215 protein-coding genes, 1 tRNA gene, 1 pseudogene and 1 other annotated feature (1 of these 218 cut by a window edge) are annotated in these 227,413 nt (G+C 56.0%); of the genes and pseudogenes, 102 read left to right on the top strand and 115 right to left on the bottom strand.

The features are described 5' to 3' along the window. The 3 genes from ABLV75_RS23150 to ABLV75_RS23140 form a co-directional block, all read right to left on the bottom strand. Window positions 1-474, bottom strand: partial view of a glutathione S-transferase gene (locus tag ABLV75_RS23150; RefSeq protein WP_004106819.1) — the 5' portion only. 135 nt of this gene lie to the left of the window's left edge; 474 of the gene's 609 nt are visible here — the first part of the coding sequence; it begins with the start codon at window positions 472-474; its stop codon lies off the left edge, out of view. A gap of 91 nt (window positions 475-565) precedes the next feature. Further along, window positions 566-1,702, bottom strand: a complete 1,137-nt coding sequence (locus tag ABLV75_RS23145; protein WP_004106821.1) for an HlyD family secretion protein — start codon at window positions 1,700-1,702, stop codon at window positions 566-568. 3 nt (window positions 1,703-1,705) lie between these two features. Beyond that, window positions 1,706-2,077 (bottom strand): DUF3302 domain-containing protein, encoded by a 372-nt coding sequence (locus tag ABLV75_RS23140; protein ID WP_004106822.1) that lies wholly within the window; start codon window positions 2,075-2,077, stop codon window positions 1,706-1,708. Window positions 2,078-2,612: 535 nt separating this feature from the next. Between ABLV75_RS23140 and mtlA the strand changes: the two genes are divergently transcribed. The 3 genes from mtlA to mtlR all read left to right on the top strand — a co-directional run bounded on the left by mtlA (window position 2,613) and on the right by mtlR (window position 6,388). Continuing rightward, window positions 2,613-4,523 (top strand): PTS mannitol transporter subunit IICBA, encoded by a 1,911-nt coding sequence (mtlA, locus tag ABLV75_RS23135; protein WP_004106823.1) that lies wholly within the window; start codon window positions 2,613-2,615, stop codon window positions 4,521-4,523. Window positions 4,524-4,646: 123 nt separating this feature from the next. Beyond that, a complete protein-coding gene (gene mtlD, locus ABLV75_RS23130) occupies window positions 4,647-5,795 on the top strand; it encodes a mannitol-1-phosphate 5-dehydrogenase (protein WP_004106824.1) in 1,149 nt (382 codons plus the stop codon). Further along, window positions 5,792-6,388 (top strand): mannitol operon repressor MtlR, encoded by a 597-nt coding sequence (gene mtlR / locus ABLV75_RS23125; protein ID WP_024274809.1) that lies wholly within the window; start codon window positions 5,792-5,794, stop codon window positions 6,386-6,388. Before mtlD ends, mtlR begins: the two co-directional genes overlap by 4 nt. On the opposite strand, the gene ABLV75_RS23120 is transcribed toward mtlR, so the two are convergent. Continuing rightward, window positions 6,377-6,601 carry a hypothetical protein gene (locus ABLV75_RS23120; RefSeq protein WP_004106828.1) on the bottom strand — a complete coding sequence of 75 codons (225 nt, stop codon included), beginning with the start codon at window positions 6,599-6,601 and terminating at the stop codon, window positions 6,377-6,379. The genes mtlR and ABLV75_RS23120 overlap by 12 nt on opposite strands. A gap of 275 nt (window positions 6,602-6,876) precedes the next feature. Between ABLV75_RS23120 and ABLV75_RS23115 the strand changes: the two genes are divergently transcribed. The 5 genes from ABLV75_RS23115 (at window position 6,877) to trmL (ending at window position 11,842) form a co-directional block, all read left to right on the top strand. After that, the gene (locus tag ABLV75_RS23115) at window positions 6,877-7,239 is read left to right on the top strand and encodes a YibL family ribosome-associated protein (RefSeq protein WP_004106830.1); all 363 of its coding nucleotides are present in this window, start codon (window positions 6,877-6,879) and stop codon (window positions 7,237-7,239) included. Between the two features lie 354 nt (window positions 7,240-7,593). After that, complete coding sequence (gene lldP, locus ABLV75_RS23110; protein WP_004106831.1) at window positions 7,594-9,249, top strand: L-lactate permease; 1,656 nt, start codon at window positions 7,594-7,596, stop codon at window positions 9,247-9,249. Next, complete coding sequence (gene lldR / locus ABLV75_RS23105; protein ID WP_004106838.1) at window positions 9,246-10,019, top strand: transcriptional regulator LldR; 774 nt, start codon at window positions 9,246-9,248, stop codon at window positions 10,017-10,019. The genes lldP and lldR overlap by 4 nt, the downstream gene beginning before the upstream one ends. After that, the gene (lldD, locus tag ABLV75_RS23100) at window positions 10,019-11,242 is read left to right on the top strand and encodes an FMN-dependent L-lactate dehydrogenase LldD (RefSeq protein WP_004106840.1); all 1,224 of its coding nucleotides are present in this window, start codon (window positions 10,019-10,021) and stop codon (window positions 11,240-11,242) included. Before lldR ends, lldD begins: the two co-directional genes overlap by 1 nt. A gap of 126 nt (window positions 11,243-11,368) precedes the next feature. Further along, window positions 11,369-11,842, top strand: coding sequence for a tRNA (uridine(34)/cytosine(34)/5-carboxymethylaminomethyluridine(34)-2'-O)-methyltransferase TrmL (gene trmL, locus ABLV75_RS23095; RefSeq protein ID WP_004106843.1), 474 nt, complete (start codon window positions 11,369-11,371; stop codon window positions 11,840-11,842). A 104-nt stretch (window positions 11,843-11,946) separates the two neighbouring features. Here the strand turns inward: trmL and cysE are convergent, their stop codons facing one another. The 5 genes from cysE to ABLV75_RS23070 form a co-directional block, all read right to left on the bottom strand. Continuing rightward, window positions 11,947-12,768 (bottom strand): serine O-acetyltransferase, encoded by an 822-nt coding sequence (gene cysE, locus ABLV75_RS23090; protein ID WP_004106845.1) that lies wholly within the window; start codon window positions 12,766-12,768, stop codon window positions 11,947-11,949. Window positions 12,769-12,848: 80 nt separating this feature from the next. Next, window positions 12,849-13,865, bottom strand: a complete 1,017-nt coding sequence (gpsA, locus tag ABLV75_RS23085) for an NAD(P)H-dependent glycerol-3-phosphate dehydrogenase (RefSeq protein ID WP_004106848.1) — start codon at window positions 13,863-13,865, stop codon at window positions 12,849-12,851. Continuing rightward, complete coding sequence (secB, locus tag ABLV75_RS23080; protein WP_004106849.1) at window positions 13,865-14,332, bottom strand: protein-export chaperone SecB; 468 nt, start codon at window positions 14,330-14,332, stop codon at window positions 13,865-13,867. Before secB ends, gpsA begins: the two co-directional genes overlap by 1 nt. 60 nt (window positions 14,333-14,392) lie before the next feature. After that, the gene (gene grxC / locus ABLV75_RS23075) at window positions 14,393-14,644 is read right to left on the bottom strand and encodes a glutaredoxin 3 (protein WP_004106850.1); all 252 of its coding nucleotides are present in this window, start codon (window positions 14,642-14,644) and stop codon (window positions 14,393-14,395) included. Window positions 14,645-14,755: 111 nt separating this feature from the next. Then, window positions 14,756-15,187 (bottom strand): rhodanese-like domain-containing protein, encoded by a 432-nt coding sequence (locus ABLV75_RS23070; protein ID WP_004106853.1) that lies wholly within the window; start codon window positions 15,185-15,187, stop codon window positions 14,756-14,758. Between the two features lie 245 nt (window positions 15,188-15,432). On the opposite strand from ABLV75_RS23070, the gene gpmM reads away from it, so the two are divergent. The 3 genes from gpmM to ABLV75_RS23055 are packed head-to-tail and all read left to right on the top strand — an operon-like array spanning window position 15,433 to window position 19,197. Next, a complete protein-coding gene (gene gpmM, locus ABLV75_RS23065) occupies window positions 15,433-16,977 on the top strand; it encodes a 2,3-bisphosphoglycerate-independent phosphoglycerate mutase (protein WP_004106855.1) in 1,545 nt (514 codons plus the stop codon). A 9-nt stretch (window positions 16,978-16,986) separates the two neighbouring features. Continuing rightward, window positions 16,987-18,258, top strand: coding sequence for a murein hydrolase activator EnvC (gene envC, locus ABLV75_RS23060; protein WP_004106857.1), 1,272 nt, complete (start codon window positions 16,987-16,989; stop codon window positions 18,256-18,258). A 3-nt stretch (window positions 18,259-18,261) separates the two neighbouring features. After that, window positions 18,262-19,197 (top strand): divergent polysaccharide deacetylase family protein, encoded by a 936-nt coding sequence (locus ABLV75_RS23055; RefSeq protein ID WP_024274810.1) that lies wholly within the window; start codon window positions 18,262-18,264, stop codon window positions 19,195-19,197. On the opposite strand, the gene ABLV75_RS23050 is transcribed toward ABLV75_RS23055, so the two are convergent. From ABLV75_RS23050 to kbl, 3 genes are all read right to left on the bottom strand, one after another. Next, window positions 19,194-19,991 carry a glycosyltransferase family 2 protein gene (locus ABLV75_RS23050; protein ID WP_004106861.1) on the bottom strand — a complete coding sequence of 266 codons (798 nt, stop codon included), beginning with the start codon at window positions 19,989-19,991 and terminating at the stop codon, window positions 19,194-19,196. The genes ABLV75_RS23055 and ABLV75_RS23050 overlap by 4 nt on opposite strands. Window positions 19,992-20,153: 162 nt before the next feature. Next, window positions 20,154-21,179 carry an L-threonine 3-dehydrogenase gene (tdh, locus tag ABLV75_RS23045; protein ID WP_004106864.1) on the bottom strand — a complete coding sequence of 342 codons (1,026 nt, stop codon included), beginning with the start codon at window positions 21,177-21,179 and terminating at the stop codon, window positions 20,154-20,156. A 9-nt stretch (window positions 21,180-21,188) separates the two neighbouring features. After that, a complete protein-coding gene (kbl, locus tag ABLV75_RS23040; RefSeq protein WP_004116405.1) occupies window positions 21,189-22,382 on the bottom strand; it encodes a glycine C-acetyltransferase in 1,194 nt (397 codons plus the stop codon). Window positions 22,383-22,596: 214 nt separating this feature from the next. Between kbl and rfaD the strand changes: the two genes are divergently transcribed. The 5 genes from rfaD (at window position 22,597) to ABLV75_RS23015 (ending at window position 27,743) form a co-directional block, all read left to right on the top strand. Beyond that, window positions 22,597-23,541 (top strand): ADP-glyceromanno-heptose 6-epimerase, encoded by a 945-nt coding sequence (gene rfaD / locus ABLV75_RS23035; RefSeq protein ID WP_004106868.1) that lies wholly within the window; start codon window positions 22,597-22,599, stop codon window positions 23,539-23,541. A 116-nt stretch (window positions 23,542-23,657) separates the two neighbouring features. Next, window positions 23,658-24,716, top strand: a complete 1,059-nt coding sequence (gene rfaF, locus ABLV75_RS23030; RefSeq protein WP_348855177.1) for an ADP-heptose--LPS heptosyltransferase RfaF — start codon at window positions 23,658-23,660, stop codon at window positions 24,714-24,716. 3 nt (window positions 24,717-24,719) lie between these two features. Further along, entirely contained in the window at window positions 24,720-25,691 is a 972-nt protein-coding gene (gene rfaC, locus ABLV75_RS23025; RefSeq protein ID WP_004106870.1) for a lipopolysaccharide heptosyltransferase RfaC, read from the top strand. Then, complete coding sequence (locus ABLV75_RS23020; protein WP_004106872.1) at window positions 25,691-26,599, top strand: hypothetical protein; 909 nt, start codon at window positions 25,691-25,693, stop codon at window positions 26,597-26,599. Before rfaC ends, ABLV75_RS23020 begins: the two co-directional genes overlap by 1 nt. After that, window positions 26,577-27,743, top strand: a complete 1,167-nt coding sequence (locus ABLV75_RS23015) for an O-antigen ligase family protein (protein ID WP_004106875.1) — start codon at window positions 26,577-26,579, stop codon at window positions 27,741-27,743. The genes ABLV75_RS23020 and ABLV75_RS23015 overlap by 23 nt, the downstream gene beginning before the upstream one ends. A 25-nt stretch (window positions 27,744-27,768) precedes the next feature. On the opposite strand, the gene ABLV75_RS23010 is transcribed toward ABLV75_RS23015, so the two are convergent. Beyond that, window positions 27,769-28,851, bottom strand: a complete 1,083-nt coding sequence (locus ABLV75_RS23010; RefSeq protein WP_133497840.1) for a glycosyltransferase family 9 protein — start codon at window positions 28,849-28,851, stop codon at window positions 27,769-27,771. Window positions 28,852-28,872: 21 nt separating this feature from the next. Then, window positions 28,873-29,835, bottom strand: a complete 963-nt coding sequence (locus ABLV75_RS23005) for a polysaccharide deacetylase family protein (protein ID WP_133497839.1) — start codon at window positions 29,833-29,835, stop codon at window positions 28,873-28,875. Window positions 29,836-29,946: 111 nt separating this feature from the next. Between ABLV75_RS23005 and rfaQ the strand changes: the two genes are divergently transcribed. The 7 genes from rfaQ to coaD all read left to right on the top strand — a co-directional run bounded on the left by rfaQ (window position 29,947) and on the right by coaD (window position 36,880). After that, window positions 29,947-31,023 (top strand): putative lipopolysaccharide heptosyltransferase III, encoded by a 1,077-nt coding sequence (rfaQ, locus tag ABLV75_RS23000; RefSeq protein ID WP_032729133.1) that lies wholly within the window; start codon window positions 29,947-29,949, stop codon window positions 31,021-31,023. Beyond that, on the top strand, window positions 31,020-32,147 hold the full coding sequence (locus tag ABLV75_RS22995) for a glycosyltransferase family 4 protein (protein ID WP_348855176.1): 1,128 nt from the start codon (window positions 31,020-31,022) through the stop codon (window positions 32,145-32,147). The genes rfaQ and ABLV75_RS22995 overlap by 4 nt, the downstream gene beginning before the upstream one ends. Window positions 32,148-32,149: 2 nt before the next feature. Next, entirely contained in the window at window positions 32,150-33,244 is a 1,095-nt protein-coding gene (locus ABLV75_RS22990) for a glycosyltransferase (protein WP_064372356.1), read from the top strand. A 30-nt stretch (window positions 33,245-33,274) separates the two neighbouring features. Beyond that, window positions 33,275-34,264 (top strand): glycosyltransferase, encoded by a 990-nt coding sequence (locus ABLV75_RS22985; protein ID WP_004106893.1) that lies wholly within the window; start codon window positions 33,275-33,277, stop codon window positions 34,262-34,264. A 92-nt stretch (window positions 34,265-34,356) separates the two neighbouring features. Further along, complete coding sequence (gene waaA, locus ABLV75_RS22980; protein ID WP_004106896.1) at window positions 34,357-35,631, top strand: lipid IV(A) 3-deoxy-D-manno-octulosonic acid transferase; 1,275 nt, start codon at window positions 34,357-34,359, stop codon at window positions 35,629-35,631. Next, window positions 35,631-36,407, top strand: coding sequence for a glycosyltransferase family 2 protein (locus ABLV75_RS22975; protein ID WP_004106899.1), 777 nt, complete (start codon window positions 35,631-35,633; stop codon window positions 36,405-36,407). Before waaA ends, ABLV75_RS22975 begins: the two co-directional genes overlap by 1 nt. Next, a complete protein-coding gene (gene coaD / locus ABLV75_RS22970) occupies window positions 36,404-36,880 on the top strand; it encodes a pantetheine-phosphate adenylyltransferase (protein ID WP_004106901.1) in 477 nt (158 codons plus the stop codon). Before ABLV75_RS22975 ends, coaD begins: the two co-directional genes overlap by 4 nt. A 126-nt stretch (window positions 36,881-37,006) precedes the next feature. On the opposite strand, the gene mutM is transcribed toward coaD, so the two are convergent. From mutM to radC, 4 genes are all read right to left on the bottom strand, one after another. Then, window positions 37,007-37,816 (bottom strand): bifunctional DNA-formamidopyrimidine glycosylase/DNA-(apurinic or apyrimidinic site) lyase, encoded by an 810-nt coding sequence (gene mutM / locus ABLV75_RS22965; protein ID WP_004106903.1) that lies wholly within the window; start codon window positions 37,814-37,816, stop codon window positions 37,007-37,009. A 192-nt stretch (window positions 37,817-38,008) separates the two neighbouring features. Then, window positions 38,009-38,176, bottom strand: a complete 168-nt coding sequence (gene rpmG, locus ABLV75_RS22960; RefSeq protein WP_003024094.1) for a 50S ribosomal protein L33 — start codon at window positions 38,174-38,176, stop codon at window positions 38,009-38,011. 20 nt (window positions 38,177-38,196) lie between these two features. Further along, window positions 38,197-38,433 (bottom strand): 50S ribosomal protein L28, encoded by a 237-nt coding sequence (rpmB, locus tag ABLV75_RS22955; protein ID WP_002436699.1) that lies wholly within the window; start codon window positions 38,431-38,433, stop codon window positions 38,197-38,199. A gap of 217 nt (window positions 38,434-38,650) precedes the next feature. Further along, window positions 38,651-39,316, bottom strand: coding sequence for a DNA repair protein RadC (gene radC, locus ABLV75_RS22950; RefSeq protein ID WP_004106905.1), 666 nt, complete (start codon window positions 39,314-39,316; stop codon window positions 38,651-38,653). Between the two features lie 175 nt (window positions 39,317-39,491). Between radC and coaBC the strand changes: the two genes are divergently transcribed. The 4 genes from coaBC to ABLV75_RS22930 all read left to right on the top strand — a co-directional run bounded on the left by coaBC (window position 39,492) and on the right by ABLV75_RS22930 (window position 43,089). Further along, a complete protein-coding gene (gene coaBC / locus ABLV75_RS22945; protein WP_032704908.1) occupies window positions 39,492-40,703 on the top strand; it encodes a bifunctional phosphopantothenoylcysteine decarboxylase/phosphopantothenate--cysteine ligase CoaBC in 1,212 nt (403 codons plus the stop codon). Continuing rightward, window positions 40,681-41,139 (top strand): dUTP diphosphatase, encoded by a 459-nt coding sequence (dut, locus tag ABLV75_RS22940; RefSeq protein ID WP_004106909.1) that lies wholly within the window; start codon window positions 40,681-40,683, stop codon window positions 41,137-41,139. The genes coaBC and dut overlap by 23 nt, the downstream gene beginning before the upstream one ends. Before the next feature lie 176 nt (window positions 41,140-41,315). Next, complete coding sequence (slmA, locus tag ABLV75_RS22935; RefSeq protein WP_004106912.1) at window positions 41,316-41,912, top strand: nucleoid occlusion factor SlmA; 597 nt, start codon at window positions 41,316-41,318, stop codon at window positions 41,910-41,912. A 160-nt stretch (window positions 41,913-42,072) separates the two neighbouring features. Further along, window positions 42,073-43,089: an SMP-30/gluconolactonase/LRE family protein gene (locus ABLV75_RS22930; protein WP_004106915.1), complete on the top strand. Its 1,017-nt coding sequence runs from the start codon at window positions 42,073-42,075 to the stop codon at window positions 43,087-43,089. 37 nt (window positions 43,090-43,126) lie between these two features. Here the strand turns inward: ABLV75_RS22930 and pyrE are convergent, their stop codons facing one another. Next, the gene (gene pyrE, locus ABLV75_RS22925) at window positions 43,127-43,768 is read right to left on the bottom strand and encodes an orotate phosphoribosyltransferase (protein ID WP_004106918.1); all 642 of its coding nucleotides are present in this window, start codon (window positions 43,766-43,768) and stop codon (window positions 43,127-43,129) included. Window positions 43,769-43,833: 65 nt separating this feature from the next. Further along, window positions 43,834-44,550, bottom strand: a complete 717-nt coding sequence (gene rph, locus ABLV75_RS22920) for a ribonuclease PH (protein WP_004106921.1) — start codon at window positions 44,548-44,550, stop codon at window positions 43,834-43,836. Window positions 44,551-44,673: 123 nt separating this feature from the next. Between rph and ABLV75_RS22915 the strand changes: the two genes are divergently transcribed. Further along, the gene (locus ABLV75_RS22915; protein WP_004106922.1) at window positions 44,674-45,537 is read left to right on the top strand and encodes a YicC/YloC family endoribonuclease; all 864 of its coding nucleotides are present in this window, start codon (window positions 44,674-44,676) and stop codon (window positions 45,535-45,537) included. 73 nt (window positions 45,538-45,610) lie between these two features. On the opposite strand, the gene ABLV75_RS22910 is transcribed toward ABLV75_RS22915, so the two are convergent. Further along, window positions 45,611-46,870, bottom strand: a complete 1,260-nt coding sequence (locus tag ABLV75_RS22910; RefSeq protein ID WP_004106923.1) for a chloride channel protein — start codon at window positions 46,868-46,870, stop codon at window positions 45,611-45,613. A 275-nt stretch (window positions 46,871-47,145) separates the two neighbouring features. On the opposite strand from ABLV75_RS22910, the gene ABLV75_RS22905 reads away from it, so the two are divergent. Beyond that, window positions 47,146-47,763 carry a trimeric intracellular cation channel family protein gene (locus tag ABLV75_RS22905; protein WP_004106924.1) on the top strand — a complete coding sequence of 206 codons (618 nt, stop codon included), beginning with the start codon at window positions 47,146-47,148 and terminating at the stop codon, window positions 47,761-47,763. Between the two features lie 5 nt (window positions 47,764-47,768). Here the strand turns inward: ABLV75_RS22905 and ligB are convergent, their stop codons facing one another. Then, window positions 47,769-49,445, bottom strand: coding sequence for an NAD-dependent DNA ligase LigB (gene ligB, locus ABLV75_RS22900; RefSeq protein ID WP_004106925.1), 1,677 nt, complete (start codon window positions 49,443-49,445; stop codon window positions 47,769-47,771). Between the two features lie 257 nt (window positions 49,446-49,702). On the opposite strand from ligB, the gene gmk reads away from it, so the two are divergent. The 7 genes from gmk to fpr all read left to right on the top strand — a co-directional run bounded on the left by gmk (window position 49,703) and on the right by fpr (window position 57,642). After that, window positions 49,703-50,326: a guanylate kinase gene (gene gmk, locus ABLV75_RS22895; RefSeq protein ID WP_004106926.1), complete on the top strand. Its 624-nt coding sequence runs from the start codon at window positions 49,703-49,705 to the stop codon at window positions 50,324-50,326. Between the two features lie 54 nt (window positions 50,327-50,380). Next, entirely contained in the window at window positions 50,381-50,656 is a 276-nt protein-coding gene (gene rpoZ, locus ABLV75_RS22890) for a DNA-directed RNA polymerase subunit omega (RefSeq protein ID WP_004106927.1), read from the top strand. 18 nt (window positions 50,657-50,674) lie between these two features. Then, window positions 50,675-52,795 carry a bifunctional GTP diphosphokinase/guanosine-3',5'-bis pyrophosphate 3'-pyrophosphohydrolase gene (gene spoT, locus ABLV75_RS22885; protein ID WP_004106928.1) on the top strand — a complete coding sequence of 707 codons (2,121 nt, stop codon included), beginning with the start codon at window positions 50,675-50,677 and terminating at the stop codon, window positions 52,793-52,795. Between the two features lie 163 nt (window positions 52,796-52,958). Continuing rightward, the gene (trmH, locus tag ABLV75_RS22880) at window positions 52,959-53,648 is read left to right on the top strand and encodes a tRNA (guanosine(18)-2'-O)-methyltransferase TrmH (protein WP_004106929.1); all 690 of its coding nucleotides are present in this window, start codon (window positions 52,959-52,961) and stop codon (window positions 53,646-53,648) included. Between the two features lie 5 nt (window positions 53,649-53,653). Then, on the top strand, window positions 53,654-55,735 hold the full coding sequence (recG, locus tag ABLV75_RS22875; protein ID WP_265777005.1) for an ATP-dependent DNA helicase RecG: 2,082 nt from the start codon (window positions 53,654-53,656) through the stop codon (window positions 55,733-55,735). Between the two features lie 54 nt (window positions 55,736-55,789). Then, complete coding sequence (gene glpX, locus ABLV75_RS22870) at window positions 55,790-56,800, top strand: class II fructose-bisphosphatase (RefSeq protein ID WP_016809637.1); 1,011 nt, start codon at window positions 55,790-55,792, stop codon at window positions 56,798-56,800. Between the two features lie 95 nt (window positions 56,801-56,895). Further along, complete coding sequence (fpr, locus tag ABLV75_RS22865) at window positions 56,896-57,642, top strand: ferredoxin--NADP(+) reductase (protein WP_004106932.1); 747 nt, start codon at window positions 56,896-56,898, stop codon at window positions 57,640-57,642. Here the strand turns inward: fpr and ABLV75_RS22860 are convergent, their stop codons facing one another. Next, on the bottom strand, window positions 57,643-58,071 hold the full coding sequence (locus ABLV75_RS22860; protein WP_004106933.1) for a DUF805 domain-containing protein: 429 nt from the start codon (window positions 58,069-58,071) through the stop codon (window positions 57,643-57,645). A 112-nt stretch (window positions 58,072-58,183) separates the two neighbouring features. On the opposite strand from ABLV75_RS22860, the gene ABLV75_RS22855 reads away from it, so the two are divergent. Further along, on the top strand, window positions 58,184-58,783 hold the full coding sequence (locus ABLV75_RS22855) for a DUF1454 family protein (RefSeq protein ID WP_049127701.1): 600 nt from the start codon (window positions 58,184-58,186) through the stop codon (window positions 58,781-58,783). A gap of 108 nt (window positions 58,784-58,891) precedes the next feature. Then, a complete protein-coding gene (tpiA, locus tag ABLV75_RS22850) occupies window positions 58,892-59,659 on the top strand; it encodes a triose-phosphate isomerase (protein WP_004106939.1) in 768 nt (255 codons plus the stop codon). Window positions 59,660-59,764: 105 nt separating this feature from the next. Here the strand turns inward: tpiA and ABLV75_RS22845 are convergent, their stop codons facing one another. The 8 genes from ABLV75_RS22845 to zapB all read right to left on the bottom strand — a co-directional run bounded on the left by ABLV75_RS22845 (window position 59,765) and on the right by zapB (window position 67,939). Then, on the bottom strand, window positions 59,765-61,069 hold the full coding sequence (locus ABLV75_RS22845) for an SLC13 family permease (protein WP_004116479.1): 1,305 nt from the start codon (window positions 61,067-61,069) through the stop codon (window positions 59,765-59,767). Window positions 61,070-61,168: 99 nt separating this feature from the next. Next, on the bottom strand, window positions 61,169-61,891 hold the full coding sequence (locus tag ABLV75_RS22840) for a GntR family transcriptional regulator (RefSeq protein ID WP_004106944.1): 723 nt from the start codon (window positions 61,889-61,891) through the stop codon (window positions 61,169-61,171). 62 nt (window positions 61,892-61,953) lie between these two features. Continuing rightward, complete coding sequence (locus ABLV75_RS22835; RefSeq protein WP_004106952.1) at window positions 61,954-62,994, bottom strand: ADP-ribosylglycohydrolase family protein; 1,041 nt, start codon at window positions 62,992-62,994, stop codon at window positions 61,954-61,956. A 9-nt stretch (window positions 62,995-63,003) separates the two neighbouring features. After that, a complete protein-coding gene (locus tag ABLV75_RS22830; protein WP_265777004.1) occupies window positions 63,004-63,963 on the bottom strand; it encodes an aminoimidazole riboside kinase in 960 nt (319 codons plus the stop codon). A gap of 10 nt (window positions 63,964-63,973) precedes the next feature. Then, window positions 63,974-65,308: an MFS transporter gene (locus ABLV75_RS22825; RefSeq protein WP_004106959.1), complete on the bottom strand. Its 1,335-nt coding sequence runs from the start codon at window positions 65,306-65,308 to the stop codon at window positions 63,974-63,976. Window positions 65,309-65,574: 266 nt separating this feature from the next. Next, a complete protein-coding gene (locus ABLV75_RS22820; protein ID WP_004106963.1) occupies window positions 65,575-66,336 on the bottom strand; it encodes a CDP-diacylglycerol diphosphatase in 762 nt (253 codons plus the stop codon). Between the two features lie 217 nt (window positions 66,337-66,553). Next, a complete protein-coding gene (locus tag ABLV75_RS22815; RefSeq protein WP_004106966.1) occupies window positions 66,554-67,543 on the bottom strand; it encodes a sulfate ABC transporter substrate-binding protein in 990 nt (329 codons plus the stop codon). A gap of 150 nt (window positions 67,544-67,693) precedes the next feature. After that, window positions 67,694-67,939, bottom strand: coding sequence for a septal ring assembly protein ZapB (zapB, locus tag ABLV75_RS22810; RefSeq protein ID WP_009652751.1), 246 nt, complete (start codon window positions 67,937-67,939; stop codon window positions 67,694-67,696). 443 nt (window positions 67,940-68,382) lie between these two features. Between zapB and ABLV75_RS22805 the strand changes: the two genes are divergently transcribed. Both ABLV75_RS22805 and glpK read left to right on the top strand, forming a co-directional pair. Further along, window positions 68,383-69,234 carry an MIP/aquaporin family protein gene (locus ABLV75_RS22805; RefSeq protein ID WP_004106970.1) on the top strand — a complete coding sequence of 284 codons (852 nt, stop codon included), beginning with the start codon at window positions 68,383-68,385 and terminating at the stop codon, window positions 69,232-69,234. A gap of 21 nt (window positions 69,235-69,255) precedes the next feature. Continuing rightward, window positions 69,256-70,767 carry a glycerol kinase GlpK gene (gene glpK / locus ABLV75_RS22800; protein WP_004106971.1) on the top strand — a complete coding sequence of 504 codons (1,512 nt, stop codon included), beginning with the start codon at window positions 69,256-69,258 and terminating at the stop codon, window positions 70,765-70,767. Window positions 70,768-71,004: 237 nt separating this feature from the next. Here the strand turns inward: glpK and gltS are convergent, their stop codons facing one another. After that, a complete protein-coding gene (gene gltS, locus ABLV75_RS22795; protein WP_004106974.1) occupies window positions 71,005-72,207 on the bottom strand; it encodes a sodium/glutamate symporter in 1,203 nt (400 codons plus the stop codon). Between the two features lie 286 nt (window positions 72,208-72,493). Between gltS and ABLV75_RS22790 the strand changes: the two genes are divergently transcribed. The 4 genes and pseudogenes from ABLV75_RS22790 to ABLV75_RS22775 all read left to right on the top strand — a co-directional run bounded on the left by ABLV75_RS22790 (window position 72,494) and on the right by ABLV75_RS22775 (window position 79,105). After that, window positions 72,494-73,885, top strand: a complete 1,392-nt coding sequence (locus tag ABLV75_RS22790; protein ID WP_004106976.1) for a uracil-xanthine permease family protein — start codon at window positions 72,494-72,496, stop codon at window positions 73,883-73,885. 145 nt (window positions 73,886-74,030) lie between these two features. Beyond that, on the top strand, window positions 74,031-75,746 hold the full coding sequence (locus tag ABLV75_RS22785) for an AsmA family protein (RefSeq protein WP_004106978.1): 1,716 nt from the start codon (window positions 74,031-74,033) through the stop codon (window positions 75,744-75,746). 407 nt (window positions 75,747-76,153) lie between these two features. Further along, window positions 76,154-77,712 (top strand): annotated as a pseudogene (locus tag ABLV75_RS22780) (PTS transporter subunit EIIC). Window positions 77,713-77,725: 13 nt separating this feature from the next. Next, window positions 77,726-79,105 (top strand): glycoside hydrolase, encoded by a 1,380-nt coding sequence (locus tag ABLV75_RS22775; protein WP_004106983.1) that lies wholly within the window; start codon window positions 77,726-77,728, stop codon window positions 79,103-79,105. 96 nt (window positions 79,106-79,201) lie between these two features. Here ABLV75_RS22775 and ABLV75_RS22770 read toward each other — a convergent pair whose 3' ends face one another. The 3 genes from ABLV75_RS22770 to ABLV75_RS22760 form a co-directional block, all read right to left on the bottom strand. Continuing rightward, window positions 79,202-79,933: a MurR/RpiR family transcriptional regulator gene (locus ABLV75_RS22770; RefSeq protein ID WP_004106985.1), complete on the bottom strand. Its 732-nt coding sequence runs from the start codon at window positions 79,931-79,933 to the stop codon at window positions 79,202-79,204. Between the two features lie 405 nt (window positions 79,934-80,338). Next, on the bottom strand, window positions 80,339-82,657 hold the full coding sequence (yicI, locus tag ABLV75_RS22765; RefSeq protein ID WP_004106988.1) for an alpha-xylosidase: 2,319 nt from the start codon (window positions 82,655-82,657) through the stop codon (window positions 80,339-80,341). Window positions 82,658-82,670: 13 nt separating this feature from the next. Then, window positions 82,671-84,065 carry a glycoside-pentoside-hexuronide family transporter gene (locus ABLV75_RS22760; RefSeq protein ID WP_004106990.1) on the bottom strand — a complete coding sequence of 465 codons (1,395 nt, stop codon included), beginning with the start codon at window positions 84,063-84,065 and terminating at the stop codon, window positions 82,671-82,673. A gap of 290 nt (window positions 84,066-84,355) precedes the next feature. Between ABLV75_RS22760 and ABLV75_RS22755 the strand changes: the two genes are divergently transcribed. Next, a tRNA-Sec gene (locus tag ABLV75_RS22755) sits at window positions 84,356-84,450 on the top strand. 38 nt (window positions 84,451-84,488) lie between these two features. Here the strand turns inward: ABLV75_RS22755 and ABLV75_RS22750 are convergent. From ABLV75_RS22750 to ABLV75_RS22740, 3 genes are read right to left on the bottom strand one after another with little or no spacing between them, the layout of a single operon-like run. Continuing rightward, window positions 84,489-84,680, bottom strand: a complete 192-nt coding sequence (locus ABLV75_RS22750) for a toxin-antitoxin system HicB family antitoxin (protein WP_032704797.1) — start codon at window positions 84,678-84,680, stop codon at window positions 84,489-84,491. After that, a complete protein-coding gene (locus ABLV75_RS22745; RefSeq protein ID WP_224226614.1) occupies window positions 84,622-84,936 on the bottom strand; it encodes a hypothetical protein in 315 nt (104 codons plus the stop codon). Before ABLV75_RS22745 ends, ABLV75_RS22750 begins: the two co-directional genes overlap by 59 nt. Further along, window positions 84,936-85,391: a helix-turn-helix domain-containing protein gene (locus ABLV75_RS22740; protein ID WP_004106993.1), complete on the bottom strand. Its 456-nt coding sequence runs from the start codon at window positions 85,389-85,391 to the stop codon at window positions 84,936-84,938. Before ABLV75_RS22740 ends, ABLV75_RS22745 begins: the two co-directional genes overlap by 1 nt. A gap of 209 nt (window positions 85,392-85,600) precedes the next feature. Here ABLV75_RS22740 and ABLV75_RS22735 point away from each other — a divergent pair, with 209 nt between their 5' ends. The 4 genes from ABLV75_RS22735 (at window position 85,601) to ABLV75_RS22720 (ending at window position 88,700) form a co-directional block, all read left to right on the top strand. Further along, complete coding sequence (locus tag ABLV75_RS22735) at window positions 85,601-86,068, top strand: DUF3237 domain-containing protein (protein ID WP_004106996.1); 468 nt, start codon at window positions 85,601-85,603, stop codon at window positions 86,066-86,068. 112 nt (window positions 86,069-86,180) lie between these two features. Beyond that, on the top strand, window positions 86,181-87,188 hold the full coding sequence (locus tag ABLV75_RS22730) for a zinc-binding alcohol dehydrogenase family protein (protein WP_004106998.1): 1,008 nt from the start codon (window positions 86,181-86,183) through the stop codon (window positions 87,186-87,188). A gap of 1 nt (window position 87,189) precedes the next feature. Then, entirely contained in the window at window positions 87,190-87,492 is a 303-nt protein-coding gene (locus tag ABLV75_RS22725; protein WP_004107000.1) for a putative quinol monooxygenase, read from the top strand. 158 nt (window positions 87,493-87,650) lie between these two features. After that, window positions 87,651-88,700 (top strand): NAD(P)-dependent alcohol dehydrogenase, encoded by a 1,050-nt coding sequence (locus ABLV75_RS22720; protein WP_004107002.1) that lies wholly within the window; start codon window positions 87,651-87,653, stop codon window positions 88,698-88,700. Here the strand turns inward: ABLV75_RS22720 and ABLV75_RS22715 are convergent. Both ABLV75_RS22715 and ABLV75_RS22710 read right to left on the bottom strand, forming a co-directional pair. Beyond that, window positions 88,697-89,650 (bottom strand): helix-turn-helix domain-containing protein, encoded by a 954-nt coding sequence (locus ABLV75_RS22715; protein ID WP_004107004.1) that lies wholly within the window; start codon window positions 89,648-89,650, stop codon window positions 88,697-88,699. The genes ABLV75_RS22720 and ABLV75_RS22715 overlap by 4 nt on opposite strands. Window positions 89,651-89,664: 14 nt before the next feature. Next, window positions 89,665-90,444, bottom strand: a complete 780-nt coding sequence (locus ABLV75_RS22710; RefSeq protein ID WP_004107006.1) for an MBL fold metallo-hydrolase — start codon at window positions 90,442-90,444, stop codon at window positions 89,665-89,667. A 169-nt stretch (window positions 90,445-90,613) separates the two neighbouring features. Between ABLV75_RS22710 and ABLV75_RS22705 the strand changes: the two genes are divergently transcribed. Next, entirely contained in the window at window positions 90,614-91,168 is a 555-nt protein-coding gene (locus ABLV75_RS22705) for an NUDIX hydrolase (protein ID WP_004107008.1), read from the top strand. Here ABLV75_RS22705 and ABLV75_RS22700 read toward each other — a convergent pair. The 4 genes from ABLV75_RS22700 to ABLV75_RS22685 form a co-directional block, all read right to left on the bottom strand. After that, window positions 91,160-92,020 (bottom strand): DMT family transporter, encoded by an 861-nt coding sequence (locus tag ABLV75_RS22700; protein ID WP_004107010.1) that lies wholly within the window; start codon window positions 92,018-92,020, stop codon window positions 91,160-91,162. The two genes, ABLV75_RS22705 and ABLV75_RS22700, sit on opposite strands and share 9 nt — an antisense overlap. A 24-nt stretch (window positions 92,021-92,044) precedes the next feature. Then, complete coding sequence (nlpA, locus tag ABLV75_RS22695; protein ID WP_017145214.1) at window positions 92,045-92,854, bottom strand: lipoprotein NlpA; 810 nt, start codon at window positions 92,852-92,854, stop codon at window positions 92,045-92,047. Window positions 92,855-93,109: 255 nt separating this feature from the next. Beyond that, entirely contained in the window at window positions 93,110-93,580 is a 471-nt protein-coding gene (locus ABLV75_RS22690; RefSeq protein WP_004107014.1) for a nuclear transport factor 2 family protein, read from the bottom strand. Continuing rightward, the gene (locus tag ABLV75_RS22685) at window positions 93,580-94,206 is read right to left on the bottom strand and encodes a pyridoxamine 5'-phosphate oxidase family protein (protein ID WP_004107016.1); all 627 of its coding nucleotides are present in this window, start codon (window positions 94,204-94,206) and stop codon (window positions 93,580-93,582) included. Before ABLV75_RS22685 ends, ABLV75_RS22690 begins: the two co-directional genes overlap by 1 nt. A gap of 102 nt (window positions 94,207-94,308) precedes the next feature. Here ABLV75_RS22685 and ABLV75_RS22680 point away from each other — a divergent pair, with 102 nt between their 5' ends. Beyond that, a complete protein-coding gene (locus tag ABLV75_RS22680) occupies window positions 94,309-95,223 on the top strand; it encodes a LysR family transcriptional regulator (RefSeq protein ID WP_348855172.1) in 915 nt (304 codons plus the stop codon). Here ABLV75_RS22680 and ABLV75_RS22675 read toward each other — a convergent pair. Continuing rightward, window positions 95,220-96,716 (bottom strand): MDR family MFS transporter, encoded by a 1,497-nt coding sequence (locus ABLV75_RS22675; RefSeq protein ID WP_004107020.1) that lies wholly within the window; start codon window positions 96,714-96,716, stop codon window positions 95,220-95,222. The two genes, ABLV75_RS22680 and ABLV75_RS22675, sit on opposite strands and share 4 nt — an antisense overlap. Before the next feature lie 80 nt (window positions 96,717-96,796). Between ABLV75_RS22675 and ABLV75_RS22670 the strand changes: the two genes are divergently transcribed. Beyond that, complete coding sequence (locus ABLV75_RS22670; RefSeq protein ID WP_004107023.1) at window positions 96,797-97,444, top strand: TetR/AcrR family transcriptional regulator; 648 nt, start codon at window positions 96,797-96,799, stop codon at window positions 97,442-97,444. 178 nt (window positions 97,445-97,622) lie between these two features. Here ABLV75_RS22670 and ABLV75_RS22665 read toward each other — a convergent pair whose 3' ends face one another. After that, window positions 97,623-98,039 carry a GNAT family N-acetyltransferase gene (locus tag ABLV75_RS22665; protein WP_004107025.1) on the bottom strand — a complete coding sequence of 139 codons (417 nt, stop codon included), beginning with the start codon at window positions 98,037-98,039 and terminating at the stop codon, window positions 97,623-97,625. 452 nt (window positions 98,040-98,491) lie between these two features. Here ABLV75_RS22665 and ABLV75_RS22660 point away from each other — a divergent pair, with 452 nt between their 5' ends. The 7 genes from ABLV75_RS22660 (at window position 98,492) to ABLV75_RS22630 (ending at window position 108,991) form a co-directional block, all read left to right on the top strand. Then, window positions 98,492-99,616, top strand: a complete 1,125-nt coding sequence (locus ABLV75_RS22660; protein ID WP_004107028.1) for an efflux RND transporter periplasmic adaptor subunit — start codon at window positions 98,492-98,494, stop codon at window positions 99,614-99,616. Next, window positions 99,616-102,723 carry a multidrug efflux RND transporter permease subunit EefB gene (gene eefB / locus ABLV75_RS22655; protein ID WP_004107030.1) on the top strand — a complete coding sequence of 1,036 codons (3,108 nt, stop codon included), beginning with the start codon at window positions 99,616-99,618 and terminating at the stop codon, window positions 102,721-102,723. Before ABLV75_RS22660 ends, eefB begins: the two co-directional genes overlap by 1 nt. Before the next feature lie 3 nt (window positions 102,724-102,726). Beyond that, window positions 102,727-104,091, top strand: coding sequence for an efflux transporter outer membrane subunit (locus tag ABLV75_RS22650; RefSeq protein ID WP_004107033.1), 1,365 nt, complete (start codon window positions 102,727-102,729; stop codon window positions 104,089-104,091). A 50-nt stretch (window positions 104,092-104,141) separates the two neighbouring features. Then, window positions 104,142-105,308 (top strand): multidrug effflux MFS transporter, encoded by a 1,167-nt coding sequence (locus ABLV75_RS22645; RefSeq protein WP_004107034.1) that lies wholly within the window; start codon window positions 104,142-104,144, stop codon window positions 105,306-105,308. Between the two features lie 161 nt (window positions 105,309-105,469). After that, entirely contained in the window at window positions 105,470-106,372 is a 903-nt protein-coding gene (gene murQ / locus ABLV75_RS22640) for an N-acetylmuramic acid 6-phosphate etherase (protein WP_004107035.1), read from the top strand. 24 nt (window positions 106,373-106,396) lie between these two features. Continuing rightward, window positions 106,397-107,830: a PTS N-acetylmuramic acid transporter subunit IIBC gene (murP, locus tag ABLV75_RS22635; RefSeq protein ID WP_004107037.1), complete on the top strand. Its 1,434-nt coding sequence runs from the start codon at window positions 106,397-106,399 to the stop codon at window positions 107,828-107,830. 258 nt (window positions 107,831-108,088) lie between these two features. Then, window positions 108,089-108,991: a DMT family transporter gene (locus ABLV75_RS22630; RefSeq protein WP_004107039.1), complete on the top strand. Its 903-nt coding sequence runs from the start codon at window positions 108,089-108,091 to the stop codon at window positions 108,989-108,991. Between the two features lie 3 nt (window positions 108,992-108,994). Here the strand turns inward: ABLV75_RS22630 and ABLV75_RS22625 are convergent, their stop codons facing one another. Continuing rightward, complete coding sequence (locus ABLV75_RS22625; RefSeq protein ID WP_050545151.1) at window positions 108,995-109,945, bottom strand: Rpn family recombination-promoting nuclease/putative transposase; 951 nt, start codon at window positions 109,943-109,945, stop codon at window positions 108,995-108,997. Window positions 109,946-110,158: 213 nt separating this feature from the next. Between ABLV75_RS22625 and ABLV75_RS22620 the strand changes: the two genes are divergently transcribed. Then, complete coding sequence (locus ABLV75_RS22620; RefSeq protein ID WP_032704798.1) at window positions 110,159-110,452, top strand: YicS family protein; 294 nt, start codon at window positions 110,159-110,161, stop codon at window positions 110,450-110,452. Between the two features lie 23 nt (window positions 110,453-110,475). Here the strand turns inward: ABLV75_RS22620 and ABLV75_RS22615 are convergent, their stop codons facing one another. Beyond that, on the bottom strand, window positions 110,476-111,417 hold the full coding sequence (locus ABLV75_RS22615) for a LacI family DNA-binding transcriptional regulator (RefSeq protein WP_004107045.1): 942 nt from the start codon (window positions 111,415-111,417) through the stop codon (window positions 110,476-110,478). Window positions 111,418-111,711: 294 nt separating this feature from the next. On the opposite strand from ABLV75_RS22615, the gene ABLV75_RS22610 reads away from it, so the two are divergent. The 4 genes from ABLV75_RS22610 (at window position 111,712) to ABLV75_RS22595 (ending at window position 115,253) form a co-directional block, all read left to right on the top strand. After that, window positions 111,712-112,023, top strand: coding sequence for a PTS sugar transporter subunit IIB (locus ABLV75_RS22610; protein WP_004107048.1), 312 nt, complete (start codon window positions 111,712-111,714; stop codon window positions 112,021-112,023). Between the two features lie 11 nt (window positions 112,024-112,034). Further along, window positions 112,035-113,360, top strand: a complete 1,326-nt coding sequence (locus ABLV75_RS22605) for a PTS cellobiose transporter subunit IIC (protein WP_004107062.1) — start codon at window positions 112,035-112,037, stop codon at window positions 113,358-113,360. A gap of 108 nt (window positions 113,361-113,468) precedes the next feature. Next, window positions 113,469-113,771 carry a PTS lactose/cellobiose transporter subunit IIA gene (locus tag ABLV75_RS22600; protein WP_004107064.1) on the top strand — a complete coding sequence of 101 codons (303 nt, stop codon included), beginning with the start codon at window positions 113,469-113,471 and terminating at the stop codon, window positions 113,769-113,771. A gap of 102 nt (window positions 113,772-113,873) precedes the next feature. Continuing rightward, entirely contained in the window at window positions 113,874-115,253 is a 1,380-nt protein-coding gene (locus ABLV75_RS22595) for a carbohydrate porin (RefSeq protein WP_004107068.1), read from the top strand. A 210-nt stretch (window positions 115,254-115,463) separates the two neighbouring features. Here ABLV75_RS22595 and phnV read toward each other — a convergent pair whose 3' ends face one another. From phnV to phnR, 5 genes are all read right to left on the bottom strand, one after another. Continuing rightward, window positions 115,464-116,261, bottom strand: a complete 798-nt coding sequence (gene phnV / locus ABLV75_RS22590; protein ID WP_004107071.1) for a 2-aminoethylphosphonate ABC transport system, membrane component PhnV — start codon at window positions 116,259-116,261, stop codon at window positions 115,464-115,466. Between the two features lie 2 nt (window positions 116,262-116,263). Further along, window positions 116,264-117,124, bottom strand: a complete 861-nt coding sequence (gene phnU, locus ABLV75_RS22585) for a 2-aminoethylphosphonate ABC transporter permease subunit (RefSeq protein WP_004107074.1) — start codon at window positions 117,122-117,124, stop codon at window positions 116,264-116,266. Beyond that, on the bottom strand, window positions 117,124-118,236 hold the full coding sequence (gene phnT / locus ABLV75_RS22580) for a 2-aminoethylphosphonate ABC transport system ATP-binding subunit PhnT (RefSeq protein WP_004107077.1): 1,113 nt from the start codon (window positions 118,234-118,236) through the stop codon (window positions 117,124-117,126). Before phnT ends, phnU begins: the two co-directional genes overlap by 1 nt. Before the next feature lie 5 nt (window positions 118,237-118,241). Continuing rightward, the gene (phnS, locus tag ABLV75_RS22575; protein WP_004107080.1) at window positions 118,242-119,255 is read right to left on the bottom strand and encodes a 2-aminoethylphosphonate ABC transporter substrate-binding protein; all 1,014 of its coding nucleotides are present in this window, start codon (window positions 119,253-119,255) and stop codon (window positions 118,242-118,244) included. A gap of 371 nt (window positions 119,256-119,626) precedes the next feature. Next, window positions 119,627-120,346: a phosphonate utilization transcriptional regulator PhnR gene (gene phnR, locus ABLV75_RS22570; protein WP_004107085.1), complete on the bottom strand. Its 720-nt coding sequence runs from the start codon at window positions 120,344-120,346 to the stop codon at window positions 119,627-119,629. 140 nt (window positions 120,347-120,486) lie between these two features. Between phnR and phnW the strand changes: the two genes are divergently transcribed. Together phnW and phnX are read left to right on the top strand one after the other, a co-directional pair. Then, on the top strand, window positions 120,487-121,590 hold the full coding sequence (phnW, locus tag ABLV75_RS22565; RefSeq protein WP_004107088.1) for a 2-aminoethylphosphonate--pyruvate transaminase: 1,104 nt from the start codon (window positions 120,487-120,489) through the stop codon (window positions 121,588-121,590). Window positions 121,591-121,599: 9 nt separating this feature from the next. Continuing rightward, entirely contained in the window at window positions 121,600-122,409 is an 810-nt protein-coding gene (gene phnX, locus ABLV75_RS22560; protein ID WP_004107089.1) for a phosphonoacetaldehyde hydrolase, read from the top strand. 31 nt (window positions 122,410-122,440) lie between these two features. Here phnX and nepI read toward each other — a convergent pair whose 3' ends face one another. Next, a complete protein-coding gene (nepI, locus tag ABLV75_RS22555) occupies window positions 122,441-123,622 on the bottom strand; it encodes a purine ribonucleoside efflux pump NepI (RefSeq protein ID WP_004107090.1) in 1,182 nt (393 codons plus the stop codon). 212 nt (window positions 123,623-123,834) lie between these two features. On the opposite strand from nepI, the gene ABLV75_RS22550 reads away from it, so the two are divergent. Further along, window positions 123,835-124,194 carry a type II toxin-antitoxin system RelE/ParE family toxin gene (locus ABLV75_RS22550; protein ID WP_004107091.1) on the top strand — a complete coding sequence of 120 codons (360 nt, stop codon included), beginning with the start codon at window positions 123,835-123,837 and terminating at the stop codon, window positions 124,192-124,194. After that, window positions 124,178-124,501, top strand: coding sequence for a DNA-binding transcriptional regulator (locus tag ABLV75_RS22545; protein WP_004107092.1), 324 nt, complete (start codon window positions 124,178-124,180; stop codon window positions 124,499-124,501). The genes ABLV75_RS22550 and ABLV75_RS22545 overlap by 17 nt, the downstream gene beginning before the upstream one ends. Before the next feature lie 84 nt (window positions 124,502-124,585). Here the strand turns inward: ABLV75_RS22545 and ABLV75_RS22540 are convergent, their stop codons facing one another. From ABLV75_RS22540 to ivbL, 8 genes are all read right to left on the bottom strand, one after another. Then, complete coding sequence (locus ABLV75_RS22540; protein ID WP_004107095.1) at window positions 124,586-125,038, bottom strand: DUF1198 domain-containing protein; 453 nt, start codon at window positions 125,036-125,038, stop codon at window positions 124,586-124,588. A 212-nt stretch (window positions 125,039-125,250) separates the two neighbouring features. After that, entirely contained in the window at window positions 125,251-126,642 is a 1,392-nt protein-coding gene (gene uhpT / locus ABLV75_RS22535; RefSeq protein WP_004107098.1) for a hexose-6-phosphate:phosphate antiporter, read from the bottom strand. 145 nt (window positions 126,643-126,787) lie between these two features. Next, window positions 126,788-128,107: an MFS transporter gene (locus ABLV75_RS22530; RefSeq protein ID WP_004107101.1), complete on the bottom strand. Its 1,320-nt coding sequence runs from the start codon at window positions 128,105-128,107 to the stop codon at window positions 126,788-126,790. A gap of 9 nt (window positions 128,108-128,116) precedes the next feature. Further along, window positions 128,117-129,598 (bottom strand): signal transduction histidine-protein kinase/phosphatase UhpB, encoded by a 1,482-nt coding sequence (gene uhpB / locus ABLV75_RS22525; protein ID WP_160887321.1) that lies wholly within the window; start codon window positions 129,596-129,598, stop codon window positions 128,117-128,119. 17 nt (window positions 129,599-129,615) lie between these two features. After that, complete coding sequence (uhpA, locus tag ABLV75_RS22520) at window positions 129,616-130,209, bottom strand: transcriptional regulator UhpA (protein WP_004107112.1); 594 nt, start codon at window positions 130,207-130,209, stop codon at window positions 129,616-129,618. Window positions 130,210-130,387: 178 nt separating this feature from the next. Then, window positions 130,388-130,678: an acetolactate synthase small subunit gene (ilvN, locus tag ABLV75_RS22515; protein ID WP_004107116.1), complete on the bottom strand. Its 291-nt coding sequence runs from the start codon at window positions 130,676-130,678 to the stop codon at window positions 130,388-130,390. A 3-nt stretch (window positions 130,679-130,681) separates the two neighbouring features. After that, complete coding sequence (gene ilvB / locus ABLV75_RS22510; protein ID WP_004107119.1) at window positions 130,682-132,370, bottom strand: acetolactate synthase large subunit; 1,689 nt, start codon at window positions 132,368-132,370, stop codon at window positions 130,682-130,684. Between the two features lie 102 nt (window positions 132,371-132,472). Then, window positions 132,473-132,568 (bottom strand): ilvB operon leader peptide IvbL, encoded by a 96-nt coding sequence (gene ivbL / locus ABLV75_RS22505; protein WP_004107123.1) that lies wholly within the window; start codon window positions 132,566-132,568, stop codon window positions 132,473-132,475. A 582-nt stretch (window positions 132,569-133,150) separates the two neighbouring features. Here ivbL and tisB point away from each other — a divergent pair. The 4 genes from tisB to emrD all read left to right on the top strand — a co-directional run bounded on the left by tisB (window position 133,151) and on the right by emrD (window position 136,023). Further along, on the top strand, window positions 133,151-133,240 hold the full coding sequence (gene tisB, locus ABLV75_RS22500; RefSeq protein ID WP_004107126.1) for a type I toxin-antitoxin system toxin TisB: 90 nt from the start codon (window positions 133,151-133,153) through the stop codon (window positions 133,238-133,240). 70 nt (window positions 133,241-133,310) lie between these two features. Continuing rightward, a complete protein-coding gene (locus tag ABLV75_RS22495; protein WP_004107128.1) occupies window positions 133,311-133,757 on the top strand; it encodes a GNAT family N-acetyltransferase in 447 nt (148 codons plus the stop codon). 70 nt (window positions 133,758-133,827) lie between these two features. After that, entirely contained in the window at window positions 133,828-134,661 is an 834-nt protein-coding gene (locus ABLV75_RS22490; RefSeq protein ID WP_004107130.1) for a DMT family transporter, read from the top strand. 177 nt (window positions 134,662-134,838) lie between these two features. Continuing rightward, complete coding sequence (gene emrD, locus ABLV75_RS22485) at window positions 134,839-136,023, top strand: multidrug efflux MFS transporter EmrD (RefSeq protein ID WP_004107131.1); 1,185 nt, start codon at window positions 134,839-134,841, stop codon at window positions 136,021-136,023. A 247-nt stretch (window positions 136,024-136,270) separates the two neighbouring features. Here emrD and dsdC read toward each other — a convergent pair whose 3' ends face one another. Further along, complete coding sequence (dsdC, locus tag ABLV75_RS22480; RefSeq protein ID WP_004107132.1) at window positions 136,271-137,200, bottom strand: DNA-binding transcriptional regulator DsdC; 930 nt, start codon at window positions 137,198-137,200, stop codon at window positions 136,271-136,273. 223 nt (window positions 137,201-137,423) lie between these two features. Between dsdC and dsdX the strand changes: the two genes are divergently transcribed. Together dsdX and dsdA are read left to right on the top strand one after the other, a co-directional pair. Then, window positions 137,424-138,761 (top strand): D-serine transporter DsdX, encoded by a 1,338-nt coding sequence (gene dsdX / locus ABLV75_RS22475; protein WP_004107133.1) that lies wholly within the window; start codon window positions 137,424-137,426, stop codon window positions 138,759-138,761. Window positions 138,762-138,778: 17 nt separating this feature from the next. Beyond that, a complete protein-coding gene (gene dsdA / locus ABLV75_RS22470; protein WP_004107134.1) occupies window positions 138,779-140,107 on the top strand; it encodes a D-serine ammonia-lyase in 1,329 nt (442 codons plus the stop codon). A 53-nt stretch (window positions 140,108-140,160) separates the two neighbouring features. On the opposite strand, the gene ABLV75_RS22465 is transcribed toward dsdA, so the two are convergent. From ABLV75_RS22465 to ABLV75_RS22445, 5 genes are all read right to left on the bottom strand, one after another. After that, window positions 140,161-140,691: a hypothetical protein gene (locus ABLV75_RS22465; protein ID WP_004107135.1), complete on the bottom strand. Its 531-nt coding sequence runs from the start codon at window positions 140,689-140,691 to the stop codon at window positions 140,161-140,163. Next, complete coding sequence (locus ABLV75_RS22460; protein ID WP_004107142.1) at window positions 140,688-141,050, bottom strand: DUF202 domain-containing protein; 363 nt, start codon at window positions 141,048-141,050, stop codon at window positions 140,688-140,690. Before ABLV75_RS22460 ends, ABLV75_RS22465 begins: the two co-directional genes overlap by 4 nt. Continuing rightward, a complete protein-coding gene (locus tag ABLV75_RS22455; RefSeq protein ID WP_004107145.1) occupies window positions 141,040-141,387 on the bottom strand; it encodes a DUF202 domain-containing protein in 348 nt (115 codons plus the stop codon). The genes ABLV75_RS22460 and ABLV75_RS22455 overlap by 11 nt, the downstream gene beginning before the upstream one ends. Before the next feature lie 235 nt (window positions 141,388-141,622). After that, entirely contained in the window at window positions 141,623-143,116 is a 1,494-nt protein-coding gene (locus ABLV75_RS22450; RefSeq protein WP_004107147.1) for a sulfatase-like hydrolase/transferase, read from the bottom strand. Further along, window positions 143,113-144,828 carry a solute:sodium symporter family transporter gene (locus ABLV75_RS22445; protein WP_004107149.1) on the bottom strand — a complete coding sequence of 572 codons (1,716 nt, stop codon included), beginning with the start codon at window positions 144,826-144,828 and terminating at the stop codon, window positions 143,113-143,115. The genes ABLV75_RS22450 and ABLV75_RS22445 overlap by 4 nt, the downstream gene beginning before the upstream one ends. Window positions 144,829-145,003: 175 nt before the next feature. On the opposite strand from ABLV75_RS22445, the gene ABLV75_RS22440 reads away from it, so the two are divergent. Continuing rightward, window positions 145,004-145,897, top strand: coding sequence for a helix-turn-helix transcriptional regulator (locus ABLV75_RS22440; protein ID WP_004107151.1), 894 nt, complete (start codon window positions 145,004-145,006; stop codon window positions 145,895-145,897). Here the strand turns inward: ABLV75_RS22440 and ABLV75_RS22435 are convergent. Together ABLV75_RS22435 and ABLV75_RS22430 are read right to left on the bottom strand one after the other, a co-directional pair. Further along, window positions 145,894-147,216, bottom strand: coding sequence for a 6-phospho-alpha-glucosidase (locus ABLV75_RS22435; RefSeq protein ID WP_004107159.1), 1,323 nt, complete (start codon window positions 147,214-147,216; stop codon window positions 145,894-145,896). The two genes, ABLV75_RS22440 and ABLV75_RS22435, sit on opposite strands and share 4 nt — an antisense overlap. After that, window positions 147,213-148,835 (bottom strand): alpha-glucoside-specific PTS transporter subunit IIBC, encoded by a 1,623-nt coding sequence (locus ABLV75_RS22430; protein ID WP_004107161.1) that lies wholly within the window; start codon window positions 148,833-148,835, stop codon window positions 147,213-147,215. The genes ABLV75_RS22435 and ABLV75_RS22430 overlap by 4 nt, the downstream gene beginning before the upstream one ends. Window positions 148,836-149,176: 341 nt before the next feature. Here ABLV75_RS22430 and ABLV75_RS22425 point away from each other — a divergent pair, with 341 nt between their 5' ends. Further along, window positions 149,177-149,923, top strand: coding sequence for a GntR family transcriptional regulator (locus ABLV75_RS22425; RefSeq protein WP_004107162.1), 747 nt, complete (start codon window positions 149,177-149,179; stop codon window positions 149,921-149,923). Here ABLV75_RS22425 and ABLV75_RS22420 read toward each other — a convergent pair. The 3 genes from ABLV75_RS22420 to ibpA all read right to left on the bottom strand — a co-directional run bounded on the left by ABLV75_RS22420 (window position 149,891) and on the right by ibpA (window position 152,707). Then, window positions 149,891-151,552: a putative transporter gene (locus ABLV75_RS22420; RefSeq protein WP_004107165.1), complete on the bottom strand. Its 1,662-nt coding sequence runs from the start codon at window positions 151,550-151,552 to the stop codon at window positions 149,891-149,893. The genes ABLV75_RS22425 and ABLV75_RS22420 overlap by 33 nt on opposite strands. Window positions 151,553-151,748: 196 nt before the next feature. Then, window positions 151,749-152,177: a small heat shock chaperone IbpB gene (gene ibpB / locus ABLV75_RS22415; RefSeq protein WP_004107167.1), complete on the bottom strand. Its 429-nt coding sequence runs from the start codon at window positions 152,175-152,177 to the stop codon at window positions 151,749-151,751. 116 nt (window positions 152,178-152,293) lie between these two features. Then, window positions 152,294-152,707 carry a small heat shock chaperone IbpA gene (gene ibpA, locus ABLV75_RS22410; RefSeq protein WP_004107169.1) on the bottom strand — a complete coding sequence of 138 codons (414 nt, stop codon included), beginning with the start codon at window positions 152,705-152,707 and terminating at the stop codon, window positions 152,294-152,296. Further along, window positions 152,701-152,775 (bottom strand) — a sequence feature (ROSE (Repression Of Heat Shock gene Expression) occurs in the 5'-region of heat shock genes and acts as an RNA thermometer to modulate expression.). (Overlaps the previous gene by 7 nt.) A 303-nt stretch (window positions 152,776-153,078) precedes the next feature. Between ibpA and ABLV75_RS22405 the strand changes: the two genes are divergently transcribed. After that, window positions 153,079-153,408 carry a YceK/YidQ family lipoprotein gene (locus ABLV75_RS22405; RefSeq protein WP_004107171.1) on the top strand — a complete coding sequence of 110 codons (330 nt, stop codon included), beginning with the start codon at window positions 153,079-153,081 and terminating at the stop codon, window positions 153,406-153,408. 1 nt (window position 153,409) lies between these two features. On the opposite strand, the gene ABLV75_RS22400 is transcribed toward ABLV75_RS22405, so the two are convergent. The 8 genes from ABLV75_RS22400 to ABLV75_RS22365 form a co-directional block, all read right to left on the bottom strand. Beyond that, on the bottom strand, window positions 153,410-154,636 hold the full coding sequence (locus tag ABLV75_RS22400; protein WP_004107173.1) for a DUF3748 domain-containing protein: 1,227 nt from the start codon (window positions 154,634-154,636) through the stop codon (window positions 153,410-153,412). 51 nt (window positions 154,637-154,687) lie between these two features. Next, window positions 154,688-156,025 (bottom strand): MFS transporter, encoded by a 1,338-nt coding sequence (locus ABLV75_RS22395; RefSeq protein ID WP_142478793.1) that lies wholly within the window; start codon window positions 156,023-156,025, stop codon window positions 154,688-154,690. Window positions 156,026-156,200: 175 nt separating this feature from the next. Next, window positions 156,201-157,349, bottom strand: a complete 1,149-nt coding sequence (gene dgoD / locus ABLV75_RS22390) for a galactonate dehydratase (protein WP_004107175.1) — start codon at window positions 157,347-157,349, stop codon at window positions 156,201-156,203. Further along, window positions 157,346-157,963: a 2-dehydro-3-deoxy-6-phosphogalactonate aldolase gene (locus ABLV75_RS22385; protein WP_004107180.1), complete on the bottom strand. Its 618-nt coding sequence runs from the start codon at window positions 157,961-157,963 to the stop codon at window positions 157,346-157,348. Before ABLV75_RS22385 ends, dgoD begins: the two co-directional genes overlap by 4 nt. Then, entirely contained in the window at window positions 157,947-158,822 is an 876-nt protein-coding gene (locus tag ABLV75_RS22380; protein WP_004107182.1) for a 2-dehydro-3-deoxygalactonokinase, read from the bottom strand. The genes ABLV75_RS22385 and ABLV75_RS22380 overlap by 17 nt, the downstream gene beginning before the upstream one ends. Beyond that, on the bottom strand, window positions 158,819-159,508 hold the full coding sequence (gene dgoR, locus ABLV75_RS22375) for a D-galactonate utilization transcriptional regulator DgoR (protein WP_004107184.1): 690 nt from the start codon (window positions 159,506-159,508) through the stop codon (window positions 158,819-158,821). The genes ABLV75_RS22380 and dgoR overlap by 4 nt, the downstream gene beginning before the upstream one ends. Window positions 159,509-159,751: 243 nt before the next feature. Then, window positions 159,752-160,564 (bottom strand): sugar-phosphatase, encoded by an 813-nt coding sequence (gene yidA, locus ABLV75_RS22370; protein ID WP_004107186.1) that lies wholly within the window; start codon window positions 160,562-160,564, stop codon window positions 159,752-159,754. Window positions 160,565-160,679: 115 nt separating this feature from the next. Continuing rightward, a complete protein-coding gene (locus ABLV75_RS22365; RefSeq protein ID WP_004107189.1) occupies window positions 160,680-161,705 on the bottom strand; it encodes an NAD(P)-dependent alcohol dehydrogenase in 1,026 nt (341 codons plus the stop codon). A 107-nt stretch (window positions 161,706-161,812) separates the two neighbouring features. Between ABLV75_RS22365 and ABLV75_RS22360 the strand changes: the two genes are divergently transcribed. Next, window positions 161,813-162,748, top strand: a complete 936-nt coding sequence (locus ABLV75_RS22360; RefSeq protein WP_004107191.1) for a LysR family transcriptional regulator — start codon at window positions 161,813-161,815, stop codon at window positions 162,746-162,748. Between the two features lie 32 nt (window positions 162,749-162,780). Here the strand turns inward: ABLV75_RS22360 and gyrB are convergent, their stop codons facing one another. The 4 genes from gyrB to dnaA all read right to left on the bottom strand — a co-directional run bounded on the left by gyrB (window position 162,781) and on the right by dnaA (window position 168,951). Then, entirely contained in the window at window positions 162,781-165,195 is a 2,415-nt protein-coding gene (gene gyrB, locus ABLV75_RS22355) for a DNA topoisomerase (ATP-hydrolyzing) subunit B (protein WP_004107195.1), read from the bottom strand. A 28-nt stretch (window positions 165,196-165,223) separates the two neighbouring features. Then, on the bottom strand, window positions 165,224-166,297 hold the full coding sequence (recF, locus tag ABLV75_RS22350) for a DNA replication/repair protein RecF (protein WP_004107198.1): 1,074 nt from the start codon (window positions 166,295-166,297) through the stop codon (window positions 165,224-165,226). Between the two features lie 148 nt (window positions 166,298-166,445). Continuing rightward, the gene (gene dnaN, locus ABLV75_RS22345; protein WP_004107206.1) at window positions 166,446-167,546 is read right to left on the bottom strand and encodes a DNA polymerase III subunit beta; all 1,101 of its coding nucleotides are present in this window, start codon (window positions 167,544-167,546) and stop codon (window positions 166,446-166,448) included. 4 nt (window positions 167,547-167,550) lie between these two features. Beyond that, window positions 167,551-168,951: a chromosomal replication initiator protein DnaA gene (gene dnaA / locus ABLV75_RS22340; RefSeq protein WP_004107208.1), complete on the bottom strand. Its 1,401-nt coding sequence runs from the start codon at window positions 168,949-168,951 to the stop codon at window positions 167,551-167,553. 621 nt (window positions 168,952-169,572) lie between these two features. On the opposite strand from dnaA, the gene rpmH reads away from it, so the two are divergent. The 6 genes from rpmH (at window position 169,573) to ABLV75_RS22310 (ending at window position 173,964) form a co-directional block, all read left to right on the top strand. Continuing rightward, window positions 169,573-169,713: a 50S ribosomal protein L34 gene (rpmH, locus tag ABLV75_RS22335; protein ID WP_004871828.1), complete on the top strand. Its 141-nt coding sequence runs from the start codon at window positions 169,573-169,575 to the stop codon at window positions 169,711-169,713. A 15-nt stretch (window positions 169,714-169,728) separates the two neighbouring features. Continuing rightward, window positions 169,729-170,088, top strand: coding sequence for a ribonuclease P protein component (rnpA, locus tag ABLV75_RS22330; protein ID WP_004871829.1), 360 nt, complete (start codon window positions 169,729-169,731; stop codon window positions 170,086-170,088). Then, complete coding sequence (gene yidD, locus ABLV75_RS22325; RefSeq protein WP_071530267.1) at window positions 170,052-170,309, top strand: membrane protein insertion efficiency factor YidD; 258 nt, start codon at window positions 170,052-170,054, stop codon at window positions 170,307-170,309. Before rnpA ends, yidD begins: the two co-directional genes overlap by 37 nt. Window positions 170,310-170,311: 2 nt before the next feature. Next, a complete protein-coding gene (yidC, locus tag ABLV75_RS22320) occupies window positions 170,312-171,958 on the top strand; it encodes a membrane protein insertase YidC (protein WP_004107212.1) in 1,647 nt (548 codons plus the stop codon). Window positions 171,959-172,051: 93 nt separating this feature from the next. Further along, on the top strand, window positions 172,052-173,416 hold the full coding sequence (gene mnmE, locus ABLV75_RS22315; RefSeq protein WP_004107214.1) for a tRNA uridine-5-carboxymethylaminomethyl(34) synthesis GTPase MnmE: 1,365 nt from the start codon (window positions 172,052-172,054) through the stop codon (window positions 173,414-173,416). Window positions 173,417-173,556: 140 nt separating this feature from the next. Further along, complete coding sequence (locus ABLV75_RS22310) at window positions 173,557-173,964, top strand: GNAT family N-acetyltransferase (protein WP_004107215.1); 408 nt, start codon at window positions 173,557-173,559, stop codon at window positions 173,962-173,964. 65 nt (window positions 173,965-174,029) lie between these two features. Here ABLV75_RS22310 and ABLV75_RS22305 read toward each other — a convergent pair whose 3' ends face one another. Together ABLV75_RS22305 and ABLV75_RS22300 are read right to left on the bottom strand one after the other, a co-directional pair. Continuing rightward, window positions 174,030-174,920, bottom strand: coding sequence for a dihydrodipicolinate synthase family protein (locus ABLV75_RS22305; RefSeq protein WP_004107216.1), 891 nt, complete (start codon window positions 174,918-174,920; stop codon window positions 174,030-174,032). A 148-nt stretch (window positions 174,921-175,068) separates the two neighbouring features. Continuing rightward, entirely contained in the window at window positions 175,069-175,950 is an 882-nt protein-coding gene (locus ABLV75_RS22300; RefSeq protein ID WP_004107217.1) for a MurR/RpiR family transcriptional regulator, read from the bottom strand. 328 nt (window positions 175,951-176,278) lie between these two features. On the opposite strand from ABLV75_RS22300, the gene ABLV75_RS22295 reads away from it, so the two are divergent. The 8 genes from ABLV75_RS22295 (at window position 176,279) to ABLV75_RS22260 (ending at window position 183,642) form a co-directional block, all read left to right on the top strand. Next, the gene (locus tag ABLV75_RS22295) at window positions 176,279-177,769 is read left to right on the top strand and encodes an MFS transporter (protein WP_004107218.1); all 1,491 of its coding nucleotides are present in this window, start codon (window positions 176,279-176,281) and stop codon (window positions 177,767-177,769) included. A 50-nt stretch (window positions 177,770-177,819) separates the two neighbouring features. Continuing rightward, on the top strand, window positions 177,820-178,509 hold the full coding sequence (locus ABLV75_RS22290; RefSeq protein ID WP_004107219.1) for an N-acetylmannosamine-6-phosphate 2-epimerase: 690 nt from the start codon (window positions 177,820-177,822) through the stop codon (window positions 178,507-178,509). Further along, the gene (locus ABLV75_RS22285; RefSeq protein ID WP_004107220.1) at window positions 178,506-179,381 is read left to right on the top strand and encodes an N-acetylmannosamine kinase; all 876 of its coding nucleotides are present in this window, start codon (window positions 178,506-178,508) and stop codon (window positions 179,379-179,381) included. Before ABLV75_RS22290 ends, ABLV75_RS22285 begins: the two co-directional genes overlap by 4 nt. Beyond that, a complete protein-coding gene (gene nanQ / locus ABLV75_RS22280) occupies window positions 179,378-179,842 on the top strand; it encodes an N-acetylneuraminate anomerase (RefSeq protein ID WP_004107221.1) in 465 nt (154 codons plus the stop codon). Before ABLV75_RS22285 ends, nanQ begins: the two co-directional genes overlap by 4 nt. A gap of 197 nt (window positions 179,843-180,039) precedes the next feature. Next, window positions 180,040-181,224, top strand: a complete 1,185-nt coding sequence (locus ABLV75_RS22275; protein WP_004107222.1) for an MFS transporter — start codon at window positions 180,040-180,042, stop codon at window positions 181,222-181,224. Beyond that, the gene (gene yidZ / locus ABLV75_RS22270) at window positions 181,193-182,152 is read left to right on the top strand and encodes an HTH-type transcriptional regulator YidZ (RefSeq protein WP_004107223.1); all 960 of its coding nucleotides are present in this window, start codon (window positions 181,193-181,195) and stop codon (window positions 182,150-182,152) included. Before ABLV75_RS22275 ends, yidZ begins: the two co-directional genes overlap by 32 nt. Window positions 182,153-182,300: 148 nt before the next feature. After that, window positions 182,301-183,038: a hypothetical protein gene (locus ABLV75_RS22265; protein WP_004107226.1), complete on the top strand. Its 738-nt coding sequence runs from the start codon at window positions 182,301-182,303 to the stop codon at window positions 183,036-183,038. 37 nt (window positions 183,039-183,075) lie between these two features. Continuing rightward, complete coding sequence (locus ABLV75_RS22260) at window positions 183,076-183,642, top strand: NADPH-dependent FMN reductase (protein WP_004116720.1); 567 nt, start codon at window positions 183,076-183,078, stop codon at window positions 183,640-183,642. Between the two features lie 84 nt (window positions 183,643-183,726). Here the strand turns inward: ABLV75_RS22260 and adeP are convergent, their stop codons facing one another. Beyond that, on the bottom strand, window positions 183,727-185,064 hold the full coding sequence (gene adeP, locus ABLV75_RS22255; RefSeq protein WP_004116723.1) for an adenine permease AdeP: 1,338 nt from the start codon (window positions 185,062-185,064) through the stop codon (window positions 183,727-183,729). Between the two features lie 167 nt (window positions 185,065-185,231). Between adeP and yieH the strand changes: the two genes are divergently transcribed. Next, entirely contained in the window at window positions 185,232-185,897 is a 666-nt protein-coding gene (yieH, locus tag ABLV75_RS22250) for a 6-phosphogluconate phosphatase (RefSeq protein ID WP_004107237.1), read from the top strand. A gap of 55 nt (window positions 185,898-185,952) precedes the next feature. Here yieH and ABLV75_RS22245 read toward each other — a convergent pair whose 3' ends face one another. The 10 genes from ABLV75_RS22245 to glmU form a co-directional block, all read right to left on the bottom strand. Further along, window positions 185,953-186,675 carry a glucosamine-6-phosphate deaminase gene (locus tag ABLV75_RS22245; protein ID WP_004107241.1) on the bottom strand — a complete coding sequence of 241 codons (723 nt, stop codon included), beginning with the start codon at window positions 186,673-186,675 and terminating at the stop codon, window positions 185,953-185,955. Window positions 186,676-186,729: 54 nt separating this feature from the next. Beyond that, window positions 186,730-187,902, bottom strand: a complete 1,173-nt coding sequence (locus ABLV75_RS22240) for an alpha/beta hydrolase-fold protein (RefSeq protein WP_029496762.1) — start codon at window positions 187,900-187,902, stop codon at window positions 186,730-186,732. A 34-nt stretch (window positions 187,903-187,936) separates the two neighbouring features. After that, window positions 187,937-189,583, bottom strand: a complete 1,647-nt coding sequence (locus ABLV75_RS22235; RefSeq protein ID WP_004107248.1) for a carbohydrate porin — start codon at window positions 189,581-189,583, stop codon at window positions 187,937-187,939. Window positions 189,584-190,058: 475 nt separating this feature from the next. Then, window positions 190,059-190,784, bottom strand: a complete 726-nt coding sequence (gene phoU, locus ABLV75_RS22230; RefSeq protein ID WP_004107251.1) for a phosphate signaling complex protein PhoU — start codon at window positions 190,782-190,784, stop codon at window positions 190,059-190,061. A 49-nt stretch (window positions 190,785-190,833) separates the two neighbouring features. Beyond that, entirely contained in the window at window positions 190,834-191,607 is a 774-nt protein-coding gene (gene pstB, locus ABLV75_RS22225; RefSeq protein WP_004107254.1) for a phosphate ABC transporter ATP-binding protein PstB, read from the bottom strand. 47 nt (window positions 191,608-191,654) lie between these two features. Beyond that, window positions 191,655-192,545, bottom strand: a complete 891-nt coding sequence (pstA, locus tag ABLV75_RS22220) for a phosphate ABC transporter permease PstA (protein ID WP_004107257.1) — start codon at window positions 192,543-192,545, stop codon at window positions 191,655-191,657. Continuing rightward, the gene (gene pstC / locus ABLV75_RS22215; RefSeq protein WP_004107261.1) at window positions 192,545-193,504 is read right to left on the bottom strand and encodes a phosphate ABC transporter permease PstC; all 960 of its coding nucleotides are present in this window, start codon (window positions 193,502-193,504) and stop codon (window positions 192,545-192,547) included. Before pstC ends, pstA begins: the two co-directional genes overlap by 1 nt. Window positions 193,505-193,695: 191 nt before the next feature. Then, window positions 193,696-194,736 (bottom strand): phosphate ABC transporter substrate-binding protein PstS, encoded by a 1,041-nt coding sequence (pstS, locus tag ABLV75_RS22210; protein ID WP_004107263.1) that lies wholly within the window; start codon window positions 194,734-194,736, stop codon window positions 193,696-193,698. A 316-nt stretch (window positions 194,737-195,052) separates the two neighbouring features. Then, window positions 195,053-196,882 carry a glutamine--fructose-6-phosphate transaminase (isomerizing) gene (gene glmS, locus ABLV75_RS22205; RefSeq protein ID WP_004107265.1) on the bottom strand — a complete coding sequence of 610 codons (1,830 nt, stop codon included), beginning with the start codon at window positions 196,880-196,882 and terminating at the stop codon, window positions 195,053-195,055. Between the two features lie 180 nt (window positions 196,883-197,062). Beyond that, window positions 197,063-198,433 carry a bifunctional UDP-N-acetylglucosamine diphosphorylase/glucosamine-1-phosphate N-acetyltransferase GlmU gene (gene glmU / locus ABLV75_RS22200; protein WP_004107268.1) on the bottom strand — a complete coding sequence of 457 codons (1,371 nt, stop codon included), beginning with the start codon at window positions 198,431-198,433 and terminating at the stop codon, window positions 197,063-197,065. A 345-nt stretch (window positions 198,434-198,778) separates the two neighbouring features. On the opposite strand from glmU, the gene ABLV75_RS22195 reads away from it, so the two are divergent. Then, window positions 198,779-200,950, top strand: a complete 2,172-nt coding sequence (locus tag ABLV75_RS22195; protein WP_348855165.1) for a right-handed parallel beta-helix repeat-containing protein — start codon at window positions 198,779-198,781, stop codon at window positions 200,948-200,950. Between the two features lie 415 nt (window positions 200,951-201,365). Here ABLV75_RS22195 and ABLV75_RS22190 read toward each other — a convergent pair whose 3' ends face one another. From ABLV75_RS22190 to asnC, 13 genes are all read right to left on the bottom strand, one after another. Next, entirely contained in the window at window positions 201,366-201,785 is a 420-nt protein-coding gene (locus ABLV75_RS22190) for a F0F1 ATP synthase subunit epsilon (RefSeq protein ID WP_004107274.1), read from the bottom strand. Between the two features lie 20 nt (window positions 201,786-201,805). Further along, the gene (atpD, locus tag ABLV75_RS22185; RefSeq protein WP_004107276.1) at window positions 201,806-203,188 is read right to left on the bottom strand and encodes a F0F1 ATP synthase subunit beta; all 1,383 of its coding nucleotides are present in this window, start codon (window positions 203,186-203,188) and stop codon (window positions 201,806-201,808) included. 26 nt (window positions 203,189-203,214) lie between these two features. Then, window positions 203,215-204,078, bottom strand: a complete 864-nt coding sequence (gene atpG / locus ABLV75_RS22180; RefSeq protein WP_004107278.1) for a F0F1 ATP synthase subunit gamma — start codon at window positions 204,076-204,078, stop codon at window positions 203,215-203,217. 50 nt (window positions 204,079-204,128) lie between these two features. Further along, window positions 204,129-205,670 carry a F0F1 ATP synthase subunit alpha gene (gene atpA / locus ABLV75_RS22175; protein WP_004107281.1) on the bottom strand — a complete coding sequence of 514 codons (1,542 nt, stop codon included), beginning with the start codon at window positions 205,668-205,670 and terminating at the stop codon, window positions 204,129-204,131. 12 nt (window positions 205,671-205,682) lie between these two features. Beyond that, window positions 205,683-206,216, bottom strand: a complete 534-nt coding sequence (gene atpH / locus ABLV75_RS22170; protein WP_004107287.1) for a F0F1 ATP synthase subunit delta — start codon at window positions 206,214-206,216, stop codon at window positions 205,683-205,685. A 14-nt stretch (window positions 206,217-206,230) separates the two neighbouring features. Then, a complete protein-coding gene (atpF, locus tag ABLV75_RS22165; protein WP_004107293.1) occupies window positions 206,231-206,701 on the bottom strand; it encodes a F0F1 ATP synthase subunit B in 471 nt (156 codons plus the stop codon). Between the two features lie 56 nt (window positions 206,702-206,757). Then, window positions 206,758-206,997, bottom strand: a complete 240-nt coding sequence (gene atpE, locus ABLV75_RS22160) for a F0F1 ATP synthase subunit C (protein WP_000429386.1) — start codon at window positions 206,995-206,997, stop codon at window positions 206,758-206,760. Window positions 206,998-207,045: 48 nt separating this feature from the next. Further along, entirely contained in the window at window positions 207,046-207,861 is an 816-nt protein-coding gene (gene atpB, locus ABLV75_RS22155; RefSeq protein WP_004107295.1) for a F0F1 ATP synthase subunit A, read from the bottom strand. An 8-nt stretch (window positions 207,862-207,869) separates the two neighbouring features. Next, complete coding sequence (atpI, locus tag ABLV75_RS22150; protein ID WP_004107297.1) at window positions 207,870-208,250, bottom strand: F0F1 ATP synthase subunit I; 381 nt, start codon at window positions 208,248-208,250, stop codon at window positions 207,870-207,872. A 616-nt stretch (window positions 208,251-208,866) separates the two neighbouring features. Next, window positions 208,867-209,490, bottom strand: a complete 624-nt coding sequence (gene rsmG / locus ABLV75_RS22145; RefSeq protein WP_004107299.1) for a 16S rRNA (guanine(527)-N(7))-methyltransferase RsmG — start codon at window positions 209,488-209,490, stop codon at window positions 208,867-208,869. A gap of 112 nt (window positions 209,491-209,602) precedes the next feature. Further along, on the bottom strand, window positions 209,603-211,492 hold the full coding sequence (mnmG, locus tag ABLV75_RS22140) for a tRNA uridine-5-carboxymethylaminomethyl(34) synthesis enzyme MnmG (protein ID WP_004107302.1): 1,890 nt from the start codon (window positions 211,490-211,492) through the stop codon (window positions 209,603-209,605). A gap of 381 nt (window positions 211,493-211,873) precedes the next feature. Beyond that, the gene (gene mioC, locus ABLV75_RS22135; RefSeq protein WP_004107304.1) at window positions 211,874-212,314 is read right to left on the bottom strand and encodes an FMN-binding protein MioC; all 441 of its coding nucleotides are present in this window, start codon (window positions 212,312-212,314) and stop codon (window positions 211,874-211,876) included. A gap of 92 nt (window positions 212,315-212,406) precedes the next feature. Then, entirely contained in the window at window positions 212,407-212,865 is a 459-nt protein-coding gene (asnC, locus tag ABLV75_RS22130) for a transcriptional regulator AsnC (RefSeq protein WP_004107306.1), read from the bottom strand. Window positions 212,866-213,017: 152 nt separating this feature from the next. Here asnC and asnA point away from each other — a divergent pair, with 152 nt between their 5' ends. Continuing rightward, window positions 213,018-214,010: an aspartate--ammonia ligase gene (gene asnA, locus ABLV75_RS22125; RefSeq protein WP_004107308.1), complete on the top strand. Its 993-nt coding sequence runs from the start codon at window positions 213,018-213,020 to the stop codon at window positions 214,008-214,010. Between the two features lie 7 nt (window positions 214,011-214,017). Here asnA and viaA read toward each other — a convergent pair whose 3' ends face one another. Next, window positions 214,018-215,466 (bottom strand): ATPase RavA stimulator ViaA, encoded by a 1,449-nt coding sequence (gene viaA, locus ABLV75_RS22120; protein ID WP_004107310.1) that lies wholly within the window; start codon window positions 215,464-215,466, stop codon window positions 214,018-214,020. Then, complete coding sequence (ravA, locus tag ABLV75_RS22115; RefSeq protein ID WP_004107311.1) at window positions 215,463-216,962, bottom strand: ATPase RavA; 1,500 nt, start codon at window positions 216,960-216,962, stop codon at window positions 215,463-215,465. Before ravA ends, viaA begins: the two co-directional genes overlap by 4 nt. Before the next feature lie 217 nt (window positions 216,963-217,179). Here ravA and kup point away from each other — a divergent pair, with 217 nt between their 5' ends. The 7 genes from kup (at window position 217,180) to rbsR (ending at window position 225,082) form a co-directional block, all read left to right on the top strand. Further along, window positions 217,180-219,048 carry a low affinity potassium transporter Kup gene (gene kup, locus ABLV75_RS22110; RefSeq protein ID WP_004107313.1) on the top strand — a complete coding sequence of 623 codons (1,869 nt, stop codon included), beginning with the start codon at window positions 217,180-217,182 and terminating at the stop codon, window positions 219,046-219,048. A 182-nt stretch (window positions 219,049-219,230) separates the two neighbouring features. Next, window positions 219,231-219,650: a D-ribose pyranase gene (gene rbsD, locus ABLV75_RS22105; protein WP_004107315.1), complete on the top strand. Its 420-nt coding sequence runs from the start codon at window positions 219,231-219,233 to the stop codon at window positions 219,648-219,650. 10 nt (window positions 219,651-219,660) lie between these two features. Further along, window positions 219,661-221,166: a ribose ABC transporter ATP-binding protein RbsA gene (rbsA, locus tag ABLV75_RS22100; RefSeq protein ID WP_004107317.1), complete on the top strand. Its 1,506-nt coding sequence runs from the start codon at window positions 219,661-219,663 to the stop codon at window positions 221,164-221,166. A 5-nt stretch (window positions 221,167-221,171) separates the two neighbouring features. Continuing rightward, window positions 221,172-222,137, top strand: coding sequence for a ribose ABC transporter permease (gene rbsC, locus ABLV75_RS22095; RefSeq protein WP_004107319.1), 966 nt, complete (start codon window positions 221,172-221,174; stop codon window positions 222,135-222,137). Between the two features lie 27 nt (window positions 222,138-222,164). Continuing rightward, window positions 222,165-223,055 (top strand): ribose ABC transporter substrate-binding protein RbsB, encoded by an 891-nt coding sequence (gene rbsB, locus ABLV75_RS22090; RefSeq protein ID WP_004107321.1) that lies wholly within the window; start codon window positions 222,165-222,167, stop codon window positions 223,053-223,055. 98 nt (window positions 223,056-223,153) lie between these two features. After that, window positions 223,154-224,086, top strand: a complete 933-nt coding sequence (gene rbsK, locus ABLV75_RS22085) for a ribokinase (RefSeq protein WP_187145414.1) — start codon at window positions 223,154-223,156, stop codon at window positions 224,084-224,086. A 12-nt stretch (window positions 224,087-224,098) separates the two neighbouring features. Further along, window positions 224,099-225,082, top strand: coding sequence for a ribose operon transcriptional repressor RbsR (gene rbsR / locus ABLV75_RS22080; RefSeq protein ID WP_004107325.1), 984 nt, complete (start codon window positions 224,099-224,101; stop codon window positions 225,080-225,082). Here the strand turns inward: rbsR and mdtD are convergent. Together mdtD and ABLV75_RS22070 are read right to left on the bottom strand one after the other, a co-directional pair. Further along, window positions 225,079-226,476: a multidrug transporter subunit MdtD gene (gene mdtD / locus ABLV75_RS22075; protein WP_004107327.1), complete on the bottom strand. Its 1,398-nt coding sequence runs from the start codon at window positions 226,474-226,476 to the stop codon at window positions 225,079-225,081. The two genes, rbsR and mdtD, sit on opposite strands and share 4 nt — an antisense overlap. Window positions 226,477-226,488: 12 nt before the next feature. Continuing rightward, window positions 226,489-227,190, bottom strand: a complete 702-nt coding sequence (locus ABLV75_RS22070; RefSeq protein ID WP_004107328.1) for a FadR/GntR family transcriptional regulator — start codon at window positions 227,188-227,190, stop codon at window positions 226,489-226,491. Window positions 227,191-227,413 lie beyond the last annotated feature (223 nt).

Here is a 227,413-nt window from a genome sequence, read left to right as displayed (position 1 = left end):
TGCGGAGATGGTCGCCAGATTAACCTCATCAGGGCGCAACGTTCCGTCACTCGCATAGCCTTCCAGCGCATCGAGACCGCGCGCGACCTTTTCGCGCTGGCGCAGCAGTTCGCTTTCCGACTGCTGCGCCGCTGGCCACGCTTTCTCCCGTACCAGAGTTTGCGCGGCCTCCATCACCCCATCTGCCAGCGCCTCAATTTGACGCAGTTTCAGCGCGGCTTTCGGTTCCGCAGGCAGCATAGCCGGGGCGATGCCGAGCAGCTCCAGGTATTGAGCAATAATGGGAGAATCGTACCAGCAGTCGCCGTCATCGGTGACCAGCGCGGGCACTTTTCCCAGCGGATTATACTGCGCCACGCCGTTAGTCTCGTGGTAAGGGAATTCGTTGACGAACTCAAAGGGGATCGCTTTTTCCAGCAGTATGACGGAAATTTTGCGCACAAAGGGACTGGTGTAGCTGCCGATCAGTTTCATTGCCTGCTCCTTTCGCCAACAAAGTAATAAGTATGGCGCAGGTGCAGGCAAATAGCAGAGAGAGAAATCACCCCATGCCAGACTGACCCCGCTAATGGTCCAGATAGAGATAGTGCATCCAGCTGGTCATGCGCAGTAGCACTTTACGCATCACCGAAACGTGGGTGAAATGATCGGAGTAAACCGCCACCTGGGCATAGATCCCGTCAGGCAGAGCGTCGACGGCAGCGTTGGGCTCCAGCTCAATGGTCGCCAGCACGCCATCGGTACCCGGCGTCACCGTCAGTGCCTGCAGCGTGCCCTGCGCCTGGTATGTTCCGCCCGGCACGACCGGCAGGATACTCACCAGCTTGCCGCGAAAGACCTGTCCCGGCAGCGCGTTGAACACCGCTTCGGCATCGTCGCCCTGCTCCAGCCTGAGCAGCGAATTTTGCCGGAACTGCGCCACGATGAGGCGTTTCTGTTGCGGAATAAAGACCATCACCGGCCGCAGAGGCAGCGAGGCGGCATAGGTACCGGGACGAATCAGGACCTGGGTAATATAACCGTCGCTGGGCGCGCGCACGGTGGTCTGGTCAAGATTATATTTCGCCTCCGCCAGCTGCGCGCGGAGGCTCACTATCTGAGACTGCTCGCCGTTAACCATGCTGTCGAGCTGACTCTGAATTTGCGCCTGCTCCGCCACCGATCCTTTCACCATCGCATCCTGGGCGAGGTAGTTTTGCCGGGCATTATCGATATCGCTTTCCGAAAACGGATTAACCCGCGCCTGGCTTCCTTTCAGGTAGCGCTGATAATCCTTATACAGACGGTCGCGCTCCGCCGAAACGCGCGTGGTGTTGGCCTGAGCCTCAGAAAGCTGGGCTTTAAGGGTATTGATACTGTGCAGCGCGGTCACAAGATCGGCCTGGAGTCTGTCGACCCGCGCCTGATAACGTGTCGGGTCGATGGTAAACAGCACCTCTCCCTTTTTAACTCGTTGATTGGCTTTATCCGTAACGCTGCTGACCACTCCGGTAACCTGCGGGGTAATCGGAATAGAAATCACCGCCTTCTGCGCAGTGAAGGTATAAGGATGGTTGTAGTTCATTAATAAAATAAGCGCGCTAACAATTAATACGCCGCCCAGCGCCGCGGTGGGAACCGTCCATTTATTTACCGGGATCTTAAATATTTTAAATATCGACCAGGCTATCGCCACGTAGGTTAAAATAATCAGCAGATCCATGAGTTATTTCTCCACCGTAGGGGATTGGGCAGATGTCTGAATACCCGTTATCTGCTTTTCAAGCGCAATAACCCGTTGCCGCAGTTCGCTAAGTTCATCCTCGCTTTCCGTCGCCTCCGGCGACATCTCATCCCGCGGGTGCTGCATCCCCCAGCCGCGTTCAGGCCGATAAAGCGTGGCCCAGATCCATAAAAACGGCCAGATAACGTGCAGAGTAAAAAGACTCACCCAACCCGCAACGTGAATGGCATCGGCATGCGGGTGGTTACGTTTCTTCGCGATCAGATAAGGAATATCATGGAGAATGATGATTCCATAAAAAATCACCAGAAATACAAAGATCAGAACGCCGAGCGCAAAATAATTGAGAAACATAATTTCCTCGGATTTACGCTAATTATTTCCAGGATGTATGCCGGGCCCGACAAAAAAAGGGCGGACAAATTGAGCATAATTCACCCGTTTCATTTTCGCCATTGACGACTAAAATGTTCTTTAAGCCCTCACGTTGCTGAATGACGCATCAGCAAGCGGAACGCGGTATAACCTGCGCGAGATCACATCAGGGAAAATCCAGGTGAAAATATTTTGTGATATACATCACAAATAAATAACAAAACGTCAAAGTAAATTTGTGATTTTAATCACATAAAAATGCATTATCCCCCCTTAAAACCGGGCCTGTTGTTTTTTTACACACCAATTTTGTGACGAAGATCACTACAAAAGACCCTCGTCGCCCTATATTCATGTGATCCAAGTCACATAAAAATCCATCGACTGGACAGCTTAACGATTCAGTGCCAGATTTCGCACTATCACTCAGGGCCCGGCTACCTCTGCCGCCTTATTAACAACAAGCCTCGGGCTTTCAGCCTGCCGATAGCAAAAACAGAAGAAGGGGTGTTTTATGTCATCCGATATCAAGATCAAAGTGCAAAGCTTTGGTCGTTTCCTCAGCAATATGGTGATGCCAAATATCGGCGCGTTTATCGCGTGGGGTATTATCACCGCACTATTCATTCCGACAGGATGGTTACCGAACGAAACGCTGGCGAAGCTGGTCGGTCCGATGATCACCTATCTGCTGCCGCTGCTGATCGGTTATACCGGCGGTAAGCTGGTTGGCGGCGAGCGCGGCGGCGTAGTCGGCGCGATTACCACCATGGGCGTTATCGTCGGCGCGGATATGCCGATGTTCCTCGGCTCCATGATCGCCGGTCCACTGGGCGGCTGGGCTATTAAAAAATTCGACGTGTGGGTAGACGGTAAGATCAAGTCCGGTTTTGAGATGCTGGTGAATAATTTCTCCGCAGGCATCATCGGTATGATCCTCGCTATCCTGGCGTTCCTCGGCATTGGCCCGGCGGTTGAAGTTCTGTCGAAAATCCTGGCTGCGGGCGTTAACTTCATGGTGGCGCACGACATGCTGCCGCTGGCGTCTATCTTTGTTGAACCGGCAAAAATCCTGTTCCTCAATAACGCCATCAACCACGGTATCTTCTCGCCGCTGGGCATCCAGCAGTCTCACGATCTCGGCAAATCTATTTTCTTCCTGATTGAAGCCAACCCGGGTCCGGGGATGGGCGTCCTGCTGGCATACATGTTCTTTGGTCGCGGTAGCGCGAAACAGTCTGCGGGCGGTGCGGCAATTATCCACTTCCTCGGCGGTATTCACGAAATTTACTTCCCGTACGTACTGATGAACCCGCGCCTGATTCTGGCGGTTATCCTCGGCGGTATGACCGGCGTGTTTACCCTGACCCTTCTCAACGGCGGTCTGGTTTCTCCGGCCTCTCCGGGCTCCATCCTCGCCGTGCTGGCAATGACGCCGAAAGGCGCCTACTTCGCTAACATCGCCGCGATTGTTGCCGCCATGGCCGTCTCCTTCGTGGTTTCAGCCGTGCTGCTGAAAACCAGCAAAGTTAAAGAAGAAGATGATATTGAGGCCGCAACCCGCCGTATGCAGGATATGAAAGCGCAGTCCAAAGGCGGCGCCACTCCGCTGGCCGCGGGAGACGTGGCTAACGACCTGAGCCACGTGCGTAAAATCATCGTTGCCTGCGATGCCGGTATGGGCTCCAGCGCAATGGGCGCAGGCGTGCTGCGTAAAAAAGTGCACGATGCCGGACTGAGTAATATCTCCGTCACCAACTGTGCGATCAACAACCTGCCGCCGGATGTTGACCTGGTCATCACCCACCGCGACCTGACCGAGCGTGCGATGCGCCAGGTGCCGCAGGCGCAGCATATTTCGTTGACTAACTTCCTCGACAGCGGCCTGTACACCAGCCTGACCGAACGTCTGGTTGCGGCGCAGCGCCACACGGATAACGAAGAGAAAGTTCGCGATAGCCTGAAAGACAGCTTCGACGCGTCTGACACCAACCTGTTCAAACTCGGCGCGGAGAACATCTTCCTCGGCCGTAAAGCGGCAACGAAAGAAGAAGCGATTCTGTTTGCCGGCGAACAGCTGGTGAAAGGCGGCTACGTTGAACCGGAATACGTCCAGGCGATGCTGGATCGTGAAAAGCTGACCTCCACCTATCTGGGTGAGTCCATTGCGGTACCGCACGGCACCATTGAAGCCAAAGACCGCGTTCTGAAAACCGGCATCGTCTTCTGCCAGTACCCGGAAGGCGTGCGCTTTGGTGAAGAAGAGGATGAGGTGGCTCGCCTGGTTATCGGTATCGCCGCCCGTAATAACGAGCATATCCAGGTGATTACCAGCCTGACCAACGCGCTGGACGATGAGTCGGTGATTGAGCGTCTGGCGAAAACCACCAGCGTTGAAGAAGTTCTGACGCTGCTGAAAGCGTAACCTGTAGCCCGGCAGTGCGCCGGGCAACGCCCGCCTCTCCTCATTCGTGGGGAGAGGGTTCGGGTGAGGGAAAAGCCTCACCCGAACCCTCTCAGGTAAAAACATTAATTGAAGGTTAATACTATGAAAGCATTACATTTTGGCGCAGGTAATATCGGTCGTGGTTTTATCGGCAAACTGCTGGCGGACGCGGGGATACAGCTGACGTTCGCGGATGTAAATCAGGTCGTGCTTGATGCCCTGAATGCCCGTCATAGCTATCAGGTTCACGTGGTCGGCGAGAATGAGCAGGTCGATACCGTTTCCGGCGTTGACGCCGTCAGCAGCATCGGCGACGAAGTTGTCGAGCTGATTGCCAGCGTGGATCTGGTGACCACCGCCGTCGGCCCGGTCGTGCTGGAACGCATCGCCCCGGCGATTGCCAAAGGCCTGGTCAAACGTAAGGCGCAGGGGGTTACTGCCCCGCTCAACATCATCGCCTGCGAGAACATGGTCCGCGGTACCACCCAGCTGAAGGGACATGTCTTTAACGCCCTGGGCGAAGAAGATAAAGCCTGGGTTGAAGCCAACGTCGGCTTCGTTGATTCCGCCGTTGACCGCATCGTTCCGCCATCGGCTTCCGCTACTCACGATCCGCTGGAAGTCACCGTGGAAACCTTCAGCGAGTGGATTGTCGACAAGACCCAGTTCAAAGGCGAACTGCCGAACATCCCCGGTATGGAATTAACCGATAATCTGATGGCATTTGTCGAACGTAAGCTATTCACCTTAAACACCGGACATGCTATAACCGCCTACCTCGGAAAACTGGCGGGTCATCAGACCATCCGTGACGCGATTCTTGATGAGAAGATTCGCGCTGTGGTTAAAGGGGCCATGGAAGAGAGCGGCGCGGTGCTGATTAAACGCTATGCCTTTGACGCGCAGAAGCACGCTGCTTACATCCAGAAAATTCTCGGTCGCTTTGAGAACCCGTATTTGAAAGATGACGTTGAGCGCGTTGGCCGCCAGCCGCTGCGTAAACTGAGCGCGGGCGACCGTTTAATTAAGCCGCTGCTTGGTACGCTGGAATACGGCCTGCCGCACCGGAATCTGCTGAAAGGGATCGCCGCGGCGATGCACTTCCGTAGCGAAGACGATCCGCAGGCGCAGGAACTGGCGGCGCTGATTGCCGAGAAAGGCCCACAGGCCGCGCTGGCGCAGATTTCTGGTCTGGACGCGGCAAGCGAAGTGGTGGCGGAAGCCGTTAACGACTACAACGCGACCAAATGAGGCAAGACCTGGCGCGGTCCGAACCGCGCCCATTACTTATGTCAGATATGCAGGCAATAATGGAAGAAACACAGGCATTTGAAAACCGTGTGCTTGAACGTCTGAATGCTGGCAAAACCGTACGAAGCTTCCTGATCGCCGCCGTTGAACTGCTGACGGAAGCGGTCAATATCCTGGTGCTTCAGGTATTCCGTAAAGACGACTACGCGGTGAAATACGCAGTGGAGCCGTTGCTGGACGGCGACGGGCCGCTGGGCGACCTTTCCGTACGCCTGAAGCTGATCTACGGCCTTGGGGTGATTAGCCGCGCCGAATATGAAGATGCCGAACTGCTGATGGCCATGCGCGAAGAGTTGAATCACGATGGTAATGAGTACAGTTTTACCGACGATGAGATCCTCGGACCGTTTGGCGAGCTGCACTGCGTCGCCGCCCTGCCGCCCACGCCGCAATTCGATGATAGCGATGCGGAGCTGCTGGCAATGCAAAAGCTGCGCTACCAGCAGGTCGTACGTTCAACAATGATGCTTTCTCTGACCGAGCTGATTTCTAAAATCAGCTTAAAAAAAGCCTTTCAAAAATCAACGCTCTGATTCTGACTCTTGCTGGTCGCACGTCGGCCGATAAAGCTGACGATAATACTCAAGACGTCGCAGAAACAGCGCTTCTTTATCAGCCGGAATATCCGGCGGTATATGCTGCAAACGCGGAGATTTTTTTAGATATTCCATAAAAGCCTGACTTGAAGCCATAAAATCTACGGCTTTATCAATAATACGCGGTACGCCGTCGCCTATTTTCGCCATCACGCTCTCCTCTGCTGGGGAATGATCCTATTAAGGATTAGCCAAAAATAGCGTTTCAGATGAGGAAAACGTGCTTAACAGCCGACAGGCTTCACAGAAATGAGTATTCGCCAACTCTGCCTTGAAACAGGAATAATTTTCAATAAGTTATATTGTGCCGTTACGCCTGTTAAGGGTAAAAAAATGGCGTCGTTTTGATAAATAACTACCCACAACCCAAGCGACAGCACATACTATAGTCTGATAATGCCCCTTTCTTAATAGATTAAACCACCATGAAAGAAGTCGAAAAAAACGAAATTAAGCGCCTGAGCGATCGTCTTGATGCTATCCGCCACCAGCAGGCCGAGCTGTCACTGGTCGAAGCTGCTGACAAGTACGCCGAACTGGAAAAAGAGAAAACCACCATTGAGACGGAGCTCGTCCGCCTGCGTGAGGTTCAGGGCCAGAAGCTGAGCAAAGAAGCGCAAAAGCTGATGAGCATGCCGCATCGCCGCGCCATCACCAAAAAAGAGCAGGCCGATATGGGCAAGCTTAAGAAAAGCGTACGCGGTTTGGTCGTTGTCCACCCGATGACCGCGCTGGGACGCGAAATGGGCCTCAAAGAGATGACCGGCTTCTCAAAAACCGAGTTCTGATATTTTCATCCCGTGAATCTCCCGGCTCGCGCTACGCTTAGCCGGGCTACGGGTTCACTCTCCTCTGCGCGAGGGTTGCCCGGACAGATGCGCAGCATCGCCTCCGGGATCTATTCTGATTCTAACGCTATTCACCGCCCCAATTGGCCCTACCAATTATTTCTTAAACCCCCTAATGGTTCACATATCCATCATTTTCCGTCACAATCATATTGCCCAGCAATAACATTTGATTAACCATTCCTTGTCGTTAATCCTACAATCGCAATTTGGCTGGGCCAATTTTACAAATGATGTGACCTGCTAAGAGCACAAGACTCAGCACGGCATCATGGCGGCCCGATGGAGACCTGCATGAACCTCTGGCAACAAAATTACGATCCGGCCGGCAACATCTGGCTATCGAGTCTTATCGCATCGCTACCGATTCTGTTTTTCTTTTTTGCCCTGATTAAGCTCAAGCTGAAAGGGTACGTCGCCGCGACCTGGACCGTGGTCATTGCGCTCTCCGTCGCCCTGCTGTTCTACAAGATGCCGGTTGACCACGCGCTGGCCTCCGTCATCTACGGCTTCTTCTACGGCCTGTGGCCAATCGCGTGGATTATTATCGCCGCGGTCTTCGTCTATAAAATTTCGGTGAAAACCGGGCAGTTCGACATTATCCGCTCATCAATCTTATCGATTACTCCGGACCAGCGTCTGCAAATGCTGATCGTCGGTTTCTCCTTCGGCGCCTTCCTTGAAGGGGCCGCCGGTTTTGGCGCGCCGGTCGCTATCACCGCAGCGCTGCTGGTAGGACTCGGCTTTAACCCGCTGTATGCGGCGGGCCTGTGCCTGATCGTTAATACCGCGCCGGTGGCGTTTGGCGCGATGGGCATTCCGATTCTGGTCGCCGGGCAGGTTACGGGACTCGACAGCTTTGAAATTGGCCAGATGGTCGGCCGCCAGCTGCCGTTCCTGACCATCATCGTGCTGTTCTGGATCATGGCGATTATGGACGGCTGGCGCGGCATTAAAGAGACCTGGCCTGCGGTCATGGTCGCCGGCGGCTCCTTTGCTATCGCTCAGTACCTCAGCTCAAACTTCCTCGGCCCGGAGCTGCCGGACATTATCTCTTCGCTGGTATCGCTGGTCTGTCTGACGCTGTTCCTCAAACGCTGGCAGCCGGTACGCATCTTTCGCTTCGGCGATATGGGCGCATCGCAGGTCGATATGAACCTGGCGCGCACGCACTACACGCCGGGACAGGTGATTCGCGCCTGGACACCGTTCCTGTTTCTGACCGCCACCGTGACCCTGTGGAGCGTGCCTCCGTTCAAAGCGCTCTTCGCTCCCGGCGGCGCAATGTACGATTTTGTGATTAATATTTCCGTGCCGTTCCTCGACAAGATGGTAGCGCGCATGCCGCCGGTGGTTAGTGAAGCCACGCCATATGCCGCGGTCTATAAATTTGACTGGCTCTCCGCCACCGGCACCGCGATCCTGTTCGCCGCGCTGCTTTCCATCGTCTGGCTGCGCATGAAGCCAAAAGATGCGATTTCCACCTTTGGCAGCACGCTGAGAGAGCTGGCGTTGCCGATTTACTCCATCGGCATGGTGCTGGCGTTCGCCTTTATTTCCAACTATTCCGGTCTATCCTCAACGCTGGCGCTGGCGCTGGCGCACACCGGCCATGCATTTACCTTCTTCTCGCCGTTCCTCGGTTGGCTGGGGGTATTCCTGACCGGTTCAGATACCTCGTCTAACGCGCTTTTTGCCGCGCTGCAGGCCACGGCGGCCCAGCAGATTGGCGTCTCCGATATCCTGCTGGTCGCAGCAAATACCACCGGCGGCGTGACCGGGAAAATGATCTCCCCGCAGTCGATCGCCATCGCCTGTGCGGCGGTCGGCCTGGTGGGTAAGGAGTCCGATCTGTTCCGCTTTACCGTCAAACACAGCCTGATTTTCACCTGTATGGTCGGCGTCATCACCACGCTGCAGGCGTATGTCTTAACCTGGATGATCCCGTGATAGTGATGCCAAAACGCCTTGCCGACGACGTCGCCCGTCGCGTGCGGGCGCTGATTGAAGAACAAAAGCTGGAGGCGGGCATGCGATTGCCCGCCGAGCGCCAGCTGGCAACGCAGCTCGGCGTATCGCGCAATTCTCTGCGCGAAGCGCTGGCGATGTTAGTCAACGAAGGGGTGCTGCTCAGCCGTCGCGGCGGCGGCACCTTCGTGCGCTGGCAGCACGAAGCGTGGTCGGAGCAAAACATCGTTCAACCGCTGAAGACGCTGCTCTCCGACGACCCCGATTACAGCTTTGATATCCTCGAAGCCCGTCATGCTATTGAAGCCAGCACCGCCTGGCATGCGGCAATGCGGGCAACCGATGCCGAAAAAGAGAAAATCCGCCTCTGCTTTGAAGCCACCCAAAGTGAAGACCCGGACCTTGCCTCGCAGGCCGATGTCCGCTTCCACCTGGCGATCGCCGAAGCCTCGCACAACGTGGTGCTCCTGCAAACCATGCGCGGTTTTTTTGACCTCTTACAATCCTCAGTCAAGGAGAGCCGCCAGCGGATGTATCTCGTCCCGCCGGTATTCGCTCGCCTCACCGAACAGCACCTGGCGGTCATGGAGGCGATTGTCGCCGGTGACCCGGAAGGTGCCAGACAGGCGATGATGGCCCATTTGGGCTTCGTTCACGCCACCATCAAACGTTTTGATGAAGACCAGGCCCGCCAGGCGCGAATTACCCGCCTGCCCGGTGACCATAACGACAATTCCAGGGAGAACTTGTGATGATTATTTCCGCCGCCAGCGACTACCGCGCCGCCGCACAGCGTATCCTGCCACCGTTCCTGTTCCACTACATCGACGGCGGCGCTTACGCCGAGCACACCCTGCGCCGCAACGTTGAGGATCTCTCCGACGTGGCCCTGCGCCAGCGCATTCTGCGCAATATGTCGGACCTGAGCCTGGAAACCACCTTATTCAGTGAGAAGCTGGCGATGCCAACGGCGCTGGCGCCGGTCGGGCTGTGCGGGATGTACGCGCGCCGTGGTGAAGTGCAGGCCGCCGGCGCAGCGGATGAGAAAGGCATCCCCTTCACCCTCTCTACCGTTTCCGTCTGCCCGATAGAAGAAGTTGCCCCGACCATTAAACGTCCGATGTGGTTCCAGCTGTACGTTCTGCGCGACCGAGGCTTTATGCGCAACGCGCTGGAGCGCGCGAAGGCGGCGGGTTGTTCAACGCTGGTCTTTACCGTCGATATGCCGACCCCCGGCGCACGCTATCGCGATGCTCACTCCGGGATGAGCGGCCCGAACGCGGCGATGCGCCGCTACTGGCAGGCAGTGACCCATCCGCAGTGGGCATGGGACGTCGGATTAAACGGCCGCCCACATGATTTAGGCAACATCTCCGCCTACCTCGGCAAGCCGACCGGCCTGGAGGATTACATCGGCTGGCTGGCGAATAACTTCGATCCCTCGATTTCCTGGAAAGACCTTGAGTGGATCCGTGAATTTTGGGATGGCCCGATGGTGATCAAGGGGATCCTCGATCCGGAGGACGCCCGCGACGCGGTGCGCTTCGGCGCTGATGGCATCGTGGTGTCTAACCACGGCGGCCGCCAGCTTGATGGAGTGCTCTCTTCCGCCCGCGCCTTGCCCGCGATTGCCGATGCGGTTAAAGGCGACATTACGATTCTCGCCGATAGCGGCATCCGCAACGGCCTCGATGTCGTGCGCATGATTGCCCTCGGCGCCGATAGCGTGCTGCTGGGCCGCGCTTATCTGTATGCGCTGGCCACGCACGGCAAGCAGGGTGTCGCCAATCTGCTGAACCTGATCGAAAAAGAGATGAAGGTGGCGATGACGCTGACCGGGACGAAAACCATCGGCGAAATCAGTCGTGAATCCCTGGTGCAAAACGCCGATGCGCTGCGGACTTTTGATGTTATTAAGGCGGGGAATGCGGCGGTTACCTCTAACCCTGAAGGAACCGTCCGGCAGGCGGGTTAACGTCCTCGTCGGGCCATCCGGCTCACAGGCTGGCGCCGGTTTGCTCCCGCTCCCTTTCCGCGAGAGGGTCGGGGTGAGGGTTAGCCAAATATCTGCTATTCTGCCCCCCGCAATTAAGGGGGCAGCATGCTTAACATCGTCTTATTTGAACCAGAAATCCCGCCAAATACCGGGAATATCATCCGCCTGTGCGCTAACACCGGCTTCAATCTGCATATTATCGAGCCTATGGGGTTTGCCTGGGATGATAAGCGCCTGCGCCGCGCCGGTCTGGATTACCACGAGTTCGCCGCCGTCCAGCGCCATCGCGATTACGCCGCGTTTGTTGAAAGCGCAAAGCCGCAGCGCCTGTTCGCCCTGACCACCAAAGGCACGCCGGCGCACAGCGCGGTGAGCTATCAGGACGGCGATTATCTGATGTTTGGCCCGGAAACTCGCGGACTGCCGGGCAGTATTCTTGATGCCCTGCCGCCAGAACAAAAAATCCGTATTCCGATGATGCCGGACAGCCGCAGCATGAACCTGTCAAATGCGGTGTCGGTGGTGGTCTATGAAGCCTGGCGCCAGCTGGGATATCCCGGCGCGGTACTGCGCAGCTGAGCTGGCTTTCTCCCGGAGGCGGCGCGTAGCGCCTGTCCGGGCTACCAGACTGCGCTCGGCTTTGTAGCCCGGATAGATGCGCAGCATCGCCTCCGGGAAATCAATCAAATACCGTCACCGTACTCGAAGGTATGGTGTATGCCATTAAAGTGCTGATCCATATCCATTGCGGGCTTATCGCTCTCTGGCTTGCCCACAATACGGGCCGGTACGCCTGCGGCGGTGGTATGCGGCGGCACCGGCTGCAGCACCACCGAACCCGCGCCGATTTTTGCTCCGCGCCCGACTTCGATGTTGCCGAGGATCTTCGCCCCGGCGCCAATCATCACCCCTTCACGAATTTTCGGATGACGATCGCCGCTGGTTTTACCGGTACCGCCGAGGGTCACGGATTGCAGAATCGATACATCGTCTTCAATCACCGCCGTTTCGCCGACGACAATACCGGTGGCGTGGTCAAGCATGATCCCGCGGCCAATCTTCGCCGCCGGGTGGATATCCACCTGGAACGATACGGAAACCTGATTTTGCAGGAAGATCGCCAGCGCCCGACGCCCCTGATTCCATAGCCAGTGGCCGATACGATAGGCCTGCAGCGCGTGGAACCCTTTCAGATAAAGCAGGGGGGTCGAGTATTTATCCACCGCCGGGTCGCGCGTTCGCACCGCCTGAATATCACAGGCGGCGGAGGCGATCATTTCCGGGTCAGCGGCGTAGGCCTCTTCCACTACTTCTCGGATCGCGATGGCGGGCATAATCGGAGAAGCCAGCTTGTTCGCCAGCATATAGCTCAGGGCGCTGCCGAGATTTTCGTGCTTGAGTAGCGTGGCGTGGTAAAAACTGGCGAGCATCGGCTCACAGTCAGCTAAAGCCCGGGCTTCGGCTTTAATGTTATTCCAGACGATATCCAGTTCTTCACACGGCATTGCTGACTCCAGACGGTATAATCATGACCGGCCAGTTCTTCGCTGGCCGGGTCATTCAGGTGATCCAGGTTCCATTACGGTTAATTGCTGCGCTCGTCCTTGCGTGCACGGCCTAATAAGGTCAATGCTGCCTCGCGCGCAATTTTTCCGCAATACAATACCTGATAAATTTCCTCGGTTATTGGCATTTCGACGCCTAAACGCTGCGCCAGAACGCGAACCTCTTTGGTATTGCGATAGCCTTCAACCACCTGGCCAATCTTCTCCTGAGCGCTTTGCACATCCATACCCTGGCCGAGCATCATGCCGAAGCGGCGGTTACGCGACTGGTTATCGGTGCAGGTGAGCACCAGATCGCCTAAGCCCGCCATACCCATAAAGGTTTCCGGATCGGCGCCAAGGGCCTCCCCGAGGCGAGACATTTCGACCAGCCCGCGGGTAATCAGCGCGGTACGCGCATTGGCGCCAAAGCCGATGCCGTCAGACATGCCGGCGCCGATAGCGATAACGTTTTTCACCGCTCCGCCGAGCTGCACGCCGATAAAATCCGGGTTGATATAGACGCGGAAGCTCTTGCCGCAGTGCAGCAAGCGTTGCAAATCATCAGCAAACTGCGGATCCGTCGACGCCAGCGATATCGCCGTCGGCAGGCCTGCCGCCAGCTCTTTCGCAAAGGTCGGACCGGAAATTACCGCCAGCGGAATATCGTCGCCCAGGGCTTCACGGGCCACGTCCTGCAGCAGGCGTCCGGTTTCAGCTTCCAGACCTTTTGTCGCCCAGACCAGACGAGCGTCAGAGCGCATCAGCGGTTTAATCTGCCGCAGCACTTCGCCGAAAACGTGGCTCGGCACGACTACCAGAATATCGCGGCTGGCAGCCAGCGCGGTCGCCAGATCGCTTTCCAGATGCAGCGTGTCGGGGAAAGGAACGTCAGGAAGAAATGCGGCGTTGCAGCGATCGTGCTGCAGCGTCGCAATATGTTTCGGGTCATGGCCCCACAGCACAACGTGGTGGCCATTTCTTGCCAGGGTGATGGCAAGAGCGGTGCCGTAAGAGCCGGCACCGATTACAGTCATTGCAGCGTTAAGCGCGTTCATCAGGCATCCTGATGTTGTTCAGCACCTTCGCCAGCCTGCTGCTGCAGATAGTTCATAAACAGCGCATCGAAGTTCACTGGCGCAAGGTTCAGTTGCGGGAAGGTACCGCGAGAAACCAGGCTGGTGATGCACTCACGCGCGTACGGGAACAGAATGTTCGGGCAGTATGCGCCGAGGCAGTGCGCCATCTGGGTACCGTCGATGCCTTCGATGGAGAAAATACCGCCCTGCTGAACTTCACACAGGAATGCAGTTTCTTCGCCCAGCGAGGCGGTTACGGTGACACGCAGCACCACTTCATACACGCCTTCAGCCAGCTGGCTGGAAGCTGTATCCAGATCAAGTTTAACTTCCGGCTGCCAATCTTTCTGGAAAACTTGCGGCGCGTTCGGCGCTTCAAAAGAAATATCTTTGGTATAGATGCGCTGAATCTGGAAAGTCATTTCGGTGCTGTTTTGTTCTGACATAGTAAAACCCTTTCGTGTTGTCCTTAAGTACGCCCGTCCAATGGAGATGAGCGCAAAAAATTAGCGCAAGAGGGGATCGAGTCCACCACGTGAATCAAGCGCATACAAGTCGTCACAGCCGCCAATGTGCTGCGCATCAATAAAAATCTGCGGAACCGTCGTCCTACCGCTGCGCTGAATCATCTCTTCACGCTTTGCAGCATCGCCATCGATAGGCAACTCGTTGAACGTGACGCCCTTGCTGTTCAGCAGGGCTTTCGCACGCACGCAAAACGGACATGTCGCTTTGGTATAGATATCAATATTGGCCATGACTTCACTCCTGTTTTTACCCCCGAGGGTTTTACACCGCAGGCAATGTTCCCCCGCTGGCGAATCGCCGGCACAGGGGAAACCGCACTACGCCATAAAGACGCGGGTAAATTATTTACCGCGTACCAGCGGAAGGTTCTCGCCGCTCCAGCCTGCGATGCCTTCCTTCAGTACGAAGACCTTTTCAAAACCGGCTTTGTTCAGCGCGCTGGCGGGTTCTTGCGCCTGCATACCTGAGCCGTCTACTACTATAATGGGTTGTGCTTTGTGCTTTTCCAACTCGCCGACGTTATTTGCTTTGATATCGCTCGGCAGCAGGTTAATAGAACCCGCAATATGACCTTTGCGGAAATCGTCACGCTGACGCAGGTCGACAACCACGGCATCTTCTTTGTTGATCAGGCGCGTCGCTTCACCGCGGGTGATGACTTTAACTTTCGACATCAGCCCTTTAAAGGTGGTGAACAGCACCGCCGCCAGCAGCGCGACCCACGCGATGCTCAGGACGGGGTGACGGCTGATGAATTGCATAATTTCTTGCATGGGGGGTTACAACTCCCGACTAAGTGAGAAAAAAACCAGGGAAGGAGTATACCTGTGCATTGCGGCAAATACAGCCAGTGAGCGCGATGTAATGTATTTTCTGCGGCCCGTCACGAAAAAAAACCGCTCTCGCCGCGGCGATGCGCTCTGGCCGCCCTCTTTCTTTGATCTTTTACGGTGATTTGATCGATTCAGCTGTAGTAAAATTACGCAAATTTTCTGTCTTTGAGCATGAGGTTGTCGCAATGTCGGTTTCTAAAAAACCTATGGTACTGGTGATTCTGGATGGCTATGGCTACCGTGAAGACCAGCAGGATAACGCTATTTACAGCGCCAAAACCCCTGTTATGGACGCACTGTGGGCAAAACGTCCGCATACTCTGATTGATGCGTCAGGCCTGGAAGTCGGTCTGCCGGATCGTCAAATGGGTAACTCCGAAGTGGGCCACGTCAACCTCGGCGCGGGCCGCATCGTGTATCAGGACCTGACCCGCCTGGACGTTGAAATCAAAGAACGCACCTTCTTCGCCAACCCGGTACTGACCGGCGCGGTGGATAAAGCCGTTGCCGCTGGCAAAGCCGTGCATATCATGGGCCTGATGTCTCCGGGCGGCGTCCACAGCCACGAAGACCACATCATGGCGATGGTGGAGCTGGCAGCCGAACGCGGCGCGGATAAAATCTATTTGCACGCTTTCCTCGACGGCCGCGATACCCCGCCGCGCAGCGCTGAAAAGACGCTGGCGAAATTCGAAGATAAATTTGCCGCACTCGGCAAGGGCCGCGTCGCCTCAATCATTGGCCGCTACTACGCCATGGATCGCGACAACCGTTGGGATCGCGTTGAGCAGGCTTACGATCTGATGACTCTGGCGAAAGGCGAGTTCCAGGCCGATACCGCCGTTGCGGGCCTCCAGGCCGCTTATGCACGCGATGAAAACGATGAATTCGTGAAAGCAACCGTTATTCGCGCTGAAGGCCAGGCCGATGCGGCCATGGAAGACGGCGATGCGCTGATTTTCATGAACTTCCGTGCCGACCGCGCTCGCGAAATCACCCGCGCCTTCGTTAACGCCGATTTCGACGGATTTGCCCGTAAGAAAGTGGTTAACCTCGATTTCGTCATGCTGACCGAGTACGCCGCAGACATTAAAGTCGCCTGTGCTTATCCGCCGGCATCTCTGGTGAACACCTTCGGCGAATGGATGGCGAAAAATGACAAAACCCAGCTGCGCATCTCCGAAACTGAAAAATACGCTCACGTCACCTTCTTCTTCAACGGCGGCGTTGAAGAGCCGTTCAAAGGCGAAGAGCGCATTCTGATCAATTCACCGAAGGTCGCAACCTACGATCTGCAGCCGGAAATGAGCTCCGCTGAGCTGACCGAAAAACTGGTTGCCGCCATCAAGGGCGGTCAGTTCGACACCATCATCTGCAACTACCCGAACGGCGATATGGTTGGCCACACCGGGGTGATGGAAGCCGCCGTTAAAGCGGTCGAAGCGCTGGATGACTGCATCGACCAGGTGAGCAAAGCCGTTGAATCCGTAGGCGGACAGCTGCTGATCACCGCAGACCACGGCAACGCCGAGCAGATGCGCGATCCGGCCACTGGCCAGGCGCACACCGCGCACACCAACCTGCCGGTTCCGCTGATTTACGTTGGCGATAAAAACGTCAAAGCGGTCAACGGCGGCAAACTTTCCGACATCGCGCCGACCATGTTGACGCTGATGGGAATGGAAATCCCGCAAGAGATGACTGGCAAGCCGCTGTTCATCGTGGAATAATCCTTCCCCATGAGGGGAAAGGCGACTTATTCAACTACATGGATCGCAACGGCAGTTCGATCCGTCCTTTACGCCAGCGCGCTTAGCGCTGGCGTATTGCTGTGCGCCGCATCTGCTCACGCCGACGATCGCGACCAGCTTAAATCCATTCAGGCCGACATCGCCGCTAAACAGCGGGCGATTAAACAGCAGCAGCAGCAGCGTGCTTCCCTGGTTGCCCAGCTTAAAGCGCAGGAGGAGGCCATCTCCGCCGCCGCGCGCAAGCTGCGCGAAACCCAGGAAACGCTGAACCAGCTAAATAAGCAGATCGACGAAATGAACGCCGCGCTCGCGAAGCTGGAGCGTCAGCGCGCCTCGCAGGAGCGCAACCTTTCCGCCCAGCTCGATGCCGCGTTTCGTCAGGGGCCGCACACCGGCATCCAGATGATCCTCAGCGGCGAAGAGGGGCAGCGTAATCAGCGTCTGCAGGCCTACTTTGGCTATCTGAACCAGGCGCGTCAGGAAACCATCGCCCAGCTCAAGCAAACTCGCGAAGACGTGGCGGTGCAAAAATCCATGCTGGAAGAGAAACAGAGCCAGCAGCAAACCCTGGTGTACGAGCAGCGCGCCCAGCAGAGTAAGCTGGAGCAGGCGCGCAACGAGCGTAAAAAAACCCTCGCCAGCCTTGAATCCTCTATTCAGCAAGGCCAGCAGCAGCTCAGCGAAATGCGGGCTAACGAATCACGCCTGCGCGGTCGTATCGCCCAGGCGGCGGCGGCGGCCAAAGCGCGAGCGGATCGCGAAGCCCGCGAAGCGCAGGACGTACGCAATCGCCAGCAGGAAGCCTCACGTAAAGGCACCACCTACAAACCTACCGAAAGCGAACGCTCGCTGATGTCCCGCACCGGCGGGCTTGGTTCACCGCGAGGCCAGGCATTCTGGCCGGTTCGCGGCTCAATTCTCCATCGCTATGGCGAACAGCTGCAAGGTGAACTACGTTGGAAGGGGATGGTTATCGCTGCGTCTGAAGGCACCGAGGTCAAAGCCGTTGCCGATGGTCGGGTTATTCTTGCCGACTGGCTGCAGGGCTATGGCCTGGTGGTGGTCGTTGAACACGGCAAAGGCGACATGAGTCTTTACGGCTATAACCAAAGCGCGCTGGTCAGCGTCGGCACTCAGGTCCGGGCGGGCCAGCCGATCGCTCTCGTAGGCAGCAGCGGCGGTCAGGGCCGCCCGTCGCTCTATTTCGAAATTCGCCGCCAGGGTCAGGCGGTCAATCCACAGCCGTGGTTGGGAAGATAAGTTTTGCTTCAATTTCGCAGAATTGCACTCGCGGTAACCAGTACGCTGGTTATGGCGTCGCCGGTTTTTGCCGGCAAACTCTCTATTGTTATCGACGACTTTGGCTATCGTCCACAAACGGAAAATCAGGTGCTGGCGCTGCCAGCGACGATCTCCGTTGCCGTACTTCCTAATGCGCCCCACGCCCGCGAAATGGCGACGAAAGCGCATAATCTCGGCCACGAGGTGCTAATTCACCTGCCGATGGCGCCGATCAGCAAACAGCCGCTGGAAAAAGATACCCTCCGCCCGGAGATGAACAGCAGCGAGATAGAACGCATTATCCGCGAAGCCTACGGCAAGGTTCCGTACGCCGTGGGGCTGAATAACCATATGGGCAGCGCCATGACGTCGAATCTCTTCGGTATGCAGAAAGTGATGCAGGCGCTTGAGCGCTACAATCTCTACTTCCTGGATAGCGTCACCATCGGCAATACCCAGGCCATGCGGGCGGCGCAGGGCACCGGCGTTAAGGTGATTAAGCGTAAGGTTTTCCTCGACGATACCCAAAACGAAGCGGATATTCGCTATCAGTTCAACCGCGCCATCGCTTTGGCGCGACGCAACGGTTCCGCAATTGCTATCGGCCACCCGCACCCGACGACGGTGCGCGTGCTGCAGCAGATGGTGTATAACCTGCCGCCGGATATCACCCTGGTTCGCCCGAGCAGCCTGCTCAACGAGCCGCAGGTGGACACCTCAACGCCGAACGCTGCCCCGCCGCCGAAACAGCCGCCGCGCAACCCGTTCCGTGGCGTGAAGCAGTGCAAATCTAAGCGCCCTCCGGAGCCGATCAACGCCAGTCGCTTCTTTACCATTCTGAGCGAAAGCATCAGCAAGAGTACGCTGGTGCAGTATTACCAGCTGAAGTGGCAGGGCTGGGATACCCCCACCAACTAAACCGTCCTGGAGTCCCGGCGTTTATCCGCCGCGGATTCCGGCTTATCCTGATGGGCATACCAGGCTTTAAAGTATTTCAGAAAGCTATAAAAGGTCGCATAGAGCCCGGTGACCACGCCCACCTTACCCTTTCGCCAGGCCCCGCTGAACAGATACCATTTAAAGAAAGCGCCAATCGCGCTGATCGCTCCGCGTGCGAGAGATGGCCTGATCTTCTGGTATTTAACCAGCCGCGTAGTGTAGCTATTGAGCTTATTAAACACCTCATGCAGGGAGTAAAAGGTGTCGTGTCGCACGAAGCCCGGTAGCTTGCTGGAGTGCTGAAAGCCCACGACCTGATCGTCTACCGGCCGATCGTTGAACCTGGCGACGGAGCGATTAAACAAGCGAACCGGGAAATCCGGCGATGATACCGGATAAATGGTGCGAACCTCCTCGCCCAGTACGAACCAGTAACGCGGCAGTCGCCAGGCGCGGGCCGGGTCAGGATCGTCCCCCGCCTTCAGCGCCAGAATAGCCGCCACCACTTCGTCGTCAAGAATCTCATCGCTATCCATACACAGCACCCAATCGTGGCAGGCCAGAGAGGTCGCGTAGTTCATCTGCGCGCCGTGAGAAGTATAGGGATGATGGTGAACGGTGAGCCCGAACTGTTGGCAAATCTGCAGCGTGGCATCCGTGCTGCCTGAGTCGATGACGATAAATTCATCGGCCACCTTAAGCAAAGGTGGTAAAACCTCCCGTAATAAGCGGGATGAATTACAGGTCAATAAGCATACAGAGAGTTTAAGCATAGTATTTGTGTGGTTAAACTGCGATTAAACTGACTGTATAAACGAATAGGTGAGAAAGCGATTTAGAAAAAGTGCGGAGTGGATTAAAAATCAGAAAAGTGGAAGTCAGCTCTCTAAATAAAGCGCCCGCAGGCGCTTTTTTAAGCTCAAATTCGGAGCAGGTTAATCCCAGCTGAGAATAACTTTGCCAGACTGGCCGGAGCGCATCGCGTCAAAGCCCTGCTGGAAATCATCAATGCCAAAGCGGTGGGTGATGATCGGCGACAGATCGAGGCCGGACTGGATGAGCGCGGCCATCTTGTACCAGGTTTCGAACATTTCGCGACCATAAATCCCTTTGATAAACAGCCCCTTGAAGATCACCTTGGTCCAATCGATGGACATATCCGACGGCGGAATACCCAGCATGGCGATGCGCCCGCCATGGTTCATGGTATCGAGCATGGTGCGGAACGCCGGCGGCGCACCGGACATCTCGAGGCCCACATCGAAGCCTTCCGTCATGCCCAGCTCGGCCATCACATCGCTAAGGTTCTCTTTCGCCACATTCACCGCCCGGGTGACGCCCATTTTGCGCGCCAGTTCCAGGCGATATTCGTTAACGTCGGTAATCACGACGTTGCGCGCACCAACGTGTTTCGCCACCGCGGCCGCCATCACGCCGATGGGGCCTGCGCCGGAAACCAGTACGTCTTCACCCACGAGGTCGAATGAAAGCGCGGTATGTACAGCGTTGCCAAACGGGTCAAAAATCGATGCCAGATCGTCGGAGATATTGTCCGGAATTTTAAAAGCGTTAAACGCCGGGATCACCAGATATTCGGCAAAACAGCCCGGACGGTTCACGCCGACGCCCGTCGTATTGCGGCACAGATGCGTACGGCCGGCGCGGCAGTTACGGCAGTGGCCGCAGGTGATATGCCCCTCGCCGGAAACGCGGTCGCCCAGCTTAAAGCCGCGAACTTCCTGACCGATACCCACCACTTCGCCAACGTATTCATGGCCCACAACCATCGGTACCGGAATGGTCTTTTGCGACCATTCGTCCCAGTTATAGATATGTACGTCGGTACCGCAAATCGCGGTCTTGCGAATTTTAATCAGCAGATCGTTGTGGCCGACTTCCGGTTCCGGTACGTCGGTCATCCAGATGCCTTCTTCCGCCTTCAGTTTGGATAACGCTTTCATCTCACACCCTCAGGCAATGACGCCCAGTTGTTTACCGATGCGGGTAAAGGCTTCCACCGCACGTTCAATTTGTTCAGGGGTATGCGCCGCAGACATCTGGGTACGTATACGCGCCTGGCCTTTTGGAACCACCGGATAGAAGAATCCGGTGACGTAGATACCTTCTTTTTGCAGCTCGCGCGCGAACTGCTGCGCCACGGTGGCTTCACCGAGCATTACCGGGATAATGGCGTGGTCGGCGCCCGCGAGGGTAAACCCTGCCGCAGTCATTTTTTCGCGGAACAGGCGCGCGTTCGACCACAGGCGGTCGCGCAGTTCGCTGCCGGCTTCCACCATCTCCAGCACTTTGATCGAAGCGGCGACAATCGCCGGAGCCAGCGAGTTGGAGAACAAATACGGACGCGAGCGCTGGCGCAGCCACTCGACGACTTCTTTGCGCGCGGCAGTATAGCCGCCGGACGCGCCGCCCAGCGCTTTACCCAGCGTACCGGTGATAATGTCAACGCGGCCCATCACGTCGCAGTACTCATGGGAACCGCGGCCGTTTTCCCCTACGAAACCCACAGCATGAGAATCATCGACCATCACCAGCGCATCGTATTTATCCGCGAGGTCGCAAACGCCTTTCAGGTTGGCTATCACGCCGTCCATCGAAAACACGCCGTCGGTGGCGATCAGCACATGACGCGCGCCGGCTTCACGCGCCTCTTTCAGACGGGCTTCCAGCTCCTGCATGTCGTTGTTGGCATAGCGGAAGCGCTTCGCTTTACACAGGCGCACGCCGTCGATGATCGACGCGTGGTTCAGGGCATCGGAGATAATCGCATCCTCTGCGCCGAGCAGAGTTTCAAACAGTCCGCCGTTGGCGTCGAAGCAGGAGGAGTACAGAATCGCATCTTCCATGCCTAAAAAATCCGCCAGCTTCTTCTCAAGCGCTTTGTGGCTATCCTGAGTGCCGCAGATAAAGCGCACGGAGGCCATGCCAAAACCGTGGCTATCCATACCGCTTTTCGCGGCGGCAATGAGATCCGGGTGGTTCGCGAGACCCAGATAGTTATTGGCGCAGAAGTTAATGACCTGGCTACCGCCGACGGTGATATCCGCCTGCTGCGCCGAAGTAATAATACGCTCTTCTTTAAACAACCCTTCCGCGCGCGCGGTATCGAGGTCATTGGTTAACTGTTTGTAGAAATCACCACGCATTGCAACTCTCCAGATTCGGCAAAATTTGGCACATATTACCTAAAGCTATACGCTGATACGAGATGATGCATTACTGCATGAATTATTTGCAGCATAAATCACGAGACCCTCTTCACCTTATCGGCGAATGGCTGAAGCCTTTCCGATGTGGTGATATGATAGGAGTATTCATGTCCGGATTGTCTCTGGACTACCCACTTCAAAGGTTACAGTTATGATCATCGTTACCGGCGGCGCAGGCTTTATCGGCAGCAATATCGTTAAGGCGCTGAATGACAAAGGCATTACCGACATTCTGGTCGTAGATAATCTGAAAGACGGCACTAAATTCATCAACCTGGTGGATTTGAACATTGCCGATTACATGGATAAAGAAGACTTCCTGATCCAAATTATGGCGGGCGAGGAGTTCGGCGATATCGACGCCATTTTCCATGAAGGCGCCTGCTCGTCCACTACAGAGTGGGACGGCAAGTACATGATGGATAACAACTATCAGTATTCCAAAGAGGTACTGCACTACTGCCTGGAGCGTGAAATCCCGTTCCTGTACGCCTCTTCCGCCGCGACCTACGGCGGCCGCACCAGCGACTTTATTGAATCCCGCGAATACGAACAGCCGCTCAACGTTTACGGCTACTCCAAGTTTCTGTTTGATGAATACGTCCGTCAGATCCTGCCGGAAGCAAATTCGCAGATCGTCGGCTTCCGCTATTTCAACGTCTACGGGCCGCGCGAAGGTCATAAAGGCAGCATGGCCAGCGTCGCGTTCCACCTGAACACTCAGCTGAATAATGGCGAAAGTCCGAAACTGTTCGAAGGCAGCGATGGCTTCAAGCGCGACTTCGTCTACGTCGGCGACGTCGCGGCGGTAAACCTGTGGTTCTGGGAAAATGGCGTTTCCGGCATCTTTAACCTTGGCACCGGCCGCGCGGAGTCTTTCCAGGCCGTTGCAGACGCAACGCTGGCTTATCATAAGAAAGGCAGCATCGAATACATTCCGTTCCCGGATAAGCTGAAAGGCCGCTATCAGGCGTTTACCCAGGCGGATCTCACTAACCTGCGCGCAGCGGGCTATGATAAACCGTTCAAGACCGTCGCCGAAGGCGTAACGGAATATATGGCCTGGCTCAATCGCGACAATCATGCAAATTCATAAAATCATTCGGGCGGTATTAAGGCAGCAACTGAGCGAATCTTCAGGAACATAGGATAACGATGTGACTGAAGTGAACGAAGGCAGCCAACGCAGAGACAGCTTGAAGGATGAAATGAATGAAGATACTGGTGGTGGGCCCGTCATGGGTGGGCGACATGATGATGTCGCAAAGTCTCTATCGTACGCTCAGGGCGCGCTATCCCCAGGCGATAATCGACGTGATGGCGCCCGCATGGTGCCGTCCGCTGCTATCGCGCATGCCGGAAGTCAACGAAGCGATCCCGATGCCGCTCGGCCACGGCGCGCTGGAATTCGGCGAACGGCGCAAGCTTGGGCACAGCCTGCGCGAGCGTCGCTACGATCGCGCTTACGTGCTGCCGAACTCGTTTAAATCGGCGCTGGTGCCGTTTTTCGCCGGTATCCCGCATCGCACCGGCTGGCTCGGCGAGATGCGCTACGGCCTGCTGAACGATGCCCGTAAGCTGGATAAAGCGGCCTGGCCGCTGATGGTCGAACGCTACGTCGGTCTCGCATACGATAAAGGCGTGATGCGCTGCGCGAAAGATCTGCCGCAGCCGCTGCTCTGGCCGCAGCTGCAGGTGCATGAAGGCGAAAAATCGCAGGCCTGTAGCGCATTTAATATTTCAGCCGAGCGCCCGATAATCGGCTTCTGCCCAGGCGCAGAGTTCGGCCCGGCAAAACGCTGGCCACACTATCACTACGCCGAGCTGGCGAAACAGCTGATCGATGAAGGCTTTCAAATCGTGCTGTTTGGTTCCGCAAAAGATCATGAAGCGGGTAATGAAATCCTTGCCGCGCTCACGACCGAGCAGCAGGCATGGTGCCGCAACCTGGCCGGGGAAACTCAGCTTGAGCAGGCCGTCGTTCTGATCGCCGCCTGTAAAGCGGTGGTTAGCAACGATTCCGGCCTGATGCACGTTGCCGCGGCGCTGGATCGTCCGCTGGTGGCGCTCTATGGGCCAAGTAGCCCGGACTTCACCCCTCCGCTGTCGCACAAAGCGCGCGTTATCCGCCTGATCAGCGGCTACCACAAAGTGCGTAAAGGCGACGCCGCCGAAGGCTATCATCAGAGTTTGATCGACATTACGCCGCAGCGCGTACTGGAAGAATTAAACGACCTGCTGCTGGAAAAAACGGAACAAGAGGAAGCCTGACGGATGCGGGTATTGATCGTAAAAACCTCGTCCATGGGCGACGTGCTGCATACGCTGCCCGCGCTGAGCGACGCCGCGCTGGCCTTTCCCGGCATTCGTTTCGATTGGGTGGTTGAAGAGGGCTTCGCACAGATCCCCTCCTGGCATGAGACCGTCGACAGGGTCATTCCGGTGGCGATTCGTCGCTGGCGCAAGGCGTGGTTTTCCGCGCCCGTTAAAGCCGAGCGCAAGGCATTTCGCGACGCCGTACAGGCGGAAAAGTACCACGCCATCATTGATGCCCAGGGGCTGGTGAAGAGCGCCGCGCTGGTCACCCGACTGGCCCGCGGCGTTAAGCACGGTATGGACTGGCAGACCGCTCGCGAACCGCTGGCGAGCCTGTTCTATAACCGTCGCCACCATATCGCCAAACAGCAGCACGCCGTTGAGCGCACCCGCGAGCTGTTCGCTAAAAGCCTTGGCTACGCGAAGCCGGAAACCCAGGGCGACTACGCTATCGCTCGCCATTTTTTGCGCCAGGCCGACGCCTCCGCTGTGCCCTATCTGGTATTTCTCCACGCCACAACGCGGGATGATAAACACTGGCCGGAAGAGAACTGGCGAGCGCTGATCGCTCTGCTTGCCGACAGCGGCGTGCGTATCAAACTGCCGTGGGGCGCCCCCCATGAAGAAGCGCGGGCCAGACGCCTGGCGGATGGGCACGATTTTGTCGACGTCCTGCCGCGTATGAGCCTGGAGCAGGTGGCCCAGGTGCTGGCAGGCGCGCGCGGAGTGGTTTCCGTCGATACCGGACTGAGCCATCTCACCGCCGCGCTCGATAAACCGAACTTCACGCTGTACGGCCCGACCGATCCGGGGCTGATTGGCGGTTACGGTAAAAACCAGTATGTCGTGCGCCCGGAAAGCGGCAACAGCACGGGGGATATTGCCGCCTCCCGGATTCTGCAACTGTTGAAATCTCAGGAACTGGCTTAATGGGTTCATTATTTAAGCAGATCTATCGCTACACGCATCGACGAGCCTTTCGCCATAACGAAAATCTTTGGCCGTTTACCCATATCACCCGCGCGGCAAGCGGTGAAATCCGCACCCTGAAATACAAAGGGAAAGCGGTCCCGTTGGTCAACCTCAGCGAACTAAAAGATAGCGCTCAGGGCGAAGTGCTGCTGACGGCAACCGGTCCCTCTACGCGCAGTATCGATTTTACGCGGCTGCCGAAAAGCATCCCGGTGATGGGGGTGAATGGCGCGTGGCATCTCTCTGATAAAATTAAATTTTCGCTCTATACTATTGTGGACATGGAGTTTTACGATAAAAAACCGGACATTATTCGTGCGGTGATTAGCCAACCGGACATCGTACTCTTCACCACCATGCATGGCATTGCCAAAATCCTCGACCGCCACGGCTCAGCGCTTCGCTGTCGTTTGGCATTAATTGAAGACGCCTGTTATAAAATTTACCAGCCTAAAGTCCCGAGAAGCGCGATACAGCAGGTCTGGCGCGGCGTCACCGCGCTACGCTTTCATCCGCAAAGGCAGGATATTTGCTTTAGCACCGACATCCGCCATGGCATTTTTGATGCCGGTACCGTGGTCTACTGGGCTCTGCAAATTCTGATGTGGCTGGGATTTAAAACCATTCTGATAAGCGGGCTGGATATGAGCAATTTCAACCAGCCGCGATTCTACGAAACGGAACAGGATAAACTCCCCTCCTGGCTGGCAAATAAGGTGGATGACCTGGTCATGCCGTCCTTTTCGCACGCTGCCAACGTGCTGCAACAAAACCATATTCGGGTCGTTAACTTCTCCTTAGAAAGCGCGGTTCCGGAAACGATTTTCGAAAAGGTTTCATTTGATGAGTACTTTAAAAATCAGTAGTTACGCCAGACAGGGTTACACCATTTTCTTTCCTTTGTTTCTGTTTTTTAGCGCTATTTTTTGCGTATCAACTCGCGCAAATAACCTTCTTCATTTATCCATTTTGCTGTTTTTGCTTTCACAGCTGAACACAGACAACCGCCGGGCATTAGCGGAGAGCCTGCGCCAGCAGTGGCCGGTCTATGGTCTGCTGGTCGTATTCTGCGTGTACTATGCGCTGAGCAATATTTGGGGCCAGACGCCGCAGCATATCGATTCCCCTCTGACCCACGGCACCTATACCATTTTCTATCTTCTGCTGCTGACAACGCTACTTGGCCATCCTCGCACCCGGCATCTGACGCTGCTGAGCATCGTGGCCGGGATCGCGGTGCTGTCTATCTGGACGATGGTTATCGACTTCACCCTGGTCCTCAAGGAGCGCCTGGTGTCGCCGGATAATCCCGGCCCGACCAACGTTATCGACCTGGCGGGTTATTGCGGTATTGGGGTTCTTATTTGCGCCATGCTGCTGAAAGAAAAAGGCAGCCACCTTCTGTATGTGCCGATGGCTATCATGCTGGTGATGCTATTTCTGACCCAAAGCCGCGGCCCGATTATCGCCCTACTGGTGGCGTTTGTTTGCACCCTGCATCTGCACGTCTTTACCCGCCGTAATATCTTGATTGTCGCCGCGTTAGCGATGATTCTGGGACTGCTTTTCTTCTTCACCCCCACTGGAGACCTGCTGCTGGCGCGCTTTGAGGAGCTGGGGACGCAAAGCGGTTTGCGCATCAGCATCTGGCATCATACGATCGAGGAAGTGGCCAGCCAGCCGTGGCTGGGGCGAGGTTTTGACTACGAGCTGAACTTTACCAACTACAGCGGCGAACATATCACCACCACCCACAGCGTCTATCTTGGCGCCCTGCTGAAAGGCGGCATCATTGGTCTGGCGCTGCTGTTGGCGGTGATTGCCGGAGGGCTATGGCAGGCATGGCGCAAACAGCAGGATGGCCGCTACGGACTGGCGATTTTTATCTATGCGCTGATTTTTATGGCTTCGCAGGGCATGTTTATCATCAGCAATCCTCGCGAAACCTGGCCGCTGTTTTGGCTACCGCTGGGTATTGCGCTGAGCGGCAGCCTGAAAGCGAAACGCTAGGCAAAGGGCCAGTTACGGGCCTTTTTTATGCCTGCTCGCGAGAGGCAACCAGGTCGTCCGCCTGCGCTTTAATCACCGGCCAGACGGCGTCAATCGTCATGTCGGCGACGTGGGTCTCTTCACAGACAATCTGTCTGGCCTTGTCATAACCCGGCGCCCAAATAGTATAGCCCGGCAAACCGGTATCTTTGAGCTTACGTTTGTTGTAAACCGCCACCATGGGCTTGTCGAACGCGCGGGCAATATGTACGATGGCGGTATCCGCCGTAATCACCAGATCGCACTGGCGAACGATCTCTACCGCTGAATTAATATTGCTATCAGGCAGATATAGCGCTTTATCCAGATTTAGCTGGCGAATTTTTTCGCTATGCCCAACCATGACGACGCTCACGGCATACGGAAGCGTATGCAGGCGGTCAATCAGAGTCGCCACCTGATGATGACAAAAGTCTTTATCCGTTGAAGCGGTAAACGGGTTGATCGCAATACAGAGAGCGCGCGCTTTTTCCTGATTAAGTAAAAGCTTAACCCTTTCCCGTTCGTGAAGATCGCCGGGCAGATGATAGTGGTAACGATCGTGTTCTATACCAAATAGCCTGGCCACTTCTTTGTAGCGGGCGGAAATATGCCTGGCGCTGTCAAAAAAAGGGATGGAGTGATCGTAAAGCTTATATTCTTGTTTATTAAAACCAATAACGCAGCCAGGCCGCAAATCAGAGAGCAGTTTAAAACGTTCGTAGGTTTTAACATCATCAAAATCAACGACCGCGTCAAATCCCACCGCACGCAGCGCATTTAAGGGCATCCGCGGCTGATATAAATAGACCTGCTCAAGAAAATCCGCACCGGCAAGCATCTGTTTACAGACAGGCCCGGTAAGAACAGACACCTTATAGCCCTGGTCGGCCAAAAGCTTTGCGCAGCCGGTCGTCACGACCATATCCCCGACTTTGTCATCCAGGCGCAATAATAAAACATGCTGAATCTTCGCGGGATTAAAAGGCTGGCGTGCGCTTTTATTTCTGTAACGATAGTTAATTAAATTAAATTTAATTTCGCGGAAGAAGGCATTTTTCTTCCGCGTGAACTGCTTCACGATACGCATACGGTACCTGGTTGTGATCTTTTATCGCTGTGCGCGTTTCTGTTGGTAATATTCCGCCAACGTCATTCCCTTCACCTGCGGTGCCAGCCAGCTGAAAAAAGCGTCCAGATCGGCATATAAGCGCTCTATATCCTGCTCGTTTTTAAACGTCGGGCTGCCGCCAGGCATATACTCAGAAGAGTGGAGCATATATTCGACGTAGTCATTACCCTGAGTCAACGTTTGTTCAACCACTTTTTTCATCGTCTCCACGTTGCCGCCCATCGGACGCAGCCAGTGTACCGACGGCGAGCGGACTTTGCCGCGCAGGCGATCGTAACCCTGCTTCAGGCTATTCATCCACGCAGAATGCTTGTACTGAATGCTCATTGGCACTTCCAGCAGCGGCGACTGGCCTTCACGACGAATATCGTTCTCGTCGAGAAAGTAGGCATGCTGCGGGAAGTGACGATAATCGGTACCGCCGTCGCCCTGCGGCGCGCCTTTCGCCGTTTTCCAGTTCACCCTGGGAGTAACCGAGCAATCGACCAGATAGCCATACTCCACCAGCAGACGCGCGTAGCGCTCGTCAAACGCCCAGCGTCCGGCGCGATGGCTGACCATTTTAGTCTGGAAGGTATCCTCCAGCAGACAGGTCATATAGTCGACTTTTGCCCGCATCGCCGTATCGCTGTACTCGATCAGATACGGTTTATGCCGCCAGTCGTCATCGGTAAGCGGGTCGGTCGGTGGGCTGTTCCAGGCATGCAGATGCATGCCGATTTCCGCCGTCCCCCGGGCAATCACATCTTTGGCGAATTCGATATAAACCGGGTCGATGGCCATTTCATAGTTGGTCAAATAAACCGGTTTGAAGCCATACTTTTCGCAAAGCTGCTGAAAACGCGGTAAATAGCGCGCATTCTCGGTGGTGATGCTGTCATGTTTTTGCCAGAGGTTATCGCCCTCTGTATCAATCGTGATGAGAAATGCGGGTTTGTGCACGAAAACGTCCTCAGGCCATACGTATCGGGTCATGGTAGAGCAAGACAAGGCTTCTCTCAATCTATCTGATCCCCTAGAATCGGAGCCCTGACCCTGAATGAAGAACAGAGAATGACGCCTGAAACCCGTACTTCCGGCCGCGTGAACCCGGCGCGAATCCTGGTTATTAAGCTTCGCCATCATGGCGATATGTTATTGATAACGCCGCTTATTCACGCGCTAAAACAGCAATACCCCGCCGCCTGCGTGGATGTGCTGCTTTATGAAGAAACCCGGGATATGCTCGCAGCGAATACTGAGATCCGCCATATTTATGGTATCGATCGGCGCTGGAAAAAACAGGGCACCGGCCATCAGCTCAAGATGGAATGGCAGCTGATCCGTACGCTCCGCCAGCAGCGCTACGATATGGTGCTCAATCTTGCCGATCAGTGGCCCAGCGCGATTATCACTAAACTGACCGGGGCGACCACCCGCATCGGCTTTGACTTTCCGAAGCGTCGTCATCCGGCCTGGCGTTTTTGCCATACCGCCCTCGCCTCAACCGAGCTGCACAACCAGCTGCATACCGTACAGCAGAATCTGTCGATTCTGGCGCCGCTTGGGCTGGATATTGATGATGCGCCGGCAACGATGGGCTACAGCGAACAGGACTGGCTCGCCAGCCGCGCGCTGCTGCCGGAAGGATTTCAGGACAACTATATCGTCATTCAGCCGACCTCCCGCTGGTTCTTTAAATGCTGGCGCGAAGCGCGGATGAGCGCCCTGATAAACGCGCTTTCTGAGGCAGGCTATCCGGTCGTGCTGACCTCCGGCCCCGACGCCAAAGAGAAGCAGATGATCGACACGATTATGACGGGCTGTCCCAATGCTCGCCTGTACTCCCTCGCCGGGCAGCTCACCCTGCGCCAGCTGGCGTCTCTCATCGACCATGCCCGCCTGTTTATCGGCGTCGACTCCGTGCCGATGCATATGGCCGCCGCGCTGGGCACACCGCTGGTGGCGCTATTCGGCCCCTCCAAGCTCACTTTCTGGCGTCCATGGCAGGCGCAGGGTGAGGTAATTTGGGCGGGTGATTTCGGCTCGATTCCCGACCCTGACGACATAGATACCAACACCGAGGAACGCTATCTCGATTTAATCCCCACCGACGCGGTTATCGCGGCGGCGAAAAAGGTACTGGCATGAGTAAATTCAGGCTGGCTCTGGTACGCCAGAAGTATCGCCCGGACGGCGGCGCGGAACGATTTGTCTCCCGCGCGCTGGAGGCCCTCGACGACAGCGACCTTGAGCTGAACGTCATCACCCGCGAGTGGCAGGGGCCGGTGAAGCCCGAGTGGAACATCCACATCTGCAATCCGCGTAAATGGGGGCGGATCAGCCGCGAGCGTGGGTTTGCCGACGCCGCCCGCCAGCTGTGGCAGCGCGAAGCCTTCGATCTGGTACAAAGCCATGAGCGTATCCCCGGCTGCGACCTGTACCGCGCCGGAGACGGCGTACACCGCCGCTGGCTGCAGCAGCGCTCGCGCATTTTGCCCGGCTGGAAAAGCCGCCTGCTGTTTGCCGACCGCTACCATCGCTATGTGATGCAGGCCGAGCGCGAAATGTACCAGGACTCGCACCTGCGCGGCGTTATCTGCAACGCGGAGATGATTAAACGCGAGATTATTGCAGACTTCGGCCTGCCGGCGGAAAAAATCCACGTTATCTATAACGCCATCGATAACCAGCGTTTTCTGCCGCCGACGGAAGCGGCCTTTGTCGCGCTGCGTACCAAATGGAATCTGCCGCTCCAGGCGACCTGCCTGATTTACGTCGGCTCCGGCTTTGAGCGCAAGGGGCTGGATGCGGCGATCCGCGCCATCGCGCCGACCAACCGCTACATGCTGGTAGTGGGTAAAGATAAAGAGCAAAGTCGTTATCAGCAGCTGGCGAAAACGCTGAACTGCGAGGAGCGGGTGCGCTTTTTCGGCATGCAGTCGGAAACCCTGCCGTTTTATCAGATGGCCGACGGCCTGCTGCTGCCGACGCTGTACGACCCGTTTCCCAACGTTATTCTCGAAGCGATGGCCTGCGGCCTGCCGGTCATTACCACTACCGGCTGCGGCGGCGCGGAGTTTATTGTTCAGGGCAGCAATGGCTACGTTTGCGATGCGCTGGATATCCCGGCCCTGCAGGAGTCGGTTAGCGCCCTTCCCGCCCGGGCGTTAGGCTCCGCGGAAGGCGAACGCGCCCGCGAGCGCATCATGGCCTGCACCAGCGAACGCCTCTCGGCGCAGCTGCTCTTACTTTATCAGGATTTGGTGAAATAACGATGCGCATATTGTTTGTTATCGACGGTCTGCCCGGCGGCGGCGCGGAAAAAGTCGTGCTGACGCTGGCGGCGCACTTTCTCAGCCAGGGGGAAAAGGTATCGCTTTTTTCCCTGCGCGACGTCTGCGATTATCCGCTGCCGGAAGGACTGGATTATCAGGTCATCGCCGACCGCTGCCGCAAACCGTGGCGCAAACTGACGGAACTCTCCCGGCGCGCGCGCCAGCTTGATGCGGCCATCGATAGCGCAGAACGGCAGGGCCGCTTCGATCTGGTGCTCTCGAATCTGCATAAAACTGACCGCATTGTCTCCCGCAGCCGCCTGCTGAACGGGCGAAACGTCTGGTATTGCCTGCACGGCGTATTCTCTACTTCCTATCTCGGCCATCGCACCGGTTTTGACCGCTGGCTGAAGCAGCAGAAGATCGGACGCGTTTACCAGGGACGCAACGTCGTCACCGTCTCCGATGCGGTAGGTCAAGATCTGGTCGAGCAGTTCGCCATTCGCCCGGCCCAGCTGAAAACCATCTATAACCCGTTTGATATCGCCGCGCTGCGCGTAGCGGCTGAAGAGCCCAGCCAGCGACCCGACGGCGACTATATTATTCACGTGGGTCGCTTTCATCCCGGTAAACGCCACGACCGCCTGATTGAGGCGTATGCACAAAGCGGTATCGATGCGCCGCTTGTGCTGCTGGGACAGGGAAAACCGGAACAAGAGCAGCGCCTGCGCCAGCTGGCGCAGCAGCTACAGGTTGCCGATCGCGTCCTGTTTAAAGGCTTCCAGAAAAATCCGCTGCCGTGGATCAAAGGCGCGCGGATGCTGGTCCTGAGCTCCGATAGCGAAGGTTTTGGCAACGTAGTGGTTGAAGCGCTGCTGCTGGATACGCCGGTCGCCAGCACCCGCTGCCCGGGCGGCGTGACCGAGATCCTCACCGGCGAGCTGTCGCGCGGCCTGGCCGATCTCAACAGCCCGGCGCTGGCTCAGACGATGCAAAGCATTTACCATAGCCCCCCAGCCATCGACGCCTCGGCGCTGGAGAAATTCAGCGTGGCATCGATTTGTCAGCAGTATCGTCAGCTGCGCAGCGCCTGACGCCGTTATTCAACCAGGATCGAATGATTTATGAGTCAAACGCCTTTACTAAGCATCGTAGCCGCCGTCTATAACGGCGAAAAATTCCTTGCGCAATTCTTTGAGTGCCTTGAGCAACAGCAGCTGGAAAGCTATGAACTGATCCTGGTGAACGACGGGTCGACGGACGGTAGCCTTGCGGTTATCGACCAGTGGAAAGAGCGCCTGCAAAACGTGCTCGTACTGGAACAGGAAAACCAGGGCGTGTCGGTGGCGCGCAATACCGGGCTCGCCGCGGCGACCGGTAAATACCTGACCTTTCCGGATATCGACGATAAGCTTTACCCGGGCATGTACCGTACGCTTCTGGAAATGGCGGAAAAGGGCAATCTTGACGTCGCCACCTGCAACGGCCGCTACGTCTACGAGACAAAAAAAGATATCCATCCTATTTTCCCGCTGGACCGGCTACAGTCGACCGGCGTTTTGCCCGGCCACGTCTGGTTAAAACAGGCGCTGGATTCTCGTAAGTTCCTGCATGTCACCTGGCTCAATATTTACCGCCGCGAGTTTATCGCGGATCACCGCTTCCATTTTGAGCCGGGCCTGCGTCATCAGGATATTCCCTGGACCACGGAAGTGCTGCTGGCGGCAGAACGCGTGCAGTACACCAGCGAGCAGTTCTACGATTACTACATCCATTCGGAATCGGTGTCGCATAAGCCGGACAATGACGATACGCTGATGCGCTCAGCGCGCCACTATATGAAGATTCTTGAGATGCTGGACGCCATCAACCAGCGCTATCCGGACAAGGTTCGCAATATTTCCGCCTGCCGCTGGCAGATCGCTAAAGAGGGGCTGGGAATTATTCATACCTTCGATAGCATGAAAGATGAGTCAAAAAAGCATATTATCATTAAAGAGTTCTTTGACCGCGGTATCTGGAGCCTGATCTGGAAAAATGCCCATACGTTCCGTCTACGCTGGCGTCTTGGACGCCGCTATCTGCGCATCAAGCGCTATCGCGACGCGGCTTAATACTGAATCCCTTAGTTTCCGCCAAAGAGATAGCTTTACGCGGGTTAAATGCTTAGAATTTGCCCGCAAAAACATAAATACGGATAAATCGCTTGGAATTGCTTTATACCGCCCTACTTTACCTCATTCAGCCGCTGGTGTGGCTGCGACTGCTGTTACGCAGCCGTAAGGCCCCTGCCTATCGTAAACGCTGGAAGGAACGTTATGGCTTCTGCCAGAACAAGGTAGAACCGGGTGGCATCCTGCTGCATTCCGTTTCCGTGGGTGAAACGCTGGCGGCTATCCCGCTGGTGCGCGCGCTACGCCACCGCTACCCCTATCTGCCGATCACCGTCACGACCATGACGCCAACCGGCTCCGAACGCGCGATGTCCGCTTTCGGTAAAGACGTCCATCACGTCTATCTGCCTTACGATCTTCCCGGCGCAATGAACCGCTTCTTCAATACCGTTCAGCCAAAGCTGGTTATCGTCATGGAAACCGAACTGTGGCCGAACATGGTCGCCACGCTGCATAAACGCAAAATTCCGCTGGTTATCGCCAACGCCCGGCTGTCCGAACGCTCGGCGAAAGGCTATGCCAAACTGGGCAAATTTATGCGTCGGCTGCTGAGCCGCATTACCCTTATCGCCGCACAGAATGAAGAAGACGCCAGCCGCTTTATCGCCCTTGGCCTGAAACGCAATCAACTGGCGGTCACCGGCAGCCTGAAGTTTGATATTTCAGTCACGCCGGAGCTGGCCGCTCGCGCTATCACCCTGCGTCGCCAGTGGGCGCCGCACCGCCAGGTATGGATTGCCACCAGCACCCACGACGGCGAAGAGCAAATCATTCTTCAGGCGCATAAAAAGCTGCTGGAGCGCTTCCCCAACCTGCTGCTGATCCTTGTCCCGCGCCACCCGGAGCGCTTCGGCGACGCCCGCGAGATGGTGCAGAAAGCGGGAATGAGCTACACCCTGCGCAGTACCGGTGAAATCCCGTCGAACAGTACCCAGGTGGTGATTGGCGATACCATGGGTGAGCTGATGCTGCTGTACGGCATTGCCGACCTCGCGTTTGTCGGCGGTAGCCTGGTGGAGCGCGGCGGTCATAACCCGCTGGAGCCCGCTGCTCATGCGATACCGGTACTGATGGGCCCGCACACCTTTAACTTCAAAGATATCTGCGCCAAGCTGCAGCAGGACGATGGACTGATTACCGTCACCGACGCCGACTCGCTGGTGACGGAGGTGTCAAACCTGCTGACCGATGAAGATTACCGTCTGTGGTATGGTCGTCACGCGGTGGAAGTCCTGCATCAAAACCAGGGCGCCCTCTCCCGCCTGCTACAGTTACTCCAACCCTATCTGCCGCAGCGGAGCCACTAATGTCGCCTCGACTCTCGGTCGTGATGATCGCCAAAAACGCGGCGGATCTGCTGCCTGATTGTCTGGCGTCGGTAAGCTGGGCCGATGAGATAGTGCTGCTGGATTCCGGCAGCAGCGACAACACCGTCGAATTAGCCCGCAGCATGGGCGTTCAGGTGCACGTCAATCGCGACTGGCAGGGCTACGGTATTCAACGCCAGCGCGCCCAGGACTACGCCACCGGCGATTACGTGCTGATGATCGATACCGACGAGCGCGTCACTCCGGAGCTTGCGCAGTCTATCCGCAGCGTGCTGGCCGCGCCGCAAACCGGCGCAATATACAGCATTGCCCGGCGCAACTATTTTCTTGGCCGCTTTATGCGCCACAGCGGCTGGTATCCCGATCGCGTGATGCGCTTGTACGAACGCGGCCGCTACCGCTATAACGATAATCTGGTCCACGAATCTCTCGATGCCCGAGGCGCGCCGGTTATCGAGCTCGCGGGCGATCTGCTGCATCTGACCTGCCGTGATTTCTCCGGCTTTCAGCAAAAGCAGCTGGCCTACGCCGCCGCCTGGGCGCAGGAGCGCCATCAGAGAGGCAAAAAGACCTCGCTGGCCGCTATCTTCGGCCATACGCTGGGCGCCTTTGTGAAAACGCTGCTGCTGCGCGGCGGCATTCTGGATGGGAAACAAGGCTGGCTACTGGCGGTGGTCAACGCGCAATACACGTTTAATAAATACACCGAGCTGTGGGCCCTGAGCCGCGGCTACTCGGAGAAAGTGTCATTATGAGCACAAAAGCGATCTATCCGGGAACCTTCGACCCTATCACCAACGGCCATATCGATATCGTCACTCGCGCGGCCAGCATGTTCGATAAGGTGCTGTTGGCTATCGCCGCCAGCCCGAGCAAAAAGCCGATGTTCACTCTCGACGAGCGCATCGCGCTGGCCACCCAGGCAACGGCGCATCTGGTCAACGTTGAGGTTATTGGCTTCAGCGATTTAATGGCCAATTTTGCCCGCGCGCAGCAGGCGAACATTTTAATTCGCGGCCTGCGGGCGGTGGCGGATTTTGAATATGAGATGCAGCTGGCCCATATGAACCGTCATTTAATGCCGACGCTGGAGAGCGTGTTTCTGATGCCGTGCAAAGAGTGGTCGTTTATCTCCTCTTCGCTGGTAAAAGAAGTGGCGCGCCACCAGGGCGACGTCTCCCACTTTCTGCCGGCAAACGTTCACCAGGCGCTGCTGAAGAAGCTGTAATCCTGCGCCATCGGGTCTCTTCCCGCAGGCGATGCTGCGCATCTGTCCGGGCTACCCAATCAAATCGCACGGACGCGTAGCCCGGCTAAGCGCAGCGCGAGCCGGGTTCACCGCAACCACCGCATATTATTTCTGGCACTGGCGACAATAAAACGTCGCCCGCTGGGCGTGTTTACTGCCGATAACCGGCGTCCCGCAAATGCGGCACGGCTCGCCCTTGCGGCCATACACCTGCAGCTCCTGGGCAAAATAACCCGGTTTACCGTCGCTTTGCAGGAAATCTTTCAGCGTCGTCCCACCCTGTTCGATGGAGCGCAGCAGGACCAGCTTAATCACTTTCACCAGCTGTTCGCACTCCTCGCGCGACAGCGAAGAGGCCAGCCTGTCGGGGTGAATACCCGCCGAAAATAGCGATTCGCTGGCGTAGATATTACCCACGCCGACCACCAGCTTGTTATCCATTAGCCAGGGCTTGATCGCAGTTTTCTTCTTCGCGCATTTCTGCTGGAGATAATCGGCGTTGAACTCATCGCTCAGCGGCTCCGGCCCCAGATGCGCCAGCACCGGATGCCCTTCCAGCTCTTTAGTCCACAGCCAGGCGCCAAAGCGTCGCGGATCGGTATAGCGCAGGACCTTGCCGTTACTCATCACCAGGTCCACGTGGTCGTGTTTTTCCGCCGGCAGATCTTCGCTGAGGATACGCAGGCTTCCCGACATGCCGAGATGGACGATAATCCAGCCGTCGGGCAGTTCGAGCAGCAGATATTTAGCGCGGCGGCGCACGCTGAGCACAGGAACGTCGCTCAGGCGATAGATCTCTTCGGAAACCGGCCAGCGCAGGCGCCCGTTGCGCACAACGGCGTGCAGGATGGTCGCACCAACCAGGTGAGGCTCAATGCCGCGGCGGCTGGTTTCTACTTCAGGTAATTCAGGCATTCTTTTCTCGAACAAAAACGGCTGGATGCTCTATCTTACCGCGTTCAGCGACGAGGTTCAGGGCAATTATTGTTCAGCTTGCTCTTCCGCCTGCCACAGGAGGGCTAAACTGCCGCCAGAGCCGACGATGGCGTCGTTTTAATAACAAAAAACCCCGCCGAGGCGGGGTTTTTCTTTACAAGGAACCTAAAATTATTTGATTTTAGCTTCTTTGTATAAAACGTGCTGACGGACAACTGGATCGAACTTTTTCAGTTCCAGTTTTTCCGGCTTAGTACGCTTGTTCTTCGTGGTGGTATAGAAGTGACCAGTACCAGCAGAAGAAACCAGCTTGATTTTCTCACGAATACCTTTAGCCATGATTTATTTCCTCTAAGTACTTAGTACTTTTCGCCACGGGCACGCAGTTCGGACAGAACTGTATCGATGCCTTTCTTATCAATAACACGCATACCTTTAGCAGATACGCGCAGGGTGACAAAACGCTTCTCGCTCTCAACCCAGAAACGGTGAGAGTGCAGGTTCGGCAGGAAACGGCGTTTAGTCGCGTTCAGTGCGTGGGAACGGTTGTTACCGGTCACCGGACGCTTGCCAGTAACTTGGCAGACTCGGGACATGTCTATTCTCCAAAAATCAAATTAGCTCGAGCTTCGTATGGGGTATTGGCGCCTCGTCAGGCTTTACAGCCCGGTCATCGCATAGTTCTATTGAACTCTCGATTGCCAGGCCCAAATGCCAAACCCGAGATTCTCAAAGGTGGCGTAGTATACGCTGACTCTGCGATGTGCTCAAGTCCCGAACAGACAAAGATCCCGATGGATCGCATGATCGGGGCTAAATCCAGCCGCGTTCAGCAAAAGATACGTACGCTCCGCGGCCGATAACAAGGTGATCGAGCACACGTATATCCATGAATCGACAACATTTTATCACTCTTTCGGTAATCAATCTGTCGGCCTTACTCGGCTCAGGACTTCCGGATGGATGATTATGTGCCAGGATCACCGCGGCGGCGTTCACTTTGATGGCTTCGCGTACGATTTCTCGCGGATGCACCTCAACGTGGCTAAGAGTACCAGAAAAAAGTCGGCTATGTTTCAATACCCGGTTCTGATTGTCTAAAAAGATCACCATGAAGATCTCGCGCTCTTCGTCGGCCAGCTGGCTTTGCAGAAACTCCCGCGTCATCGACGGGGTGACCAATGAGGGCTCTTCCGTCATCCGCAGGCTGAAATAGCGTCGCGCCAGTTCAGCAATCCCTTTTAGCTGCGCATATTTCGCCAGACCAATGCCTTCAATCTCAGCGAACTGTGACTCTTCCGCCGAAAGCAGGCCGTACAGCGAGCCAAATCGCTGCAGCAGCTCTCGCGAAAATGTCATCACGTCCTGCGTGCGCGTACCAGTACGTAAAAACAGCGCTAACAGCTCGATATCCGATAAAACTTCGATACCGTAACGCTGCATCTTTTCCCTCGGCATGAGGGTTTCCTGTATCTCCATCGCGGCCTCTCCTTCCCACTCCCCGCTATCCTGACACAGCCTTTTTGCGCCGCCGACAGGCAAGTTTTATCCCTGCGTAGCGCCTCGCAAAGTGGATCGCCACCAGGCACACGATGCCGTGAGGATTGTGATAAGATGCGCGAATTCTGGTGTACCGCAACAGGAAAAAATCATGATGAGTCTGGCTGGTAAAAAGATCGTTCTCGGCGTGAGCGGCGGCATTGCTGCCTATAAAACGCCGGAACTGGTGCGCCGCCTGCGCGACCGCGGTGCGGATGTCCGCGTCGCCATGACGGAAGCCGCTAAAGCCTTCATTACGCCATTAAGTTTACAGGCGGTATCGGGTTATCCGGTTTCCGACAGCCTGCTCGACCCGGCCGCCGAAGCCGCAATGGGCCACATTGAGCTGGGGAAATGGGCCGATCTGGTTATTCTCGCTCCGGCGACCGCCGATTTAATCGCCCGAGTCGCGGCAGGCATGGCTAACGATCTCGTCTCGACGATTTGCCTGGCGACGCCGTCGCCCGTCGCGGTCGTGCCCGCCATGAATCAGCAAATGTATCGCGCCGCCGCCACCCAGCATAATCTTGAGGTGATTGCCTCGCGCGGTTTGCTGGTCTGGGGCCCGGACAGCGGCAGCCAGGCCTGCGGCGATGTTGGGCCGGGGCGGATGCTGGACCCGCTGACCATTGTGGATATGGCCGCGCAGCACTTCTCTCCTGTCAAAGATTTGCAACATCTCAGCATCATGATTACCGCGGGCCCAACCCGCGAGCCGCTGGATCCGGTGCGTTATATCACTAACCACAGTTCTGGTAAGATGGGCTTCGCGATTGCCGCCGCCGCCGCGCGTCGCGGGGCAAACGTCACGCTGGTAAGCGGCCCGGTTTCTCTACCTACGCCGCCGTTTGTACAAAGAATTGATGTCACCACGGCGCTGGAAATGGAAACCGCGGTGCAAAACGGCGCCTCACGGCAGCATATTTTTATTGGCTGCGCAGCGGTCGCCGACTACCGTGCGGTCACCATTGCCGAAGAAAAAATCAAAAAACAAGGTGATGAACTCACCCTGAAAATGGTTAAAAATCCGGATATCGTCGCAGGGGTCGCCGCGCTTAAGGCCAACCGCCCTTACGTCGTTGGGTTTGCCGCCGAAACGAATAATGTGGAAGAATACGCACGGCAAAAGCGAGCCCGCAAAAATCTTGATCTGATCTGCGCTAATGATGTTTCACAGCCAAATCAGGGATTTAACAGCGACAGCAATGCATTACACCTTTTCTGGCAGGAGGGAGATAAGCGCTTACCACTTGAGCGCAAGGAACTCCTGGGCCAATTATTACTCGACGAGATCGTGACCCGTTATGATGAAAAAAATCGACGTTAAGATTCTGGACCCGCGCGTTGGTCAGCAATTTCCGCTGCCGACCTATGCCACCTCCGGTTCCGCCGGACTTGACCTGCGAGCCTGTCTCGATGACGCCGTAGAGCTGGCGCCTGGCGCTACGCTCCTCGTGCCAACTGGCCTGGCGATTCATATTGCCGATCCGTCTCTGGCAGCAGTGATTCTCCCGCGCTCCGGGCTGGGTCATAAACACGGCGTCGTCCTGGGTAACCTGGTCGGCCTGATTGATTCCGACTATCAGGGTCAGCTGATGGTTTCCGTCTGGAACCGCGGTCAGCAGAGCTTCACCATCGAACCCGGCGAGCGTCTCGCGCAAATGGTGTTCGTGCCCGTTGTACAGGCGGAATTTAACCTGGTGGAAGAGTTTGACGCCACCGATCGCGGCGAAGGCGGCTTCGGTCACTCAGGGCGTAAATAAGCCCGGCAATAGACAAAAATCTTCGGGGCGTCGCCGATTAACGGGCAGTCCCAAAGATGAAGTGGAACCTGCATCGCAAAGCGCACTAATGCAATAACATCACCGCAGGCAACAGCTTGCGGTCGCTTTGTGGATGCCTGCCTGACAAGTGCTTTTTTTCAGGGGTATTTTAAAACATGGCAGAAAAACAAACTGCGAAAAGGAATCGTCGCGAAGAAATACTTCAATCTCTGGCGCTAATGCTCGAATCCAGCGACGGGAGTCAGCGTATCACCACGGCGAAGCTGGCGGCCTCCGTTGGCGTATCCGAAGCGGCTCTGTATCGGCATTTCCCGAGCAAGACCCGCATGTTTGATAGCCTGATTGAGTTTATCGAAGACAGCCTGATTACGCGCATCAATTTGATTTTAAAAGATGAAAAAGACACCACCGCGCGCCTGCGTCTGATTGTGTTGTTGATTCTGGGGTTTGGCGAGCGTAATCCTGGGCTGACAAGAATTCTGACCGGCCACGCGCTGATGTTTGAACAGGACCGGCTTCAGGATCGCATAAACCAGCTTTTTGAGCGTATTGAAGTCCAGCTGCGTCAGGTGATGCGTGAAAAGAAAATGCGTGAAGGTGAAGGCTACTCCGTCGATGAAGCCCTGCTGGCCAGCCAGCTGTTGGCATTCTGCGAAGGGATGCTGTCGCGCTTTGTGCGCAGCGAGTTTAAATATCGCCCGACGGACGATTTTGACGCCCGCTGGCCGCTGGTCGCCGCCCAGCTGAAGTAACCCTCTCCTGTCTCTATGCAGCCCGAAAGGCTGCATCTCTCTTTTTTGATTATTCTGGCATAACGCCCAGAACAATTCGTAGAACTGCCAGATGTTTTCGGCTCTCGCTCTCTCATACCATCCTTTGATTGTATCTTTGCAATGGATAAGGAGAGGGCTGATGGCGACATCACGACGGGAATTGCTCAAACTGGGCGGTCTGGCAACCGCATCACTCGTGCTTAGTCAAAAAAGCTTCGCGGCCTGGGCGCCATCTGCACGTTATCCCGATCCGCGTATTATGGCGGTGGATGATAGCTTTCGCCGCTATATGCTTGCCAGCGCAAAAGTGGAGCAGATCGCCACCGGCTTTCGTTGGGCGGAAGGGCCGGTATGGTTTGGCGATACGCGCATGCTGCTCTGGAGCGATATTCCTGACAACGTCATTATGCGCTGGGATGAGGCCACCGGCGCTACCAGCGTATTTCGCCAACCGGCAAACTACGCGAACGGCCACGCCCGCGATCGGCAGGGACGGCTCATCAGCTGCGAACACGATACCCGACGAATTACCCGCACTGAATATGACGGTAGCATCACCGTACTGGCGGATAACTTCGAAGGCAAACCGCTGAACTCGCCAAACGACATCGTCGTGAGGTCAGACGGCAGCATCTGGTTCACCGATCCGCCTTTCGGTATCAGCGGATTCTATGAAGGTCATAAGGCCACGCCGCAGCTGCCGCAAAACGTTTATCGACTGGACCCGGAGAGCCGTAAACTGAGCGTCGTGCTGGGCGACGTCAAGGGGCCAAACGGCCTCTGTTTTTCCGCCGATGAAAAAACGCTCTACGTGGTGGAAAGCCGCGCTACCCCAAACCGGCTTATCCTGGCGTGGGATGTTGTCGATAACACATTGAAAAACAAAAGAGTGCATATTGACTGCGGTAACGGAACCGCTGACGGCATCGCCTGCGACATGGACGGGAACCTGTGGTGCGGGTGGGGTACGGGCAGCGAAGAGCTGGACGGCGTCCGCGTCTTCAATCCGCAGGGGAAAAACATCGGTATTATTCAGTTACCGGAACGCTGCGCCAACCTGTGCTTCGGCGGTGAACAGCGCAACCGCCTGTTTATGGCATCCAGCACGTCCATCTATTCGCTCTACGTCAATGCGCAAGGCGCAAAGCTGGTCTGAAAATATGCCCGGCGGACGTTGCCGGCCGGGCTGATATTTACACCCCGTACGCTTCGCGATAGGCGCGAACGGCTGCCAGATGTTCAGCCATTTCCGGCTTCTCTTCCAGATAGCTGATCAGGTCTTTCAGCGTCACGATGGAAATCACTTTACAGCTGTAGTCGCGCTCAACTTCCTGAATCGCTGAGATTTCGCCGCGTCCGCGTTCCTGACGATCCAGAGAGATCAGTACGCCGGCTAACTCGGCGCCGTTGGCCTGAATAATTTCCATCGATTCCCGAATCGCGGTGCCTGCGGTGATAACATCATCTACCAGCATCACGCGGCCCTGCAGCGCGCTCCCCACCAGATTTCCACCTTCGCCGTGGGTCTTTGCCTCTTTGCGGTTAAAGCAGTAAGGCAGATCGCGGTCATGATGTTCCGCCAGCGCGACCGCCGTGGTAGTGGCGATAGGGATGCCTTTGTAGGCCGGGCCAAACAGCAGGTCAAAATCAATCCCGGAATCCACCAGCGCTTCGGCATAAAAACGGCCTAACAGTGCCAGATCGCGCCCGGTATTAAACAGGCCGGCGTTGAAGAAATAGGGACTCTTGCGCCCGGATTTCAGCGTAAACTCGCCAAACTTAAGTACCTGCTTGTTAAGCGCAAACTCAATAAACTGGCGCTGATACGGTTTCATGGATTCGCTCCTCATCTTACTTTTCTACGGACAAAAAAAAGGCGACTTCTCAGTCGCCTTAAAAACTAGTTTTGCAACGCCGCCTTCTGCGTCGTGACAATGGATTCGATGCCCCCTCGGGCCAATGCCAGCAGGGTAAGGAGCTCTTCATGGGTGAACGGTTCGCCTTCTGCCGTACCCTGCACCTCAATGATGCGACCATCTTCGGTCATCACCACATTCATATCGGTTTCCGCCGCGGAATCCTCAACGTATTCCAGATCGCAAATCGCTTCGCCATTCACGATCCCTACGGAGACTGCCGCCACCATTCCTTTCATCGGGTTAGTTTTCAGCTTACCGGCCGCAACCAGCTTATTCAGCGCATCCGCCAGCGCCACGCAGGCTCCGGTAATCGATGCGGTACGGGTGCCGCCGTCGGCCTGCAGCACGTCGCAGTCCAGAGTAATGGTGAATTCGCCCAGCGCTTTCAGGTCAACTGCCGCGCGCAGCGCACGCGCGATCAGGCGCTGGATTTCCATGGTGCGGCCGCCCTGTTTACCTTTGGCGGCTTCACGCGCGTTACGCGTGTGGGTAGAACGCGGCAGCATGCCGTATTCGGCAGTGATCCATCCCTGCCCCTGGCCTTTCAGAAAGCGCGGCACGCCTTCATCAATAGAAGCGGTGCACAATACTTTCGTGTCACCAAATTCGACCAGCACGGAGCCTTCTGCGTGTTTTGTGTAGTTACGGGTCAGGGTTACTGGACGCACTTGATTAGCGCTACGGCCTGCTGGACGCATGATGTTCTCCGGCTTGAAACGAATGTGGCTGCGCATTATACGGATAATGCGCGCTTATTCCTATCCTGATAAGGTCGCGAAAGCTATAATCCACCCCACTCTCCTTTAAAAACAGGAACGTCTATGATCCGCAGTATGACCGCCTACGCCCGGCGTGAAATCAAGGGTGAATGGGGTAGCGCCGCGTGGGAACTGCGCTCGGTAAACCAACGATATCTGGAAACTTACTTCCGCCTGCCGGAGCAGTTCCGTAGCCTGGAGCCCGTGGTGCGTGAACGTATTCGCTCCCGTCTGACCCGCGGTAAAGTCGAATGCACCCTGCGTTTTGAGCAGGACCCGAGCGCACAGGGCGAGCTGATTCTCAACGAAAAGCTGGCAAAGCAGCTGGTTAATGCCGCCAACTGGGTAAAAATGCAGAGCGACGAGGGCGAAATTAATCCGGTGGATATTCTGCGCTGGCCCGGCGTAATGTCGGCTCATGAGCAGGATCTGGACGCCATTGCCGCCGAAATCCTGGGCGCGTTGAACGGCGCGCTGGACGACTTTATCGTCGCCCGTGAAACCGAAGGCCAGGCGTTGAAAGCGCTTATTGAGCAGCGCCTGGACGGGGTCACCGCCGAAGTGGCTAAAGTACGCGCCCACATGCCGGAAATTCTACAGTGGCAGCGCGAGCGTCTGGTTTCCAAACTGGAAGACGCCGAAGTGCAGCTGGAAAATAACCGCCTTGAGCAGGAGCTGGTGCTGATGGCGCAGCGTATTGACGTTGCCGAGGAGCTGGATCGCCTGGAAGCGCATGTGAAAGAGACGTGGAATATCCTGAAGAAGAAAGAAGCGGTCGGTCGCCGCCTCGACTTTATGATGCAGGAGTTCAACCGCGAGTCGAACACGCTGGCGTCTAAATCGATTAATGCCGAAGTGACGAACTCCGCCATTGAACTGAAAGTGCTAATCGAACAAATGCGCGAGCAGATCCAAAACATCGAGTAACGATGACTCGCCCCGCAAATCGTTTTTGAACAAAAGGTCATGGTAAATCATGGCCTTTTATTTTCGCTGCGTTTCAGAAGGAATCGTTCTTATCCAATATCCGGCAGGTTAAAAATGCCCCTGCCGCGCACAGCAGCGTGGGGGCCAGATAGCTGTGATCCATATGGGTGAATTCCATCACCAGCGCCACCGCCGTTATCGGCATCTGCATGGATGCGGCGAGAAACGCCGCCGCGCCAACCAGCGCAAAACTGCCGTAATCGCCGCCGGGAAGCAGCTGTTGCCAGAGCATACACAGCAGCAGGCTGGCCAAGCCGCCTACCGCCAGCCCCGGCGTCAGCAGGCCGCCTTCCGCACCGCCGCGCAGCACCGCCAGAATCACCACCATCTTCAGCACCAGCAGCATCGCCGCCCCGGGGAAACCCAGTGCATCGCTGAGAGCCAGCTGCATAGGTCCTTTACCGTTTCCCGGAAGCTGGGGGAAATAGAGGCTGAGGGCGGCAAGCAGAGAAAATGCCAGCAGACAGAAAACCGGCATCTGCCAGTTGCTTTGGACGTGCGAACGAGCGGTACTGGTCGCTTTGCGAAAGAGCCAGGCCCCGGCGCCGAGAATGGGGCCAGAGATAATCGCCCACCAGAGAAATGAATGCGGCAGGATGTCGGAAGTAAAATGGTATTGCGACTCATCGCCTAATCCGAGGGTGGCCGTCCACGCGGCAATCGCCGATGTGATGATAGCCGCCAGCGTTTTTTCCCAGCTAAACGACAGCAGCATCACCTCAAGGCTGAATAACGCGCCGGCCAGCGGGACGTTATACACCGCCGCCAGACCCGCACCTGCGCCGCAGGCAATCAGCGTTCGGCTTTCATCTTCCAGCAGACCCAGCTTACGCGCCACCATCCCTGCCCCCAGCGCGCCCATTTCCCGCGGCGCGACTTCGCGACCAAGGGGTGAGCCCAGCGCCACGGTGACGATCTGCAACAGGGCATGAATCGTGGTGGTACCCGCAGGCATTGGCACGGAAGGATTGGCCACCGCTGACGCAATTGAAACCCGCTTCTGCCCATATCGCCCAAGCAGCCACCAGCCGAACCCGGCGACTGCACCGCCGGCGACGATTGCCATGATCCGACGCGGCCAGGACGAATCCGTGACGCCCTGTAAAAATGACTCTGAGCCAACGAGCTGGCCGTGGCTGTAGCCAAAAGCCTGGTGCTGAATCGCGTGTAAAATCAGCGCCAGAACCATGCCTGACAGGCCGGCCAGTATCCCCGTCAGCACAACGGCAAGCAGGCGGATGAGATAGTTTTTATTGTCAGCGGCGGCAGTCATTTTCTCAGACCTTGAAGGAGGAAACTAAAAGGATAAAGGTCCAGAGTTAAACATTAAGTATTCATACTGCTTTCAATATAGATGCGCATAAAAGGTTTAGTCATTATTTTTTCTAATCAATGGATGAAGAAACAGCAATTAAATAACCATTAAATAAAGCCAATATAAGCACATCTCGCATTAGTTTAATCTGGTTAAATGCGAATGCTTTAGAAAATCTCAGTCGTGATACTGAGCACAAATCGTTAACCTTCCGCCATCATCGTGGGGGATTTATGCTGCTTCATATTCTTTATCTGATTGGGATCACGGCGGAAGCCATGACCGGCGCGCTGGCTGCCGGGCGCCGCCGTATGGATACGTTTGGCGTGATTATCATTGCGACAGCGACCGCCCTCGGAGGCGGTTCGGTGCGCGATATTCTGCTTGGTCACTATCCGCTTGGCTGGGTACAACACCCCGAGTACGTCATTATTGTTGCCGTTGCTGCGGTCCTCACCACGATTGCCGCGCCGGTCATGCCGCACCTGCGCCGTCTGTTTCTGGTACTTGATGCGCTCGGCCTGGTGGTGTTCTCAATTATTGGCGCCCAGATCGCGCTGGATATGGGCCAAGGCCCGGTAATCGCCTCCATTGCCGCGGTCATCACCGGCGTTTTTGGCGGCGTGCTGCGTGATATGTTCTGCAAGCGTATCCCGCTGGTGTTCCAGAAAGAGCTGTACGCCGGAGTATCGTTCGCCGCCGCGATTTTATATATCGCGCTTCAGCATTACGTCAGCAGTCACGATGTAGTCGTCATTTCCACCCTGCTGTTCGGCTTTACTGCTCGTATGCTGGCGCTGCGCTGGAAGCTGGGCCTGCCGGTATTTAACTACAACCACAGCGCGCATTAATACTTTCAGAACCCCGGAATGCGTTGCCCGCTCAGCCACTTCGCCAGCGCGGCAACATCCGGGTGATGTAAGAACGTCACCAACTGCCGCGCCCTTTCAGCCCCGACGCCCGGCAGCCGTTGCCACTGCTCTTCGTTTCGATCCTGCATCTGCCGCCAGCTGTCCTCCTCCAGTCTGACAAAAGCCGTCTTCGGTATGGGCACTCCCATCGCCTGGATCCAGCGTAGAAAAGGCCGTTCGCGCGCAAGATTGAACTGATGCCACAGCCGCTGCCCGCGCTGCGCGGAGATACCTGGTATGGCTTGCAGCTGTTCCGGCGTAAAAGCCAGCCATGAAAAGAGATGCTCCATGCCGCGGGCATCGTGCAGTGTCCGCCACAGCGTCTCTCCCGCGCCGTCAATGTTGAGAATCGAGCGGGATGAGAGCCAGACCAGCCGCGAGAGAAACTGCTCCGCGCACTCTGGCGTGGCGAAATAGCAGGTTAAGGCATTGTACCGTGCTGCCGGCGGCTGGGGTTTATTACGCTGCGCCGTGCGCCAGACGACCGAATCGATGCGCGGAATTCCCTGCCCGGCAAGGCTGATTTGCAGCTGATCGCCAATACCGATATCCAGAGTGGACCAGCGGGATACCGAGCCGACGTTCACCCGCTGCACGCGCTTATCGTCCAGCAGCTGCGGCTCCAGATGCGCCACCACCGCTATTTTACCGCTACGCCCGATGCTGAAGCTGATACCGCGAACCTCCATAACCCGTGAGGCAGGAGGATATTTCCAGGCGATAACCCAATCACCCTGTCCCGGTACCCAGAAGCGCCCGGCTGACTCTTTTCCCCGCCGCACCACTACGCCATCGCTGGCAAAAGGCAGTGGCGAAGTAAACCAACGCTGGCGCCACTGTTCCACCTGCTGCGCATTCGCGACAGGATGCGAAAAGCGCGCGCTGTAAACAAAGCCGCCCTGCCGCAGCAGCGCCAGCCGCTGTTGCATCTCCTGCGGACCATCGGGCCATGCCCAGATAAAGATGCCCAGTTGATTAAGTTCCGCCGCAGCCTGCTGGCGCATCATCATGCCGGCCACCTTTGCGCGCGCGTTCATGCCCCCCATCTGCTTTTGCACATGCCCCGCGCGAAGCAGGAACAGTTCTCCCTGCAGAACGCTATTGGCCAGTGCACCGTCAGAGACTTTAGGCACGGAGGGGATCTGTAAAACCCTGGCCGTCCAGTCTTCTCCGGCCAGACCATTCCCCCGGCTTATTGCCTGCACCAGGCGCCCCTGTCGATAGACCAGAGTCACTGCGACGCCATCGACTTTAGGCTGTACCCACAGGCCGGATTGACCGCGCATCCAGCGCGCCACCGCAGCGCGGTCCGGCAGTTTACGCACGCCGGTGTGCGCGACCGGATGCCTGACATCCCCCCTCAGCGGCGGAAGAGCATCGTGAGCGGGAGCCTCGCCGGTGAAGCAGCGCCGCCAGAACGCCAGCCGCTCCGCCAGCTGGTCATAGACTTCATCGCTTACCGCACTATTCCCCTGCTGCCAGTAGGCGTTTTTCCATTCCGTTATCTGCTGGCTGAGGCGTTCCATTTCCTGTTCGGCCCTCGCCTGCGGCCACGCGGGGCAGGCTGCCTGCGCGTATCCCACCAGCATCCACAGCACCAGCGCCTGGATTCCTTTTTGCATCGCGATGCCCTCCTGTTTATTCGCCGGGAATTGTGCCGCAGGCGTATTTTCATCGGCGATAGGGGATTTTTAAGGCTGCGAGCAGACGTCCAGGTTTTCTATGTTGTTTCTGCAATGCCCGGAGAAATCAGGGAAACGGCAAGCAAAATGAAAGAAAAAATGCAAAAAGTGTGACAGGGACTGCGTCACGCAGCGGCGGCGTGTATAATAGGCTCGTATGTAAGCTCTATTTCGACCATCACATACAAAAGACACTCATGGCTCAAGGCACGCTTTATATTGTTTCCGCCCCTAGCGGCGCGGGTAAATCCAGCCTGATTCAGGCTTTATTAAAAACCCAACCGTTGTACGACTCTCAGGTTTCTGTTTCGCATACCACACGCGCTCCGCGCCCGGGTGAAGTGCACGGTGAACACTATTTCTTTGTCAATCACGACGAATTCAGGACGATGATTGGCGAAGACGCTTTTCTTGAACATGCAGAAGTCTTTGGCAACTATTACGGCACCTCGCGCGAAGCTATCGAGCAGGTACTGGCGACCGGCGTCGACGTCTTCCTTGATATCGACTGGCAGGGCGCACAGCAAATCCGCAACAGAATGCCCGGCGCACGCAGCATTTTTATTCTGCCGCCGTCAAAAGATGAGCTTGATCGTCGCCTGCGCGGCCGCGGTCAGGATAGCGAAGAGGTTATCGCGAAACGTATGGCACAGGCAGTTGCAGAAATGAGCCATTACGCGGAATATGATTACCTGATTGTGAATGATGATTTTGATACCGCGCTGAGCGATCTGAAAATTATTATTCGCGCCGAACGTCTGCGCATGAGCCGCCAAAAGCAGCGACATGGCGCTTTAATCACCAAACTGTTGGCAGACTGAACCCACATTCAGTATCATGCCCAGTCATTTCTTCACCTGTGGAGCATTTTAAGTATGGCACGCGTAACTGTTCAGGACGCTGTAGAGAAAATTGGTAACCGTTTTGACCTGGTACTGGTCGCCGCGCGTCGCGCTCGTCAGATGCAGGTAGGCGGAAAGGATCCGCTGGTACCGGAAGAAAACGATAAAACTACCGTTATCGCACTGCGCGAAATCGAAGAAGGTCTGATCAACAACAAGATCCTCGACGTTCGCGAGCGCCAGGAACAGCAAGAGCAGGAAGCCGCTGAATTACAAGCCGTTACCGCTATTGCTGAAGGTCGTCGTTAATCACACAGCGGGTCGCCCTTGTATCTGTTTGAAAGCCTGAATCAGCTGATTCAAAACTACCTGCCCGAAGAGCAAATCAAACGCCTTCGGCAGGCTTATCTCGTTGCACGTGACGCTCACGAGGGCCAGACACGTTCAAGCGGTGAACCCTATATCACGCACCCGGTAGCGGTAGCCTGTATCCTGGCCGAGATGAAGCTCGACCATGAAACGCTGATGGCTGCCCTGCTGCACGACGTGATAGAAGATACCCCCGCCACCTATCAGGATATGGAGCAGCTTTTTGGCAAAAGCGTTGCAGAACTGGTAGAGGGGGTGTCAAAACTTGATAAGCTAAAGTTTCGCGACAAGAAAGAGGCTCAGGCCGAAAACTTTCGCAAAATGATTATGGCGATGGTGCAGGATATTCGCGTCATCCTTATCAAGCTTGCTGACCGCACCCACAACATGCGCACGCTGGGCTCATTGCGCCCGGATAAGCGCCGCCGCATCGCCCGCGAAACGCTGGAAATCTACAGCCCTCTGGCGCACCGTTTAGGTATTCACCACATCAAAACCGAGCTCGAAGAGCTGGGCTTTGAGGCGCTGTATCCTAACCGCTACCGCGTTATTAAAGAGGTAGTTAAAGCAGCGCGCGGCAACCGTAAAGAGATGATTCAAAAAATCCTCTCCGAAATCGAAGGGCGTTTGCAGGAAGCGGGAATACCCTGTCGCGTTAGCGGTCGCGAAAAGCATTTGTACTCCATCTACTGCAAGATGGTGCTCAAAGAGCAGCGTTTTCACTCGATTATGGATATCTACGCCTTCCGCGTGATTGTCCATGATTCTGACACCTGCTATCGCGTGCTAGGCCAGATGCACAGCCTTTACAAGCCGCGTCCAGGCCGCGTCAAAGACTACATTGCCATTCCAAAGGCGAACGGCTATCAATCTTTGCACACCTCGATGATCGGCCCGCACGGCGTCCCGGTTGAGGTACAAATTCGTACCGAAGACATGGACCAGATGGCGGAAATGGGGGTTGCGGCGCACTGGGCTTATAAAGAGCACGGCGGCGAAAGCAGTACCACGGCGCAAATCCGCGCTCAGCGCTGGATGCAGAGCCTGCTGGAGCTCCAGCAGAGCGCCGGTAGCTCATTTGAATTTATTGAGAGCGTGAAATCCGATCTGTTCCCGGATGAGATTTACGTTTTCACCCCGGAAGGGCGCATCGTCGAACTGCCCGCTGGCGCGACGCCGGTGGACTTCGCCTACGCGGTGCATACCGATATCGGCCATGCCTGCGTCGGCGCGCGCGTCGACCGCCAGCCATATCCCCTGTCGCAGTCGCTCTCCAGCGGCCAGACGGTGGAGATCATCACCGCGCCGGGCGCTCGTCCGAACGCCGCGTGGCTAAACTTTGTCGTCAGCTCCAAAGCGCGCGCCAAAATTCGCCAACTGCTGAAAAACCTCAAGCGCGACGATTCCGTTAGCCTCGGGCGACGCCTGCTTAATCACGCGCTCGGCGGCAGCCGCAAGCTGGCCGAAATTCCGCCAGAGAACATTCAGCGCGAACTTGACCGTATGAAGCTGGCAACGCTTGACGATCTGCTGGCCGAAATTGGCCTCGGTAACGCCATGAGCGTCGTCGTAGCAAAAAACCTGCAGCAGGGTGAAACCACAGCCGTGCCTGTACAGCCGGCGCCTGTCGGCCATAACCATCTGCCGATTAAAGGCGCGGATGGCGTGCTGATCACCTTTGCCAAGTGCTGCCGTCCGATTCCCGGCGACCCGATTATTGCGCACGTCAGCCCGGGCAAAGGCCTGGTTATTCACCACGAGTCCTGTCGTAACATTCGCGGCTACCAGAAAGAGCCGGAGAAATTTATGGCGGTTGAGTGGGACAAAGAGACGGCGCAGGAATTTATCACCGAAATTAAGGTGGATATGTTCAACCATCAGGGTGCCCTGGCGAATCTTACCGCCGCAATCAACACCGCCTCTTCCAATATTCAAAGCCTGAATACGGAAGAGAAAGATGGCCGCGTTTACAGCGCCTTTATTCGCCTCACCGCGCGCGACCGCGTGCATCTGGCGAATATTATGCGCAAAATTCGCGTCATGCCGGATGTGATAAAAGTCACCCGTAACCGAAATTAGCTCTGACACAAAATCATTCGAATTGCATCAAGGCGGCAAGCGAATGACAAATCTGCCAGGAGCAGATTTGAACGCTGCTTACAGCGGCTCCGTAAGGGGCGAGGCCCAGGGATGGGCCGAGTAATCCGCAGCGATTAAAGAGTCATTCGAAGGATGAAGTGTAATGAATTTACAGCGTTATGCGCGTATCTGCGAGATGCTCGCCAGGCGTCAGCCTGACCTGACGGTCTGCATGGAGCAGGTCCATAAGCCTCATAACGTCTCTGCGATTATTCGTACCGCAGACGCCGTTGGCGTGCATGAAGTGCACGCCATCTGGCCCGGTAGCCGTATGCGTACCATGGCCTCCGCAGCCGCAGGCAGCAATAGCTGGGTGCAGGTGAAAACCCATCGTACTATTGGCGATGCCGTCACGCATTTAAAAGGCCAGGGCATGCAGATTCTGGCAACCCATCTCTCTGATAACGCCGTTGATTTTCGTGAAATCGACTATACCCGCCCCACCTGTATCCTGATGGGCCAGGAGAAAACCGGCATTACTCAGGAAGCGCTGGACCTGGCGGATCAGGACATCATTATTCCGATGATTGGCATGGTGCAGTCGCTGAACGTTTCCGTCGCCTCGGCGCTTATTCTGTATGAAGCCCAGCGCCAGCGGCAGAACGCCGGCATGTATCTGCGCGACAACAGCATGCTGCCGAAAGAAGACCAGCAGCGTCTGCTGTTTGAAGGCGGCTATCCGGTGCTGGCGAAGGTCGCAAAACGTAAAGGTCTACCCTACCCCCACGTCAACGAGCTGGGCGAAGTCGAAGCCGATGCCACGTGGTGGGCCACTATGCAGGCTGCAGGATAAAAACGATGCAAGGTCGCCTGTTAGATGCCGTCCCCCTTAATACCCTAACCGGCGTTGGCGCGGCACAGAGCAGCCGACTGGCGAAAATCGGCCTGCACACGGTGCAGGATCTGCTTCTGCACCTGCCGCTACGCTACGAAGACCGCACCCATCTGTATCAAATCGGTGAACTGCTGCCCGGCGTTTACGCCACCGTTGAAGGCGAAGTTCTTAACTGCAATATCACTTTCGGCGGCCGCCGGATGATGACCTGCCAGATAAGCGACGGCTCCGGCATCCTCACCATGCGCTTTTTTAACTTCAGCGCAGCGATGAAAAATAGCCTGGCAACCGGGCGTCGCGTGCTGGCCTACGGAGAGGCGAAGCGCGGTAAGCACGGGGCGGAGATGATCCACCCGGAATATCGGGTTCAGGGTGATATGAGTACCCCTGATTTACAGGAAACGCTGACCCCGGTTTATCCCACCACCGAAGGCATCAAGCAGGCTACGCTGCGTAAGCTCACCGACCAGGCGCTGGAGCTGCTTGAAACCTGCGCTATCGCCGAGCTGCTGCCGCCGGAGCTGGCGCAGGGGATGATGAGCCTGCCTGACGCCTTGCGCACGCTGCATCGCCCGCCGCCCTCTTTACAGCTTAGCGAGCTGGAAAGCGGCAAACATCCGGCTCAGCGACGCTTAATCCTGGAAGAGCTGCTGGCGCATAACCTCAGCATGCTGGCGCTGCGGGCAGGCGCTCAGCGCTACCACGCTCTCTCGCTCAGCGCTAACGACACGCTAAAAGACAAGCTGCTGGCCTCTCTCCCCTTTACGCCGACCGGCGCGCAGGCGCGCGTCACGGCTGAAATTGAGCGCGATATGGCGCTGGACGTGCCAATGATGCGTCTGGTGCAGGGGGATGTTGGCTCCGGTAAAACCCTGGTTGCCGCGCTGGCCGCCCTGCGCGCCATCGCGCACGGCAAGCAGGTGGCGCTGATGGCGCCGACAGAACTGCTGGCTGAGCAGCATGCCAATAACTTCCGCAGCTGGTTTGAACCGCTGGGCGTTGAAGTAGGCTGGCTGGCGGGCAAACAAAAAGGCAAAGCGCGCCTGGCGCAGCAGGAGGCTATCGCCAGCGGACAGGTGCAGATGGTGGTCGGTACCCACGCCATCTTTCAGGAACAGGTCCAGTTTAACGGCCTCGCGTTGGTGATTATCGACGAACAGCATCGTTTCGGCGTCCATCAGCGGCTGGCGCTATGGGAGAAAGGCCAACAGCAGGGCTTTCACCCGCACCAGCTGATTATGACCGCGACGCCGATTCCGCGGACCCTGGCGATGACCGCTTATGCCGATCTCGACACCTCGGTCATCGATGAACTGCCGCCGGGCCGTACGCCGGTTACGACGGTAGCCATCCCGGATACCCGCCGCAGCGATATTATCGACCGGGTACGGAACGCCTGTACTCACGAGGGTCGCCAGGCCTACTGGGTTTGTACGCTGATTGAAGAGTCGGATCTGCTGGAGGCCCAGGCGGCGGAAGCCACCTGGGAAGAGCTGAAGCTTGCGCTGCCGGAGCTGAATATCGGCCTGGTGCACGGACGCATGAAATCTGCCGATAAACAGGCAGTCATGAGCGCGTTCAAGCAGGGCGAGCTGCATCTACTGGTCGCCACCACGGTAATTGAGGTCGGCGTGGACGTGCCTAATTCCAGCCTGATGATCATCGAAAACCCTGAGCGTCTGGGGCTGGCTCAGCTGCACCAGCTCAGAGGGCGCGTCGGGCGCGGTGCGGTGGCCTCACACTGCGTGCTGCTCTATAAATCGCCGCTTTCTAAAACCGCGCAGAAGCGCCTGCAGGTTCTGCGCGATAGCAACGACGGCTTCGTCATTGCCCAGAAAGACCTGGAAATTCGCGGTCCCGGCGAGCTGCTCGGCACGCGCCAGACCGGCAACGCTGAATTCAAAGTCGCAGATTTAATGCGCGATCAGGCCATGATCCCCGAAGTTCAGCGCATCGCCCGTCATATACACGAAAGATATCCTCAGCAGGCCCAGGCGCTTATCGAGCGCTGGATGCCGGAAACCGAACGCTATTCCAACGCGTAGCGTGCACGTCATCCCGCCACGCTGCGCATAATTTTTTATTCAGATGAGTGGATTATGAAACGAGAACTGGCCATCGAATTTTCGCGCGTCACCGAAGCCGCCGCGCTGGCAGGCTATAAATGGTTAGGCCGTGGTGATAAAAACACCGCCGACGGCGCCGCCGTCAACGCCATGCGCATTATGCTCAACCTGATCAACATCGACGGTACTATCGTGATTGGCGAAGGCGAAATCGACGAAGCGCCGATGCTGTATATAGGCGAACGCGTCGGTACCGGCAACGGTGATGCGGTAGACATCGCCGTCGATCCCATTGAAGGCACCCGCATGACGGCGATGGGCCAGGCCAACGCGCTGGCGGTGATGGCGGTAGGCGATAAAGGCTGTTTCCTGAACGCGCCGGATATGTACATGGAAAAGCTGATTGTCGGTCCGGGCGCGAAAGGCACCATCGATCTGAACCTGCCGCTGGCGGAAAACTTGCAAAACATCGCCCGCGCGCTGAATAAGCCGCTAAGTGAATTAACCGTTACCATCTTAGCCAAGCCGCGCCATGACGAGGTCATCGTTGAGCTGCAAAAACTGGGCGTGCGCGTATTCGCTATTCCCGACGGCGACGTTGCCGCCTCTATTCTGACCTGCATGCCGGATAGCGAAGTTGACGTTATGTACGGTATCGGCGGTGCCCCGGAAGGGGTCGTTTCAGCGGCGGTGATCCGCGCGCTGGACGGCGATATGCACGGTCGTCTGCTGGCGCGCCACCACGTTAAGGGCGACAGTGAAGAGAACCGCCGCATCGGCGAGAACGAGCTGGCACGCTGTCAGGCCATGGGCATCGAAGCAGGCAAAGTGCTGCGTCTGGACGATATGGCGCGCAGCGACAACGTCGTTTTCTCAGCGACGGGCATCACCAAAGGCGATCTGCTGGACGGTATTACCCGTAAAGGTAATATGGCCACCACCGAAACCCTACTGATCCGCGGTAAATCCCGCACTATCCGCCGAATTCAGTCGATTCATTATCTCGATCGCAAAGACCCGGATATCCAGCTACACATCCTGTAAAACATTTGATCAATAGAGCTTTCCAGCCTTTTCGGGCTGGAATTCTGCTCTCGTCGCGGTGAAGATACGCTAACAGGATTGAGAGGAGAGACGCTATGGCAAACTGGGTTACAGGCAAAGTCGTAAAAGTTCAAAACTGGACGGATGCACTGTTTAGCCTCATCGTTCACGCACCGGTTGAACCGTTTACCGCAGGGCAGTTTGCCAAACTGGGGCTGGATGTCGACGGTGAACGCGTGCAGCGCGCCTATTCCTACGTCAATGCCCCCAGTAATCCCGATCTTGAGTTCTACCTGGTAACGGTTCCGGAAGGCAAACTTAGCCCACGGCTGGCGGCGCTGAAGCCGGGCGATGAAGTGCAGGTGGTCAGCGAAGCGGCCGGCTTCTTCGTGCTCGAAGAGGTGCCGGATTGCGACACCCTGTGGATGCTCGCCACCGGCACGGCGATTGGCCCGTATCTGTCAATTCTCGAAGAAGGGAAGGACCTGGATCGTTTTAAAAATCTCGTACTGGTGCACGCCGCGCGCTATGCCGCGGATCTCAGCTATCTGCCGCAGATGCAGGCGCTGGAAGCTCGCTATGCGGGCAAGCTGCGCATCCAGTCGGTCGTCAGTCGGGAAACCGCGCCGGGCATGCTCACGGGACGTATCCCGTTCCTGATTGAAACCGGCGCGCTGGAAGAGGCCGTTGGCCTGCCAATGAACGCCGAGAGTAGCCACGTCATGCTGTGCGGTAACCCGCAGATGGTGCGCGACACTCAGCAGCTGCTGAAAGAGACCCGGCAGATGAGCAAGCATCTGCGCCGCCGACCGGGTCATATGACCGCCGAACACTACTGGTAATCAGGGCTCCGCTTTCCAGCGCACGTCCAGCGTCTCTTTGCCAAACTTATTTGCCCCCTGGGTGCCGACAAACGCCCCCAGGTCGATAAGCATCATCACGATAATCAGCGTCGGTATAAACCGCCCGACGCCCCACTGCCAGACGCCCGGCAGCATCGACCAGTTACCCGCCAGCAGCATCCACGCCAGAATCATCAGCAGCGCCCAGAGGCCGGATTTCCCCCGGTCGTGCAGACGTTTAATGGTCACCGCCGCCGTCGGCCACAGCAGGCATACCAGAATAAACGCCGCGGTCTGTAAGTTGAGTAGGTTGCTGCCAGCCAGCGTGAACAGCGCGCTCATGGTCGCAATCCAGATAGCAATCCAGATCCAGAAGTCGCGACGTCCAATCCGCCCTTTAATTGAGAATAGCCACTGCTGTAGGGTCATGTTTTATTCCTTATCATCATCACCGACGTAGTTTACCCTGAAGGCGTGACTTTTTGACAAGCGTGACGGTTCTCGTTTTAATCGTCGGCAGACAAAAAAAGGAAAGATGGGCATGAAGAAGTGGGCAACTTTATATTTAATTGGGCTGACGGCGCTATCCGTCGGCCAAAATGCGTTGTCCGCCGAGCCTGACTCCGCCGCTACGGCGCCCTATCTTCTCTCCGGCGCGCCGGTGTTTGATATCTCCATCAGCGCGTTTCGGGAAAAATTCAATACCGATAACCCGAGGCTTTTGCTCAATGAGTTTCGCGCCGTCGCCTCCAGTAAAGACCAGGCGAATTTGACCCGCGCCGCCACCAGGATCAACGACAATCTTTATGCCTCGACCGCGCTTGAGCGCGGTACGCTTAAAATTAAATCGATGCAGATAACCTGGCTGCCGATTCAGGGGCCGCAGCAGAAAGCGGCGAAAGCCCGGGCCCTCGAATATATGAGCGCCGTCATGCGCGCGTTCGTGCCGACGCTCAGCCAGGCGCAGAGCCAACAGAAGCTACAAAAGCTGCTGGCCGCCGGAAAAGGCAAACGGTACTTTTCGGAAACCGAAGGCGCAGTACGCTATGTGGTGGCGGACAACGGCGAAAAGGGGCTGACCTTCGCTGTTGAACCGATTAAGCTGGCGCTATCTGAAACGCTGGAAAACAACAATAAATGACAAAAAGCAAAGCCTTTCCAGTGATGAATCTCTATACTGTTTCACAGACCATGCTGCCCGCGGGGGCGGCTATATTCCTTAATTCGCTTTAAAGCGTGGAGAATAAAAATGCGACATCCTTTAGTGATGGGTAACTGGAAACTGAACGGCAGCCGCCACATGGTAAACGAACTGGTCGCGAACCTGCGTACCGAACTGGCAGGCGTTACCGGCTGTGCAGTTGCCATTGCTCCGCCTGAGATGTACATCGACCTGGCTAAACAAGCCGCTGCCGGCAGCCACATTCACCTGGGCGCGCAGAACGTTGATCTGAACCTGTCCGGCGCATTCACCGGCGAAACCTCTGCCGAAATGCTGAAAGACATCGGCGCTGAATACATCATCATCGGCCACTCCGAGCGTCGTACCTACCACAAAGAGTCCGACGAGTTTATCGCTAAGAAATTCGCGGTACTGAAAGAGCAGGGCCTGATCCCGGTACTGTGCATCGGTGAAACCGAAGCGGAAAACGAAGCGGGCAAAACCGAAGAAGTGTGCGCACGTCAGATCGACGCCGTTCTGAAAACCCAGGGCGCGGCGGCGTTCGAAGGCGCGGTTATCGCTTACGAACCGGTATGGGCGATCGGTACCGGCAAATCCGCTACCCCGGCTCAGGCTCAGGCAGTACACAAATTCATCCGCGATCACATTGCGAAAGCCGATGCGAAAGTGGCTGAACAAGTCATTATCCAGTACGGCGGTTCCGTTAACGCGGGCAACGCAGCAGAACTGTTCACCCAGCCGGACATCGACGGCGCGCTGGTTGGCGGCGCATCCCTGAAAGCGGACGCTTTCGCGGTAATCGTTAAAGCAGCAGAAGCCGCGAAAAAAGCGTAATTCGCTTTACAGGCACTCCCCGGTCGCGCTTCGCAACCGGGGAGTGCCTGGTAGCCCGGACAGGTGCGCAGCGCCGCCTCCGGGAAAATCCCCGAACGAAACAGGCTACAGTTTGCCCAACGCCTGATACCACAGATAGTCCAGCGGCAGCAGAATTAAATAGCTCACCGCCGCCAGCGCAATACACAGCAGCATTCCCGCCCGTGCAGGTACTTTCCCTAGCCCCATCGCCACTACAATCGGTGACGCCTGATACGGCAACAGCGGCGTGGAGTATCCCAGCACCTGAATCATAATCACGCTCAGCAGCGGGAAGCCGGTCGCATCGGAGAAGCTCTGTGCGAAAGTGGTATACAGCGCCGGTACGCCGTTCGCGGTCATAATAAAGTTTAGCGCGCTGGTAATACCGGTCAGCGCGAGAAAGCTGGTAAACGGGCTCTCTTTATCCAGCGGCATAATCTGCAGCAGGGCATTCCCCACCACACCGCCGATCCCGGTCTGGGTCACGGTGATTGCCAGCCCCAAAATTCCGGCGACGTAAATACAGGTGCGGATGTTCACGCCGCTGGAAAACTCCTCGCCGCTGATAAAACCGACTCGCGGCAGCAGCGTTATCACCGCCGCCGCCAACCCCGTCCAGGCTGGCCCTATGCCGTGCCAGCTCTCCGTAACCCAGAGCGTCAGCACCACGACCAGCAGCCAGGCAAGGCGCTTCTCATCGCGGCTCATCGGCGGCAGCGGCGACAGATCGCGCGGCGGGTGCGGTTTCCCCGGGAACAGCCAGCATATCAGCACGATCAGCGCCGCCCCCTTGAGCCAGCCGAGCACCGGCGTATGCAGCAGTAAATAGGGCAGATAATTCAGATGGATACCGTACGATCCCTCCGCCGCGCCGCTCATCACCAGATTCGGGACGTTGGCGGGCAGGATAGTGGCAGACAGCTGGAAGGTACCGAACCCCACCGCCAGCGCCAGGCCAAACCAGGGGCGCGTTCCCTCTTCAATACCGGCACGCCTGGCCATTGCCGCCACAATCGGCATCAGCAGCGCGATGCGCCCCATATTGGACGGCATCACAAACGCCAGCGCATAGCTGAGCAGCACCACGCTGCCGACCATCAGCGGCCAGGAATCCGTCAGACGCGACGAAAGCGCCCGTGCCGCCCTGTCCGCCAGCCCGGTTTTGCGGATAGCGATCCCCAGCACAAAGCCGCTGAACACCAGCCAGAATGCCGACGACGCGAAGCCGCCGAAAATCACCTCCGGCGGCGCGATTTTAGCGATCATCGCTGCGGCAAAAAACAGCAGCGCGGTCATAAACTCCGGCAGGAGCGATGTCGCCCAAAGCAGGATAGTGAGGCCAACGATAATTGAAGGAAGGAACAGAGGATGGGACAACCAGAGCGACATACCTGTCTCCTGTCGGTTTTTTCAGCAAGAATACGACGGACAACAGGGCAGGTAAACGCCAGATATAGTGGGGGTTATGACAACTCTGGTGCGGGCAGATTAGTGATAATGAATTTCGCCAAAGTATTCCGACAGCACGTAATAGCGGCAATATTCGAAAGGGCTGTTATGCCCGGCCTGAAACGTCTGTCTGGCGACAGATAATAGTGGTTTATTCGCCGCAATCTGCAGCTTTTCGCACAGGTCGGCGGAAGGTAAGATCGCCTCCACCTTTTCAGTCGCCGAGTCACTGGTGACGTTTAATAGCGAATAAAGCGACGTATGTTCCAGCGCCTCTGGCGTGAGCTGCAGATTGGGAAAGAAGCTAAGATCGAGATAGATCTTTTCATGGTTAAACGGGCGATTGTTCAGGCAACGAATACGCGAGATATAGAGATAATGATGATGGGCGGGCAGGCTCAAACCATCTGCCTGAGCGTCACGCGCGCGACGCGGCGCGATCTCAAGAATACGGTTCTCTATCTCGACGCTGGCATCCTGAAGATCGCTGGTAATGCCGCGAAACGTGTGGCCGTAGCTTACTCCCTCCGGCACAGAGCACACTACCGATCCGCTTCCGCGCTGGGACGAAATAATGCCCGCATTGATTAATTCGCTCCAGGCCTGTTTAACCACGATGAGCGAGACGTTATAGGCTCTGGCAACCTCTTTTTGCGTCGGCAGCTGGCTGCCTAACGGCAAGGACCCATTCTGAATCTGCTGACAGATGATAAAAAATAGTTGCTTATAAAGCGGAGTAAAGCTCGTTTTATCAACCTGCAAACTGCGCACCTCACGTCTTCGCCAGCAGGGGACGTTTTACCGTCCCCGGCAGGGTGAATTCGCTACCCTGCGATTTGCCTGGCCAGTTGTGCCAAATCGAAATGATTCATACGATCCACGGTCGTTAAATAATCGGCGGGAAAAGCCTCCACGCCATGGAATGCGCCGGAAATCGCTCCAACCATGGTAGCGACAGTATCAGTATCATTGCCGATATTAACGCCGGAGATAATAGCATCTACGGCAGAATTCGGACAACACGCGAACAGGCCAAAGGCCGCCGGTACGGCTTCACTGACGTGCAGCCCGGAACCAATAATATCGGCAAGTTCCACCACCGCCGTTTCCCAATGACGATGCCGTTGACCGATAGCCACGGCCAGTTCGATGCGTCGGGCAACGGATGGGCCTGCCACCATCATCGCCCCTTGATCCTGCGCCAGCAGATAGCCTCTTTGCGCGCCATAAATACCGGCGGCAATAATGGTGTCCGCATTGGTCTGCGATCGTAACGCTTCGCTGGTTGCCGCCGCCATCGCCGCTGCGCCGGACATCGCCAGCACGTTATTATGCGTAAAGCGGCAAATCTGCAGCGCGCAGTGAATCGCCGCATCAATATCTCCCGGATGCAGTACCGCCGCAGGCCAAATCTTCATGGCGGCGCCGTTGGTGGCTTCCGCGTTTCCCTTATTAATAATCTGTACCGACTGCTTTTCGCCTTCAAGATCACCCTGCAAAGAGGCACGATGGTCATTGAATATCGCTTTCATTGCCGCACGCGTTGTCGGGCCGGTAAAGTTGGCGTAGTAAGGGTAATCCAGCCACTGCTGAAAGGCTTCGCGCATCGCCTCATCGCTGACCTGGCGCTGGTGGCGCAGCAGCGCGTCCATAATGTATTTCGCCTGAATAAAATCATCCGTGCACATACCCGCTTCGTTACAGCGGCCAAACGTATCCGCTGGCGGTTTTTGAAAGGTCGTCACCCAGCCGCCGAAATAGTCCTTAATTTGCTGCTGAGTCCGTACTTCCGTCGCCGCGCCCATCGCGTCCGCGGCGGCGGCACCCACCAGGCATCCCAGTATTTTGTTTTGATCAACGTGCATGATGACTCCTTATTTCACGGTCATGGCTTGTGCCAGCGAACGGCTGGACAGAAAAGTATTGAGCTGGTCGGGAAACGGCAGAGCAGTCATTGCCCCTTTTGCCGTCACCGCCATCGCTCCGCAGGCGTTGGCATTGCTGATCGCCTCCGCCAGCAGGGCATGATTCCAGTGGTTTTCGCGGGAAAGCGTGAACAGCAGGCCGCCAACAAAGGCATCGCCGGCTCCGGTGGTATCGACGACCTCCACGCGCGGGGCAGGAAAAAGGAACTCTCCCTCGGCGGTGATGAGCAACGCCCCTTCGGCCCCCAACGAAATGATGGTGGTCTCGCAGCCCAGATCGCGCATGTAATACCGCGCATCCTGCCAGTGGCTGGCGCCGCTCAGCTGACACAGCTCATCTGCCGAGACTTTGCAGATAGACGCCAGCGCAGCGGAGCGGGCGATCAGGTCAGGGATCTCAGCGGCATTGCGCCACATCTTGCTGCGCAAGTTGACATCAAACAGAACGTAGCCGCCGGCCTCCCGCATTCTTCGCGCGCCCTCAAGGCATGCCTCGCGAGCGGGGCTGTCGGTGAGACCAATGGAGCTAAAGTAAAACCATTCGTATTTTCTGAACGTCGGCAGATCCTGAGGTGAAACGAAGGTATCAGCCCCCGGATGTACCAGATAGGTAAAGCTGCGCTCGCCGTCAGCCGTCAGATTGACGATCAGTACCGCGCTGGTCAGGCTCGCATCCAGCCGCAGCGAAGAGACATCGACGCCGTTATCCTGAAAAACCTGGCGCAGGAAACGCCCGGCGTCATCGTCGCCAAGGCAGCCGATAAAACCGCACGTTCCGCCCAGCCTGGCAACGCAGACCCCCACGTTCGCCGAAGCGCCTCCGGGACATTTCAGGTAGCTGTTCTGTTTTACCGGTACGAGGTCTACGGAGGCGTCGCCGATCGCCCAAACCTTATTCATGGCATTCATTTACGCCTCCTTATGCCTGTTTTTGCGCAAGGGCTAGCTGAATATCACGATAATATTCGTTATTAATCAGATACTTTTTCATAAGCAGCCCAACCGCAAGATGGAAAAGGGCCGGAATGAGCGTCATCATCAGCGCAATACCGGTGAGCGAACGCGCGCTCTGTTCAACGTCGGCCTGATAGCCAAAGTGGCTCAGCAGAAATCCCAGTACGCCCCCCGCGATCCCCATACCAAACTTCTGGAAGAAGAGGATGCCGCCAAACGCGAGGCCGGATACCCGCAGCCCGGTTTTCTTTTCGCCATAATCCACCGCTTCGGCGATAGAGGACCAGAACACCGGCATTTGCATATCGCAGAAGAAATTAATAAGAAAATAGAACGTAAATGCCAGGATAAGATTTTCACGCCCAACGAAGAAATACATCAGCGCGCTTAGTACAAAGGTAATAACCTGGGTGTAGCGGAACATTTTAATTTTATCCCAGAATTTAGTTATCCAGGTGGTGGCGATCATCGCCAGAATAGAGGCGACAACACCGGTAGTCAGAAAAGGTGAAATCAGGCTATCGCCGCCATTAAGATAATACTTGGCATAATAGGCCGCGACGGAACCGCGAATAACGTAACCGCACATCAGCAATAAAATAACAACCCCAAGAATAATCCACTGATCGTTACGTAACAGATACTTAAACTGCTTCCCTACCGATAGCGAAGTAATTTCCGGCTCGCTACGTTCACGAGTGGTGAGAAAACAGAAGATAAACAGCAGGGCCCCCATCGCGCCCATTAGCCCCATAGAAAACTGGTAACCCAGGGCCTTGTTGCCCTGCCCAAGCCAGACGGCAAGCATCGGGACGACAATAGTCACCAGAAAAGCGGCAATTTTGGTCATCACAAAGCGATAGCCGTTTGCGCTTAGCCGTTCCACGGGATCGCTGGTAATCACGCCAATCATCGAGATATAGGGAATAGTGATAGCGGTATAGACCAGGGTCATCAGAATATAGGTGCCATAGGCCCACGCCAGCTTAGCCATATAAACCATATCAGGCGTGATAAACATTAAATAAACGGCGAAGCCAAAAGGGATGGCAAACCACAGCAGCCACGGGCGATAGCGTCCCCAGCGCGTATTCAGCTTATCGGTAAGAACGCCCATGGCCGGATCGATAATGGCATCGATCATCCGCACAACCACGAAAAGTACGCCAACATCAGCGGCGCTCAGGCCGTAGATATCGGTATAAAAATAGGCGAGAAGCAGCTGCATGGCGATGATCACAACGTTTATCGCCATATCTCCTGCGCCGAAGCCGAGTTTTTCCACGATAGAAAGTTTCATGTTGATATTCCTTTACGCTTAGCCGCGCAAATAGAGGAAACAATTAATGATGTCACTACATGAAATAAAAACGTTTTTATAAATAAGCCGCCTGTCCGACACGCAATGGAGGCTATGAAGAGAGTGTAACCATCCTCAAAAAGATATAAAGGTATACCTTTATATCTTTTGATCGGTTTCACATATTTTTATGCACCCGATCCTACCCCGGCGTTAAACCGGGATAAGAATCAAGGAGATAATGAATGGCGGGAACGTAAAGAAAATTAACGGGATGCGAGAATGGCGCAGCTATGGTCCTGAACCTCTTCTGCCGATGCGCGATTCAGCGTCAGCAGGTTACGCTCGGTTGCCAGCAGCAGCAGCGAGCCGTCGCTCTGCTTCGCCATCGCCAGCGCGAAACGGCCCATATGTTCTCTCGCTTCCGGCACCTCTTCAGCCAGCATCAGGAACGGACTGCGCTGCGCCAGTTCGGTTTCGGTTACGCGGCGCGCCAGATATTCATGGCCCATGAGCCCACCGGGCAGCGGTAACCAGCGGCTGCTGATAGCGGCAGCCTGGCTATCCAGCTGATGGCGCACATCAGGTCGCAGGCAGGAGATATGAATATGGAAATGATTCTGCGTGCGTCCGCTGCGCGAGTTGATGGCCAGCGAGACCGCCTCATCCGGTACGGCAGAGCCACGGTGCTGGCTCATGATTTCGCGTCCCTGCCAGGCCTGCCAGAAGAAGTTCGGCGTCAGCGGTTCAAGCAGCAGCGGGCTTTCAGTGCCGTTAATACGGTAGGTTGGCATCAGCAAATACTGCAGCGGGCCATTGCGGTCCTTAAACAGGACATAGCCGCCCTTCAGGTTCACTTCCGCGCAGGGCGCGGGATTGTGATTCTGCTGTTGATGAGGGACGCACTGTTGCAGAACAATGTGACGCAACGCGTCACGGTTGCCGGAATGAAGCCAGTAGTAGCCGCCAGCCATCGCCGCCACAACCACTACCACCAGCGCTAAAAAAAGGTGTCGTACTCTTCGCATTATTTTTTCCTGTCTCAGCCAGAAACGGAAGAGTAACGCAGTTTGATGACCAAATGAAAACGGGAGGAGGTACGGTGAGTTTTGCCGGAAGCGGTGCTTAACGCGCCTGAGCGGGCTACCAGACTACTCTGCCCCGGGTCGCGGCTTATGCCTTACCCGGGCGACAAGCGTTGTCGCCCCGCTACGCGCAGCGCGAGCGGGGATAAGGAGAGGCTATTTAACGCTGGTTGATCTGGTCAAAGGTGCCGCCGTTGGAGAAGTGCTCTTTCTGCGCTTTAGTCCAGCCGCCAAACACGTCATCGATGGTGAACAGCTTCAGTTTCGGGAACTCATCCGCGTATTTTTTCGCGATTTCAGGGTCACGCGGACGATAGAAGTTCTTCGCCGCAATCTCCTGGCCTTCCGGCGAGTAGAGATACTTCAGATATGCTTCCGCAACCTGGCGAGTGCCCTTTTTGTCGACCACTTTATCCACCACGGAAACGGTCGGCTCGGCCAGAATCGATTCGCTCGGGGTGACGATCTCGAATTTGTCTTTACCCAGTTCGTTGGTCGCCAGCAGGGCTTCGTTTTCCCAGGCAATCAGCACATCGCCGATCCCGCGTTCCACAAAGGTGTTGGTCGAACCGCGGGCGCCGGAATCCAGTACTTCGACGTTCTTAAACAGCGCTTTTACGAACTCCTGCGCCTTAGCCTGGTCACCGTTGTTCTGGTGCAGGGCATAGCCCCAGGCCGCCAGATAGTTCCAGCGCGCGCCGCCGGAGCTTTTCGGGTTCGGGGTAATCACCGACACGCCCGGTTTGATCAGGTCGTTCCAGTCATGAATCTGCTTCGGGTTACCTTTACGTACGAGGAACACGATGGTTGAGGTATACGGCGCGGAGTTATCCGGCAGACGCTTCAGCCAGTTTTTGTCGATTCGTCCACGCTCGGCGATCGCATCGACGTCATAGGCCAGCGCAAGGGTCACCACATCGGCTTCAATGCCGTTGATCACCGAGGTCGCCTGTTTGCCGGAGCCGCCGTGTGACTGACGAATCACCACGTTGTCGCCGGTTTCTTGCTTCCAGTGCGCGCTAAAGGCTTTGTTGTACTGTTCGTACAGCTCGCGCGTCGGATCGTAAGAAACGTTTAATAGCTGAATGTCTTTTGCCAGAACGCTGGCGGATGCCAGCAACAGAGTTAACCCCACGCCCCACTTATTCATCGCACCGCTCTCTTTATGTAGTGTTGTGATGGATTAAGCGTGCCAGAAAGCAGACTGATGATTAAAGAATAAAAAAAGATTGGCTATAACTTGTGAGTATATAGAGCGAGGTGAGTTTGCCTCCTCCCGAACGGGAGGAGGCGGGAAGCATTAGACTTCTTCCATACGGCCCAGCAGCGCCTGCAGACGATCCTGCCAGCCCTGCTGCTGTTCTTTAAGCTGACCGTTTTCACGCTCAAGCTCTTCACGGCTATGCTGGGCGCTTTGTACTTCCTGCGCCAGCGTATTGTTCTTTTCTTTCAGCTCTTCGATTTCCATCTGTAACAGAGTGATGGTATCAATCGCCTGCTGAACTTTAGATTCTAATTTCTCAAACACTTCTAATGACATCGTCATACCTCTCCTGAACTTGCAAGGCGTTGATAGAAACCGTCCGTTTCGTATACGCGTTGACGCCTTAACGAAAATTAGCGCACTACAGTGGTGATGTAGTCGATTGTATGAAGCCCCGCCGCCCCTGTCCAGCGACAACCCGCGTAGATTGCGGTTTGCAACACTTTTCAGTCTTTACCTGGTCCGTTCGCCGCTTTTACCCGGTACTTTTTCGTAATTGTTAATCACCTCGTTAAAAAAATGAGCGGTGAAACGCTCCCGCAAATGACCGAACACGCGTTTATGGCGCGAAAACGCTCATTTTCTTGACGAGGTACACACATTTGAATTTCGATATTTCTCGTTTTTGTTCGTTAACGATAAATTAACACTATGCCTACATGGCAGCGTGGTCGCCTGCGACCTTCACACATACAATAATCATCACTTCGCTTCAGGATTCGATTATGAGCCAAACATCAACACTAAAAGGCCAGTGCATCGCAGAGTTCCTCGGTACCGGGTTGTTGATCTTTTTCGGCGTTGGGTGCGTCGCTGCGCTTAAGGTCGCGGGAGCCAGCTTCGGTCAGTGGGAAATCAGCATCATCTGGGGTCTGGGCGTCGCCATGGCGATTTACCTGACCGCAGGGGTTTCCGGTGCGCACCTTAACCCGGCGGTGACCATCGCGCTGTGGCTGTTCGCCTGCTTTGACGGTCGTAAAGTTGTTCCTTTTATCATTGCGCAATTCGCTGGCGCCTTTTGCGCTGCGGCTTTAGTTTACGGGCTTTATTACAATCTTTTCTTCGATTTCGAACATACCCACAATATGGTGCGCGGTAGCGTCGAAAGTCTTGAGCTGGCGGGTATTTTCTCTACCTATCCAAACCCGCATATCAATTTTGTGCAGGCCTTCGCGGTAGAAATGGTGATTACCGCTATCCTGATGGGCGTCATTCTGGCGCTGACCGATGATGGCAACGGCGTGCCGCGCGGCCCGCTGGCGCCGCTGCTGATTGGTCTGCTGATCGCCGTCATTGGCGCATCCATGGGCCCGCTGACCGGCTTCGCCATGAACCCGGCGCGTGATATCGGACCGAAAGCCTTCGCCTGGCTGGCAGGCTGGGGCAACGTCGCCTTCACCGGCGGTAAAGATATTCCTTATTTTCTGGTGCCGCTGTGTGCGCCAATCGTCGGTGCTGCGCTGGGCGCATTCTGCTACCGCAAGCTGATTGGCCGCCACCTGCCTTGCGACACCTGCGTCGTTGAAGAGAAAGAAGCCGCATCTCCCTCTACGACACAACACAAAGCTTCGCTGTAATCTGACTACGGGACTCATACTATGACCGACAAAAAATATATCGTAGCGCTCGACCAGGGCACCACCAGCTCCCGCGCCGTGGTAATGGATCACGATGCCAATATCGTCAGCGTCTCTCAGCGAGAATTCGAACAAATTTATCCGCGTCCAGGCTGGGTTGAGCACGACCCGATGGAAATCTGGGCATCGCAAAGCTCTACGCTGGTTGAAGTGCTGGCAAAGGCCGATATCAGTTCCGATGAAATCGCCGCGATCGGCATTACCAACCAGCGTGAAACCGCCATCGTGTGGGAGCGCGAAACCGGTAAGCCGATTTATAACGCCATCGTCTGGCAGTGCCGCCGTACCGCCGAGATCTGCGAACAGCTCAAGCGCGACGGCATGGAAGAGTACATCCGTAAGGCAACTGGCCTGGTGGTTGACCCCTACTTCTCCGGAACCAAAGTGAAGTGGATCCTTGACCACGTCGAAGGTGCGCGCGAGCGCGCAAAACGCGGCGAGCTGCTGTTCGGCACCGTAGACACCTGGCTTATCTGGAAAATGACCCAGGGACGCGTTCACGTTACCGACTACACCAACGCCTCGCGTACCATGCTGTTCAATATCCACGAACTGGACTGGGACGACAAAATGCTCGACGCGCTGGATATTCCGCGCGCCATGCTGCCGGAAGTGCGCAAATCTTCCGAAGTGTACGGCCAGACCAACATCGGCGGTAAGGGCGGCACGCGTATTCCGATCGCCGGCATCGCGGGCGACCAGCAGGCGGCGCTATTCGGCCAGCTGTGCGTTAAAGAGGGGATGGCGAAAAACACCTACGGCACCGGCTGCTTTATGCTGATGAATACCGGCGAAAAAGCGGTGGCATCAACGCACGGCCTGCTGACGACTATCGCCTGCGGCCCGCGCGGTGAAGTGAACTATGCGCTGGAAGGCGCGGTATTTATGGCGGGCGCCTCCATTCAGTGGCTGCGCGATGAGATGAAGCTGATTAGCGACGCGTTCGATTCCGAATATTTCGCCACCAAAGTGAAGGATACCAACGGCGTGTACGTGGTTCCGGCGTTTACCGGCCTCGGCGCGCCTTACTGGGACCCGTATGCCCGCGGGGCGATCTTCGGCCTGACCCGCGGCGTGAATTCCAACCATATTATTCGCGCCACGCTGGAATCGATCGCCTATCAGACCCGCGACGTGCTGGAAGCGATGCAGGCTGACTCCGGGATCCGTCTGCACGCCCTGCGCGTTGACGGCGGCGCGGTCGCCAACAACTTCCTGATGCAGTTCCAGTCCGATATTCTCGGTACCCGCGTAGAACGCCCGGAAGTCCGCGAAGTCACGGCGCTGGGCGCAGCTTATCTGGCCGGTCTGGCGGTGGGCTTCTGGCAGAATCTGGATGAGCTGCAGGAGAAAGCCGTTATCGAGCGCGAATTCCGTCCGGGAATTGAAACCACCGAGCGTAACTATCGCTACAGCGGCTGGAAGAAGGCGGTAAAACGCGCGCTGGCGTGGGAAGAGCACGACGAAGCGTAAGATTGTTGAGGTATTCCCGGCTGGCGGCGTAAACGCCTTAGCCGGGATACAATCCGCAGACCGCACACCCCGTAGCCCAGCTAAGCGCAGCGCGAGCCGGGGAGAAACCGCGCCAACGCATAAATCCCGGGGTATCCCCGGGTTGCGGCGTAAACGCCTTAGGCGGGCTACACAGCCCGCAGACCGCATAATCCCGCAGACCGCATAATCCCGTAGCGCACCACCTCCGGGTTTTTATCAGCCAAATACCGGCAGCAGCAGATAGAGCTTAATCACCAGCGCGTTAACGATATCGATAAAGAACGCCCCCACCATAGGCACCACCAGAAACGCCATATGCGACGGACCGAAACGATCGGTAATCGCCTGCATATTGGCAATCGCCGTCGGCGTCGCGCCGAGGCCGAAACCACAGTGGCCGGCGGCCAGCACCGCGGCATCGTAGTTTTTACCCATCATTCGATAGGTCACAAATACCGCATACAGCGCCATTGCTATCGTCTGCACCGCCAGAATGGCAATCATCGGCAGCGCCAGCGACGCCAGCTCCCACAGCTTCAGGCTCATCAGGGCCATCGCCAGGAATAGCGACAAGCTGACGTTACCCAGCACCGACACCGCGCGGTCGAATACGCGGTACAGGCCAAGTGCTGACAGGCTATTGCTGAGGATAACGCCGATAAACAGCACGCAAACGAAGGTAGGAAGTTCGAATACGGTCCCCGCCAACAGTTGCGCAACGATCTTCCCTACCGTCAAACAGATGGCGATCAGCGCGATGCTCTCAATCAGCACCAGCGACGTGATCATGCGCCCCATATCCGGCTTTTCAAACGCGGTCGGCGCGAGCTGATCGTCCGGCGTGCCGTCCGGTGATGAAGAGTGTTTGACCAGATAGCGCGCCACCGGCCCGCCGATCAGGCCGCCAAGAACGAGACCGAAGGTTGCGCAAGCCATAGCCACTTCGGTGGCGTTGACAAAGCTATAGCGCTCAATAAACAGTTTACTCCACGCCGCGCCGGTACCGTGGCCGCCGGAAAGGGTAATCGAACCGGCCAGCAGCCCCATCAGCGGGTCGAGGCCCAGCAGCTTCGCCATGCCGATACCGAGGGCGTTTTGCAGCAGCAGCAGCCCCACCACCACGATCAGGAATGTCCCCACCACTTTGCCGCCAGAGCGCAGGCTGGCGAGGTTGGCATTCAGGCCGATAGTGGCGAAGAAAGCCAGCATCAGCGGGTCTTTCAGGCTCATATCGAAATCAATTTCGATATCCATGCTTTTCTTTAATACCAGCAGCGCCAGAGCGACCAGCAGACCGCCCGCCACGGGCTCAGGAATAGTGTATTTCTTCAGGAAAGGGACGGTTTGAACGAGTTTTCTACCTAGTAGCAACACTAATGTTGCGGCAACGAGCGTCGATAAGGTATCGAGATGAAACATAAAAAGAGCTCCTTATAGGCGCATGATCCATTCACACGCGACGAAATTCCCGGTGTCGATTGCTTCTCATCATGAGTAATCGGGAAGGGATTTTAAGCAGAAGTACGGAAAAAAGGACAGGAAAAGATATTTTGTAGGGATAATGATGCGATCAAGCATACAAAATGTTAATAAATATTTGACACCTATTCCCTGCATAAATATTTGCCGCTAAAGAGTGGCAAACGTTTGCTTTTGGTCTATAGTCCGATAAAATCCCCGCTTTGCCACCTTTGGGATTGTTGTGATGTCCGTTAACACCGCAGAATCAGAAAATGCGCAACCGGTTGCGCATAAGCAAACCAGCGAATTAATCTACCGCCTTGAAGACCGCCCGCCGCTACCGCAAACGCTGTTCGCCGCGTTCCAGCACCTGCTGGCGATGTTTGTCGCGGTTATCACTCCGGCGCTGTTAATTTGTCAGGCTCTGGGCCTCCCGGCTCAGGATACACAACACATCATCAGCATGTCCCTGTTCGCCTCCGGCGTGGCATCCATCATTCAAATTAAAGCCTGGGGCCCGGTGGGTTCTGGTCTGCTTTCGATTCAGGGCACCAGCTTTAACTTCGTCGCTCCGCTGATTATGGGCGGAACCGCGCTGAAAACCGGCGGCGCCGATGTTCCGACCATGATGGCCGCGCTGTTCGGCACCCTGATGCTGGCCAGCTGCACGGAGATGGTTCTCTCGCGCGTTCTGCATCTCGCCCGCCGCATAATCACTCCGCTGGTCTCCGGCGTGGTGGTAATGATTATCGGCCTGTCGCTGATTCAGGTTGGCCTGACCTCCATCGGCGGGGGCTATGCCGCCATGGCCGACCACACCTTCGGCGCGCCAAAAAACCTGCTGCTGGCGGGGATCGTGCTGGCGCTGATTATTATCCTTAACCGCCAGCGCAACCCGTATCTGCGCATCGCTTCGCTGGTTATCGCGATGGCGGCCGGATACCTGGCGGCATGGCTACTCGATATGCTGCCGACCAATACCGCACCGACGGAAAGCAGCCTGATTATGGTTCCCACGCCGCTGTACTACGGGCTGGGCATCGACTGGAATCTGCTGCTGCCGCTGATGCTGGTGTTTATGATTACCTCGCTGGAAACCATCGGCGATATCACCGCCACCTCTGACGTTTCCGAGCAGCCGGTTTCCGGCCCGCTATATATGAAGCGTCTGAAGGGCGGCGTGCTGGCCAACGGTCTGAACTCGTTTGTTTCGGCGGTATTCAACACCTTCCCGAACTCCTGCTTTGGCCAGAACAACGGCGTGATTCAGTTGACCGGCGTCGCCAGCCGCTATGTTGGTTTTGTGGTCGCGCTGATGCTGATCGTGCTCGGCCTGTTCCCGGCGGTGAGCGGCTTCGTGCAGCATATTCCTGAGCCGGTGCTTGGCGGCGCAACGCTGGTGATGTTCGGCACCATTGCCGCCTCCGGCGTGCGTATCGTCTCCCGCGAGCCGCTGAACCGCCGCGCGATCCTGATTATCGCCCTGTCGCTGGCCGTCGGCCTTGGCGTTTCCCAGCAGCCGCTGATCCTGCAGTTCGCCCCTGACTGGCTGAAGAATCTGCTCTCCTCCGGTATCGCCGCCGGCGGTATCACGGCGATTGTTCTGAATCTGATTTTCCCGCCAGAGAAAAACTGATCCTCTCTGATGCTCCGGCCGCGCAACGTCGGCCGGAGCGCAAACATCATCAACCTCACATCATCTCATTACACAATTCCTGTCTTGAGGATTGCGCATAATTCGGGCATAACAGCCTTATGTGCCTCGCTCAGGATCGAAGATCATGAAATTTCTCAGAAAGCTGATTCTCTGGCTGCTGATTGCTCTGCTGGTGGTGATTATTGCCGCTTATTTCCTGCTGCAAACCCAGTGGGGAGGGCGTCAGGCCAGCGCCTGGCTAAGCGACGGTACCGGCTGGAAGGTCTCTTTCAACAAAATGGACCATAATTTCTCTTCGCCACTGCACCTGCAGCTGCAAAACGTCACCCTCGGTCGCGACGGCAAACCCGCCACGCTGGTGGCGCAAACCGTGGATATCGGATTTAGCAGCCGCCAGTTTAGCGACCCGCTGCATGCTGACGAAATCATTCTCAGCGACGGTACGCTAAACTTCTCCCCTTCTTCCGCAGCGCTGCCGTTCGCCGCCGATCGTCTCCGGTTGCGCAATATGGCGTTCAACAGCCCGGAGAGCGACTGGGATCTGAGCGCGCAGCGCGTCACCGGCGGCGTCAGCCCGTGGGCGCCGGAAGCGGGTAATGTGCTGGGCAAGAAAACGCAAATTCAGATGAGCGCCGGGTCGATGACGCTCAACGGTATTGAAGCCAGCAACGTGCTGATTCAGGGGAATATCGATAACGGCGAAGTGACGCTCTCAACCCTCGGGGCGGACGTCGCTCGCGGCACGCTCACCGGCACGGCGAAACGCAGCGCCGACGGCGGCTGGCAGGTCGATAATTTGCGCCTCAACGAGATCCGTCTGCAAAGCGATAAATCACTCGCCGACTTTTTCACGCCGCTGACCACCCTGCCCTCGCTGCAGATTGGCCGCCTTGACGTGACCGACGCCAGCCTGCAGGGGCCTGACTGGGCGATCGCTGGCCTCGACCTTAATCTGCGCAACCTGACCCTGAGCCGCGGCGACTGGCAAAGCCAGGATGGCACGCTGTCGATGAACGCTAACGAGTTTATTTACGGTTCGCTGCACTTCCTCGACCCAATCCTTAACGCCGGATTCTCCCCGCAGGGTATCGCGCTGCGCCAGTTCACCTCACGCTGGGAGGGCGGGATGGTGCGCACGTCCGGCAACTGGCTGCGCGCCGGCCATGCCCTCGTGCTGGACGACACCGCGTTCGCCGGACTGGAATATACGCTGCCGACCAACTGGAAGCAGCTATGGATGGCGCCGCTTCCCGAGTGGCTGCAAAGCCTGACGCTGAGAAAGTTCAGCGCCAGCCGCAACCTCATTATCGATGTTGAACCGGCGTTCCCGTGGCAAATCACCGCGCTCGACGGCTACGGCGGCGAGCTGCAGCTGGTGAAAAACCGCAGCTGGGGCGTGTGGAACGGTAGCGCGACGCTGAACGCCGCCGCCGCGACCTTTAATCGTATTGATGTCCGCCGCCCGTCGCTGAAGCTGAGCGCCAATGCCTCAACGGTGAACGTTAACGAGCTCAGCGCCTTTACCGAGCGTGGGATCCTGCAAGCCACCGCGGCGGTGTCGCAGCTTCCGCAGCGTCAGGTCAACCTGAGCCTGAGCGGTCGCGGCGTGCCGCTAAATATTTTGCAGGCCTGGGGCTGGCCAGCGCTGCCGATATCCGGCGATGGTAATCTCCAGCTAACGGCGACCGGCAGCGTGCTGCCAGATGCGCCGCTGAAGCCAACCGTTAACGGTCAGCTCAGCGCAGTCAATATGGAGAAACAGCAGGTAGCGCAGGTCATGCGCAACGGTGAAGTTACCAGCGCTCAGGCTCCTTCTGCTCCGATAATGTCTACCCCCTAGTTTCCCCTCACCCTAACCCTCTCCCCGCCGGGGAGGGGGAACCGCCCTCTGCACTCTTTATTTTTTATGCCCACACCGATCGACCCCCTCTCCCTTTCAGGGAGAGGTTTGGGGTGAGGGTCATATAATATCCTTAATGGTGAAACCTGTTGCCATTTAGCGGCTATTTGTACCTATTTTCCGCAACCTGTTCCTTTCAAATAGCGGACTTGCTATAACAAAAATACTGGAAGCGAAAAAAATAATTAAAGTCCCTGAACCTATACCCAAAATAATTCGAATTGCTTAAAGGCGGCAAGGGAGTGAGTCCCCAGGAGCATAGATAACTATGTGACTGGGGTGAGCGAGCGTAGCTAACACATAAGCAACTTGAAGTATGACGGGTATACAAAAATAAAGGAACGACCATGTCCGTAATACGTCAACGTATTCTGGAGAATATGCAAAAATTCTCCAGAGCAATGATCGGTGCAGTATTGTTCTTGCCGGTCATCGGCTTAATTTTGGCACTCAGCTCAGTCTTAACCAACCCAACATTAATTTCGGAGACCAGCTTTTTACACCAGCTTGGACAGCTACTCGGCGATACCTTCTGGCCTTTATTCGGCAATCTGGGATTACTCTTTTGCGTCGGCATCAGCTATGGCCTGGCAAAAGATAAAAAAACCGAAGTCGCGCTGGTTTCAGTGATGTGTTTTATTATGTTTCTTGGCGCCAACCACTCCTGGCTGGAGCATACTCACGGCCTGGCGGAAAAAATTAACGGCGAATATTACGGCACCGGGCAAACCCAACTGCTGGGCTTTGTGGTGGTCGATATGGGGGTTTTCCTCGGCATTATTCTCGGCTGCACCATCGCCTGGGTGCATAACAAAGTATCGACTATTGAGCTACCCGGCGCGCTCTCCATGTACGGCGGGGCCAAGCTGACGCTGGTGGCGATGACGCCGGTCATCATTTTCTACGCCATCGCTTTTACCTGGATCTGGCCGTTTATGACCCACGGCATCGCGGCGCTGACCGGCTTTATGAAAAACGCCGGCGTGGCGGGGGTCTTCGTTTACGGCTTCTTTGAAAAATTCCTCATCCCACCGGTCTGCACCACTTCGTCTGGTCGCCGTTCCAGCTCACGCAAATCGGCGGCACGCTGAACGTCGACGGGCAGATAGTCTCCGGAACCCAGGCGATTTTCCTCGCCTATATGCGTCACCCGGATCTGACGCCGGTGATGAACGAGGCGCTGCGTTTCTCACAGCAGGGGATGACCACCATCTTCGGCCTGGCCGGCGCCTCGCTGGCGTTCTACCATACGGCGAAACCGGAGAAAAAAATGATGGCTAAAGCGATTCTGCTACCGGCCATTATCACTTCCATGCTCACCGGTATCACCGAGCCGATTGAGTTTACCTTTCTGTTCGTTTCCCCGCTGCTGTGGGTGATCCATGCTACCTTAACCGCAGCTTCGCAGGCGATTTGCGACATCTTTACCGTCCGTCCGTGGGGCGCCTCGGGGCTGATTGAGTTTCTGATTTACAACCTGCCGCTGCCGGTCGCCCTGACCCGCTGGCCCGGCTACGTGCTCATCGGGATCGGCCAGTTCGCCGTCTACTACGTTATCTTCCGCACGCTGGTCGTTAAGTTGAATCTCAAAACGCCGGGCCGTGAAGATGATGAAAACGTGAAGTTATATAGCAAAGCTGATTATCGTAAAAAAATGGGCGAACCGCAGTCGGTGACCAACGAGATTATTAATGGCTTAGGCGGCAAAGCGAATATTATTTCAGTCGACAACTGTTTTACCCGCCTGCGCGTCGCTATTCACAATATGGATTTAGTTGATGATGCAATATTAAAAAGCACCGGTGCAAACGGCGTAGTACGAAATCGAAATGAAGTTCAGGTTATTTACGGCGTCAAAGTGGGACAGGTCCGTTCCCGGGTTGATAGCTGGCTAGCAGAAAATTAATTAGGAGTTGTTTATGAAATTAACCGTATTAGGCGGGGGCGGCGTTCGCTCTGCGTTCCTGGCAAAATCTCTGGCATATAACGCGCACCGCATTGGTTTAACGGAAGTTGTATTTCTCGACAGCTCCGCTGAGAATCTGGCAATTTTTGGCGAAATCGCCCGCTATGTGTTTAATACGATTCGCCCGGATATTCACTTCAGCGTAACCAGCGACCCGGTGCCGGCACTCAAAAATAGCCACTATGTCATCACCACCCTGCGGGTAGGCGGCGATGAGAGTCGCATTCGCGACGAGCGTATCGCCCTGCAGCACAACACCCTGGGCCAGGAGACCACCGGCGCTGGCGGTTTCGCCATGGCGATGCGTTCCATTCCGGCGATTCTTCACTACTGCCGCCTGATTGAAGAGCACGCCGCCGGAGACGCTATTCTTTTTAACTTCACCAACCCGTCAGGGCTGGTCACCGAGGCGATTATCAAATCCGGCTTTAAGCGCCGGGTGTACGGCATCTGCGACGCGCCTTCGGAGCTGATTCGCGAGCTGCCGGCAATCCTCGGCTGCGACGAGCGCGATCTCGGCGTTGAGTGCTACGGGTTGAACCACTTCTCCTGGTTTACCCACTTCACCGTAAGCGGCGAGGATGTCACCGAGCGCCTGATTACCAGTCCTGAGCTGTATCGTAAGACGGCGATGCAGTATTTTTCGCCGGAGCTGGTTCAGCTATGCGATAAGCAACTGCTTAATGAATATCTTTACTACTACTACTATCGAGAAGTGGCTTTAAAAGCGATTCAGAACGCAGCGGAAACCCGCGGCGAGCAGATTGCCCGTATCAATCACGATATGCGCGAAGAGCTGCGGACCGTGGATGTGAAAGCCAACCCGGAAGCGGCGTTTACCATCTGGATGAAGCACTATCTGCGCCGGGAAAATAGCTATATGCAGAACGAGTCGCAGCAGGAAAAATTCCATACCCGCGAGCCGTTAACCTTAAAGCAGTTTATCGAGGAGCCGGATACCGGCGGCTACGCAGGGGTGGCGCTGGATATTCTGGAGGCGGTCAACAGCACCACCACCAAGCGTATTGTGGTGTCGATGCCCAACAACGGCACGCTGGACTTCCTGCGCCAGGACGACGTGATTGAGATCAGCTGCGATCTCAGTAAAGAGGGCCTGAAGCCGGTGACGCCGAAACATGTGCCGACAGCGCAGAAAAACATGATCGCCAGCGTGAAGGAGTATGAGCGGCTGGCGGTGGCGGCGATTCTGCAGCGGGATAAGTCACTGGCGGTACGGGCGCTGATGGCGCATCCGCTGGTCGGCTCTTATTCGCTGGCAAAAGCGCTTGTTGAAGCTTATCTCGATGATAAGCAGTTCGCCGACTGGCAATAATCCCACCCTCGCGCCACCGCACTCCTCCCGGTGGCGCTGCGCTGACCGTGCTACGGGTTCACCACCGCCTGCGGGGCGGTAGCCCGGACAGGCGCCTCAGGCGCCGCCTCCGGGGATCCCCGTGTGTGTAAACCACATCTTCAGCAGCCGCTCAAACCCGAGTATGCAGTAGCCAAAAAACGGGTTGCTCCAGTAAATATCATCATCGAATTTCTGCGGATCGTGAATAATAAACGCCGTATCCGCCGCCTGCGCCAGCGGGCTTTGATAATCGCCGGTGAAGCAGACCAGATTAATCTTCTTCCCTTCCAGCGCCTTCACCCAGTTCAGCGCCGAACTGCTACGCCCGGATTTGGAAATAATCCAGATCGAATCAAATTTAGCGGCGTTCTTCTGCTCAAGAATTTCGTAATCCGGCCATAGCGCCAGGCTGGCGTTTACCCCGGTCACCAAAAATTTATTGTAAATATACTGGGCGATCAGCTGCGAAAAGCCGCTGCCGTGAATCAAAATGCGATGATGTTGCAGGCTTTCCAGTAGAGAAGTTATCCGCTCTATCGGCTGAATGCTCATGTAGTCGATATCGTTGGTGACATCGAGTTTCGGCATGGTGATATTGAATTTAATAAAATAGACCAGCTCCAGCCAGCCGCTGAATTTCAGTTTCTTCGCCAACCGCACTAGCGAGGAAGGGTTGCTATAACAGTGTTCCGCGACGGCGCGGATCCCCTCGCGCACACATTGCTCAGGGTCATTCTGAATAAAACGCAGCACGGTCATTTCGGTTTTGCTTAGCTTAACGTCACGAAAAATGTTTTCTAAATCCATTCCGGGCTCCTCTCAGCGGTAAACTACGCTATCACCTGACGGCGCGAGTGTCTGTGGGGTGAATCACCAGAATGAAATGAACGTTACTTTTTCAGAAGAAATGGAATAAAAAAACCCTCTCCGCAAACGAAGAGGGCATAGCCTGTAGCCCCGGTAAGCGTCGCGCCACCGGGGAGGATAACCTGAAGCTACATTGCGCCTGTATCCCGGAGGCGGCGCCTGCCGCGCCTTGTCCGTGCTACCTGGCCCACAGGATCCGTAGCCCGGCTAAGCGCAGCGCGAGCCGGGGAGCAGCAGCGCAGATGCATCAGGTTCGGCACATTCCCCGGAGGCGGCGCCTGTCGCGCCTTGTCCGGGCTACGGGTCCGCAGATGGCTGTGAACCCATGCTTCAGGAAGCAAAAACTTACAGCGTGATGGTCAACGCATTGCCCTGCGCGGTCACCACCACGCCCAGCTCACTGCCTGCCTGAACACCGCCCTGCACGCTCGCTACCTGCTGGATATTGCGCAGGCACAGCGTCCAGCCGCTGGCCTCACCGTCACCGCTGACGGTAATGACATTGCCCTGGCGTTTCGCCTTCAGGGTAAAGACCACCGACCCGTCCGCTGCCGGCACCTGGCTGACCGCTTCGCGCCCATCTTCGAGATTAAACAGCTGGAAGGCGGTGCCTTCATTCCACGCGTAGTCCGGTTTCTGGTCATTGTTGCCCAACGCCAGCAGGGTGTTGTCACGCACGTACACCGGTAGGCTCAGCACATCATGATTCTGCTTATGCCAGCGGCTGCCCTGCGCTTCATCGTTGTGCCACAGATGGGTCCAGCGGCCTTCCGGCAGCCAGAACTGGACGTCGCCCGTTTCGCTAAACACCGGCGCCACCAGCACCGAATCCCCCAGCATGTACTGCCGGTCCAGATAGTCGCAGGCCGGGTCGTGCGGGAACTCCAGCATCATCGAACGCAGCATCGGCGTACCGAACTCGTTGGCCAGCGCCGCCTGACGGTACAGATACGGCATCATGCGGCATTTCAGCTGCGTGAAGTGGCGCACCACGTCGCAGGACTCGTCATCGTAGGCCCATGGCACACGATAGGATTTGCTGCCGTGCAGACGGCTGTGGCTCGACAGCAGGCCGAAGGCGCACCAGCGCTTGTAGACATGGGCGGGCGCGGTGTTTTCGAAGCCGCCGATATCGTGGCTCCAGAACCCAAAACCGGACATGCCGATCGACAGGCCGCCGCGCAGGCTTTCCGCCATCGATTCATAGTTGGCGTAGCAGTCGCCGCCCCAGTGCACCGGGAACTGTTGCGCGCCCACCGAGGCGGAACGAGCGAACAGCACCGCTTCTTTCTCGCCAACGGTCTCTTTCAGCACGTTCCACACCAGCTCGTTATAGATGAAGGCATAGTGGTTGTGCATTTTCTGCGGATCGGAACCATCAAACCACTGCACGTCGGTCGGAATACGCTCGCCGAAGTCGGTTTTGAAGCAGTCTACGCCCATCGCCACCAGGCCTTTCAGCTTGTCGGCATACCACTGGTAGGCTTGCGGATTGGTGAAGTCATAAATCGCCAGGCCCGGCTGCCATTTATCCCACTGCCACAATGAACCATCCGGACGTTTCAACAGATAGCCTTTCTCCTGGAGCTCTTTAAACACCGGTGAACGCTGGCCGATATACGGGTTGATCCACACGCAGACCTTCAGTCCTTTCTCTTTCAGGCGTTTAATCATCCCTTCCGGGTCAGGGAAGGTCACCGGATCCCACTCAAAATCGCACCACTGGAAGGCTTTCATCCAGAAACAGTCGAAATGGAACACGTGCAACGGCAGGTTGCGCTCTGCCATACCGTCAATAAAGCTGTTAACCGTCGCTTCATCGTAGTTGGTGGTAAACGAGGTGGTCAGCCACAGGCCGAAGGACCAGGCTGGCGGCAGCGCCGGACGCCCGGTAAACCGGGTATAGCGGTTCAGCACCTCTTTCGGAGTCGGGCCGTCGATGACGAAGTACTCCAGGTATTCCCCTTCGACGCTGAACTGCACCTTCGAGACTTTTTCGGAGCCGATTTCGAAAGAGACGCGCTCAGGATGATTCACCAGCACGCCGTATCCGCGGTTAGTCAGGTAGAACGGGATATTTTTATACGACTGTTCGGTACTGGTGCCGCCGTCTTCGTTCCAGGTTTCGACCGTCTGGCCGTTACGCACCAGCGCGGTAAAGCGCTCGCCGAGGCCATAAACGGTGTCGCCGACGCCGAGATCCAGACGCTCGAACATATAGTTGCGATTCGTTTTGGTATCCTGCACGTAGCCGTCATTTTTCAGCTGGCTACCGGTAATACGCACGCCGTCGCGCAGAAAATCCAGCGACCAGAAATCGCCTTTCGTGACGCGTGCGGTCAAATTGCCGCTTTTCAGCTCGGCATATTCAGCGCCATTATTAATCTCCACGTTCACGTCTTTCAGCACGTTCAGCGGGTAATGCGGGCCGTTGTTCAGTGCGCCCTGGAAGTGCTCCATGCGTACGCCGATCACCCCTTCCTGTGGGGAGAAGAAGCGCACGGTAAAGAGCGGAACGTCCAGCTGGGCGGCGCGTTCGCGAACTTCGCGAGACGCCACATAGACGACCATCTCGTTACCTTGCTGCTCAACCTCATAGACCTGCACGGGTTGGATCAGATTGAGCCCTGGTTGAATAAGCCAGTTTCCATCACTGATTTTCATGAATAGCTTCCTCTTAGTTTTGCAATTCTTTGCCTGTCGGCGCTGAAGTGAAGTCGTGTTCGTTGCGGCGCGCGCCCTGAGCCAGTTCCGCCATCATCTTTTTCAGGAACGGCGTTTTCAGGGTGTAGTAGCGTTTCGCGATAACCGCGCTCAGCAGGTAGCAGACCGCCGGAGCAAGGGTGAACAATGAGATGATGATGGTGATAGTGGCGCTGTTCTGGGTTTTGGCCGCGGCATCGTAACCGCCGCCCGCCAGCATCCAGCCAATCAGCGCGCCGCCCAGCGCCAGGCCCAGCTTGAGCACGAACAGGGTGCCCGCAAAGCTGATGCCGGTCAGGCGTTTGCCGTTACACCATTCGCCGTAGTCGACGGTGTCGGACATCATCACCCACTGAATCGGCGTCACCAGCTGATGAAGCACGCCAATTACGAAGATAAAGGCGAACATGGTGATTTCGGCGTCCATCGGCACGAAGAACATCGCCACGCTCAGCGCCGCCAGCAGAGCATTGGTCCACCAGAAAACGCTGACTTTGCATTTCCAGTCGGTAAGCGGCTTCGCCAGCGCCGAGCCAATCAGGTTGCCGACGCAGTAGGTGGTGAGGAAGGCGGTGAACAGACCCGCGGATCCCATAATCCAGGTGGTGTAGTACATCATCGCGCCGCCGCGAACGCAGACCGCGAGAATATTGAGAATGGTCAGCAGGCCAACCACTCGCCACTGATCGTTGCGCCAGATATCGCGCAGGTCTTCCCGCATCGAGGTAGAGCTCGGCGGCGCTTCGACGCGCTCTTTGGTAGTGAAGAAGCAAAACGCCAGCATCAGGAACGCGATCACCGAGAGCACCGCGATGCCGCCCTGGAAGCCAAACGCTTTATCTTCGCCGCCGATAAAGTTCACCAACGGCATCATCAGGACGGTGGAGAGCATACCGCCCGCCGTCGCCAGCACAAAGCGCCAGGACTGCAGGGAGATGCGCTGCGTCGGATTGTCGGTAATGACCCCGCCCAGCGCGCAGTAGGGGATGTTGACCACGGTGTAGAGCAGGGTCAGCAGCGTGTAGGTGACCGCGGCGTATATCAGCTTGCCGTTATGACTCAGGTCCGGCGAGCTGTAGGCCAGTACGCACACGAGACCGAACGGAATCGCTCCGAACAGTATCCACGGGCGGAATTTTCCCCATCGGCTGCGGGTACGGTCGGCCAGCAGCCCCATGCAAGGGTCGGATATCGCGTCCAGCGCGCGGGCCAGCAGGAACATGGTACCGACATAGCCGGCAGGGATACCAAAGATATCGGTATAGAAAAACATCATATACAACATGACGTTATCAAAAATGATGTGGCTAGCGGCATCGCCCATGCCGTAGCCAATCTTCTCTTTGACGGACAAAATATGATCTTTCATCGCACACTCTTCTCTCAGCGCTACCGCGGATTGGTACCGGTTACATGCTTTGTAACCCATCCGCGCAGTAAGATGAATTGCGATATCTCATAATCAAATTACGTTTCTTGTTTTATGTGATCCCGGTAGCCTGAAAGAGTGTGTAAAAGTGTAAGCCACGGATTTTGCAAAGGAATGTTTCAGAAGGTTCTGTAAAGTCCAGTTTTCGCAGTAAAAAAGTGCGTTGGGGGATGTGGTTAATGCAGGAAAGTAGCTATAATGCGCCCGCCTCCATGTAGCAATCGAGGCGCGGAAGATCGTCATCTCCGGTGAGGTGGCTGGACTTCAAATCCAGTTGGGGCCGCCAGCGGTCCCGGGCAGGTTCAACTCCTGTGATCTTCCGCCAGTTCAATCATTTTTATCCATGTGAACTTATCCAGAAAATCAGCCTTTCGGTTCAATGCCTTTCGCTTTTAGCGCGCTTCTCGCCAGTTCTTTAAACCAGCTCGCGAGACTCACCCCCTCTTCCGCCGCCACGGCATCCAGTTGTTCCTTCAATGCCGGATCAATGCGTATTTTAAACTGCGGAGACTGGCCGCCGCCCTTTGGTTTTTTTTCGCGCGCTATGATGCAGATTACTTATTAATCCCTTATATCCCGTAACATTGGCATCTGGTAAGGCGGAATTCATCATTTTGACAGTACGCTGAAGCGTCTCTGGCAGAATGTCAGGCCGATTAGCAATCAAGTTTCTGCACCATTCATCCTGAATGCAGCGGCTCCATTTTGGTTGATACAGCCCGGCAATCCCCAGGTGCATCAGCAAATCTCTGAGTCGTGCCGGATATAACACACAGGCATCTAAAATCACCGGATAAGGTGAATGTCGCATTAATACATCCCTAAGTCCTGCGCCTGATCGGCCAATGATTGCATCGCGTCCAGGCTCTCCTGTTCCCTGCGTTTCTTATACTCCATAAGATCGGCAAACAACACTCTGCGATGACGCCCCGTTTTATGAAATGGGAGCTTCCTCGCTTCCAGGAGCTTAACCATATGCGGACGAGAGACATTGAGTATATTTGCCGCCTCCTGGGTTGTGAGTTCCGCATGTACGGGAACGATTTGTACCGCATTTCCGCTAGCCAACTCCCCCAATATCTCCATCAGCAATGTCAGCGCACTTGTAGGTAGCTCTATGGTATGAGCTTTATCATCCTCTCCTACAATGGCAATACGCTGTGTTTCCAGCCTGGTGGAAAGATACGCCGCAAGCTCACGCTGTCCGCGCTGCGCAAGTTCGCTCTCCTGGCGATCGGGAAGGTTGAGATGAGTCAGTGTAGTCATATGATTGTCTCCTGTGAGTCATACAGGCGAGTATATTCGAAATATTCGAAATATTCGAAACCCTCAATATTCGAAATAAACGAAAATAAGCCTGCCGATTTCAGATCCCATCTCCCCAGCCAATCATTTCCATCCAATGTTTGCGTTATTCCCTTCACCTTTAAATCCTTACACTAACGGGATAACGTGGCTTAAAAAGGAGACCAATGATGACACCCGAACTCAAACACAGCTTCTCTATCACCATTCAGGTCGACAAACCGGTCATCGTTTCCCGCAGCCCGCAGAGCGGGAAACGTCAGCTGATCCCTATCCTCAGCGGAATCGTACGCGGTGAGCTCAACGGCCACGTCTTACCCGGCGGCGTCGACAGCCAGATCATCGAGCCTGACGGCACCTGCCGCCTCTCCGCGCGCTATGCCTTACACGTGGAAGGAGGCACGGTATATATTGAAAACAACGGCATTCGCCGCCTACCCGAAGAGTATAAAGAACGTCTTTTTGGCGACGATATGCGCTTTTTTAGCGATATACCGCCGGAAGCGATCTATTTTCGTACCGTACCGACTTTCGAAGTGGATGCGCCGGCGCTGCGCTGGCTCACCACCTCGCTGTTTATCTGTTCCGGCGGCCGCTCCCAGGACGGCGTAACGCTCGATTTTTATCGCGTCCGCTGATTTTCACTTTTTCAATATAACTGTTATCGCCGCCGGGCCATTTTTCCCCTACGTGCCGCGGTCTATCCTCAATACATTCAAACGATGAACCTCATTCAAAACCGGAGAGTGTATGAAAGCGATCGCCATTACTCGCGCAGCGACCGAAGGCAGCAACATTCCTTTTTTAACCGACATCGAGCTGCCGCAGCCGGTTGCCGAGGGGCATGATCTGCTGGTTGAAGTGAAGGCCATTTCCGTCAACCCGGTGGATACCAAAGTCCGCGCCGGCTTTAACGCCGATACCCCGCGCGTGCTGGGCTGGGACGCGGTTGGCGTAGTTAAAGCCGTCGGCAGCGCGGTAACCCTGTTCGCCGCGGGCGATGAAGTGTGGTACGCCGGCGCGCTGGGCCGTCCGGGCAGCAACAGCGAGTTTCAGTTAGTGGACGAACGCATCGTCGCCCGCAAACCGCGTTCGTTGGATAACGCCGCCGCCGCCGCGCTGCCGCTCACCGCCATCACCGCATGGGAGCTACTGTTCCACCGCCTTGGCGTAGAGGAAGGCGGCAACGCGGGCGACACGCTGCTGATCGTCGGCGCGGCGGGCGGCGTCGGTTCGATACTGACCCAGCTCGCCAGCAAGCTCACCGGTATGACGGTTATCGGCACCGCCTCGCGTCCGGAAAGCCAGAAATGGGTACGGGAAGCGGGCGCGCATCATGTTATCGATCACAGCAAACCGCTTGCTGAAGAGCTGGCGCGGATTGGCGTCAAAGCGGTAACCCACGTCGCCAGCCTGACCAATACCGACCAGCACTATCCGCAGCTGATCGCCGCTCTCGCACCGCAGGGCAAGCTGGCGCTAATCGACGATCCGCAAACCCTCGACGTGGTGCCGCTGAAGGCGAAAAGCATCTCCCTGCACTGGGAATTTATGTTTACCCGCTCAATGTTCGCAACGCCGGACATGATCGCCCAGCATCAGCTGCTGACCCGCGTGGCGGCGCTGATTGACGACAACACCATTAAGACCACCCTCGGCGAGCACTACGGCGCCATCACCGCCGCCAACCTGCAAAAAGCGCACGCGCAGCTGGAAACCGGGCGTTCGGTGGGCAAAATCGTGCTGGAGGGCTTTTAAGATGAGCGGCGAGGCGATTTCACTTCTCGCGGTGCTGACGGCGAAACCGGGCCACAGCGACGCGCTGCGCCAGGCCCTGCGGGCGCTCCTGTTGCCCACGCGTCAGGAGCCAGGCAACCTCGATTACGCTCTGTTTCAGCTGCGCGATGCGCCGGATACGTTCTATATGCGCGAATCCTGGCGCAATCAGGAGGCTCTGGACGCGCATATCGCCCTGCCGCACTTCCAGGCTTTTATTGCGCAGATGGATAGCCTGCTTGCCGGGCCGCTGCGGCTGGATTATCTGACGCCCGTCGCGCCCTGATATTTTCTGCACTCCGTTTGCGGGGGTGAGCCCATCTTTAACCCTTTGAGCTCTCCCCCTCCCATCGCGCCTCAACCAGGCTACGCTTGATCCTGCCGCTCAAAAAACGCTCTCCCCCTCCGTTTTATTCAACGCCATTATGTAGAAGAGGTTTTGCTATGCAAATCAACGCTATTGGAACGAATTCGGCCAGCCAGCCGTTGGGGTCTATGGCCATCACCCGCCGCGAGCCGGGGCCGGACGATGTGCAGATCGCCATTGATTATTGCGGCGTCTGCCACTCGGATGTGCACCAGGCGCGCTCCGAGTGGGCAGGGACGCTCTATCCCTGCGTGCCGGGTCATGAAATCGTCGGCCGGGTGACCGCCGTGGGCAGCCGCGTCTCCGGTCACGCCGTTGGCGATTTGGTGGGCGTCGGCTGTATGGTCGATAGCTGTAAAGAGTGCGAGGAGTGCCGGGACGGGCTGGAAAACTACTGTGATCATATGGTGCTCACCTATAACGGCCCAACGCAGGATGCGCCCGGCCACACGCTCGGCGGTTACTCCCAGCAGATCGTTGTTCATCAGCGCTACGTGCTGCGCATATCCCATCCCAAAGAACAGCTGGCCGCCGTCGCGCCGCTGCTGTGCGCGGGTATCACGACCTACTCGCCGCTTCGCCACTGGAACGTTGGGCCGGGCAAAAAAGTCGGCATCGTAGGCATCGGCGGGCTGGGGCATATGGGCATCAAGCTGGCCCACGCCATGGGGGCCCACGTGGTGGCCTTTACTACCTCGGAATCCAAGCGTGACGCGGCGCGAGAGCTGGGCGCGGACGAAGTGGTGGTCTCGCGCAACGAAAACGAAATGGCCGCCCATCTGAAAAGCTTCGACTTTATACTTAACACCGTGGCGGCGCCGCATAACCTCGATGCCTTCACCACGCTGCTCAAACGCGACGGCACCATGACGCTGGTGGGCGCGCCCGCCACGCCGCATCCCTCGCCGGAAGTGTTTAATCTGATCTTCCGCCGCCGGTCAATTGCCGGATCGATGATCGGCGGCATCCCGGAAACTCAGGAGATGCTCGATTTCTGCGCCGAGCACGGCATCGTCGCCGATATTGAGCTGATTCGCGGCGACCAGATTAACGAGGCCTGGGAGCGGATGATTAAAGGCGACGTGAAATACCGTTTCGTCATCGACAGCGCCACGCTCGGCGGCTAAGCCCGGCGACGAAAGGTGCGCCGCCACTCCACCGGGCTGACGCCAAAGCGCGCTTTAAACTGCTGACGCCAGGTTACGGCGGAGCGATAGCCCACTTCCTCCGCCACCTGCCCGACGGGTAAATCCCCGGCCTCCAGCAGGATCTGGCTGCGCCGCAGGCGCTCGGCGGCCAGCCAGTCGGCAATGCCCATACCGGTCGCTTTGGCGAAATGGCGGGTCAGGGTACGGCGGCTCATCGCCGCCACCTGCGCCAGCGAATCGAGATTATGCGATTCGCGGATATGCTGCTGAAGATACTCAAGCAGGCCGTTTATCCGCGCGTCGCGGGTGTTTTTCGGTACCGGCTGAGCGATAAACTGCGCCTGTCCTCCCTCCCGGTGCGGCGGGACGATCATCCGCCGGGCGATCTGATTGGCGGCAAGGCTGCCGAAGCGCTGGCGAATGAGATACAGGCAGCAGTCGAGCGCCGCCGCGGTGCCCGCCGAGGTGATGATCCCCTCATCGTCAACGTACAGCGCGTTGATATCCAGCCGCACCTGCGGAAACAGGCGCTGAAAATCCTGCTCGAACTCCCAGTGGGTTGCCGCGCGCCTGCCATCCAGCAGCCCGGCGTAGCCGAGCACAAACGCCCCGAGACACAGGCCGACGATCTGCGCGCCGTTGTTACGCGCGCTAACCAGGCCGTCAAGCAGCGGCTGCGGTGGGCGCTGATTCACCGCCCCCCAGTAAGGCACCACCACAATATCCGCCTGCTCCAGAGTGGAAAAATCGCCGCTGGCGTTCAGCGCAAAGCCGTCGCGAGCGTTCAGCAGCCCGGGGTGTTCGGCGCAAATATGCAGGTTAAAGCGTTTGGTTTCCGAGACCGTATCGCCAAACAGCATACAGGGCACCGAGTAGTGAAACGGACTAAACCCGTCCACCGCCACAATCGCCACTTCCGTCAGTTTCATCGCCCGCTCCGCTTCTAAAAGATCATACTTTCCCCATCCTGCGGGATGCTGACCGCCCCGGCAATCTGATTGTCAGCCACGTACTGGCGCAGCTCATCGCGGCTCAGCAGACAGTGGTTCACCGCTTCCATATGGCTGGCGACGATTTTGGCTTCCGGTAGGGTGAAGTGCGCCTTCAGCACATCCTCTTTGCCCATGATGATCGGCCCAAAACCGATGACGTGCGCATACCCGGCATTCAGCACCACCACCTCAGGGCGCAGCCTGAGCATGTCGGCTTCCACTGCATCGCGCCAGATAGAGTCCCCCACCAGCCACAGGGTTTTCTCCTGCGGATGGCGCAGCACCACGCCGCAGGCCTCGCCCAGGCGCTCGGCCATTGCCGGCACCGCATAGGTGCGGTCGCTGCCGTGCTGGCCCGAGGTGGTTTTTACCAGCGCAACGTCAGCAAACGTGCTGTCCTCAGAGAGCAGACGAATATCGCGAAAGCCCTGCCCGCGCAGTAGCTGAGCGTCGGCCTCATGCTGGACGTAAACCGGCAGGGTTTTGGGGATCGCCGCGATCGCCGCTTCGTCCCAGTGATCCTGATGGGTGTGGGTAACAATCACGGCATCCACGTCAACGATCGCTTCGATGGAAAAAGGCAGGTCCACCAGCGGGTTACGCAACTCGCTGCGCGCGGTACCGGCAAAGCCCGCCCAGGCGTCTTTGGCAGAAAGCATCGGGTCAATGAGAAACTTTTTACCCGCATAATCAATAAGCTGGGTGGCATTACGCACATGGGTGATTTTCATGATGTTCATTCCTCTTCGCGGTCATCTGCTGAACATCGTACGTCCCACAAGCCTGGCGCAATATGGGCGTTTGGGCAATGAACGATGAAATCGGGCCAATCTGCGACGGTTGCCATCGCCGCCCGGCTATGGTGTGCTGAAGGCTTATTTTTCAGAAACAGTGGCGACGATGAAGAAGAAACTCACCTCCGACGACCTGCATGATGCCGAAGTTCTGGCGCATTGTCCGTGGTTCAGTATGCGCAAGGTTGGGATTGATATGGCGCCCGGCGATCGGCGGGATTTTTATTCTATTCACTACCCGCACCCGGCGGTAGGGATTGTGGCGATGCAGGATGACAAAGTGCTGCTGATTCGCCACTACCGTTACCTGATCGATCGGGTGGTATGGGCAATTCCTTCCGGCGGCGTCGATGAAGGCGAAGACCCGCGCGAGGCGGCCCTGCGGGAGCTGCGAGAAGAGACCGGCTGGCAGGCGCAGCACGCTGAAGAAATTATCCGCTATAACCCCTCCTACGGCAGCGGCGATCAGCTGTTTATTACCTGGCTGGCCCGCGATTTGGCCTGGGTGGGAATGGATGAAGATCAGGACGAAGTGATGGAAACGGGCTGGTTTACCCTCGAAGAGATAGGCCAGATGATCGCCCGCGGCGATATGCCGGACGGGCTATCGCTGGTGCCGCTGCTGCATCTGATGGCGCAGCGGCGTACCGGTTTAGCGTAGCGGCTTCAGCATTCGCCAGCGGAACCATAGCTGAGCGACGAGGATCAGCAGGCCGCCGATAATTTTCTGCAGCGGTAGCTGTTCGCCGTACCACAGCGCCGCGGCAATCACCGTCAGCAGCGGCTCCAGCACCATAATAATCGCCGCGCTGGCGACCGCCGCGTACTTCTGCCCCTTCATTTGCAGGCCGAAGCGCAGGCTGGTGGCGATAACGATACTGGCGAGCAGCCAGCCGAAGGTCGGCAGCGTAAACGGCTGATCCCAGCTTTCAACGGCGGCGGAGACCCCCAGTCCAACAATCCCGGTAATGCCGAGCTGCACGGTGGTCAGCGGGATTAGCGGCACCTCGCGGGCGCTTTTGCTGGTGTAGCAAAACCAGATCGACTGCACCAGCGCGGTCAGCAGAAACCAACCCTGGCTGGGGTGAAACGCAATCGGCATATGCAGGCTGAGCAAGCCGAGACCGACAACCGCTATCGGCAGGCACTCCCAGTAGGCCCGCGCCGGCCTCGCCTTCATCATCACCCAGGCGGTAAGCGGCACGAACAGCATCGACAGGCTCATGATAAACACCCCTTCGCCCAGCGACGGGGTCGTCGATACCGAGTAGATCCACAGGCACAGGTTTAAGGCAAACCACAGACCGCTGATTATGATGCGCGGCCAGTGCTCCCTGCCGACGCGAAAGCCGCGGCAGAAAGGCAGCAGCAGCAGCGCGGCGAAGAAAAAGCGCAGACCGAGGAAAGCGAAAACCGGCATACCGGCAATCGCTTCCCGGGAAAAAATCCATCCGCAGGCGGCGATAACCGTCGCGGCTATGAGCAGCAAATCAGCCTGGCGTTGCCGGGTCATCGCCACGTCTCCTTGTGTGAGTGATTACCAGCCGGGCACCGCGCCGCCGTTAAAGATTGTCTCTGCCGCTTTCGCCACTTCCGGCGACTGGTAGGAGTGGATAAACGCTTTGACGTTTTCCGCGTCTTTGTTGTCTTCGCGGGTCACGATGATGTTCACATAGGGCGAGTTTTTATCTTCAATAAAGATACCGTCGCGCACCGGGGAAAGGCCCGTTTGCTGCAGGTAGGTGGTGCTGATGATCGCTACGTCGACCTTCGGGTCGTCGATAACGCGCGGCAGTTGCGCCCCTTCCAGCTCCATAATTTTCAGGTTATGCGGGTTGTCGGTGATATCGACCGCCGTCGGCAGCAGGCCGGTGCCCGCTTTGAGGGTAATCAGCTTTTCCTGCTGGAGCAGAAGCAGCGCGCGGCCCAGGTTGGTCGGGTCGTTCGGTATGGCAATCGTCGCGCCGTCTTTCAGCTCGGTGACGGATTTAATTTTGCGCGAGTAGCCCGCCATCGGGAAGACGAAGGTGTTGCCTACCGCTACCAGGTGATAGTTGTGGGCTTTATTATCCTGTTCGAGGAACGGGCGATGCTGGAAGACGTTGGCGTCCAGATCGCCGGCGTTGGTGGACTCATTGGGCAGCAGCGAGCCGCTAAAACCCACCAGCTCAACGTCGAGGCCATATTTCTCTTTGGCCACTTTCTTCGCCACTTCCGCCACATCCTGTTCCGCGCCGTTAATCACGCCGACTTTAATGTGTTTCGCATCGCTGCCCTTCTGGTCGCAGCCCGCCAGCAGCAGGCCCGCCAGCACCACGGCGGCGGCTGTCCGTAAACGCAATTTCATTGTTATCACCCCGTCAGTCCATAGAAGATCGTTATTATTTTTTCGTCTGAAACTATAACGACTTTGTGGGGAGGTTTTAAACGCAAAAACCGCAACCGGAAATAAAATCATCTTCCCCTTTCTCCCGGGGGCGGCGCGATGCGCCTGCCCGGGCTACGGATTCACCGCCGGCTGCGATCGAGTAGCCCGGACAGGTGCGCAGCGCCGCCTCCGGGGATCTCTTCAACGGTGAAGCTCGTTCCGCAGAACAGCGCCTTACAGCCCCAGCTCACTCAGCCCCGGGTGATCGTCCGGACGACGGCCCTGGGGCCAGTGAAACAGACGCTCGCTTTCGGTTATCGGCAGATCGTTGATGCAGGCGTAGCGCGTCTGCATCAGGCCGTGCCGATCAAACTCCCAGTTTTCGTTGCCGTATGAACGAAACCAGTTGCCGCTGTCGTCGTGCCACTCATAGGCAAAGCGTACCGCAATACGATTATCGTTCCACGCCCACAACTCCTTAATCAGCCGGTACTCCTGCTCTTTACGCCATTTGCGCTGCAGGAAGTCGATAATCTGCGTTCTGCCGTGAACAAATTCGCTGCGGTTACGCCATTCGCTATCGACGGTATAGGCCAGCGCGACCTTAGCGGCATCGCGGCTGTTCCAGCCATCTTCAGCGGCACGGACTTTTTGTGCGGCGCTCTCGCGGGTGAACGGCGGCAGAGGCGGACGTTGTTCGGTCATCATGAATCTCCTGTATGAATACGCTGCTGCAGGCGCTGATTTTCCCGCTCCAGCTCGTCAATACGCTGTTGCAGCGTCTGGCTATACTCCGCCACCTGTCGGGCGGTGTAGCGCGGGGTAATATGCTGCGGGCAGTTCCAGTCAAAAGCCTGTAAGCGGAAACGATAAATGCGCTCAATCCGGGCCCGATAGTTCTCCGGGGCCACCCGCGCCAGCAGCTGCGGGTCGGCATCCACCGCCACAACCTCTACGGTGGCGTAGATTTTCAGCCTGGCACGCCGCGGGTAATCCATCAAAAACAGACAGGCTCGATCGCTGCCGCGCAGGTTGCCGGTGGTGATGTACTGGCGATTACCGGAAAAATCCGCCATCGCCAGGGTGGTTTCATCCAGCAGATGCACAAAGCCCACCGGACCGCCGCGATGTTGAACATAGGGCCAGCCGGTTTGCGAAAGGGTGGCCAGATAGAAGCTGTCGCGGGTGACAATCATCGCCTCCTCGCTGGCGCCGAAGCGCTCACCCCGGCGCTGGCGATGCGGCGCCTGCCACAGCTCATCGCTGCCCATTTCATGCTGGACATCCATCACGTCCGGCGTCATGGCGATATCAAGAAATTCTGCTGGCATAGATCCTCCCGATGCGTTGCGGCGTAACTCATCATGGACTGTGCTGGCAGAAAAGATAATAGTGGGAATATGACAATCATCTTTCCGTAAAACGGGATAATTATGGACCGACTTAGCGCGATGGCGCTGCTGGTAAAAGTGACCGAACTCGGCAGTATGTCGGCGGCTGCGCGGGCGCGAAATATGCCCCTGACTACCGTCAGTCGCCAGATTGGCGAACTGGAAAATACCCTCGGCGTACGCCTGATGATCCGCACTACGCGCAAGCTGACGCTGACCGATGCTGGCGTCGATTATGTCGCCGCCGCGCGGCGCATTCTGGAAGAGGTAGAGCGCGCCGAGCGCCAGGCGGCGGGTGAATATCAGGAGCCAAAAGGCGAACTGGTTCTCTCAGCCCCAACCATGTTTGGGCGCCTGCATGTTTTACCGATAGTCGCCCGTTTTCTCGCTCGTTACCCGCAGATTCGCGTCCGTTTGCTGCTCAGCGACCGCAATGCCGACCTGGTGGGCGACCATATTGACTTAGCGGTACGTATCGGCCCGCTACCGGACAGCGGGATGGTGGCCACCCGGCTGGGCGAGATGCGCATCGTGACCTGCGCCCACCCGGCATTGTTGGAAAAATACGGCATACCACAACGCCCGCGCGAGCTGGCCGAGCTACCGATCATTGGTATTGAATCACCGATGCCTTACCGCGGCTGGCGCTTTCACGCCGAAGAGGCGGAGGACCGGCTGGTGCTGGTGCAGCCGGTGCTGTCACTGACCACGCCGGAGAGCGCCGCCGAGGCTGCCCGCCAGGGAGTCGGCGTGGCCCGACTGCTGCATTACCAGGCGATCGATGGCCTGGCCCGCGGCGAATTACGGATGATCCTGCAAGCGACGGAGCCGGAACCTGTGCCGGTGCACCTGCTGTACACCTCCCGGGATCTGGCTCCGCTCAAGCTGCGTAAATTTATCGATTTTGCCACACCGGCACTGCGCCAGGCGCTGTTACGTATTGCCGCCGCCGTCTAGCCTGCGGTGGTTTTTAACGGCGCTTCTTTCAGGAACCAGGAGAGCGCGAACGCTACCGCCATAATGCCGGCGGCCATCAGAAACGCCGCATGAATAGCGGACCCGAAGGCATCCAGGTAATCGAGGCGAATCTCCGCCGGAAGATTCTGCACCGCCGCCGGGTTCAGCGCCCTCGGCAGCTGCGCGCCTTCCGGCAGCAGGCGCTGGAGATTGCTTTGCAGCACATGCGTAAACACCGCTCCAAACAGCGCCACGCCGATGGAACCGCCAATCGATCGAAACAGCGTGACCCCGGAGGTCGCCACGCCGTACATCTGCGCGGGCATCGCGTTCTGCACCGCCAGCACCAGCACCTGCATCACCAGCCCCAGGCCCGCCCCCAGCACCCCGGTAAACAGGTACAACTGCCACATCGCGGAGTGAATAGTGATGCGCGTCAGCAGCACCATGCCGATGACCCCCAGCAAAGTGCCGATAATCGGAAAAAGGCGATACTTGCCGGTGCGGCTGATAATGCGCCCGCTGATGATTGACGTCAGCAGCAGGCCACCCATAAGCGGAATTAACTGCAGGCCCGCCTCGGTCGGCGTCGCCTCTTTGACCACCTGTAAATAGAGCGGCAGAAAGGTCACCGAGCCAAACAGCGCCATGCCGATAACAAAGCCAATCAGGCTGCACAGCAAAAAGCTGCGGTTGCGGAACAAGGAGAGCGGAATAATCGGCTCGCTGGCCAGCCGCTCTTCATGAATAAAGCCAACGATCCCGACCAGACCAAACGCCAGGATGCACCACAGCTGCGGGTCGCTCCACGCGCGGACGCTGCCGCCCTCGGAGGTAAACAGGATGATGCACAGCAGCGCCATGCTGAGATAGATCGCTCCCAGCCAGTCGATCTGATGCTGGCTGCGTTTGTTGCTGCTGTGAAAAACCGCACCGATCACCAGCAGCGCAAACAGCCCCAGCGGCAGGTTGATATAAAAAATCCACCGCCAGGAGGCGTGCTGCACCAGGAAGCCGCCAATTAACGGCCCGATGACCGTCGCCAGGCCAAAGACGCCGCCAAACAGTCCCTGATAGCGGCCGCGTCTGGCGGGAGGGATAACGTCAGCCACCGCCGCCATACTGATCACCATCAGGCCGCCGCCGCCCAGCCCCTGTAGGCCGCGCATCAGCACCAGTTGGGTCATATTTTGCGCCAGCCCGCAAAGAACGGAACCGGCAAGAAACAGTACAATCGCCACCTGCAGGACAATTTTGCGCCCGAACAGATCGCCAAATTTGCCATACAGCGGCACCGCGATGGTCGAACTCAGGATATAGGCGGTGACCACCCAGGAAAGCTTATCCAGCCCGCCAAGTTCACCGACGATGGTCGGCAGCGCGGTGGAGACGATGGTCTGATCCAGCGCCGAGAGCAGCATCACCAGCAGCAGGGCGCTGAAGAGCAGGCGGATCGAGGGTACCGCCGGTTGGGTGGCGACTTCAGATGTCATAACATCACTCGCTTGAAATTAATTAAATGCATAATTAATATTTAGGGAAATGATGAATCTGGTCAAGGGATCGCCACAAGATGTCAGCACAAAAAGACAACGAAGCACCGCGTCGTCCCGGTCGTCCGCGCGGGCAAAAATCCGGCTCCGCCAACCGCGAACAGCTGATGGATATTGCCCTGGCGCTGTTTGCGCGCCACGGGATCGCCCGCATTTCGCTGAACGCCATTGCTAAAGAGGCGGGGGTGACGCCCGCGATGCTGCACTACTACTTCAGCTCGCGCGAAGCGCTGGTGGAAAAGCTGGTTGAGGAGCGCTTTATGCCGCTACGCAGCGAGATCGGACAGATTTTTGTCGCGCACGGCGACGATCCGGTCACCGCCTTTACGTTGCTCATTAAAACCCTGGCGACCATGGCGGAGAAAAACGCGTGGTTCGCGCCGCTGTGGATGCAGGAGATCATCGGCGAGATGCCGGTGCTGCGCCAGCATATGCACGCGCGTTTTGGCGATGAGAAGTATCATAAGATGCTGGAGACGGTGCGCCGCTGGCAGCGGGAGGGCAAGCTTAATCCGGCGCTCTCCCCGGAGCTGCTGTTTACCACTCTGATAAGCCTGGTGCTGGTGCCGTTCTCCCGCACCCACACCGATCCGCGGTTAAAATCGGTAGACCGGGAGATGATTGTCAGCCATGCCCTGGCGTTGACAGACAATGGCATCGGCGGCTAATTCCCCCCGGCTCGCGCTGCGCTTAGCCGGGCTACAGGTTTATAACCGTCTGCGGTTGAGTAGCGCGGATAAGCGCAGCCGCCATCCGGGGGATTTAACCCGGTTCACAGCCGTCTGCAATTGGGTAGCCCGGACAGGCGCACAGCGCCGCCTCCGGGATGGTCTCCTGAAGCCAGATTTACAAGACTTTCGATAAATAATGGCGCTGCATACCCGCGTGCGGAAAATCCGGCAGCGACATCTGCAGCTGATAGCCCAGCTTCTGATAAAACGGCAGCGCCTGAAAGCTGAACGTATCCACCAGCATATGGCTGCAGCCACGCGACCGCGCCTGAGATTCCGCTTCATACATCAGCTCGCTGCCCAGGCCGCTGCCGCGCGAAGCTTCGCTGACCCACAAATACTCAATGCACAGCCAGCTGCCTTTGCGTTTGGCAATCAACCCGCCGCGCATCGCGCCAGCTTCATCGCGTGAATAAACGCCCAGCTCGCCGAACTGAGCCGGGTCGAGAAAGCGCAAATTGTATTCCCGCAGGCCCGCCAGCAGCTCTTCTTGATCGGTAGGATTAATGTTCTCTGTTATTATTAATGCCATTGATTATCTCCATTTTTTATTTTTCACAGACCATTCACCACCCTACTTTCACAAAATATCCTTTTTTTCTCCATTATTTCCTGACTAAATTCCCTGCACTAAATTTTGTGTAAAAAATCTTCCCATCATTCGGTTCAGACGTATAATGGAAAAAATGAGAACGATCATTCTCATCATCTTAAACCATGGAGAAACCCGTGATAAATAGCCTGTAGCAGGCATGACTACTCGGTTCAGAGCCTGTAACCGCCGTCTGATGCCGTATTCGCCGCACAGGAAAATCTCGGAAAAACCGCGCAATCAATAGCGGTATTCACCGAGTTATTTACTGCAAACAGGAATATTTATTTCCCACTTTGTTATTTGTGCTTGCCCGGAGATGCATCATCGCCCGGCCCATCACCCCGCCAGTGAATTTGCGGGGCGGACGTCGTTCATCCTGAGAAAATATAATGAAATACACTATAGCCCCCATCGCAGCAGCATTATTTCTCCTTAGCGGGTGCGATAATGCGCAAACCTCCTCCCCGCAGCAGATGACGCCGGAAGTCGGCGTCGTCACTCTGCAGGGGCAACCTGTCCCGGTGGTAAGCAGCCTGACCGGACGCACCACCGCCTCGCTTAGCGCTGAAGTTCGCCCGCAGGTGGGCGGGATCGTGCAAAAACGCCTGTTTACCGAAGGCGATATGGTCAAAGCCGGACAGGCGCTGTACCAAATCGACCCGTCAAGCTATCGAGCGACGTTTAACGAAGCCGCCGCATCGCTGAAACAGGCCCAGGCGCTGGTGACCGCCGACTGTCAAAAAGCCCAGCGCTACGCGGTGCTGGTCAAAGATAACGGCGTCTCCCGTCAGGACGCCGATGACGCAATAGCGACCTGTAATCAGGATAAAGCCAGCGTCGAGTCGAAAAAAGCGGCGCTGGAAAGCGCGCGTATCAACCTGAACTGGACCACCGTGACCGCGCCGATTGCCGGGCGCATCGGGATCTCATCCGTCACGCCGGGGGCGCTGGTATCCGCCGATCAGGACACCGCGCTGGCGACGATCCGCGGCCTGGATACGATGTACGTCGATCTCACCCGATCCAGCGTCGATCTGCTGCGCCTGCGTAAGCAAAGCCTGGCGAGCAACAGCGATACGCTCAACGTGACCCTGACCCTTGAAGATGGCAGCACCTACAGCGAAAAAGGTCGCCTGGCGCTGACCGAAGTGGCGGTAGATGAATCGACCGGTTCGGTCACGCTGCGCGCGGTCTTCCCCAATCCGCAGCATGTGCTACTGCCCGGTATGTTCGTTCGCGCCCGCATAGACGAAGGTATTATGAACGATGCGATCCTCGCCCCGCAGCAGGGCATTACCCGCGATGCCAAAGGCGATGCCACCGCGCTGGTGGTTGATGCTAATAACAAGGTTGAACAGCGCAGCGTGGAAACCGGCGAAACCTACGGCGACAAATGGCTGATCGTCAACGGCCTGAAAAGCGGCGACCGGCTGATTGTCGAAGGGACCGGCAAAGTGGCGCCGGGCCAGCAGGTCAAAGCCGCCGAAGTCAAAAATGACGGAGGCAACGCCTGATGTTCTCCCGTTTCTTCGTGCGACGCCCGGTCTTCGCCTGGGTTATCGCCATTCTGATTATGCTCGCCGGGATTCTGGCTATCCGCACCCTGCCGGTCGCCCAGTATCCTGACGTCGCCCCGCCGGCGATAAAAATCTCCGCCACCTACACCGGCGCCTCTGCGGAAACCCTGGAAAACAGCGTCACCCAGGTTATTGAGCAGCAGCTCACCGGACTGGACAACCTGCTCTACTTTACATCCACCAGCAGCTCCGACGGCTCGGTCAGCATTACCGTCACCTTTGAGCAGGGTACCGATCCGGATACCGCCCAGGTTCAGGTGCAGAACAAAGTGCAGCAGGCGGAATCCCGTCTGCCGAGCGAAGTTCAGCAGTCTGGCGTAACGGTGGAGAAATCGCAGAGCAGCTTCCTGCTGATCCTCGCGGTGTATGACAAAAACAATAAAGCCACCAGCTCCGATATCTCCGACTGGCTGGTCAGCAACATGCAGGATCCGATGGCGCGTATAGAAGGCGTCGGCAGTCTGCAGGTGTTCGGCGCCGAATACGCCATGCGCATCTGGATGGACCCGACCAAACTGGCCTCCTATTCGCTGATGCCATCCGATGTGCAATCGGCTATAGAGGCGCAGAACGTACAGGTGTCCGCCGGTAAAATCGGCGCGCTACCCGCCTCCAACGCGCAGCAGCTGACCGCCACGGTACGCGCTCAGTCGCGGCTGCAAACCGTCGCCCAGTTCAAAGAGATTATCGTCAAGAGCAAGAGCGACGGTTCGGTGGTGCGCCTGAGCGACGTCGCCCGCGTTGAAATGGGCAGCGAAGATTACACCGCTTCCGCCAATCTTAACGGCCATCCGGCTGCGGGGATCGCGGTAATGATGGCGCCGGGCGCTAACGCCCTGAATACCGCGACGCTGGTAAAAAACAAGATTGCCGAGTTCCAGCGCCAGATGCCGCAGGGCTACGATATCGCTTACCCGAAAGACAGCACCGAGTTCATCAAAATCTCGGTGGAGGATGTGATTCAGACGCTATTCGAGGCGATAATCCTCGTGGTCTGCGTGATGTATCTGTTCCTGCAAAACTTCCGCGCCACGCTGATCCCAGCGGTGGCGGTCCCGGTCGTACTGCTGGGCACCTTCGGCGTGCTGGCGCTGTTCGGCTACTCGATCAACACCCTGACGCTATTTGCGATGGTACTGGCGATAGGCCTGCTGGTGGATGACGCCATCGTGGTGGTGGAAAACGTCGAGCGTATCATGCGCGACGAGGGGCTGCCCGCCCGCGAAGCCACCGAAAAATCGATGGGTGAAATCTCCGGCGCGCTGATCGCCATTGCCCTGGTGCTCTCGGCGGTATTTCTGCCGATGGCCTTCTTCGGCGGCTCAACCGGGGTGATTTATCGCCAGTTTTCAGTGACCATTATCTCGGCGATGATGCTCTCGGTAGTGGTCGCCTTAACCTTAACCCCGGCGCTGTGCGGCGCGCTGCTGAGCCATTCGAAACCGCATACCAAAGGCTTCTTCGGCGCCTTTAACCGCCTGTGGGGACGCACCGAGCAGGGCTATCAGCATCGTGTTGTCGGCGGCCTGCGTCGCTCGGCGATGATGATGGGCGCTTTTGTCCTGATTTGCGGCGGCATGGCGCTGGCGATGTGGAAATTGCCGGGCAGCTTCCTGCCGACGGAGGATCAGGGCGAAATCATGGTCCAGTACACGCTGCCTGCCGGAGCAACGGCGGTACGCACCGCCGAGGTTCGCCGCCAGGTCACCGACTGGTTCCTGACGAAAGAGAAAGCCAATACCGACGTGATCTTTACCGTTGACGGTTTTAGCTTTAGCGGCAGCGGACAAAACGCCGGGATGGCCTTCGTGTCGCTGAAAAACTGGTCCGAACGTAAAGGCGAAGAAAATACCGCTCAGGCCATCGCCCTGCGCGCCACCAAAGAGCTCGGCAGCATTCGCGACGCCACCCTGTTCGCCATGACCCCGCCGTCGGTAGATGGCCTGGGGCAGAGTAACGGTTTCACCTTCGAACTGATGGCCAGCGGCGGCACCGATCGCGACAGTCTGATGAAAATGCGCAGCCAGCTGCTGGCCGCGGCGAATCAAAGTTCCGAGCTGCAGTCGGTACGCGCCAACGATTTGCCGCAAATGCCGCAGCTGCAGGTCGATATCGATAACAATAAAGCCGTCTCGCTCGGGCTGTCATTAAGCGATGTTACCGATACCCTCTCCAGCGCCTGGGGGGGAACCTACGTTAACGACTTTATCGATCGCGGTCGCGTGAAGAAGGTCTATATCCAGGGCGAAAGCGACGCCCGCGCCGTGCCGTCCGACCTCGGTAAATGGTTCGTACGCGGCAGCGATGACAGCATGACGCCGTTCTCCGCCTTCGCCACCACCCGCTGGCAATACGGCCCGGAGAGCCTGGTGCGCTACAACGGCTCCGCCGCCTTTGAAATCCAGGGCGAAAACGCCAGCGGCTTCAGCTCCGGCGCGGCAATGGACAAGATGGAAGCCCTGGCCAATGACCTGCCGGCCGGTACCACCTGGGCATGGAGCGGCATGTCGCTGCAGGAAAAACTCGCCAGCGGCCAGGCGATGAGCCTCTACGCCATCTCGATTCTGGTGGTCTTCCTGTGCCTCGCGGCGCTGTATGAGAGCTGGTCGGTACCGTTCTCGGTGATCATGGTGATCCCGCTTGGGCTGCTCGGCGCGGCGCTGGCGGCATGGATGCGCGGTCTGAACAATGACGTTTACTTCCAGGTGGCGCTGTTAACCACTATCGGCCTGTCGTCGAAGAACGCCATCCTGATCGTCGAATTCGCCGAATCGGCGGTGGAAGAGGGCTATTCCCTGTCGCGTGCCGCCATGCGCGCCGCGCAGACCCGCCTACGACCTATTGTGATGACCTCGCTGGCGTTTATTGCCGGGGTGCTGCCGCTGGCGATCGCCACCGGAGCCGGGGCCAACAGCCGCGTGGCGATCGGTACCGGGATTATCGGCGGAACCCTGACCGCGACGCTGCTGGCGGTGTTCTTCGTGCCGCTGTTCTTTGTGCTGGTGAAACGCTTCTTCACCCGCCATCGTTCTTCTCAGGAGTAAGTTATGTTTCGTTTTACCTTAGTCTTTGTTGCGCTCCTGACGGCGGGCTGCGTCTCTCTCGATCCGAACTATGAGCGCCCGGCCGCGCCTGTGCCAGCGACCCTGCCGGGCAGCCACGGCGAGGCAACCGCGGTGGTCAGCGACTGGCAGCAGGTAGTGAATGATGCCCGCCTCAAAAAAGTGGTGAACATCGCGTTAACCAGCAACCGCGACGTGCAGAAAGCGCTGGCCGACATCGAAGCCGCGCGCGCCCAGTTTGGTGAAACCCGCGCCTCGCTGTTTCCGACCCTCGACGCCGAGCTGAGCCATACCCGCAGTAAAACGGTGGCCAGCGGTCTCACCTCGTCAGCGGAAGCCGACGGCGCGGTTTCCAGCTTCGAGCTGGATCTGTTTGGTAAGAACCAAAGCCTGACGCGCGCGGCGCGGGAAACCTGGCTTGCCAGCGAATTCACCGCTCAGAATACGCGTCTGACGATGATTGCCGATCTGACCACCGCGTGGATAACCCTCGCCGCGGACAACAGCAATCTGGCGCTGGCGCAGGAAACCATGGCCAGCGCGGAGAACTCGCGCAACATCGTCACCCGCCAGATGGAAGTCGGCACCGCCTCAGCTGGCGACCTGAGCGATGCGGAAAGCGTTTATCAGCAGGCGCGCGCCAGCGTCGCCAGCTACCGCACGCTGGTGGCGCAGGATAAAAACGCGCTCAACCTGCTGGCCGGAGAAACCGTGCCGGATAGCCTGCTGCCCGGCACCCTTGAAAGCCTTGGCGATCGTAGTATCACCCTGGTGCCGGCGGGCGTCTCTTCATCGGTACTGCTGCGCCGCCCGGATATCCAGGAAGCGGAGCATAATCTGAAAAGCGCTAACGCCGATATCGGCGCGGCGCGGGCCAACTTCTTCCCGTCCATCTCGTTGACCGCCAGCGCCGGGGTCGGCAGCGACTCGCTCTCGTCGCTGTTCAGCCACGGCATGCAGGTGTGGTCATTCGCGCCGTCCATCAGCTTGCCGCTGTTTACCGGCGGCAGCAACCTGGCGCAGCTGCGCTACGCTGAAGCGGAGAAAAAGGGTCTGATCGCCACCTATGAGAAGACCATTCAGAGCGCCTTTAAGGATGTTGCCGACGCGCTGGCGCGCCGGGAAACGCTCAGCGAACAGCTGGACGCGCAGAATAAATACGTCGCGGCGGAGCAGAAATCGCTGAATATTGCGATGAAGAGCTATCAGGCCGGGGTCGGAGATTATCTGTCGGTGCTGACCGCCCAGCGAACGCTGTGGTCGGCGCAGGCCACGCTGATCTCCCTCCAGCAGACCGATCTGGAAAACCGCATTACCCTCTGGCAGTCGCTGGGAGGCGGCGCCAGCTAACACTTTTGCCGGGCGGCAACGCCCGGTTTGATGACAAGGAGCCCGTTGATATGTCCCGAATTTCCCTCTCCTGGGTCGTGGTTCTCGGTTTGCTTAGCGCCATTGGGCCGCTGTGTACCGACTTCTATCTGCCCGCGCTGCCGGAAATCACCCAGCAGCTCAGCGCCACCGGCACGCAGACCCAGCTGTCGCTCACGGCGGCGCTGATTGGTCTCGGCCTTGGGCAGCTGTTTTTCGGCCCGCTGAGCGATCGCATTGGCCGTAAAAAGCCGCTGGCGCTCTCCCTGCTGCTGTTTATCTTCTCCTCGGCGATGTGCGCGATAACCTACGATATCCATATGCTGATCGCCTGGCGCTTTCTGCAGGGCTTCGCCGGCGCGGGCGGCTCGGTGCTGTCGCGCTCCATCGCCCGCGACAAGTATCAGGGCACTCTGCTGACCCAGTTTTTCGCCCTGCTGATGACCGTTAACGGCATTGCGCCGGTGCTTTCACCGGTACTCGGCGGCTGGATCATCACCGCCTTCGACTGGCGTATTCTGTTCTGGGCGATGGCGGCGATCGGCATTATTTTGCTGCTGCTCAGCCTGACGGTGCTGCACGAAACGCTGCCGGTTAAAAGCGCCGCCTCGGTTACGCAGCAGCAGGATGAGGCGCCGGTACTGAAAAACCGCCGCTTTATGCGCTACTGCCTGATTCAGGCCTTTATGATGGCCGGGCTATTTTCGTATATCGGCTCATCTTCGTTCGTTATCCAGAGCGAATATGCCATGAGCGCGATGCAGTTCAGCCTGCTGTTCGGCCTAAACGGCATCGGGCTGATTATCGCGGCGCTGATCTTTTCCCGCCTGGCACGCCGCTTCAGCGCCGAAGCCCTGCTGCGCGGTGGCCAGCTGCTGGCAGTAACGTTTGCCGCCATCACCCTGCTCTTCGCCTGGCTACCGCTGCCGACGCTGGCGCTGGTCGGCCTGTTTTTTACCGTTTCTATGATGAGCGGTATCAGCACCGTCGCCGGTGCGGAAGCGATGAATGCCATTAATGCCCGTCAATCCGGCACCGCGTCAGCCCTGATGGGCACGCTGATGTTTGTGTTCGGCGGTATTGCCGCGCCGCTGGCCGGGCTCGGCGGCGAAACGATGCTCAAAATGAGTTTCGCGATGAGCCTTTGCTATCTGGCCGCGCTGCTGATTGGCCTGAAAAAGCCGCGGCCCACGGTATAATCTTCTCCGGCGGTAATAAAAAATTCCAATTTTATTACCGCCATCTTTCCCGCCAGTGCTGAAATCACCTATTATTCCTTCAACACCAATCGTGATAACCTTCACAGGAAAGGAATAATTAATTCCTTATACTGCCCGCCACTGTGAATAAAGAGGTTCCTATGAGTATCGACCTGAGCAAACTGCTGACCGAGCGCCGCAACGCCAATAGCGTCAACATTGATACCCTTTCCACTGAAGAGATGCTGACGGTGATTAACCAGGAAGATCGGAAGGTGGCCCACGCCATTACCCCCTATCTGCCGCAAATTGCCCAGGTCGTGGATAACGTCGCGGCGGCGCTGCAGGCGGGAGGGCGCCTGATTTACATTGGCGCGGGTACTTCCGGTCGCCTGGGGATCCTTGATGCCAGCGAGTGCCCGCCGACCTTCGGTACCCGCCCGGAGCAGGTGGTGGGCATTATCGCGGGGGGTCATAAAGCGATCCTGAGCGCCGTGGAAAACGTCGAAGACAACAAAGCCCAAGGGGCGATGGATTTGCAGAACCTGAACTTTAGCAGCCGCGATGTACTGGTCGGCCTGGCCGCCAGCGGACGCACGCCGTACGTCATCGGCGCGATGGAGTATGCCCATAGCCAGAGCGCTTTTGTCGCCATCGTCAGCTGTAACCCGCACGGCGAAATGGCCCGGCTGGCGGACGTCGCCATTACGCCGGTCGTGGGTCCGGAAGTGGTGACCGGCTCAACGCGCCTGAAGGCGGGTACCGCGCAGAAGCTGGTGCTGAATATGATTTCAACCGGGGCGATGATTCGCATCGGCAAGGTTTACAGCAATCTGATGGTGGACGTTGAAGCGACCAACGCCAAGCTTATCGAGCGCCAGGTGTCCATCGTCATGGAAGCGACCGAATGCGATCGCGCAACCGCCCAGAGCGCGCTGGAAGCCTGCGATCGCCACTGCAAAACGGCGATTGTGATGGTGCTGGCTGATTTAAGCGCCGCGGAGGCTCAGGCGCTGCTGGCAAAAAATAACGGCTATATCCGCAAGGCGCTGAGCCACTCCTGACCGCTGACTCACGGGGAATCTGCAATGGCGAAAATAAATAAAGAGATGATAGCGCGGATCCTGCAGCACGTGGGCGGAGCCGGGAACGTCGCGCAGGCGGGCAACTGTATGACCCGGCTGCGCCTGACCCTACGCGATGAATCACGGGCCGACAGCGCCGCCATCCGTCAGATTGACGGCGTGATGGGAGTGATCGTTAGCGATGAACAGTTCCAGGTCGTCCTTGGGCCCGGCAAGGCGCAAAGCGCGGCGGAAATGATGAACGCGTTACTGGAAGACGCGCCGGCGGAGGCGCCATCGCTGGCCGACGTCGCCGCCGAAAAGAAACAGGCGCTGAAGAGCAAGCAAACCAGCGGCATTCAAAAATTCCTCGCGAAATTCGCTACTATTTTCACCCCGCTCATTCCCGGTTTTATCGCCGTCGGCCTGCTGCTGGGGTTCGCCACTTTGGCGGAGCAGATATTCGTCCTTGAAAACGCGCATCCGAATGCGACGCTGCTGGCGCTGATCGGCTACATGAAGGTGTTCAGCAAGGGGATGTTTACCTTCCTGAGCATCCTGATCGGCTATAACGCCCAGAAAGCTTTCGGCGGCTCCGGAGTCAACGGAGCGATCATCGCTGCGCTGTTTGTCCTCGGCTATAACCCGGAAGCCACCAGCGGCTTCTATTCCGGAATTTCGACCTTCTTCGGCCACGGTATTGACCCGCGCGGCAATATTATCGGCGTACTGATCGCCTCGATTATCGGCGCGTGGGTGGAGAAGCAGGTGCGACGCATCATGCCTGCCAACCTCGATATGATCCTCACCTCGGCGGTGACGCTGCTGATCATGGGCGCGATAACGTTTACCGTTATTATGCCGATCGGCGGCTGGCTGTTTACCGGGATGTCATGGCTGTTTTTGCACCTTAACGGTAACCCGTTCGGATCTGCGGTTTTGGCCGGCCTGTTCCTGCTGGCGGTGATGTTCGGCGTCCATCAGGGCTTCGTGCCGGTCTATTTCGCGCTGGTGGATGCGCAGGGGTTTAACTCGCTGTTTCCGATACTGGCCATGGCCGGGGCCGGACAGGTTGGCGCGGCGCTGGCGCTTTTCTGGCGGGCGAAGCACGGTTCTCTGCTGCGCACGCAGATTAAAGGGGCAATTATCCCCGGCTTCCTCGGTATCGGCGAACCGCTGATTTACGGCGTCACGCTGCCGCGTATGAAGCCGTTTATCACCGCCTGTCTCGGCGGCGCTTGCGGCGGTTTCTTTCTCGGGCTCATCGCCTGGATGGGGCTGCCGGTTGGCCTGAATACGGTGTTTGGCCCGTCGGGGCTGGTGGCGCTGCCGCTGATGACCTCCGGCAGCGGGATCTACGCCGGAATGGCGGTGTATGCCGCCGGGCTGGCGGTCTCTTATCTCTGCGGATTTGCCCTCACCTGGCTGTTCGGCAGTAAAAACGTTGATTTAAGCTAAGAGGCGCGTCTGGCGCACGGCGGTGAACGTGAGTTTATCCGCCGCGTGGCGGGAGGCACTGACGCCCCATGTTGAATATTTTTTGCACGTGGCGTCGCGTTTCTGTCGGCCCGGTCAGGCGCCAGCCGCCGGGCGACGTCGGCCGGAGTACGCTTTGCTGGCCATCTGATAAAGGATCCGGCTACCATTTCCTGCCCCGCTTCCCGCGCGTGCTCATGCTATGATACTGCTTTCGCACTATTTTCACCTGAGGGAAAGATGGGCTCCAGCAAAAAAGGGATGCTGAACGTACTGATCGCCGCCGTGCTGTGGGGCAGTTCCGGCGTCTGCGCGCAATATATTATGCAGCAAAGTCAGATGTCATCGCCGTTTCTGACCATGACGCGCCTGCTGTTCGCCGGTCTGATTCTTCTGATGCTCTCGTTCGTTCACGGCGATAAAATTTTCCGCGTCCTGCAAAATCGCCAGGACGCTATCAGTTTGCTGATTTTTTCGCTGTTCGGGGCGCTCACCGTGCAGTACACCTTTCTGATGACCATCGAGAAATCAAACGCCGCCACCGCGACGGTGCTGCAGTTCCTGTCACCGACGATTATCGTTGCGTGGTTTGCCATCGCCCGCAAAACGCGCCCCAGTCCGCTGGTGCTGGCGGCCATCGGTACCTCGCTGGCGGGCACATTTCTGCTGGTGACCCACGGCAATCCGACAACGCTGTCGATTTCTCCCGCAGCGCTGTTCTGGGGGATTGCTTCGGCATTTGCCGCCGCGTTCTACACGACATATCCATCGACGCTGATTGCCCGCTACGGCACCCTGCCGATTGTCGGCTGGAGCATGCTGCTCGGCGGCGCCATGCTGCTGCCGTTTTACGCCGGACAGGGCAACCATTTTGTGGTGACCGGCGGCCTGCTGCTGGCCTTTTTCTACCTGGTGGTTATCGGCACCTCGCTGACGTTCAGCCTCTACCTGAACGGCGCGCAGAAGATTGGCGGCGCGAAGGCGGGGATCCTCAGCTGCGCGGAGCCGCTGAGTAGCGCCCTGCTCTCGCTGCTGCTGCTCGGCATTACCTTTAGCCTGCCGGACTGGCTGGGCACGCTGCTGATTCTCTCGTCGGTGGTGCTGATCGCCATGGATTCGCGGCGGCGGGTGAAAACAGGCTGACAATTATCTGGCCGGAGATGCTGCAACCTGAGTTTGCAGCATCTTCAGATCGTCATCCGACAGCTCACAAACCACCTGCACCAGCTCGCGCTCAAACCCCTGTTCCAGACATGAACGAGCAATACGCAACGCTTCTTCTTGTCTACCCTCTTGTTTACCTTCTAACTTGCCCTCCAACTTGCCCTCCAACTTGCCTTCTTGTCTCCCTTCCTGCCGTAGCCTTTCCGCAATCGTCATGAGTACCTCCTTATGTTGAGGAACGCGCCGCTCGACCTCGTGAAGAAATTCACCAAAATGAGGCGCATCACCATACTGCAGCATGTAATTAAACAGCGCTTTCAACTGGCTGTCATTAGCGCAACCTTTAACCAACAGCTCTGCTAATCGCTCCACCAGGCCAAGTAAATCGCGCTGGCGAATATGCTTTTGAATCAGCTCCAGCAGCGCCACACGCCGGTGCTGCATAATGTCGTCATCCGGCACCACCGTAATATCCACCAGTGGGAAAGCGGCGGCATAAAGTCGTCGCGCTGTCTGCGTATCGGTAAACTCATCCAGCCAGCAAAGCGAGAAGGGATAAGGGCTTTTCGCTCCGTGATAAAACAGCAGCGGCAGCGTTTTATGCCCGGCATCCAGATGACGCTGCATCGCCGCCAGCGCGTAGCGCATCAGCCTGAATGCCATATGCGCATCCGGCGTGCTCTGGTGTTCAATCACCACGTAGATATAGCCATCACCGTCGCTGGTTTTTAGCGACCACAGCACGTCGGAGTAGCTGGCGCGTAAATTCGCTTCAATAAAGCTGCCTGACTCCAGCCTGAGCGTTTGCAGATCGCATAGCTGGCGCAGCGACGCGGGAAGATGAATGTCGATAAAATCCCTGGCGCACTCGGGATGCGATAAAAACTGCTTAAAAACCGCGTCGTGCGGCGTCGAGGAGGTTCCTTTTTTCATCATGCTCCGCCATCCCTGAAACGCAATGGCAGAAATATATCCATCAAAAGAAAGGGGGGCATCTGCGCATCAACGGCTTTGCTTGCCGGTACGGAAGATAAATTTCAGCGGCTGAAACGGATGCATTTTTGCGGAAACCGGCACGCAAAATGGTTATTTCGGGAATATGTCTATAGTTAGAAAAACCCTTTAATAAAAATAAGGATATCCATGATGAAGAGAATGAGTATTGCGCTTTCGCTGGCAGCCAGCCTGATGCTACCCCATCTGGCCGCAGCCGCGCCGCTCTCCGGCCTGAAGTTTGAACAGCAGAAGCAGCAGATCGTGAAGGATGTGAGGAAAAACTGCCCTGCCAGCAGCGCGCTGGATGATACGCAGTTTGCTAACCGCGTGCTGGAATCAACGGAAAATAAGACCGCCGTACAAAGCGCGACGCGGGCGCTGGATAAAAACAACAGCGCCGCTTATCAGAAGGCCATTAGCGGCATTCAGTGCCCAACGCCCTGATTCCGGCGGCGGGTTGGACGCCATCAGCGGTTCGGGATGATCAAATCCCCGCGCAGCGGGCTACTGCCGAGCATTTGCGTCTTCTCGGTCAGCCAGTTGACTATCCGGCTGGCCATCGCGTCCATGGAATATTCAATCGCCGGGATGGTCGGAATACCGGGCAGTTGTAACGAGCCCGCCAGGCTGAATACCATGACTTTTTCCGGCACCGCGCGGTTAAATGCCTGGAGCTGCGGCACCACCAGCTGCGCCTGCTGCTCGTTGGCAACCAATAACGCATTGAAGTTCAAGGTTGTTGCGTTATTCACCAGCTCCTGCACCGCTACGGATGGCGAAGGACTGTCGAGAAAAACCAGGTTGCGATTAAACGGCAGAAAATTCTTTTCCAGCGCGTGCTTATAGCCCAGCAGGACCTGGTCTGCAAAGCCGCTGCCCTGCGGGTGGATAAGCGCAATCTGCCTGCGCCCCTGGCTTATCAGATAGTTACAGGCCGTTTCCGCCGCGAATGCGTGGTCAAAATGAATACTGTTCGCCCCTTCGCTTTCCAGACAGTCGATCAGCACCACGTCAGGACGGTCGATATTGAGCGGAAACCGGGCGCCGATAATCAGCACGTTGTCGCATAAACCGCAGGTTAACTCTTCCAGAGAGTGCAGCACCCTACCGCGGCTGTTGGCAAAACGCAGCAGCAGATGCTTCTGGTGCTGGCTGAGCTGCTTTTCCAGCGCATAGAGATAGCTGGTGGTTTGATTGATGTTGTCCTGGGCGCAGATCACGCCGATGCAGCCGGTGGTCTGACTCAGCAAAGATTGCGCTATCATGTTCGGCCGGTAGTTGAGTTCTTCCGCCGCCTGTAATACCGCCTGCCGGCTGGCTTCCTTTACGCCGCGCGAACCGCTCAACACCCGAGAGACTGTGGCTTTAGATACCCCAGCTAATCGTGATACATCGTTGATAGTAGACATTATTTTCCCCTGACAGGGCTAATCCGATCCCTGTAAATCCATAAACCTGAATCGCTTCAATAATAACCAGCGGCAGTATATCCGTTTCCTTTTTTATTTGGAAACCGATTTTCCGTTTCGCGGAAAAACGTAGCAAAAATCACGAAAATCTGTGAGCCAAATCTAATTAACACACCCTTTGACTGATGGATCTTGACGGTTATCACAGTTCTGTTTTTTATAAATGGAAACCGGTTTCCGTCTGATATCAAATCATCCACGCAATAACTTTTTACATTTTGAGGATGATCGTCGATGTACAAGATTATGCTGTGCTGCTCTGCCGGGATGTCCACCAGTCTGTTGGTCAGAAAGATGGTCGATGCCGCGAAGGAACGCGCCCTGCCGGTGCAGATTGATGCCTATGGAGTTTCCGAATTTGATATGCAGTTTCCGCAGTACCAGGTGGTGCTTCTTGGGCCCCAGGTGAAGTACATGCTGAAAACCTTATCTGAGAAAGCCGCGCCCCTGAATATTCCGGTCCAGCCAATTAACACCATGGATTACGGGATGCAGCGGGGAGACAACGTTCTGGATTATGCCCTGTCGCTGATCGAAGCGCATTAAGAGGTGTACAAATGAGTTCTCTGTATCAGTCCATGATTGCCGTGATCGAGCAATCAATTACCCCGCTGGCAGGACGCCTTGGGCAGCAGAAATACGTTATCGCGATTCGCGATGGTTTCACTGCCGCATTGCCGTTTATGATCATCGGCTCATTCATGCTGGTATTTATCTTTCCGCCTTTTTCGCCGGATACCACTAACGGTTTCGCCCGCGGCTGGCTGGACTTCTCCCAGCAGTATCGCGAACAGCTGATGCTGCCGTTTAACCTCAGCATGGGCGTGATGACGTTCTTTATTTCGGTGGGAATCGGCGCCAGCCTGGGACGCCAGTTCCAGCTCGATCCGGTGATGTCCGGTCTGCTGGCGTTTATGGCTTTCTTACTGGTTGCCGCGCCGTATGCCGACGGCAAAATCTCCACCCAGTATCTCTCTGGTCAGGGTATTTTCACCGCTTTGATCACCGCTATCTACTCTACCCGCGTTTACGCCTGGCTGAAGCAGAACAACATTACGATTCGTCTGCCGAAAGAGGTGCCGACCGGCGTCGCGCGCTCGTTCGAAATCCTTATCCCGGTGCTGGTGGTGATCGCGACACTGCATCCGCTGAATCTGTTTATCGAAGCGCAGACCGGTATGATTCTGCCGCAGGCGATTATGCACCTGCTGGAGCCGCTGGTTTCCGCCTCTGACTCTCTGCCGGCGATACTGCTGTCGGTGCTGATGTGTCAGATTTTCTGGTTCGCCGGGATCCACGGCTCGCTGATCGTGACCGGCATTATGAACCCCTTCTGGATGGCCAACCTGTCGGCGAACCAGGCAGCGCTGGCGGCCGGCGCGGCTCTGCCCCATGTCTATCTGCAGGGTTTCTGGGACCACTATCTGCTGATTGGCGGCGTCGGCTCCACGCTTCCGCTGGCCTTCCTGCTGCTGCGTAGCCGCGTAGCTCACCTGCGCACCATTGGCAAAATGGGTATCGTTCCGAGCTTCTTTAATATCAATGAACCGATTCTGTTCGGCGCGCCGATAATCATGAACCCGATGATGTTTATCCCGTTCGTCTTTGTCCCGATGATTAACGCCGTTCTGGCTTACGGTGCGACGCGCCTCGGCTGGCTCAGCCAGGTCGTTTCGCTGACCCCGTGGACGACCCCGGCCCCTATCGGTGCATCCTGGGCTGCAAACTGGACGCTAAGCCCGGTGGTGATGTGCTTAATTTGCATGGTGATGTCAGCGGTAATTTATCTGCCATTCCTCCGCGCCTATGAACGCTCATTAATGAAAACTGAAGTCGAAAAAGCCAAAGCTGCGGTGCCGGTTGCCGAAACGGTCAGCCAATAATTAACTCATATATTTAATAGCATATTTATCATGACGGCATAAATAATGTGGAAAAGGGATTTTCACTGCATTATTTAAATAATAAGGTTAATGACCTCAGGAACTATTATGATTGAACTAGAAGATGCGGTAATGGAAATTATCGTTAATGCGGGACAGTCACGCTCATTATGTTTTGAAGCGCTGCATTGTGCCCGTAGCGGTAATATAGATGAAGCGCGCTTGCTGCTGAATGAAGCCGATGGCTACGCCCGTCGGGCGCACCAGATGCAAACCCAGCTTATCGCGCAGGATGCGGGCCAAGCGCGCCAGCCGATGACCCTCATTATGGTGCATGCTCAGGACCATCTGATGAATTCGCTGCTCGCGCGTGAATTTTCAGAAGAGCTTATTCATTTATACCAGCGTTAATTTATATCAATATTTAGCAACTGTACCCGGAATAAATAAACCAGCTTATCCTGGCGGGATAGCTATTATCTAAATATATAAATTACTAAAAGCGAGATAATGATGAAAACTGTAAAAATACTGCCATTAACCATGGCGGTCGTCGCCGCGCTGTGCCCAGTTTCCGTATTTGCACAAGAGTTTACTCAGGAACAGATCGACGCCATTGTCGCCAAAGCCGTCGATAAAGCCCTGGCCGAACGCCAGGCGAAAATCGATGCCGCCGCCGATAAAAAAGTGGATGTCATTACCAACCCGCAGACCACCGCAGCCACGCCGGATATGGCGATCCCCTTCGGCCTGAAGTTCAGCGGCTACGCCCGCTACGGCGCGCAGTTCCAGACCGGCGATCAGAAGTTTGTCGGCGTGGATGGTTCCTATAACGGCGCCTCCGCGATCGGTCGTTTAGGCAACGAAGGCAACGGCGGCGAATTTCAGATAACCAAAGCCTTTAAGAGCAGTAAAGGCGCGATCTGGGATATCAACGTCATGTTTGACCACTGGAGCGACGAAGTTAACCTGAAAAAAGCCTACGTCGGCGTTACCAACGTGCTGGAGTCTAACCCCAACGCCTATATCTGGGCCGGCCGCGACTTCCATCAGCGCCCGCAACAGGGGATTAACGACTACTTCTGGATGAACCACGACGGCCAGGGCGCCGGGGTGAAAAACTTTGACATCGGCGGCGTACAGTTTGACGTGGCGGCGGTGTCGCAGGTGGAATCCTGTAGCCCGGAAGTGATGGCCGACGAAGCGAACCCGTCGCGCATCACCTGTACCGGCGGCTCCGGAACCGGCGATGATGGCCACTATGCGCTGACCACTAAAACCCATAATCTTAAAGCCGGACCGATCGACGTTGAGGTTTACGCCAACTACGGTTTCGATTCGAAAGCGGTAGACAGCGACGAGCGTCTCGAAGCCTGGCAGGGCGGGCTGGTGCTGAGCCACACCAACGACAGCGGCGTCAATAAAGTGATTCTGCGCTACTCCGACAACTCGGATAACAGCGTCTATAACAAGACCGACGATCTCACCGCTATCTATGCCAGCTTTGAAGGGCTGCATAAATTCACCCAGCAGGCGCAGATCGAATATCTGCTGGCCTTCCACGACTATGACAACGGTACAGACAATACCGACAATCGTAAAAACTACGGCGCCATTGTCCGTCCAATGTACTTCTGGAACGATGTCCACTCCACCTGGCTGGAAGCGGGCTATCAGCGCGTCGATTACGACCAGGGCGGCGATAACCACGGCTGGAAGCTGACGCTGTCGCAGAATATCGCCATCGGTATGGGGCCGGAGTTCCGCCCGATGCTGCGCTTCTACGTAACCGGCGGTCAGGTAGATAACAAGCGCACCGCAAAGGTCAACGGCACCAAAGACGAACAGCTGGATTCGCTGAACGTTGGCGGCATGTTTGAAGCGTGGTTCTAAGCTTGTGAAGCCGTCCCGGATGGCGGCTGTCGCCTTATCCGGGCTACCGTACCGCAGACAACGGTGAACCTGTAGTCCGGCTAAGCGCAGCGCGAGCCGGGAAGAAGCCGCATCGATATATTTATCCCGGCGTATTCCCCGGGTGGCGGCGTAACGCCTTACCCGGGCTTCCCTACCGAGCAACGGTGAATCCGTCGCCCGATGTGATGATTACCTCTGGCTCATCCGGCGGGCAATGCGCTCAAGCTTAATCATCAGCAGCAGCGTGATGCCCACCAGCACGATGGTCAGCGCCGAACCATCGGCAATATTGCCGCGATCGGTGAGGCTGAAAATCGTCACCGGCAGCGTCGTCCAGCCCGGCGGATAGATCATTACCGTCGCGCCCAGCTCCCCCATCGACAGCGACAGGCTCAGCGCCAGCGCGGAGATCATCCACGGAGCCATGAGCGGCAGCGTGACATGGCGCAGGCGATACCACGGCGATGCCCCGAGGCTGGAGGCGACGCTTTCAATATCGGCGGAAATCCGCGTCAGACCGGTGGAGACGTTGCTGAAGGTAAACGCAGAAATCAGCACGAAGTGCGCCGCCAGCACGATCCAGAAAGTACCGTTCATTTGTAGCGGCCCCTGGCTGAAAGCCACCAGAATGCCTAAACCCACCGATACCGAAGGAATGGCGCTCGGTAAATAGAACGCCAGCCCAAGATATTTTTGCAGCTTCGCGCCGTACTGGCGCAGAGCCAGCGCAGCCCACGTGCCGCACAGCAGAGCGAACAGGCTGGCGCAAAATCCAACCATCAGGCTGGAAAAGAGCGCATCCCACGCAGCCCCGCGAAAGGCGTTCACAAAGTGCCCAAGGGTAAAACCGGACGGCAGCAGGCCGTTCCACTGCTGGCTCAAGCTGGACATCAAAATCACCGCCAGCGGCAGGAAGAAGAATCCGGCAAACAGCGTTGCCGCCAGCGCGCCCGCCGCCGCGCGGCCTTTACGCGACCAAATCAACATCGTTAGCTCCTCACGCCGGTACGCGCGGCGGCCAGGCGATAGATTATAAACAGTCCCAGCGACAGCAGAATATTTATCAGGGCAATCATGCAGGCCTGGCTGTAATCCGATTCGAGAATAGCCTTGCTGTACACCATCATCGGCAGCGTATTCACGCCTTTGGCGCCGATAAACAGTACGATGCCGAACTCGTTAGTCGTCAGCAGCAGGCACAGGCTACCGCCCGCCATCAGCGCCGGCAGCGCCGCCGGGAAAATCACCTGGCCGATAACCCGCAGCGGATGCGCGCCGAGAATACTCGCCGCCTCTAGCTGGCTTTTATCAATCTGCCGCAACCCGGCCATCAGCGGACGCATCACCAGAGGCGTGAAAACGGTGATTTCCGCCAGAATCACGCCCTGAATGGAATAAAGAAAATCGATCGGCGGCAGTTCGAAAGACAATAGCGACATTAGCGCGCCGTTCAGCAAACCCGCGGAGCCGTAGATAAAAGTAAACGCCAGGGTAATGAGAAAGGTCGGCAGGGCAATAAAGGTATCAATCACCCGGCTGATCAACTGGCTGCCGGGAAAGGGAATAAACACCAGAATCAGCGCCAGGACGCTGCCGAGCAGCAGGCAGCCCAGGGTGGCGAAGATCGCGATTTGCATCGTATTGAGCAACGCGTTGATAAAGCGCCGGGATCCCACGACCTGCCAGAAGGTTTCAAGGCTCAGGTGACCGCTGGCATCACGTAGCGCCTGTTCGCCGATCAGCAGCAGCGGATAGAAAAACAGGGTCGCCAGCACCAGCAGCGGCGGCAGAAGCCACAGTAAGGGCCGCAGCTGAACAGAGCGACGCGGGAGCGTTAGGATCTGCGACATTATGACACCTCAATCAGGACCGCATCGTTGGGTTCAAAATAGAGCGCCAGCCTGTCGCCGGCCCGCGGCAGCGGATCCACGTGGGTCATCACAATGCGCACCGCCTCCCCGGCCACGTCGCATAGCAGGTGGGTCAAATCGCCCTGCCAGTGCACCGACTGCAGGGTAGCGTTAAGCCGGTTGCTGGTGGCCGTTCGCGGCGCGAGGCTCATATGCTGCGGACGAATACACAGCAACTTATTATTGCCGTGCTGACCGCCGCGGCTGAAAGCGGTAATCAATCCACCGCCGCAGCTGACGCTGACCAGGCCAGGCCCTGCGGTATCTTTCAGCGCCGTCGCCTGCAGGATATTGGCGCGTCCGAGAAACTCGGCGGTGAAACGATTAGGCGGATAGTGGTAAAGCTGATGGGTTTCGCCATGGGCAATGAGCGAGCCGTCTTTCATGATGCCAATCTTGTCCGCCAGGGTCAGGGCTTCGGTCTGATCGTGGGTAACGTAGAGAATTGTGAGTTCCGGCAGTTCGCGGTGCAGGCGGGCAATTTCCTCTACCATGTTGTGACGGATTTGCGCATCCAGCGCCGAGAGCGGCTCATCAAGCAGCAAGACCCGCGGACGTACGGCGATGGCGCGGGCAATCGCGACGCGCTGCTGCTGGCCGCCGGATAGCTGGTGCGGATAGCGGCTGGCGTAATCCGCCATGCCGACGATTTTCAGGGCGTCTTTGACGCGTGCAGCTATCTCCGTTTTCGGCTGCTTCTGCGCCCGCAGGCCGAAGGCGACGTTATCTTCTACCTTCATATGCGGAAACAGGGCGTAGTTTTGCACCACCATGCCAAGGCCGCGTTGATACGGCGGCAGGTGGGTGACATCCGTATCGCCCAGCAAAATCCGCCCGCCCGCCGGCTGTACAAATCCGGCTATCGCCCGCAGCACCGTGGTTTTTCCGGATCCGGATGGACCGATCAGCGCCAGCACTTCACCCGGTTCAATAGTTAAGGTCAGCGGCTTCAGCACCACGTTGCCGTGATAAGAAACGCGCAGCGAGTCGAGAGTGATCCCGGACGTTCCCGTCGACGACGGGGGATGAGCGACGGTTGTTTTCATTAACATCACGCTTACTCGCTGTCGGTGACTTGATGCCAGCGGGCAATATCCGCCGACAGTGAAGCCGCAACCTCGTCCCAGTTGGGTTCCCAGCTTTTCACGCCGTTAAGCGCCGCTTTCGCCGCTTTAAAGTTAGCGTCTTCCGGCGTCACGTCGCTGCGCGCCGGCAGCCCCCAGGAGAGCGCGCTAACGCTGGCCTGAGCGGGCTTATCGAGCAGGAAGTTAATCAGCTTTTTACCGTTTTCACCGTTCGGGCCGTTTTGCACCAGACCAATGGTATAGGGCAGCGCCAGCGCGCTGCGTTCGCCTTTAGCGTCTGCGGGCCAGAAGATTTGCACATGCGGATTACGCGCCATCTGCGACAGGTTCATTTGCAGATCGCCGTTAGCGACGTACAGCTCACCTTTATTGACCAGCGCGGTCAGCTTACCGGTAGAAGCCGATGGTCCGACGTTGTTGGTCTGGAGTTTACCCAGATAATCGAACCCCGCATCTTTGCTGCCCAGGCTGTGGAACGCCTGCAGCATGACCGCCGTACCGTCGCCCGCCTGTCCCGGCGTCGAGTACTGCAGCTTGTTCCTGAAACGGCTATCGAGCAGATCCTGCCAGCTGGCCGGCGCGGTTTTCAGCAGCCTGCTGTTATAGATAAAGGTCAGATAGTTGTTCACCAGCGGCGAGTAGCGGTCGTGGACGCCGGGGATCTGGTCGCTGCCCTGCGGCTTAAATTCGGCCAGTAATTGTTCTTTGGCGGCGCGCTGGATAAACGGCGGCACCGTCACCAGCACGTCCGCCTGCGGATTGGTGCGCTCTTTTGCCAGCCGTTCGACAATCGCTCCAGAGCCGCCTTCAACGTACTGCACTTTTATGCCCGTTGCCTTTGTAAAAGCGGCAAACTGGTTCTGATACCAGCTGTTGTCGCCGTCGTGCAGGCCGTCGGCGGAATAAACGGTGACAACGTCAGCGGACCACACCGGGGCGCTGGCGAGTACGGTAACGGTTAACAGAGCAAGTCGGGAGAGTTTCATCGTATCAGCCTCTTCGGATGGTGATCTTTATGGTCTATACCAGATTGACGTTCACGCTACCGGGGCTTTATGACAAAACGATGAATGAAGTGTGGCGAAAGGATTAAACGGAGGGAGATATACCGCTCCCGGAGGCGGCGCTTGACGCGCCTGTCCGGGCTACCCGTCCGCAGACGGCGGTGAACCCGTAGCCCGGTCAGCGCAGCGCCACCGGGACGCTCGGCTCTGAAACATTCAATACCGAGTCCTATCCCGGAGGCGGCGCTTGACGCGCCTGTCCGGGCCACCCGTCCGCAGACGGCGGTGAACCCGTAGCCCGGGTAAGGCGCCAGCCGCAACCCGGGGAAAATGCTCGGACAGGACCCATAAAATCAATGGGTATCGACTTCGATGCGCAGGCTGTCGTGACGCCAGTACTCGATATCGTAATCGAGAATTCGCCCGTGTTGATCGTAGTTGAGCCGGCGCAGCAGCAGCGCCGGACGCCCTTCCATCACCCCCAGAGCCTCGGCGGCCTGCGGCGGCATCGAGGTGGGCCAGAACGACAGATGCATACTGGTATATATCAGGTCATAGCGGGTCTGATAAATCTCGGTCAGGCTGCCGTTTAAATCATGGCGCAGCAGCTCGGGAACCCTGGCGGGCAGACAGTGGTTTTCACAGTAGCAAATCGCCCGCCCGTCGGCATAACGCAGACGGGTGAGCAGGTAAACCTGATCGAATGGCTGCAGCGCCAGCGGCGCCATAACGTCCAGCGGAACGGCGGTTAAACGCCCATCCAGCAGCACCGTTTTCGGCTCCCGCCCCTGCTCCAGGCACAGCTTATGGAAGTTGGTATTTTGCGTCGGATCCAGCCAAAGCCGCTCCGGCGTGACAAACCAGCCGCGGCGGTCGGCGCGATAAATCACGCCGCTGGCCTCAAGCTGCGCCAGGCTCTCGCGCACCGTAATACGCGTGGTATTGAACAGCGCGCACAGCTCACGCTCGGAAGGCAGTTTATCGCCGCTCTTCAACGCGCCGTTTTGAATACGCGCCTGTAGCTGTGCCTTGATCAGCAGATACTGTGGCGTCTCGCCAGAGGGTGATTTCATGTTCGCTCGCGGCCAAATTTGATGCGCTCATTATACATAACCAGATGAATTTTTTGTTGCAGCGCCACTTTCCCTTTGACCTTTTCCGCAGACGATCGCCATTATAAAAAGTATCTGGTATAGACCAAATGGTGAAATAGATGAATTCACGCAATTATCTGCTGCTGACCCCCGGCCCACTGACCACTTCCCGTACGGTAAAAGAGGCGATGCTGTTCGACAGCTGTACCTGGGACGATGACTACAATCTCGGCGTGGTTCAGGCCATCCGCCAACGGCTGGTGGAACTGGCGACGCCCGCCGACGGCTACACTTCAGTACTGCTGCAAGGCAGCGGTAGCTACGCGGTTGAGGCAGTGCTCGGCAGCGCGATCGGCGTGCAGGACAAGATTTTGATTATCAGCAATGGCGCCTACGGCGCGCGCATAATCGAGATGGCGAAACTGTTGAACATTGCGCACCACCCTTACGACTGCGGTGAAGTCGCGCGACCGGACGCTGCAGCGATCGAACGGATCCTGCAAACCGACCCGGCGATCACCCATATCGCTATGGTCCATTGCGAAACGACAACCGGTATGCTCAACCCGATCGAAGCGGTGGCGGCGCTGGCAAAACGGTACGACAAACGCTACATCGTCGATGCCATGAGCAGCTTCGGCGGCATTCCCATGGACGTCGCCGCGCTGAACATTGACTATCTGATCAGCTCCGCCAACAAATGCATACAGGGGGTGCCGGGCTTCGCCTTCGTCATTGCCCGGGAAGCGGAACTGGCAAACTGTCAGGGCCGCTCGCGCTCGCTGTCGCTGGATCTCTACGCCCAGTGGCGCTGCATGGAGGATAACCACGGCAAGTGGCGCTTTACTTCACCAACTCATACCGTGCTGGCCTTTGCCCAGGCGTTAAAAGAACTGGCGGAAGAAGGCGGCGTGAGCGCACGTCTCCAGCGATACTGCGCTAACCAGCAGCGTCTGGTGGCCGGAATGCGCGCATTAGGCTTTCAGCCGCTGCTCGACGATAGCCTGCACTCGCCGATCATCACCGCGTTTTACTCCCCGGATGCGCCGCAGTATCGCTTTAAGGATTTCTATCAGCGGCTTAAAGAGCAGGGTTTCGTGATCTATCCGGGCAAGGTGTCGCAAAGCGACTGCTTCCGTATCGGCAACATCGGCGAAGTGTACGACGCCGACATCACCGCCCTGCTGGCGGCCATCAAAAACGCCATGTACTGGCAATGCTAAGGAACCGTCATGAACCGTATTAACGCCGTTATTCTTGATTGGGCAGGCACCACCGTCGACTTTGGCTCCTTCGCGCCGACGCAGATTTTCGTTGAGGCCTTCCGTCAGGCTTTTGCCGTGGAGATTACGCTCGAAGAAGCCAGGGTGCCGATGGGTCTCGGCAAATGGCAGCATATTGAAGCGCTGGGGAAACTGCCCGCCGTGGACGCCCGCTGGCAGGCGAAGTTTGGCCGGGCGATGAACGCTGCCGATATCGACGCGATCTATGCCGCGTTTATGCCGCTGCAGATTGCCAAAGTCGTCGATTTTTCTGCGCCAATCGCCGGGGTTGTCGACACCATTGCCGCGCTGCGCGCCGAAGGCATAAAAATTGGCTCCTGTTCCGGCTATCCGCGTCCGGTGATGGAAAAGCTGGCGCCGGCCGCCGCCGCGCAGGGCTATGCGCCTGACCACTGGGTGGCGACGGACGACCTCGCCGTCGGAGGACGGCCAGGCCCGTGGATGGCGTTACAGAACGTCATTGTCCTCGGCATCGACGCGGTAGCCCACTGCGTCAAGGTTGATGATTCCGCTCCCGGCATTACCGAAGGATTAAACGCCGGGATGTGGAGCGTGGGTCTGGCGGTTTCCGGTAACGAATTCGGCGCCAGCTGGGAGGAATATCAGCAGATGAGCGCCGAAGAGATCGCCGCCCGCCGCGAGCACGCCACCGGGAAGCTGTCCGCCGCCGGGGCGCATTACGTCGTGGATACGCTGGCGGATTTACCGGGCGTCATTGCCGACATCAACCGTCGCCTGGCGCAGGGCGAACGCCCGTAGATTTATTGACGGTTCGCCTGACTGCGGCCGATTACACCCGTACTTTCGTCGCCACCAGTACACCGGTGAGCAGCATTAATGTACCGGAGAGGACCAGCGGCGAGAGCAGACCAAGGTGGTCCAGCGCCACGCCGCCCACCGCTGCGCCGCAGGTATTGGCCAGTTGGATCACCGCCACCTGAATCGACCCGGCTTTCTCCGCCTGATCGGACAGGGAACGGGTGATCCACGTTGACCAGCCAACCGGCACCAGCGCGAAGGCAAAACCCCAGATAACGGCCACCGCCGACGCCACGATTTTACTCTCCCCCCACAGCACCAGCACCGCCGCGCTGATGGCCAGCACCACCGGGGCAACCGCCAGCGCCGCTTTCACCGATCGCTTGAGCAGCATCGAAGAGAGCGAGGTGCCGACGAAGCTGGCGATGCCGAAGCTCAACAGCACCAGCGTCAGGCCGTCAACGTCAAAGCCCGCCAGCGTCATATACACCGGACGAATATAGGTAAAGAAGGCGAACTGGCCGGCGAAGGCCATAAAGATGGCGCACATCCCGGCCATTACGCCGGGGCGCTTTAACAGGCCAAACATATTTTGCTGCGCCGAGGTCGACTCGCCAGGCAAAGAGGGCAGCGCCTTCAACACCCAAATCGTACAGACCACGCCCATCACCGCGGCGGCGTTAAAGACGTTACGCCAGCCGATAATCCCGCCGAGGAAGCTGCCGAGCGGCGCGGCGATCACCAGCGCTATCGATACCGCGCCGAAAATGACCGACAGCGCTTTGGGCACCACGCGCATCGGCACCAGTCGCATGGTGAGCGACGCCGACATCGCCCAAAAACCGCCCAGCGCCAGCCCCAGGCAGGCGCGCCCCACCAGAAGCAAGGAGAAACTGTTGGCAAAGGAGACCAGCAGACAAGAGACGGTCAGCAGGACGGAAAACAGAATCACCACGTAGCGACGATCGGTACTGCGGATGATCGAGGTGATAAACAGGCTGGCAAACATCGCCACAAACGCGGTGGTGGTGACCGACTGCCCGGCAACGCCTTCTGAGATGCCCAAATCCTGCGCCATCGGCGTAAGCAGGCTTACCGGCAGGAACTCAACGGTAATCAGGCAGGCAACGCAGAAGGCCACCGCAAAAACCGCCGACCAGTTGGGTCGCGCCGCCTGATTAGCCTGCGGCGCAGAGGCATTCGAAGGAGTCATAAGTTACCTGCATGGTTGAATACGGAGGAGCCGCGCAGTGTAACATTTAAAATGTGACGAATTTAACGTTTTGACAACTTTTCAGGCTTTGCAAAGTACCTGCGTAGCTGCTCGCATAACCGGAAAATCACGTTTTTAGGTATTCCGTAACAGTAAGAGGAAGAAATAACATAGCACTTGGTGCTATATTTATGGTTACAGGATGTCAGCCAATGCGTATTTTTAAAACAAAATGGTTTACCAGGGAAGCCCGGGCTCATGCGATTGATGACGACGAACTTTGCAAAGCGATTGAAGCCACTCTCCAGGGAAAAGTAGATAACCTTGGTGGCGGCGTTTACAAAAAACGCCTTAATAAAAATCGCGATCGCGCAATCATCCTGGCAAAGGGTGCTGAGCATTGGTTTTACACATTTTTATACGCCAAACAGGATATCGCCAATATCGATAACCGAGAACTCGCGGCGTTCCGTGAGTTAGCCAGGCATTATTCCCTTCTCAGCGAGGAGAAAATGGCGGCATTGGTTAAGAGAAAAGAATTGGTGGAGATTTGTCATGACTGCAAAAACTAAATTCAAAAGCCCCGCCTTTGAAGCTATCCATAGCGCTGCCGCAGGTTTATACAGTGTTGATGCGATCGCGCAGGAGACGATGCGCAGCTTTGATGAAACATGCATCAGCCGCGTAAGCGATTTCCAACCTGGTGAAATTAAGGCTCTACGTGACCAACTCAACGTCAGTCAGCCGGTTTTTGCCCGCTATCTGAACACCAGCGTGTCCACGGTCCAAAAATGGGAAAGTGGGGCAAAACGCCCCGGTAGGCTGGCATTGAAATTACTCAATATCGTGCAAAAACATGGGTTAGAAGTGCTGGCATGATGCCACTTTGAGGTGATGACTTTTGCATAGTTGGTCTCGTCAGGAAGAGTTTTAACGAAGCCAACAGTGCACAGGGAAGCGCTATCAGTGTAGCCAGTGGACCCCATCTTCGGGTAAAAACAGCGTGTTATAGCGCTCCTGTAAAGCGTGCAGCTCGCTCACTTCCGGCTCCAGCTCGCGAAGGAAACCTTGCGCGAGGCGAATTTGCGCTTCGGTAATTGGCGCCGCAAGGCGGGCCTTTTTCATCAACCGATACCAGTAATGCAGGTTCTGCTCGCTGCCGTCGACGATAGCAGTCTGCCAAATCAGCAGCACCTGAGCGGCATTTTGCAAATGCGCTTCATTCGGCCGTTCCAGGTAGCGCAGATACTCGTTACCGGCCGTTTTTCCCAGCTGATCGATCATCGATTCCAGCGGTACCGGCGTAATGCCTAACCGTTCGCTCAGACGGCGAATCGCACGGCGTGAATCAGAGGTAAGCACCCGAAATCCCACAACAAATACCACTATCAGCGTGGCCATTCCTAACCAGATCATGCATCCTCTCATTCAATCGCAGCACCACTATCATAATGGGAAATTGCCCGCTGTCGACTGTCGGTGGTACCAGAATGTGACTTATCGCGACCTCGTCTCGCTATCATCAAACCGCCCGGCAAGAGGTATAAAAAAGCCCGGCGCAAAGGCCGGGCAAGAGGTATAAAAAAGCCCGGCGCAAAGGCCGGGCAACGTGACTCACACCCAATGACTCAGGCAGTCTGCAAAGTTTGTGTCTTTTTCTGACGGCGGATTTTACGTTCTTCAAACACCGCAACGATGGCCATCAGGCAGATGCAGCCAATTGCCGCCGCATCCAGCGCCGCAAAGGTCCCCGCCCAGCCGGTGAGGCCAAAAATCGGCGTTCCATCGGCGATCATCCCGAGGCCGAGCTTGGCGAAGCTATCGCCGATCAGATAGGCAAAGGTGCCCTTGATCCCGTCGGCTGCGCCAATCGCTTTTTTCGGCACAAAGCCTACTGCGGCAACGCCGATCAGCAGCTGCGGGCCAAAAACCAGGAAACCCAGCGCAAACAGCGATGCGAGATAAACGTACTGGTTACTGGCGTGCTGATAAACCCCAAGGGTGGCGATAATCAGCGCCAGCGCAATGCAGGCTACCAGCGCCCGACGACCGTTTGCCAGATCCGACAGCCAGCCCCATAGCAGCGTGCCGACCAGCGCGCCTACTTCAAAAAGGGTAAAGCCCTGAATCGCCACTTCTTTGGAGAGCTTCAGCTCCTGGAAAGCGTAAACAGTGGACCACTGGTCAATGCCGATGCGCACCACGTACAGAAAGATGTTGGAGAAACACAGCAGCCAGATGACTTTGTTCTTCAGCACGTACTCGACAAAGATCTGCCATTTGGTCATGGCGTTCTCTTCCGTCTCTTTATCCTCTTCGCTGATCTCTTCGCCAAACAGCTCTTCGGCGTTACCGAGACCGTAAGATTCCGGGGAGTCGCTGCCGAAGCGCAGGCCGATAAAACCGACGATTAGCGCAATAATCGACGGGAAGATAAACATCCCGATCACGTGGCCGTCGAACAGGTAGTTCGCGCCAAACAGCGCCACGCCCGCGGCGCCGGCGCCGCCGAGGTTGTGAGAGATATTCCAGAAGCCGAGGAAGGTGCCGCGTTTACGGCGGGGCGTCCACTTGGTAATGGTCGAATAGCTGCACGACCCACCGGTGCTCTGGAAAAAGCCGCTCAGGGCGTAGAAGGCGATCATCAGGAACAGGCTGGTCGACCCCGCACCCATGCTGGCGCTGAAGCCGAGCATACAAATGGCCGAGAGGATCAGCATAAACGGCAGGAACTGCTTGGTGTTCTTACCGTCTGCGTAGTAAGAAACCAGCGTTTTACCCACGCCGTAGGTGATAGAGAACCCGAGGCCGATCATCCCCAGCTGCGTCATGCTCAACCCGTAGGTGGAGATCATGTCGTTCTGCGCGATATTAAAGTTTTTGCGGATCAGGTACATGGTCAGATAGCCGATGAAAACCACCAGATACGACTGCATGAACGGTTTGAACCACATTTTGCGCCGCGCTTCGAGCGGCAGGTCCAGGGTAGGCTTGCGCACCTGGTTTAAGAAGGCCAGCATGATTGAGTGACTCCTGAGCTGATTTACTACCTGCGAATAGCAGGCATTGTAAAAATCAGCCGGAAGACCCGCCTGAGACAGCGTCCAGGCGAAACCGGGAAAATTTCTTAGTTTTACGCCATTCGGCGGAGAAAGGTGAGGCAGATCACGCTTCTCGCGGCGCCTGGGCATTTAGAAACGGCAGCAGCAGCAGAGCGGAGATGCCGGCAGCAATGGCGATGACCACGAAAAAACCGCTCCAGTGCCAGATCTCCATGACCTGCGCCAGCGGCCAGCCGGAGAGCGACGCGCCAAGATAGGCAAACAGCCCGACAAAGCCGGTTGCCGCCCCCGCCGCCTCTTTGTGCGAGCACTCCGCCGCCGCCATGCCAATCAGCATCTGCGGGCCAAAAACGAAAAAGCCGGCGGTAAAGAAACAGGCCGCCTGCATCACGTAGCTGGCGAATGGCATCAGCCACAGGCCGCCGACCGACAGCAAAATCCCGGCGGCGAAAATCAGGTTCATCGGCCCGCGATTGCCGTTAAACAGCTTATCCGAGCCCCAGCCCGCCACCAGCGCGCCGATAAAACCGCCTACCTCGAACATGGTAACCGCAGAATTCGCCGTGACCAGATCGACGCCGAGCGTTTCCGACATATAGAGATTGCCCCAGTCGTTAATCGCTGCGCGCACTACATATACCAGCACGTAGCACAGCGAGAGCAGCCAGATATAGGGATTCAACAGCACGTATTTAGTGAGGATCTCTTTGCGGGTCAGCCCTACCCCTTCCTGCTGCTGGGCAATCTCCAGTTCATCGTGACGCCAGTCGCCTACTGCGGGCAGCCCTACCGCCTGCGGCCGGTCGCGCAGCCGCCAGCAGAGAAACAGCCCGGCGAGGATCGCCAGCATGCCGGCAATCATCATTCCCGTTCGCCAGCCGTAGTGCAGCGCCGCCGCGCCAACCACCATCGGGATCAGCGCCCCGCCGACGTTATGCGCCGTGTTCCACAACGCCCACCAGCCGCCGCGTTCGGTACGCGAATACCAGGCCGTCAGCAGACGCGCGCACACCGGCGACCCCCAGCCCTGGAAGAAGGCGTTCAGGGCCCACAGCAGCGCGAAGGCCCACAGCGAAGTGGAAAAGCCAAACAGGATATTCACTACGCCGGTGGCGACCAGACCAATCCCCATAAAATAGCGAGCATCAGAGCGGTCGCTGACGATACCGGAGAAAAACTTCGATAGCCCGTAGGTGATGTAGAACAGCGTTGCCAGCAGACCGATATCGCTACGCGTCAGTACGTTGCTGGCGAGGATTTCAGGCACGGCGGCATTAAAGCTTTTACGCGTAAAATAAAACAGCGCATAGCCCAGCCAGATGGTCAGCAGAATATGTCGACGCCAGTAGCGGTAGCGCTCGTCCAGCGCCTGTTTATCGGTAATCGGCGGAGCATCGGGCGGAGATTTCAAAAAGGCAAACATCGTCGTTCCTCAGGCGTAGCGCAGCGGCAGGCTGACGCAAACGCGGGTGCCGTGGGTGCAGGAGATGGTTAAGGTGCCGCCCAGCGCGCTGACGCGTTCGCGCATGCCGGTGAGGCCAAAGCCCTGCTGACCGGAGCCCGGCGGCAGGCCGCAGCCGTCATCCTCCAGCACCAGCATCAGCCGCTGCTCCTGCTGCCAGCCCTGCAGCGTGACGGCGCTGGCGCTGGCGTGTTTGACAATATTATTCAGCCCCTCCTGACAAACGCGGAACAGGGTGACTCGCTGGTTTTCACTCAGCAGCGACTCATCAATACGCCACTCCAGATGGCTGACCATACCGCGATCCTCCAGCTCCATTTCGCGCATCAGCGAACGAACCGCCTGCTCAAGCGTCAGATCGTCCAGCTGGCGCGGGCGCAGGCGGCCCAGCAGGCGGCGCACCGAATCATAGACGCCGAGCGAAAGCTGTTCAATCAGCTGCCCGCTCTGCCTGACGCTGGCGCTGTTCGGCGCCAGACGCTGGACGATTCCCGCCTGGGTGCGGATGGCGGTAATGGTCTGGCCGATATCATCGTGCAGCTCGCGGGCGACCTCGCGACGTACGCTCTCTTCGGTTTCCAGCAGACGTTCCGCCAGCCGCTGGTTACGCACCAGCTCGTTTTGCAGCGACTGGTTCAGCTCGCGCAGCCGCTGAATGCCGGCGCCCAGCAACAGGCCCGTCAGGCTTTGCGCCAGCAGCGAAAGCAATAAATCCACCGGGTGTTCGTGCCAGGTCTGGCTGGCGATCAGCGCGATAGCGTTCATCAGGGTCGCGATCAGCGCGCCCTGCCAGCCGTAATGCCAGGCCAGAGCGATAATCGGCAGCGCCAGGCAGAAGGGCGTAAATCGTGAGAGCTCGGCGGGTAGCCCCAGCTGAAGCCAGAGGCTGACGCTGAACAGCAGCAGGTACCAGACAAGATGCCGCCCGCGCCAGTTCACCGGCTGCGAGACCAGCGATGGCCCCAGCGGCCGCCAGACGGTGCTGGTGAGATAGTGCCAAATCACCAGGCAAGTGGGAGCCAGCGTCAGGCCGCCGGTCAGGGTCAGCAGCAGCGCGTTCAGCCCCTCTTTACCCTCCAGCAGCCACGGCAGCGACTGAAGCAGCGCAGCGGCGATCAACGCGCCCCCCTGGCGCAGCAGGGTGAGCCAGTCGCGCTGCTGACGATAGCGCGAGATCAGCGCCACCGGCAGCAGGGTCAACAGACTTCCGGTCATCAATATTATCGGGTGCGCCAGCGCAACTTCCTGCGCCAGCCAGAGGATCAGCAGCCACTCCGCGCCCAGCAGAACCGGCCAGTAGCCGCGCGGGCACTGCAGCATCAGGCCAAGACGCAGCCCGAAGGGAAACAGCAGTACCGCAAGATCGGCACGCTCTACCAGGTGCAGGCTGATGCTCCACAGGCAAAACCACGCGGCGGAAAAGATAAAGCAACAGCCGATAACCGAGAGCAGCCGGGAGAGAAAGGCGTTCATTGCCAGCTATCGAACATGCGGCGCGCCAGCTCAACGTCGTTGCTGACGCCCAGCTTTTCCAGCAGATTGGCACGATGAACGTGCACGGTTTTTGGCGACAGGCCCAGCTCGGCGGCAATCTCCTTTACCGCCATCCCCTGCGCCAGCTTTTCCGCCACTTCGCGTTCGCGTTTGGTCAGCGGGTCCCGTCGTCCGGCCGCCAGCTTCATGGCGATATCCGGCGTCAGATAGCAGCCGCCGGCCGCCACGGTGCGGACGGCAGCGATCAGCTCATCCGGGCTGCAGCGCTTGGAGAGAAAACCGCGCGCGCCGGCGTTCAGCGCCTGCTCCACCAGCGCCGGACTGTCGTGCACCGACAGCATTACGATCGCCATTCCTTTCGGTAGCTGGCTTAACAGCTCAAGCCCGGAGATATCCGGCATCGAGATATCGCAGATGCAGACCTGCACGCCGCGGCCGGGCAGCCCCGCCAGCGCTTCGCGCCCGGAACCGAATTCTGCGACGACCTGAAAATCGGCTTCCAGCCCCAGCAGTTGGGCAAAGCCGGAGCGGACGATAAGATGATCGTCAATAAGGGCGATTGTGGTCATGGCGATTCCTGGGAGGATAAAAAACGCGCTTACCTTAACGGTATAAACGTCATCCTTCAAGCTGCCTCTGTCCCCCAGTCGCTTACCTGAGTAAGCGCCCGGGGATGCTCATACTTGCTGCCCTGATGCGGCTTGAGTGATTTTGTCTATCGCGCGCCGCGGTTCAAGCCGCGAGCGATTATTCGAAGAACACCGCAATTTTGCTGAACATGGAGGGATCGGACTGATTGCGTACCACTTTCTCAACGTCTTCCAGCTTTTCAATCTGACTAATCATCTGCCCGAGGCGCTGATCGTCGTTGACCAGTAGCCAGATGCGGCTCTGGTTGCTGTCCTGAATCGGCAGACAAAGAATGCCTTCCACGTTAAATGCGCGGCGGGCAAACAGGCCGCAAACGTGGGTCATCACGCCGGGATGGTTGCGCACGGTGAGCTGTAGAATAACGTTTTCATGAGTCGCTTGTTGCATGGCTTATTCCCCCACCATTTCAGTATTGGCCGCACCCGGCGGTACCATCGGATACACTTTTTCTTCAGCATCGATACGCACGTGGATCAGCGCCGGACCCGGGCGGTCGATAATCGCCTGCAGCGCCGCCTGCGGGTCGGCTTCGTTATTTAAATCACAGGTTTGCAGACCAAAACCGGCGGCAATCTGCATAAAGTTGACCATGCCAGGATAGGTTGCGGCGAATACGCCCTGCTTATAGAACAGGCTCTGCTGCTGATAAACCAGCCCCAGCGCTTCGTTATTCATGAGGATAATTTTCACGTCCAGCTGATTTTCCGCCGCGGTAGCCATTTCCTGAATGTTCATCATCAGGCTGCCGTCTCCGGAGAAGCAGATGACCTTGCGCTGCGGGTTAGCCAGCGCCGCGCCTACCGCGGCAGGCAGACCAAAGCCCATGGTGCCGAGGCCGCCGGAGGTCAGCCACTGGCGCGGACGGTTCAGCGGATACGCCTGCGCGACCCACATCTGGTGCTGGCCGACGTCGGTGGTCACGATTGCCTCATCGTCAACGCAGGCGGCAACGGCGTTAATCAGGCCATAGTGGGTAAGCGGGTCTTGCTCCTGCGGAATGGTGCAGGGGAACTCCCGCTGCAGATCGGCCACCAGCTGCAGCCATTCGCTGCGCGGCTGCGCCTCGACCTGCGGGATCAGCTGCGCCAGCACTTCGCCAACATCGCCCTGAATCGCCACGTGCGGCTGTTTGATTTTACCCAGCTCAGAGCGGTCGATATCAACGTGGATAATTTTCGCATTCGGGCAGAACTGCTCGGTTTTACCAATCGCCCGGTCATCAAAACGCGCCCCTAAAACAACCAATAAATCAGCCTCTTGCAAAATAAAATTGGTGCTGCGCGCGCCGTGCATCCCCAGCATGCCCAGCGACAGCGGATGCGCTTTCGGCAGCATCCCCAGCGCCATCAGGGTCTGGGTGGTCGGCAGGTTGGCTTTTTCCGCCAGTTGGCGAATGTGCTCAGGCGCGTTGATCACCCCACCGCCCAGATAGAGCACCGGACGCTGCGCGGCGTTAATCATCGTCGCCGCTTCACGCACGCTGGCGCTATCGAACATCGGAGCCGCCGTACGGGCGCCGGGTTCCGGCAGGGCATCGAGCTCAATGGTCGCGGCCTGAACATCCTTAGGAATATCTATCCACACCGGCCCTGGTCGCCCGGACTGCGCGATGCGAAACGCGTCGCTCATCACCTGCGGCAGTTCAGCGATGTTGCGTACCAGATAGTTATGTTTCGTGATGGGGATAGAGATACCGTAGGTGTCAACTTCCTGGAAGGCATCGGTGCCGATCATTGAAGCCGGAACCTGGCCGGTAATGCACACCAGCGGAATCGAATCCAGACGGGCATCGGCGATAGCGGTGATCAGGTTAGTGGCTCCCGGGCCGCTACAGGCCATACACACCGCCGGTTTGCCCTCGGTGCGCGCCATGCCCTGGGCGATAAATCCCGCGCCCTGCTCGTGACGCGCCAGAATATGGCGGATCTGAGTGCTTTGACTTAACGCATCGTAAATCGGAAGGATGGAGCCGCCCGGAATGCCGCTGACCGTAGTGATCCCCTGACGCTCCAGTAAATGAACGACTAACTGTGCGCCAGTGAAGCGCATTTTTTGTGATGTTGTGCCCGAACTTGCCATGCTCCAGTCCTTTTATTCTGGGCCGACTTACCGGGGGGCATGAAACGAAAAACCCCGCTCGGTTTGCGCCGGCGGGGTTTGGAATTCGTGTTGTTCCGGACCCTACGGCGCGTTGCCGACGACGACCACCACAGACACGACGACCACCGCGGCAGGCGCGGTTAGTAGTAGGGTCGAAGTCAGCGTGGTAGCGTTCATTAGGGACCTGTTGTCTCAAAAAAGGGAATGAATTTATACAAACACAGCTTTTGTCATTTCACAATGGATTTATTTTCAACCAGGAAAAACTGCGCGGAAGATCACATTAATTTGCGGCGGGATAAAAACAAAAAACCCCGCCGCGGCGAGGTTTTCTGCTCGGTGTTTTACGGTTGGTGGCCGCAAGCACACTGTATTACGTCAACGAAAAAAGTATACGCGATCGGGGAAGAAGGCGCAATTTTCACGACGGTTTTTGCTGATTTAGAGTATGGATCGCGTATGCAAATTTGTCCAAAAAATGCTGTTCATACATACAGTATTCATTCTATACTGAGGGGGTACGCAGGGTGAATCTGGGGCCGCACTTTTACCGGCGCAAAAAAAGTCCTGGCTGAAACGGGTGGTGCCGTCAGCGCCTTAACCCCAGAAGAGCACACTGTGTTACGTCAACAAATACCCCGAATCATTTAGCCCGCAACCCACTGGTCGCGCCTGAATGATGACGGGTATACCCTGGCTGGCAACAGGCGGCGGAAAGGTACGCCAGCCGGTTGTGCTCCTGAACCAGAGGAGACGCGTATGGGCGGAGTGGATATCGTTGTTCTGATCCTGAAACTCATGGTTGCCGTGTTGCAACTACTTGATGCAGTCCTGAAACAGTTCCGCTGATTCAGGTTCAAGTCGCACCTGAGAGGGGCGGGAAACCGCCCCTCTACAGGCTAACCTGACGGAGAAAATTATGGCCCCCTTGTTGATTGCCGCCATCACCCCGGACGAACCCGGTTTTTCGGCACTACGCGCCGAAAGCCTGACGCAAAACCTGACTATGCTGGGCCGCCTGGCGGAGAACTGGCAGAGCGAGATAAACCGCTTTAACGCGCCGGGAGAAAAGCTGCTGGGCGCTTTTGCATTTGGGCAGCTGGTCGGGGTTTGCGGGCTCAATGTCGACCCTTTTAGCCAGCAGCCGCGAGCCGGCCGCATCCGCCATTTATATATCGGCGAGCGCCACCGTCGGCAGGGGATCGGGCATCAGCTGCTGGTCTCGGTTATTACCCACTCCGGCGCCAGCTTTGATTTTCTCAACACCCATGCGCCGTCAACGGCCTGGTCGTTTTATGAAAATCTGGGATTTCGCCCGGTCTATGATGAACCGCGGGTCACCCATCGCCTGTTTTGTTCGCTCTAGCTGTCTCTGGTTGCCAAAGCGCGCCCATGTTACAGTCCAGTGACGATTTATCCCCCAGCGCCAGGCTGCAATGACCATTACCGTATTCTGTATATTGCTGTTCGCCGCCCTGCTTCACGCAAGCTGGAACGCTATCGTTAAAGCCAGCGGCGATAAAATGTACGCGGCGATTGGCGTTAGCGGCTCAGCCTCGCTCATCGCCCTGGTTTTGCTCCCTTTTGCCCCCCAGCCGACGCTGGCCAGCGTGCCGTTTCTTGCTGTCTCCTGCGCGCTACAGGTGGTGTATACGGTGCTGGTGGCGAAAACCTATCAGGTCTCGGATATGAGCCAGACCTATCCGCTGATGCGCGGAACCGCGCCGCTGCTGGTGGCGATAATCAGCGTTATCTTCCTTGGCGACCACCTCTCTCCGCTGGCGTGGCTGGGCATCGGCGTCATCTGCCTGGCGATACTGGCGATGGCGTTTAACGGCCGATCCCGTTCAAGCACCGGTATCCTATTAGCGCTGATCAACGCCTGCTTTATTGCCGGTTATACGCTGGTAGACGGAACCGGGGTGCGGCTTTCAGAAACCGCACTGGGCTATACGCTATGGACCTTTTTTATGAATGGCTTCTGTCTGCTGGGCTGGGCGATGATTGCCCGACGCCCGCAGGCCAGCCGCTATCTGCGCCAGCACTGGAAGAAAGGCCTGGTCGGCGGCGTTGGCACTATGGGTTCTTATGGCCTGGCGCTGTGGGCAATGACCCAGGCGCCGCTAGCGGTGGTCGCCGCCCTGCGCGAAACCTCAATTCTTTTTGGCGCGGTTATCGCGTTTATCCTGTTGAAAGAAAAGATGGTTCCATTACGCATCGTGGCTGCCTGCGGCATTGCCGCCGGGGCGATTCTGCTGCGGCTGTCGTAAACCACACATGGCAACATTAGTTGCCGATTGTTGTTTACAAAACCTGCCTGAACATCCCCGATAATCCCCCCTTACAGGGTTGTTCTGTCATTTTAATATGGTAGATTCCTCCATCGTTTTGCGGATGTGCCAGTCACATATTCTTTACCTTCAACTTTCTACAAAGTATTCATCGACATGAAACGGCATAAGAACTTCAATTTGTTGTTGATGCTGGTACTGCTGGTGGCCGTCGGCCAGATGGCGCAGACCATTTATATCCCGGCGATTGCCGATATGGCGGTATCGCTAAACGTGCGTGAAGGCGCGGTACAGAGCGTGATGGCCGCTTATCTGCTGACCTACGGCGTCTCGCAGCTTTTCTACGGCCCGCTCTCCGATCGCGTTGGCCGGCGTCCGGTGATCCTCGTTGGGATGTCTATTTTTATGCTGGCGACGCTGATTGCCATTACCACCCATAGTCTGCCAGTGTTGATCGCCGCCAGCGCACTGCAGGGAATGGGTACTGGCGTCGGCGGCGTGATGGCGCGTACCCTGCCGCGTGACCTGTATGAAGGCGCGCAGCTCAGGCACGCCAATAGCCTGCTGAATATGGGAATTCTGGTAAGCCCACTGCTGGCCCCGTTGATTGGCGGTATTCTTGATACCTTGTGGAACTGGCGGGCCTGCTTCGTATTCTTGCTGATTCTTTGCGCTGGCGTCACCTTCAGCATGGCGCGCTGGATGCCGGAAACCCGGCCCACCGGCGCACCGCGCACCCGTCTCATCACCAACTATAAAACGCTGTTCGGTACCGGCGCGTTCAACTGCTATCTGCTGATGCTGATCGGCGGCCTCGCGGGCATTGCCGTATTCGAAGCCTGTTCCGGGGTGCTGATGGGGGCGGTGCTGGGACTGAGCAGTATGTCGGTCAGCATTCTGTTTATTCTGCCGATTCCGGCGGCGTTCTTTGGCGCCTGGTTTGCCGGGCGGCCAAACAAACGCTTCCCGACGCTGATGTGGCAGTCGGTGATTTGCTGCCTGCTGGCGGGCGTGCTGATGTGGATACCGGGCCTGCTGGGCGTGATGACCGTCTGGACCCTGCTGGTTCCTGCTGCGCTGTTCTTCTTTGGCGCAGGAATGCTGTTTCCGCTGGCAACCAGCGGCGCGATGGAACCTTTCCCGTTCCTTGCCGGCACCGCCGGGGCGTTAGTGGGCGGATTACAAAACATCGGTTCCGGCGTGCTGGCGTGGCTGTCGGCGATGATGCCGCAAACCGGCCAGGGCAGCCTCGGCCTGCTGATGATGCTGATGGGATTGCTGATTCTGCTGTGCTGGCTGCCGCTGGCGTCGCGGTTTCATCAACATCAGCAGCCGGTTTAAGGCTTCTTGGCGGGTTCCCCGGGTCGCGACGCGGCGCGTCTTACCCGGGCGACAAAATGACGGACGCCGGTAAACCCGTAGCCCGGCGAAGCGCAGCGCAAGCCAGGAAGCGGTGGCGAATTATCAGCCCCGGCATATTTCCCGGAGGCGATGCTGCGCATCTGTCCGGGCTACCGGCCCCCAGACGGCGGTAAACCCGTAGCCCGGTCATACACACAGCGCCACCGGGATGAAACTAAGCCGGTCATCATAATTGCGCCTGGCTCTGCAGCCAGTGGATAAAAGCATCGATTTTCGGCCACTGACGGCCCGGCAGGGTCGTCACGTAGTAGTGCTGATGGCATTTCAGGGTCATCTCGCCGAACGGCGCGATCAGTTCTCCGCTCTCCAGGCGCTTTTGCACCAGCCGCTTACGCCCCATCGCCACGCCGACGTGATTCATCGCGGCAATCACCGCTAAATCCGAACGATCGAAGCCAATACCCGACGATTGCGGCAACTCGATGCCGAATGTCTGCGCCCAACTGAACCACTCATCGGTGCCGGAATCGTTACTCCAGGCCTGACGATCGTGCAACAGCGTACAGTGGCGAAGATTACCGGGATTCTGCGGTAGCTGATGCTGGCGCGCGTAGTTCGCCGTGCAGACCGGCACGATGGCCTCATCCATCAGAAAATGGTGGCTCAACTGCGATGAAGGCGCATCATCGAAGTAGATCGCCAGATCAATGCCCGCACGCTGCATATTAACGTTATCGTTGCCGGTCAGCACGGTGAGCGATATCGACGGATAGCGGCGGGTAAAATCGCCGAGCGCAGGCACCAGCCAGCACTGGGCGATGGACGGGCGCGAATACACCGTTAAGGTTCCCGACAGCTCCTGATTTTTAATATCCAGAATCTCCTGGTTTAAGCTATCCAGCGAGGACTTCAGCGCCCAGTACACCCGCTTACCTTCATGCGTCAGCTCTACCTTGCGATGCGAGCGCACAAACAGCTGGATCCCCAGCTCTTCTTCCAGCTGGTTGATACGGTGGCTCACCGCGCTCGGCGTCAGCGACAGCTCCTCCGCCGCCAGCGCAAACGACTCATGCCGGGCGGCGACTTCAAAGGTATACAGCTTCGATAGCTGCCAGCCGTTAAGCAGGCGAGTGCCTAACTCTTTTAGTGTTTCCATCTCTTACTCCTTCACTATTCCCCGCCGAGTGTAAGAAATTTTTCGCGCCAGCTGCGCGTTAAAGATGAATAAAAGTGATTCATAGCACACATAACAGACAATTTTAGAGCAAAATCACCTTTTTGATTCAATCTGGTTCATCTGAAGGGCCGTTTATATCGTTTGTCAGCAGGCGTCGTTTTTCTGTTCAATAGCGATAGATTATTCACAGGCGAGGTGGGGTATGGAATCTCAGATCTGGGTTGTGAGCACGCTGCTGATCAGCATCGTGTTGATTGTGTTAACTATCGTCAAACTGAAGTTTCACCCGTTTCTGGCGCTGCTGCTGGCCAGCTTTTTCGTCGGCGCCATGATGGGCATGAGCCCGCTGGATATGGTTAACGCCATCGAGAGCGGGATTGGCGGCACGCTGGGCTTCCTGGCGGCGGTAATTGGGCTGGGGACGATTCTCGGCAAAATGATGGAGGTCTCCGGCGCGGCTGAGCGTATCGGCCTGACGCTCCAGCGCTGCCGCTGGCTGTCCGCTGACGTCATTATGGTGCTGGTGGGCCTGATTTGCGGGATCACGCTGTTCGTTGAAGTAGGCGTGGTGCTGCTGATCCCGCTGGCGTTTTCCATTGCCAAAAAGACCAACACGTCGCTGCTCAAGCTGGCCATCCCGCTGTGTACGGCGCTGATGGCGGTACACTGCGTGGTGCCGCCGCATCCGGCGGCGCTGTTTGTCGCGAATAAGCTGGGCGCGGATATCGGGACGGTGATCGTATACGGTCTGCTGGTGGGCCTGCTGGCTTCGCTGGTCGGTGGCCCGCTGTTCCTGCGGCTGCTCGGCAACCGCCTGCCGTTTAAAGCGGTTCCGGCTGAATTTGCCAATCTCGAAGTGCGCAAAGAAGAGACCCTGCCTTCGCTTGGCGCCACCCTGTTTACCGTCCTGCTGCCGATCGGCCTGATGCTGGTAAAAACCATCGCCGAACTGAATATGACCAAAGGCGGCACGCTGTATATGCTGCTGGAGTTTATCGGTAACCCCATCACCGCCATGTTCATCGCGGTCTTTGTGGCCTATTACGTGCTGGGCATCCGTCAGAATATGGGCATGAGCATCCTGCTGACGCATACGGAAAACTGCTTCGGCTCTATCGCCAATATCCTGCTGATTATCGGCGCAGGCGGGGCCTTCAACGCCATCCTGAAGACCAGCGGTCTGGCCGATACGCTGGCGGTAATTCTGTCGAACCTCGATATGCACCCGATTCTGCTGGCCTGGCTGGTGGCGCTGATTCTGCATGCCGCAGTCGGTTCCGCCACCGTGGCAATGATGGGCGCAACCGCCATCGTCGCACCGATGCTGCCGCTCTATCCCGGCGTGAGCCCGGAAATCATCGCTATCGCCATCGGCTCCGGCGCGATTGGCTGCACTATCGTGACGGACTCCCTGTTCTGGCTGGTTAAGCAGTACTGCGGGGCAAGCCTTAACGAAACGTTCAAATACTATACCACAGCGACCTTTATCGCTTCGCTGCTTGCACTGGCCGGTACATTCCTGCTTTCTTTCATCATCTGAGCGCAAAGAGACGTAATATGAAAAACGCTGACATGACCAATTTACTCGCGCAGTTTCCTCTGCTGGAGGAACTGATAGCCCTGAAAGAAACCACCTGGTTTAACCCGTCAACGACGTCGCTGGCGGAAGGGTTACCCTACGTTGGCCTGACGACAGAAGACGTTCAGGACGCCCACGCCCGGCTCGATCGTTTTGCGCCATACCTGGCGGAAGCCTTTCCGGAAACCGCAGCCACTGGCGGTATTATCGAATCAGAACTGGTAGCCATCCCGGCAATGAAGGCCCGGCTGGAAAAAACCTTTCATCAACCGATTGGCGGCGATCTGCTGCTGAAAAAAGACAGTCACCTGCCGATTTCCGGCTCGATTAAGGCCCGCGGCGGCATTTATGAAGTGCTGACGCATGCGGAAAAACTGGCGATCGACGCGGGATTATTAAACACAACCGATGATTATCGTAAGCTGCTAACCCCCGAGTTCAGGGCCTTCTTCAGCCAGTACAGCATCGCCGTTGGCTCCACCGGCAACCTGGGAATGTCGATTGGCATTATGAGCGCACGCATCGGCTTCAAGGTGACGGTACATATGTCCGCCGACGCCAGAGCGTGGAAAAAGGCCAAACTGCGCAGCCACGGCGTAACGGTGGTGGAGTACGAAGAGGATTACGGCGTGGCGGTTGAGCAGGGACGGCAAGCCGCCGAGTCCGACCCGAACTGCTTCTTTATCGATGACGAGAACTCGCGCACCCTGTTCCTCGGCTACTCCGTGGCCGGTGAGCGGCTAAAAGCGCAGTTTGCCCGCGAAGGGCGCGTAGTGGACGCCAGTCATCCTCTGTTTGTTTACCTGCCGTGCGGCGTTGGCGGCGGCCCCGGCGGCGTGGCGTTTGGCCTGAAGCTGGCGTTTGGCGATAGCGTACACTGCTTCTTCGCCGAACCGACCCACTCCCCGTGCATGTTGCTGGGTGTCTATACCGGTCTGCATGACCAGATTTCGGTTCAGGATCTGGGGATTGATAATCTGACCGCCGCAGACGGCCTGGCGGTAGGCCGCGCCTCCGGTTTCGTGGGTCGGGCAATGGAGCGCCTGCTGGATGGGTTCTACTCTCTCGATGACCAGACCATGTACGATATGCTGGGTTGGTTAGCCGAAGAAGAAGGTATTCGCCTGGAGCCATCCGCTCTGGCCGGCATGGCCGGGCCGCAGCGGGTCTGCGCCAGCCAGGCGTATCAGCAGATGCACGGTTTCACCGCTGAGCAGATGCGCAATGCGACCCATCTGGTGTGGGCAACCGGCGGCGGCATGGTGCCGGAAGAGGAGATGGCGCAGTATCTGGCAAAAGGACGGTAAACCTGTAGCAAGGGCAATACGATGGCGACGAAGCCTCTTTCGTCGCCATTTTTTTAGCGCAGCAGATGCATAAGCTCAACCGGCGAACGGTGCTGATTGAGTAGATCGCGCAGAACGCGCATATAGGGAGCGCTCCAGCTATAAAACTGCCGGTATCCCTCACAAAGGGCATTGGAGCCATCCTCCAGACGCAGCTGCGGGCAGCCCCCACCGCATAATCTTAGCCAGGCGCAGCCAGCGCAGGCCGGCCCCGGCGGATTATTAGCATACTGCACCGACTCGCCGCGCCATGCGCGCAGCGTGGCCTCAAACAGCGGCACGACGATACGATTAGCATCTTCTTTGACCCAAATCGCGAAAACCGCGCAAAGAAAATCCCCCCACAGACGGGCGTCGGCGGGCTGCAGATGGGGAATAAACTTGATAGCCACTGCCCCCTGGGCGCTCAACTGATGGTAGACGAGCTCGGGGCGTTCACACTCCTGACGATGAATGATCACTTCATGCACGGGAATATCGCTCGCCAGAGACTGGCAGTTGCCGCAGTGCCGATCGTCACCGTAGTCAGCCTGACATCCTGTCATGTCACATCCTTAATAAACAAAATCACCTGTCGTATATGGGTTACAGCAAACAACAATGACAGGGAAAGTACTGCGAATGCGATCAAAAATTTGTCACGAACCGCCTGCGGCTGAGCAAAATCGCTTTGCTCGACGTTCATCAGATTACGGCTGCGGGTATAGCGCCAGAGGATAATGGCAACGAACGGCAATATGCCCAGCGAGATCCAGAATGGAAGCCCCGCCTGATGCCAGTGGTGCTTAATCGCCAGCGCCAGCAGCGCGCCATAGCCCAGCAGGGTTCGAAACCAGGCCAGCGACGTGCGCTCCGGCTGCAGCCCCGGATCGCTCTCACGACGCGCCCGACGATTATCCGGCATAGAGCACCAGCGCCATCACCACCACGATAACGATGGTCAACAGAATGCTGATCAGCAGCAACGTGCGGGTATAGGGCAAATCCTGCTTAAGGCGCATCGCTTTTTCGTTGCTCAGCCAGCGTAAATAGCCGTATATCGCCAGACCGCCGGCAAACAGGCACAGCAGCAGAGCGAGGATTTCGCGAATCAGCGGCGTGGCGAAATCCGGCGCCAGCTGGTCGAGGCCAACGCCACCGGCCAGAAAGCCGAGAGAAGTGCGGATCCACGCCAGAAAGGTACGTTCATTGGCCAGCGAGAAGCGGTAATCCGGTGCTTCGCCAAGGCGGGATATTTTCATCATAACTCCTTGATGGGTTCCCGATTGCGTAAAATACCGGCGATTCTACCTGAGAGCCAAAGCCGAAGGCATTAATAATCGCCCCATTTCAGAGAAAGTTCAGGCCTGACAGCCGCTTAAAGTCGGGCTATCAGGCCGATGATGGACGGCCATATCGTGCAAGTTATGGCCCAGCGGGTCCGCGTTTCTACCGGGCAATACCTGACGAGCGCTCTTTTCCCGCGCGTTGAACTCGTCAAAACTTCTGTTTTTTCTCCTCCACCTTCACGCCCCGCGTCGGCAGTCCAGTGTCATAGTCGCGCACGACCGGCGAGTAGCCGTCCTGCGGGCGCGGGCGGAAAGCGCCCATCCAGCGCGGCAGGGCATCCGGCCGCCACGGACGCAAGCTCCATTGATAAGTACGGAACGGGTCGCGGATTTTATCCATATAGTTAAGCAGCGCATCGTGCATTTGACAGCGAACGTCGGCGAAATCGGGGCGATTAATAAGATTATACAGCTCATCCGGGTCGTTTTTCCTGTCGTACAGTTCATCGCTGGTAAACAGGTTAAGCACCAGTTTATACTCATCCGTCACCCAGCAGCGCACCGGGATAAACCCGCCAAAGCTGTCATGTTCAATCTCATAGCGATTGAATTCCACCATCACCCCGCGCGACGTATCGGCGTTAAGAATATTATCCCCCGGCAGAATATCGGGCTTAGGGATACCCGCCAGCGCCATCATCGTCGGTAGCAGGTCGATATGGCTGACCGGCGCGTCGATCTGCATGGGTACGCCCTGCGGCGGGCGCATGATCAGCGGAATACGAGTGATATCGTCATACATCGCCGCGCCTTTGCTAATGAGCCTATGGGCGCCCATCATCTCGCCGTGATCGGAAGTATAAATAACCCAGGTATTGTCCCGCTGCTGTGGCGTTAAGGCGTTAATCACCCGACCAATCTGATCGTCGACAAAGTCGTTGCAGGCAAAGTAGAGCGGATGATGATAGCGCCCATCTTCACCTACCGGGGAGGGCATCGCCTGCGACCACAGGCGATGGTGTTCCGGTTTATCGGCGAGCGAGTCATGAGCCTTTGGCCCAAGATCATAATAAAAGTCCTGGTACTTGCGCAGATACTCTACCGGGCAGGTAAACGGATGGTGCGGCTCATCGTAGGAAACCACCATCAGGAACGGCTCGTCAGCGCGGGCGGGCTGGCGCAGGAAGTCGACCGCCCGGTTGCTGATGCGGTGCGCCCAGGTGAAGGTTTCATCTATCCCATGCTGCAGTAAATCTTCTACGCTGTTCAGGCCGTTACGCCACAGGCCGATCTCTTCCTCAGTCAGCTCTGCGAGGTAATTCGCGCCGTCAAACCAGTAGTCAGCGTCCCACTCGGGCGGGCACTCGCCGGTACCAAAGTAGTCGTGACCATCCAGATGCCACTTGCCGATATAGCAGGTGCGGTAACCCGCATCCTTAAAGTAGCGCCCCATGGTGGAGATATTTTTTCCCGGCGCGACGTTATTGGTCCACGGGCCGGACTGGTTGGCATAGATTCCGGTAAACAGTCCGGCACGTGCCGGGGTGCATACCGGCGAGCAGGTATAGGCGGAATTGAAGCGGATACCTTCGGCGGCCAGACAATCAATATTTTGGGTATTCAGCGGCTTACCGCTGTAACAACCCACCATATTGGTAGCCTGGGTATCGGTCATAATAAACAGGAAATTGGGGCGACTCATGATTTTTCCTTCACATCGATAGCATAGGAAGCTGGAGCGGAGCGGCGTTCCCGCCAGCTGCTGTAAATCAGATAGATAATGACCGCTGCGGTAATGGCGTAGCTCACCGCCGCCAGCCAGCGAGTGCCGTAGCCGCCAAACTCGGCGAGGCCCGCGTAAACGCCGATCATCGCGAACAGAATGCCCACCGAGGCAATTTTCACGTGCCGGTACGGCTGCATATCAACGGCAAACGCATCATGGAATGTAAACGGCGTCGCCCGCGGCTTAATGAAGCCGATAACCAGCATCACCACCACGTTGATGCAGAACGTGCAGGCGAGCACGTAGAGGAAATGGAAATCAAATTTCACCAGGTAATTAATCGTGATGTAGCTAACAATCCCCAGCCCCATCGCTACTTTGGCGGCGATCGCCGGGATACGCGGAAAGAAGAAGCCCATAATGATGATGGTTACCAGCGGCACGTTATAAATACCGTTGAGCTGCTTCATCCAGCTATACAGCCCCTGCGGCGCATTAGCGATCCACGGCGCGACAATCACCGAGATCACCGCAATAAAAAGGCCAAATTTCCGCCCAATGCGCACCAGCTGCTCCGGCTGGGCGTTTTCATTGATGATGCGCCGGTAAATTCCCATGCTGAACAGGGTACTGGCGCTGTTTAAAAAGCCGTTAAAGGTACTGATAACGGCGCCAAACAGAACGGCGCCAAAAAAACCGACCAGCGGAAGCGGCATGACCTTGTTGACCAACGTCGGATAGGCCATATCCGCGCTCGGCAGATCCTGGTAGAGATGAAAGGCAATTAAACCGGGAAGCACCAGAATCAACGGATCGAGCATCTTGAGAACCGCCGTCAGCAGCGCCCCTTTCTGCCCCTCCGCCAGGCTTTTTGACGCCAGGGTACGCTGCACTATCCCCTGATTAGTACACCAGTAGAAGGTGTTCACCAGAATCAGGCCGGTAAACGCCGCGCCAATCGGTAGGGGGTCGCTGCTGCCGCCAATAGAGTTCAGCTTCTCCGCGTGTACCGTCGTCAGCTGCTCGATACCCTGTAAAAAACTCCCCTTCCCCATCGCCATCAGGCCAAAAATCGGTACCATCAGGCCGCCAATCACCAGGCCGATTCCGTTAATGGAATCAGCGATTGCCATCGCGCGCATGCCGCCGATTACCGCGTATAAAATCCCGGCCAGACCGAGCAAAATCACCAGTAACCAGATGGCGGCGCCCTGGGTCAGGCCCAGCGATTCACCAATATGAAAAAGGCTATTCAATGCCAGCGCGCCGGAGTAAAGCACGATGGGTAAAAAGCAGATACCGGTGGCGATAAGAAAGCAGAAGTCGATAATAATGCGGGTCGTTTTATCGTACCGCTCTTCCAGAAAGTCCGGGATGGTGGCGATACCGCGCTGCAGATAGCGGGGAAGAAAGATCAGCGCCAGGAAAATCAGCGTCACCGCCGATGTCACCTCCCAGCCCATAACCGACATGCCGCTTTTGTAAGCCTGGCCCGATAATCCCACCAGCTGTTCGGTCGATAAGTTGGTTAACATCAGCGAGGCGGCGATGACCGGCGCTTTCAGCGAACGGCCGGCAAGGAAATAGCCCTGCTGCGAGCCGGTATCCGCTTTTCTTACCTTAAACCAGGTAATGATAGCCACCAGCAATGTAAACCCGACAAAGCTCAAAATTTGTATGGCATTCATCTTAAAGCCCTTATTTGTCATTATATCCCGGCGCTATCCGGTACAGAGGAATAGCGTTTTATCCAGGTAAGGCGATGATTTATATAAAACGAGATGCAATGTATCCCTGCAAGGCTATTTCTTGCTAAATTCACCTCATCAGGTTGCAGGCATCATTGGCCGATGGGAAATTAAAATGAATGGAAAAATACAGATTTCGCATGTAAAAAACGAAACTACGTATAACATTCCGTTAGTTCTGGAAGAAAATGTGATCTCAAGCGGGATTTCACTGCTCTCGCTATGGCATACCCTGGCCGATGAAAGCTACCGGGTCAGCTGGCCGCGCGATAAAAAGAAACCGCTTATCGCCAACTCGTGGGTGGCGATATATACGCTCCAGGGATGTGGTAAAATATATCTCAGAGACCACACTGAAATAACCTTAAACGGTAACTGCGTCATATTCTTAAAACCCATCGAGATCAAATCCTATCACTGCGCCGGATTGGTCTGGGAACAATACTGGATGGAATTTATTCCTACTACGCTGATGCCTATTCCGGTATTACAAATCGGTACTATTTATCACGCCGATATTTTTAATAAGGAACTCAATGAAGTGGCCTTATTGATTGCTGACCGCGATCCGCTAAAGAATAATCTGGCCGTCGCCTACCTCACGAAAATCATTTATCAATGGATTTGCCTGATCGCCGAAAATGGCAAAAAAGATCGTCAACTGCAAAAGCTGGAAAAACTGATTGCCGCTCTACACGCTAATCCGCAAAAGCGCTGGAGCGTAGCCGATATGGCTGATGCTATGCAGTGCAGCGAACCCTGGCTGCGGCGCCTCTTTTTGCGTCATACCGGCAAAACGCCAAAGGAGTATTACCTTAACGCCCAGCTTGAGCTGGCGCAGTCGCTATTAAAGCAGGAGGGGAATACGGTGGGTAAGGTGGCGGAGATGCTGAACTTCTTCGACTCCTTTCATTTTAGCAAGGCGTTTAAACGCCGCTTCGGCTATGCGCCCTCAGCGGTACTAAAAATGAATGACCGGCACCCTATGGATGCCGGTCAGCAGGATTAATGCAGTTCCGGCCAGTACTCTTTATTGGCCGCGATCAGGTCATCAAGAATCGCTTTGGCGACCGATGCGCTCGGCACGGTTTTCGACAGCGCAATCGCCTGCCATAGCTTATGGTAAGAACGCTGTTCCCAGGCATCCACCACCAGTTTTTCCACCGCGACCTGCTGGCTCATCATCCCTTTCTGGAAGTGCGGAATATCGCCAACCGTCAGCGGCTCCGGTCCGTTGTGGCCAACCAGGCACGGAATTTCCACCATCGCATCGGCATCGAAGTTATGAATCGCGCCGTTGTTCGGCACAATCAGCAGCATGCGTTCCTGGGTATTAAAAGCAATTGCCGCCGCCAGATCGACGATATAGGAAGCATGTTCGTCAATTTCCAGATCCCCCGCGGATGAGTTACCGGCCTCAATAATGGCCCGGCAGGCGCTAAAGACGTTTTTCTCGCGATGATCCATCACCTCGTTGGCGCGGGTACGTTCCGGGTTAGAGTGCGCCACGACGTAGTCCGGGAACAAATAATACTTGAGGTAAGTATTGGGCATCGTATCCGGATCCAGCGCCTGCACGTCCTTCGCCTTGGCGAAGGTATCGTTCCAGCTGGCCTCGGTATGCGGGTCGTTTGACGGCGGCACATAGCCGAATTTCGCCACATGTTCGCGTAGTTTCGGCATCAGATCGTTGCCCTGTAAATCTTCAATCGAGGTCCACCAGCCGAAGTGATTCAGACCGTAGTAGCGCACGCGCATCTGTTTGCGGTCCTTAAGACCCACGATTTGCGCCATGCGCCCTTCGATACCGATCGGCATATCGCAGATGTTGAGAATTTTAGCGTTCGGACGCAGGCGACGGGTCGCTTCCGCCACAATTGCCGCCGGGTTGGAGTAGTTCAGCATCCAGGCGTTTGGCGAATATTTTTCCATATAGTCCACCAGTTCCAGAACGCCGCCGATGGAGCGCATACCGTAGGCGATACCGCCAGGACCGCAGGTTTCCTGCCCCAGCACACCGTGACGCAGCGGAATTTTTTCATCTTTTTCACGCATCGGATATTTGCCCACGCGGATATGCGCCATCACGAAATCAACGTCGGTAAAGGCCGCCTGCGGGTCAGTGGTGTAGCTGAACGCGATATCCGGCGCCTGCTCTTTGAGAATGACTTTGCACGCCTCGGCGATGGTCTCCTGACGCGCGCCGTCGTTGTCGTAAAATTTCAACGACCGCAGCGGGAAGCGATCCTGGTTCGCTAACAGCATCAGCACGATGCCCGGGGTGAAGGTACTGCCGCCGCCTGCGATAACAACTGAGAATTTTTTCATGATACTGCCTCCGTCATGGTGGTTTGTTCGGTCTGTAGAGAATCTTTTATCAGGGTTTCCAGCTGGTCGCGGACCTGAGGAACGTGCAGGCCGACGATGACCTGAATTGCGTTGCCGCGGCGGACTACGCCGTGGGCGCCCAGCGCTTTAAAGACGTCGTCGCTTTGGGTCTTCGCCATATCGACCAGCGCAATGCGCAGCCGGGTGGCGCAGTTATTGATGCTCTCGATGTTGCCCGCTCCGCCCAGCGCCTGCAGGAAGCCGGCGGCCTGGCCCAGTTTGGTATCTGTAGCCCCCGCAACGCTGGTTTTGCCGCGCGCGGCCTGGTAATCCGCTTTGCTGTAGAGCTTAATTTCACTCTCTTCACGGCCCGGCGTTTTCAGGTTCAGGCGCAGAATCAGAGTGCGGAAGATAACGAAGTAGATCGCGGTGAAGCATGCGCCAACGCCTATCTGGATAAACATCATCGACGCGTGGTTGTGGAACATCGGGATCCAGTTTTGCGGCAGGAACTGGTCGAGCAGGCCGCCGCCAAAGTTGCCTACCACGCCGCAGATATACATCACCGTCGCCATAGTGGCCGCCAGCACCGCATGGACGGCAAACAGCAGCGGCGAGATAAACAGGAAGGTGAACTCTAACGGCTCGGTTATTCCCACCAGTACGGCGGTCAAGGTGGCAGGAATCAGCAGACCGGCGACTTTCACGCGGTTTTCCGGTGCTGCGGTGTAGTAGAGCGCCAGCGCGATCCCCACGGAACCAAAGACCTTCGAGTTACCGTGCAGCGCGAATCCGCCTTCCGGGAACAGGGTTTTCAGCGCCTCGGTACTCTGGCTGAATTCATGTAAATGCTGCGCCCAGTAAACCTGAATACCGCTTTCCACTACCGCCGGGCCGAAAATAAACGGTCCGTAGACGAAGTGGTGTAAACCGGTCGGGATCAGGATACGTTCAAGGAAGATATAGACCCAGACGCCCAGCGCCCCGGCCGAGCGTAAAAAGGCCTGCAGGGATTCGATACCCATCTGCACTTTTGGCCATCCCAACAGCGTCAGCCAGGCGCAGGGAATCATCGCCAGGAAGGCGACAATCACCACAAACGAGGAGCCCTGGAAAATCCCCAGAAACACCGGCAGCGGTTTATCGAAGTAGCGGTTATGCAGGGCGGTCACCAGCCCGGAGATAACGATCGCGCCAATAATGCTGGTATCGAGCGTTTTTATCCCGGCCATCATCGTCAGGCCGCTGCCTGCCGTTGGTTCAACGGAGAAGTCGACGCCGAAGAAGTGGCCCCAGGTCATCCCCATGGCGTTGATGAAATAGTTCCAGGTCATGAAGCTGACCAGTACCGCCAGACAAGCCCGGCCCTGAGCTTGTTTCGCCAGGCCGATCGGCAAACCGACGGCAAAAATCAGCGGCATATTACGAAAGACGGTCCAGCCGCCCTCTTCAATGATGTAAACGATCTGAGCAAACAAACTATCGGGGGCTGTGAGCGCTTCGCCGACGAACATCGGGTTACGCAACATAATGGCGATACCCACCACGATCCCGGCGAAAGGAAAGAGTAAAACCGGGGTAAACATGGCGCCGCCAAAGCGTTGTATTTGACTGAGCATTTGAAAATCCTCATGTAACAACTTATAGGGTGAGTGGCCTTATTGATACCCGGCATGCTCCACGAACAATGGTGAATAATTCAGGGTAACTATTGGTACTGGCCTGGGACGAGAATAGAAATTTGCCCGAGCGGCAACATGCGGCGCCGTTGCGATTCGTGATCGCTTTCATGGTTTTAATTACATCAATGTTGTCTACTTTCTTATAAAAAATTAGACATGATGAATTATGGCGTTTACATCAGCCTGATTAATATTTTCTCTTCCTGATTATTAACTTGTTTTTTATAGATAATTTTTTACCTGACATAAATGGTGACAACATTAATAGAGGTCTACTGGTGATCTACAAATCTATCGCCGACAGATTACGTTTACGGCTTAATTCTTCCGATTTCGAGGTCGGCAGCCCACTTCCCGGGGAAAAAAAGCTGGCGGAAGAGTTCGGCGTTGCGCGCATGACCATCCGCAAAGCCATCGATCTGCTGGTCAGTTGGGGACTGGTGGTGCGTCGGCACGGCTCCGGCACCTATGTCGCCCGCAAAGACCTGCATCATGAAACCAGCAATCTAACCGGACTGGCCGAAGTGCTGCGCAAGCAGGGCAAAGAGGTGGTCAGCCGGGTATTGGTTTTTGAGGTGATGCCCGCGCCCCCGGCTATCGCCAGCCTGCTGCGGATACAAATTGATGAACGGATCTACTTCTCGCGCCGGGTACGCTATGTCGATGGCAAGCCGCTAATGCTGGAGGATAGCTATATGCCGGTAAAGTTGTTTCGCAATCTGTCGCTGGTGCACCTGGAGGGATCGAAGTTCGATTACATTGAGAAGGAGTGCGGAATAACCATTAGCGGTAACTATGAAACGCTGTCGCCGGTGCTGGCGGACAGGCAGCTGGCGCAGTCGATGAACGTGCCGGAACAGACGCCGCTGCTGCGTATAACCTCCCTTTCCTACAGCGACAGCGGCGAATTTCTTAACTACTCGGTGATGTTCCGTAACGCCAGCGAATATCAGGTGGACTACCATCTGCGGCGCGTCCAGACGGAGCACCCGTTAGCCTATCCCCCAGAACAGCACCGCCAGTAGCTGCGGGGTAATAATACGTAAGAACATAACCAGCGGATAAACGGTCGCGTAGGAGAGCGCCGCCGCGCCGCTGGTGGCATGCAGGTTATTGGCAAACGCCAGCGCCGGAGGGTCGGTCATTGAGCCGGCCAGCATCCCGCACAGGGTCAGGTAGTTCATCTTCGCCAGGATGCGCGCCAGAATACCCACCGTCAGCAGCGGTATCGCGGTGATAAAGATGCCGTAGACAATCCAGCTCATCCCGTCGCCTTCAATCAGCGTTGCGACAAAATCGCCGCCGGATTTCAGGCCAACCACCGCGAGGAACAGCACAATGCCCAGTTCGCGCAGCGCAAGGTTGGCGCTGGGCGGCATAAACCAGTACAGCTTACCGATGCTGCCGATACGTCCGAGGATCAGGGCCATAATCAGCGGCCCGCCTGCCAGACCCAGCTTCAGCGCCGCCGGGAATCCCGGAATAAACAGCGGAATGGAGCCCAGCAGCACGCCCAGGCCGATGCCGATAAATACCGGCAGCATCTGCACCTGCTGCAGTTTTTGCTGGGCGTTGCCCAGCTCGGCGGCTACCGCATCAATCGCCTCCGGGCGGCCGACGAGGTTAAGAATATCGCCGAACTGCAGGCTGGCATGGCTGCTGGCGACCAGTTCAACCCCGGCGCGATTGAGCCGCGAGATCACCACATCATAGCGCTGCTTAAAGTGCAGATCGCGAATGCGTTTACCCAATACTTTTTCGTTGGTCACCACCACGCGCTCGACTTTCAGATCGGTACCGCGAGTGGAGAGCGAAGTGGAAACTTCCTTGCCAATCACCAGCTGAGCGTTGTGCAAATCCTCCGGTCGCCCGACCAGGTGCAGCAGGTCCCCAAGCTGAATCAGGGTATTCGGCGCGGGCACCATCAGCATCTCCTCGCGCTTGAGACGCGAGCAGATCAGCTTGTCGCTGTTAAGCATCGGCACATCCTGAATCGCCATATTGTTCAGGTTGGGGTTTTCAACCCGCACGTTGATGGTCTGGAGATGCGCATGGCCATTGCCGCTGTTTTCATCAAATTGCTGAGCCTCTTTCTCAACGTTGATGCGGAAGAACAGCCGGACCAGCCACATGGTCAGCAAAATGCCGCAAATACCGAATGGATAGGCCATGGCGTAGCTCATACCCATCTGATCGACGGTATCAAGCGGCACGCCAAGGTCGCGCAGGATCTGCTGCCCGGCCCCCAGCGCAGGCGTGTTGGTTACCGCACCGGAAAAGATCCCGAGCACCACGGGGAGAGGGATATCAAACAGTTTATGCAGGACCGCGGTAACCAGACCGCCGAGAATCACAATCAGAATGGCGAACAGGTTAAGCCGCAGGCCAGAGACGCGCAGCGAAGCGAAGAAGCCCGGCCCCACCTGGATCCCGATGGTGTACACGAAGAGGATCAGGCCGAATTCCTGAATAAAGTGCAGCATGGGGCTACTGAGCGTAATGCCCGCCTGGTCTACAAAGTGGCCGACGATAATACCGCCAAACAGCACGCCTCCGATACCGAAGCCGACACCGCGCACTTTTACATTGCCGATCCACAATCCGACTACCGCCACCAGCGCCAATACGCTAACGGTCAATGCTATATCACTCATCGTCTCTTCCCTGTGTATAACATTACGCACAATGAGGATTATGACCGGTAGTCACCAGGCTGTATGCCGCCTGGCGCACAATAATCACGGGATCAGCCAACGACCACTTTGTTGAACGCAACAAGAAAGGACAAAGTAATGTGTATCACGCACAAAAAAGCCCCGAAAATCGGGGCCTGATAAGTGATTCGCTTAATTAGCTCTGTAACGCAGGGCGCTCGCTGATGGCGATGCGCTGCGGGGCGATCTGTTCCGGCTCGTTGCGGGTCAAATCGATATGCAGCAGGCCGTTGGTAAAGGTTGCCCCGGAGACTTCCATATTTTCGGCGAGCGTGAAGCTCAGGCTAAATGCCTGGTTAACCAGCCCCTGGTGCAGCCATTTGGTCTCTTTTTCCGGCTGCTGCGGCGCGCCTTTTACCGTCAGGCGCGTGCCTTCAAGCTGGATATCCAAATCTTCCTGACGGAAACCGGCCAGCGCAAGGGTAATGCGATAGTGGTTATCGTCACTTTTTTCAATGTTATAAGGCGGGAAGCTCTGGCTTTCACCGGCGGTTTGCAGCGCGTTGGCCAGTTTGTCAAAACCGATCCATTGACGCAGAAGCGGGGATAAATCGTAGTTACGCATAGTCTTTCTCCTTCTAAGAAGCGAGTGGATGTTTGCAAATCCTGCGGATTCGCCTTTGCCCCCTGACGGCAGGCACTGTTTTCAGCAATACCGGGCCGCCTTCGCGGCCCATCAAATTAGTTGATTTCGATACGGCGCGGTTTATTCGCTTCAGGAATAACGCGCTCAAGGTCGATATACAGCAGACCGTTTACCAGGTTAGCACCGCGAATATGAATATTTTCTGCGAGCTGGAATTTACGCTCAAAGTTGCGCTCAGCGATGCCCTGATACAGGTAGGTACGCTCTTTCTGCTCGCCGGCATGGGCGCCTTTTACAATAAGCAGATTATCCTGGGCGGTAATTTCCAGTTCGCTCTCGGCAAAACCGGCAACGGCAATCGCGATGCGGTAGTTGTTCTCGTCTACTAACTCAACGTTGTACGGAGGGTAGCCGCCATTGCTCTGGCTTTGATTATTTTCTAACAGATTGAAAAGGCGGTCGAAACCAATAGCAGAACGATACAGCGGGGAGAGATCGAAATTACGCATAATACATAGCTCCTGAAATCAGCGAGAATTATCTGACCTTCCATCATGGACAGGCCGTTATTACCCGGAATACCCATTCGGCGTATTCTCAGGGAGACACATTCCTAAAATGGGTATATCCATGGTCTTTTCAAGGGGAAAAAGGCAAATTTTTTTGCAGTTTGCAGTCTATTGCTTAGACTGGAGTGACAGCACAAAAGGCAAAGTGCGACGCCTGCCACAGTGCGGCGCAATGGCACTATGCATCCATGGAATGGCCCGATATAACCGATAGGTACGCCATTCTTCAGACTGCTTCCCAGCTGGCCGCATTCTGAATGAGGTTGTACTTCGAAGGTTCTATCAACGCCCGTAACGATGACGGAAGAATGATGAAAAACGGTCTTTTAAAGCTGGTCCTGTTCGGCGGGATAATAAGTTTGGGCGGTTGCTCCAGCGTGATGTCACATACTGGCGGCAAGGAAGGAACCTATCCTGGAACGCGCGCCAGCGCGCAGATGCTCGGGGATAGCAACGCAAACTGGGGCACGAAATCGCTGGTGGCGTTGGATATGCCGCTCACGGCGGTCATGGACACGCTGCTGCTGCCGTGGGATATGTTCCGTACCGACAGTTCGGTGAAATCGCGCGTGGAAAAGAGCGAGGAAGAGACGCTGGCGACCAATTCCGTGATCCCGCCAGCGCGGATGCCAACCCCCTGATTTAGCGCGCCGTTTCGGTTACCCAGAGCTGGCGGTAACCGTCCACCTCCTCCATCCAGGCAAGCTGTTTGCCGTCTGGCGAAAAGACGATCGCATCGGCCGATGGCAGATGGGCATGCTCATCGGTCAAAAAGTCGATTTCCCCGTTCTGCGCGTCACAGATCGCGATGCGGTTTTCCAGCACAAAGCCCAGCCATTTTCCTGAGGGATGCCAGTTAAACGCCGACTGGATATCGGAGCGGTTGTGGGTCAACTGCCGCAGCCCGTCCCCCCACGCCGAAATGAGCCACATTTGCACCACGCCAGCCTCATCACGCATCAGAAAAGCGATGTCCGTTGCCGACGGATTGGCGCGTACCCAATGGCGGGGCGTAGTCACCAGCCCTGGATAACGGCGTTGGTGGGTAAACGTTAAGCGACGCTGAACAACGCCGGCAGGAGGCGCCGGCATCGTGGTTTGCGTTCCTGCCAGCGGCGCATCGCCCACTTGCTTCCAGCCCCGTTCGCTCTCCGGCAGTTCGACAATAAACAGCTCCGGCACTTTGTCGCCATTTATCGCCAGCGTATCGCCAATAAACGCCAGCGCCCCGTTGCCTACCCATCCCTCTTCATAGGCGCGATTAATCTCGTCGCTGCCCGGCGCCGGGGTTGGCGTTGTACGGCTGACCAGCACGCTCCAGTGGCTGCCGCCGTATTCACGTGGATGATCGCCACGCGGTACTACCGGGCCATAGGGAACCGCCACGCCAACGTTGCGCAAATCCAGCGCCGGATCGCGTTCATGCAGCACGTGGTCGTTATAGGTAAAGCTGACAAATTCACCGTTCGGACTGAAAACATGCACATGACTGCCGCCGCGCAGCGCGCCGGGAGTATAGGGAGCGGTAATATCCATCGCATCCAGGTTGTGGGTTTCTCCCTGGTACGTCACCACGCCGCGACGATGGTGGAAATCGTAATGCCAGCCCTCGTCAGGGTTTTCCGGGCCGTGGATGAAGACATATTTATCTACCGATGGATGAACGGTCACCACGCCAACGTATGCGCCTTGCCCGGCACGGTAGAGGATCTCAACGTCTCCCGTATCGACGTTCACCCGCTCGATGGTTTCGCCGGTAAAGGAAGCGCCAGAAGGGCGAACGTCAAAGACCAGCCAGCGGCTGTCTGCCGTCCAGGTGCGAGTGTTGGTCAACTGATGATGACGGGGAGCAAAGGTGACTTGTTTCATAAACATACCCTGATGCGAGACTTTCGCATCAGGGTATCGTATCGGAAAGAATTAGCCTACGCGTTTGACATCCCCCACCAGCAGGATATAAGAGAGCGCGCCAATCAGCGCAATAACGGAAATATAAACCAGCGCAGGCGCAAAACCATAGTCCTGGGCCAGATAACCCACCACCAGCGGAACGGTGATACCGCCCAGCCCGCCGACGAAATTAAACATACCGCCGGTCAGCCCGATAAGCCGCATCGGCGCAAGCGACGATACCAGCGACCAGGTAATGGAAGCGAAGCCGTTGCCGAAGAAGGCCAGCGCCATCAGGATCATAATCCACACCGGATCGTTGGTGTAGTTCGCCCCCATGATGCAGGTCGAGATCAGCAGTCCGCAGATAATTGGCGTTTTACGCGCGGCGCCTAACGAGAAGCCTTTTCGGACCAGCCTGTCCGCCAGCCAGCCGGAGAGCAGCACGCCAACAAAGGCGGCAAGGAACGGCACCGTTGTCATAAAGCCCGCTTTCAGCGCCGTAATCCCCTTTTCCTGGGTCAGATAGTTAGGGAACCAGGTCAGGAAGAACCACAGCGTGGAGGTTACGGCAAACTGCCCGAGGTAAACGCCGATTAGTTTGCGATGGAATACCAGCTTCCAGTCGGCTTTGGTCAGCGGCTGCCGCGCCTCTTTTTTAACGGGCGCATCGCCGTCCACCAGGCCACCGCCGTCGCGAATATAATCCAGTTCGGCTTTGCTGATACTTTTTGTCAGACGCGGCGACTGATAAACCTTAAACCAAATTAAAGACCATATTATCCCGATAGCGCCGGTAACGATAAATACCCAGTGCCAGCTCAGCATTTCCTGAATCCAGATTAATAGCGGGGTCAGGAATGCCAGCCCGACAAACTGCCCTGAAGTGTAAAAACCGACGGCTGATGCGCGCTCGTGCTCCGGAAACCAGCTGGTCACCATGCGATTATTAGTGGGAAAAGCCGGGGCTTCAAAGATCCCGGTAATCGCGCGCAGACCAATCAACGACATCAGTCCCGTGGCAAATCCCTGCAGTAGCGTCGCCACTGACCAGCCAAAAATAGCGATAAAGTAGGTTAGTCGCGATCCCACGCGGTCAAGGAACCAACCGCCGGGGATCTGGCAAAGCGTATACAGCCACGCGAAGGCGGAAAATACATATCCCATTTCCGCTTTGGTAATACCAAACTCTTCCTGAATATGCGCCGATGCCACGGCAAGGTTGGCGCGATCAACATAACAAATCACCACGGTAATAAAGATCATAATCAGCGTCAAATAACGACGACGCCCGGGTTTTGCAGCTGTAACTGAAATATCCATCGCAATCTGTCTCCAGATTTTGGGCATAGCGAAGCCGCTCACCATGCCCGGTAATTTACAGAGGGTGTGTTTAAAATTTATATTTTTGCTTACGAATGCTCTAAATAGTTCACGTTGCAGGAAGGCGGCAAGATTGCAAATCCCCGGGAGCTTACATTAGTAAGTGACCGGGGTGCGCAATCGCAGCCAACGCACCTGTGGCGTGAAATATGAAGAGCATTTACCATTCCGCGACGCTACCATCCTCATGCCGCCACAACGGATTACGCCAGTCCGGCGCATTTTGACTTAATTCAATTACCCGCGCTTCATCGATCTCTACGCCAAGCCCTGGCTTCATTAATGGTTTAAAGAAGCCGCCTTCCATATTGAAGTCTTCTTTATTTTTTACAAAGTCGAGTAATTCCGCGCCCTTGTTATAGTGAATGCCCATACTTTGTTCCTGGAAGACGGCGTTATAGGAGACAAAATCGACATGCAAACAGGCGGCAAGCGCAATGGGTCCCAGCGGGCAGTGCGGCGCCAACGCCACGTCATAGGCCTCAGCCATTCCAGCGATTTTATAGCACTCGGTAATACCGCCGGCGTGCGACAGGTCGGGTTGCAGAATAGCCAGCCCACCGGCTTCCAGCACGCGTTTAAACTCGAAGCGCGAGAACATGCGTTCGCCCGCCGCAATAGGAATCGAGGTTTGCGCCGCCAGCCGCGGATAGTATTCTGCCTGCTCGGCAAGAACCGGCTCTTCAATAAATAGCGGGCGATATTGCTCCAGCTCTTTGATAAGTACCTTCGCCATCGGCGCGCTCACGCGACCGTGGAAATCGAGGCCAAATTCAATTTCATTGCCGAACGCTTCGCGAATTTGCGCCACGGTATTCACCGCAGCGTCCACCGCACGAGAATTATCGATCAGCCCCAGCTCCTCGCAGCCATTTAATTTAAAGGTATCAAAACCAATTCCGCGCAACTTTTTGATACCGTCAATCACTTCTGCCGGCCGATCGCCGCCAACCCAGCTGTAGGCTTTGATTTTGTCACGTACCAGGCCCCCCATCAGCTGCCAGACCGGGGCATTCAGCACTTTGCCTTTAATATCCCACAGGGCCTGATCGATACCGGCGATGGCGCTCATTAAAATCGGGCCGCCGCGATAAAAGCCCGCGCGGTACATCACCTGCCACAGGTCGTTAATCTGCGCCGGATCCTGGCCTATCAGATAATCGCCGAGCTCATGCACCGCAGCCTCCACGGTGCGCGCGCGCCCTTCAATCACGGGCTCGCCCCAGCCAATCACGCCTTCGTCGGTTTCAATTTTTAAAAACATCCAGCGCGGGGGTAAACGATACGTGGTGAGTTTGGTTATTTTCATTGCACTGCCTCTCGATACGCTTTAACAAATGCTGCCGCCTGCCGTGCGGTACGCTCTACGGATTGCCCGGCGCGATAGAGATCGCTGCCCAGCCCGGCACCGGTACAACCGGCTTTTAGCCACTGCGCCAGGTTCTCCGGCGTCACGCCGCCCACGGCGAAAACGGGCACCTCCGGCGGCAAAACGGCTTTTAGCGCTTTGATGTAGTCAGGGCCAAAAGCCGAGGAAGGGAATACTTTTAAAGCCTGTGCGCCAGCATCCAGCGCGGTAAAAGCTTCCGTCGCCGTCGCGCATCCGGGACAAACGGTCATGCCGAAGCTCACCGCGCGGCGAATCACCTCTGGCTGAATATTGGGCGTAACGATAAGCCTGCAGCCCATTTCGGCAAGCCTGTCCACACGTTCAGGCTTAAGTACGGTGCCCGCGCCTATCAGCGCTCTGTCGCCATAAGCCTCAACAACGGCGGAAATGCTTTTTTCCCACTGCGGAGAATTGAGCGGGATTTCAACGGCGTCGAAGCCAGCATCAATGACGGCGCCGACATGTTCCAGCGCCTCTTCCGGCGTAATGCCGCGCAGAATAGCGATAAGCGGTAGTTTAGTTTGCCACTGCATGGGCGATGCTCCTTATTCCGGTCTGAAATGCGGTGTCGCCTGACACCACGGTCGTCTGACGGCCGATAGCGCCAAGCGCCTGCTGATAGCGGTCTGCCAGCGCCTCTCCGGCAACGAGGGTGACCTGGCGATCGTGGAAATGTGCGCTCATGGTGGCGACTTCCGCGCCAATCAGCAGGCCGGAGAGAAATTCGCTCACCTGTTCGCGCGGCAGTGAGCCCAGCACGTGCGCAGCGCGTACCTCAAAAAGCTGCGGCAGGATGTCTGGCGAATGCAGGCCGCGCTCAAGCCCGGCGTTAAACGCGTCAGGAGCTGAGACCTGCTCCGGTAACCCGGCGCCGACCAGCGAGTGGCGCAGCAGCAGGTGGTGGAGTTCGCCGGTCATCACCGTGCGAAAGTCGCTAATTTGTTGGCGGTCAGCCTGCACCCATTTGCAGTGGGTGCCGGGCATAACGTAGACGGAGGAAGGAGCTATTGCCCGCGCGCCGAGGAGCTGAGTCTCTTCGCCGCGCATCACATTATGGTTATCGTCGCGAGAGACGCTGAGTCCGGGAATAATCCAGACCTGGTCGCTAACAGCGGTTAATTGTTCGCCAATGGCGGAAAAATGGACGGGAACTGGCAGGTAGGGCGCCGCCTTCCAGCCGACATTACTGCCGACCATTCCCGCCATCACTACCGGGGTAGCGCTGTCGCGCCAGCCCGCGGTTATTTCGCTAAACACCGCTGCGGGGGAGTGTCCGTTCAGGCGCGTAACGCCTGCTTCCGATTGCCTGCTCTCCAGACACTGCTCGCCCTGATAAAGCCAGGCGCGCAGGTTTGTCGATCCCCAGTCAATTGCGATGTAGCGAGATGTCATGTGATTTCCTTTAACCTTCGTGTCGAGCTGGCGATCATGGTGAGCGCCGCCTGCTCCGCCGCTTCGCTGTCCTGATGCCGGATGGCGTCAAACAGCGCCTTATGTTCCTGGAGCGTTTTCGGCATGTTGGCCTCATCGCCCATCCAGGTCCTTTCAAATACCGCCCGCTGTAGCGAGCTGATCGCCACGTTGAGCTGTTGCAGTACCGGGTTATGTACCGACTGCAGCACCGCCTCGTGGTAGCGAATATCCGCTTCGTTAAACGCTTCCCTGTCCTGGTTGTTGGCGATCATGTCGTTGAGCGCTTCTTCTATTTGCGCCAGGTCGCTCGATGTTGCGCGCTCTGCCGCCCAGCGGGCTATCGCCGGTTCAACCAGATTACGTACCTCGCTCATCGCGCTAATCAGCCGCGGGTCGTAATCGCTCTCCAGCACCCACTGTAAAACGTCGGTGTCGAGATAATTCCACTGGTTGCGCGAGGCAACGAATGCGCCGCGATAGCGCTTCATTTCAATCAGTCGCCTGGCCATCAATGACCGGAACACTTCGCGAATGATATTGCGCGAGGTAGCAAACTCCTCACACAGCTCGGCTTCCGCGGGCAGCGCAGAGCCGGGAACGTATTTACCGCTGACAATCTGCTTGCCCAGCGTGATGACGATGCGATCGGTTTTATTGAGAGTCATGGAGAGTCCTTGTGCTCTGGATGTACCTCTCTACTTTACCGCGACAGGCGGATTTGACCGCAACTTTGTAGTACTAACGTGATACCACTCGTCATCGCCATGGGCACAATGTAGTACAATACAAACATGTTGTACTACAATTTAGATCACAAAAACGACAATCAGGCATGAAGATTTTCTGGCGGGGTAAACTCAGGGTATAAAAAAACCCGCGCTAAACGCGGGTTTTTCAGAAAACGATTTTTAGTTTAAGACATATTTTTCAATAGCATATGCCACACCGTCTTCCAGATTGGATTTGGTGATAAAGTTTGCCGCTTCTTTGACGGCAGGGATCGCGTTGTCCATCGCCACGCCGACGCCTGCATATTCGATCATTGCAATGTCATTTTCCTGATCGCCAATCGCCATCACCTCTTCCGGCTTGATACCCAGCGTATCGGCCAGCGATTTCACGCCGGTGCCTTTAGTGACGCGTTTATCAAGGATTTCCAGGAAGTAGGGCGCGCTTTTCAGCACGGTGTATTTCTCTTTCACTTCAGCCGGGATGCGGGCGATAGCCTGGTCCAGAATGGCCGGTTCATCGATCATCATCACTTTCAACAGCTGGATGTTGGGATCCATATTTTCGGCTTCGCAGAAGACCAGCGGGATTGTCGCCACGTAGGATTCATGCACCGTGTAATAGCTTACATCGCGGTTAGCGGTATACAGGGTGTTACGATCCAGCGCGTGGAAGTGGGAGCCGACATCACGGGCCAGCTGTTCCAGATAGCGATAGTCGTCGTAGCCCAGCGCGGTTTGCGCAACGGTACTGCCGTCGCTTGCCTTCTGTACTAAAGCGCCGTTGTAGGTGATGCAGTAATCTCCCGGCTGCTCCATATGCAGTTCTTTCAGGTAGCTGTGCACGCCTGCGTAAGGTCGTCCGGTGGTTAACACCACGTTGACGCCGCGTTCGCGGGCTGCGGCAATCGCGGTTTTCACCGCAGGAGAGATGGTATGGTCAGGCAGCAGCAGCGTGCCGTCCATATCGATTGCGATTAGTTTAATAGCCATGAAATCCCCGGGTAAGATGAGTCCTTACTCATGCTAACGCGATTAAGCCTACAAAAACAGAGCTACATTACGCAGCGGAACACCCTCTTTTAGGCAGAACCCGGGGACCGGGATCTTACTCGCGGGTCAGAACGATTTTACCAAACGCCCCGCGATCGAGATGTTCAAGCGCCTGTTCAAGCTGGTTAAAACGGTAACGGTGTTCAATCACCGGTTTTAACCCGGTCACGTCAACGGCGCGGACGAAATCTTCCAGCGCACGACGGTGCCCCACACCAATACCCTGAATCACCGGGGATTTCAGCAACAGTTCGCCAGCCGGTAGCGAGATTTCACTCCCGGCCAGCACGCCAATGACCGATATGCGACCATGAACCGCAACGGCGCGCAGGGAATGTCGCAGATTCTCCCCGCCAACGGTTTCAATAATATGATCGATGCCGCGATCGGCGGTCAGTTCGTAAATTCCTTCCGTCCAATCACTTTTGAGCCGGTTTATCCCATGATCGGCGCCAAGTTGTTTAGCCCGCGCCAGTTTTTCATCACTTCCTGATGTGACAAAAACCTTTGCCCCCTGTGCTTTTGCAATTTGCAAAGCGAATATCGCCACACCGCCCGTCCCCTGTACCAGCACCGATTGCCCGGCGTGTAAATGACCGCGTTCCACCAGCGCGAACCATGCGGTAAGCCCTGCACAAGGGAGCGTGCTGGCTTCTGCATCATCAAGGGTTTCCGGTGCAGCCACCAGCCAGTTTTCATTCACAACCACGTACTCAGCCAGCATGCCCTGGAAGTACCCGCCGGTGGTTTTATAAGGCAAAGTGCGGGCATCTGACGCTGGTCTACCGTCGATCCACTCCGGGAAAAAGGTGGAGATCACCCGAGCGCCGGGTTTGAAACGCGTGACGCCCTCGCCCGTGCTCTCCACCACGCCCGCCATATCAGACGCCGGCGTAAAAGGGAAGGAAAGCGCAATAGGCATGGTGCCTTCAATGACCATCTTATCGCGATAGTTGAGCGCAACGGCATTCACCCGCACGCGGACTTCACCCGGGCCCGGCTGCGGAACAGGCGCCTGAATAAGATTGAGGTTCTCACGCCCGAGGGCGTCCATAGACCAGCGTTGCATTGTCTGCGTCATTTTTCACTCCTGCCATCAAATAAGCTTGAAGTGACAGTTTACCGTTGACCATGGGTAACCAGTGGCGATAAGTTTTCCCTCTATTGGTGACTGAAAAGATACAATCCATGACCGATACGCTGAAGGATATTCCGGTTTTTGTGGCCGCCGTTGAGGCGGGAAGTTTTGCTCAGGCCGCAATTCGTTTGCATTTGTCGCGCTCGGCGGTAGGAAAGAGTATCGCTCGGCTTGAAGAGCGGTTGGGGGTACGTCTGTTTCAACGTACGACCCGCAGCCAAAGCCTGACCGACAACGGCGCCCTTTTTTATGAACGTTGTCAGCGCGCGCTGGAGGAAATTCGTGGAGCAGAGTCGCTGCTGGAAACAGGGAAACAGCAGGTTAGTGGCCGCCTGCGCGTGGCCATGCCGGTGCTGTTTGGTCGCCAGTGCGTGGCCCCCCTGCTGATCGAGCTTGCGCAGGAACACCCAGGTCTCGAGCTGGAGATGTCATTCAGCGATCGCGTGGTGGATCTCGTCGAGGAAGGGTTTGATATGGCGGTGCGTAACGGCCCCCTTCAGGACAGCAGCGTTCTGGTCGCCAGAAAGCTGGGAGAACACCGCATGGTGCTGTGCGCCGCGCCGGATTACCTGCTGAAGAAGGGTCTGCCACAAAGCGTTGATGATTTACCCCACCATGCGGCCATTAACTATCTGCAAGCAGGCAGAGTGCTATCCTGGCTGCTGATGGATAAAGAAGGAGTCTCGCACACCTTTACTCCCCGTTCATCGCTCAATATGGATGATTTGCAGGCAATCTGCGACGCTGCGCTGGCCGGCCACGGCATTGCATGGCTGCCCTGCTGGATGGCCAGCAAAGAAATTCATCAGGGAAAACTCGTCCCGCTTTTAAAGCTGGCGCCGGATGTGCGCTTCGACGTTCATGCGGTCTGGCAACAGACGCCACATCTACCGCTGAGGGTGAGAATTGCCGTCGATATGCTCGCCAGCCGTTTACCGTCCGTGATGTCGCTGGATATGCCTGCGCCCACAAAAAAGCCGCGCTAAATGCGCGGCCTGAGTAGGGCTGTAGACGACGATTAAATATCGATGTTCGCCGCTTTGAGGGCGTTCTCTTCGATAAAGGCGCGACGCGGTTCAACGGCGTCACCCATCAGGGTGGTGAACAGCTGGTCAGCGGCAATCGCATCCTTCACGGTCACGCGCAGCATGCGGCGGCTATCCGGGTCCATAGTGGTTTCCCACAGCTGGTCCGGGTTCATCTCGCCAAGACCTTTATAGCGCTGGATAGAGAGGCCGCGGCGCGACTCTTTCACCAGCCAGTCCAGCGCCTGTTCAAAGCTGGCAACCGGCTGACGGCGTTCGCCGCGCTCAATAAAGGCATCCTCTTCAATCAGACCGCGCAGCGTTTCGCCCAGCGCGCAGATACGGTGGTATTCCGGCCCGGTGACAAACTCATGATCCAGCGGATAATCGGTATCCACGCCGTGGGTACGCACGCGAACGATCGGCTCAAACTGCTGCAGCTCGGCGTTCTCGCGGACATCAAATTTCCACTGGCTACCGTGCTGCTCTTTCTCATTCAGCTCGCTCACCAGGGCGTTGATCCAGCGCGTCACGGTCTGCTCATTCGCCAGGTCGGCCTCTGCGAGCGTCGGCTGATAGATAAGCTCTTTGAGCAGCGCTTTAGGATAACGACGTTCCATACGCGTAATCATTTTCTGCGTGGCGTTATACTCGGCAACCAGTCTCTCCAGCGGCTCTCCGGCCAGGGCCGGCGCGTTGGCGTTGGTGTGCAGCGTTGCGCCATCCAGCGCGATGGAGATTTGGTACTGATCCATCGCCTCATCGTCTTTAATATACTGTTCTTGCTTGCCTTTCTTCACTTTGTACAGCGGCGGCTGGGCAATATAGACGTGGCCGCGCTCAACGATTTCCGGCATCTGACGGTAGAAGAAGGTCAACAGCAGCGTACGAATGTGCGAGCCGTCGACGTCCGCATCGGTCATGATGATGATGCTGTGGTAGCGCAGTTTGTCCGGGTTGTACTCGTCGCGACCAATGCCGCAGCCCAGCGCGGTAATCAGCGTCGCCACTTCCTGCGAAGCGAGCATTTTGTCAAAGCGCGCTTTCTCAACGTTGAGGATTTTCCCCTTCAGCGGCAGAATCGCCTGGTTCTTACGGTTACGCCCCTGCTTAGCAGAGCCGCCCGCAGAGTCCCCTTCCACTAAGTACAGTTCAGAGTGTGCCGGGTCGCGTTCCTGGCAATCCGCCAGTTTGCCCGGCAGGCCAGCCAGGTCCAGCGCGCCTTTACGGCGGGTCATTTCACGCGCGCGGCGCGCGGCTTCACGCGCACGGGCGGCATCGATGATTTTGCCCACAACGATTTTGGCGTCAGACGGGTTTTCCAGCAGGTACTCGTTCAGCAGTTCGTTCATCTGCTGTTCGACCGCCGATTTCACCTCAGAGGAGACCAGCTTGTCTTTGGTCTGCGAGGAGAATTTCGGATCCGGCACCTTCACGGAAACCACGGCAATCAGGCCTTCACGGGCGTCGTCGCCGGTAGCGCTGACTTTCGCTTTTTTGCTGTAGCCTTCTTTATCCATATAGGCGTTCAGGGTACGCGTCATCGCCGCACGGAAGCCCGCCAGGTGAGTACCGCCGTCGCGCTGCGGGATATTGTTGGTAAAGCAGTAGATATTTTCCTGGAACCCGTCGTTCCACTGCAGCGCAACTTCAACGCCGATACCGTCTTTTTCAGTGGAGAAATAGAAAATATTCGGGTGGATCGGCGTTTTGTTTTTGTTCAGATATTCCACAAAGGCTTTGATACCGCCTTCGTAGTGGAAATGATCTTCTTTGCCGTCACGCTTGTCGCGCAGGCGAATCGACACCCCGGAGTTCAGGAACGACAGCTCGCGCAGGCGTTTTGCCAGAATCTCGTATTCGAATTCGACAACGTTGGTAAAGGTTTCGTAGCTCGGCCAGAAGCGCACCATGGTACCGGTTTTTTCGGTTTCGCCGGTAACCGCCAGCGGAGCCTGCGGCACGCCGTGGGCATAAACCTGACGGTGAATTTTGTTATCGCGCTGAATAACCAGCTCCAGCTTCTGCGACAGGGCGTTAACAACGGAAACGCCTACGCCGTGCAGACCGCCGGAAACTTTATAGGAGTTATCATCGAATTTACCGCCTGCGTGCAGAACGGTCATGATCACTTCCGCCGCCGACACGCCCTCTTCCGGGTGAATACCGGTTGGAATACCGCGGCCGTCATCCTGTACGGAGACGGAGTTATCGCTGTGGATCGTAACAACGATGTCTTTACAGTAACCTGCGAGCGCTTCGTCGATAGCGTTATCCACAACCTCGAATACCATGTGGTGCAGACCGGTGCCGTCATCCGTGTCGCCGATATACATACCCGGGCGCTTACGCACCGCATCCAGCCCTTTCAGGACTTTGATACTGGAGGAGTCATAAGAATTCGACATCAACGTTTCTCGCTCATTTAATCTTAGGTTAATCCGCTATTTTACCCTTTTCCACGGTAAACATCTTCGAATTTTCGTCCGACATGTCTATAACGTGTTCAGCGCTAATGGCGCTGACGAAAACCTGCGACTGCGTGGCTTTTAAACGGCTGGCCAGCAGCCCGCGCCGCGCGTCGTCGAGTTCCGAGGCAAAATCATCTATCAGGTACAGGCAGCGTCGCCCGCTCTCGCGGGTCAAAAACTCACCTTGCGCCAGCCGCAGGGCGCACATCAGCAGCTTAAGCTGCCCGCGCGACAATGTATCCTCTACCGGCGCGCCGTCGGCACGAATGCGGAAATCCGCTTTGTGCGGACCGTGCGCGGTATAGGTTAACATGCGATCGCGTTCGAAATTTCGTTCCAGCACCTCGGCATAATCCGTTTCTTTCTCCCAGCCGCGCTGGAAAGAAAAGGTGAGGGCGAACTCAGGTAAAAACTGCCGACAGGTATCCGCCATATCTTCGACAATAGCGGCGCTATATTCGGCGCGCCAGCGGCTGATTTGCTCCGCCAGCGGGATCAGCTCAAGATCCCATGGCCGCAGCTGGGCATAGCGACTCACCTGACGCAGCGCGGCGTTGCGCTGCTTCACCAGGCGCTTCAGGTTGCTCCAGGCGGTAAAGAATCCGGCTTCGTTGTGGAAGCATCCCCAATCAAGGAACGCTCTTCTGTATTTGGGGCCGCCGTTGAGTAAAGTAAACCCCTCTGGCGTAATCAGCTGCATCGGCATCAGAAGCGCCAGCTCCGCCACTTTATGGCCGTCGGTGCCGTCGATACGAACCTTGCTGTCGCCCTGCTTATCTTTCGTCAGGCCGATGGCGACTTCTCGCTCTTCGCCCTGCAGGCGACCGTGCAGAACAAATGACTCCTGCTCGTGACGAATCACGCGGCCAATCTGCAAGCTACGAAACGCCCGACCGTGGCCGAGCGTATAGATAGCTTCAAGCACGCTGGTTTTGCCGCTGCCGTTGGCGCCAACCAGGAAGTTAAAGCCGGGGGATAAGGCGAGATCCGCATTTTCAATATTGCGGAAGTCTTTGATTAGAAGTCGGGATAGCGACATATCAGCTCGTCATCATTCAAGGGGCGTAGGTGTCGCAGCCAGTTCGTCTACCGCCAGCGCGCAGAAAGCGGAGCGTACACGAAGTACGTGAGCATTTCGAGCACTGCCGGAAGGCGAAATGGCAAGTAAACCAGCCCCTTTGCAGATTCTACAATCGCATGGGCATGACGACGTAGGCTGCGGATTGCGAAGCCGCATCCTCAATCTGCACGCTCGAAACGGAATCCGTCAGGAGAATACGTACGTTCTCACACTTCAGCGCGTTCAGCACATCCAGTACATAGCTGACGTTAAAACCGATTTCCATTTCCGTACCGGCATAGGTAACGTCCAGAATTTCTTCCGCTTCTTCCTGCTCCGGGTTATTGGCGGTGATTTTCAGCTGATTTTCACTGACATACAGGCGCACGCCGCGGAATTTTTCGTTAGAAAGAATCGCCGCCCGGGCAAAGGCCTGCTTGAGAATATCGCAACCGGCGTCCAGATGCTTGTCCGGGTTCTTCGGCAGTACGCGGCGATAGTCAGGGAAGCGACCATCGACCAGCTTCGAAGTAAAGATAAAGTCGCCAACGTGAGCCCGGATGTTGTTGCTGCCGATCTGTACGCGCAGCGGCGTATCGCCGCCATCAAGCATACGCATCAGCTCAATCACGCCTTTACGCGGCACGATCACCGAATGATTGGGCAGGGACTCTTCCAGCGGCATAGAGCAGACCGCCAGGCGGTGGCCATCGGTCGCTACGGTGCGCAATTCGCTGCCTTCGGTTTCAAACAGCATACCGTTTAAGTAATAGCGAACGTCCTGGTGAGCCATCGAAAACTGCGTCGCCTCGATCAGGCGCTTCATGGTCGCCTGCGGCAGGGTAAACTCAACTTCGCTCTGCCAGTCGTCAAGGTTAGGGAAATCCGCCGCCGGTAGCGTCGAGAGCGAGAAACGGCTGCGCCCGGAACGCACCAGCATACGCTCGCCTTCCAGCTGTACCGCGATCTCCGCGCCTTCAGGCAGGCCGCGGCAGATATCAAAAAATTTACGCGCCGGAACGGTTGTTGCTCCCGCTTCGTGCGGCTGAATCAGCGCAACGCGCGCGACCATTTCCATTTCCAGATCGGTACCGGTCAGCGACAGCGCGCCATCGGTAACCTGAAGGAGCAGGTTGCCAAGAATCGGTAGCGTCGGACGACCACCTAAAGGACCACTCACCTGTTGCAGCGGTTTTAATAAATGTTCACGTTCTACGGTAAATTTCATAGCGTCACGAGGATAATGTTCTGATTAAATTGGAAAAATCTTCTTTGATATCGTGGCTTTCTTCACGCAACTGCTCAATCTTGCGGCAAGCGTGCAGGACGGTGGTATGGTCGCGACCGCCAAACGCATCGCCGATTTCCGGCAGACTGTGGTTGGTCAGCTCTTTTGCCAGCGCCATCGCCATCTGGCGTGGGCGCGCCACCGAACGGGAGCGGCGTTTAGACAGCAGGTCCGCTACCTTAATTTTGTAATACTCCGCCACCGTCTTTTGAATATTGTCGATGGTGACCAGTTTTTCCTGTAAAGCCAACAGATCGCGCAGCGCTTCGCGGACGAAGTCGATAGTGATGGCCCGGCCGGTAAAGTTGGCATTGGCGATAACGCGGTTCAGCGCCCCTTCGAGCTCACGTACGTTAGAGCGCAGACGCTTGGCGATAAAGAACGCCACTTCGCCCGGCAGGCGGATGTCGTTTTCATCCGCTTTTTTCATCAGGATCGCCACGCGAGTTTCCAGCTCTGGCGGTTCGATCGCAACCGTCAGACCCCAGCCGAAGCGTGATTTCAGACGATCTTCAACCCCGTTGATCTCCTTCGGATAGCGATCCGAGGTCAGGATGATCTGCTGATTGCCTTCCAGCAGGGCGTTAAAGGTATGGAAAAACTCTTCCTGCGAGCGCTCTTTATTAGCAAAAAACTGGATATCATCGATCAGCAGGGCGTCAACGGAACGGTAGTAGCGCTTAAATTCTTCAATGGCGTTGTTTTGCAGAGCTTTTACCATGTCCTGCACAAAGCGCTCGGAGTGCATGTAAACCACTTTTGCGTTGGGTTTACGCGCCACAATCCCGTTACCAACCGCGTGTAAAAGGTGAGTTTTACCCAGGCCGGTGCCGCCATAAAGAAACAGCGGGTTATACGCGCCGCCGGGGTTATCCGCTACCTGACGCGCCGCCGCGCGAGCCAGCTGGTTAGATTTACCCTCGACGAAGTTATCAAACGTATGTTTCACATTGACGTTGGAGCGATAGGTCGGTTCTGCCGGCGCCGGCACGTTATCCCAGCCTGGACGCACGATAGTCGGGGCAACGCGCGCCGTCTGAACCTGCTGCGCAGGGGCGACCGCGGCAACGCTTACCGCGCCTCTCTGCATCTGAACGGCAGGCTTCGCGCCGACTTCAAAGCGCAGCTGTGGGGCATCCGCACCGCAAAAATCATTGAGGAGTCCATTGATATTATTGAGGTATTTATCCCTTACCCAATCGAGCACAAAACGGTTTGGCGCATACAGTGCCAGCGTGTTATCGCTCAACTCCGCCTGCAAAGGGCGTATCCACATGCTGAATTCTGTGGCTGGTAACTCATCCTGCAATCGGGCAAGACACTGCTGCCAAAGCGAAAGTGACACGGCGGACTCCACTCGAACAAAAATCGATATATAAAGAGAAACTGAAACAATCGTGATTGTTGGCACACGTCGACAAGACCCTGCATAGCCGAAAAGCCCCTGCACAAAAGGGGTGACGTGCGAACCGCTATCTGCGGTTATTACCCGATGCGGATCTCTGGATCCCGATCGGGACCGGGGATCATAGCCTAAACTGAGAAAGAGATCTTGTGTTTCTCAACAGATTCTTCCCGATTTATCCACAGGAAGGATCGAAGCTGGATAAGTGTAATCGATCCTGGCTGGAGTGAAGCACGATTTCAGCCGCATATTGGAAAAATTAATGAGCTACGCGGGTTTTGAGCCTAATCGATCTAACAAAGATCCTTTACGATCCTTGCGCTTTATCCACCAGGTCGTATAATCCCCCACCCGGCGCGTAATGCCCGTTTTCCGCAGCGCGCCATCGCCTGTTTTTTGTGCGGCAAGGTGCGAGAAATAAGGAAAGAGAATTGACTCCGGAGTGTACAATTATTACAATCCGGCCTCTTTAATCACCCACGCTGAGGCGTAGGCCGTTCGAAATTCGTTCGGATTTACGCGAAAGTCAGTGAAATTATTCAAGTTTAGGTAGAAATCGCCATGAAACGCACTTTTCAACCGTCTGTACTGAAGCGCAACCGTTCTCACGGCTTCCGTGCTCGTATGGCTACTAAAAATGGTCGTCAGGTTCTGGCACGTCGTCGTGCTAAAAGCCGCGCTCGTCTGACCGTTTCCAAGTAATAAAGCTAACCCTGAGTGGTTAAGCTCGCATTTCCCAGGGAGTTACGTTTGTTAACTCCCAGTCATTTCACTTTCGTCTTCCAGCAGCCATTACGGGCTGGCACGCCGCAAATCACCATCCTCGGCCGCCAAAATTCGCTGGGGCATCCCCGCATCGGTCTTACCGTCGCCAAGAAAAACGTTAAGCGTGCGCATGAACGCAATCGGATCAAACGTCTGACGCGTGAAAGCTTCCGTTTACGTCAACATGAACTCCCGCCAATGGATTTCGTGGTGGTGGCGAAGAAAGGGGTTGCCGACCTCGATAACCGTGCTCTCTCGGAAGCGTTGGAAAAATTATGGCGCCGCCACTGTCGCTTGGCTCGCGGGTCCTGATAGGCCTGATTCGGGTCTATCAGCGCCTGATTAGTCCGCTACTCGGGCCGCACTGCCGTTTCACGCCAACCTGTTCTCAATACGGAATTGAGGCATTGCGCAGGTTTGGATTGATAAAAGGCAGTTGGTTGACGGTGAAACGCGTATTAAAATGCCACCCTTTACACCCTGGTGGTGACGATCCCGTCCCGCCTGGACCATTTGATACCAGAGAACACTAACGATGGATTCGCAACGCAATCTTCTTATCATCGCTTTGTTGTTCGTGTCTTTCATGATCTGGCAAGCCTGGGAGCAGGATAACAATCCTCAGCCTCAGCAGCAGACCACGCAGACAACGACCACAGCAACGGGTAGCGCCGCCGACCAGGGCGTACCGGCCAGTGGCCAGGGGAAACTGATTACGGTAAAAACCGATGTGCTTGACCTGACCATCAACACCCGCGGTGGTGATGTTGAGCAGGCGCTGCTTCTGGATTATCCGAAAGAGCTGAAGTCAACTGAGCCATTCCAGCTTCTGGAAACTTCGCCGCAGTTTACCTATCAGGCGCAGAGCGGTTTAACCGGTCGTGATGGCCCGGACAATCCGGCAAACGGACCGCGTCCGTTGTATAACGTCGATAAAGATGCGTTTGTGCTGGCTGATGGCCAGAACGAAATCGTCATTCCGCTCACGTACACCGATAAAGCAGGCAACGTATTCACCAAAACCTTCACCCTGAAGCGCGGTGAATATGCGGTGAACGTCGGCTATAGCGTAGAGAACGCCAGCGAAAAACCGCTGGAAATCTCAACCTTTGGCCAGCTGAAGCAAACCGCCAACCTGCCGACGCATCGCGACACCCAGACCGGTGGCCTGACTACCATGCACACCTTCCGTGGCGCGGCGTACTCAACGTCTGAAACGAAGTACGAAAAATATAAATTCGATACTATCGTTGATAACGAAAACCTGAACGTCAGCACCAAAAACGGTTGGGTTGCCATGCTGCAGCAGTACTTTACTACCGCATGGGTTCCGCAGAACAACGGCACTAACAACTTCTATACCGCGAACCTTGGCAACGGTCTTGTGGCTATCGGCTACAAATCTCAGCCGGTTCTGGTCCAGCCGGGTCAAACCGACAAGCTGGAAAGCACCCTGTGGGTCGGCCCGGCCATTCAGGACAAAATGGCCGCCGTTGCGCCGCATCTTGACCTGACCGTCGACTACGGCTGGCTGTGGTTTATCTCTCAGCCGCTGTTCAAGCTGCTGAAATGGATCCACAGCTATCTGGGCAACTGGGGCTTCTCCATCATCGTCATTACCTTTATCGTTCGTGGCATCATGTACCCGCTGACCAAAGCGCAGTACACCTCCATGGCGAAGATGCGTATGCTGCAGCCGAAGATTCAGGCAATGCGCGAGCGTCTGGGCGACGACAAGCAGCGTCAGAGCCAGGAGATGATGGCCCTGTATAAAGCGGAGAAGGTTAACCCACTGGGTGGCTGCTTCCCGCTGATTATCCAGATGCCAATCTTCCTTGCGCTGTACTACATGCTGAGCGCCTCGGTTGAACTGCGTCATGCGCCGTTTATCCTGTGGATCCACGACCTGTCTGCGCAAGACCCGTACTACATCCTGCCGATCATCATGGGCGCGACGATGTTCTTCATTCAGAAGATGTCTCCGACTACCGTGACCGACCCGATGCAGCAGAAGATCATGACCTTTATGCCGGTCATCTTTACGGTGTTCTTCCTGTGGTTCCCGTCTGGTCTGGTGGTTTACTATATCGTCAGCAACCTGGTCACCATTATTCAGCAGCAGCTGATTTACCGTGGTCTGGAGAAGCGTGGTCTGCATAGCCGCGAGAAGAAAAAATCCTGATACTCTTGAATTATTTTGAGTATTTACGGTAACGTTAATGCCAGAGAAGGCGGTCAATAGACCGCCTTTTTTACATCTACATAGAGAGTCACCATGAGCCATAACGACACTATCGTCGCCCAGGCAACCCCACCGGGACGCGGTGGTGTGGGCATCCTGCGCATCTCTGGCCTGAAGGCGCGCGACGTTGCGCAGGCGGTGCTGGGCAAGCTGCCGAAACCGCGCTATGCCGACTACCTACCGTTTAAAGACAGCGACGGCAGCGCGCTGGATCAGGGTATTGCCCTGTGGTTCCCCGGCCCGAACTCCTTTACTGGTGAAGACGTGCTGGAGCTTCAGGGCCATGGCGGCCCTGTTATTCTCGACCTGCTTCTGAAACGTATTCTGACGCTTCCGGGTGTGCGCATCGCCAGGCCCGGCGAGTTCTCCGAGCGCGCGTTTTTGAACGATAAGCTCGATTTAGCCCAGGCCGAAGCGATTGCTGACCTGATCGACGCCAGCTCCGAGCAGGCGGCTCGTTCAGCGCTGAATTCGCTGCAGGGCGCATTCTCTACTCGCGTCAACCATCTGGTGGAAGCGCTGACTCACCTGCGCATCTACGTCGAAGCAGCCATTGATTTTCCGGACGAAGAGATCGACTTCCTCTCCGATGGTAAAATTGAAGCCCAGCTTAACGCGGTTATCGCCGATCTCGACGCCGTGCGCGCCGAGGCGCGCCAGGGCAGCCTGCTGCGCGAAGGGATGAAAGTGGTCATTGCCGGGCGGCCGAACGCCGGGAAATCAAGCCTGCTGAACGCGCTGGCGGGCCGGGAAGCGGCTATCGTCACCGATATTGCCGGAACCACCCGCGACGTTCTGCGCGAGCATATCCACATTGACGGTATGCCGCTGCACATCATTGATACCGCCGGCCTGCGCGATGCGAACGACGAGGTCGAGCGCATCGGCATCGAGCGTGCCTGGCAGGAGATTGAACAAGCCGACCGCGTACTGTTCATGGTCGACGGCACCACCACCGGTGCGACCGATCCGGCGGATATCTGGCCAGATTTTATCGCCCGTCTGCCGAAAAATTTGCCGATTACCGTGGTGCGCAACAAAGCGGATATTACCGGCGAAACGCTGGGGTTGAGCGAAGTAAATGACCACTCACTTGTCCGCCTTTCGGCGCGTACCGGCGAGGGCGTAGACGTGCTGCGCAATCATCTCAAGCAGAGCATGGGTTTTGAGACCAATATGGAAGGCGGCTTTCTGGCGCGCCGTCGCCACCTGCAGGCGCTGTCCGATGCCGCAGAGCATCTGCAGCAGGGTAAAGCGCAGCTGCTGGGCGCCTGGGCTGGCGAGCTGCTGGCGGAAGAGCTGCGCCTGGCCCAGCAGAACCTGAGCGAAATCACCGGTGAGTTTACCTCCGACGACCTGCTGGGGCGCATTTTCTCCAGTTTCTGTATTGGTAAGTAATCTCAGTTTGTGAGCATTGACTAACCCGCCTTAACGTCCTGTTAAAGCGGGTTTATTATTTTCCCTTTACGTCTTCACGGCACAGCGCTTTCTCTATTACCCTTATCGATACCCTCGCTTTACTCGTACCGGATACCACCATGTTGAGTGATTACACCCTGATTGATACCGTACCTTCTGCGGAAGACTTTTGCCGCCTGCGCATCATTTCTGGTATGTCCCCGCGCCCGCTGGAAGGCGCCCGCGCGGGTCTGCCGCATAGCTGCTACGGGGTGCATATCCTCTATGAGGGCGTGCCCGTTGGGATGGGGCGCATCGTCGGCGACGGCGCGCTGAACTTTGAAATCGTCGACGTCGCCGTTGATCCCGCTCATCAGGGAAAAGGGCTTGGTCGCCAGATCATGCAAAAAATTGTCGCCTGGCTGGATGAAAACGCGTTTAAAGGGGCATACGTCTCGCTGGTGGCGGATGTTCCCGAGCTGTACGCAAAATTTGGGTTTTCCAGCGTCAGGCCAGAAAGTGAAGGTATGGCAAAGATCTGGAAATAACGTCGCTGATAAAGAAGCATCCGGGGATGCGGTATCCCGCGGATGCCAGTCGATGCGCTTAACGATTAAATAAAATCGGCAGCGCGAAAAGCGTCCAGCGCGACGCGCTTTTGCTCGCTGGTCATCGGGCGCAGCGGGCGGCGCGGATCGCCGACGTCAATACTGTGCAGCTGCATCGCCAGCTTCCCGGCCGCAACGCCGCCGTACTGAATCAGGACGCGAATAATTGCGATAACCTTATCCATACAGGCAGCAACATCCTGATGGTCTCCCCGGTTAAAGCTGTCGATCAGACGATGATAGAGCGGCGCCGCATAGTTATAAGTACTGCCAACCGCGCCGACGGCGCCGCAGGCCAGGCCTGCCGGTAAAAACTCATCCACGCCGAACGGAATATCGAACTGGCGATTGTTGACGCGCAGGCAGCGCTGGAACTCATACATATCCGCGGAGTTAAACTTCATACCGGACAGGTTCGGGATTTTATCCGCTGCCGCGATCAGGAACTGCTCCATATCCAGGCTCAGACCCGACATGCCGGAGTGGTAGTAATAGAAGCCTTTTGACGGCGCGGCGGCGGCGATAATACGGCAATATTCCACCAGATCGTCGACGGTTGACGGTTTGAAGAAGCACGGTCCGATGACCGAGGTGGCAAAAATATCCAGGGTTTCAGCATGGCGGCTGAGCTCCAGCGCATCGGCGATGCTGAGAGCCCCGGTGTGTAGCGTAATGCTTAATTGTCCCTGGCTTGCCGCGACCCAGCGCTCGGCAATTTTTTTACGCTCTTCTACGGAACAGTGGATGCCTTCTCCGGTCGTCCCACAGACGTAAGCACCTTTAACGCCCTGCGCAATCAGATGCTCGGCAATCCGATCGATAACGGGGTAGTTGACTTCGCCGTTGGCATCAAAAGGCGTATGGGGGGCGGCAATAAGACCTGTTAACTTTGTCATGTAATCCTCGAATGGTGTTTTTCTTCTTAAATTAATTAATTTTGAAGTATTACTCCATCCTAGGGGCTAACGATGCCGGTTGCAACAGGTTACCGGCAGGGAGAAAAAACGGGAGTATCAGATTGTGACGAATCGCACTAAATTCGCGCTACTTGAGCATGGACAGAGCATCCATCGTTCGCAGTTTATTCGCGCGGGCGGCTTCCGGGTCTCTCTGCACCAGCAGCGTATAAATGAGATCCAGAACGAAGAGCTGCGCCGTTTTAGTGCCGATAGAGTCACCCTGCAGGCGCCCCTGTCGGTTGCCGTTAATGAGCGTAATATCAGCGACTTTACTCAATGGCGATCCGAGGTTATGCGTTAAGGCGACGGTGGTGGCTCCAGCCTGCCTTGCCAGATCGAGGGCGTGCGCGGTTTCCGGCGAATGTCCGGAGTGGCTGATGCCGATGGCGACATCGCCAACCTTGAGCAGCGCGGCCTGCATATACATAAAGTGATTATTTGTTAAGGCATCGACGCGCAGCCCGATTCGCATCAGCTTATGCTTCATCTCCTCGGCGGTCAGTCCGGAAGCGCCAACGCCAAAGATATAGGCGCAATTACAAGTATGCAGCGCCTCCACGACCCGTTCCACCTGCTCCATATCCAGCAGATTTAGCGTTTCCGAAAGCACGGTCGAGATGGCGCCCTGGAGCTTCAGGCCGATGGTGTGCGCATCGTCGGTTTTCTGAATTTCAGCCTCCAGCAGCGTGCTGTTGTCATCGCTATCGTTCATGGCCAGCTCAATGGCCAGTTCCATTTTGAAGTTCTGAAAACCTTTATAGCCCAGCTGTCGACAGAAACGGATCACCGATGCTTCGCCCGCGTTCACTTCCTCTGAGAGATCGGCAATCGAAAGCTGAGTCACCTTATGCGGGGAAGCGATCACATACTGCGCGATGCTTTTCCCGACGCGGGTCATACTGCTTTGCATCGCCCCCAGGGTATCAAGTATTTTCCCGGCTTTGACCGGCGAAGTCGGAGTCGTCATCTCTTCCCTACTGTTTACGCGATTATCAGGCGCTCATGATGGAGGACAGTTCAGCGCCAGGCAATATGGTTTTTTAAAAAACGCCGTGGTGATGCGGCTATCCCCGGCGCGGCAAAAACATATTACGTCTCATCGCGTGAGTCAGATCGCCTTTTTTCATTCCCCCTCGCCTGTGACCATGATCTTGTTCACATATCTCATGCAAAGCCCTTGTGGTGTTTAACTTCTAAAAAATACATTAATTGGAGTTTAACTTCATTCGGGTGCGCGGCACCCTGCTTTTTTTTGGCCCTACAGCATAAAAACGTTGCTCATCACAGGAGAGCATATGAGTGAAATAATAAGTACCAAACCATGGTATAAGCACCTCAATAAGTCGCAGTGGCGGGCGTTTTCCGCAGCCTGGCTGGGCTATTTACTGGATGGTTTTGATTTCGTTTTAATTGCTCTGGTGCTCACCGAAGTACAAAGCGAATTCCAGCTCACCACGGTACAGGCGGCGAGTATTATCTCGGCGGCGTTTATCTCCCGCTGGTTCGGCGGCTTGCTGCTGGGGGCGATGGGTGACCGCTATGGCCGCCGCCTCGCGATGGTCAGCAGTATTATTCTTTTCTCCGTCGGTACGCTGGCCTGCGGCTTTGCGCCTGGATACACCTCCATGTTTATCGCCCGTATGGTGATTGGAATGGGAATGGCCGGAGAGTACGGATCCAGCGCCACCTATGTGATTGAAAGCTGGCCAAAACACTTGCGAAATAAAGCCAGCGGCTTCCTGATTTCCGGCTTTTCCGTCGGCGCTGTCGTAGCGGCGCAGGTTTACAGTCTGGTGGTCCCCTTATGGGGCTGGCGCGCGTTGTTCTTCCTCGGCATTCTGCCGATTATTTTCGCGCTGTGGCTGCGTAAAAATATTCCGGAAACGGAAGACTGGACAGAGCGCCAGACGAAAAAAACGCCGGTGCGGACGATGGTGGATATCCTCTATCGCGGTAAATATCGCGCCATGAATATGCTGATGACGCTGGCCGCAACGGCCGCGCTCTGGTTCTGCTTCGCCGGAAACCTGCACAATCCGCTCGTGGTGATTGCGCTGGCGCTCGTCTGCACCATCATTTTCATCAGCTTTATGGTACAGAGCAGCGGAAAACGTTGGCCGACCGGCGTGATGCTGATGGTTGTCGTTCTGTTCGCCTTTCTCTACTCCTGGCCTATCCAGGCGCTGTTGCCGACCTATCTGAAAACCGAGCTGGCATACGATCCGTCGACGGTCGCGAAGGTGCTCTTCTTTAGCGGATTCGGCGCAGCCGTCGGCTGCATCGTCGGCGGTTTCCTCGGCGACTGGCTGGGCACGCGAAAAGCCTACGTTTACAGCCTGCTGGCATCGCAGGTTCTGATTATTCCGGTCTTCGCCATCGGCGGCTCCAGCCTCTGGGGTCTGGGCATCCTTCTCTTCTTCCAGCAGATGCTGGGTCAGGGGATTGCCGGGATCTTACCGAAATTGATCGGCGGCTACTTCGACACCGACCAGCGCGCTGCCGGTCTGGGTTTCACCTATAACGTAGGCGCCCTGGGCGGGGCGGCTGCGCCGGTCCTCGGCGCGCTGGTCGCACAGCACATGCATCTGGGTACGGCGCTGGGGTCGCTCTCCTTCGGACTGACGTTTGTGGTGATCCTGCTGATTGGTCTGGATATGCCGTCCCGAGTACAGCGCTGGATTCGCCCGGAAGCGCTACGTACCCATGACGCTATTGATGGTAAACCGTTCAGCGGCGCACTGGTTGGTCACGACAAAGCGAACGCTCCGCTTTGCGATAAACACTAAATTCATGCGCCCGGCTCTGTCGGGCGCAAACGGAAGTAAGGGATAGTGCTATGTCTTTATTTGATGATTTGGATAGTAACGTTAAACAATTGGGTGGCCTCATTGTCTCCTGCCAGCCGGTACCGGGTAGCCCGTTAGATAAACCTGAAATCGTCGCGGCTATGGCGCTGGCGGCGGTCAATACGGGGGCGGTCGCAGTACGAATTGAAGGCCTTAACAACCTGAAGGCGACCCGCGAGCTGATTTCAGTACCGATTATTGGCATCATCAAGCGCGATCTGCCGGACTCGCCGGTGCGCATTACGCCATTTCTGGAAGATGTAGACGCGCTGGCGCAGGCGGGGGCGGATATTATCGCCTTCGACGGTACGGATCGCCCGCGTCCGGTTGGCGTTAAGGCAATGATTGACCGAATTCATCAGCGTGGCTGCGCGGCGATGGCAGACTGCTCCAGCCTGGAGGACGGGACTGAGTGCCACAATCTTGGCGCAGACATTATCGGGACAACGATGTCCGGGTATACCACGGATGCGGTACCTACCGAACCGGATTTCCCGCTAGTGCAGGCGCTGAGCGCCAAAGGATACCGGGTCATTGCCGAAGGCCGATTTAACTCCCCGGCGCTGGCGGCGCAGGCGATAAAGCACGGCGCATGGGCGGTGACCGTCGGCTCAGCGATTACGCGTCTGGAACACATCTGCCAGTGGTACCGCGATGCGCTGACTGAGGCTGCGCTATGACCACGCTGGCAATTGATATCGGCGGCACCAAGCTTGCCGCCGCACTGGTCGATGCTCAGCATCGCGTGCTGGAAAAACAGACGCTGCCAACGCCAGCCAGCAAAACGCCGGCGGCGCTAACGGAAGCGTTACGCGAGCTGGTTGCGCCTTTCGCAGGCCGGTCCCGGCAGGTAGCGGTCGCCTCCACGGGCATTATTGGTCACGGCGTTCTGACGGCGTTAAACCCGGATAACCTGGGCGGGCTGGCGCAGTTTCCTCTTAGGGACACGCTGGCGCAGCTAACGGGGCTGCCGTGCTTGGCGGTGAACGATGCGCAGGCGGCAGCCTGGGCCGAATATCACGCTCTGGCTGCCGATGCGAGCGAGATGGTCTTCATCACCATCTCTACCGGCGTGGGCGGCGGTATCGTCTGCCACGGTAAGCTCTTGTCCGGCAAGGAGGGGCTGGCCGGACATATCGGCCATACGCTGGCTGACCCGCACGGCCCGCGCTGCGGCTGCGGGCGTATTGGCTGCGTGGAGGCTATTGCATCCGGAAGGGGGATCGCCGCGCTGGCAACCGACGATCTGCAGGGAATGACGGCCAAAACCATTTTTGCTCTTTCGCAAAGCGGCCATTCCCAGGCGACATCGTTAGTTCACCGTTCGGCGCAAACCATCGCCCGGCTGATTGCCGACATGAAGGCCAGCTATAACTGCCAGTATGCCGTCCTGGGCGGCAGTATCGGGCTGGCGCCCGGCTATATTCCCCTGGTTGAAAGATATCTGGCGCAGGAGCCTGCGGTATATCACACCCCTATTGTAGCCGCACACTATCAGCATGATGCCGGGCTGATTGGCGCGGCGTTGTTAGCAGAGGACAAAGCATTATGATTATCGGCGATATCCATCACCCGGAATGCGCAGGACTATCACCCGTTCTGCTTGAGGCTGTGAGGCTGGCCGTTAAGGCCCAACCGCAGCAGTGTGAACCCGGGCGTTATGATTTACAGGGCGATGATATTTATATGAACGTCATGCGCTTCGCTACGCAGCCGGCGGAAAGTAAAAAAGCGGAGCTGCACAAAAAATTTATTGATATTCAGATCCTGCTGGAAGGCGAAGAAACAATCCATTATGGCGTGGTCGATAGCGCCCGGGAGTGCGAAACATGGCACCACGAGGACGACTACCGGCTATGTTCAACCATTGCCGACCAGCAGCAGGTAGTGCTGAAGCCCGGTATGTTTGCCATTTTCTTGCCGGGCGAGCCGCATAAGCCAGGCGTGCAGGGCGCAGAGAGCGTTGAGATAAAAAAAACGGTGATTAAAGTTAATCACACGCTGCTGGCCTGACAAGCCTCCGCCGCCCGCCAGACCCGCTGGCGGGACGGTATCCCCTGAATCAAACCCACCATACCGATTTATCCGGGCATGAAAAGTGTCTCTTGCGTCTCCCGTTTCCTCTCAGGAAAACATTGTTGTCCAAATGGCAACTCGTACTACCGCACGAACCCCACTATGCTTTACGGCAATCTTATGTGAGGGGTTCTATGGCACGCTTTCTTATCTGCAGTTTTGCGCTGGTTCTGCTTTATCCATCCGGCATCGATATGTATCTGGTCGGCCTGCCGCGCATTGCGCAGGATCTGGGGGCCAGTGAAGCGCAGCTGCACATCGCCTTTTCAGTTTACCTGGCAGGAATGGCCGCGGCGATGCTGTTTGCTGGCCGTATAGCCGACAAATCCGGCCGGAAGCCGGTGGCGATTTTCGGCGCCGTCGTTTTCCTGCTGGCCTCTCTTCTTTGCTCGCAAGCGCAGGGCAGCGCCCATTTCCTGGCCGGGCGTTTTATTCAGGGGATTGGCGCGGGCAGCTGCTACGTGGTCGCCTTTGCGGTATTGCGCGATACCCTGGACGATCGCCGCCGGGCAAAAGTGCTTTCTCTCCTTAACGGTATTACCTGCATTATTCCGGTTCTGGCCCCGGTAATCGGTCATCTGATTATGCTGAAATTCCCCTGGCAGAGCCTGTTCTATACCATGAGCGGCATGGGGGCTCTGGTGGGATTGCTGTCGATATTTGTGTTGCGGGAAACGCGACCAACATCCGTTCCGCACGCGGCAAAGCAGCAAAATATCGTCCCGGAGTCGCTGCTCAATCGCTTTTTCCTCAGCCGAATCGTGATGACTACTCTGAGCGTGACGGCTATTCTGACCTACGTTAACGTCTCACCGGTGCTGATGATGGAGGTGATGGGCTTCGATCGCGGTACCTATTCCATGACCATGGCGCTTATGGCGCTCGTGAGCATGGTGGTTTCGTTTTCGACGCCGTTTGCTCTGACGCTATTTAAACCCCGCACGCTCATGCTGACCTCACAGGCGCTGTTCTTTAGCGCGGGCGTGCTGCTGAGTCTGTCCACCAGCCAGACGGTGACGATGCTGGGGCTGGGACTGATTTGCGCAGGGTTCTCCGCAGGCTTTGGCGTGGCGATGAGTCAGGCCCTCGGGCCATTCACCCTGCGCGCTGGCGTAGCGAGTTCAGTTTTAGGGATAGCTCAGGTTTGCGGCTCTTCTCTGTGGATTTGGCTGGCGGCCATCATCGGACTCAGCGCGATGAATATGCTGATCGGGATACTTATTGCCTGTAGCATAGTGAGCATTGTTCTGATTATGGTCGCCTCTCCGGCGCGGGCCGCGCAACGCTATGAAGAAACCCCTGTCGAGTCTCGATCTTAATCTGCTGCTCTGCCTGCAGCTCTTAACTCAGGAGCTCAGCGTCACCCGCACGGCGAAACGGATGAACGTCTCGCCGTCAGCGGTAAGCAAATCGCTGGCCAAGCTGCGCGCCTGGTTTGACGATCCGCTGTTTGTCAAAACGCCTCTGGGGCTATCGCCCACGCCGCTGATGAGCAGTATGGAGCAGGATCTGGCGGACTGGATGCAGATGGGCAATCAGATCCTTGATAAGCCTCATCACACTATGCCCAGCGGGCTAAAGTTTGAGCTGGCGGCAGAGTCGCCGCTGCTGATGATCCTTCTCAATACGCTTTCGCAGCGGATTTACCAGCGCTATCCTCAGGCGCTGATCCGCCTGCGTAACTGGGATTACGATTCGCTGGATGCGATTATTCGCGGTGAAGTCGATATCGGATTTTGCGGCAGGGAAACACATCCTCGCTCCCGGGAGCAGCTTAGCCTGCTGCCCTGGTATATTGATTTTGAAATCCTGTTTACCGATCTCCCGCAGGTATGGCTGCGCGCCGATCATCCCGCGCTGAGCGAAGAGTGGAATCTGGACACGTTCTTGCGCTATCCGCACATTAATATTTGCTGGGAACAAAGCGACACCTGGGCGCTGGACGATGTCCTGCAGGATCTGGGACATAAACGCACCGTGGCGCTGACCGTTCCGGGTTTTGAGCAGTCGTTATTTATGGCCGCTCAGCCCAATCATACGATGCTGGCCACCGCTCCGCGTTACTGCCAGCGTTACAATCAGCAGCACCACCTGCCGCTGGTTTGCTTACCTCTGCCGCTGGAACCGTCGCAGCTGGAGAAAATACGCGTCCCCTTTACCCTTCTTTGGCATAAGCGCAACAGTTATAACCCGAAGATCGTCTGGCTACGGGAAACGCTCAGGCAGCTCTACGCCGAACCGCTATAGCTCCCGGTTTGCCCCCCTTTGCGCAATAAATTGTAAAATTCACGCAATTTCCCTTTTCAAGAGATGATTTCCACATTAAAACCTGGTAATTCTGAGCGATAATATCATTTGCAGTTTTTATCATTGACCATTAATCACGGAGCGAAGAATGGCAACGCATTTTGCAAGAGGGATACTCAACACCCGGGAGCCGCTATCCACACGCCTGTCAGCGGCCTGTCATCAATCCGCTAGACGCCTGCCTGAGTACCGACAAAGCCGATATCGCGCATCCCGGTCACTCCTCGCAGAACTCCTCTTTATGTTGTACGGCATCAGTGAACTCCCCGAAATTATTGACGAAGAGAATGGAAAACCGGCTTTTCGCGACGAACATCTCCCGCGTTTCTCCATCTCCTATGCCGGAAATATCGTCGGCGTTGCCTTAACCACCGAAGGCGATTGCGGCCTGGATATGGAATTGCCGCACGCTTCCCGCGCGTTACATGCATCGCACGATACAGAACGTTACGTATTTAACAGTAATGAGCGAATATGGATTAGCAATCAGCACGATCCTGACGAAGCGCGCGCGCAGCTTGATGCGTTACGCAAAAGCGTGATGAAGCTGACCGGCGAAACCGCCTTGAACCTGCAGCTTCTCCCGGGCTCCGGACGGTTGCGGACAAGCGGGACGCAGTCAATCGAAGCCGTCTGCGACGCCGAAACGGTGCTGGTCTGGTCTATTGCCGCCAGCCCGGATATTGGCCAGCTAAAAGTCTGGGAATATAACGCGAAAGAGGGTTGGCGCAGCCTGCCTGACGCGCAGACCCGTGCTAAAGAACCATCCGCCCGGCTGATGCGCTTCACCAGTTTACCGGTAGAAAAAGCCTTCTCCCTCAACTGACCGGTGTTCCCGGCCATCATGATGCAAAGGAGCAATCATGTCTGATACGTTGAAAGTTGTTACGTTACTCGGAAGTCTGCGCAAAGGCTCTTTTAATGCCATGGTCGCACGTACCCTGCCCGGCATCGCGCCCGCGGGTATGGAAGTTTCCGCGTTACCGTCCATTGGCGATATTCCTCTCTATGATGCCGACGTGCAGCAGGAAGAGGGTTTCCCACAAAGCGTTCAGGATATCGCGCAGCAAATTCGTGAGGCGGATGGCGTGGTTATCGTTACGCCGGAATATAACTACTCGGTGCCCGGCGGCCTGAAAAACGCCATCGACTGGCTGTCTCGTCTCCCGGAACAACCGCTATCCGGCAAGCCGGTTCTGATCCAGACCAGCTCTATGGGGGCCATTGGCGGCGCGCGCTGCCAGTATCATCTGCGTCAGATTCTGGTATTCCTCGATGCGATGGTGATGAATAAGCCCGAGTTTATGGGCGGCGTGATTCAGAATAAAGTGGATCCGCAGGAGGGGAAAGTTGTCGATCAGGGCACGCTCGATCATCTGACCGGGCAGCTTAGCGCTTTTGCCGAGTATATTCAGCGAGTTAAGGCCTGAATAAAAAGGGATGTCACCCCGCCCCTCTCCCTCGCGGAGAGGGTGTAAACGCTAAAGCCCTTTTCACAGAAAAGGGCTTACTGTTTATTTCGCGTCAATAAACACAATCTTCAGCACGAACAGCAGTGAAACTACAATAACGCACGGGCTGAGATCGCGCAGCCGGCCGGTGCCAATCTTCATCACGCAATAAGAGATAAAGCCTAAGGCAATACCTTCTGTAATGGAGAAGCTAAACGGCATCATCACGGCGGTAATAAACGCAGGAACGGATTCGGTTAAATCATCCCACTTCACGCGCGCCAGGCTGGACGTCATCAGGACGCCAACGTAAATCAGCGCGCCGGCTGCGGCATAAGGAGGGACCATGCCCGCCAGCGGCGACAGGAAGATCACCAGCAGGAACAAAATGCCCACCACCACGGCGGTTAAGCCGGTACGGCCGCCCACGGAAACCCCAGAGGAAGATTCAATATAGGCAGTGACGGAAGAGGTACCGATAAAAGACCCCGCAACGGAGGATACGCTATCGACAAACAGCGCCTGCTTCATACGCGGGAACTTGCCCTTAGCATCGGCCAGGCCGGCCTTGTCGGTTACGCCGATCAGGGTGCCGGAGGAGTCGAACAGGTTCACCAGCATAAACGAGAAGATCACTCCTGCCAGGCCAAGATTCAGCGAACCTGCCAGGTCAACATGGCCAATGACCGTCGTTACGCTCGGCGGCATGGAAACGATGCCGCTGTAGTGAACGTCACCCAGCATCCAGCCCAGCAAAGTGGTGACCACGATAGAAACCAGCACCGCCGCGTGGATGTTGCGGGAAGCCAGAATAGCAATAATAAAGAAGCCAAGAATACCCAACAGCACGCTATGAGACGTCAGGTTGCCAATACTCACCAGGGTTTCCGGGTTGGCGACGATAACGCCCGCGTTTTTGAGGCCCATCATACCGATAAACAGGCCGATACCGCTGGTGATACCAATGCGCAGGCTAACCGGAATATTCGCAATCATCCAGTAGCGCACGCGGAAAATCGTCAGCAGGAGCAGGCCAACGGCGCCCCAGAAAATCGCGCCCATCCCGACCTGCCAGGGCAAGCCCATCGCCTGTACCACGACAAAAGCAAAGAAGGCGTTTAGCCCCATCGCCGGCGCCAGGGCCACCGGAAGGTTAGCGAACAGCCCCATCATGATGCTACCGAATGCAGCAATCAGACAGGTTGTGACGAAAACGGCGCTGGTATCCATACCCGCCACGCCGAGGATCTGTGGGTTAACGAAAACGATGTACACCATCGTCAGAAAGGTGGTGAAACCTGCAATCGCTTCGGTGCGTGCCGTCGTGCCGTGTTCACGCAGTTTGAACACGCGCTCCAGCAGACCCTGGCCAGAAGACTGGCTGGTTTGTTGTTGACTCATTATCGGTTTCCGAACAAAGGAGGGAAAATTCGTCGCTATCCTATACCAAAATGCGACAATAAGGGCGGTTGTGAGATACTTTTTTTCATCGATTTTGCTTATACGGCAACGATTGCGTCTCACAAATCAGCAAGACGAAAACGTTAACTTATTAAAATGGAAACGACATGACCCAACCAGAAGCAGTATTTTTCGACTGTGACGGCACGCTGGTCGACAGCGAGGTGATCTGCTCCCGCGCCTACGTTCACATGTTCAGGGAATTCGGCATTACGCTGGATTTAGAGGAGATTTTTAAGCGCTTCAAGGGCGTAAAGCTGTACGAGATTATCGACACCATTAACGCGGAGTACGGCGTTAATCTGGATAAGGCGACCCTTGAGCCGGTGTACCGCGATGAAGTCGCCCGCCTGTTTGATAGCGAACTGGAAGTCATCTCTGGCGCCCAGGCGCTACTGGACGCGGTCAGCGTGCCGATGTGCGTGGTCTCCAACGGTCCGGTGAGCAAAATGCAGCACTCTCTGGGTAAAACCGGAATGCTGCACCATTTTCCCGAGCGTCTTTACAGCGGCTATGATATTCAGCGCTGGAAGCCCGATCCGGCCCTGATGCTGCATGCCGCAAAAGCGATGAACGTTAACGTCGAAAACTGCATTCTGGTTGATGATTCCAGCGCAGGCGCGCAGTCAGGGATTGCCGCCGGAATGGAGGTGTTCTACTTCTGCGCCGATCCGCATAATAAGCCGATCGACCATCCGAAGGTGACGACCTTTACCCGCCTGGAAGAGCTACCTGAACTATGGCAAGCGCGCGGCTGGAATATAACGCGATAAACCCGGAGCGTAGCGCTATCAGGACGCGTCCCGCCTGCGCTACGCTGAAAGTGGATTACGGTTGTCTCAATTCCGCAGCCGCCGCTTTATCAGCCACTATCACCAGGGATGGATGCAGTTTCAGCACTGATGCCGGAACCCGCTCGCTGACTTCGCCTTCAATCACCTCTTGTAGCGCCCGCGCCTTTGCGGCGCCGCTGACGATAAGCAGCAGGTTTTTCGCCGCCATAACGCTTTTCGGCCCCATCGTGACGTAGCTATCCGGCACCGCAGAGAAGTCGCCGCCCATTTCGCCGTGAGCGACAAGCCCCACCATATCTCCGACGATAGGGACTTCCACCGTCGCATCGTGGAAGCGCGTGGTATTCGGCAAGTTACCGCAAAAATGGCCGTCGGCGCCGAGGCCCATCACCATCAGATCGAGGCCCCCTTCTTCCTGTAATCGCTGGTCGTGATGCATAAAGTTTTCATGGCTGAGCTTGTGAATGTTCTCTTCCGGGATCTGAGCGGGAGTGAAAAACAGATTGCGCAAATTGGAAATGGTCACGCCTTCACGATCCTGTCCACGAAATGGGATCTCGTCAAAGTTGTAATAATGGACTTGAGAATAGAACGGTTTACCTTTAATCGCGGCCGTCAGATATTCATACATTTTTTTCGGCGTACTGCCTGCCGTCACCGCCAGATTCACCCTGCGCGGCGCGGTGATATAGCCCAGAACGTGATGGCTGGCGACCAGGCTCATCTCCGCATAATCTTCCGTCACGATTAATTTCATATTGTCTCCCTCAAGGTATTGAAGATAAGGAGCCAGCAAACTGGCCCCTTAATTTTATTTGAACAACTTCTGAACGAACTCGGCGTAGGCCGGGCGCCAGACGTCCATTTCATGGTTGAGGCCCGGATACTCATGGTAATCAAAGTTGATTTTCTGCTTCTCCAGCTCCGCTTTCAGGCCGGCGATATCTTTACCGGTGACCACGTCTTTCTCACCCACGACGACGGTAAAGTTACGCAGCTGCTTGTTGATCGCCTGCGGCTGGTTTAGCTGTGCTTCAACGCCGGCATCCGGTACCGTCGTTGTCGTTACGCCGCTGAAGGTTGCCAGCCAGCCGAAGCTCTCCAGATGGTTCATTCCGGAGACCAACGCCTGATAACCGCCCTGCGACAGCCCGGCAAGCGCCCGGCCATCCGCGTCTTTACGCACGTTAAAGCGCTCATCAATCAGCGGAATAATATCGTTCATCAGCTCTTTATCAGCCGCTTTCGCATTCAGCGGATAGAAGGTTTTACGCCGCTCCTGCGGCGGGAAGTTTTCCGCAACCGCTTCAGGAATATCGGTTTCGGTATCCGGCACCACTACCAGCATGGGCTTGATTTTGCCTTCCGCCAGCAGGTTATCCATGATTTGCGGGATACGTCCCTGATCGATAGCCGACAGGCCGCTGTCGCCAAAACCGTGATAGAAGTAGAGCACCGGCAGCGGCTCGCCGCTACCGGTATAGCCTGGCGGCGTCCACACGTAGGCGCGACGCTCAGAATTCAGGGCCTTTGAGTGATAGGTCAGGGTTCGTAGCTCGCCGTGAGCCACCGCGCGATCGTCAAGAATGCTGCCGGGAACCAGAATCAGGCTGGTATTCACCTGTCGCTGCGGTTTTTGATAGCGGCTACCGGTATCGACAGAACGGAATCCGTCGACATCGAAATAATATTCGTAAAGGTTCGGGGTCATCGTTTCGCTTTTCCATGTCCAGATCCCCTGCTCGTCTTTGGTCATATCATGGGAGACGAAGGTATCCGGCGTTGCCCCCGTTACCACGGATACCCGTTTTGCATCCGGGGCAAACAGGCGGAAGGTAATGCTCTTATCGCCGTTAACCTGGGTAATATACTGGCTGACCGGGATCGCCGCGCTCGGGGTGGCCGGGAATGGCGCGGCATGAGTGGTAAACGCAGCGCCTGCCAGCGCCAGAGCGAAGTAAATAGCATGTCGTTTCATCGATATTCCTCTTGAGAATTTGTCCTGACCGGAACCAGCCTTACCACCAGATTTCAGCCTGGGCGCCTACGGCAAACTGGTCGTTCTTACCGTCTTCAAAAATGCTGCGAGTATTGCTGTTGGCTGCCTTATCCAGGTCGATATCCTGCGCTTTAATATAAGTCGCATAGAAACGAATTTCCGGGCGGGAGGTCAGCATACTGGTATTCACTTTAAAGGTATGGAACAGGGTGGTTTTGTAGCCGGATTCGTTATATTTCTTGCCGGTGATATCTTTGTTCTGCTGCTTGAAATAGCCCAGCTCAACGCCGGTCTGGTTATATTTATCCCAAATCCAGGCCGGGCGCACGACGGCGCGAATAGACTCAAAATCAGAGTGCGCGCCGGTCTCGTAGCTGTAGACATCATTACCAAAAGAGTAAACGATGGCGTTCGCCAGAATGATGTCATCACTCAAATAGGTTTCTCCCTGAGAGGTCAAACGAACGGCGGTGCCGTTGGTGTGATCGCCATAGTATCTGCCGTTAAAGGTGGTATACGGGCTGGATCCCGCGTAGCGCGAGAAGCTGCTGGCGATGGAGTTATTTGCCAGCAGGAAGGAAAATTCGTTAAATCCGCCGTTATCAAACTTCTGCGTTAACGACGTTCCCGCCATCCAGGTATCTTTCCATTCATAATATCCATTATTACCTTCATTATATTTCTCAGATGAGCTCTGATTGGCCGCGACATAACGACCGCTGACCATCAGTGATGCTTTATCCCAAAGAGGGATCTCTTTATAACGAATATCAATAGTATTGGTGTTAATTTGCTGGCTTTTGGTCAACGTGCGGTTGTAGTCATCGACGTCCTCGCGCACCAGCGCGATATCAAATTTACCCGCGCCCACTTTCCAGTTTTCAAGACCAATGCCTGCTGCGGCATCGGTTCTCTGCGTTTTCCAGTCCAGCATCTGGATTTCAATTTTCGGCGCGCCGTGCTTACCCACCCAGAAATCCGCCTCCGGTGCGAATGGCAGGAAACCTTTGGTATTTACGTACATATCAGAGAACTGCATATAGTTCTCGCCGCCAGCGTTATCGCCAAACCAGCCGGAGGAATACTGCTGCCCGACGTTACCGTCAAGCATCACAATGGCATCAACCCGCTTATTGTCTTCCTGATAGACCCGCTGCTTAAGCTGTAAATCAAACCAGCCAGAGTATTCATTACCGAAGCGACCGAGCGAGCCAATCGCCCAGGACTTTGGTGAACCATGAGATGCGGTCCCCCAGCCGGAACGGTAATAGCCGTTATAGCTGAAGCCAATTTCATCCTTCACAAACTTGCTGAAATCCTTCATTGTCATCGAGCTATAAATGGACTCGCCATTCGCCGCGGGCTGTTCGTTTTTCACCAGAACCGCGGCTGGTTTTTCTGCGCCGCCGGCCGGTGCGGGAGCGCTGGCAACCTGCGTAGAAGCACGTTGTGTGTTGGTGCCGGACTGCGTATTGGCGATCCAGATTTGATTTCTGGCTTTCTCTTCATCTTTATATTTTTTAAGTTCGGACTGCGTATCTTTAAGCGCCTTTTCCAGAAGCTCAAGGCGCTGTTCGACCGTTAGCGATTCCGCCAGAGCATGCGTCGAATAAGCGAGCGGCGCCATAATAAGTATGGCAGATGTAATCAGATTTTTTTTAAACATAAGTTCCCTTTATATAAACATGAGTGCAATTGAATATCGCGAAAAAATAACAACCTGCGTGAAGGCATGGTGTATTCTCAGACATCCTTGCATCGCATAAAAAAACCTGAAGAAAACTCCCTGTATAAAACAGAGGCGATTTTCTTCAGGTTTTGCCCGCACGGCGGTAACAATCCCATTCATTTACTGCGGGTGGATTATTTGGCAAAAAAAAACCTGACATCACCCGGTTAACGGTGATGTCAGGTTTTGCCTGCTTACGCAGTAACAATCCAGCGTATTTATTCGGGCCCTGTAACGACAAGTCACCCGATTAATGAACCACATTGTTACGCTATAAAAATCAAACCACAATTGGCGAAATTATTATTTGTGATGAAAATCGCATCAATTTTTGCGAATAAAAAAATAGCCACTGCATTAATCATAACTAATTCTGATATATCCTTATATCAGAATTAGTCTCTGTGATTCATTACTCTTTAGGATCTTTTCCCGCCAGCAGTTTATCCAGTTCGTCGCCGCCAACGTGACGGAAATCCTGACCTTTAACGAAGTAGAAAATATATTCGCAGATATTCTGGCAGCGGTCGCCAATACGCTCAATCGAGCGGGCGCAGAACAGCGCGGTCAGGACGCTGGGAATAGTGCGCGAATCTTCCATCATATAGGTCATCAGCTGGCGCACGATACCTTCATATTCCTGGTCGACTTTCTTATCTTCACGATAAATCCGCACCGCTTCATCAAGGTCCATACGGGCAAAAGCATCCAGCACATCGTGCAGCATCTGCACGGTATGGCGCCCCAGCGATTCCAGACTCACCAGCAGCGGCTGGTGCTGCTGGGAGAATTTTTCCAGCGCTGTGCGGCAGATTTTATCCGCAACGTCACCGATACGTTCCAGTTCGGCGATGGTTTTGATAATCGCCATCACCAGGCGCAGGTCGCTGGCGGTCGGCTGACGCTTGGCGATGATGCGCACGCAGGCTTCATCGATCGCCACTTCCATCATATTGACCTGCTTATCGCCGTCGATAACGCGCTTTGCCAGTTCGCTGTCCTGGTTATGCATCGCGGTGATAGCATCAGAAAGCTGCTGCTCCACCAGCCCACCCATGGTCATGACCTGGGTGCGGATGTACTCCAGTTCGGCATTGAACTGGCCGGAAATATGTTTATTAAGATTTAGGTTATCCATGGTATCTCCTGATTGCCCAATAGGTTAGAGCCTGAAAGCAGAAGGGCAATCAACCGTAGCGGCCAGTAATATAATCTTCAGTTTGCTTCTTAGCGGGTTTGGTAAACAGATCGTCCGTGTTGCTGAATTCAATCAGCTCGCCAAGATACATAAACGCCGTATGGTCGGAGCAACGCGCGGCCTGCTGCATGTTGTGGGTCACGATAACGACGGTGTAATCCTGTTTCAGTTCGGTGATCAGCTCTTCAATACGCCCGGTAGAGATCGGGTCCAGCGCCGAACAGGGCTCATCCAGCAGCAGCACTTCCGGACGAATAGCGATACCGCGCGCGATACACAGACGCTGCTGCTGACCGCCGGAGAGAGAATATCCGCTCTGATGCAGTTTATCTTTGGTTTCATTCCATAATGCGGCTTTGGTCAAAGCCCACTGCACTCGCTCGTCCATATCCGCGCGGGAGAGTTTCTCGAACAGACGCACGCCAAAGGCGATATTGTCATAGATAGACATCGGGAACGGCGTCGGCTTCTGGAATACCATGCCGACTTTGGCACGCAGCAGCGCGATATCCTGGGTATTGGTCAGAATATTATCGCCATCCAGCAGAATTTCACCTTCTGCACGCTGCTCCGGGTACAGCTCAAACATTTTGTTGAACGTACGCAGCAGCGTGGATTTACCGCAGCCTGACGGACCGATAAACGCCGTCACCTGGTTTTTTGTGATATCCAGGTTGATGTTTTTCAGGGCATGGAATTTTCCGTAGTAGAAGTTCAGGTTACGAACTGAAAGCTTACCCGGGGTCGTATTCACCATACTCATCTCGTTCTTTTCCTCGTTCGGCGCCGCGTTTCGCCGCGCCGCAAAAATTAACCGTGTTTATTCTTCGCGAAAATAACGCGCGCCAGAATGTTCAGCAGCAATACGCACAGGGTGATAATCAATACCCCGGCCCATGCCAGTTGCTGCCACTCCGCAAACGGACTCATGGCAAATTTGAAAATCGTTACCGGCAGGTTAGCGATCGGCTGCATCATGTCGGTGCTCCAGAACTGGTTGGAGAGCGCGGTGAACAGCAGCGGCGCCGTTTCCCCGGCGATACGGGCAATGGCCAGCAGGATACCGGTCATAATGCCGGAGACCGATGCTTTCAGGGTGATCGCAGAAATCATTCGCCACTTTGGCGTACCGAGCGCATAGGCCGCTTCGCGCAGGCTATCCGGCACCAGCTTCAGCATATTTTCAGTAGTACGAATCACGATAGGCACCTGCAGCAGCGCCAGCGCAATCACGCCCGCCCAGCCGGAAAAGTGCTGCATTTGCGCAACGACGATGGTGTATACAAACAGACCGACCACAATCGACGGCGCGGAAAGCAGGATGTCGTTAATAAAACGAATGACTTCAGCCAGCCAGGATTTACGGCCATATTCCGCCAGATAAATCCCCGCCAGAATGCCCAGAGGGGTACCGATAACCGTCGACCACAGGATCAACAATCCGCTACCTGCCAGGGCGTTCGCCAGACCGCCGCCCGCCGTATTAGGCGGCGGCGTCATTTCGGTAAACAGCGCCAGGCTCATGCCGTCGATGCCGCGAGTGACGGTGGACATCAGGATCCAGATAAGCCAGAACAGGCCAAACGCCATGGTCGCCATCGATAGCGTCAGGGCGAGGCGGTTTTTCATGCGGCGTTTCGCCTGCATTTTGCGACGGGATTCCGCCAGCTCTGCGGTGGTTTGTAATTCAATCGTCGCCATTAGCGTGCCCCCTCGTTCTTAGCCAGGCGCATGATCATAAACTTTGATGCGGCCAGAACAATAAAGGTGATAACGAACAGAATCAGACCCAGTTCCATCAAGGCTGCAACGTGCAGTCCGGTTTCCGCTTCGGCAAACTCATTCGCCAGCGCGGAGGTGATGCTGTTACCTGGCATATACAGCGAAGCGCTATCGAGCTGGTAGGTGTTGCCGATAATAAAGGTTACCGCCATGGTTTCCCCCAGCGCGCGCCCCAGTCCGAGCATCACCCCGCCAATCACGCCGTTTTTGGTAAAGGGCAGAACGATACGCCAGATAACTTCCCATGTTGTACAACCGATACCGTATGCGGACTCTTTCATCATTACCGGCGTCTGTTCAAAAACGTCACGCATAACGGCAGCGATGTAAGGAATGATCATGATGGCCAGAATGACGCCGGCCGCCAGAATGCCGATACCAAACGCCGGACCCGCAAAGAGCGCGCCAACGAACGGAATGGTCGACAAAACGTTGCCAACCGGCTCCTGAAAGTAAGTCGCAAACAGTGGAGCGAAAATAAACAGACCCCACATGCCGTAAACGATACTGGGGATGGCGGCCAGCAGTTCAATAGCGATACCCAGCGGGCGCTTCAGCCAGGCGGGTGAAAGTTCCGTCAGGAACAGCGCGATACCGAAGCTCACCGGTACGGCGATCAGCAGCGCGATAAATGAGGTGACCAGCGTCCCGTAAATGGGCACCAGGGCGCCGAAAATCTGGTTTGGCGCATCCCACTCTTTGGTCCACAGAAAGGCAAAGCCAAATTTCTCAATGCTTGGCCAGGACGAGATGATAAGGGAGACGATGATGCCGCCAAGCATCAATAGCACAATCAGCGCCGCCAGTTTTACCAGCACGCTGAAAATTATGTCACCCTTTTTCCCCGGAGGGTTAAATGCCGGCTTGGTTGCAGCCATACGTTACTCTTCAGTTTCGGGCCAGAAAAAATCGTAGTTTACTGATCTTTCTGGCAAAGGTAATGCCATACCCTAAATAATTCGAGCTGCAGGCAGGTAGCAAGCTTGTTCACCCTGGTCACATAGCGTATCTATGCTCCCGGGATGAACAAGCGCTGCCATCGTCCCTGTAACTCGACGTAAGACGGGTATTAGTACAGCGCTTTACCGCTGCTGTCCTTTACGTTGGTCTTCCATGCTGCGCGAACTTGCTCAACCACGCTATCCGGCAGGGTGGCATAATCCAGCGCATTAGCTTCTTTACCGCCGTTCTTATACGCCCAGTCGAAGAACTTCAGCACTTCAGCGGTTTGCTCTGGCTTGTTGGAAGCCTTGTGAACCAGGATGAAGGTGGTAGAAGTGATCGGCCAGGCATTGTCGCCTTTCTGGTTAGTCAGATCCTGTGCAAAGGATTTGCTCCAGTCGATTTCTTTCGCCGCGTTAGCGAAGTTGTCTTCCGTCGGGCTCACCGGCTTGCCATCGGCAGACAGCAGTTTGGTATAAGCAAGGTTGTTCTGTTTCGCGTAGGCATATTCTACGTAGCCGATTGAGCCCGGCAGACGCTGAACGAACGCGGCGATGCCGTCGTTGCCTTTACCGCCCAGCCCGGTCGGCCAGTTAACGGTTGAACCCGCGCCGACTTTAGATTTCCACTCTTCGTTCACCTTCGCCAGGTAGCTGGTGAAAACGAAGGAGGTGCCGGAGCCATCCGCACGGCGAACAACCGCGATGTTCTGAGAAGGCAGCTTCATACCTGGGTTGAGCTTAGCAATCGCTTCGTCATCCCATTTTTTGATTTTGCCCAGGTAGATATCACCCAGCGTTTTACCGTCAAGCACCAGCTCGCCTGATTTCACGCCAGGCAGGTTGATCGCCAGCACCACGCCGCCGATCACGGTCGGGAACTGGAACAGACCTTCCTGAGCCAGTTTGTCGTCAGCCAGAGGGGCATCAGAGGCACCGAAATCTACGGTGTTGGCCGTAATTTGTTTTACGCCGCCAGAGGAGCCGATACCCTGGTAATTGATTTTATTACCCGTTTCCTTGTTATAGGTATCTGCCCATTTGGCATACACCGGCGCGGGGAAAGTTGCGCCAGCGCCAGTCAGGCTTGCTGCTGCAAAAACAGAGAAAGCACTCATCGATAAGGTCGCGGCGACAACTGTTGCGACGGTGGTACGCATAACGTTCATAATGTCTCCTGCTGGATTCGTAAACCATTGTTTCGAAGCTATGGTGAGCAAAATAGGACAAACAGGTGACAGTAAAATGTACGAATTATTACAGTTTTATGACAAGCCAAAAGGCGGGATTTTACGATAAATAAAAACAATACAAATCATATTGTTAATAAAGATAATGAGGAAAATATTGCCGAAAAATTTTATTTTTATGACGGCAAAAAAGCGTCGCAAAAATGACAGACTGTCATAAAGCGGGTGGGATCTCGCCGTTCGCCGCAAATAAAAAGGGCTGCCGGATGGCAGCCCTGTCACGATGTAAAAACCGTTATTCCACGGTCACCGATTTCGCCAGGTTACGCGGCTGATCGACGTCAGTTCCTTTGATCAGCGCGACGTGATAAGCCAGCAGCTGCAGCGGTACAGTATAGAAGATTGGCGCGATCACCTCTTCAACGTGCGGCATCTCAATGATGTGCATATTATCGCTGCTGGTGAAACCCGCATCGCCGTCAGCAAAGACGTACAGCTGGCCGCCGCGGGCGCGAACCTCTTCAATGTTAGATTTCAGCTTTTCCAGCAGTTCGTTGTTCGGCGCGACCACAACCACCGGCATTTCTGCATCAATCAGCGCCAGCGGACCGTGCTTCAGCTCGCCAGCGGCATAGGCTTCCGCGTGAATATAGGAGATCTCTTTCAGCTTCAGCGCCCCTTCAAGGGCAATGGGGTACTGATCGCCACGTCCGAGGAACAGCGCGTGATGTTTATCAGAGAAATTCTCAGCCAGCGCCTCAATGCGCTTGTCCTGCGAGAGCACCTGCTCAATGCGGTTCGGCAGCGCCTGCAGGCCATGCACGATATCGTGTTCAATCGCGGCATCCTGGCCCTTAAGACGCGCCAGTTTCGCCACCAGCATCAGCAGAACGGTCAATTGCGTAGTGAAGGCTTTAGTCGAAGCGACGCCGATTTCCGTCCCGGCATTGGTCATCATCGCCAGATCGGACTCCCGCACCAGTGATGAACCCGGCACGTTACAAATCGCCAGCGAGCCCAGATAGCCCAGCTCTTTCGACAGGCGCAGACCTGCGAGGGTGTCCGCCGTTTCGCCGGACTGCGAGAGGGTGATCATCAGGCTGTTGCGACGCACGGCCGATTTACGATAGCGGAACTCAGAAGCGATTTCGACATCACACGGCACACCGGCCAGCGATTCAAACCAGTAACGGGAAACCATTCCTGAGTTGTAGGAGGTACCGCAGGCGATGATCTGAATATGCTCGACCTGAGACAGCAGCTCGTTAGCCTGCGGGCCCAGTTCGCTTAAATCAACTTCACCGTGGCTAATGCGCCCGGAGAGGGTATTTTTGATCGCGTTCGGCTGCTCGTAGATCTCTTTCTGCATATAGTGGCGATAGATACCTTTATCGCCTGCATCGTACTGCAGACTGGATTCAATATCCGGGCGCAGCACTTCGGCGCCGGATTTATCAAAGATAGTGACCGAACGACGGGTGACTTCCGCAATATCCCCCTCTTCGAGGAAGATAAAGCGGCGGGTAACCGGCAGGAGCGCCAGCTGATCGGAGGCAATGAAGTTTTCTCCCATCCCCAGGCCAATAACCAGCGGGCTGCCCGAACGAGCGGCCAGCAGCGTACCCGGATCGCGGGAATCCATAATCACGGTACCGTAAGCGCCGCGAAGCTGCGGGATAGTCCGCAGAACAGCATCACGCAGGGTGCCGCCTTGTTCCAGCTCCCAGTGAACCAGATGCGCAATAACTTCGGTGTCAGTCTCGGAGGCGAAAACGTAGCCCCGCGACTGCAACAGCTCGCGCAGCGGCTCATGGTTCTCGATAATTCCGTTATGCACGACCACAATATGGTCAGAAACATGCGGATGCGCGTTGCCTTCAGAGGGTTCGCCGTGCGTCGCCCAGCGGGTATGGGCAATTCCCGTCCCACCGTGCAACGGATGTTCCTCCAACGCCTGGGCCAGCATCTGGACTTTCCCAAGGCGACGAACGCGGTTCATATGACCTTCGTTATCGACGACTGCCAGACCGGCGGAGTCATAACCGCGGTATTCCAGACGACGTAAACCTTCGAGAAGGATTTCAGCAATATCACGCTGCGCGACTGCGCCAACAATTCCACACATAGTTTTTCATTCCGATTTTGGCTGTATGCCATACGTTGTCGGTCAACCTGTTTACCCGTTTTTCCGGGCGCCCCGAGCCTTGTAGAGAGTGGGGTTATTTTTATGGGCACTGCCGTGGGGGGAGGATTATTTTATCCCCTCACCCCGCTCTTTCCCCCAAAAGGGCGAAAGAGAAAAGCGTTACTTCTTCTTCACCGGGCGCTGCCAGCCCTGTTTATGAACCTGCGGCACGCGGCTTAAAACTAACTCATCGTCGGCAACGTTGCGCGTTACCGTCGTTCCTGCAGCAATGGTGACTCCCTTGCCGATGGTCACGGGAGCGACCAGCTGGCTGTCCGAACCAACAAACACGTCATCGCCGATCACCGTTTTATGTTTATTTGCGCCATCATAGTTACAGGTGATGGTGCCGGCGCCGATATTGACGTTATCGCCAATCTCAGCGTCTCCGAGGTAGGAAAGATGCCCGGCTTTCGTGCCTCTCCCCAGACGCGCCTTTTTAATTTCGACAAAGTTGCCGACGTGCGCGCCTTCCAGGAGCTCCGCGCCAGGGCGCAGCCGTGCGAATGGCCCGATAGTACAGGCGGCCTCAAGATGAGCATCTTCCACTACGGTATAAGGACTGATCTCGCAGTCATCGCCAATGGTACTGTTCTTGATCACGCAGCCGGAGCCGATCTTCACCCGATTGCCCAGAACAACATGCCCCTCGAGAATAACGTTAGTATCTATTTCGACATCGCGCCCGTGTTTCAGCACGCCGCGCAGGTCAAAACGCGCCGGATCGCGAAGCATTACGCCTGCGAGCAGAAGTTCTTCCGCCTTTTCAGACTGCCAGACGCGTTCCAGGCGGGATAGCTGCAGCCGGTTATTCACGCCTTCCACTTCGCTTAGGCGCTGAGGATGGACTGCCGCGATTTCGCGACCTTCGGCATAGGCCATGGCGATAATATCGGTAATGTAATATTCGCCCTGCACGTTGTTATTGGTCAGCTTAGCCAGCCAGCGTTTGAGATCCGCCCCGTTGGCGACCAGAATTCCGGTATTAATTTCCTGAATCCGACGCTGCTCTTCGCTGGCGTCTTTATGCTCAACAATGCCGGTTACCGCACCGTTATGGCGCGTAATGCGGCCATAGCCGGTCGGATCGTCCAGCTTCACCGTCAGCAAACCGATGCCGCCCTGCGGTTTCGCTTCTCGCAGGCGCTTTAATGTTTCGACGGAAATCAACGGTACATCGCCGTACAGCATGAGGATATCTTCATCATCTTTGAAGAACGGCGCCGCCTGCTGCATGGCGTGGCCGGTACCCAGCTGTTCAGCCTGTAAGATCCAATTTAGCTTATCTTCGTGCAGCGTCTGGCGAAGGAGATCGCCGCCGTGCCCGTAGACCAAATGGACAGCGGAAGCACCTAATTCTTTAGCCGTATCAATGACATGCTGAACCATTGGCTTGCCGGCCAGCGAATGCAGCACCTTGGGAAGATCGGAATACATGCGGGTACCCTTGCCTGCGGCAAGAATCACCACGCTCATCGGACTGTTTGACATACGCATCCTGACTGCTGTTAGAACGAAAAGTAAAAGCCTTTCACGTTGAAATATCTACATATTTTTCATCATGAAACGAGACGGAGATAAAACGCGCAGGCTTCACGCAATACATCATTTTAGGGGGCTATTTTTAGTCAGCGCAAACCCGTTTCGCGCAAAAAAATCATTTTTATGAGGGGGTGGCCAGGCTATCCCTCTGCTTTTGCTGTTTTTTTGGCGGGTAAATAAAGAAAACCCATAAAATAAAACGCAGTTTTAATATTCATTAATTGTGACGTGATAAATAGAAACGCCATTTCATTTTCCTGATAATGCCGATTAATAATTACCCAGGAGAAAAGAATGAATAACAAAATACCTTTGGCATTAACCCTTTGCAGTACGATGATCGCGCTACCGCTGCAGGCCAACGAAGGCCCTCAGTGGCGCGCTATCGCCTTCGGGCAATCCACGGACAGCAATTTTTCCTCGAATGTTCTGCCTGAAAAGATTGGCGTCAATGATGTCACTATCGCCGGTAAAAAACTGACGCCGCAGGACGTCGCCGATCTCAGCCAACCCATTACTATTGAAAGCCGGGGAGGTAAAATTGCCAACTCCCACGACGGACTGACCTTCTTTTATACCCAACTTCCGACCAGCCAGAATTTTATCCTGCAGGCAACGGTGACCGTCAATCAGTTTGGCCCGGAAAATGGCGCTCGCCCGGCAGCACAGGAAGGGGCAGGACTGCTGGTGCGCGATGTAATAGGAGTTCCGCGTCAACAGCCGCTGAAGGTCGGTTATGAAGAGTTCCCGGCGGTGTCCAATATGGTGATGAACGCCATTATGACGCAGGATAAAAAAGATCACTCGCATATTAAGCTGCAGGCTATCAGCCGGGAAGGGATAACCCAACCGTGGGGCAATGCGGGGGCATCAATAAAGCGTCAGAGTTATAAAGAAAAAATCGATATACAGCAAACGCCGACGTTCCAGCTCAGGCTGGAACGCACCAACGACGGGTTTATTACTTCCTGGGCAGCTACGGGCAGTGAAAAATGGGTAAGCCAGCAGGTTCCTCACGCCGATCTGATTGCTCAACAGGATAAAGAACATTACTACGTCGGTTTTTTTGCTTCTCGTAACGCTAAAATCACCGTCAGCAACGCCTCGCTCACCACGTCAGCGGCAAATACTGTTCCCTCTGCGCCGTACATCGCTAAAAGCTGGCCGCCGGTCATGCAAATTGCCTCGGGAACAAAAAGCCAGGACAAAAAGTACATCCTACAGGCGCGTACCAATAGTGACGGGCGCATCACCGTTCGCCAGGATGAAGTGGTGATCGGGCAGGATAAAGCCGTGAAAGCCGGTGAGATGTTTACCCAGCCTGCCGTTCTGAAAGATAAAAGCACGTTCGAAGTTACCTTTACGCCGACCACCAGCGCAAAAACGCTGACCCAGACGCTGACGGTGGAACAGAGTGCCAATATCACAGGCAATACGCTCTATGCTGCACCTGAGGGGCAAGCGCAGGCCAAAGGCACGGCAGAGTCGCCGTTGGATTTAGCCTCCGCCGTCGAGCTCGTACCCGCTGGCGGGGAAATTATATTAGCCGCCGGAGACTACCCGCAAACCGTCATCCCTCTGAGCGCCAGCGGCCTGAAAGACAAAACCAAGACCCTGAAAGCCGCCGGTAAAGCGGTAATACACGGGCTACTGCTGGATGCCAGCTACTGGCATATCGTTGGAGTAGATATTACGGATAAGAGCCTGCGCATACAGGGTAGCCATAACCTGATTGAGAACGTCACCGCTTATCGTAACGATGATACCGGCATTCAAATTTCCTCACCGGCGGATGTAGGACGCCCGCTGTGGGCCAGCTATAACCGGGTGGTGAATTCAGAATCCTTTAGCAACGAAGATCCAGGAAAAATAAACGCCGATGGCTTCGCTGTAAAAATGCGCGTAGGAGAGGGGAACCGGCTGGAAGGCTGTTACTCGCACGATAACATCGACGACGGTTTCGATCTGTTTAATAAGATTGAGGACGGTGCAAACGGCGTTGTGGTGATCGAGAACTCTATTGCCCGCAATAATACCAGCAACGGTTTTAAGCTCGGCGGGGAAGGGCAGCCGGTTGCTCATGAGGTACGTAACAGCATCGCCATCGGGAACCATCTCGACGGTTTCACCGACAACTTCAATCCCGGCAAGCTGGTAGTGGTCAACAACGTCGCGGTGGATAACCAGCGCTTTAACTACCTGTTCCGCCCAAGCCCATACGGCGCGCCGGAAACCCAGGGCACGTTCAGCGAGAACCTTTCCTTACGTAGCCAGCCGGGGAAATATGACGATGCCGTTGTCGGGAATATCGACGATAGCAACTACTTTATCCACGGTGGTAAAAGCATCAACGCTCAAGGAAAAAGCATTAACAGCGCCGATTACCAGACTCTGGCGCTGCCTGACCCGCTAATACGTGAGGCTGACGGCAGCTTCAATACCGGTAACTTCCTCAGCCGTAATTAACCCCGCTATACGTGAAAAACATAAAGGTCGCCCTGGGGCGACCTTTTCACTTTCTGTCTGTTTCACACCGCATGTGTTGTCGTTTTAGTTAGCGGTACAGCGCAAAAACAGCCTGGAAAGTTGACTTCTTAGTGGTTGAACGTACCGAAGGTTACGTTCATAGCACTGAAGAAAGCGACGATTTTATTAAGCAGTTTCATGATCTCTTCCTGGATAGTGATTACGTTTTATGATGCATTTTTTGTGACTTACATCACAAAACAAAGTCTACGCTGCATTCTCCAAACGATCAACAAAAATGAGATGTTCATCACAAATTTTTTAAACCATCTTTTTAGTTTTGTTATTTCTGAAACGAAGCCATAAAAAAAGCCAGCCTGGAAACCAGACTGGCTTTTTAACTTTCAAGCCGGTGTTACATCGCTTTTTTGGTCAACTCGATAACGCGCAGTTTAGCGATCGCTTTGGCCAGTTCCGCGGACGCCTGAGCGTAATCCACGTCACCATGAGAGCTCTTAATGTGCTCTTCAGCCTTACGTTTCGCTTCCAGGGCTCGCGCTTCGTCGAGATCCTGGCCACGAATTGCCGTATCAGCCAGAACGGTCGTGCTACCCGGCTGCACTTCAAGAATGCCGCCTGACAGGTAGATAAATTCTTCGTGACCGTGCTGCTTAACGATGCGAATCATACCAGGCTTAATGGCGGTGAGCAGCGGCGCGTGCCCCGGGTAAATACCCAGTTCACCTTCGCTACCCGTTACCTGGATTTTCTCGACCAGACCAGAGAACATTTGTTTCTCTGCGCTGACGACGTCCAGGTGGTAAGTCATTGCCATATCACCCTCCGATTAAGGCGTTAAAGTTTTTTGGCTTTTTCCACGGCTTCGTCGATAGAACCGACCATGTAGAACGCCTGCTCCGGCAGGTGATCGTATTCGCCTTCCATGATGCCTTTAAAGCCACGGATGGTGTCTTTCAGGGAGACGTATTTGCCCGGAGAACCGGTAAATACTTCTGCCACGAAGAACGGCTGGGACAGGAAGCGCTGAATCTTACGTGCGCGAGCTACCACCAGTTTATCTTCTTCAGACAGTTCATCCATACCCAGGATGGCGATAATGTCTTTCAGTTCCTGATAACGCTGCAGGATGGACTGAACGCCACGAGCGGTGTCGTAGTGCTCCTGGCCAACAACCAGCGGATCCAGCTGACGGCTGGTGGAGTCCAGCGGGTCAACTGCCGGGTAAATCCCCAGAGAAGCGATCTGACGGCTCAGTACCACGGTTGCGTCAAGGTGCGCAAAGGTGGTGGCTGGAGACGGGTCAGTCAAGTCATCCGCAGGTACGTATACCGCCTGTACGGAAGTGATAGAACCCGTTTTGGTGGAGGTGATACGTTCCTGCAGAACGCCCATCTCTTCCGCCAGAGTCGGCTGGTAACCTACCGCTGAAGGCATACGACCCAGCAGTGCGGATACTTCAGTACCGGCCAGGGTGTAACGATAGATGTTATCGACGAACAGCAGAACGTCACGACCTTCGTCACGGAACTTCTCAGCCATGGTCAGGCCGGTCAGCGCAACGCGCAGACGGTTTCCCGGCGGCTCGTTCATCTGGCCATACACCAGGGATACTTTATCGATAACGTTGGAGTCGGTCATTTCGTGGTAGAAGTCGTTACCCTCACGAGTACGTTCACCTACGCCCGCAAACACGGAGTAACCGGAGTGCTCGATCGCGATGTTACGGATCAGCTCCATCATGTTTACGGTTTTACCTACACCCGCACCACCGAACAGACCAACTTTACCGCCCTTCGCAAACGGACACATCAGGTCGATAACTTTGATGCCGGTTTCCAGCAGTTCCTGAGAGTTTGACAACTCTTCGTAGGAAGGCGCTGCGCGGTGAATCGCCCAACGCTCTTCTTCGCCGATGTCGCCTTTCATGTCTACCGGTTGGCCCAGTACGTTCATGATACGACCCAGCGTTGCTTTACCTACCGGGACTTCGATCGGATGCTCGAGGTCTTTGACTTCCAGACCGCGACGCAGACCGTCGGAAGAACCCATGGCGATGGTACGAACAATACCGCCGCCGAGCTGCTGCTGAACTTCCAGCACCAGATTCTCACTACCATTTTGTACCTCAAGAGCCTCGTACACGCGCGGTACGGCATCCTGAGGGAATTCGACGTCGACCACGGCGCCGATTACCTGGACAATTTTTCCAGTAGCCATCTTGAATCCTCTACGAATTAACCTGGTTATACCGCGGATGCTCCACCGACGATCTCGGTGAGTTCCTGAGTAATGCTGGCCTGACGAGCTTTGTTGTATACCAACTGCAGCTCTTTAATCAGGCTGCCGCCATTGTCGGTCGCGGCTTTCATCGCCACCATACGTGCGGCCTGCTCGCTGGCCAGGTTTTCTACCACGCCCTGATAAACCTGAGATTCCACATAACGACGCAGCAGGGTATCCAGCAGCGCTTTCGGATCGGGTTCATACAGGTAATCCCAGGATTTACGCTTCAACTCACCATCTTCTGAAGCCGGTAACGGCAGCAGCTGAGTAATGGTTGGAACCTGAGACATGGTGTTAATAAATTTGTTGCTGACAATATACAGCTTGTCCAGACGGCCTTCATCGTAGGCCTGCAACATCACTTTTACCGGACCGATCAGTTCGGACAGGGATGGGTTATCCCCCATACCCGTCACCTGGGCGACAACATTACCGCTAACGGAATTAAAGAAAGACACGCCCTTCGAGCCGATCATTGCGAGTTCGCACTGAACGCCTTTATCGGACCATGCTTTCATTTCCGCCAGCAGCTTTTTGAACAGGTTAATGTTCAAGCCACCACACAGACCACGGTCGGTAGACACCACCAGGTAGCCCACGCGTTTAACGTCGCGTTCTTCCAGGTAAGGGTGCTTATATTCCAGATTACCGTTCGCAAGGTGACCGATCACTTTGCGCATCGTATCTGCATAAGGACGGCTGGCTGCCATGCGCTCCTGCGATTTACGCATTTTGGAAGCGGCGACCATTTCCATCGCTTTAGTGATCTTTTGCGTGTTCTGGACGCTTGCGATCTTACTACGTATCTCTTTTGCGCCGGCCATGAGCTTCTCCTCAATGCCTTGCGGCCTGCCCTAAAGCAAGCCGCCAGACTTTACCAGGATTGGGTTGCTTTGAAGGAATCGAGGATGCCTTTCAGCTTGCCTTCGATTTCGTCGTTATAGCCACCGGACTGGTTGATCTCTTGCATCAACGGAGCGTGATCACGGTCGACGTAAGCCAGCAGAGCGGCTTCAAAGCTACCGATTTTCGCCAGCTCTACATCCGCCAGATAACCACGTTCTGCCGCGAACAGAACCAGAGACTGCTGCGCAACGGACATCGGCGCATACTGTTTCTGTTTCAGCAGTTCAGTTACTTTCTGACCGTGGTCCAGCTGCTTACGGGTTGCATCGTCAAGGTCAGAAGCAAACTGCGAGAACGCCGCCAGTTCGCGATACTGTGCCAGCGCGGTACGAATACCACCGGACAGTTTCTTCATGATCTTGGTCTGAGCTGCACCACCAACACGGGATACGGAGATACCCGGGTTAACCGCAGGACGAATACCGGAGTTGAACAGGTTGGTTTCCAGGAAGATCTGACCATCGGTAATAGAAATTACGTTGGTCGGAACGAACGCAGAAACGTCACCCGCCTGGGTTTCGATAATCGGCAGAGCGGTCAGAGAACCGGTTTTACCTTTCACTTCACCTTTGGTGAAAGCTTCAACGTATTCGACGTTAACACGTGCAGCACGCTCCAGCAGACGAGAGTGGAGGTAGAATACGTCGCCCGGGAATGCTTCACGTCCAGGCGGACGGCGGAGCAGCAGGGAAATCTGACGGTAAGCAACGGCCTGTTTAGACAGGTCATCATAAATGATCAGCGCATCTTCACCGCGGTCACGGAAGTATTCACCCATTGCGCAACCGGCATACGGAGCCAGGTATTGCAGCGCGGCGGATTCAGATGCGGTTGCAACCACAACGATGGTGTTAGACAGCGCGCCGTGTTCTTCCAGTTTACGCACCACGTTAGAAATGGTGGACGCTTTCTGGCCGATTGCCACGTAGACGCACTTGATGCCGGAATCACGCTGGTTGATGATGGCGTCGATTGCCAGAGCGGTTTTACCGGTCTGACGGTCGCCGATGATCAGTTCACGCTGACCACGACCGATTGGGATCATGGCATCAACGGATTTATAACCGGTCTGCACCGGCTGATCGACGGACTGACGTTCGATTACGCCCGGAGCGATAGCTTCAACGGCAGAGAAGCCGTCGTGCTCCAGCGGACCTTTACCATCAATCGGTGCACCCAGAGTGTTAACCACACGTCCCAGCAGGCCGCGGCCAACCGGAACTTCAAGGATACGGCCAGTACATTTAACCTTCATGCCTTCGGCGAGGTCAGCGTACGGACCCATCACAACCGCACCAACGGAGTCGCGCTCCAGGTTCAGTGCGATAGCGTAACGGTTACCCGGCAGAGCGATCATCTCACCCTGCATACAATCGGCCAGGCCGTGAATGCGGATAACACCGTCACTTACAGAAACGATAGTACCTTCGTTATGAGCCTCGCTCACAACATTGAACTGAGCAATGCGCTGCTTGATCAGTTCGCTGATTTCGGTGGAATTCAGTTGCATGCTCCAGTCCCCTTAAGACTGCAAGACGTCTGCAAGGCGTTCAAGACGGCCGCGTACGCTGCCATCAATGACCATATCACCCGCACGGATGATAACGCCTGCCATTACAGACTTATCGATTTTGCAATTCAGCTTAACTTTGCGTGACAGACGTTTTTCCATCGCGCTGGTGATTTTCGCAAGCTGTTCTTCGCTCATCTGAGCGGCAGAAATAACTTCTACCTCTGCGGTTGCCTCACTGGCAGCGCGCAGGTGAATGAACTGCTCAAGAACATCAGGGAGCGCATTCAGACGACCATTTTCAGCCATTACCCGAATCAGGTTTTGACCGTTTTCGTCCAGTTGCTCACCACAAACCGCGATAAACGCATCAGAGAGCGTTTCCGGCGCCAGCGCGCCAGAGAGTAGCTCTGCCATTTGTTCGTTTTTAGTCACTTCAGCGGCAAACGCCAGCATATCCTGCCAGCGCTCTACGCTTTGGTGTTCGACGGCAAAGTCAAAAGCTGCTTTGGCGTAGGGGCGAGCTACCGTTACAAATTCAGACATCAGCCCCTCCCTCCTTACAGTTCAGCGACAAGTTTATCCACGATGTCGCTGTTAGCAGCTTCATCCACGGAACGTTCGATGATCTTCTCGGCGCCAGCAACAGCCAGGATAGCGACCTGCTTACGCAGCTCCTCGCGAGCACGTTTACGTTCGGCATCGATTTCAGCCTGCGCCTGTGCGACGATTTTAGTGCGTTCCTGTTCTGCTTCAGCTTTGGCTTCGTCCAGAATCTGAGAGCGACGCTTGTTCGCCTGCTCGATGATTACCTGGGCTTCCGCTTTCGCTTTTTTCAGCTGGTCGGTCGCGTTGGCCTGTGCAAGGTCCAAATCTTTCTTAGCGCGTTCTGCAGAAGCTAAACCGTCAGAAATTTCTTTCTGGCGCTTTTCGATGGCAGCCATTAACGGCGGCCATACATACTTCATGCAGAACCATACGAAGATAACAAACGCGATGGCCTGGCCGAGGATTGTTGCGTTCATGTTCACAGCACAATACCTCTTAAAAAATAACTCTGTGGCTTAGGTTTCTTTCGAACAACTTACTACGCGACGGCGAACATCACGTACAGACCCAGACCTACAGCGATCATCGGGATAGCATCCACCAGACCCATAACGATAAAGAACTGAGTACGCAGCAGAGGAATCAGATCCGGTTGACGCGCTGCGCCTTCCAGGAATTTACCCCCGAGGATGCCGATACCGATCGCAGCACCGATTGCCGCCAGACCCATCATCACAGCGGCAGCCATGTACAGCAGATCCATATTCAGGTTTTCCATGACAGTCTCCAGTTTGTTTCAGTTAAAACGTAGTATGTTGGTAAAAAATCAATGCTCTTCAGATGCCATCGACAGATAGACGATCGTCAGAACCATGAAGATGAAGGCTTGCAGCGTAATAATCAGGATGTGGAAAATGGCCCACGGCACATTCAGAACCCACTGTGACCACCACGGCAACAGACCAGCAATCAGAATGAAAATCAGCTCACCGGCATACATGTTGCCGAACAGTCGCAGACCCAGAGATACAGGTTTAGACAGCAGGCTTACCCCTTCAAGGATTAAGTTGACAGGAATGAACGCCCAGTGATTGAACGGCTGCAGGGTCAGTTCTTTAACGAACCCGCCCACGCCTTTCATTTTGATGCTGTAGAAAAGAATCAGGATAAACACGCCAAGCGCCATCGACAGGGTGATGTTGACGTCCGCAGACGGAACCACGCGCAGTGCTGGCAGGCCGAAAATGTGTTCACCGATGTATGGCAACAGGTCGATAGGCAGCAGGTCCATCAGGTTCATCAGGAATACCCAAACGAACACGGTGAGGGCCAGCGGAGCGATAACCTTGCTCTTGCCGTGGTACATGTCTTTAACGCTGCCATGGACGAAGCCGATGATCATCTCGATAAAGGTCTGGAATTTTCCCGGTACGCCGCTGGTCGCCTTTTTGGCTACGCTACGGAACATAAGCAGGAACAACAGACCAAGCACCACCGAGAAGAACATGGAGTCAATGTTGAGCGTCCAGAAGGTGGCCGGGGGGTTATGCGGATCCACCAGCGAGAAAGTACGCAGGTCCAGCTGAAGGTTATTCAGATGGTGTCCTATGTATTCCTGCGGCGTCATATTTTCTGAAGCCATGATGCCTTTTACCCTTTGTTGTTAATTACAGCTGGCGCCAGAACTTGTACCACCAGCACCAAAACCCACGTCACTATCAGCGGCAAAAACACCACTTTGAAAACCGCCAGCGCCACCGCCAGAAGGGCGAAGGTCAACAACACCTTGAAAGCTTCGCCGAGAGCGAAGGTCCAGGCCACTCGGCCTTTAGCAGGTGTATGCGCCTGATGACGCCAGGCAAAAATCATAAAAATCATATTTGGCAAAAGAACCGCCAAACCTCCGCTAACGGCGGAGATGCCCCAGAAAGGGTCTTTGAGGCTGAACAGCAGTCCACTTGCTATTACCGCCAGTAACTGAATAAACAGAAGCTTACGAGCAACGTTTCGACTCAAGAGCGACACTGACATCACGTATTTACTCCTGCTCCCTTCGAGGTATGTCGCGTGTCGTATAAAACGTCCTTTAAGACGAAGAGTCAAGCATCAAAAAGCGGACAAATTATACGGTGACGCCCCGTGATTTCAAACAATAAGTAGCAAAATAGTGAATAAATGTTTAATTATTTTCCGACTGACAACTTTTCATGCATTTCACCAATCTGTGAGCCGTCATGCAAAACTGCAAATACCGCGAAAACACGGCTATTAAAGCGTGCATCAGATCACATAATAAACATTTTTCGTGAAATCGAATTAATTCTGTACATAAAACTCAATTTTTTATCCAATTGATATTCAACATAAAAAGTGGGTATTCTTTCTAAAACAATCCCATATACAATAAAAACCTTTTATTGACATTCATAATAAAAATTTAACATCAGTATGAAGTGCAAGCAGCGAGATTTTTAGCGTACTGATATTTTCAATGTTGACTATTCTCCTGGTAAAGCAACAGCGCAAAGTTAACCGAAAGAAAAACCATGGTAACGACAAGGTTAAATCTTATCCGATACTACCCTGCCGTGACTTTTATTTTTGTAACATGCACAACCCGGTTTTTTTTCACATTTTTTGATAAAAATTAAATCATTTTTGGCTGGACCACCACAAGGTGACGCTCACCATCCAGCTGAGGAACATGCAGTTCGAAAACATCACTAATGGCAAACCCTTCCGGAAGATTGGCCATTTCATCTTCTTGCGCTAACCCTTTGAGCGCATAGAAGTGACCGTCCTGCGCCGGTAAATGATGGCACCAGCTCACCATATCATTCAGCGACGCAAAAGCGCGGCTGATCACGCCATCAAACGGCGGTTCAGCCGGAAACGCTTCCACGCGGCTTTGTACCGGCGTGATGTTATCCAGTTTTAACTCATGCTGGACCTGTCGCAGGAAACGTACTCGTTTACCGAGGCTATCCAGCAGGGTGAAATGAGATTCAGGGCGTACGATAGCCAGCGGGATCCCCGGCAGACCCGGTCCGGTACCCACATCGATAAAACGCGTTCCTTTAAGGTATGGCGCAACAACAATGCTATCGAGAATGTGGCGTACCAGCATCTCATCCGGATCGCGAACCGAGGTAAGGTTATAGGCCTTATTCCACTTATCCAGCATGCCTACATAGGCGACCAGCTGATTTTTCTGGTGATCGGTAAGTGAAATACCCGCTTCATCAAGCAGACGAGAAAGTTTGTTGATCACGTTCGGTACCTGTTTAAAAACAATGAGCCCGGAGGCGATGCGCTTACCGGGCTGGATATAAACCAGGCGGATATCTTATGCGCTATCCGCCAAATGTATCGTTCAGGGAAAGTCAGGCGCTACGGCGCAGCATTCCCTGCTTTTTCAACCACACCAGCAAAATCGAGATTGCCGCAGGCGTAATGCCGGAAATACGCGATGCCTGCCCTATTGAAGACGGCTTGTGGTCGTTCAACTTAGCAATGACTTCGTTCGACAGCCCATTCACCTGGCGATAATCAAGCGTGGCAGGCAGCAACGTGTTTTCATTGCGCTGCTGTTTCTCAATCTCATCCTGCTGGCGCGCGATGTAGCCTTCGTATTTTACCTGAATCTCAACCTGTTCCGCGGCCTGCTTGTCTTCAAGACCCGGCGAGAATGGCGACATCTTCACCAGCTGTTCGTAGGTCATTTCCGGACGACGGAGCAAATCTTCACCGTTAGCTTCACGAGACAAAGGCGCCGTCAGATGTGCGTTAACTTCAGCGGCGCTTTCCGCCAGCGGATTTACCCAGCTGGATTTCAGGCGCTGACGTTCACGTTCAATACTCTCAAGCTTCTCGTTGAAACGCGCCCAGCGTTCATCATCTACCAGGCCCAGTTCACGGCCTTGCTCAGTCAGGCGCAGATCGGCGTTGTCTTCACGCAGCATCAGGCGGTATTCCGCACGTGAAGTAAACATGCGGTACGGCTCTTTGGTGCCGAGCGTACACAGATCGTCCACCAGGACGCCAAGGTAGGCCTGGGAGCGACCCGGCGCCCATCCCTCTTTCTCGGCAGAGAAGCGGGCTGCGTTCAGGCCTGCCAGCAGGCCCTGAGCGGCCGCTTCTTCATAACCGGTAGTGCCGTTAATCTGGCCCGCAAAAAACAGGCCATGGATAAATTTACTTTCCAGCGTTGGTTTCAGGTCACGCGGATCGAAGAAATCGTACTCGATAGCGTAGCCGGGGCGAACGATTTTTGCATTTTCCATCCCCTGCATTGAGCGGACGATTTGCATCTGGACATCAAACGGCAGGCTGGTGGAGATGCCATTTGGATAAATTTCGTTCGACGTCAGTCCTTCCGGCTCGAGGAAGATCTGATGCTGATTGCGATCGGCAAAACGCATCACCTTGTCTTCGATCGAAGGACAGTAGCGAGGGCCGATCCCTTCAATCACGCCGGCATACATCGGGCTACGATCGAGGTTATTGCGGATCACATCGTGGGTTTTCTCGTTGGTATGCGTGACATAGCACGGTACCTGACGCGGGTGCTGGGAAGCATTCCCCATAAACGAGAAAACCGGCATTGGATCGTCGCCGTGCTGCTGAGCCAGAACGCTGAAATCAATGGTCCGCGCATCAATACGCGGTGGGGTACCGGTTTTCAGGCGGCTGACGCGTAGCGGCAGTTCACGTAAACGGCGAGACAGCGGGATCGACGGAGGATCGCCAGCGCGACCGCCGCTGTAGTTATCGAGTCCGATATGGATCTTACCGTCGAGGAATGTCCCTACGGTCAGCACTACCGCTTTGGCGCGGAATTTAAGCCCCATCTGGGTAACAGCACCCACCACGCGATCGTTCTCCACAATCAGATCTTCAACGGCCTGCTGGAAGATCATCAAATTAGGCTGATTCTCCAGGGCCGTGCGTACGGCTTGCCGATAAAGCACGCGATCGGCCTGAGCGCGAGTCGCCCGTACGGCTGGGCCTTTGCTGGCGTTTAGTATCCTAAACTGGATACCGGCATGGTCAATGGCCTTCGCCATCAGGCCGCCAAGCGCATCCACTTCTTTTACCAGGTGTCCTTTCCCAATGCCGCCAATCGCCGGGTTACAGCTCATTTGCCCTAGCGTGTCGATATTGTGTGTCAAAAGCAGAGTCTGTTGACCCATTCGCGCTGCGGCCATTGCGGCCTCAGTGCCTGCATGACCCCCGCCAATGATGATGACGTCAAAAGGATCCTGATAAAACATGGTGGTATGCCTCGCATAAAGCGGTTTGAAAATGGATTGAAGCCCGGGCCGTGGATTCTACTCAACTTTCGCCTTTCGAGAAAGCGCCGGGATCCTGAGTATTAAAAAGAAGATCTTTTATTTAGAGATCTGTTTTATTGTGATCTCTTATTAGGATCGGCTTGTCTTGTGGATAAGTCGGATCCAAGATTTAAGATCAATCGGTTAAGAAGGATCGCTTTCTGTGAATGATCGGTGATCCTGGTCCGTATAAGCTGGGATCAAAATGAAGGGTTATACACAGCACAAAAATCAGTCTACGGTTATACTTTGGATAACTACCGGTTGATCCAAGCTTTTAAGCATAGTTATCCACAGAAGAAAGTATGATCTTTACAATTCTCAGAGCAATTTTTGCCAGGATCCCAGCCAGACCTCAGCCGGATCTTCCGGAATTTCATGTTCGAGGACGTTAATTTTTAGCGTTTCGCCAATCTGTTTTGCCCCGCAGGCCTTCAGCGCCGACTCCAGCTTATCAATCGCTCCGCAGAAGGTGTCATATTCACGACTACCGATACCGACTGCGCCAAAATGGACCGCAGAAAGGTCGATCTGCTTTTCCTGAAGCGCTTCATAAAAAGGCAGCAGGTTATCGGGAATGTCGCCGGCGCCATGAGTAGAAGAGATAACCAGCCAGATCCCTTCCGCCTGTAGATCGTCAATCAGCGGGCCGTGCTGAATAGTCGTGCTGTGACCAGCCTCTTCCAGCTTTTCCGCCAGATGTTCTGACACATATTCTGCGCTACCCAGCGTACTGCCGCTGATAAGAGTTATCTCTGCCATGATCGCCCGCTCCACTTTTCCAGAGTGGCGTATTGTACGCTGTGAGCGAGCTGGGATCTACCTGTGGAAAAATGTGGGATTAAATAGTCCGTTCACGGGCGGATGGTACGCATGATCGGGTTTTGCAGCACGATCAGCGTTTCGGTGGACTGAATTTCATCAATTGTTTGGATCTTGTTGATAAGTACATGCTGGAGCGCATCGATCGATCGGCACATGACTTTTATAAAGATACTGTAGTGCCCGGTGGTGTAATACGCTTCGGTAACCTCATCCAGACTGTTTAACCTCGCCAGCGCCGAGGGATAGTCTTTGGCGCTTTTCAGAATGATGCCGATAAAACATCCCACATCGTAGCCCAGCTGCTTTGGGCTCACGTCAATGCGTGCGCCAGTGATAATTCCGGCCTGCTTCATCTTCTCCACGCGAACGTGAATGGTTCCCGGACTGACGCCAAACTGTTTTGCCAGTTCAGCATAAGCGGTGCGCGCGTTGGCCATTAAGGCCTCAAGGATGCCTCGGTCCAGATTGTCGATCTGATAATTTTCCATAGGTTTTTCTTATGAAGTTTGACGAATCTTTCTATTTTAGCCTCAAATTTTAATGAATCAAAATCGATGCAGGCTTTTTGTTGTGGGATTATTGAATTGCAGCGCTGTTTTGTTGCTTAATCAATGGCAACAGGACGCAGGAGTTATAAAAAATGAAAACCGCATACATCGCAAAACAACGCCAGATTAGTTTCGTTAAGTCACACTTTTCCCGTCAGCTTGAAGAGAAGCTCGGCCTGATCGAAGTTCAGGCGCCGATCTTAAGCCGCGTGGGCGATGGAACTCAGGATAACCTTTCTGGTTGCGAAAAAGCGGTTCAGGTTAAAGTGAAAACACTGCCAGACGCCCAGTTCGAAGTGGTTCATTCACTGGCGAAGTGGAAGCGTCAAACCCTGGGACAACACGACTTCAGCGCGGGCGAAGGGCTGTACACGCACATGAAGGCCCTTCGCCCCGATGAAGACCGATTAACGCCCATCCATTCCGTTTACGTTGACCAGTGGGACTGGGAGCGCGTAATGGGTGACGGAGAACGCCACTGCGGAACGCTGAAATCGACCGTTGAAGCGATCTATGCCGGGATCAAAGCTACCGAAGACGCCGTCAGTAAAGAATTTGGCCTCAAGCCGTTTCTGCCGGAGACGATCCAGTTTGTTCATAGCGAGGAGCTTTTAAGTCGCTATCCGGATCTTGATGCCAAAGGTCGTGAACGGGCGATTGCTAAAGAGCTGGGGGCTGTATTCCTGATCGGCATCGGCGGCAAGCTTTCCGATGGTCAGCGCCACGATGTTCGCGCGCCGGATTATGATGACTGGAGCACGCCGGCTGCTGAAGGCTATGCCGGTCTGAACGGCGATATTCTGGTATGGAACCCGGTTCTGGAAGATGCCTTCGAGCTCTCTTCAATGGGGATCCGCGTGGATGCCGAAGCGCTGAAGCGCCAGCTTGCGATTACCGGTGATGAAGATCGCCTGAAGCTGGAATGGCACCAGGCGCTGCTGCGCGGAGAGATGCCGCAGACTATCGGCGGCGGCATTGGTCAGTCTCGTCTGACGATGCTGCTCCTGCAGCTTGACCATATCGGCCAGGTACAGTGCGGCGTATGGCCGACACAGGTTCGTCAAAGCGTTGCCGCTCTTCTTTAATGCGTGATTAACGCCGCCAGCGTCGCAGCAGGCGGCTACGCAGCCCGGTATCAAAGCGCCAGATATGATCGAAAATGCGCATAATACCGGGCTTGCCGTGTACCGACATCGCCACCGCATGAAAGCGATGCTGATGTTTATGCTGTAGCTCTCCCACCTTATTGATCACCTCATCCGGCAAGCGCTGTGCGATAAAATCTGAAATGACTACCGCATCGGCATCGATCCACTGCGGATTCTGCATACGCTCAATCACTGCCCGGAAACAGCTGGCCAGATCGGTGCCGCCACGGAAGCGCTGGCTCAGAAAGCGGATCGCCTGTTCCAGCCCCTGCGGACCGGTAAGTTCGTAATGCACTACCTCGCTGGAAAACAGCATAATAAAGCAGCGGCGGTTATCCGCCAGAGCGACCCGCATTAGCGCCAGACAAAACGCCTTGGCGCACTGTTCATTAAAACCGCCCATTGAGCCGGAAGTATCGACGCAGACGATAAAGGGTCCGCGCGGCTGTTCATCAAAATCCTGGCGAGTGACCGGCCGTTCGGTGATCTTTTCTTTCCACGCATCGCCGTGAAGCCGATAGGTCAGCAGCTGCTTTTCAACCAGCTTACGATAGAACTCGAACTCCAGCTCGGTGATACCGAGGGTAGCCAGCTCTGGCGGCAACAAACGCAGAATATCGTCGCTCTGCTGAAGCCCGTCCACCTGTTCCGGTACGGTGGCCGGTTCGCGCACCAGGCTGCGAAAGGTTTCCATCGGCGCATCTTTTTTCGGCACCGCTTTCGCTTCACGTGAGCGTCCCAGCTGTTCAGCGAGCTGCATGAGCTCGGGTTGTTGGCTTAGAAAGTCGCCGTAGCGCACGATCAGCTGATAGTCGCCTCGCTTCAGCTCGCCAGCGCTCATGTCCCACAGGTGCCCCGCCGCATTGTCATTTTCCACCAGCACCGGCTCCAGCTGGCCGCTGAGGGTCATGCGTTCCTGAACTTCGCTCAGTAGCTGATCGCGCTCTTCATCCAGCAGTTGCTGATTAAGGGAGGTTGCCTGCACCACCAGGCTCAGGCGCCAGCGCTGGAGGAATAACGTGTGCAGCGCTGGCGTAAAGGTGCTGTTGTTATCCACCAGCTGCTGGGCCTGGCTGGCAAAAGGGGAGTGCAGCTTATGCAGCTGGCTCAAAATTTGCGGAAGCTGGACGATAAACTGCGAGGTAGAAAGCCGCTGTGATTGCTGATAACACTGAACCTCCGCATCCAGCTCGGGGGGGATATTGGTCTCTTTAAGTCGCGATCTGACCGCTTCCCGCCAGCGCGGAATGTCGGCGGCGATAATATTTTTTAGGCGCGGGAATTTTTCAAAGAATACCGCCAGTTGAGGTGCCGCCAGCAGCGCCAGCAGCATCTCATCGATCATACCCTCTTCGCCGACTGCCAGCATGACATTCAGCATGTCCAGCGTCATGACTGACGCGCCTGTTTAATCTGCGTTCCGACGTCCTGCAGGCTGGCCTCAATGCGTCCCAGCCACTCACCGGGAATAAACAGACATTTCTGCTGTTCGCTGAAGCGGTTATGTTGCTGATGCCATTCGTCGTCCAGCGCTTCCAGCTGCTGCCGGATTTCGGCCGGCATATTTTCCCGCGATTCGCTACCGGGCAGGGAAAGTCGCGACCCCTGTAAGCTGACATCGCGCACGACCAGATGCTGGCTGGTATCGACATCCATATTCAGCGGCTGGGCAAAACCGATACCGTTGAGCTTGCCACGAATCTCACCCCCTTTCTCCAGCCAGCGAGCAAGCTCTTCACGAACAAACGTAATATGAATCACTTCCAGGTCGTGCAGCTTAAGCGGCTGCTGGAGGAGCAGCGTCAGCGTGGGTTCCTGCACTTCAGCGGGCAGTTCATAATGAGGTTTACGGCTGAACATACCGCCAAGACGGTTTACTTTTAGCGCGGTTTTATCGCTTTGCTGCTGTTGAAGCTGAATACGTCGTTGGATAATCGACCCCAGGCGAGTGAGCATTGCCTGCTGCTGCCAGGCGTGGCTGGTCATTAAGGTCTCCAGCTGCGCGGACATCAGGTTCATCGTCTCAATATTGTGCCACAGGCAATCTTTCAGCAGGATCAGGTCTATTGGCGCGATAGTGTCGCGGCCGCTGAAAAAGGCGCTGGCCTGCAGCAGACGAATGGCTTTTTTCCACCGACGATCTGAGACGTACGGCGCGTTCGGCAGCGTATCTAACTGCTGGCGCAGCTGGAAAATAAGTTCAAAAACGCTGTCCGGCAGCTTAACGCTGCCGATATCCTGCTGCCATTGCTGAAACTCCTCGTCGCTGACCTGTAGATTCGCCGGGACGGGGTTACTGTTCTCGTCCTGCTGGCTTATCAGCATTGAGCGGAAGTTGGTTTTATCCTGAACCTTATCCAGCCATAAACGGATAAGCATCCGATCGTATAGCGCCTCCAGGCTGTTGTCTGCTTCGGGGAGTTCGTTCGACGCCGCCACCAGCAGGCGCATAGGGATTTTTTCTTCGGTTGCCCCGTTGCGGAAATGACGTTCGTTTATTGCCGTCAGCAGCGTATTGAGGATCGCCGGGCCAGCTTTCCAGATCTCATCGAGGAAAACAATTTCGGCTTCCGGAAGATAACCCGCGGTCAAACGCTCGTAGCGTCCTTCATCTTTTAGCGCCTGAATGGAGAGCGGGCCAAAAACCTCTTCCGGCGTGGAAAAACGCGTCATCAGGTACTCAAATGCGCGAGCCTGCTGGAAGGCGAATTTTAGGCGTCGGGCGATCAGACTTTTGGCGATGCCCGGTGGACCCAGCAGAAAAACGCTCTCGCCGCTGAGTGCGGCAAGCAGGCAAAGGCGAATGGCGTGGCTGCGTTCGAAGAGTCCTTTTTCCAGAGCGGCGCTGAGCCGGGAAATTCTTTCTGCCAGTAAATGTGATTGAGCCATAATAGAGTTGCGTGCTTTTTAGAATGTCGTTGTTAGGTCGAGTATAGATGTTTGCTTAGGGGTGGTAATAGCCTGAAGAATCGATTTATTTTCTTTGAGTCAGGTTAAGATGATGTCAGTTAGGGGTACGATTCAGCAAATAATCGTGCATACTGTGCGCTTTTTGTGGGCCAAGGGACTAGGCACACATTTGTTTTATAAACGAAAAGACTAGTCTATGAGCACTGATAATAAGCAATCGCTGCCGGCAATAACGCTGGCGGCAATCGGCGTGGTATACGGCGATATCGGTACCAGTCCACTGTATACACTTCGTGAATGTCTGTCCGGCCAGTTTGGCTTTGGCGTTGAGCGTGATGCTGTTTTTGGCTTCCTGTCGCTCATTTTCTGGCTATTAATTCTCACCGTATCACTCAAATACATCACCTTCGTGATGCGGGCAGACAATGCCGGCGAAGGCGGGATCCTGACGTTAATGTCGCTGGCGGGGCGAAACACCTCCGCGCGCGCAACCTCCATCCTGGTGATCCTTGGGCTTATCGGCGGCAGCTTCTTTTATGGCGAGGTGGTGATTACGCCTGCCATCTCGGTGATGTCGGCGATAGAGGGGCTGGAAATTATCGCCCCGGACCTGGATACCTGGGTGGTTCCCATATCCATCATCGTTCTGACGCTGCTATTTGCCATTCAAAAGCACGGTACCAGCATGGTCGGTAAGCTGTTCGCGCCGATTATGCTGATCTGGTTCCTGCTGCTGGCGGTACTGGGCGCGCGCAGTATCTTTGCTAACCCGGAAGTGCTGCAGGCGCTGAATCCTTACTGGGCGGTACACTTTTTCCTCGAATATAAAACCGTCTCGTTTGTGGCGCTGGGCGCGGTAGTGCTGTCGATTACCGGCGTGGAGGCGCTGTACGCGGATATGGGGCATTTTGGTAAACTGCCGATTCGCCTGGCCTGGTTTTCGGTAGTACTGCCTTCACTGGTGCTTAACTACTTTGGTCAGGGCGCGCTGCTGCTCAAACACCCGGAAGCGATTAAAAACCCGTTCTTTCTGCTGGCGCCCGAGTGGGCGCTCATTCCCATGCTGATTATTGCCGCCCTGGCGACGGTTATCGCTTCACAGGCGGTTATCTCTGGCGTCTTCTCGCTAACCCGGCAGGCGGTGCGCCTGGGGTACCTGTCGCCGATGCGGATTATTCATACTTCGGAAATGGAGTCCGGGCAGATTTATATTCCGTTTATCAACTGGCTGCTCTATATCTCGGTGGTCATCGTCATTGTTAACTTTGAGCACTCCTCGAATCTGGCGGCGGCCTACGGTATTGCGGTGACGGGGACGATGGTGCTGACCACCATTCTGTTCACGACGGTAGCGCGTCAAAACTGGCACTGGAATAAGTTCGTTGTGGCGCTGCTGCTGGTTGCCTTTATGTGCATTGATATCCCGCTCTTCTCCGCGAACCTCGATAAAATCGTCTCCGGCGGCTGGCTGCCTCTGACCCTCGGCCTGGTGATGTTTACCATCATGACCACCTGGAAAAGCGAGCGTTTCCGCCTTCTGCGTCGGATGCATGAGCACGGTAATTCTCTGGAAGCGATGATCTCTTCTCTGGAGAAATCGCCGCCGGTCCGCGTTCCGGGTACCGCCGTCTATATGTCGCGGGCGCTGAACGTCATTCCTTTCGCGCTGTTGCATAACCTTAAGCATAATAAGGTGCTGCACGAGCGGGTGATTTTGCTCACGCTGCGTACTGAAGATGCGCCGTACGTGCATAACGTTCGTCGCGTACAGATTGAGCAGATTTCGCCGTCGTTCTGGCGCGTCGTAGCCAGCTACGGCTGGCGGGAAACGCCGAATGTCGAAGAAGTTTTCCACCGCTGTGGGCTGGAAGGCCTGAGCTGCCGGATGATGGAGACCTCCTTCTTTATGTCTCATGAGTCGCTGATCATCGGCAAGCGGCCATGGTACCTGCGCCTGCGCGGCAAGCTTTATCTTCTGCTGCAGCGCAACGCTCTGCGAGCGCCTGACCAGTTCGAAATCCCGCCGAACCGGGTTATTGAGCTCGGCACCCAGGTTGAAATCTGATGCGCTAAAGCCCTTCTTGATGAAGGGCTTTTTGTTTATTTGAACGCTTCTGGCTTTAACTCTTCAGGCTTGCGAAACGTTTCGATGACGATCACAATTCTCACATCTGGTGATGGTTTTCTGTTCTCTTATTGCTAATACTTATACCAGCGAAACGTTTCGCTAGTGGAGTAAAAGAGAAAATGAAAAAAGGTACCGTCCTCAATGCTGAAATTTCGTCGGTCATCTCCCGCCTGGGTCATACCGATACGCTGGTAGTTTGCGATGCCGGGTTACCTGTTTCCCGCAGCAGCGCCCGTATCGACATGGCGTTAACCCACGGGGTGCCCTCCTTTATGCAGGTTCTGGAGGTGGTGACGAGCGAAATGCAGGTTGAAGCGGCTATCCTCGCGGAAGAGATTAAAACGCTTAATCCGCAGCTCCACGCGACGTTGCTCAATCATCTTGAGCAGCTGCAGCAACACCAGGGAAACACCATTGAAATTCGTTACACCAGCCATGAGCAGTTTAAAAAAGAAACCGCAGATAGTCAGGCGGTGATTCGCAGCGGGGAATGTTCCCCGTATGCGAACGTTATTCTCTGTGCCGGCGTGACGTTCTGAGGTCGCCGCTATGGAAGCCTTATTGCAATTAAAAGGGATCGATAAATCGTTCCCTGGCGTCAAGGCGCTCTCCGGCGCCTCGCTAAACGTATATCCGGGCCGCGTGATGGCGCTGGTCGGGGAAAACGGCGCCGGTAAATCCACGATGATGAAAGTGCTGACCGGCATTTACTCCCGCGATGCCGGTTCGCTGCTGTGGCTGGGTAAAGAGACCACCTTCAACGGTCCCAAATCTTCTCAGGAAGCCGGAATTGGCATCATCCACCAGGAGCTAAACCTGATCCCCCAATTGACGATCGCCGAGAACATTTTCCTCGGCCGTGAATTTGTGAATCGCTTTGGCAAAATAGACTGGAAAACGATGTACGCCGAAGCCGATAAGCTGCTGGCAAAGCTGAATCTGCGTTTTAACAGCCAGAAGCTGGTGGGGGATTTATCGATAGGCGATCAGCAAATGGTTGAGATCGCTAAGGTGCTGAGCTTTGAGTCGAAGGTCATCATTATGGATGAGCCCACCGATGCGTTGACCGACACCGAGACCGAATCCCTGTTCCGCGTAATCCGCGAACTGAAATCGCAGGGGCGCGGTATTGTCTATATCTCCCACCGTATGAAAGAGATCTTCGAGATTTGCGATGACGTCACGGTATTTCGCGATGGGCAGTTTATCGCCGAGCGTGAAGTGGCCAGTCTGGATGAAGATCTGCTGATTGAGATGATGGTCGGCCGTAAGCTGGAAGATCAGTACCCGCATCTGGACAAAGCCCCGGGCGCTGTTCGTCTTAAGGTCGACAACCTGTGCGGTTCGGGCGTGGAAAATATCTCCTTTATTCTGCGTCAGGGCGAGATTCTCGGCGTCGCCGGGCTGATGGGCGCCGGGCGCACCGAGCTGATGAAGGTGCTGTACGGTGCGCTGCCGCGCAGCAGCGGTTCGGTCACGCTGGATGGACGCGAAGTTGTTACGCGCTCCCCGCAGGATGGTCTGGCCAACGGAATCGTCTACATCTCAGAAGACCGTAAGCGCGACGGTTTAGTGCTCGGCATGTCGGTTAAAGAAAACATGTCGCTGACCGCGCTGCGTTACTTCAGCCGCGGCGGCGGTAGTCTCAAGCACAAAGATGAACAACAGGCGGTGAGTGATTTTATCCGCCTGTTTAACGTGAAAACGCCTTCGATGGAGCAGGCCATTGGGCTGCTTTCCGGCGGTAATCAGCAGAAGGTCGCGATAGCCCGCGGGTTGATGACCCGCCCGAAGGTATTGATCCTTGATGAGCCGACACGCGGCGTGGATGTTGGGGCAAAGAAAGAGATATACCAGCTGATTAACCAGTTCAAAGCCGAAGGTCTGAGCATCATTCTGGTCTCTTCGGAGATGCCGGAAGTGTTGGGCATGAGCGATCGCATCATGGTGATGCATGAAGGGCATCTCGGCGGTGAATTCACACGCGAGCAGGCCACCCAGGAAGTATTGATGGCTGCCGCTGTGGGCAAGCTTAATCGTGTGAATCAGGAGTAAAAAAGATGAATAACCCGGCTGTTTCTGGTCGTCGCTACTTCACAAAAGCGTGGCTGATGGAGCAAAAATCGCTGATTGCCCTGCTGGTGCTGATTGCGATTGTCTCGACCATGAGCCCCAACTTTTTTACCGTGAATAACCTGTTCAATATTCTGCAGCAGACTTCAGTTAACGCCATTATGGCGGTAGGGATGACGCTGGTTATCCTGACGTCGGGTATCGACCTGTCCGTCGGTTCTCTGCTGGCGCTGACCGGCGCGGTTGCTGCTTCAATTGTCGGGATTGAGGTCAACGCGCTGATGGCCGTGGCCGCTGCGCTGGCATTAGGCGCGGCTATCGGCGCCGTGACCGGCGTGATTGTGGCGAAAGGGCGCGTGCAGGCATTTATCGCTACGCTGGTCATGATGCTGCTGCTGCGCGGCGTGACGATGGTGTATACCAATGGAAGCCCGGTAAATACCGGCTTTACCGACAACGCCGATCTGTTCGGCTGGTTCGGGATTGGTCGTCCGCTGGGGATCCCAACGCCGGTGTGGATTATGGCGATCGTTTTCCTGGCCGCCTGGTACATGCTGCACCATACTCGCCTGGGCCGTTATATTTATGCGCTCGGCGGTAACGAGGCGGCAACGCGCCTTTCCGGCATCAGCGTGAATAAAGTTAAAATCATCGTCTATTCTTTGTGCGGCATGCTGGCCTCGCTGGCAGGGATTATTGAGGTCGCGCGTCTCTCTTCCGCGCAGCCGACGGCGGGCACAGGATATGAACTGGATGCGATTGCGGCGGTGGTGCTCGGTGGTACCAGCCTCGCGGGCGGTAAAGGCCGTATTGTCGGCACGCTGATTGGTGCGTTGATCCTTGGTTTTCTGAACAACGGCCTGAATTTATTAGGCGTTTCATCCTATTACCAGATGATCGTGAAAGCGGTGGTCATTTTGCTGGCGGTACTGGTAGATAACAAGAAGCAGTAACTGAGAACTCTACAGGACATCTTAACTATGAATATGAAAAAACTGGCGACCCTGGTCTCTGCTGTAGCGTTAAGTGCGACCGTAAGCGCAAACGCGATGGCAAAAGATACTATCGCTCTGGTTATCTCTACCCTTAACAACCCGTTCTTTGTCTCGCTGAAGGATGGCGCGCAAAAAGAAGCGGACAAACTTGGCTATAACCTGGTGGTACTGGACTCCCAGAATAACCCGGCCAAAGAGTTGGCTAACGTTCAGGATTTAACCGTTCGTGGCACCAAACTGCTGCTGATCAACCCTACGGATTCCGATGCGGTGGGTAACGCCGTGAAGCTGGCTAATCAGGCGAAAATTCCGGTTATCACCCTCGACCGTCAGGCGTCAAAAGGCGACGTGGTAAGCCATATTGCATCTGACAACGTGCTGGGCGGTAAGATGGCCGGCGACTATATCGCGAAGAAAGTCGGCGAAAGCGCGAAGATCATTGAACTACAAGGCATTGCCGGGACCTCCGCGGCGCGCGAACGTGGTGAAGGTTTCCAGCAGGCCGTTGCTGCGCACAAGTTTAACGTACTGGCCAGCCAGCCGGCAGATTTTGACCGTACCAAGGGTCTGAACGTCATGCAGAACCTGCTGACGGCGCATCCTGATGTGCAGGCGGTATTTGCCCAGAACGATGAAATGGCGCTGGGCGCGCTGCGTGCGCTACAAACGGCAGGCAAATCTGATGTGATGGTTGTTGGATTTGACGGCACGCCGGATGGCGAAAAAGCGGTTAATAGTGGCAAACTGGCTGCGACCATCGCCCAGCTACCGGAGCAGATCGGCGTTAAAGGCGTTGAGACCGCCGATAAAGTGCTGAAGGGTGAAAAAGTGGATACCAGCTACCCGGTTGAGTTGAAACTGGTCATTAAGCAATAATGTGCGATTCGGATCGGCGACGGTCCGAGGGACAACATAATAAAGAAAAGCAGGGCATGCGCCACCGGATCCCGGTGGCGCGCTTTCCGGGAATATTGATTATGAAAACCGCAGGCAAACTTGTCGTCCTTGGCAGTATCAACGCCGATCACATCCTGAATCTCGACGCCTTCCCAACGCCTGGTGAAACCGTTACCGGTCATCACTATCAGGTCGCTTTTGGCGGTAAGGGCGCAAACCAGGCCGTTGCTGCCGGACGCAGCGGGGCTAATATTTCCTTTATCGCCTGTACCGGCGATGACGACATTGGCGAGCGCGTTCGTCACCAGCTGGAAAGCGACAATATTGACGTTTCGCCGGTCAGAGCCGTCACCGGAGAATCAACCGGCGTGGCGCTGATTTTTGTTAACGCTGAAGGTGAGAATACTATCGGTATTCATGCCGGTGCTAATGCCGCGCTCTCCGTTGCGCAGGTTGATGCGGAAAAAGAGCGTATTGCTGGCGCGCAGGCGCTGCTGATGCAGCTGGAATCACCGCTGGAAAGCGTACTGGCCGCGGCGAAAATCGCTCACCAGAATCAAACCTCAGTCATCCTCAATCCGGCGCCGGCACGTGAATTGCCCGATGAGCTGCTCACGCTGGTAGATACCATTACCCCTAACGAGACCGAAGCGGAAAAACTCACCGGCGTGCGCGTGGAAAGCGACGATGATGCGGCAAAAGCCGCCAAAGTGCTCCATGATAAAGGTATCGGTACGGTGATCATTACCCTTGGCAGCCGTGGCGTATGGGCCAGCTGCGAAGGTGAAGGTCGTCGGGTGCCCGGCTTTAAAGTGCAGGCGGTAGATACCATAGCCGCTGGCGATACCTTTAATGGTGCGCTGGTCACCGCGCTGCTTGAAGGTAGTGAACTGGCGCAGGCGATTCGTTTTGCCCATGCCGCCGCCGCTATCGCCGTCACCCGCAAAGGGGCCCAGCCCTCCGTGCCCTGGCGAAAAGAAATAGACGAATTTTTACGTCAACAGGGGTAACGCTTGGCCACCATGAAGGATGTAGCCCGCATAGCGGGCGTTTCCACTTCGACGGTTTCTCATGTCATCAACAAAGATCGTTTCGTTAGCGAAGCAATTACCGCTAAAGTCGATGCCGCGATTAAAAGCCTGAACTACGCGCCGTCTGCGCTGGCGCGCAGCCTTAAATTAAACCAAACCCGCACCATAGGCATGCTTATTACCGCCAGTACCAACCCGTTTTATTCGGAGCTAGTGCGCGGCGTGGAACGTAGCTGCTTTGAGCGAGGCTATAGCCTGGTGCTGTGTAATACCGAAGGCGATGAGCAGCGGATGAACCGTAATCTTGAGACGCTGATGCAAAAGCGCGTCGATGGTTTACTCCTGTTGTGCACTGAAACTCATCAGCCTTCGCCGGAAATTATGCAGCGCTATCCTTCTGTACCGACGGTGATGATGGACTGGGCGCCGTTCGACGGCGATAGCGATCTGATTCAGGATAACTCTCTGCTCGGCGGCGATATGGCGACCCAGTATCTGATTGACCAGGGCTATAGTCGGATTGCCTGTATCGCGGGTCCGCTGGATAAAACGCCAGCCCGATTGCGCCTGGAGGGATATCAGGCTGCGATGACTCGAGCCGGACTTGCGGTACCGGAAGGATATGTGATTAGCAGCGATTTTGAATTTGGCGGCGGATTCAGCGCCATGCAAACGCTGTTGACGCTGTCAGAGCTACCGCAGGCAGTATTTGTCGGTAACGATGCGATGGCGGTGGGTGCCTATCAGGCCCTTTACCAGAGCGGCCTGCGTATTCCGCAGGACATGGCGCTGGTGGGTTATGACGACATCGAACTGGCGCGCTATATGACGCCGCCGCTAACCACAATTCATCAACCGAAAGATGAGCTGGGCGAACTGGCCATCGATGTGCTGATTCACCGCATGGCCGATCCGGGACAAAAACAGCAGCGCGTACAGTTAACGCCTGAGCTGGTGGTTCGTGGCTCAGCCTAACGCTTATGCCGCTCCTTAATCAGGTTGCGGCCATCTTTTGCTCTTAATAAGGTAAATACCAGCGCCGATACCACGGTGATAGCCCCCATGGTAATAAAGGTGTAATGAAATTGCTCAATGGTATTTGCGCTATCAAATCCTTCATAAAACCTCAGCACCGCCGCGCTAACGGCGACCCCGAGACTGATAGAGAGTTGCTGAGTAACGGCCAGCATGCTGTTGCCGCTGCTGGCGTTTTCATCGGTTAAATCGGCGAGCGTGATGGTGTTCATTGAGGTGAACTGAGTGGACATCGCCATCCCCAGAACGAATAGCGGCAGCAGCAGCATCCAGATCGACAGATCCGGAGATTGCAGCGAAAACTGAGCAATCATCAGGCCGATGAATACCGTGACCCCAACCAGCGTTTTACGGTAGCCGAACCAGCGAAGTATCTGGGTGACGGTTGATTTCGCAATAATGGAACCGATAGCCGTAGGCGCAATCATGCAGCCAGCAATAATCGCCGGATACCCGAAGCCAACCTGGAGCATCAGCGGCATCAGGAACGGAACGCAGCCGGTGCCCAGGCGCGTGGCCAGGTTTCCCGCGATCCCAACAGAGAAGGTATGCGTCTTAAATAAGGATAGCGAAATGAGCGGTGTGGGATGACGGCGAGCGTGGCGAATATAGGCCCACATTAAAACGATGCTCAGGGCGATAACGGCCAGAGCCATCCAGGTGGCAACAATCTTCTCGCCAAACAGCTCGATTCCACTGGAAAACAGCACCAGGCTCAGGCCAAAGAGGATAAAACCGAGCGTGTCGAAGCGACGTCGTGGCGTGGTGAAATCCGGCATGTACTTGCGAGCGTAGACGATTCCGATAATGCCGATGGGAATATTAATCAGGAATATCCAGTGCCAGCTTGCCCAGGTCACCAGTACGCCGCCGAGCACGGGGCCGAGGATAGGGCCGACCAGGCCAGGCATGGTGACGAAGTTGAGTACCGGCAGCAGTTCGCTGCGCGGATAGGCGCGCAGTAACGCCAGCCTCGCAACCGGCATCATCATCGCTCCGCCGATGCCCTGAATGACGCGGAAGATAACCAGTTCCATCAGGGAGTTGGAAAGCGCGCAGGCCAGGGAACCGAGGGTAAACAGGCTGACGGCGATGATAAATACTTTCCGCGTGCCGAAGCGGTCGGCCAGCCAACCGCTGACCGGGATAAGCATGGCTACTGTCAACGTGTAGCTGATAATGGCCGATTGCATCGCAAGCGGTGAACGGTTAAGGCTATGGGCGATAGCGGGAAGGGCCGTATTCAGAATGGTAGCGTCAAGCGCCTGCATAAAAAAAGCCATCGCTGCGATCCATGGCAGCCCGGCCATACTGCGGGCTTTCTTTTTGGTCATTCGATACCTTTACTATTTGTCGGAATGGTTGGGGGCACTCAACAACGCCTGGCAGGCGCTCAGCGCTCGCAAGCCGTCGCTATCCAGAATGGCATCAACGATTGCCTGATGGAGATCCAGCTTCACCACTTCATTTTGGGTAATCGAAGTGAAGTAGGTGTGGTAAACCGAATGAAATAAAGAAGCGAAAGAGGTCAGGAAAGGATTGCCGCTCATTTCATATATATGTTCATGCCAGGCCATATCGACCTCAATCCAGCGCTCGCGCTGAAAGTTCCTCTTTAGCTCAACCATCTCCTCCATCAAAGCGTTGAGTTGAGCCTTCTGCTCCGGCGTGCCTGAGGTTGACGCCAGAAAACAGGCTTGGGGCTCCAGGCTTTCGCGCATAACGAGGAAATGGCCGACAACTTCAGCGAAATTATCTTCCGTTAACCACCATGCGAGTAGTTCTTTATCGAGAAAGTTCCAGCTGCTGCGGGGCATCACCCGCGTTCCGATCCGTGGACGAGGTAAAAGCATCCCTTTCGCAGCAAGCGTTTTAACCGCTTCACGCACGGCCGTACGGCTCACGCCAAACTGCTCACCCAGTTCCATCTCTCCGGGAAGGATACTTTCTGGCGGGTATTCCCCGGTCAGGATTTTTTGAGCTAGTTTCTCCGCTAATACCCAGGAGATGTTCTTTTGTGCCGCCAACTGCTGTGCGCTTAAAGACATAAATGCCGTTCCTTTCTCTTTTTTACCTTATCAGTATGCCATCTGGCGGCGTGCTTCGTTGGTTAAAACGGCAAAACGCCGCTTTTTTGCTACATTACACGGCGTAATGATGAAAAAAGAGGCGGTTGAAAAGTTTTTTGAAATTTCCCCTTGTCACTTCGTAATTACTCCCTATAATGCGCTCCCACTGACACGGAACAACGGCTTACAGCCCGCCGGGTCA

The sequence above is a fragment of the Klebsiella sp. CN_Kp066 genome (genome assembly GCF_040065135.1).
Taxonomy (GTDB): Bacteria; Pseudomonadota; Gammaproteobacteria; order Enterobacterales; family Enterobacteriaceae; genus Klebsiella; species Klebsiella oxytoca.
This window is presented reverse-complemented; position numbering and strand designations above follow the sequence as displayed.

What these genes read in the sequence shown, in the direction of transcription:
- ABLV75_RS23145 (WP_004106821.1), bottom strand. Translation starts at nt 1,702, where the DNA reads ATGGATCTGCTGATTATTTTAACCTACGTGGCGATAGCCTGGTCGATA.
- ABLV75_RS23140 (WP_004106822.1), bottom strand. Translation starts at nt 2,077, where the DNA reads ATGTTTCTCAATTATTTTGCGCTCGGCGTTCTGATCTTTGTATTTCTG.
- mtlA (WP_004106823.1), top strand. Translation starts at nt 2,613, where the DNA reads ATGTCATCCGATATCAAGATCAAAGTGCAAAGCTTTGGTCGTTTCCTC.
- mtlD (WP_004106824.1), top strand. Translation starts at nt 4,647, where the DNA reads ATGAAAGCATTACATTTTGGCGCAGGTAATATCGGTCGTGGTTTTATC.
- mtlR (WP_024274809.1), top strand. Translation starts at nt 5,792, where the DNA reads ATGAGGCAAGACCTGGCGCGGTCCGAACCGCGCCCATTACTTATGTCA.
- ABLV75_RS23120 (WP_004106828.1), bottom strand. Translation starts at nt 6,601, where the DNA reads ATGGCGAAAATAGGCGACGGCGTACCGCGTATTATTGATAAAGCCGTA.
- ABLV75_RS23115 (WP_004106830.1), top strand. Translation starts at nt 6,877, where the DNA reads ATGAAAGAAGTCGAAAAAAACGAAATTAAGCGCCTGAGCGATCGTCTT.
- lldP (WP_004106831.1), top strand. Translation starts at nt 7,594, where the DNA reads ATGAACCTCTGGCAACAAAATTACGATCCGGCCGGCAACATCTGGCTA.
- lldD (WP_004106840.1), top strand. Translation starts at nt 10,019, where the DNA reads ATGATTATTTCCGCCGCCAGCGACTACCGCGCCGCCGCACAGCGTATC.
- trmL (WP_004106843.1), top strand. Translation starts at nt 11,369, where the DNA reads ATGCTTAACATCGTCTTATTTGAACCAGAAATCCCGCCAAATACCGGG.
- cysE (WP_004106845.1), bottom strand. Translation starts at nt 12,768, where the DNA reads ATGCCGTGTGAAGAACTGGATATCGTCTGGAATAACATTAAAGCCGAA.
- gpsA (WP_004106848.1), bottom strand. Translation starts at nt 13,865, where the DNA reads ATGAACGCGCTTAACGCTGCAATGACTGTAATCGGTGCCGGCTCTTAC.
- secB (WP_004106849.1), bottom strand. Translation starts at nt 14,332, where the DNA reads ATGTCAGAACAAAACAGCACCGAAATGACTTTCCAGATTCAGCGCATC.
- grxC (WP_004106850.1), bottom strand. Translation starts at nt 14,644, where the DNA reads ATGGCCAATATTGATATCTATACCAAAGCGACATGTCCGTTTTGCGTG.
- ABLV75_RS23070 (WP_004106853.1), bottom strand. Translation starts at nt 15,187, where the DNA reads ATGCAAGAAATTATGCAATTCATCAGCCGTCACCCCGTCCTGAGCATC.
- gpmM (WP_004106855.1), top strand. Translation starts at nt 15,433, where the DNA reads ATGTCGGTTTCTAAAAAACCTATGGTACTGGTGATTCTGGATGGCTAT.
- envC (WP_004106857.1), top strand. Translation starts at nt 16,987, where the DNA reads ATGAGGGGAAAGGCGACTTATTCAACTACATGGATCGCAACGGCAGTT.
- ABLV75_RS23050 (WP_004106861.1), bottom strand. Translation starts at nt 19,991, where the DNA reads ATGCTTAAACTCTCTGTATGCTTATTGACCTGTAATTCATCCCGCTTA.
- tdh (WP_004106864.1), bottom strand. Translation starts at nt 21,179, where the DNA reads ATGAAAGCGTTATCCAAACTGAAGGCGGAAGAAGGCATCTGGATGACC.
- kbl (WP_004116405.1), bottom strand. Translation starts at nt 22,382, where the DNA reads ATGCGTGGTGATTTCTACAAACAGTTAACCAATGACCTCGATACCGCG.
- rfaD (WP_004106868.1), top strand. Translation starts at nt 22,597, where the DNA reads ATGATCATCGTTACCGGCGGCGCAGGCTTTATCGGCAGCAATATCGTT.
- rfaF (WP_348855177.1), top strand. Translation starts at nt 23,658, where the DNA reads ATGAAGATACTGGTGGTGGGCCCGTCATGGGTGGGCGACATGATGATG.
- rfaC (WP_004106870.1), top strand. Translation starts at nt 24,720, where the DNA reads ATGCGGGTATTGATCGTAAAAACCTCGTCCATGGGCGACGTGCTGCAT.
- ABLV75_RS23020 (WP_004106872.1), top strand. Translation starts at nt 25,691, where the DNA reads ATGGGTTCATTATTTAAGCAGATCTATCGCTACACGCATCGACGAGCC.
- ABLV75_RS23015 (WP_004106875.1), top strand. Translation starts at nt 26,577, where the DNA reads ATGAGTACTTTAAAAATCAGTAGTTACGCCAGACAGGGTTACACCATT.
- ABLV75_RS23010 (WP_133497840.1), bottom strand. Translation starts at nt 28,851, where the DNA reads ATGCGTATCGTGAAGCAGTTCACGCGGAAGAAAAATGCCTTCTTCCGC.
- rfaQ (WP_032729133.1), top strand. Translation starts at nt 29,947, where the DNA reads ATGACGCCTGAAACCCGTACTTCCGGCCGCGTGAACCCGGCGCGAATC.
- ABLV75_RS22995 (WP_348855176.1), top strand. Translation starts at nt 31,020, where the DNA reads ATGAGTAAATTCAGGCTGGCTCTGGTACGCCAGAAGTATCGCCCGGAC.
- ABLV75_RS22990 (WP_064372356.1), top strand. Translation starts at nt 32,150, where the DNA reads ATGCGCATATTGTTTGTTATCGACGGTCTGCCCGGCGGCGGCGCGGAA.
- ABLV75_RS22985 (WP_004106893.1), top strand. Translation starts at nt 33,275, where the DNA reads ATGAGTCAAACGCCTTTACTAAGCATCGTAGCCGCCGTCTATAACGGC.
- ABLV75_RS22975 (WP_004106899.1), top strand. Translation starts at nt 35,631, where the DNA reads ATGTCGCCTCGACTCTCGGTCGTGATGATCGCCAAAAACGCGGCGGAT.
- coaD (WP_004106901.1), top strand. Translation starts at nt 36,404, where the DNA reads ATGAGCACAAAAGCGATCTATCCGGGAACCTTCGACCCTATCACCAAC.
- mutM (WP_004106903.1), bottom strand. Translation starts at nt 37,816, where the DNA reads ATGCCTGAATTACCTGAAGTAGAAACCAGCCGCCGCGGCATTGAGCCT.
- rpmG (WP_003024094.1), bottom strand. Translation starts at nt 38,176, where the DNA reads ATGGCTAAAGGTATTCGTGAGAAAATCAAGCTGGTTTCTTCTGCTGGT.
- rpmB (WP_002436699.1), bottom strand. Translation starts at nt 38,433, where the DNA reads ATGTCCCGAGTCTGCCAAGTTACTGGCAAGCGTCCGGTGACCGGTAAC.
- radC (WP_004106905.1), bottom strand. Translation starts at nt 39,316, where the DNA reads ATGGAGATACAGGAAACCCTCATGCCGAGGGAAAAGATGCAGCGTTAC.
- coaBC (WP_032704908.1), top strand. Translation starts at nt 39,492, where the DNA reads ATGAGTCTGGCTGGTAAAAAGATCGTTCTCGGCGTGAGCGGCGGCATT.
- dut (WP_004106909.1), top strand. Translation starts at nt 40,681, where the DNA reads ATGATGAAAAAAATCGACGTTAAGATTCTGGACCCGCGCGTTGGTCAG.
- slmA (WP_004106912.1), top strand. Translation starts at nt 41,316, where the DNA reads ATGGCAGAAAAACAAACTGCGAAAAGGAATCGTCGCGAAGAAATACTT.
- ABLV75_RS22930 (WP_004106915.1), top strand. Translation starts at nt 42,073, where the DNA reads ATGGCGACATCACGACGGGAATTGCTCAAACTGGGCGGTCTGGCAACC.
- pyrE (WP_004106918.1), bottom strand. Translation starts at nt 43,768, where the DNA reads ATGAAACCGTATCAGCGCCAGTTTATTGAGTTTGCGCTTAACAAGCAG.
- rph (WP_004106921.1), bottom strand. Translation starts at nt 44,550, where the DNA reads ATGCGTCCAGCAGGCCGTAGCGCTAATCAAGTGCGTCCAGTAACCCTG.
- ABLV75_RS22915 (WP_004106922.1), top strand. Translation starts at nt 44,674, where the DNA reads ATGATCCGCAGTATGACCGCCTACGCCCGGCGTGAAATCAAGGGTGAA.
- ABLV75_RS22910 (WP_004106923.1), bottom strand. Translation starts at nt 46,870, where the DNA reads ATGACTGCCGCCGCTGACAATAAAAACTATCTCATCCGCCTGCTTGCC.
- ABLV75_RS22905 (WP_004106924.1), top strand. Translation starts at nt 47,146, where the DNA reads ATGCTGCTTCATATTCTTTATCTGATTGGGATCACGGCGGAAGCCATG.
- ligB (WP_004106925.1), bottom strand. Translation starts at nt 49,445, where the DNA reads ATGCAAAAAGGAATCCAGGCGCTGGTGCTGTGGATGCTGGTGGGATAC.
- gmk (WP_004106926.1), top strand. Translation starts at nt 49,703, where the DNA reads ATGGCTCAAGGCACGCTTTATATTGTTTCCGCCCCTAGCGGCGCGGGT.
- rpoZ (WP_004106927.1), top strand. Translation starts at nt 50,381, where the DNA reads ATGGCACGCGTAACTGTTCAGGACGCTGTAGAGAAAATTGGTAACCGT.
- trmH (WP_004106929.1), top strand. Translation starts at nt 52,959, where the DNA reads ATGAATTTACAGCGTTATGCGCGTATCTGCGAGATGCTCGCCAGGCGT.
- recG (WP_265777005.1), top strand. Translation starts at nt 53,654, where the DNA reads ATGCAAGGTCGCCTGTTAGATGCCGTCCCCCTTAATACCCTAACCGGC.
- glpX (WP_016809637.1), top strand. Translation starts at nt 55,790, where the DNA reads ATGAAACGAGAACTGGCCATCGAATTTTCGCGCGTCACCGAAGCCGCC.
- fpr (WP_004106932.1), top strand. Translation starts at nt 56,896, where the DNA reads ATGGCAAACTGGGTTACAGGCAAAGTCGTAAAAGTTCAAAACTGGACG.
- ABLV75_RS22860 (WP_004106933.1), bottom strand. Translation starts at nt 58,071, where the DNA reads ATGACCCTACAGCAGTGGCTATTCTCAATTAAAGGGCGGATTGGACGT.
- ABLV75_RS22855 (WP_049127701.1), top strand. Translation starts at nt 58,184, where the DNA reads ATGAAGAAGTGGGCAACTTTATATTTAATTGGGCTGACGGCGCTATCC.
- tpiA (WP_004106939.1), top strand. Translation starts at nt 58,892, where the DNA reads ATGCGACATCCTTTAGTGATGGGTAACTGGAAACTGAACGGCAGCCGC.
- ABLV75_RS22845 (WP_004116479.1), bottom strand. Translation starts at nt 61,069, where the DNA reads ATGTCGCTCTGGTTGTCCCATCCTCTGTTCCTTCCTTCAATTATCGTT.
- ABLV75_RS22835 (WP_004106952.1), bottom strand. Translation starts at nt 62,994, where the DNA reads ATGCACGTTGATCAAAACAAAATACTGGGATGCCTGGTGGGTGCCGCC.
- ABLV75_RS22830 (WP_265777004.1), bottom strand. Translation starts at nt 63,963, where the DNA reads ATGAATGCCATGAATAAGGTTTGGGCGATCGGCGACGCCTCCGTAGAC.
- ABLV75_RS22825 (WP_004106959.1), bottom strand. Translation starts at nt 65,308, where the DNA reads ATGAAACTTTCTATCGTGGAAAAACTCGGCTTCGGCGCAGGAGATATG.
- ABLV75_RS22820 (WP_004106963.1), bottom strand. Translation starts at nt 66,336, where the DNA reads ATGCGAAGAGTACGACACCTTTTTTTAGCGCTGGTGGTAGTGGTTGTG.
- ABLV75_RS22815 (WP_004106966.1), bottom strand. Translation starts at nt 67,543, where the DNA reads ATGAATAAGTGGGGCGTGGGGTTAACTCTGTTGCTGGCATCCGCCAGC.
- zapB (WP_009652751.1), bottom strand. Translation starts at nt 67,939, where the DNA reads ATGACGATGTCATTAGAAGTGTTTGAGAAATTAGAATCTAAAGTTCAG.
- ABLV75_RS22805 (WP_004106970.1), top strand. Translation starts at nt 68,383, where the DNA reads ATGAGCCAAACATCAACACTAAAAGGCCAGTGCATCGCAGAGTTCCTC.
- glpK (WP_004106971.1), top strand. Translation starts at nt 69,256, where the DNA reads ATGACCGACAAAAAATATATCGTAGCGCTCGACCAGGGCACCACCAGC.
- gltS (WP_004106974.1), bottom strand. Translation starts at nt 72,207, where the DNA reads ATGTTTCATCTCGATACCTTATCGACGCTCGTTGCCGCAACATTAGTG.
- ABLV75_RS22790 (WP_004106976.1), top strand. Translation starts at nt 72,494, where the DNA reads ATGTCCGTTAACACCGCAGAATCAGAAAATGCGCAACCGGTTGCGCAT.
- ABLV75_RS22785 (WP_004106978.1), top strand. Translation starts at nt 74,031, where the DNA reads ATGAAATTTCTCAGAAAGCTGATTCTCTGGCTGCTGATTGCTCTGCTG.
- ABLV75_RS22775 (WP_004106983.1), top strand. Translation starts at nt 77,726, where the DNA reads ATGAAATTAACCGTATTAGGCGGGGGCGGCGTTCGCTCTGCGTTCCTG.
- ABLV75_RS22770 (WP_004106985.1), bottom strand. Translation starts at nt 79,933, where the DNA reads ATGGATTTAGAAAACATTTTTCGTGACGTTAAGCTAAGCAAAACCGAA.
- yicI (WP_004106988.1), bottom strand. Translation starts at nt 82,657, where the DNA reads ATGAAAATCAGTGATGGAAACTGGCTTATTCAACCAGGGCTCAATCTG.
- ABLV75_RS22760 (WP_004106990.1), bottom strand. Translation starts at nt 84,065, where the DNA reads ATGAAAGATCATATTTTGTCCGTCAAAGAGAAGATTGGCTACGGCATG.
- ABLV75_RS22745 (WP_224226614.1), bottom strand. Translation starts at nt 84,936, where the DNA reads ATGCGACATTCACCTTATCCGGTGATTTTAGATGCCTGTGTGTTATAT.
- ABLV75_RS22740 (WP_004106993.1), bottom strand. Translation starts at nt 85,391, where the DNA reads ATGACTACACTGACTCATCTCAACCTTCCCGATCGCCAGGAGAGCGAA.
- ABLV75_RS22735 (WP_004106996.1), top strand. Translation starts at nt 85,601, where the DNA reads ATGACACCCGAACTCAAACACAGCTTCTCTATCACCATTCAGGTCGAC.
- ABLV75_RS22730 (WP_004106998.1), top strand. Translation starts at nt 86,181, where the DNA reads ATGAAAGCGATCGCCATTACTCGCGCAGCGACCGAAGGCAGCAACATT.
- ABLV75_RS22725 (WP_004107000.1), top strand. Translation starts at nt 87,190, where the DNA reads ATGAGCGGCGAGGCGATTTCACTTCTCGCGGTGCTGACGGCGAAACCG.
- ABLV75_RS22720 (WP_004107002.1), top strand. Translation starts at nt 87,651, where the DNA reads ATGCAAATCAACGCTATTGGAACGAATTCGGCCAGCCAGCCGTTGGGG.
- ABLV75_RS22715 (WP_004107004.1), bottom strand. Translation starts at nt 89,650, where the DNA reads ATGAAACTGACGGAAGTGGCGATTGTGGCGGTGGACGGGTTTAGTCCG.
- ABLV75_RS22710 (WP_004107006.1), bottom strand. Translation starts at nt 90,444, where the DNA reads ATGAAAATCACCCATGTGCGTAATGCCACCCAGCTTATTGATTATGCG.
- ABLV75_RS22705 (WP_004107008.1), top strand. Translation starts at nt 90,614, where the DNA reads ATGAAGAAGAAACTCACCTCCGACGACCTGCATGATGCCGAAGTTCTG.
- ABLV75_RS22700 (WP_004107010.1), bottom strand. Translation starts at nt 92,020, where the DNA reads ATGACCCGGCAACGCCAGGCTGATTTGCTGCTCATAGCCGCGACGGTT.
- nlpA (WP_017145214.1), bottom strand. Translation starts at nt 92,854, where the DNA reads ATGAAATTGCGTTTACGGACAGCCGCCGCCGTGGTGCTGGCGGGCCTG.
- ABLV75_RS22690 (WP_004107014.1), bottom strand. Translation starts at nt 93,580, where the DNA reads ATGACCGAACAACGTCCGCCTCTGCCGCCGTTCACCCGCGAGAGCGCC.
- ABLV75_RS22685 (WP_004107016.1), bottom strand. Translation starts at nt 94,206, where the DNA reads ATGCCAGCAGAATTTCTTGATATCGCCATGACGCCGGACGTGATGGAT.
- ABLV75_RS22680 (WP_348855172.1), top strand. Translation starts at nt 94,309, where the DNA reads ATGGACCGACTTAGCGCGATGGCGCTGCTGGTAAAAGTGACCGAACTC.
- ABLV75_RS22675 (WP_004107020.1), bottom strand. Translation starts at nt 96,716, where the DNA reads ATGACATCTGAAGTCGCCACCCAACCGGCGGTACCCTCGATCCGCCTG.
- ABLV75_RS22670 (WP_004107023.1), top strand. Translation starts at nt 96,797, where the DNA reads ATGTCAGCACAAAAAGACAACGAAGCACCGCGTCGTCCCGGTCGTCCG.
- ABLV75_RS22665 (WP_004107025.1), bottom strand. Translation starts at nt 98,039, where the DNA reads ATGGCATTAATAATAACAGAGAACATTAATCCTACCGATCAAGAAGAG.
- ABLV75_RS22660 (WP_004107028.1), top strand. Translation starts at nt 98,492, where the DNA reads ATGAAATACACTATAGCCCCCATCGCAGCAGCATTATTTCTCCTTAGC.
- eefB (WP_004107030.1), top strand. Translation starts at nt 99,616, where the DNA reads ATGTTCTCCCGTTTCTTCGTGCGACGCCCGGTCTTCGCCTGGGTTATC.
- ABLV75_RS22650 (WP_004107033.1), top strand. Translation starts at nt 102,727, where the DNA reads ATGTTTCGTTTTACCTTAGTCTTTGTTGCGCTCCTGACGGCGGGCTGC.
- ABLV75_RS22645 (WP_004107034.1), top strand. Translation starts at nt 104,142, where the DNA reads ATGTCCCGAATTTCCCTCTCCTGGGTCGTGGTTCTCGGTTTGCTTAGC.
- murQ (WP_004107035.1), top strand. Translation starts at nt 105,470, where the DNA reads ATGAGTATCGACCTGAGCAAACTGCTGACCGAGCGCCGCAACGCCAAT.
- murP (WP_004107037.1), top strand. Translation starts at nt 106,397, where the DNA reads ATGGCGAAAATAAATAAAGAGATGATAGCGCGGATCCTGCAGCACGTG.
- ABLV75_RS22630 (WP_004107039.1), top strand. Translation starts at nt 108,089, where the DNA reads ATGGGCTCCAGCAAAAAAGGGATGCTGAACGTACTGATCGCCGCCGTG.
- ABLV75_RS22625 (WP_050545151.1), bottom strand. Translation starts at nt 109,945, where the DNA reads ATGAAAAAAGGAACCTCCTCGACGCCGCACGACGCGGTTTTTAAGCAG.
- ABLV75_RS22620 (WP_032704798.1), top strand. Translation starts at nt 110,159, where the DNA reads ATGAAGAGAATGAGTATTGCGCTTTCGCTGGCAGCCAGCCTGATGCTA.
- ABLV75_RS22615 (WP_004107045.1), bottom strand. Translation starts at nt 111,417, where the DNA reads ATGTCTACTATCAACGATGTATCACGATTAGCTGGGGTATCTAAAGCC.
- ABLV75_RS22610 (WP_004107048.1), top strand. Translation starts at nt 111,712, where the DNA reads ATGTACAAGATTATGCTGTGCTGCTCTGCCGGGATGTCCACCAGTCTG.
- ABLV75_RS22605 (WP_004107062.1), top strand. Translation starts at nt 112,035, where the DNA reads ATGAGTTCTCTGTATCAGTCCATGATTGCCGTGATCGAGCAATCAATT.
- ABLV75_RS22600 (WP_004107064.1), top strand. Translation starts at nt 113,469, where the DNA reads ATGATTGAACTAGAAGATGCGGTAATGGAAATTATCGTTAATGCGGGA.
- ABLV75_RS22595 (WP_004107068.1), top strand. Translation starts at nt 113,874, where the DNA reads ATGAAAACTGTAAAAATACTGCCATTAACCATGGCGGTCGTCGCCGCG.
- phnV (WP_004107071.1), bottom strand. Translation starts at nt 116,261, where the DNA reads ATGTTGATTTGGTCGCGTAAAGGCCGCGCGGCGGCGGGCGCGCTGGCG.
- phnU (WP_004107074.1), bottom strand. Translation starts at nt 117,124, where the DNA reads ATGTCGCAGATCCTAACGCTCCCGCGTCGCTCTGTTCAGCTGCGGCCC.
- phnT (WP_004107077.1), bottom strand. Translation starts at nt 118,236, where the DNA reads ATGTTAATGAAAACAACCGTCGCTCATCCCCCGTCGTCGACGGGAACG.
- phnS (WP_004107080.1), bottom strand. Translation starts at nt 119,255, where the DNA reads ATGAAACTCTCCCGACTTGCTCTGTTAACCGTTACCGTACTCGCCAGC.
- phnR (WP_004107085.1), bottom strand. Translation starts at nt 120,346, where the DNA reads ATGAAATCACCCTCTGGCGAGACGCCACAGTATCTGCTGATCAAGGCA.
- phnW (WP_004107088.1), top strand. Translation starts at nt 120,487, where the DNA reads ATGAATTCACGCAATTATCTGCTGCTGACCCCCGGCCCACTGACCACT.
- phnX (WP_004107089.1), top strand. Translation starts at nt 121,600, where the DNA reads ATGAACCGTATTAACGCCGTTATTCTTGATTGGGCAGGCACCACCGTC.
- nepI (WP_004107090.1), bottom strand. Translation starts at nt 123,622, where the DNA reads ATGACTCCTTCGAATGCCTCTGCGCCGCAGGCTAATCAGGCGGCGCGA.
- ABLV75_RS22550 (WP_004107091.1), top strand. Translation starts at nt 123,835, where the DNA reads ATGCGTATTTTTAAAACAAAATGGTTTACCAGGGAAGCCCGGGCTCAT.
- ABLV75_RS22545 (WP_004107092.1), top strand. Translation starts at nt 124,178, where the DNA reads ATGACTGCAAAAACTAAATTCAAAAGCCCCGCCTTTGAAGCTATCCAT.
- ABLV75_RS22540 (WP_004107095.1), bottom strand. Translation starts at nt 125,038, where the DNA reads ATGATCTGGTTAGGAATGGCCACGCTGATAGTGGTATTTGTTGTGGGA.
- uhpT (WP_004107098.1), bottom strand. Translation starts at nt 126,642, where the DNA reads ATGCTGGCCTTCTTAAACCAGGTGCGCAAGCCTACCCTGGACCTGCCG.
- ABLV75_RS22530 (WP_004107101.1), bottom strand. Translation starts at nt 128,107, where the DNA reads ATGTTTGCCTTTTTGAAATCTCCGCCCGATGCTCCGCCGATTACCGAT.
- uhpA (WP_004107112.1), bottom strand. Translation starts at nt 130,209, where the DNA reads ATGACCACAATCGCCCTTATTGACGATCATCTTATCGTCCGCTCCGGC.
- ilvN (WP_004107116.1), bottom strand. Translation starts at nt 130,678, where the DNA reads ATGCAACAAGCGACTCATGAAAACGTTATTCTACAGCTCACCGTGCGC.
- ilvB (WP_004107119.1), bottom strand. Translation starts at nt 132,370, where the DNA reads ATGGCAAGTTCGGGCACAACATCACAAAAAATGCGCTTCACTGGCGCA.
- ivbL (WP_004107123.1), bottom strand. Translation starts at nt 132,568, where the DNA reads ATGAACGCTACCACGCTGACTTCGACCCTACTACTAACCGCGCCTGCC.
- tisB (WP_004107126.1), top strand. Translation starts at nt 133,151, where the DNA reads ATGGGCGGAGTGGATATCGTTGTTCTGATCCTGAAACTCATGGTTGCC.
- ABLV75_RS22495 (WP_004107128.1), top strand. Translation starts at nt 133,311, where the DNA reads ATGGCCCCCTTGTTGATTGCCGCCATCACCCCGGACGAACCCGGTTTT.
- ABLV75_RS22490 (WP_004107130.1), top strand. Translation starts at nt 133,828, where the DNA reads ATGACCATTACCGTATTCTGTATATTGCTGTTCGCCGCCCTGCTTCAC.
- emrD (WP_004107131.1), top strand. Translation starts at nt 134,839, where the DNA reads ATGAAACGGCATAAGAACTTCAATTTGTTGTTGATGCTGGTACTGCTG.
- dsdC (WP_004107132.1), bottom strand. Translation starts at nt 137,200, where the DNA reads ATGGAAACACTAAAAGAGTTAGGCACTCGCCTGCTTAACGGCTGGCAG.
- dsdX (WP_004107133.1), top strand. Translation starts at nt 137,424, where the DNA reads ATGGAATCTCAGATCTGGGTTGTGAGCACGCTGCTGATCAGCATCGTG.
- dsdA (WP_004107134.1), top strand. Translation starts at nt 138,779, where the DNA reads ATGAAAAACGCTGACATGACCAATTTACTCGCGCAGTTTCCTCTGCTG.
- ABLV75_RS22465 (WP_004107135.1), bottom strand. Translation starts at nt 140,691, where the DNA reads ATGACAGGATGTCAGGCTGACTACGGTGACGATCGGCACTGCGGCAAC.
- ABLV75_RS22460 (WP_004107142.1), bottom strand. Translation starts at nt 141,050, where the DNA reads ATGCCGGATAATCGTCGGGCGCGTCGTGAGAGCGATCCGGGGCTGCAG.
- ABLV75_RS22455 (WP_004107145.1), bottom strand. Translation starts at nt 141,387, where the DNA reads ATGAAAATATCCCGCCTTGGCGAAGCACCGGATTACCGCTTCTCGCTG.
- ABLV75_RS22450 (WP_004107147.1), bottom strand. Translation starts at nt 143,116, where the DNA reads ATGAGTCGCCCCAATTTCCTGTTTATTATGACCGATACCCAGGCTACC.
- ABLV75_RS22445 (WP_004107149.1), bottom strand. Translation starts at nt 144,828, where the DNA reads ATGAATGCCATACAAATTTTGAGCTTTGTCGGGTTTACATTGCTGGTG.
- ABLV75_RS22440 (WP_004107151.1), top strand. Translation starts at nt 145,004, where the DNA reads ATGAATGGAAAAATACAGATTTCGCATGTAAAAAACGAAACTACGTAT.
- ABLV75_RS22435 (WP_004107159.1), bottom strand. Translation starts at nt 147,216, where the DNA reads ATGAAAAAATTCTCAGTTGTTATCGCAGGCGGCGGCAGTACCTTCACC.
- ABLV75_RS22430 (WP_004107161.1), bottom strand. Translation starts at nt 148,835, where the DNA reads ATGCTCAGTCAAATACAACGCTTTGGCGGCGCCATGTTTACCCCGGTT.
- ABLV75_RS22420 (WP_004107165.1), bottom strand. Translation starts at nt 151,552, where the DNA reads ATGAGTGATATAGCATTGACCGTTAGCGTATTGGCGCTGGTGGCGGTA.
- ibpB (WP_004107167.1), bottom strand. Translation starts at nt 152,177, where the DNA reads ATGCGTAACTACGATTTATCCCCGCTTCTGCGTCAATGGATCGGTTTT.
- ibpA (WP_004107169.1), bottom strand. Translation starts at nt 152,707, where the DNA reads ATGCGTAATTTCGATCTCTCCCCGCTGTATCGTTCTGCTATTGGTTTC.
- ABLV75_RS22405 (WP_004107171.1), top strand. Translation starts at nt 153,079, where the DNA reads ATGAAAAACGGTCTTTTAAAGCTGGTCCTGTTCGGCGGGATAATAAGT.
- ABLV75_RS22400 (WP_004107173.1), bottom strand. Translation starts at nt 154,636, where the DNA reads ATGAAACAAGTCACCTTTGCTCCCCGTCATCATCAGTTGACCAACACT.
- ABLV75_RS22395 (WP_142478793.1), bottom strand. Translation starts at nt 156,025, where the DNA reads ATGGTGAGCGGCTTCGCTATGCCCAAAATCTGGAGACAGATTGCGATG.
- dgoD (WP_004107175.1), bottom strand. Translation starts at nt 157,349, where the DNA reads ATGAAAATAACCAAACTCACCACGTATCGTTTACCCCCGCGCTGGATG.
- ABLV75_RS22385 (WP_004107180.1), bottom strand. Translation starts at nt 157,963, where the DNA reads ATGCAGTGGCAAACTAAACTACCGCTTATCGCTATTCTGCGCGGCATT.
- ABLV75_RS22380 (WP_004107182.1), bottom strand. Translation starts at nt 158,822, where the DNA reads ATGACATCTCGCTACATCGCAATTGACTGGGGATCGACAAACCTGCGC.
- dgoR (WP_004107184.1), bottom strand. Translation starts at nt 159,508, where the DNA reads ATGACTCTCAATAAAACCGATCGCATCGTCATCACGCTGGGCAAGCAG.
- yidA (WP_004107186.1), bottom strand. Translation starts at nt 160,564, where the DNA reads ATGGCTATTAAACTAATCGCAATCGATATGGACGGCACGCTGCTGCTG.
- ABLV75_RS22365 (WP_004107189.1), bottom strand. Translation starts at nt 161,705, where the DNA reads ATGACGCAGACAATGCAACGCTGGTCTATGGACGCCCTCGGGCGTGAG.
- ABLV75_RS22360 (WP_004107191.1), top strand. Translation starts at nt 161,813, where the DNA reads ATGACCGATACGCTGAAGGATATTCCGGTTTTTGTGGCCGCCGTTGAG.
- gyrB (WP_004107195.1), bottom strand. Translation starts at nt 165,195, where the DNA reads ATGTCGAATTCTTATGACTCCTCCAGTATCAAAGTCCTGAAAGGGCTG.
- recF (WP_004107198.1), bottom strand. Translation starts at nt 166,297, where the DNA reads ATGTCGCTATCCCGACTTCTAATCAAAGACTTCCGCAATATTGAAAAT.
- dnaN (WP_004107206.1), bottom strand. Translation starts at nt 167,546, where the DNA reads ATGAAATTTACCGTAGAACGTGAACATTTATTAAAACCGCTGCAACAG.
- rpmH (WP_004871828.1), top strand. Translation starts at nt 169,573, where the DNA reads ATGAAACGCACTTTTCAACCGTCTGTACTGAAGCGCAACCGTTCTCAC.
- yidD (WP_071530267.1), top strand. Translation starts at nt 170,052, where the DNA reads ATGGCGCCGCCACTGTCGCTTGGCTCGCGGGTCCTGATAGGCCTGATT.
- yidC (WP_004107212.1), top strand. Translation starts at nt 170,312, where the DNA reads ATGGATTCGCAACGCAATCTTCTTATCATCGCTTTGTTGTTCGTGTCT.
- mnmE (WP_004107214.1), top strand. Translation starts at nt 172,052, where the DNA reads ATGAGCCATAACGACACTATCGTCGCCCAGGCAACCCCACCGGGACGC.
- ABLV75_RS22310 (WP_004107215.1), top strand. Translation starts at nt 173,557, where the DNA reads ATGTTGAGTGATTACACCCTGATTGATACCGTACCTTCTGCGGAAGAC.
- ABLV75_RS22305 (WP_004107216.1), bottom strand. Translation starts at nt 174,920, where the DNA reads ATGACAAAGTTAACAGGTCTTATTGCCGCCCCCCATACGCCTTTTGAT.
- ABLV75_RS22300 (WP_004107217.1), bottom strand. Translation starts at nt 175,950, where the DNA reads ATGACGACTCCGACTTCGCCGGTCAAAGCCGGGAAAATACTTGATACC.
- ABLV75_RS22295 (WP_004107218.1), top strand. Translation starts at nt 176,279, where the DNA reads ATGAGTGAAATAATAAGTACCAAACCATGGTATAAGCACCTCAATAAG.
- ABLV75_RS22290 (WP_004107219.1), top strand. Translation starts at nt 177,820, where the DNA reads ATGTCTTTATTTGATGATTTGGATAGTAACGTTAAACAATTGGGTGGC.
- ABLV75_RS22285 (WP_004107220.1), top strand. Translation starts at nt 178,506, where the DNA reads ATGACCACGCTGGCAATTGATATCGGCGGCACCAAGCTTGCCGCCGCA.
- nanQ (WP_004107221.1), top strand. Translation starts at nt 179,378, where the DNA reads ATGATTATCGGCGATATCCATCACCCGGAATGCGCAGGACTATCACCC.
- ABLV75_RS22275 (WP_004107222.1), top strand. Translation starts at nt 180,040, where the DNA reads ATGGCACGCTTTCTTATCTGCAGTTTTGCGCTGGTTCTGCTTTATCCA.
- yidZ (WP_004107223.1), top strand. Translation starts at nt 181,193, where the DNA reads ATGAAGAAACCCCTGTCGAGTCTCGATCTTAATCTGCTGCTCTGCCTG.
- ABLV75_RS22265 (WP_004107226.1), top strand. Translation starts at nt 182,301, where the DNA reads ATGGCAACGCATTTTGCAAGAGGGATACTCAACACCCGGGAGCCGCTA.
- ABLV75_RS22260 (WP_004116720.1), top strand. Translation starts at nt 183,076, where the DNA reads ATGTCTGATACGTTGAAAGTTGTTACGTTACTCGGAAGTCTGCGCAAA.
- adeP (WP_004116723.1), bottom strand. Translation starts at nt 185,064, where the DNA reads ATGAGTCAACAACAAACCAGCCAGTCTTCTGGCCAGGGTCTGCTGGAG.
- yieH (WP_004107237.1), top strand. Translation starts at nt 185,232, where the DNA reads ATGACCCAACCAGAAGCAGTATTTTTCGACTGTGACGGCACGCTGGTC.
- ABLV75_RS22245 (WP_004107241.1), bottom strand. Translation starts at nt 186,675, where the DNA reads ATGAAATTAATCGTGACGGAAGATTATGCGGAGATGAGCCTGGTCGCC.
- ABLV75_RS22235 (WP_004107248.1), bottom strand. Translation starts at nt 189,583, where the DNA reads ATGTTTAAAAAAAATCTGATTACATCTGCCATACTTATTATGGCGCCG.
- phoU (WP_004107251.1), bottom strand. Translation starts at nt 190,784, where the DNA reads ATGGATAACCTAAATCTTAATAAACATATTTCCGGCCAGTTCAATGCC.
- pstB (WP_004107254.1), bottom strand. Translation starts at nt 191,607, where the DNA reads ATGAGTATGGTGAATACGACCCCGGGTAAGCTTTCAGTTCGTAACCTG.
- pstA (WP_004107257.1), bottom strand. Translation starts at nt 192,545, where the DNA reads ATGGCGACGATTGAATTACAAACCACCGCAGAGCTGGCGGAATCCCGT.
- pstC (WP_004107261.1), bottom strand. Translation starts at nt 193,504, where the DNA reads ATGGCTGCAACCAAGCCGGCATTTAACCCTCCGGGGAAAAAGGGTGAC.
- pstS (WP_004107263.1), bottom strand. Translation starts at nt 194,736, where the DNA reads ATGAACGTTATGCGTACCACCGTCGCAACAGTTGTCGCCGCGACCTTA.
- glmS (WP_004107265.1), bottom strand. Translation starts at nt 196,882, where the DNA reads ATGTGTGGAATTGTTGGCGCAGTCGCGCAGCGTGATATTGCTGAAATC.
- glmU (WP_004107268.1), bottom strand. Translation starts at nt 198,433, where the DNA reads ATGTCAAACAGTCCGATGAGCGTGGTGATTCTTGCCGCAGGCAAGGGT.
- ABLV75_RS22195 (WP_348855165.1), top strand. Translation starts at nt 198,779, where the DNA reads ATGAATAACAAAATACCTTTGGCATTAACCCTTTGCAGTACGATGATC.
- ABLV75_RS22190 (WP_004107274.1), bottom strand. Translation starts at nt 201,785, where the DNA reads ATGGCAATGACTTACCACCTGGACGTCGTCAGCGCAGAGAAACAAATG.
- atpD (WP_004107276.1), bottom strand. Translation starts at nt 203,188, where the DNA reads ATGGCTACTGGAAAAATTGTCCAGGTAATCGGCGCCGTGGTCGACGTC.
- atpG (WP_004107278.1), bottom strand. Translation starts at nt 204,078, where the DNA reads ATGGCCGGCGCAAAAGAGATACGTAGTAAGATCGCAAGCGTCCAGAAC.
- atpA (WP_004107281.1), bottom strand. Translation starts at nt 205,670, where the DNA reads ATGCAACTGAATTCCACCGAAATCAGCGAACTGATCAAGCAGCGCATT.
- atpH (WP_004107287.1), bottom strand. Translation starts at nt 206,216, where the DNA reads ATGTCTGAATTTGTAACGGTAGCTCGCCCCTACGCCAAAGCAGCTTTT.
- atpE (WP_000429386.1), bottom strand. Translation starts at nt 206,997, where the DNA reads ATGGAAAACCTGAATATGGATCTGCTGTACATGGCTGCCGCTGTGATG.
- atpB (WP_004107295.1), bottom strand. Translation starts at nt 207,861, where the DNA reads ATGGCTTCAGAAAATATGACGCCGCAGGAATACATAGGACACCATCTG.
- atpI (WP_004107297.1), bottom strand. Translation starts at nt 208,250, where the DNA reads ATGTCAGTGTCGCTCTTGAGTCGAAACGTTGCTCGTAAGCTTCTGTTT.
- mnmG (WP_004107302.1), bottom strand. Translation starts at nt 211,492, where the DNA reads ATGTTTTATCAGGATCCTTTTGACGTCATCATCATTGGCGGGGGTCAT.
- mioC (WP_004107304.1), bottom strand. Translation starts at nt 212,314, where the DNA reads ATGGCAGAGATAACTCTTATCAGCGGCAGTACGCTGGGTAGCGCAGAA.
- asnC (WP_004107306.1), bottom strand. Translation starts at nt 212,865, where the DNA reads ATGGAAAATTATCAGATCGACAATCTGGACCGAGGCATCCTTGAGGCC.
- asnA (WP_004107308.1), top strand. Translation starts at nt 213,018, where the DNA reads ATGAAAACCGCATACATCGCAAAACAACGCCAGATTAGTTTCGTTAAG.
- viaA (WP_004107310.1), bottom strand. Translation starts at nt 215,466, where the DNA reads ATGACGCTGGACATGCTGAATGTCATGCTGGCAGTCGGCGAAGAGGGT.
- ravA (WP_004107311.1), bottom strand. Translation starts at nt 216,962, where the DNA reads ATGGCTCAATCACATTTACTGGCAGAAAGAATTTCCCGGCTCAGCGCC.
- kup (WP_004107313.1), top strand. Translation starts at nt 217,180, where the DNA reads ATGAGCACTGATAATAAGCAATCGCTGCCGGCAATAACGCTGGCGGCA.
- rbsD (WP_004107315.1), top strand. Translation starts at nt 219,231, where the DNA reads ATGAAAAAAGGTACCGTCCTCAATGCTGAAATTTCGTCGGTCATCTCC.
- rbsA (WP_004107317.1), top strand. Translation starts at nt 219,661, where the DNA reads ATGGAAGCCTTATTGCAATTAAAAGGGATCGATAAATCGTTCCCTGGC.
- rbsC (WP_004107319.1), top strand. Translation starts at nt 221,172, where the DNA reads ATGAATAACCCGGCTGTTTCTGGTCGTCGCTACTTCACAAAAGCGTGG.
- rbsB (WP_004107321.1), top strand. Translation starts at nt 222,165, where the DNA reads ATGAATATGAAAAAACTGGCGACCCTGGTCTCTGCTGTAGCGTTAAGT.
- rbsR (WP_004107325.1), top strand. Translation starts at nt 224,099, where the DNA reads ATGAAGGATGTAGCCCGCATAGCGGGCGTTTCCACTTCGACGGTTTCT.
- mdtD (WP_004107327.1), bottom strand. Translation starts at nt 226,476, where the DNA reads ATGACCAAAAAGAAAGCCCGCAGTATGGCCGGGCTGCCATGGATCGCA.
- ABLV75_RS22070 (WP_004107328.1), bottom strand. Translation starts at nt 227,190, where the DNA reads ATGTCTTTAAGCGCACAGCAGTTGGCGGCACAAAAGAACATCTCCTGG.